The sequence below is a fragment of the Enterococcus avium ATCC 14025 genome, from assembly GCF_000406965.1.
Taxonomy (GTDB): domain Bacteria; phylum Bacillota; class Bacilli; order Lactobacillales; family Enterococcaceae; genus Enterococcus_A; species Enterococcus_A avium.
Window position 1 is genome coordinate 835,335 of the sequence record NZ_KE136357.1, and the last position, 180,723, is coordinate 1,016,057.

A 180,723-nucleotide genomic window follows, 5' to 3' on the forward strand; every position below is an offset into this window, starting at 1 on the left:
GACTTTTACGAACGCATTGATCACTTACCTCCGATGCTTGATCCAGCATTTAAAAAAGCGATTCTTTACTTAAACAAACACAAACAAGCGATTATCAATGCGTTAAAATACCCCTATTCGAACGGAAAACTTGAAGGGAAGAATAACTTGATTAAAGTGATTAAGAGAGTGGCATTCGGTTTTAGAACCTTTCGCCACCTTCGTATGCGAATTCTGATTCAACAGAATCTTTGCGACATTATTTGAGCAAAAAAACAAAAAGAAAAAAGGAAACGCCGAAGCATTTCCTTTCAGTGATTTAATGAGAACAACACGATTTGACTTAGAGCCCAATTTCTTCAATCAAATAGGTCAGTAACTCAGATGAACTGCTGAAAAAAGGTGCCCAAAAGATCCTTACAGATCCCTTGAACACCTATAAATTATTTTTTCTTTTTAGATCATCCGTCGATTTGTTCGATGATTTTTTCCGCAGTCAAGCCAAATTCTTCCTGTAGAAAGGCTGGCGTTCCCACCTGTCCAAAACGTTCGTCGACACCGATACGCTTTAACGGAATGGCGAAGCCGTTATCTGCTAAAACTTCTGCTACCGCACTGCCTAGACCGCCAGTGATCGAGTGATTTTCAATAGTAATGACCATTTTCTTACCAATTAATCGCTCCAATAATAATTCCTTGTCTAGCGGCTTAATCGTAAACATATCGATCACATCGACTATTTTGCCCTTTTCTTCAAGATGCTCCGCCACATCCAAAGCCTCAGAAACTAATTGTCCAGCCGCAACGATTAGATAATCTGAACCTTCTTTCAACAGGTTGCCCTTGCCTAATGCAAAGCTCGAGCCTTCTGCATAAACATCGCGAACGCCTTTACGATTGCCCCGAACATAATGCACCCCGGTCAATTGACTAAATTCTTTAATGATCCACTCCATCTGAACAGCGTCAGCTGCATCACAGATGACCACATCAGGTATCGCGCGTAATAATGCCACGTCCTCCCAAGTTGTATGGGTTCCGCCGTTATGCCCAGCCGCAAATCCAGGATCTGAACCAAAAATATTGATCGTATTTTTAGAATAGGCACCTGATAGAAAAACTTGATCCAATACACGTCTTGTTGCGAATGGCCCGAAGGTATGGACGAAAGGAATGTATCCTGTAAGATTTAATCCTGCGGCGACACCTACCATATTGGCTTCAGCGATTCCGACATTGATGAAACGATCAGGATTAGTCTTGATTAGATCCGTCCATTTGCTGGCAGCGCCTAAGTCGGCATCCAGAGCAATCACCTTCTCGTTATTTTCCATCGTTTCTTTCAGAGCATCGACCACTGCAACACGAAGTTCTTTTCCAACTTCTCTAGTATCTGCTAATGTAAACATCTAGCCACACTCCTTTATTCGTTCTCGCAATTCGGCCAGGATACTCTCTGTCTGTGCCAATGTTTTCTCATTGTCAAATTTTACTGAGTGATTAGCCGCCATTTCTTCAAAAAAAGGTACTCCTTGACCTTTGACAGAATCAAGAATGATACAAACCGCTTGATCTTTGATAGCTTTACACTCAGTGATCGCCTGATCAATGGCTGGTATGTCATCTCCTTTGGTCTTCACTGTTTTAAAACCAAATGCCCGCATCTTTTCCTCAATATTAAAAGGATTCAAAATTTCTTTTGTTGTTCCATCCAGCTGCTTTTTATTTTCATCAATGATTACGATGCAATTATTCAGCTTGAAATGAGCCAAATACTGAAAGGCCTCCCAGCATTGTCCTTCATTTAATTCGCCGTCTCCAACAATTAAATAGACGTAACTGTCTTTCTTCTGCAGCTTCAATCCTGTCGCGATTCCTGCCGCGACCGAGGTTCCTTGACCTAAAGAGCCTGTCGTTGCATCTACTCCGGGTGTTTTTGTCCGATCTGGATGAGAAGGCAGTCTTGTGCCGCCTTCATTCAAAGTCATCAGCCATTTTTTTTCAAAGAAACCAACTTCTGCTAACGCACTATACCAAGCAGTTCCTGCATGTCCCTTGGATAAAACAACTCGATCACGTTCCTCCCACTGAGGATTCTTTGGATCATAGTTCAATTGTTTTCCGTAGAGCACTGCTAATAATTCCACAATGGATAGCGAGCCGCCGATATGTCCGGCACCAACCTTCCTGATCGCCTCGATTGTATCAATCCGGATGTTCGTGGCTAAAATTTCTAATTTTTTAAGCGTTACTTCTTCCACACTATCTTCTCCCTTGAATTATTCAGAAACCGCACGTGATTTTTTCCCTTTGGTAACAGCTGTCAAAACGATCAAGATTCCTAATACTGCTAAAATTCCAATAATCGCAGCGATCTGTCCACCAAAATTGGCAAGATTTCCTAAGAAAATTCCGGTTACTCCATAATCTGTGTCAGAGAAGGTTGAACCCTGGAAGCCTAGTTCACCCATAACAGGCATTAAGAGAATCGGCATAAAGCTGATAATAACACCATGAACAAAAGATCCGACTACCGCTCCTCGAAGTCCGCCAGTCGCGTTTCCGTAAACACCGGCAGTTGCTCCACAGAAGAAATGCGGCACAACCCCTGGAATTATTACCGTCGTTCCGGTTAAGACCATGATCACTAAGCTCACAATTCCACCAACAAAGCTGGTTAAAAAGCCGATCAATACGGCATTGGGTGCATAAGGGAAAACGATTGGACAATCCAATGCTGGAATTGAATTTGGAACTAATTTCTCCGAGATTCCTTTAAATGCCGGAACAATTTCTGCTAAGATCAAACGAACACCTGCCAAGATAACGAATACCCCCGCCGCAAATGAGCCAGCCTGCTGCAGCGAATAAATAATATAGTTTGTGCCACCGCTTAAGTTTTCTGCTACAAAAGTATTTCCCGCAAATAAGGCAACAATCACATAAACAACTGCCATTGTAATCGTAATACTAACTGTGGAATCGCGTAGGAAGGACAAACCTTTCGGGAAGTTGATATCTTCAGTCGATTTTTCTTTATTTCCTACAAATTTACCGATCAGACCGCTCAGCGCATACCCAAAATTCCCTGTATGTCCTAAAGCAACCGTATCGTTCTTCGTAATTTGGCGAGTAAATGGCTGTGCGATAGCTGGGAAGATCGTGTTGGCCAAGCCCAAAGCCAAACCTCCAAATAATACCAATGGAACAGTTCCCATATCCGTCACACTCAAAATCACCGCGATCATACACGCCATGTAAAGTGTGGCATGTCCAGTTAAATAAATATATTTAAACCGAGTAATCCGCGCGATCAAAATATTAAAGGCCATTCCGACTAACATAATAAGTGCTGTGTACGTACCAAATTTATTAAGTGCCAAAGCAACAATCGCTTCATTATTCGGAACAACGCCCTGCATATTGAAGGCCGCTTGGAACATTTCTCCGAAAGGTGCCAATGAGCCTTCAATTACACCTGCTCCAGCTGTTACTACTAAGAAGCCCACAAATGTCTTGATTCCGCCTTTAACGATTGAAGCCGTATCTTTCTTTTGTAAGATATTTCCTAAAATAGCAATCAGAGCTACTAATAGCGCTGGCGTACTGGCAATATCAATTAATATACTTAAAATACCGTTCATTTTTTAATCCTCCTACTTTTTCTTTCCTTCCAGACATCGCATCCTATAGCAGTCCTTGTTTCACACATTCTGCTTGAACCTTTTCTTTTAGCTCGTCCATATCAATGATGCTATTTAATACAATTACATTGCCTAAATGCTGTGCGCTATCAGCTAAATCACCGCCGACAAAAAATGTGTCTGCTAATTCTGGTGCTGCACTGCCCATATCATAATGAGCAACCTCTACGCCTTCTACTCCTAAATCTTTAAGTACAGATTGAATATTCATTTCTACCATAAAGCTTGAACCCAAGCCTGATCCACATACCGCCGCAAATTTCATTATTCATCTTCTCCTTCAGTCATAATTTCTAAAATTTCTTCTTTTGTTGAAGCATTTAGTAAAGTATCTAATTTCTCTTTATTCGACAAAATTCTTGTTAAGCTCGCCAGCGCCTTTAAGTGCATTTCATTATCAATGGCTGCTAGACAAATAAAAATTTGAATCGGATGCTTTTCATCATCTGAAAGCAGCACAGGCGTATCCACCTTCAGCAGTGACATTCCTAACTCATTGACCCCATCTTCTGGACGTGCGTGAGGCAGCGCCACACCTTTACCAATATGGATAAATGGTCCGTAATCCTTCACTTTGTTAATCATTGCTTCTATATAGGATTGGTTGATTTTTTCCTTCTTCTTTAACGGGTCAGCAGCTGTATCAATCGCCTCTTCCCAGCCCATCTTACGGTCTGTCAATTGAATCATGTCAGCTGTTAATAATTCTGATAACATCGGTCGATCATCTTCCCTTCTTTTCATTTCCTTGTTCATTTTTTTCTGCACAATGTTGTAGAGCTTTTCTTTTGTAATACCATTCTTTAATTCAATATGAGGGATTAGAATATCTAGAATTTCATTCACCGATGGAATCAACACCTTCGGAAAGAGAAAATCTTCCTGAACTCTTCTCATTAATGCGTTCTTTTCTAGTTGTGTCATGATTGGATTGATCACATAGAGCTTCTTCTCTGTCTTCACTGGAACACTAGAGAAAATAAGATCAAATGCACTATCCAGCCCTTGATGATTGAATTGTTCGAAGGAACTTGTTTCGGAAAAATCAATCTGCGGAAACAATTCCTGCAGCTCAGACTTCATAATCAAAGATGAACTAATACCGCTAGGACAAAGAATCAGCGCCCTTAACTGGGCATTTCTCTTCTTTTGTCGTTGATTGCTGATTTCGCCGCCAAAGAGAATCGTGAAGTAGCCAATCTCTTCGTCAGGAATATCCTTTTGAACGAGCTTCCTTAACGGAAATAACGCTAATTTGGTCAATTCAAAAATCTCATGGTATTGCACTTTTTATTTCGTCAATTAATACATTGCTCAATTTAAAATCAAATTTGATTCGAAAATAAGCCGGTACCAAATGATAGAAAAGGTCCAGGAGCAGCTTGCGATAATTTTTGAATTCAATCGCAGAAAGGCGTTCTATTTCATGAATGATCTCACTGGAGCATTCCAACAAAAACTCTAGCGAAGTATCTTGAATTTCCCCTTGAAGAACCGTCATGAAAATAACTGTGAAGTAATAGGATTCCATGCTGCTGTTTTTAATTTTCGAAAAATGCGCTAAGAACTGATTGCTCGCCTTGTGTGCAATCAGTGGCGCTAAAAGCGCTTGATCCTCTTGCGAAAAGTCGATCTCATAGTTTTCCGTTCGGCAAATCAAATAGGAAATGAAATACACCATTTCTTCAAAACGACTAGGGACAAACACTAGATCAAATTCTTCAATCGTCATTGAAAAATTTAAGCGAACATCTGTATACAGGTTTGGGGATTTTAATGATAGACCTTCATACAACAAACGATTGCCATTGGGACTGGCGGCTAAAATACCTAGCAAATAAAAAGCGGCTCCGCGGATTGAAGCTTCAGCTCCATTAAGAAAAAAACCAATTTTTCTAGAATATTCTAGGGTTACTCCACGTTCAGCCAGTGCTGCTCGAAGCTTTTTCAAATCCTTTAAAATCGTATTTTTACTGACGAACAGGAAGTCTTGGAAGTAGTAGACAGATAGTTCCTCAAATTGTGCAAAAGTCAGCAAGAAAATCATTGCCTGCCTTTCTTCTTCAAGAAAAACAACTTCCTCCCGCTTTTGATTAAAAAAGAGATCAATCCAATTCCGCGTAATCATTTTAGGAATTTCAATCCCTGTCTCTGTTATTAAAATTTCTGTTTCAAATAAGTCAGACGCCACTTCATTGACCTTTTCAATTGCCAAAAGCAGGTCCATTTTCCTCATTTTTGTCATTTCAGCTGCTTGATCAAGCAAATATTTTTCTTTTGAATCTTCAATAAGATAACTTAACCGATAATCTATCATATCCCTACCCCCACTTATACTATATATCCAGACCAAAGAAAGCGCTATGATTCTTCGGCACAACCTGTTTTCACTTTTTCTCAAACAGTGTACCGATGTTTTTACCCTGCGATAAAGGAACATAAAACAACGATTTATTTTTCTAAGTCAAAAGCTTTCCAATACAGCCTCTATACTCAGTTACTAGACTTACACATTCTTAATAAAAAACTAAGCGAGCTTTTTATGTAATTGTTCCCTTCGTTATTTTTCCGCCTTTGAACGAAAAAATTATCTTGAAATAAGAGTTGATTCCGTTCGATCCTCTTACAAATCATTATAGCAACATTCCATTCTCCATTGCCGATTGTTCCTAGATACGACTAAATCGAGTCCGCAAAAAATACAAACTCCTTTTTACTAATGCTCTATCAGAAACAAAAAATCCTATAAACAATCGTTAATTATCGCTATTCGACGCAAAAAAAGAATCGAGCATCTAAAAATGCTCGATCCTTCCTTTTTAACTATTACATAATCGTTCCCATTGCTACGTTTTGATCTTCATCATTGATGACCGCAGCAGCAACAGCTGCTTCTAAACCTTTAGCGATTGTTTCAACAGATAAGCTCGGTGTTCCTACAGGTAAATCTATGACTTGCTCAGGCAAGTAAGGCACATGGATGAATCCGCCTTTGAGATTCTTTCCTTCTTTATCTGCTAAATACAGCAAACGATACATAATATCGTTACAAACAAATGTTCCAGCGGTGTAAGAAACGCTGGATGGAATTCCCGCTTCTTTTACTTTGCTGACCATCGCTTTGACTGGAAGTGTTGCAAAATAGGCTGTTTCACCATCTTCATAAATGACTTGGTTCAATGGCTGTTGTTCTTCATTATCTGGAATACGAGCCTCCATCAGATTGATAGCAACTTTTTCAACAGAAATATCTGAACGTCCGCCCGCTTGTCCGACGCAAATGACGATATCAGGATTTTGTTCCTCAATCGCCTTTGCCAGAACTTCGCCATCCTTTTTAAAGACTGTGGGGATTTCCAGTTTATGGATTTTTGCGCCTTCAATTGTATCAGGTAATAATTTTACTGCTTCAAACGCAGGATTAATTGCTGCGCCGCCAAAGGGATCAAAACCGGTAATTAAAACGTTCATTTCTTTCACCATTCCTTTTCTTTCTATTTAAATAAAATCATATAGCAGATTTGGAAAACTAAGAAGATTACTGCTAAGACCGCTTGATTTTTGATTACGCCAAAACGATCCTTCATTTCCAGCATCGCCACAGGAACGATGTTGAAGTTTGCGGCCATTGGTGTACACAAGGTTCCACAGTAGCCACAGGTTAATGCGACCATACCGATTAAGACAGGATCAGCTCCGTAAGCAAGAACAAACGGTGCTCCAATTCCGACAGTCATTACCGTAATAGCAGCAAAGGCATTTCCCATGATCATCGTAAACAACATCATGCCGATCGCAAAGACGATAATTCCCAAGTTGACATTTCCTTTTGGAATCACCTTCGCTACCAGATCAGAGATTACTTCTCCAACTCCAGCGGCCGTAAAAATCGCACCTAAACTAGCTAATAGCATCGGCAGCATACTTAATGGGCCCACCGTAGACAACATACGTTCCGCATCATCCAAGAATACTTTTGGCTTATTTGAATGAGAATAAACCATTAATACAATAATCGCAACCAATACGCCGACTCCGACACCAACTAATGCCCCTAATTGCGTAAATACGGCAAAAATAATTGCAAAAATCCCCATTGATAACGCTGGGATAAAAATTTTCATCCCAATCTTATCAGCCATTTTCTTCGTAACAGCCTCAGTCGGTGCACTTTCTTTGCCTTTGCTGACCTTTTTGAAAATTGGCGGCAATGTCATAATAATAACGATCACCCCATTAGCCATCGGTGGAATCCAGCGACCAAACATCATGACTACACCTAGTGCACACCAGAAAACCGCAGTACCGATCGGTGTTGGATTTGCTTTATCTCGGGCATTTTTAATCCCGGTATAAACAGCAACTGCACCCATAATAATATAAATAATTTCAAGTAGCTTTTCAGATAATAAAACATCTTGACTTAGAAAAAATGACATGTATGTTCCTCCCTATTTATCGTTGCCGTAGTATTTTTTGTATAATTTTCGGTCTTTTAAGAAGTAGTATACGATTGCTACGATGACCGCAAATAACGCCACTGGAATCTCAACCTTCGCTAAATCAAGCAAGTTTGTTTCGTAACCTAAATCCTTCAATGTCGCTTGAACTAGCAAGGCTCCAGGACCACCAACAAATAATACTTGGAAGAAAAACCACGCAATATTTTCCATCCCTGAGGACATTCCCTTAAGCTCTTCGACATAATCTTCTTCTGGTTCTTTTCCTTTTGCTTCAATTGAACCAATCACCATTGGCATAATGATCGGACGGACAAAACCGGCTACCCCGCCAAAGCTAATATTGAACGCCGCAAAGATTGAACGCATGATACCGTAGGCCCCAATAACTGCGCCAGCTGATGCATTCTTGATTTTCCCAATTAATTTTGCCGCAGACTCCTTCAGACCATTTCGTTCCAAAGTTCCTGTAACCAGCATGATCAGGATAAAAATAGCCATCGAACGATTTGAAACAAAGCTTGTTCCTAACGTCGTTAATAAGCCTTCAACACCTAGACCACCAGTGATCGCTGTGACGATTGCCGCCACTAAAATGATCAGAATTGAATCTAGCTTCAATGCAAAACCAATAATAACGATCAAAATTCCTATTAATTTAACTAATTCCATGTAAAACTTTTCCTCCCTTATTCATTTCAAAATGATGTAAAAGTTTGAAACAAATTTTCTTATTATCACCATTGGCCTACGATTCTACTAATATTAACGTATGAGTAGAACGCGCAATTGACATCCTTATGATGATGCAATAATCGGACGAAGCCGAGTATAGCTAATGTTTATTTCCTCTGATGTAAACACCGCAGAGGTTTGGTAAAGCGATGTTGACTCTAGCAATAAATCAATCGTTGCCAGATCATGCACAACGTGAGCTTGAGCGCACAATCTTAAATATTCTCCTTGAGCCGTTTCATCTGCCACTTCACTTGTGTAGGCGACTGAAGTCAACCACGGAAAACGAATTGACGGATAGCGATGCGTTGTATCTGCCGCAAAGCCAATCCAATAATTGATCATTTCCTTATAATACTCTGCTGGAAATAGCTTAGGCAGCCATTTATGTGCATAGGTTTCAAACTGCTGCGCCCACTCTTCATTCCACTTTTTCATTTCTGGAACAGAGCCAATCGCCTCTGCAATCACATCTTCGATTTTTTTATTTAAGACGATGTTCGAACGATATTCTTCATTTGTAGGGACCCAAAAATAGCCATACAATAATGAACGTGGAAGCCAAAAGCCTTTATACGAAGGCGATGTATAACCAGAAAACGGCTGCTCCCATTCATGAGTAGGCACACCATGATTATCCACCATGACATCTGGTACAAATCGTTCATAAAGTCGCGTCATTCCTAGCGCTTCGGTATGCTGTGTTTCCAAATTGAAGTATTCATAATAGAATTCTTTTCCTACTCCGTTAAAACGAGCGACATGGAGCTTCCACTCAGGTGTCTTTTTTTGCAGCTCATAGTGAATGGCTGCACCATCGACATTTTCCAAGGGAACGATGACCAAATTCAGATGCACTGCAACATCCTGATACTTCGGATCGGTTAGCAATTCCTTCAATAGTAGGAAAGCTCCGTTGGTACCTGACACTTCATTCGCGTGATGCCGCGCATTGATTATTTCTGATGGATAATTGGTCAAACGCTTGGTTCTAGACAAATAACCAGAATCGGCAGCTTTTGGTAATAATTCGATTGCATATATTTCTCGCCCTAAATAGGATGTCGCGATCTTGTAGACTGAAATCTGCGGCACGCGTTTTAACTGCTGAATAATCGACAGATATTCTTCGTAACCAATGACTTGCTCAGGATATAAATCAATCTGATCAATCGTTAAATCCTGAACTGCCTCTGGCGCCTTTTGAGGGACATCAACCATAAAACGCTGCCCCTCAGCTTGAAAGATTAATTGTTTGTACAAATGAAAATCATAATCTTGACCAACTAATCCTTTACCAAAGAGACTTGCGTATGCTTCTACTACCTCCGCCTGCACACCCTCGATCTGAATTGTTGCAGCTAAGCTCTGTGATCCATAATGAATGGACTGAAGGTAACAATTGATTTTCCTGCGTTCAGGTGGATAGACGGCCTGTTTGCCCTTCACCACGATTTGAGGTTCTTTCTTCATTTGTTCAAGAAGTGTGACTTTAAATTGAGGTTTTCCTGCTTTTTTCTGAACAATCGGTAAAATCAATCCCGGCTCTTCAAACATCTCACCATGAACGTCCAAGCCATAATTTTTGAAATAATCTGCTCCTGCAAAATAGAGGTCTTCATGCAACGCATCTAAACTGGACAAAAGATCATTACGGCTTGCCAAACGTTCATCTGGCTCACTTGCAGTAATCTCTAATTGCATCTGCGCGAAAAATGGCTGCTGTGCCTTAGTTGGCTTGCCATTTGTCCGTTCTTCAATCCATGAACGGCAACTTGGCAGCACCTCTTCCTGATAAAGTGTCCAAATTTTTTCAATGTCTGTTTCAACGCGCTCTTCTAAAACAGTCGCGGCATTAATTTTCACTCGCAGTCTTCCAGTTGGCGGATGAACCTTTCCCATACCTGGATAAGCAGTTAGATACGGTCTTTCAGAATAGCTGGCTTGATAAGTCCAGCGTTTCTCCTCCGTCTCTGTTTTCACTATCAATTCATAGGTCAGCTCTTCTGAGCCGGAATAAGTAGCAAACGCTATCTGATCCGCCGACAGATTGAAGGCCTTCATCAGATTATCTTGAATCGGATAAAGCTCTTGCAGATAACGAATCGGCAGATCATTCCATTTTTCCGGATCACGACCATCTACATTATTATAGGTCGGTGTCGCACCAGATTCCTCTGTCCATTCCGTTACACCTTCTGGTAAAAAGGGCTTAAAAGCTATTGTAACATTCTCAATTTTCTGACTTTTCAATTTAGGTATGATGATGTCATTGATCCAGGAATACCCTTGCTTATGGGCGCAAACCAGTTCAATCTTTCCATCTGCATGACGAGCTGTCAGTTCCTTGTGAATCCTTTGTTGAAGCGCCTCACGCACTTGCCGATCCTCACTAAGCACACCTGTAATTTCTACACGATCGCCTGACTGGATTTTAGGATAAACAGAAGCTAATTTTTCTAAAAACTCATCAACCTCCCAGGTTAAATCAAAGGTCTTCTCGTAGGCTTCGATCATAGAACGATGATTGACAAAGGTTAAATCAGGAAATGCCTGTTCAATTTCTTCCTGCCGTTGCGTAATTTCAGGTGAAGCATACACCAGCTTCTCCTCAGCTGGCAAGCTCGCGGCATAAGCCAATTGACCATCGAGGTTTTTCATTGAAAAGCTCTCTACCAACTTTTGAAGATAGCTGCTCCAAGTCTCAAAAGCGGAAAGCTTTGGAAACTGTTCGCACAAAATCGCCGAAAATCCCTCCAGCTCTGTACCAGTTCCTTCTATAATAATTTGTTCACCCTGTTTGAAAATTTGACAATTTTCTGCTTCTCGGAATAAAATTGCTGGACCACTCTCATAGCACTGGCTAAGCAGCCAATCCGTTATTGCTGTGGTCTCCATGCCAAAACGAAAAGCAATATTGCTTGCCGCAGCCATCATTGAAGCACTGCACTTTTCGGGTACAATCATCTTAACTGCTAGTTTATCAGGTAAAAAATCATGATTTCGATCTTGTAAAAGCGGGCCCGTACTGAATAATTTCTCTAAGCCGGTCACTTTCCGCCATTCAAAATCAATGACCTTCTCAGCATATTTGTTTGTTGCTTGATAATCCTCTGGCGGTCTTTCATGCTTCTGCTTTTGTACAAGCTGTTTCATTAACTCTTGTTCAGTTGGCGTAGCCTCACCCGTACTCGTACTAGCAATTGGAAAAGTTGAATGTTCGCACATAAATCCTGAAATCAAAGCTGCTTGAATGGTCTGCCGTTGTTCAGGAAAAGCCAACTGTCCTTCTACTTTTAGCACATCATTTCCTCCCTACTGCTGTTTTTTAAACAATGTCCCAATCTCACGTCCAGCTAAAATATCATATAAGACATGTGGATCTCTGCCATTTGCTAGAACCATCGAGATATTCGCCGTTAAAGCCCCAGTCGCTGTTTTCAGCTTACTACGAATCCCGCCGCGGCTTAATTTTCCTAAGCTGGGATCAGAGGCTTCAAATAAGCGTTGATCAATTTTACTTAAATGTCGAATCATTTGTGCTTCTTCGTTGATTGTTGGATTTTCCGAATACAGGCCATTCACATCGGTCAACATGATTAATAAATCAGCATCAACTGCCTCAGCGATCAATAGAGATAATTCATCATTGTCTTCAAATTTTGTTCTGTGTTCTCCTTCATCGACCGTCACCGCGTCATTTTCATTCACAATTGGTAAAATTCGGCGGGCCAAAAGCTCCTGAATCGTTTGATCAAAAGCCTGACGATTTTCAGGAACTGTTAAAATATCTCTACTTAATAATAGCTGTCCGATTTTCTGATCGTGCTTCTTAAATTCAGCTTCGTATAAGCCGGTTAGGATACCTTGACCAACCGCCGCAGCTGCATATTTTGATACTTCACCTAATTGGACTGTCCCAGCACCAACAGCTCCTGACGATACTAAAATAATTTTCTTCCCTGATCTCATTAATTGGGCCAAGACACTGGCTAATTTTGAGATAGCTGATTCAATTATTCCTGTTTCCGGTGACACTAATAAACTTGTTCCAACCTTTATAACTATGATATCTGCCTTTTTTATATCTTCTCTCATCAAATACACCTTAACTATAAAAAACAGACGATTAAACTATATAAAACATCAACCGACCATTACAATTCTTTTATTTTGTGCTAATCATATCACAAAGATATCTACATGAAAATATTTTATTTTTAATCGCCCACTTTTATCTCATTCATTCTGAGTTTATAAAAGCGGTTTTTCTTTGCTTTTAATTGATTGGTATATCCTATTACAAAACGAACGTTATATTATAAGCTTGATATAAAATATTTTTTCATAAAAATAGAGCAATTAAATATCATCTAAATTTATAATAAATAATTTAATAAGGTAAATTGTTCAAATTTTCTATTCGAAATAATCCAACGTCCAAGATTATTTTCATTCTTCCAAAAGGTAAACACATTAAATCATTTAAAAGAAAAGATGGAATCTTCTTTTAAGGCATCTAAGAAAACGATCAAATAATGGACCAACAAAAAAATTGCTAAGCAAAAATTTCGTTGATCCATTATTAAAATCGATTCATGTATCTTCCGTAAAGAAAGCTCTACTCTGAATCGTCTTACATTAAGCTTTGATACAACTCAATAATCTCAGAAATACTAGCATCACGAGGATTCCCAGGCGTGCAAACATCCTTGAAGGCATCTTCCGCGATTTTAGGAAGATCCTCTGATTTCACACCTAACTCAGCAATAGTCGCAGGAATCCCGACATCCTTACTCAACTGATCGATCGCCTCACAAGCCGCGGTTCTAGCTTCTTCAATACTCATTGTTTCAATCGCTTCTACCTGTAATACTTCGGCGATTTTCCGGTATTTTTCTCCAGTGAAGTCTTTATTGAATTTCATTACTGTCGGTAAAAGTGCGGCACAGGCTACGCCATGAGGAATATTGTACCAAGCACTCAACGGGTGAGCCATTCCATGAACCAGTCCTAAGCCAACATTTGAAAAGCCCATCCCAGCAATGTATTGTCCTAGCGCCATTTCTTCGCGAGCTGACTGTTTTTCATTCACTGAATCTCTCAATGAGCGTCCAATGATTTCGATTGCTTTAAGATGCAGCATATCAGTTAATTCCCACGCACCTTTGGTAATGAAGCCTTCAATGGCATGAGTCATGGCATCCATCCCCGTCGAAGCAGCCAAATTTTTCGGCATGCCCATCATCATGTCACTATCAACGAAAGCGACAATTGGAATATCATTCGGGTCCACACAGACAAACTTGCGATGATTCGTTTCATCCGTAATAACATAGTTGATCGTTACCTCTGCGGCTGTTCCCGAAGTTGTAGGTACGGCTAGAATTGGCAAGGAAGGATTTTTTGTCGCTGCGGTTCCTTCTAAGCTTACTACATCGGAAAATTCTGGATTTGTCATAATGATGCCGATCGCTTTGGCCGTATCGATCGGCGATCCTCCACCGATTGCGACAATCGCATCCGCCTTTGAAGCTTCAACGAAGGCGACGCCATCCTTCACGTTTTGAACTGTTGGATTAGGAACGATCCCATCATAAATGTCATAAGAAACATTCGCTTGATCCAGCATTTCAGTTACTTTGGTTGCCACTTTAAAATCAATTAATCCTTTATCTGTAACCACAACGACTTTTTTAAAGCCGCGCGTTTCAATTTCAGGAACGATGTTTTCAATCGCACCTTTGCCAAAATAAGATGTTTCATTCAAGATCATTCTGTTTACTGTCATTTGTTTTCCTCCATCTAATGTGTTTATTTTCACAATATCACTTAACAAATTGGAGGGTTGCCCCTCCGATTCATTTAGCTGTTTAGATAACCTTCTCTAGGTGTTACACCAAAGCTGTCGGCTAATAAACGTAAGTTTTCATCGCTGATGGTTTGATTGATTCCGCCTTGAGCGCACACATAAGTATAAACTTCTGCCGCCTTTTCAGCCGTTTCGATCAAACCAAATACCTCATCCATGTCTTTTCCTGCACCATAGATCCCATGCTGCGGCCATAAAACTAAGCGAGTTTCCTTCATTTTGGCAGCTGTCGCCTCGCCTATTTCGGTTGTTCCAGGAACAATCCACGGAAGAATGGAGACGCCCTCTGGAAAGACCACTAAGCATTCCGTACACATTTGCCACAAGGTACGAGTAAAGGCTTTTTCATCTAAATCGTGGGTAAAGCTCATGGCCAATAAATGTGTCGCATGGTTATGCATAATGATACGATTTTCAGGATCAACCTCTAGTCGTGCCATATGACTCATAAAGTGACTTGGCAGTTCGCTAGTAGGAACCGCGCCATTTTCCAATCCCCATAGCAACTGTAAGGTTTTTCCATCCTCTTTTACACGGATGATTCCTAAATTTTCCGCTGGGTTCGCTTGAACATTTTTAAAGTACTTGCCAGAGCCGGTCACGATAAAATATTTCCCTGCTAACGAAGCAGCATCAAAGATCATCGGAATTTCCCGAATGACTTCAGTCGGATTTAAAAACGGCAATACTTCATTTTCTTCCAACAAATAGCTGATATTTCCGCCATTGCGCTCATCCCAGCCTAGTCGGTATAAATTAGTGGTTACCTCGATCATTTCTTGTACATAGTTTGCATTTAATATATTGTTCTTTTTCAACACGTTTTCCCTACTTTCTTAAGCTTAAAACATCTTTTTCATAGTGCTTAACCTCTGTTAACCAATCCAGACCAACCGGTACATTGTTGATTTCGCAGAAGTAATTCCAAACATCCGCAAATGGAAAGTCCTTCAATTCCTCGATCATTGCTAGGCGAGTCGTGTAATCGCCAGACAATTCGATTTCCTTAAGCGTATCAATTGGTTCAAGCATCGCCTTCAACAGTGCCTTTTGTGTATTACGAGTACCAATCACCCACGCGGCTACACGATTGATCGTCGCGTCAAAGAAGTCTAAGCCAATATGTGTTTTCTTAAGCAGATCATTGCGAACCAATTCACGTCCAATTTCCTGTAATTCATCGTCCATGATTACCACATGATCACTATCCCAACGAACCGGACGGCTAACATGGAGTAAAATCCCATCACTGAACAAGCCTAATGAGGATAATTTGTTTGAAATGACTTCGGTTGGATGAAAATGACCAGCATCTAAACAAATCAATTTATCGCGAGTCAATCCATAACCCATATAGAACTCATGGGAACCAACAGTATATGCCTCGGCACCAAGTCCAAATAACTTACTTTCCACTGCATCTAAGGTGTAGTTGGGATCAAGCTTCTCGGAAAAAATCTCATCCAATGCTGTCATCAAGCGTTCTCTCGGTGTATAGCGATCGATTGGATTGTCTTTGTACCCATCTGGTACCCAGAAATTATTGACACATACCTGACCGGTTTCCTTCCCAAAATATTCTGCGATCTTTCGAGAACGCTTGCCATGTTCGATCCAAAATTCGCGAACCTCAGAATCCGGTGAGGCCAAAGTAAAACCGTCTTTAAACATAGGATGTGAGAAGAAGGTTGGATTAAAATCTAAGCCTAAGCCTTGATTTTTAGCCCAATCAACCCATTTTTCAAAATGCTTCGGCTCAAGTTCATTTAGATCGACTTTTTCATCTGTATCTAAGTAAATCGCATGCAGATTCAATTTATGCTTACCAGGAATTAAGGAATAAGCTTTTTCTAAGTCTGAGCGTAATTCTTCCGGTGTGCGAGCGCCCCCTGGATAATTTCCTGTAACTGAGATTCCGCCAGAAAGCTCATCATCACTCAAAAAGCCTTTCACATCGTCTCCCTGCCAAACGTGCATCGAGATCTTTACCTCGGCCAATTGCTTTAATACCGCATCTGTATCAACATTTACTTTTTCATAGGCCGCCTTAGCAGCTTGATATTTTTGAGTTACTTCACTCATTTTCCTTGCTCCTTTTTTCAATAAATTTTTTATACTTTTCTAATACCTCATGATCACAGGTTTGTGGTAAATGCTTGCTAAATGTGAAGGAATCCAAGATACATTGGCGTCCAGCTTCAATCGACTCAAATTCTTTTGTAGCAACCATCTGCATCAGAATATTTCCGATTGCTGTCGCCTCTCCCGGTCCTGCACTGATTTCAATTTGTGCGACATCGGCGGTAAGCTGATTAAGGAACTTATTGTTGGAGCCGCCACCAACGATGTGCAGCTTACTAAGCTTGTCATTGGTTCCGGTCATTTTTTCCAGCTTCTCTAATTCACTGGCATAGCAGAGGGCTAAATTGTCATAAATACAGCGGGCGATCGCGCCTGGTGTTTCAGGTATCGTCTGTCCGGTTTTTTGACAATAATCTTGAATAGCGACGATCATGTTTTCTGGATTTAAAAAGCTCTCATGATTCACATCAATAAATTGTTGAAAAGGTGCTTCCTTTGCGGCCATTTCAGCTAGCTCAGGAAAACTATATTGATAGTCTTGCTCTCGAGCGACTTCTTGGATCAGCCACATGCCCATAATATTTTTTAAAAAGCGAATCGTGTTATGAGCGCCCCATTCATTCGTGTAGTTTTCATTAAAGGCTTCTCGACTGACGTTCGCTACTTTCGTTTCGACTCCTAAAAGCGACCAAGTACCACTTGAAATATAGCCCCAATCACGCCCCTGTCCCGGTGTTCCGAGAATCGCCGAGGCGGTATCATGACTAGCCACGGAAACAAAGGTCGCCTCAGGTAAATCAAAATCAGGAAATTTCTCCTTCACAAGCGAGCCTAGAATGGTTCCAGCGTCCACTAACGGCGGCAGCTGCTCTTTACGAATTCCGACTAAATCTAACAGCTCTTCATCCCACGTATCATTGGCGGGATTTAGCAGTTGCATGGTCGAAGCATTCGTTTTCTCCGTTACGGCTTGATTGGTAAAGGCATAACCAAGGTAATCTGGAATCAATAGCAATTTATCGGTTTTCTCTAGCAGTTCTCTTTGTTCAACCAGCAGCTGGAAAATTGTATTAAAGGATTGGATTTGTATCCCGGTTTTCTCATACAACGTTTCTAAACTCATTAGTTTTTGAAACTTCTCGACTGCTTTTTTCGTTCGGCTATCTCGGTAAGCAATCGGATCGCCTAAAAGAGTGCCATCCTTGTCTATAAGACAATAATCAACCGCCCAAGTATCAATGCCAACGTAGCAATGTTCAATGCCGTTTTGCTTTATTTTTTCTAAGCCAACGACGATCTCCTGAATCAAATAGTTGATATCCCAACGTTGAAAACCATCCAGCATTCTAAACCCGTTTTTGAAACGATGAACTTCGGTCAAGGTCAGCTGCCCATCAATCAATTCACTTTTCATCAAGCGACCACTAGAAGCGCCAATATCAATAGCAATATATGTTTTCATCACCTGCTCCTTTCACTTTATTGATAGCATTTTAAAAACTGAGAATTGATGACTCAATCTCGTATTTTCAACTTATGATGTTATTCTACAATCACATGTAAGCTTTTACATTACACGATTTTGATGTATACTTGCATTATCTTGGTGAAAGGAAGCTCACAATGACTTATTGGGAAAAAGCCAACCATTCATGGACCGCTGATTCAACTAGATTTATTCTTACTCCAAAGCAAAAAAGCCGCGATTTATTTTATTACATTCAAGAAATCGGATATTTCAAGGCAAATAAGCCGTATTTTACCGAACGAGAGAATCTTCCTTCCTATTTGATGAAATTTACCTTGTCTGGTACTGGGGAGCTGCATTATCAAGACGAGGTCTACACTCTAAAAGCGGGGGATATTTTTTTCATTGATTGTAAGAACTATCAGTATTACAAAACCATCAGCAGCGAGCCCTGGGAGATGGATTGGGTTCACTTTTCTGGTGGAAATACTGAAAGCTTCTATCACGAATTCATCAAAAATGGCTCGAATATTCTACATACGAACTCAGAAAACGTGCGTAATAACCCGATTCACTTACTCATGGAGAAATTATTACAGCTGCAAAAGGACCCAAATGCCAAAACAGACTTTGAATCCTCTGTCCTAGTCCATGAATTATTAAATGAGCTGATTCTGCAAAAATACCAAATGGACTTTGCCGACAGCGAAATTCCTGAATACATTCTGGATGTGAAAAGCTATATCGACGAGAATTATCGCCAGGGCGTTACCCTGGAGGATTTAGAAAAACATTTCCATCTAAATAAATATCAAATCGTCAAAGACTTTTCGAAATTCATGGGACAGCCTCCAGTGGATTATCAAATAAGCTGCAAAATTTCCTATGCGAAGGATTTGCTTCGGTATTCCAATCTTTCAATTAAGGAGATCTCATTAGAAGCAGGTCTGGACAATTTTGCTTACTTTAGCCGCCTCTTCAAAAAAAAGACCGGGATTTCTCCTAGTGAATACCGCCGAACAGATCGAGTTATTAAGGAATAGGTTGGCAAGTTATTTGTAAATACATTTCAAAAATAGAAAAATCTCTCAGAAACCTCAAAAACCATCTCTGAGATTTCAGAGATGGTGAATTATCAAAGCGAAAGCCATTTTTACCGCCTACTTAAAAAAAGATTCCAGCTGTCACCTAAACAATATCGGCTTTTGATAAAATGGCTGTTCGCTTTTCTTATTCAAAAAGGGCCCAAGCTACCTGATTAAGCTTGAACCCTTTTTGGTTATTTCAATTTATTATTTGACTAGGATTTTGCCTTCACAAACTTCTTATTAAGCGTCAAATAGACTGCCCCCATCACTAAACCTAAGATATTCGAAACAATCGCAAGGATAAAGGCCTGTTGGTAATTTCCAGTCTTTTCTAAAACAAGACGCATAACTGTCGGACCGAAGAAGCCAGCTAAAGCAAAACCAATAAACATAATCCCATAGTTAACGCTATTATTTTTAGCTCCAAACTGATCGGCCGTAAAACCGGGGAAAATCCCCATGAAAGCGCCGAAGCAAATGCCAATAATCGCGATTCCGAAATAGAAAGCAATAACGGATTTTCCACCGAAAAAGAACAAAATAGCCAAGCCGAATACAGAGCAAATACAAGAAAACATCAATGTGTAAATCCGTCCGATTTTATCCGATAAGGACCCTGCCATAATTCTTCCTGACGAATTGAATAGAGCCAGAACTGATACAGCCGTACTAGCAGCTAATGCGTTCATACCTGCCATTCCTTGGGCAATTCCGGAAGCCTGAGAAATGATCATCATTCCTGGAAAAGCCCCGCATACTAATAAAAGAATCATCACGTAGAACGTTTTAGTCTGAAGCATTTCTCTCCAAGTCTTTTCAGAACCAGATGCTTCAACTACGACTTTTGTAGAAATCTTTCGCTCTTTTTCTGGTGTTGTCACAAAAAAAGTACAAAGAAGAATTAGAAAAATGAATGCGAGACCTAAAATTTTGAATGACGTCGTCGCACTGGTTTTTTCCACTATTAAAGTAGCTAATGGCGAAACAATCACTGCACTTAATCCGTATACGGCTGTAGCGATACCGCCGACTAACCCTCTTTTATCAGGAAACAGCTTAACAACTGTCGAAATTGTACAGCCATAAGCCATCCCTAGTCCTAATCCACTAACTAAACCATAACTAACGACTAGAAAACCGACACTCGTAGCAAAACCGGATAAAAACATTCCCAATCCAAACATCGTTCCCCCGACAATGATCACTTTTTTAGGTCCAAAATGATCGTTGAACCAGCCGCCAGTAATCATTGTGATCGGACCGACTGAATTCGCCACCGTGTATACAAGTGCTAGGTCTGCCGAAGTAATCTCTGTTTGCAGCAAATTAGTCAAATACACCGACATCGAGGAAGCAAAAACACTCCATGAATAGATTGATCCTAAACACAAATTAATGATGCAGCAGGCAATAAGCGTAAATAGTCTTTTATTTTTCATCTGCCTACCCCCTAAATATCCAACGCGGCATGATAGCCTTGGTAGACGGCGGTAGTGATAGTCGAGGCCCGAACAACATCCCCGATTTCTACAACATAAGGCGCTGTGTCATATAGCTCTTCTGCAACGAATCGATTTGCTCGTTGGCCGACAGCGACGATGACAGATTTCCCAGGAACATGGACAACGTTTCCGGTGGAATTCTCACAATAAACCCCATCTTCGGTTATCTCTAATCCTTTGTGATTAGTCAAAATAGAAACATTTTTTTCCAACTCCTGAAGCAGCAGCGGGCGATGCCGAACATTTGCGTCTGGCGCAACCGCATCCCGCATTTCGATCACTGATACTTTTTTCCCTTGACGTGCTAAATGAATCGCCATTTCACAGCCAGCTAAGCCGCCGCCTAGAATCGCTACCTCATCGCCAATTTTTTCTGGGGCTAAATGATACTGATTGATAATCGTTACATGTTCCTTCTCAATTCCCTTTAGCTTAGGAATAATCGGCTGTGATCCCGCCGCAATGATTACCGCGTCAGGTTGTTCAGCTTCAACGGTTTCTTTACAGGCCGTCGTATTTAAACGAAGCTCCACGCCAGCATTTTGGGCTTGATGAGTAAAGGTTTGGCCTAGCTGATACATTTCATATTTGAAAGGAATCGCTTGTTCACAGTTTAATATGCCGCCAGTTGTACTGGATTTTTCCAACAAAACAACGTGGTGTCCTCTTTCAGCCGCCGTTGTTGCTGCCTTTAATCCGCCAGGTCCACCGCCGACAACCACTACTTTTTTCGGTTTAGCTGCTGGTTGAACATCAAAGCCTTCGCTTTCTCTTCCTATTAATGGATTTACTGTACATCTTCTCGTTGTGGTCGCCGCTCGTTCTGCCATACAAACGAAACAACGCAAGCAATGAACGATTTCCTCTTCTTGATTGGCCATGACTTTTCTTGGTAGATAAGGATCTGCTAATAACGCGCGGGCCATTTCAACAACATCGGCTTTGCCAGAGCGTAAAATCTCTTCCATTTGCTCAGGGTCATTCAATCCGCCAATCGTTGCGACAGGCTTGTTGACATTTTTCTTGATTGCTTCAGCTAGGTGAACATTGGTGCCATGCTCTGTAAACATCGATGGATGCGTGATACCAAAGGTTCCTTGATAGGTTCCCGCAGAGACATGAATTAAGTCCACATACTCTTCAACGAGCTTAGCAATCTGAATTCCCTCTTCGATGCCATACCCATTTTCGACAAATTCTGCTCCACTCATTCGAAATTCAATTGGAAAACCTGCACCAACTGCTCGACGAACACTTTTCAATACTTCGATCGCAAAACGAGCGCGGTTAGCCAAGTTGCCGCCATATTTGTCGGTTCGTTTGTTAAATAATAGCGATAAGAATTGATTAATCAACCAGCCATGTCCGCCATGCACCATGACCATTTCAAAACCCGCTCGTTTAGCTAAGCCCGCCGCATCTCCATAAGCCTGAACGATCTCATCAATTACTTCTTGGGTCAGTTCCTTTACTTTTACTCCGTCAGCTCGTACTGTTGCGGATACTCCCCATTGAGACAATGATTGCTTTTTGCTTTTATCTGCCAAATAGGTTCCTGCAAACTGACCCGAATGAGAAAGCTCCACACTGGCAATCGCTCCATGACGGCGGATAGCATCCGCGGCATACGTCGCACTGGATAACGAATTTGGGACACTCAAGTCCAAGTGATAGGCATGGGAACCATCTGTTTCAGGATGAACCATGACCTCAGATACTGTAACTGCTCCTGCTCCGCCTTTTGCTCGCAACTCATAAAATGACTTTGATGCTGGACCAATACAGCAGTCTGCAGTAATATCAGTCCCACCCATTGGAGCTGAAAACATACGGTTACGAAACATGACATTACCGATTTGAATAGGTTTTGATAAATTTGGATACTTTCTTTTCATCCTCGCCACTCCTTTTGTTATATAAATCACAATTAGAGTGTAACAGACCCCCATATCCCATCGGTACCAATCAAAATCACTAACCTTATACCAATTTATTTCTACGGTTAATATAGCTCTTAAATCGCTGTACATTTGGCGAATCCGTTTGATCACGATGAAAGATCGCATAAATGTCCCAGTATAATGGTTCTTTTAGTGAGACTACCTTCAAATCCTTCATTTCAAACCCATCCAATGAAAAATCTAAAACAATCCCCAATCCTATCTTCATTCGACTCAAATTGACCAATAATGAAGTATCTTCAGTCTTTGCTGCCAGCTCGATTTTAATGTTATTTTCTTCACATGATCGGGTAAATTCATGGTAAACGTGGTAATTCTCATTTAAGATAATCAACTTTTCCCCTTGCAGCTCGGCTAAGTCAATCGTATCTCGTTGATAAAATGGATGCCCATGATACACTAGCAGTTTGACTTCCTTACGCTCAATAAAAAGTGAAGTAATTTCCTTGTCATCAACTTTCCCGATGACAATACCGACCTCTCCTTCTAGCTGTCGAATCTTGTGATTGACCCCCTGATTAGCCATCTCCTTCCAGCTAAACTCAACCTCTGGATAAGCACATTGAAAATCATGCAGAAAATCAAAAGATAGAGCCTTCAGAACACCTCTAGCCAGATAAATTTTTAAGTGATTTTGCTTTTCTTTTTCATTTTGAATCGCCGTGTGCAGCAAGGTGAAATAGTCAATTAATCGTTCACTGTAGCTGTACAGTATTTTAGCAGTCGCAGTTGGCTCAACTCCTTTACTGCTTCGAACAAATAATTGCGTATCAAGCTCATTTTCTAGACGGTTGATGATTCTTCCTACGCCTTGAGCCGTCATAAACTGCTGACTCGCCGTCTGGTTCATACTTTTTGTCTCGAATACTTTCATAAAGCATTGAAGTTCTTGAACGTTCATTTGTTAAGCTCCTTCTTTATTTTTGTACCTACTAAAACCCCTTTTCATGTCTTATTCTATCGTTTATGAAGGATGGTTTCTATAGCATTACATAGATGTGCAGTAATAAAGATTGTATCTGCTTCTAAAAATATCGTAACAAATAGTATCTATATCCTTACCTATAATGGGATTTCTGTCAGACTTAAGCACAAAAATCACCCCTGACGATCTGCCTTGCTAATTTTTCTCAATTCAAAAAAGCTTAACCATCACAAAAGATGATTAAGCTTGATTTTACTTGAACATTCTTAATTTCTATTAAATAACAACTTGCCTTTACGGTAAAACCTAATCAATCCTTATCCACCCATCTTGCCAAGCTTCAATCACAGGTTCAAGACGCGATCTGTTGCTTTTTAAAAAGCTTGCGTAAAATGTCATTTCGGCAATATCATCCTCGATTTTAATTGGCACGCGATCATTGACTAGCTCCTTATGCAGGCAGGGATCGAGTTTGGAAACATTCGTTGTAAAAAACGGAAAAACCGAATAATTCTTTATCTCCTCAAAATTCTCGTGATTGTCCTGGTAAAGAAATTTAGCATTGGGAATTTTTCCTTGAATAACATCAGTCCAAATACCGATGTCCCTTAATACTAAAAAAGTCAAATCACTCAGCTGCTCAAAGGTAACACTTCCTTGACTAGCTAGATCAGTAAATCCGCTTAAGTTTACCGTTAATCTTTCTTTTCCTAAATACACAGAGTCAATTCTCTTATCCTTAAGCGGATAATTGGTCACGACACAACTATACTGTTCCTTTAGCAACAGCTCAATCCAGTTCGGTCGTTCAGCCAGCTTTTCTTCCACACTTATTTTGGGAAGCTTTAATGAATCCAAAACGATTAATGGTCCCGGAGCAGCGGAACAAATCGTGAGCTCTCTTTGACTTTTGTCGAAACGCTGGATATCGGATACGTAGCTTCTATTTACTGAAAGAACATCCTCCGCTCTTTCTGCAGCGAATATCCCAGCTTTGGTCAACGTAATCCGATTAGCTCCACGATTAAAAAGCTGAACCTCTAGCTCAGTCTCCAATTTCTTCATCCCTCGAGTCAGGGCTGGTTGAGAAAGTCCCAGTTGATCAGCGGCCGCCGCGAGTGTTCCGTATTTTTTAAATGCCACAAGCTCCTCCAGCAAATAATTATCAATCATGATTCCCCTCCATACGTTTACCGTATACTAGCATAATTAATTATGAATTTCCAACGCTCACTTTATCTACTAAACTTTAGTTAATTAAGACAAAGGAGTGTATCTACAATGAATAATCCTTCATTTAAACTAAACGACAATAACTCAATTCCAGCCATCGGATTTGGTGTGTTTCAAATTCCAAACGATGGGTCAACCTATGCGGCCGTTTTGAAGGCCTTGGAAATTGGCTACCGCCACATTGATACCGCAGTCGCCTACTTTAATGAAACAGAAGTCGGCAAGGCCATTCAAGACAGCGGCATCTCTCGTGATGACATTTGGATCACTTCAAAAATGTGGCTGCAAGATTATGCTTACGAAGATGCAAAAAAGGCCATTGATCTTTCGCTAAAAAACTACAAACAGGCTATATTGATCTCTATCTGATCCATCAACCCTATGGAAAAGTCGATGAAGCCTGGAAAGCAATGGAAGAAGCAAAATCAGTAGGAAAAATACGTTCGATCGGCGTTTCCAATATGACGCCAAAAATTTGGCGAAAATGGGAAAATAGCTTCACAACTATGCCTGCTGTCAATCAAGTAGAGTTCAACCCCTATTTCCAGCAAAAGGAACTGCGAAAAATAATGGCTGAAAACAACGTGACGCTTGAAGCTTGGGCACCACTAGGACAAGGAAATCAGGAACTGCTGAATGAACCGATTTTGAAAAATCTAGCAAAGAAATACGCTAAAAATGTTGGTCAAATCATTCTGCGCTTTGAATATCAGGAAGGAATCATTGTTTTTCCAAAAACAGTCCACTCCGAACGGATGATTTCTAACTTAAACATTTTCGACTTTGCACTTACGAGTGATGAAATGGATAGTATTCGCCTGCTAGATAAGAACAAAGGCATGCACGATCCAGATGCATCTGGTACGAAAGAAATGTTGCTGAATGCTTTTGATGTTCATGCAGACGATAAATAAGAAAGAAGCTGAACTGATTATGACAACCATTCCTATGCTAAAAATGAACGATGGACATACAATTCCTCAATTAGGCTTTGGTGTTTTTCAAATAACTGATCATGCAGAAGCAGTCACAGCTATCGAAAGTGCTCTGTTTAATGGTTATCGATTAATTGACACTGCCGAGGCTTATAATAATCAAAAAGCCGTGGGTGAAGCCCTTAAAAATAGTAAAATTCCACGGGATGACGTCTTTCTCACCACAAAGCTTTGGGTTTCTAACTACAGGTACGAGGAAGCAAAAAAAGCGATTGATCATGATTTAAAAGAAATAGGAACCGATTATATTGATTTATTTCTTTTGCATCAAGCCTATGGCGATATTGCTGGTGCCTGGCGAGCTATGGAAGAAGCGCAAAAAGAAGGAAAAATTAAATCCTTAGGCGTATCCAACTTTTGGCCAGATCAACTTAAAAATCTTGAATTAATGAGCAATGTTAAACCAGCAATTAACCAGATTGAAATCAATCCTTGGTACCAACGAGATTCAGAAGTTAAATGGTACCAGCGAAACGATATTTTACTCGAAGCCTGGGCGCCCTTCGCAGAGGGAAAAGGTGAAATCTTCAGCAATCCCTTAATTGCCGAGATCGGACAAAAGCATCATAAATCTGTAGGCCAGATTGTTCTGCGGTGGCTGATCCAACGAGGCATTATCGTCATTCCAAAATCAGTGCATTCTGAGCGTCAAAAAGAAAACCTGGCGATATTCGATTTTGAATTAACTGCCGCGGATATGGAGCTAATCGGTTCTTTGGACAAGAATGCCAGCCAATTTTTTGACCATCACGATCCAGACACGATTGAACAGATTTTTGGAGCAAGTCTAAAAAAGTTGCGCAACTAATTGTCACTATGAGATAGAAGGCTGAGACTAGGTAGTCCACTACACAGCGACTGACTGATGCTTCCTCAAAATTCATATTTTAATAAAAGGACTGAGATTCCGTAGTTTTTCAGCATAACTACGTGGATTTCAGTCCTTTTGTTTAGTACTACTTGCTTATCGCTGATAGCTCTAACAATTATATTAGTGTCACCAAAGACACTGCAATAATTTTTAACTTTTAATCATTTGTGACACCCAGTGCTCGATTGCCTTTGGATTAGAATTTGTTAGTTCTCTTCCTTGAACCCAGTTTGCCTGTTCATTGGTAGCTTCTTTCAGAGCTTGATCACTAGATCCAAATCCGCTGCCGCCTGACGTACAAAAGGGAATGATTGTTTTCCCCTTCCAATCATACTGCCGGAAAAAAGCTTCTACGATTTTAGGAGCCTTACCCCACCAGATTGGATAACCAACAAAGATCACTTCATAATTGGCTAGATCAAGTGCATTTTCAGCAAGTTCTAGCTTATTCGAGGAACCCGTCATCTCCAGACTGCTGCGACTATTGGGGTTGTTCCAATCTAGATCAGCACTAGTGTACTGTTGCTTCGGTTCAATCTCAAGGATATCCGCACCAAGAATTCCAGCCAGCTGAGTGGCTGTCCGTCGCGTTGTTCCACTTGCCGAAAAGAAGGCAACTAACTGTTTTTGTGTCATTTTTTTCGCTCCTTTAGTTAAGTTTTTATTCCAATTACAATTTACCGCCAAATACTGGGAAAAAGCTATGTTCTCCGTAATCATCAATTTTTTCAATGGCCTTCAGCGTTTCCATGTCTGCATCGCTGATTTCAAAATCCAACTCTGCATTGTTTTTCATATGATCCGGATTGCTTGTTTTCGGAATCACGACAATTCCTAGTTGCAAAGCGTATTTCAGGCTAAGCTGTGCCACGCTGACATCGTACTTCGTCGCAATAGCTTTCACGTCCTTTCGGTTTAAAATCGCCCCATGACCGATTGGCGAATAGGCTTCAACTTTAATTTCCTTCGACTGACAAAACTCGATCAGTTCTAGCGGTGTATTTCCAATATGACACAACACTTGATTTACCATTGGCTTGATCTCTGTATTTTCCAATAGGTTCTCTAAATCTTCTCTTAAAAAGTTAGAAACACCAATTGCTCTTACTTTTCCCGCTTTATAAGCAGCTTCCAACGCTTTCCATGCTTGGATATTTCCTTCAAAGTAGCGATCATCTAACTGATTCACTTCCTTCCATGGTTGCGGGCTGTGAATAATCATTAGATCGAAATAATCCAAACCGGTTTTACGAAGAGATTCATCAATGGAGGCAGCTGCACCTTCGTAAGTCTTTTCCTCAGCCGCAACCTTGGTTGTAATAAAAAGCTCCTGACGGTCGACTCCACTTTTTCTAACCCCTTCACCAACTCCCTTTTCATTCCCATAGGCTTGCGCAGTATCTATGTGGCGATAACCTAATGAAATTGCATCAATCACTGCTTGCTCTGTCTGCTCATCATTCAGTAACCATGTTCCCAAACCCAAAGCTGGGATTTTTACCCCGTTGTTTAGTTCAAAATTATTTGTGTAAGTCATCTAAAATCCCTCCAAAATTGATTGTCATTTTCTTTGTTCAATCTCATCATAACCCTAAAGCCAACTTTAGGTTCAAGCCCTAAGGAGAAAAAAATGTTTCGAAGACAATAGAAAAATTCCATAAGTCGCAAGATAAAGCTGCCTCATACTCCTTCAAAAGCTTAACTAGACGCGCTTATAACTTTTAAAAGTTTTTTATTAGCACCTTCAAAAAAGCATTCTATTCTACATTAGATCAGACTTTAAAAAAACTATACAACAAAGGGAGCTATCACTTAAGAAAGCTCCCTTTGTTTTCTTCTATTCATAAAACCCTTATTGAAATCCCCTACTAAAAAGACTCCTCAGAAAAATTTTCTTGTCCTTTTCGTTTTACTATTTTTTTCTGCAGCTCTGCATCATAATTCCGTGCCTGAGGAATCAAAATATTTATCAAGCCGCAAACCAAGGTGCCAATCCCAGCAATCATAAACATTTTTTCAACTCCGATATTATCTGCGATAGGTCCGGCGAAAATCAATCCCACAGGACCTGTGATACTCATCAACGAGTTAATTACTCCCAACACTCTGCCTAAATATTTAGGTTCGTAGCTTTGTTGAATCATTGCCATCAATAAGGTATTAAAATAAGGTGTCGCAAAGCCTGCAATAGCATTTAGAACCACAAACACCATAAATCCTTTTTGTGTCCCTGGCAATAATCCACTTAAACCGATGGTTACCCCAATAACCAAATAAGAAAAAAGAATCGGCCGCATACGATTTTTCCATTTACCAAACAGGCCAATCACTGCGCCGCCAGCCAACATCCCAGTCGCGTAAATCACTTCAATCAATCCTGCTTGCCCCACCGTTCCCTTAAAATATTCCATCGTCATTAAAGGATATAAACTAGCTGCAGGCATAAAGATCAGCATGAACACCGAGCCGATAAGCGTAATATACCAAAGGCCCTTATTTTCAAGCAGCTTCTTCAACCCAAACTTTGAATCAGCTAAAATATGAATGCTTTCCCCTTCGGACACAACATGAGGAATCGTTACAAAAAGCAGTAGCCCAACGCCGAGAATAGCACCAAGTACGTCAAACAGAATCAGCCAATTCATCGGGATAATCGAGAAAAGGAAAGCACCCAATGCTGGGGCAATAATATAGTTCGCCGATTGGACCATTCCAAGCTGCCCGTTGACTTTAGTCAATTCCTCTTCTGGTACCATCGTAGGCAGTATCGATTGAATGATCGGCATTTGAAACGTTTGAGCGACAGCCCGAACAAATAACGATGCAAAAACCAGCCATAATGGAAACTCAGGTGAAATCGTCCCCGTAATCGAAAGAATCAGTGCAAAGAGCGCGACAACAATATCAGTAATAATTAATAGAAATTTTTTATTGCGTCGATCCACAGCCTACAAACGGACTCAACACAACCATTGGTATCATCCCTAACAATGTAGCAAAGCTTAAAACCGTTGCAGAACCCGTTATCTTAGTCAAATACCAAATGATGGAATACTGAACAATCATACTGGTTATTCCCGACAAAAACTGACCAGCTAGAAAAAAATACAAGTTCCTCCGCCACTTATCCGGCAGTGATGAATCTATTTTTTTATTCATCTATCAAACACTCCTATTAGATAAAAACAAGGAAACAATCAACAATTCTCTACTTCTAAAATCAAAGTAATGGAATATCGCTGTTCTATTGAAGAATGCCAAAACAGCTCTATCTTATGGATTATCCTTGATGATAGCTTAATATAGTAGGCGGCACAAGTAGCGAGACTGCTCTTTTTGTGACTGATTAAACGAATGTGTTTATTCAATTGTCTACCGTTAGTAAATCACGTTGAGTCAAAACTTCTCTTGCCATCAATGAGAAGCCGATTTTTCTCAACCATTATCATAAAAACACCTAGTCTGTCACTAAAGACAAACTAGGTGTTTTTTAGCATCACTAACTATTAGCTAATCTTTTCTCACTAACTGCAGCAGACCTAAGCTTACGATGAACACACCGCAAATGATCACCAGCCACTGAATTTTTACAGCATCCGCAAGCGGACCAAAGATTGCGGTGCCAAGCGGCATAAAACCACTATACATGGCACCTAAAAGCCCAAAAATTCGTCCCTGCTTATCTTCAGGCACATGCTCTTGAAGCATAGTCGTGGTTGAAGATTGAACGACTGGAATAAAAAAACTCATGAAAAACATACAAGCGGCAAAGAGCCAAAATTGATAGGTAAATCCAAGTATTAATGAGAGCAGGCCAAAGCCGAGTAGCCCATAGATAAACGTCCGCATCCTATCCTTAAAACCGCCCCAAGTCCCAAGCAAAATACCTCCCAATACCATTCCTGCAAAACCGGCCATCTCATTGACTGTCAGATATACATAGCTATCCCCAAAGGTTCGCTCGATCATCAGTACCGTTAAAAAACTAGATGGTACACTCAAAAAGATAAATGCGCCATAGGTCAGCAGCAGCCGTTTTACCTTTTGTTCTTTCACAGCGTAGGAAATACCTGCTTTCATATCGACAAGAAAAGAAGTAGCGTGCATCCGTGTCTCACGTTTTTGATTCGCGATGGTGATAAAGCAAAGAATGGTAATGCCAATAATTGCTGTTGCTACATCCAGCAAAAGAATCCAATGAAAGGACCCAATCGCTAGAATTGCTCCTGCTACCGCTGGAGAAGCAAATTGGACGATAGCCATCATACTTCCGTTGATACCGTTATAGCGTAGCAACTGCTCTTCTGGTACAATTTGCGGAATGACTGCACTCACGGCTGGCGACTGAATGCCAGAGCCAAATGATCTCAGAGCGGATATTATCAGCAGCAACGACAGGATATTTGCTATTTTGCCAACAATCAGAATAACAGCTAATAGCAAGGTCACTAAGGCAATGCCTAGATCCGCAAGTATAATTAGTCGTTTTCTCGGATAACGATCCGCCCACACCCCGCCAAAAAAGGAAATGATTGTTTGCGGAATCGTCGAGCTCAAGGTCAGTAACGTCACCCATAAGCCAGATGAGGTCTCCAATGCCACCTGCCAGATAATCGCCATCTGAACGATGGATGAGCCAAACAGCGTGATGGCTTGGCTGATAATAAATAATATCGTTTTTCGACGCCAAGTTTGTGGTTGCTCCTGTGCATTGTTTGTTTCCATATTATCCCCTCACTTTCTTGTCACCAGAAAAGTTTACTAAGAAAAAAGCAAGTGGTGACTTAGTGGAGGGTTAATTTTTCTTTTATTAAATATTGCTTTAGAAGCAGCCGTTTTCTTTAAGTCAGATCGTGTGAAGTGCTTAAGTCTTTAGTTCATTTTTTTGCAATCATTCAGCAGAGCCATGCCGATTTTCTTTAAATCAACTAATCCATAGTTCGTCATGATGGTGACGGCTAATGTATTTTTCCGATCAAGTATCAAAATACAGCTGAAACCTCCTGCGTTTCCATCATGCCAGTGAATATTCTGACTGTCCTTATCAATTCTCCAGCCCAGCCCCATATCCCATTGCTTATTCCCATTCGTGTATTTATTGTGGCACAGGTCTAGATAGCTTGGTGTATTCATTAAATGGGCCTGACTAAATTTTAAAAGATCGCTTGCCGTTGAGACTAATGATCCTGCCGATGAGACGATATCCGTTTTATCCCATTCCCAGCTTTTTGTCTTTTGCTGCTTACGGTCATGTCCAAACATTTCAGCAGAACTACTTGAATTTGTTTCCTTCAAACCAAGATCCTTTTTAATAAAGTCATCCATCGCTTCATACGCTGTTTTTTGCGTTTGCTGCCCAAGAATATATCCAAGAACACCAAATGCAAAATTATTATAAGCAAACTTATACGTTTTTGGTTCTATCGGTGTTGTCCGCAGCACCTCAAACATTTTTGTACTATCCAAAGTTCCGTGATAAGGATTTGTATGCAAAAAAACATCCTGCTGATTCATCGTCAGCATCATTTTCACCGTTTGGAACTTCGTATAGGGAATCTCTGTTGGATAGCCCGAAGAATGTGTTGCCAATTGCTGGATTGTAGGATAAAAACGCTCTGGCAATCCTAAAATATAATGATTCAACGGCGCATCCAAAACAATTTTATTTCCAAAAACATACTTAGCTAGTAAAGAAGTCGTGAAAAGCTTAGTAATTGAGCCAATATCATAGGACAAATTATGCGGAATAGACTCATTTTCAGCATTCCAAGCATCAAAAACCGCCTCACCTTGTTTTAGCATGCCAACAGTGATGTTGATTCCTTTATGTTTATTCGTGAGTTCCTGTAATAACTGTCGGGTTTCTGATGAATAATAGTTTTCCATGACGAATCAATCTTCTTTCTACTCTAATATAGTTTAAAATTCTAAGAAGTAACGATCGAGATTTTTCAAAATAATTAAAGAAAAATCTGAGTAACTTCCGCAAATAATTGTATTCGCTTTCAACTTTAGTATACCGTATCCAACTCATTCTTCGTAATCACTTGTAAAAATCTTCCCTTAGCTTTTGCTGAAAAACATCGGAATTCTATTATTCTTTCTATATAAAAAGCTCAGCCATCACTTTTGATGATTGAGCTCAAAAATATTAATCGTAGTATCACTCATTTTGAAATCTTCCCGCAGCTACTCCGATTCTGCCTTCCACTTTTTCAGTGTCTCAATATCTATGCCGCTTATCTCTGAGATTTCCTTCAATGAGAGAGAGGTTTGCATTAAGTTTAGAAGCAGCACTCGTTTTTCTTCCAGATTTCTTTTTTGTTCTTCTTGTCTCCCATTTTCCATGCCTATCTTCAGACCTTTTGCCATGCCTTCATCTCGAGCGTACTCCAACTCTGCCTCTGCTATTGCTCGGGCTTTATCGATTTTCATGATCATTTCCTTTTCCTCCTCTTCCAATGTTAAGAAGTCTGTCTTCTTTTTCGCTTCTTTGATATAGTCAGGGGCGTCAGTCTTCACTTCTCCTGTCTTGAAATAGTAATGCCAGTGATACGCTGCATGTTGCGTATTAAGTACGTCGTTCTTCAAACTAAGAAAACCAAGTACCAACAGCTCTTTTCCCTCTTTATTTAGAAAAAGGCGATTGGTTTCGGGATTCATTAAACGGAACAATTGCAGGCACTTTCTGTGTCATCAAACAAATGAAAGTCTACAATATTGATACCATACGCTGGGCGCAGACTCGAAAAATTGCTTTTCTTCACCTCATTTTTAGCGAGGTTGCCAAAAGGCGAGCGGTAAGCTTCCCCGAGATAAAAGAGGCTTCTTTCGCGAAAATATTTTTGCGCCTGAACTTGACACTCAATCGTGGTATAGCTCCCATCTTCAGCGATTGCCAGAATATCAACTTCGGTAAGCTTTACCTCCATCTTTTCCCGTTCCTCATAGGATTTCTTGTAGCTGTAAATGTGATAGTTCTGCTTTGGCATCAGTCTCTCGAATTCTAAGCCTAATAAATCTTTGACGAACGCTTTTAGAATATGCTGGGAATCCTCCGAAGTTAGTAATTTTTTGAATAATAGATCGTTGGTTGGTAAATACACTTGCATCTCTTTTCCTGCCTTTCAGACAGCAGGTTTTCTCGCCTACATTATAACATGGCAAAACAACCGCTATCAAAGTCCTTTACTCTAAAATACGCAGAAAAATGAAAAGTATTTGGATCGATTAATGATCGCCTTTTCAGCAAAACTCTTCTTTATAAGCCCAACAGAAAACGATTTCAAATCGCAATTTGACACTTCTAAATATTTCAAAATGCAAAAAAAGAAACACTCCCAAAGATTCGAAAGTGTTTCCATGGCAAGCTATCAAATATTACTCAGACACAACCACCATTGATTTAATTGTTTTACGCTCCTGCATATCTTGATAGGCTTGGTTAATATCATCTAGATTATAGGTTTCAGTAAAGACACGACCCGGATTAATGTCACCGTCTAGAACTGCCTTAAGAAGAAATTGTTTGTCATAGGTTGTGACCGAGGCAGAGCCGCCGGCAACAGAAATATTTTGAGCGAAGGTTGAACCTAATGGCCGATTATTATAATGAGGAACACCAACATAGCCAATGCGACCACCATTATGCAGAACACCTAGAGCTTGTTCAATCGCGGCTTCTGTTCCTACACACTCAAGGGCAGCATCTGCGCCACCGCCTAGAAGCTCGCGAACTTTGGCAATCCCTTCTTCTCCACGCTCAGCTACTACAGCAGTTGCGCCTGACTGAAGCGCCATCTTCTGACGATCTTCGTGTCGGCTCATAAGCACGATTTGAGAAGCCCCGCGCATTTTAGCGGCGATGACCGCACACTGACCGACAGCGCCATCACCGATTACCACCACTTTATCACCTTTTTCGACATGGGCGCAGCGTGCCGCATGGTAGCCTGTTGGCATCACGTCTGCTAGAGTCAAAAGCGACTTAATCATGCCTTCTGTATAATCTGATGGTTGTCCTGGAATCTTTACCAATGCCCAATTGCCGTAATGGAAGCGAATATATTCTGACTGGAAGCCATTAGACCAATTGGTGGCACCTTGATGACGATCACAAGTCCCGTCAAAGCCCGCACGACAAGCATCACATTCACCACAGCCGTGTGTAAACGGCACGATCACAAAATCCCCCGGCTTAACCGTTGTGATCGCAGAACCGATTTCTTCGACGATCCCTAGAGCTTCGTGCCCATCATTAACAGAATGGGCTTCTTTATTATCCCCATGAGCATAAGACCAAAGATCAGAACCACAGACACAAGCTCGAACAACTTTGATGATTACATCGTCATCGGCTTGCAGACTTGGTTTAGCCACTTCCTCTACTGTTACTAATCCCGCTTTTTCAAAAATTGCAGATTTCATAAATAAATACCAGGAACGACCGAAAAACTTTTCGGCGTTCTTTCCTTTCCTAATAGTCTTTTTTTGATTTCAATTTTATTCATTGACTTACCTTTAGCGACTTACAAAACTGGAAGAGCGATTATCTAGTTCAGCTGTTGTCTGCCGCTCAAAGTTGGAGGTGTTTTTAAAGCTTCCAAGGCGTCTTTCCTCTACCCCTTTCAATTATCCTGTCATCTTGCCATCAATTCTACCGTCAATGGAAGTCATCATGTGGCAAACAATAAATGGATTCTTCATCTGATTTTTCCCTTCATTTTTGATCTCTTTATTATTCATGAAAACAGTTGCGGACATTCCATTACGAAGGCCCTGAAATCATAATAAACCTAAAGTCAACTTTAGGAGCAAGAGAAAAGCAGAAAAATTTTTAAACTTTCTGTTCAATGACCTCACCTAGTAAAATAGAAAAGCTCTTTGAAAAATCATTTTTTTGGATCATGCAACTAATTAAAAAGAATGGGTCTTTTATTTCCTTAAATCCTTTGGTAATAAACCTACCTTACAAAATTGTTCGTTTAGGATCAGACCTTAGTCTGGTTCTTTATTGTCATCTTTTTTGTACTCTTTTGTAGAAAGGGCGGATTCGTTTGAAACGACTAAGTGGTTTTTTATTTATAATAGCATTGTTGCTGGGTGGTTATTATCTTTGGTATCACCAAAACTATTCAACGCAAGAGTATTACACAAAAATTACAACAAATGGCGAAAGAATTAACGTAGCTATTAAGAATGGCAAAGAGACTTATCCTCATTATCGCTATCACTTAAATGCCTATAACCAAAAGAACGAGAAGAAAGAAGTTGAGTTTAATTCAGTGGATAGCGTACCATTAAAAAAAAATGCGTATCTTGTTCTTCATATAAACAAAAAAAAAGGCGTTATCGGATGGGAAGAAGTAAAAGCTAGTAAGGTCCCTTCTATTATCATAAATACCTTAAATCATGAAGCTTCGCAGCAATGATTCTCTGTCTTTTTAGAAAACTTGACATTGCTTCGTATTACATGAAAAAGAACCCAATACGTTGAAATTGCACAGACAATTTCGAGTATTGGGTTCTTTTTTATTGAAGAAAAGTACAAACTTAGCTGTTAAATGAAGGTTTTCAAGCTCTTCTTCGATTTTAAAGTTATGGTAATTTTACGATATTAGTACGACAAAATAGAAATAAGAGTGAACATGACCCCGATCACACTGCAATATAGACCGATTTTCTTTTGATTTTCCACAATTTTTTCAGCCATCTCTCGCGGAGTTAGTACGACCTGCAGCTGATTATCAGGATTTTCCTCCAAATAATGATACCAAAAATCAAATTGCTGATCGATGGTTGGGCTGCAAATAACTACTAACGAAAGAGAATAATAACTGACTGCTAACAGTAGAATAGGAATAAACAAAGAGCCAGACGTTATCAATGCATAGATTGCCCCCGTGACTGCCCCAATGATACCAATGATGAATCCCAAAATAGCAAGCAGGATTACACCCTTTTTAGGATTATGCATATGGATACGCTGATAAGCCTCTAAACTGGATTGACGATATTTCAAATCCGCCTCTGATAAATCTGGATATTTCTCTTTCACAAGCTGCTTTTTGTCAATTTTAAACTGTTTGTTTTCCCTTTTTATTTTCAAGCCTTTTATGATAAAAAGAATTATAATAATAACACAAATGACGATAAGGAAAATGCGAATATTGCTCATACCTATACCTCAACAATTTGAATGGTTTCTATTATAATAACAAATTAAACACACAGTGAGAATAAAAAAATAATTTTAACTTGTTTATGGGATAATCAAGCGTGATGAAACACCATTGGATTGTGAGGCTTTCTTCAATCTATAACTAAATAGAACAACATTGTTTAGCTTTCTTTGGCTAAGTCTCCATTCCCAACTCTCTATAAACAGTCTGTCTAAACAAAAAGATCACTCGAAAATGAGTGATCTGCCCTTTTTATGATACACATCTGTTCAATACTGCTTCTCCTGCATCAGACAAGAAAAAGAATCTAAACGGATTTCTTAGTGAGCCGTTACCTTCGAAAATACTGCCTTGGATAAATCCGCTTTCCTTCAAGATTTCGATACTTTCTTCAAACTCTGCTTTAGATGCTTTAAAAAATTGATGTGTTAAATTGTTGAAATTCTTTTTAGCAATTTCGTTTAAAATATCATACTCTAGTTCATTTATTCTCATCGTACTCTTCCCCTCTTAAACCTATATTAATATTATAAACAAATTATTTGAATGTTTTTTCACAATTATTTTATTTTTAACCATATTTTAATTTTATAGTTATGCTAAATCATTTATTTTAATTAAATAAAGATAGTTTTTTCTGATAAAAACCATAGAAACAGCTTTCATAGAATATATTTATCAAAATTCCCAATAATAATTTTTATAACTATCGTTTTTTTAAATTATCAAAAAGAACTTATAGTTTATAATTTAAACGAATATGCGCTGTTATATTAAGCATATTCTTCAAATCCTAAAAAGAACGAAACACTGCCTGAGTCCCCTCTGCTTGGCTTATCGAGATTGAGAAACAAAATCGTGAATTTGAGTTGATGATGAAACACTGTTTGAAATGCTCAATGAAAGGATGCTGACGATAGATCCTGTATTTTGTCCCGATCTTCTGAAACATCGAGAAAAAAGAAGCTCGAAAATCACTCGAACTTCTTTTGGTCTTAATTAAATTTCTGCTAAAACAAAATCTACTGCACCTTTTGGATCGCGGGTTAATTTGATATACTCCGCACCTTTTGTGGCTACTACCTTCACGCCAAGCTTTTCGGCGTCCTTTTGAATATCCGCCAAATAGGAGTTTACTTGAGGAGCCAAAACAATCAGATCAAAGTTTTTCATAATATCGTAATGAGAGCCATAAGCGCCGGCCTGTGCTTGAATGTTGGCGCCTGTCTCTTTTGCCCCTTCTTCAAGCGCATTTGCTAACATCGCACTCGTACCAGCCCCAGCACATAGAACTAAGACCCGTTTTCCATCACTTAGCTTTTCTAACACATCCTCCGACAGTGCTTCGACGGCAACTGCTCCAGATGCATTTCCTGCCTCTACTACCTCTGCTTTTACTTCTTCTAACTGCGCATTTTTACTTTCTTCCTCTAGCAATACCGCATCATAAGCTTTGATAAATGGCAGGTAGATAGCTGAGTCAACAGCAATTAGGATCAACGCAAGAATAATCGCTAGTACACTGACACCAGTTCCCAAAACTAATCCGATCGGCGCCGGCGTTGCCCAAGGCAAGACATACATGAAGCTGTTCATACTAAGAACATCCACAAAAAATTTGAATATCCAGACATTGACGATTGGCGCGACTAAAAATGGAATAAAGAAATAGGGATTCAGAATCATTGGTGCCGCGAACAATAACGGTTCATTTACTGCGAAAATAACAGGAACAAAGGACGCTTTACCGACTGCCTTTAATTGCTTAGAACGAGCAAACAGCATGAATAAAAATGGCACCACTAGGGTTGCTCCAGTTCCCCCCATTGTTCCGACAAAGTTTCCCATACCGACAGTCAACACTTTCGAAGCCTGTTCGCCATTTTGGAAAAGCATTAGATTAGTCTCGACATTCGCATAAATAATTGCGGCGATTGCCGGCTCTACAATCGATGGTCCATGCACCCCAACAAACCAGAACAAAGCCATCGCACCCCAAATGATTGCAATTCCTAAATAGCCATCCGCGGCGGTGAACAGTGGTTGCAGGGCACTAATCGCAGTATGAGCAAAGGAACCATGAAAAACATTTCTAAACAACAAATCAATCAAGACAGCCCCAAACACAGCAAAGGAAAAAGGGATCACATCACGAAACATTTGGGAGATCGTTCCGGGAACTTCCTTTGGCATCCGGATCGTAATATCGCGCTGCACACAGAATTTATAGACATTGACAGTTAAAAATGCGGCGACAAACGAAGCCAATAAGCCTTTTGTTCCCATGAAATCACTAGCGAACCCGCCATCAATCTGTTCTACGCTTAGCATCATAAAGCCAGCGATTGATGCCAACATGACCGACACTTCATTGATTGATTTGCCGTTTTCGAGTCTACGATTCATCGAACCTGCCAGACATCGTGCAGTAGTTGCCGCTACTAGCAAACCAACAATCCCCATCGAATACCCATAGACCTTCCACAGCCAAGTAGACACAGCTTCAGGCAAAGTGATACCAAAAACTTCTGGAATCGCCGCGATCATAATAAAAATACTAGAAAACAAAATAGCTGGCATCGCAGTTAGGAAGCCATCACGTATCGCCCCTAAATAGATATTTCTCGATATTTTTTCGAAGAAGGGTTTTCCCTTTTCAATTTGCTTGATAATTGCATTCATAGCCGTTACTCTCCTTTACCCTTGAAATTTATCTTTATACAGCTCAATAAAATCCTGTACCAAATCTCGTAACAATAAGGTGGTCATCAAGTGATCCTGCCCATGGATAAAAATAAAACCAATATCCAAATTGCTGCCCGCCGCCTCATCTGCAAGGATTTTCGTTTGTGAATTATGGGCCAGCTTTAGATTTTCATCCGCATCCTTCAAAGCTTCTTCCACGTGTTCGAAATTTCCCTGGCGAACCTCGCTCAATAGTGTCATCAATGTGCTTCTAGCATCGCCAGAATAGGCAACGATCTCAAAACCCAGCATTTGTAATTCTTCTTTATTCATAATTATAAATCCGCCTTCCTACGAAAGGCACCAATGAGGTGATGAAAACCTTAGAGCGCCTTCTTTCTTTTTTTATTCCGTGTTACCCTTTCCTTGCAGGTCCCTGGTACACTACAGAACCCGAGGAGGTGAGTGGCGGGGCTGTATAGCGGCAACCCCGCATAATTATATGGTGTCGGTCATCCGTTAAGGCATCAATGAATGGCGCAAACCCGTAGCCCGTAAACTTATCTCTTCCGAAGTTGACTCGATTTCGCCGGATGACCAGTCCCTACCAAACCTGTACTATTTTTTTACAGGAGGTTGCTATGTTCAAAATCTTTCGTAAAAATTGTTGTGGCTTGGATGTCCACAAAACGTGGATCTATGCGTGTATCGGAATCACAGATGCGAATGGTCGTACAGTGTATAAGCAAGCTCGCTTCTCTTCCTTTACAAAAGGTCTCAATGAATTAGCTGAATGGCTTGCTAAATACAACTGTAAGGATGTGTGTTTGGAATCTTCCGGTAAATTTTGGATCCCTGTTTTTAATATTCTTGAAAAAACTTGTTTTGTCACACTGGCTCATCCGAAGTACACCAAACCCCAGAAAGGAAATAAAACAGATCGCAAAGATGCAAAATGGATTTGTGATCTCTTTATGTGCGACATGATCAAACCCAGTTTTATTCCTGGTCTTGAAATCCGCCAGCTTCGTGATCTAATGCGTTATCGGACGAAACTGACCAACATGAAAACAAGTGAAAAGAATCGTGCTTTAAACTGCTTAACCGTTTCTAATCTGAAACTAGATGATGTTTTTAGTGATGTGTTCGGAAAATCATCCACTTCTATCATCCAATACTTGTTAGAACATCCCGGTGAATCATTTGATGTTCGACCATTTATCCATGCCCGTTGTAAAACTCCCGTTGAAGAAATCCAAGCGGCAGTTGAGGGGGCGATTTCTGTACCTCAAGCGATTAAGCTTCGCCAATGCCTCAACCATATTAACGAGATTGAGAAGCATCGAGAAGAGATCAATCTAGAGATTCAAGCTCTTGCAGAACCCTTCTCCCCTGTTTTGGAACTACTTCGTACCATACCGGGCTTAGACACTCAGCCAATAACAGCGATTGCGATTCTTTCAGAAATAGGACCGGATATGTCCGTGTTTCCAACTTCGAAACACTTTATTTCTTGGGCTGGATGCTGTCCAAGAAACGATCGCAGTGCCCGACGAACAAAATCAACACGTATCTCTCGTGCAGGGCAGTCGTTGAAACCGCTACTTGTACAGATTGCCAATGCTCTTCTCAGATCCAAAGAACATCCAGAATTTAAAAATCGCTATCGTAGAATCAAAGCGAATCGTGGACACAAGAAAGCTATCATTGCTATTTGTAAGATGCTCCTGACCGCTATCTGGAATGTCTTATCAAAGGTGGAACCCTATTCTGCTAAAGGATATCTGGAGCCAAAACCTGCGAAAGAAGAGAAAGTTCTGACGCAATCCCAAGCTCTGGACCTTTTAAGAAAACGCGGATATACCATTATAGATAGTGCTTAAACCAAAGTTACGTTGATTCTTCCTAAATAGACTCGTTGTCTTCCATTTCAAAAATTTTGAAAACGGTAGGCTTATTTAGTGTACCGTTCTTCAGGTATCTTCAAATAGATTTATTTTCAAACTTTTTCCTCCTACAGCAATGTATCCCTTCTCATTCCATTAGCCTGGTTAGGTAGAAATCGTTCAGGATGTCTACCAAAAAAACTAAATGATAGTCTTCGTTTCACTAACAAATTTATACCAATAAGCTGATTCTTTCGGGTAACGCTCCTGCGTGTCAAAATCCACATAGAATAATCCGTAGCGTTTGTTATAACCATTCGTCCATGAGAACATATCCATCAAGGACCATAAAAAGTAGCCCTCAACATTTACTCCAGCCTCAATCGCATCACTCAATGCTCCTAAATATTGACGTAGATAATCGATTCGCGGCGTATCCATGATGAGGCCGTCTTCAAAATCATCCTTGTAGCCCATGCCGTTTTCCGTAATATAGATTTTTTTATAATGCGGATAATCCTGCTTGATCCGCAGCAATAAATCATACAGACCCTGAGGATAGATCAGCCAATCCCAATCCGTGCGGGGAATATCCTCGCGATAGACACGTTCCGCGATCCCGTTCACACGATAGACGGAGGTTCCCTTATCACCAGTACCGTTATGATAAATCTCATTCGGCCCTTGATACGCCTTGCAGAAATGACTGTGATAATGATTGATGCCCAAAAAGTCATTCCGCTGCGAAGCTTTTTCCATTTCCAGATAGTCTTCTTCTAAGAACTCATACGTTGCTCCCTGCGCTTCACAAATCTCATCCAAAGCAGCTAACAATTCATCTGTATAGCGGCCAAGATACGTTGCTTCTAATAAAAAGCGAATCGATAACGCATCTTCTAAAAAGGCGGCGTGCTTGTCCTCTTCGGAATCCGAATTTGGGTACTTCGTCTCCAGTGAATGAACCACACCAATCTCACCTGGATAGCCGTTTTCTTTAAAAATATTGACCGTTCTCGCATGGGCCACCATCATGTTGTGCAGGCACATAATGATTTTGGTAAAATCAAATTTAATCCCCGGCGGAAAAACACCCAATAAATACTGATTCGTCGCGACTGGATAGATTTCATTGAAGGTGCTCCAATACTCGACTTCGGTAAATTCTTCAAAACAGAATTGCGCGTATTTCACGAACGCATCGATGTTGTCACGATTCAGAAAATCGTTTTGATCAAATAGGGCCTTCGGTGTGTCAAAGTGATGCAAGGTTACGAACGGGATCACATGGTGCTCTTTGCATTGTTTAAATATGTCATGGTAATAAGCAATTCCCTCTGGATTCGGCTCTCCCACTCCTTCAGGAAAAATACGGCTCCACGCAATCGATAATCGCAATCCATTCACACCGAATTTTTCACATAGAGCAATATCTACTGGGTATTGATGATAAAAATCACTGGCAGGATCAGGACTGAAGCGGCCTTGCTCTTCCAAGAATTCATCCCACGCGACAGCACCCTTGCCGCCTTCTTTTGTAGCTCCCTCACACTGATACGCAGCGGTTGCCCCGCCAAAAATAAAATGTTCTGGTAATTTTTTCATGCTCTTATCCTCCATCTAAAGTAATCGTTGAATATGAATCGTAAAGTAAACCTGTTCACTGGCATTTAACTTTAAGCCGTTTGTTTCGTTTAAGATTTGATACATTCCTTCTGCCACACTGTAGGCTTCTGGATAATCCTTTTTTAAATCCGCTCCCAATTTTTCAGCAAATTCATCGACCTCTGCTTCTTCTGTCCGCTCCAGCATATAACGCAGATGAATCATTAGGCGGTCGTAAAAATTTTGAGTCTTTTCCGTTCGAACAATATTCTTTTTGCGTAAATACTCCTCAATTTCTTCCAATGCCCGCTTCTGCTCATCATAAAAATCTGGAGGAGAAGTCACCGGCTCCGGCGTTTTTCCCTGTGCATTGATGAAATGGATACTAATGTTTTTTAGCTCATCCTCTGGAAATGCAATATCTAACCGCTCCTTGATAATTGCTAACGCGTCTTTTGCAATTTGATATTCTGTCGGATATTGCCGGCTGATATCGGGTAACAGACTATTTTGATACTCGCCCTTTACCAATCGTTTATAATTCCAATAGATATGATCCGTCAAAGTGACATAAATATACTCTTGAACCGAATACTGATACTTCTTGATAGCGTTCTCAATTACTTCATAAGCAGTTGTGATAAAATCCAGAGGCACATCCTTTAATAGGAAAGAAAAATTTTGCTTTGACTCCTCGCTTTTCAATACAAACAAATTTTGAATCGTGTCCTCTGACAACAGATCGCCCTTTTTCTTTTGAAAAACAAGTCCTTTTCCCATCGCTATTGCCTGCTCATTGTTTTTCTTAACAATGGCGATATTGTTGTTTAACACTTGTACTACCCTGTACACTATTTCTCACCCCTTTCAATGAAAAAAAACCGCAAACAACCGACTGCTCAGCAATCAGTTACTTGCGGTTTTTGCCTAATCAAATAGTAACAATCCACTAATATCTATATTTCACTAATAGAATAGCATCTTCCCACCCATTTGTAAACACTTTCAAACAAAAAAATGTTTGATTTTTTTTATTCATTCGTTTGTACGCTGAAGAATCTCTACTGAAAACGTCAATAGAATATCAATTCTTCTTCCGTTCTTCCAGCTCCTTCATAATAGCAGCGTGCTTCTCTTCAGTCAGTTCATAGAAAAACATTGGAATCGTTCCGACAGCGATCATAATAGCCAGTAACATTGTCAGCGAAAAATGGAGAACTGACAATGTTTGGGCACTTTGGATCGCGTTAGGAACATAACGGGATAGTGATAGAATTACTCCGCAGAGTCCCGCACCTAAGGCAATCGCGATTTTCGACGTTAAGGTCTGTGTTGAAGAAATCAGTCCTTCACTTCGTTGACCAAATCTCCATTCAGCATACTCAATCGTGTTCGCAATCATTGATGAGGTCATGATCAAAATGATTCCTTGCGGTAGCGAGGTCAAAGCGAAAACAAACATAAATAGATTCAAATTACTCGTTGGATTAATGAAGAATAATCCGCCATTCACCAAGACCCCTGCCAATGACGCAAGATAATAAAAATTCTTCTGACCGATTTTTTTACTCATGATCGGTGTCAAGGCAATCCCTAAAAGCATTCCTGGAACAGTAATTGTGTTAAAAGCCGCAACTAAATTAATATTTCCAATATTATATTGTGCATAATAAACCAATAGGCTTTGACGAATCAGGTTTGACATAAAACTGATTAATAAAGAAATCAAGACGAGCAATAACGGTTTATTTTGAATGATTACTCGCAACGATTTAACAAAGCCGATTTTTTCTGCTTTCGGTTCTATAATCGGTTCCACATGTTCCTTCACCATCAGGCCACCAGCGGTTGTTAATAAACCACCCACCACACCAACGACAATAGCGGTCATTAAATAGCCCTTTTGCATATCTCCTTGACCAAAAAATTGAACCATTGGAATAGCTACGATCCCAATCACCAGTCCTGCCACTTGGCCCATACCGCGAGATAGACTCAAAATAGCTGTCCGTTTGTCGACTGCCTGAGACATTACCGATGGCAAGGACCAATAAGGAACGTCACAGCTGGTGAATGCCATGCTCATCAAAATATACGTAACTCCTGCATAAATGACCTTCATTTTCGCATCTAACCCAGGTGATGAAAAATTTAAAGTCATCGCAATCAACACGACAATTGGCATAAAGATGATGTAGAAACGATAGCGTCCCCAGCGAGTTCTTGTTCGATCAGCGATTGCCCCCATCATCGGATCATTGATACCGTCCCAGATTCGTGAAATCACCATGATAATACTAGCCGCTGCTGCCGTTATGCCAAAAACATCCGTGTAAAAGACCAACATATAAGTTGCCCAAAATCCATAAATCAAGTTCAATCCAATTCCAGCAGTCGCATGCCCCAACATCTCAACAAGAGTGACCCGATTATCTTTACTCACTTCCAATGTGACACGGCTTTCTTCACTATTTTCCACAAATTTTCCTCCTTGTTTAACAATACACGACAAATTACTTAATCAGTTGTAAATGCTGGATAGCGCCTTGATGTGCCGGATTCAGTTTCAAAACTTTTTCAAAGCATTCCTTGGCCGCTCGTTCTTCTTCCTTTCCTAGATGACCTAAGCCTTGAAGATAGATACAATAAATTTCATTATCTAACTGGATATCATTTTCGTAGACAGAATGGGCTGGTGCCGAGACTGCAAAGAAATCCCATTCAACCGTATCCTTCTGATGTGTTCGACCGTATTCTAGTAATAAATCGAATTTAGCCGCCGCCTGTTCCTGCTGTCCTAATTCCTGATAAGCCAAGCCTTGATAGAACAACACATCTGCTGGTTCATCGTTGTAATACAAGACACTTCCCGGTTCTTGAATACCTTTTGTGGCTTCAATGAAGTGTACGTTTGCTTTGTCTTTTTCGCCACGATTGTTATATAGACGTCCTAGATAAAGATTTGCCACATTATCATGATTGCTAGGTAATTTACCTTCTCCTAAATTATGCGGATAGTTAAATGTCGCCTTTAATGTTTTCTCAGCCTTTTTAGGATCTGTATCAATCAATTGACGACCTAGTTCAGTCAAAGCATAGGTATACTGCATAGATACTTTGCCTTCTCCACCTTCCCACGGATGGAAGATGCGTCCTTCGATTTCCTGTAAGACTTCATGATGACGACCCGTTACATTCAGCAAGGTCAAATACTCAATGAACAAATCATCGCGATCCTTAGTAGTCTTCAGGTATCGCTCTAATGTTTCTAAACGATCCGATACCGAAACACCTGTCATCGCTTCTAATTGTGTTTTTTCCAGTAAAACCCGCGCATCTGTCGTGTCCAACGAAAATGCTTGATCAATCATCTGTTGTGCTTGTTTAGGATCATTTCGTTTATTGTAGTAAGCAAAGGATAAATTCCGGAAAACAGTTGGAAACTCTGACCATGTCTGTGCGGCTTCCTCCCACAACTTAATGGCTTCGTCGTAGCGTTTCTTATCGTAAAGCAGGTTGCCAAGATAATATTTTGCATGACTGGCTTCTGGTACTAGCTCGATCGCTTTTTCTAAAAATACCTGCTCCTCTAGGCGACTTGGGAAACAGTAGATTGAATCCGCGGCTTCACCCTCGGCAATCGCTACTTTCGCTTCTTCATTCTCGCCTTGCTCTAGGTATAACCCAGCTGCATAATAGCCGAGTAGCGGCGAAGAAGCTGGACATTCTGATAGAACTGCTAATGCCTGTTCAGTGAAACCATATTGACGATAATCAAGAGCGACTGTCAAATAATTCTGAAGCTCGCCACGCATCACCTTAACATAATCTTCTGGTGTCCCGTTAAGCTCTACCGCTTTTCGATTAATCGCTAAATCTAACGGATCGATAGCCAACGCTTCGCTTACTTTTTCTGCTACCTCAAAACCTAGCTGTTCCAAAATTAAAATTTCCAGCATTCGCGCCTTCATATGATGGCTGTTTTTAATTAACGCTCGTTGAACAAACTCCGCAGCTCTTTCCCATTCTGCTTTTTGCGCACTTAAGCAAGCCAGTTTGAAAAATGCCGCTCCTTGCGTATCATCATTCCATGTGGCTTTGTAAAAAGTATCAAAGGCGTCTTCTTTTTCACCTAACATCTCCAAAACCAATCCTAATTGAAATAAAGGCTCACCATAATAAGGATTTGGTGTCTTCCAAGTTTGTTTAGCTATGGCCTTTTCTAAATAAGTTTTCGCTTCTGTGAATTGTCCGCGTCTAAATAATAATGTCCCGTATCCTGTGTTTAAACGAATATCAGTGGTATCTCTTTTCAAGCCTTCTAAATAATAATCCGCCGGCTCTCTTGTAGCATGACGATATTGTTCAAGATGGGTAGCCGCTAGGAACAATTCCTCGGTGGTTTTTAGCTCTTCTGGTACGGGAATTGCTTCAGCAGGTTCTGGAATCTCTGGTTCTGGCCAGCTCACTTCTTGAAAGCTGACAAGTTCTTTACCAGACTGGTCTTGGACAACGACTCTCAAGTTTGCCTCTGAAGAGATTGCTTCTGGCAAATCAAATGCCTTTCGATACGTATCAGCTGGTGATAAATCTTCTTTATCTTCAAAAATCAATTGATCGTCATTGTAAACTTTTACGCGACACTGTGGTTCTTCACCAGTAACATAGACACTCACGATACCTGTTTGTTCCTCTTTTTCAATATTTACTGCGCCATCGATCGTCGCGTTCTTAATATGGCCTACCCCTTTATACGGCATAAAATGCTGCGTAAAAGTTTTTTCCTCATAAGGTCTCAACCACGTGAAATCCGGTTGATTATCTGTGAAGACGCCAGTCATTAACTCGATGTAAGGTCCATCTTCATCTGTTAAATTACGATCCCATGCTTGACCAAAATCACCATTTCCCCAGGTCCATTGCTTTTTCCCAGGCGAAACATGATGATCGGCTACATGCAATAAGCCTGCATTTAACTGCTCATCAAAATTCCCAATAAAATCAAAATCTGATTTTTCTGCCATATAAGAGGTTGGAACAGGCACATTCTTATATTTTGAAATATCGACACCCGCCGAATAATCGACTTTATAATACTCACCAGTCGCAATTGGAAAAGTCGAAACAGCTCGTTTACCATGATCCATAACAGCGGTTACATCCGGTGGAAAAATTGATGACGTATAATCATTTACAGGTACTGCAGGATTAGCCCACCACAAAAATGTTTGGGGAAGATCTGTCCGATTGTACAGCTGACCTTTGATTTCAATGAACGCTTTATCCGGATATAAGGTAAAGGTGGCACTGCCTTTTGTGCCGTACATTTGATCAATTTCCGAGACCCATAAGGATTTTGAACCGTCTTCATTTTCCATCAGCTTGAATTCAGTTGGAGAATAGGTCGTTGGACGATGATGCTGCGGCCAATTGAACTCGATGCCCCCAGAAATCCAAGGTCCTGTCAGTCCTACCAAAGCCGGCTTGATCACATGATTATAATAGACAAAATCGTAATCGTTCGTTTTATCGATCGCTCGTTGAATACGACCACCTAGCTCAGGTAAAAGCATGACTTTAAGGTATTTGTTTTCAATAAATACCGCATGATACTCCTGATACTTCTTTTCATCATAAATTTTTTCAGTTACCGGCAAAGGATAAACCTTCCCTGTGCTCCCTTGATAAGCACGCTTTTCATAAAAACGGGGATTGTGATCTGGTCCAGCCACTCCATAGGTTGGAATAGTGACCGTTTCTTCCCAGATGCGAACGCTGTTTACTTGATTCATTCATTGCTGCCTCCTTTTAACTTATAATGAAAGTATAAATTGGAAGCGTTTTTAATAAAATAGAGCTTTTTACAAAAGATGGACAATATCGTATAATTTCTTCATAAGACAGAATTTAATAAACCGAGGAGAATTTTATGAAGCAGAGAAAAAGAGATGGATTTAAGAACGAACGTTATGTTAAATTTCCAACGATGAACTTCCCAAGCTATCTTGCGCATCCGCTAGTTGAGCATACTTATGCTACTGAGCTAGGCTATTATCCTAAAGCAAAACACCATTATCGAGAGCGATTGGACGGCGCTGATGAAGCTATTATGTTTTTTTGTCAAGAAGGTCAAGGAACGATTTGTATTTATACAGAGAACCATTGGGAAAAGATTTCGATACAGCCCTTCAGTATTTTTTGTATTCCACCCAAGATTCCTCATTACTATTATTCAAACGATGCTGATCCATGGTCGATTATTTGGGTCCATTTTTCCAGTCCCTTAATTGAACAGCTCCCAATTCAGAGCTTCACTCTGGCTTCTATGAGTGATGGACAAAAGCGTGAGATTCTAGAGTCTAGTCTAATTGAACTTTTTTCAATGGATCGAAAAAACTATACTTTAGAAAACGCCATTTTCATCGCCAATCTATTACGACACATTTTAGTAACTTCTTACTACTACCTTGATACCACACATTCAAATCAAAAAAAGGATTATCTATTAACCGCGTGTATTCAATATATGGCCCAGCATTTACAGGCGTTCATAACCCTTGAAGACTTATCACAGAAGTTTAACGTTTCTACAAGTTATCTGAATAAAATTTTCAAAAAGGAAACCGGAAAATCCCCGATTGGCTTTTTCACCAAATTAAAAATGGACGAAGCCTGTAAATTACTTAGAATCACTAAATTGAAAATTATTGAAATTGCAAAAGAGCTTGGCTATGATGACCCCTATTATTTCTCACGACTATTTAAAAAATACAATCATATGTCCCCAAAGGCTTATCGAGAGCGGTATGTGCCCACGTTTAAAAATTTTACTAAAGATTTTTAAACTATATATTGTCAAATAGTAAGGATCAATCAAAGCCTATTTTTTTCTAGAAAATCATTCACATAATCAAAATTTCTCATCACAAATTCCACATCCAAACTTTTTTTAAATAAACTTAGACGAATCTTGGCAACAAAAATATGAGACGCATTTCTTTTTGGTGAATAACTCCTTTAAAAAAGATGCTGATATCACTATATTCACCCCTTATAGATGATAGGTATTCTGCTCTAATCAAGTCAAAAGCCCATCATTTCGTGGGCTTTTTTCTTATTTTTAGATAAAAATTCGGGTATTTATTTCTTGATTAAGTTATTTTATGAAGGTATTTGACGCGTGGTTGTCGTATTCCTTAGATTAGAATTTTTATATTTTAGTTGCAATCAAATTTTTGGTGTGTAAATTCCGCGAAAATAGGCGTATGTTGTTAGTGTAGATATCTCAATAAAGAATGATTTCAAGAAAGGAGTGACCTATTTGCAAGAATACGGCATCACCAGACAAAAACTGTTTACGTTGTCACGGCAGACAATCGAAAAACGCATTCGCAAGTTTTACCATGAGACAAAAGATGGCACGGCCACCATCGAACTGTTGATTGCACTGCAAGTTAGAGCAGAACTCTGCGAATCAGAATTCAAGAGTGTGTTACGCGGATTAGCGAACTACATTTTCTTAAAAACCCGCTCGACTGCCGCGATGCGTCGCTATTATATTTATTTTACCGATTATTTTGGAAAGAAAGAATGGCAATTATTATCCGCGAAATTATTCCCAGCGCAAACCTATGTCGCTGAAGAAGCGGAGGAATTAGTGAGCCAGATCACCGAAAAACCATTAACAGGATTTGCGGAATCATGAAGGTGATTTCCAGTCCAAGTGAAGAAAAACGAAAAACGAAAGGAAGAAAACCAAAAAATGAAAACGATTACGTTAGATGCGGAATTTGCCGACGAACTTGGCAAGCCCCATCATTTGAAATTTAAACATTTTGATCCCACCAAAACCGCGGATCAAGTCAAAACAGCATTAACCAAATTAACCAAGATCGGCCTGTTTGAAAAAGACGGGATTGCGCTATTCAAAGAAGTTTTGCACGCCAAAGTAATCGTTCGAGAAGTCCGCACGATCTTTGATGACCGAGAAAAAATCGAGCAACCCGCCAACGATCCAATGAATGTCATGATGGAGGCAGCTGACGCACAGCCAGTTGTAGAAACGACTGTTGCAAAAGAAAAACCACAGATGCAGTCTGTAAAAAATAACAAAAGTACTGGACACATCCGCTTTCCAGAGGATTTCACAATCACCGAAGAGCAGCCAAAACCAGGCTGGTTGATCAAAACCATCCAGCTGCCAATGGGTGTGAACCCGCAGGATATCAGTGAAAGTCAGGCGCTGACGATGATTACATCCAGTTTGCCAGCCGGTGTCACCGTGGAGGATCTGTCGGTAGATGAGCAAGCAACGCCTGTGAAGCTGATCATTACGGCGAAATATGAGGAGGAAGCAGAAGAAGTAGTCATGTCCGCAAATAAAGAATCGCCGCCAGCAAAACCTAAGAAGAAACGTAAACGTCTGCTCAATCGTATGCGCAAACGAGAATAAGTAGCACACTTCCGTCTTATCAAAAAATCCAACGTTGGGATGAGGCGGAAGTGTGCAGGATTTGAAAAGGTGAGTGCAAATTTTAAGCCCGCAAAAGCTGCGGGCTATTTGACCTGCCCCCATTTGTTCCAACGGAGGGATAATTATTCTGCTATTTATCAATTTTTAAACGTATTGTCTTTCCGAATTAATAGTATACGGCAACGTTATCTGATGAGTCTATTTCCCTTGTCTGATCAATTGTAGCAACGGATTTAAGAAAGTTAAGGCATAAAACATTGCGAGAAAAATTCCGTAAAGAAGCGTAAATAAGAACCCATCTCGCCGATTTTTACTAATGCTAAAATGGTCCACCAACTTTTTCACAAACGTTCTTGGATGCAGTAAGTCCCATGTGTTGAAGCGAATGTAACGCCCTAAATAAATTCCAAAGCTCAATAATAGGAAGATCAGCCCTGTTAGTGTCCAAAATAATGGCGTATTAATCTGATTAATCGTTTGCGGATCAATATAGATGATTACTAAGAATTGAAGCAATAGAATATTCAGTGCTGTATTTAAGACACCCGAGATGGCTAAGCTTAGTACAGAAATAATGTCATACCAAATCGGCACTTCCACTTTATCCACTTCTCGGTGAGTCAAATTCAATTCTGTGATCAAATATCCGGAGTTCGGCAAAAATAAAAACCAAGCGATCAAACCGATAACTAGTACGGCTAAAGAAATACTGGTAACCAGATTACTTTGAAGAACGGCCCCTAGCCAAGAAATAAACAGCTGGGTGAGAATCGTACCCACCAAAATGACCACCGGAATAAGTGAAAGCTTGAAATTATGGACCATTGGTTTAAACAGTTTTGTGTGAAACAAGCGTGGGCGAATCACGATCGTCCCAATCGCAAATAAATTGAATAAAATGGTAACTATTAGTATTACGGACAAAATATCACTCCATATTTTTCTTTTTACTTCTATCGCAACCAAGACTAAAACTTTTGCTTACTAGTTCTAACATAAGTTGCCATTGAAATACAGACAACCTCGTAAATTCAAGTACAAATATCATAGAGTATCGTCGTGATACTAATTTTTCAATTCGTAAAGTTATCAGTGTTACAAAATATTTTTCATCTAGGAAATAATTCTGATTCTAGTTATGGTACAGAAAGTAGCGGTCTTTTACTAAAAATAATCGGTCCATTATTTGCTCGTCTATCAAAAAAAATCCACCGATTGGTGCTATGCTGGCAACAGATGTATCCTTAACTAATACAAGCGGTCAGTTCTTTAATGAATCTGGAAAGGTCGTGCCCCCTTCCTGCCCAATTTTCAGCACAAATGGCTGATCAATGGTGGACTATTAACAATCAATGTAGTTTGATCGTAAGAGTAACTCCGCATCTTGAAAAAAGAAAGGATAACACGAATGGCTCAATTTCAATTATTTGATATTCCCAAAAACCAAACAGAATTCTCTACAAAGGAAGTCATGGCGATTACAGGCTTTACTAAAGAAGCCTTACGTTATTATGAAAAACTGGATATTCTAGGTTCCATTAAACGCGATACCAATAATTACCGACGATACTCTGCAAATAATCTCCAACGGATGCAAATAATTAGGATCTTTCAGTACACCGGAATGGAGTTAACCCTGCTGAAGGAATTTTCGGACCATGATCCAATCGAGAAACATCTAAAAGTTTATCAAGACTATCAAGTTTCTCTACAAGAGCATATACAACAGCTAATAGAAATTTCTGAATTCATTGATAAAAAAATTGAGTATCTCAATGAACGAAAATCTTCGAATAAAAATTAAACAAACTTATTGCTATGTGGTTAAGCCCATAGTTTATGATGTGAGTAAATTTGAAAGAAGGTTTTTTAATGAAAACAATAGCAATTCATCAATTTGGTTCAGCCCAAGAATTACAAGAAACAGAACTAACTCAATTACCATTACAGAAAAACGAGATTTTGATCACCAACCATGCCTTTAGTATTAATCCTATGGATATCGCTGGTCGTTTAGGTATGCTGGATAAACCCTTTAACGAACTATGGTCTTTTCCGATCGTTCTCGGCTGGGATTTTGCCGGGTTGGTAGCACAAGTGGGCAGCGACGTGACTAGTTATCAAGTAGGCGATCCTGTTTTTGGTAATGCCCCCACTGTGCGACCAGGAAATAACGGGACCTACAGCGAATCAATTATTACCACACCAGAATTGATTGCTCCAATTCCTGCTGGATTATCCTTTGATAAAGCAGCCGCTTTACCAATTGCTGGTTTGACCGCTTATTGTGCCATCGTGAAGAATCTGAGCCTACAGGAAAACCAAAAAATATTGATCCAGGGAGGCGCTGGCGGCGTTGGTCTGATCGCTGTACAAATTGCTAAAGCTTTAGGAGCCTACGTAGCTGCCACTGCAAGTCCATCTAATCATGCTTTGCTGAAGGAAATGGGCGTCGATGAACTGATTGACTACAATCAAGTTTCTCCAGGAGATGTTTTGCAGGATTATGATGCCGTTTTTGATACGGCGGGAGATATTGACTCTGGTTTAAACGTTTTGAAAGCTGATGGAAAACTAGTAACAGTTGCCGCTCAGCCTACTCCTGAACAGCAGCAGGATCAACAAAAACAAGTCAGTTTTCAATTTACAAATGGGACATCAGAGGACTTAACAGCCCTTGCCAACCTCACACTTGAAGGAAAAATCAACTTGCAGCTAACAATCATGCCGCTCTCAGTTGAGAATGTTCAAAAGGCCCATGAAATGATCGAAGGACGCCATACTAGAGGTAAAATTGTCATTCATGTGAAGGATTAGGAAAACGTATTAGCTTGAAGAACATCTCTGTCCAGTATCCTATTTAGTCACACTTCGCTTTTAATAGATATTCCTTCAGAAAATAAAGACACACAAACGTGTACATAGCCCAAGAATGTACACGTTTTTTGTGCTATCTATGATGTATACAAAAGGACAATAAAGAAAAAAAGACCCTTCTTTTTATCAAGAAAGGGCCTCTATTTACTTCAATTTTTCATTACCACATTTTCTTTAGCAAATAACCCGCTGTTCCAAACAAACTAATGCCAAAAATTACCCACAAGAAACTACTTTTCGAATCATTGGTTTTTGGATATTGCTTCTGGGTGTTGCTACTTGGGATAGTCTTTGTTAAAACGTTACTAGTTGTGCTACTTGAATCACTTGATTGCGATTTTTTCGTCGTACTAGTCGTTCCTGACGTAGATTCTTCGGAACTTTTGACTGATGTACTTGGTTTTGTTGTACTTGACGTTGTCGTGCTTGGCGTCGTTGTACTTGGCTCTGTTGTACTTGGCGTTATATCTTTATACGTATTGGTCAGTGTAAACTGATTGTTTTCTTGATTTAGAGAGGTTTCAAACCCTTCTGGAATATTCACTTCCTGAATCGTATAAGCAATCGTCTCGCCTGCGTTATTGTACAAAGGAAGATCGCTCGTTTTTCCGTCAATTGAAATGTTGGAAATCTTAGTTTTAAACCCGTTCTCTTTTGTTAAAGAAAGCGTTGGTGACACGTTCCAGGCCTGTTGGTTTACCAACGGAGAGCGCTTGATTTGATAATCTATTTGGTTAGGAATCAAATCTTCAGTCGCATTTTCCCATTTTTTTTCAACACCTAATTGTACTTTTGGTGCTTTAATTGATGGAATCGGAAAATCTAGCAAGTTGCCGTCACCAGTCGGGTCCAACGTTGTCCGTTGGTTGCACAAGTACCAGTATTCCCCTCGAAAATCACTGGACTCCGTGTCGATTCTGATTGAATACGTAAGCGTGATCCGTTCATTCGATCCCAATGAGATATTCGACAAGGTAATGACTTGATTGTTTTCATTTACCGCAACATTTGTTATTAAATCATCAGCTGAAACCCACTCATTCTCTGCATTTTTGCGCCAGCCCTTAAGAGTATATGCATCTGAATTGAAATTGCCACTGCCCTGTAACAGAATTCCCTGCCCCAGCGGATCACTGACCGTCCCATTAGGAATTGTATTGTCCACAGCGTTCGCAATACCTTTTAATGCTTCTCCTAATTCAGTTAGGTTTTCATCGATTGAGTGATAGTTTTTTTCACTGCTTGCGAGATTTCTAGCGATATACTCTCCTCGACTAGTTGGTGCCGTTCCAATGGAATACAATTGAACGCCCGTTTCTTTGATTGCGACAGCTGTTCCTAGCGTTGCATCTGTAACAACACTCTTTTCTACGAGCGTGCCATTGGTGTCAGAGATATTGTCGCTCGTGTTGAATTTTTCTGAGTTTGTTTGAAAGTCCTTATAATAAATAGCGGTGTGAAACCCATTGTAATCAATAATTTCTCCAGTATTGTTATAAGTTTGAGCATTCTCAGAAGGCAGATAACTACGATTGGCACTGCTATCACCAATATGAACCATCATTTTCTCAGCTTCTGGTCGTCCTTGATTTTTAAGCAGAGTATCCCCTGCAATCAGACCTTTTTGCATAAACGTACCTGTATGACTTTCAGCGATATTTCTCAAAAAATTCTCCAAGTCATCTAAATTATTAGTAAACCCATTCGTTTCATACACATACCGATTGTAAGCAACGATTCCAATTTTCACGTTTCCATTGGATAAGGAGCTGCCTAATTCATTTCCGAATTCCTGTAACCCTTTCAGCACATTTGCCAACTTTTCTCCATTCATAGAAGAAGAATAGTCAATTACAAGTACGATATCTAGAGGATAAGTGATTTGATTTCCTTTGATGTCTAACGTCACATCGAATAGGCCTTGTTTGCTTGGATTTTCTGCAACTGTCTTTTTAAGATAAGCTTGATCTTGATAATTAATAAACCCTTCGCTATCGACAGGGATTTCGGCCGTATTTTGGTATCCATAGTTATACGTATCGCCGTCAGCAACACCATCCGCTATCTTATTTCCTGAACTATTGGTTTCATAACTAAAACGATTGGTGTCTACCGATACACTGTGCGTTCCAATTGTAAGAAAAAATATACTCACAATAAAACCAATACAAAAAAATAATTTATTTTTCATATTAAAACTCCTCATATTGATTTATTTCAATCAAATTATAGCATCGAGTCAGTTAAAATGATTGTATATCGCTCAGCTCGTTCTTTGATGATCTATTCATAATCCGATGGAATAATCTATTCAATGATCGTTTATTTACCTCAAACGATATGGTTGGCAAATAATTAAACGCCCAATGAAAAGACAGCGGATATAATTTCAACTTTAAATAAAATACGGTCATTATTAGAATCACAAAGGTCTCCTTTTCTTTACTACGAAAGAAACGGATGATTCTTTCCTTCATATATGACCTAATTTTTTTATATATACTTTCCGATGCTTTTTCCTATTTATCCAATCTGCTACATACAAATAAGCAAGCTGTTTGAAAGATTTCACCTCAAATAGCTTGTCTTATTAGCGATTAATTTAATTTTGTCGTTTTGAAATCTGTTGGATATTTAAATTCAACTGGTCCGTCTTTCGTTAACAGTTCTTCAGTCAATGTCAGTTCAAAAATCTCTTGTGTTTCGTACGGATTGAAGTAATAAGTGCCGTTCGATACATCAAACACAGCTCGGTATTGCGTATAGTCGATCGAGCCATCGTTTTTAATGTTCACACCCTTTGGAATCGTAACGTTGTCCAAAATTTTAAACATCGCATTCAAAGAATCATCGACGGTTTCTCCTGATTCAATTAATGCTCGCAAGTAGACGGTTCGAACAAATCGTTCTGGTGAAGTATACCCGCCAGGCAGCCCGTACGTGCCGGAACCTTGACCGAAAGGCTTGATTTCATACCCATTGATTTTTTTATTTGAAAAGTTGTTGGGTTGAATACTCAAATAATTATTCAAATTTTTCAAATGCCAGCCAAACTCTGGGCTATTTGTCATGACGCCAACTGGATTATCTTTTATTACCAATTCGCCGCTATCTGATTCAAGCACCACAGTTTCACCGGTTTTATCAGTTACGATGTAATGAAGCGGTGGTACAAAACCTAAAACCGGTACTTCCTTTTCAACAATCTGTACCTCGGCGATTCGCTTCCGCAATTCAGAAATGCTTTCGATCTCACCTAGTAGCCAGATAATAAATTCATGAGGAGCCAAATTGACAGACGCCTCTTTTTCTTCAGAGCTGTATTTGGCTTCATTTAAAAAGTAAAGCTCTGCAACTGCAAGCCCCTTTTCATTGATCCCATCTGCTAGAAAATACTCTCCTAGATTTCGCCCCGTCCCAAGAAAGCCGTATTTTGTTTGTTGCGAGCCATTAAATTGCTTTTTCCATACATAATTTCTGGGAATCACGACTGGTCTTCCTTCTAGCTGAAAGCCAAAATCCATGGTTCTTGCTAAAAAATGCTGCTGCGCTTGATTTGTCAACGTTAAACTAGTACACATAATCGATTACTCCCTCAAAAATAAGTGACCTATACTCTTTTATAACAGGTTATTTAAAACGCTCCTTGACTGAAGAGGACATATCCTTAAACTGTTTTCCAACAGCCTTGCCCTTTTCTGCGTACTCTTCTCCGATACTTTTTCCTTCTTCACTGTATTTTTCGCCTAATTTGGCTCCTTGTTCTTTCGTTTGCTCAAAGCTTTCTTTTAATTTGTTAATTTCATCTTTAAATGACATACTACTCTCTCCTATTCTTCGTTAATTATTTTTTTCCAATCAATGATCAAATACTGACCGTCCGCATCTTTTGGTAAAATCTCTGTTAATAAGCGAGCCTCTAATTGTTTCAGATATGCTTTCTGAGCATCTCTATGAATTTCCTTCACGACCTCTGCTTTTTCGGCGACTAAATCTTGGTCAATGAACATCGCATCGATGGGCTCCAGATTGATATGGGAAAGAAATGGCGTTTCCCCTTCAACAGCTAAGAAAATATCGAGAAAATTGATCTTTTCTTTAGGCTTTTTCAATTTGTATCCGCCCTGCTTAGACGCATAAGATTCAATTAAATCCGCGTGCTTCAATTTCGTCGCGATCTTCTGTAAGTACGTATGTGAGACATTCATTCGCTTACTGATTTCACTCGATTTTAGCGAGTCATTTTCCGGTAATTCTGCTAACATAACTAAAATTCCAATAGCTTGGACGTAGGACGATGATAATTTCAAGTACTCACCTCTTTCTACAGACATTATATATCCATGGATATTTTTTGTCTACAGTTAAGTTGGAGATTTTTCAATGTCTGAAAACAACGGTGACTTGGAAAACGAAGTGTTTAATAGGAGGGATTTCGTATTATGTTCCCGTAGTTAGCTCTGCTTTTAACAACTGCTGAACTCTGGCTAATTCTTCTGGAGATAGACGCTGATAAGAGATTTCATCTTGCATGAATCCTTCTCCTTTTGCCTGATCTGATTCAATCGTGCTAAAGGCGCTGCGGTATTTTCTCGCTACTATCTCTAGATCACTAAAAGAGATATCCGTTTTGATCGTACTGCCAAGACTCGTTAATATTTCTTGATAACGGCTGATCCCTTTGATACTGAGTGCTTGCTTCATAATTCCAGCGATGACTTGACGTTGTCTTGCCTGTCGACCATAGTCTCCTTCAGGATCATCATAGCGCATGCGAACATATTTTAACGCATTACTTCCGTCTAATCGCTGAGAGCCCTTTGGAAATTCTGTTTCTTCATAGGTAAAGGCAAAAGGATTGGAAACCTCAATATCTCCAACTGCATCAACAAGGGATTCAATCCCCTTCATATTGATCGACACGTAGTAATTAATTGGAATATCCAGTAATTTTTCTACCGTAGCGATCGTCATCGCTGTACCTCCGAACGCATACGCATGATTGATTTTATCCATTGTATTATGTCCAACGATTTCAGCGTAAGTATCACGGGGCAAACTGACCAATACAGTTTTTTCTTTTTCAGGGTTGACTGTAGCCACCATGATCGTATCAGAACGCCCTTGTTCTGAGCGCCCCAAGCTGCCGGTATCCACTCCGAGTAATAATACACTGAAAGGTTCCTGCTGTTTTAAGTCTACGGTCTTTAATTTTTGTGTTCTAGCCAGAGGCTCATAGGCTTCTTCAGTAGTTTCTTTTACATCGTAGAGAACTTTTGCCGCAATTGCAGTGAGCAACAGAATCAATACTAGTAACGTAGACACTAGAATCGTTAGGACTTTTTTCATTCGGAGTACTCTATGTGGCCCATTTCTTTTTCGCTTATTTCCCATTCTTGTGCTCCATTACTTTTTCAGATTCTTCAGCCTTCATCGCTTTATCACTAAAAGTCTGTGCGAGGATAGTCACAATACGTTTACTTGCCTGACCATCGCCGTAAGGATTCGCCGCTTGAGCCATCGCTTGATAAGCTCCTTGATCCTCCAGCAATCTTTTGACCTCTTGATAAACAGTCTCTTTCTTAGTCCCCACTAGTTTTAACGTTCCTGCTTTTATTCCTTCAGGTCGTTCTGTCGTATCACGCAGCACCAGCACAGGCACCCCAAGTGAAGGCGCCTCTTCTTGTACACCTCCAGAATCGGTTAAAATCAATGTACTGCGTTGCGCAAAATTATGGAAATCAAAAATATCTAATGGCTCGATCAGCTGAATATTTTTAATTTTACCCAACTCATGTTCAGCAAGCTGACGAACTGCCGGATTTTTGTGCATGGGAAAAATAATCTCGATATCTTTTTTCTCTTCTGCTAATTGAGCCAATGCTTGAAAAACTTCCGTCATCGGTCTGCCTAGGTTTTCTCTTCGATGCATCGTGACTAATAAACGGCGCCTGTCATTATCAATAAGACTGGGATGAGTATAGTCTTTACGAATGGTGTATCTCATTGCATCGATGGCGGTATTTCCCGTAATAAAAATCTGCTCCTTAGAACAATTTTCCTTCATTAAATTAGCAGCACTATCTGCAGTTGGCGCAAAACACAGGTCAGATAATGAATCGACCAGCTGACGATTGATTTCTTCTGGAAATGGGGAATACTTTTTCCAAGTTCGCAGTCCCGCCTCGACATGACCTATAGTAATCTGCTGGTAATAAGCGGATAACGCCGCTGCCAATGTGGTTGTAGTATCTCCGTGAACTAAGACCACGTCTGGAGCTTCCGCCTCCAAGATAGGGGTCAAACCTTCAATAATTCTCACCGTCACATCGCTCAAACTCTGTTTTTCCTTCATGATTTTCAAATCATAATCTGGCATAATTTGAAAGAAGTCCAAGACCTGATCCAACATATCTCTATGCTGTCCAGAGACAACAACACTAGATTGAAAGCGCGAATCCTTCTCCAAATGCTTAATCACAGGCGCCAGCTTTATAGCCTCCGGTCGAGTACCAAAGATCGACATTACTTTTATCGGCATATGTATCTCCCTTTATTTAATAATTTGTCTCATACAACAAAGAATCTTGAAGGAGAGTGTCATCAGCTCCTTCAAGATTCTCTAGATTTTAAACATAAAACAAGCGAATTGAAGATCTAAATAATAAAAAGATTGATTGTTCTCGCCAAATATTGATCAATGAAAAAATCTATTATTGTAGATTCCATGTTTTAAGGGCTTTGTCAGCTGGAGCATAGGCCAATTTTGTTGGTTTTTCTCCTGGTTCGATCAAATAAAACAATTTGCCCTTCGAAGTTTTTTCGGGCTCTAAGACACCGCCAAAAGCTTCCATTTCCTCAGTTACGTTGTATGTTTTATCTTTTTTATTCTTTTTATCTTTTTTATCTGTCACCAATTGAAAATCAATCGCCCCTACCCCTTTGTCTTGAGTACCGATATTTTTGCATTCAACTGTAAAGGTAACGAGCTGCTTTGGCTTATCTGCTTGATCGACAGACTCACTGGTGGATACGTCAGTGATTTTCATTTCGACCCCATCCGCTGTAAAAGGTGTGTCTAATCCGTCTTTCATGGTAACTTCGGATACTTTAGCAGAAGTATCCTTACTGCCGTCAGTTTCTTTATTACTCGACGTATCACATCCCGTTAAGAAAAAACAAACTGCAACAATACTTAATAATATTTTTTTCATTCAAAATCTCCGTTCGTTAGTTAACTTGAACTGTTTTTCTATCTAATTCCTTACCATCTGGACCATAAGCTACTAGGTACGCAGTGTCGCCCTTTTTAATTGCGTTGCCTACATAATAGTTGAAGGTTCCATTTTTGAAGGTTCCGCCAATTGAAATCAAACCACCATTTACATAAAGACGAGCTTGCTTCACATCGCCCACATAAATACCCGTAATTTCAACTGCACCAACTGTATATGCATTTGGAGAAATGCTGCCCTTGTATGAAGAGCTGGTAAAGTTGACCTTCACATTTTCCTGAAGCAATACATCGTTTGCGCCATAGGCATTCATTGTGACAACATCGCCTTCTTTAATGCTGCTGCCAACATAATAAGTGAATTGACCATTTTTGAAGGTTCCGCCCCATGAAATAACATTTCCGTTGACTGATAAACGAGCTTTCCGCACATCACCAGTATAGGTTCCGGTAATTTCTCCGTTGCCTACTGTGTATTGACTAGGTGTAATCGTTCCTGCTTGAGCGGGTGTTTGTTTCACAGTTACACGATTATTTTGAGTCAATACCGCATTGTTTTGGGCGTATCCGTTAATCAAGACATTGTCGCCAGCTTTAATTCTTGACGGTCCTACCCAATAAGTAAAGCGGCCATTACTGAAGGTTCCACCTAAAGAAAGAACCGTTCCATTGACAATTACTTTCGCTTTCTTCACATCGCCACTGTAACTACCAGTGATGTATTCATCGCCGACTGTATAGCTGTCCGCTACCATTGTGCCAGATGTGTTTGATTCTACTTGTACATTTTTAGTGTCCAGCTCTTTATCGTCTGAAGTAAGAGCAACTAAACGGACATTTGAACCTTTTGAAATAACATTTTGGCCCACATAATAAGTGAAGCTTCCGTTTTTAAAGGTTCCGCCTTGTGAAATTAATTTGTCATTCACATACAATTTCGCTTTTTTCACATCGCCAGTGTATGTTCCGGTAATTTCAACAGCGCCAACGGTAAATTTATTTGGTGTAATTGTTCCTTTAGCTTCTGGAGCAGCTAGGATGTTTACTTTGTTATTTTGAGTTAACACATCGCCGTCGACATCATACCCATTAACAAAAACACTATCGCCTTTTTGAATGGCATTTTTACCAACCCAATAGCTGAACTCCCCATCCTTGAAGGTTCCACCTAAAGAAAGAACTTTTCCGTTAACGATTACTTTGGCTTTCTTCACGTCACCACTATAGGTTCCGCGAATATATTCATCGCCAACTGTATAATCGTAAGCAGAAAGTGTGCCGCTGTAATTAGACAATACTTTTACTGCTTTTTCATCTAATTTCTTTTTATCTTTGTCATAAGCCATTAACACGACTTTAGAATTTTTCTTAATCAAGCCAGTGCTTACTTCATAAGCGAATTTTCCATCCTTAAATGTTCCGCCAGTAGATACTAAATGGCCGTCCACGTAAAACTCTAAATATGAAACGTTGCCTTCATATGTTCCTGTGATTAATCCATTTCCGACTGTATAGTCACTTGGAGTAATACTGTGCTTCGTTGCTTTCACTTCAACTTCAATATCTTTGGTAGTAATACCTTTATGACTATCTTCTACCGAATAAGTGATGAAGTATTTACCAGGGACATTTGTATTGACGGTGTTTGATTTAATATTGATTTTTGATGTCAAATCGCCATCTTCTTCATCGTGAGCAGTAATTCCTTCTAATGGATTAAAAGGCTCGCCCTGTTCGATTACTTTGTTTTCAGCATTAATTACTGGTAGTGTGTTTTGAGCAACTGTTACTTCGATTGTTTTCGTAGCTGACAAACCGTGGCTGTCAACAATTTTGTAGGTTACAGGATAGACGCCAGGAACATTCGATTTCACCTGATTATCTGTAATAACGATGTTTTTAGTGATATCGCCGTCTTCCTTGTCAATTGCGGAAACACCCTTCATGGCAAATGACCCTGTAAAGTCGTCACCTAAAACAATTTTGCGATTTTCAGCTGTTAATACAGGTTTTTCAGTTCCATAAGCTGGGTCAAGCTTCGCATACTCTAAGTAACCGCTTGACTCTTTACCACCACCGACTGTCCAGTCAATAACATTGTTATCTTGTGTTAAAGCGGTGTTGAAATGATATTTTCCGTCTAACGAACTTGGCACACGAATTTCTGTATCCGTTACAAATCCGCCTAAATCAATACTTACTGAAGTGTAAACATGTGGGAAAAGACCAATAACTGTTGTAATACTTGGATTTTGAATAATCAGTGAACAGTTATCTGGATCAACCTTGATGTCTGTTGATTTGTACGTATACGATTTGATTGGAATACCAAGATTGTAAGCCTTCATTTCACCAGATAAATAGTTAATAAAGCGCGGGTCTTCTAGCAATGGCTTAAATTCATTTGGTAATTTCACTTGATAATACGTTTTGTCTGCAATCCCTAAGTTTGCTACTTGTGTAATATTTAGGTCAACGGTTAAAATACCTTCTGTTTTTTGGTTGTTGATCACTAATTCTTTATCTGTTGATGTTTTTAAACCAATTTTCCCCCAAGCAATCAATCCCAAATCCATCGGTTTGATCGATGCCGTCTTTGATTCTTGTTCTTCGTTATCTTTAGAAGTATCCTCCTTTTCTGTAGTCGGAACTTCTGAGGTAGGTACTTCTTTTGATTCGGTTGTTTCCTGTACAGGTTCAGCGCTCGACTCAGGAAGAGCCTCCGACAAGCTGTCAGTTGTTAACCCCTTTGTCTCCGGTGCTACCTCCTCAGTTCCTGCAGCTTTTTCTTCTGCCAAAGCTGTGGCCGGTAGTAAGCCTGAGTTTAGCAACATTAAACTGCTAGCCCCAATTGTTAATAATTTCTTTTTCTTCACTAATTTTACCCCTTTCTTTTTTTTATCATTGATTTAAAACACCGCTTATCCATCGATCACCCCCTAATATTTATAATATTTATAGTTTCCAGCACTCACAGATTTAGCTCCGTTATAAACAAAGCCGATTAAACGGGCGTTTGACCGTTTAAGCAAGGTTTTGCACTTTACTAAATTATTTCGTTTCGTACGATTTTCCCGGACTACTAAAATGACGCCATCGACTTTTGAAGAGAAAATCTGAGCATCTGTAACTACTAATAATGGTGGTGAATCAACAATGATATAGTCATACTGTTCTTCCAGCTGCCGAAAAATTTCATTTAAGCGATTAGAATTTAACAGCTCTGATGGATTAGGCGGGATCGGACCCGCTGGTAAAAAATCCAAGCCCTTAACTTGCGTACTTTGAATGGCTTCACTTGGCTCACTACGTAGATTACTTAGCAAGGTGCTTAGACCTGCTGCTCGATTCGAATAGGTAGTGAAAAATTTACCTGCTGTTGCGCGACGTAAATCTCCGTCAATCAGTAATATTTTTTTATTTGCTTCCGCCATAACAACTGCCAAGTTCGCCGCAACGGTGGTTTTTCCTTCCTCTTGTTCTGTAGAGGTGACCAAAAGCAGCTTTAACGGCTGACCTGAGGAGGAAGCAAACTGAATACTCGTTCGAACATTGCGATACTGTTCGGTAATAGGTGAAAATCGATTCTCAATCGATATTAAGCGTGTTTCTCTTTCCTTCATGTAGTGACGCTCCTAAATTTAGACTCTTTTTCGTTGTCTTCTGGATATATGCACCGTATCCTCCGACAAATTTCTTTTCAAAAGGTCCTTATCCTTGGCAGACATTTTCATATCCACACTTGTGGTATAAGGAATGATTCCTAATGCATTGGTTTCAAAAATCTCATAAACGGCTTGCTCCGATTTGATCGTCTGATCCACACTTGCTCGCAGCAGAACGAATAGAAAGCCGACCAACCCCCCAATAAATAAGCTTAGAACTAAATTTAATTTATGATTAGGCGAGATCGGAGAACGGCTTGCTGTCGCCTCCGAAGTAATTGAGATCTCTCCAGGGATTTGGCTTTCTGCTAAAGCCTCTTGAAAGATTTGCGAAGTGATATTTGCCAAATGAGCCGATAATCTTGGACGATCACTTACAGCTCGGATCGAAAAAAAAAGCGATTCCTGCTGCTGTTCTAGTGTAATGGCCTCCCTTAATTCACTCATTGACATCTGCTGATTCTCTTCAGACTTCAGCTTCTCCTGTACCTGACCTAAGACTAAATCACTTAATACCAATTCCTTGTAGGTTTTTACCAATTGGAGATTGGCCGTGATTTCATTCGAAAGGTTTTCTTCATTTGTTTTCGCCGCAGCAATCATTTGCGTCTGCGAACTGTATTGCGGTGTGATCCAAAAAAAAGAAATATAGCCGCCCAGTAGTAATCCGACGAGACTAAAAAGCATAATAGTTGGTAGCTTTTCTTTTATTGTTCGTGCAAAAAAAGAAAAATTTAAATTCTCATCCATAGTGGTTTGTTGCCTCCGATAATTAATGTGTTAAGCTAATAAGCCCCGTCACGGGTAATGATTACCAGCAAAGTTTTTAACATAATTTGTACATCTAAAAGAAAACTGCCTTTTGTTAAATAGCTCAGATCTAACTGAATCATTTCTTCAAAATGGAGCCGGTTGCGCCCACTCACCTGCCAAAGACCTGTACATCCAGGCTTCACCTGTAATCTAAGACGATGATAATCTGAATATTGTTCCACTTCTCGCGGCAGCGCGGGCCTCGGTCCTACAATGGACATCTCCCCTTTTAAGACATTGACGAGCTGTGGGAATTCATCAATACTAAATTTCCGCAAAAATTGACCCACCTTCGTCACACGTGGATCACATTTCATTTTGAACATCGCACCTTTGATCTCATTTTTCTTTATTAAATCTGCTAGTTCATCCTCAGCTCCGACATGCATCGTTCGAAACTTGTACAAAAGAAAATAGTCTCCATTTAAACCGACGCGGGTCTGACTAAAAAAAACCGGACCTTTAGGATCTTCTAATTTTATAAGCAAGGCTACAAAAGCAAAGGGAATCGCAAGGACCAGCAATCCTGCTGCACTCACGATTAAATCAATCAATCGTTTGGTTCTTCCTGCAAGAAAACTAGCGGGTGCTAAATTGTTATGCTCTGCTATTTCGACAGTATTGATGGATGAGTTATTTCCATAGACATTATTCATCATTTCACTTCCAAAAATCGAAAAAATCCGATATATTTTTCTTCATTATTTCATCTGTTTTTTTTTAGAATAATTACAACTAACAAACTAATAATAGAACAGAAGAGACGCCTTGAACCATCAAACATGTGACGGTTTTTTTAGTTTTTTACCATAAATTCACATTATTTTTAATGAAAAAAGATTAAAAACGCTCAGTTTCCTTCTATTTTTGTCTGTTTTCTGAATTTTTTTGCTACTTTTAAAGAAAAATATTCTCAGGCACGTTAAGAATTTGGTGAGCATCACTCTTTTTGAGTTTTGCTTCTGTTTGTATCAGATGATAGAACTCATCTGACATCTGATACCCTCTTCCCCATGCGGTATCAATCGGATTGAAATCTATACCGCTTTTTTCGACTTTTTCTTTGATATTACGAACACAGCTAGACAATGCGGACATTTTCGAATCCGAAGCATGCTCTTCGTTCCAAATTTTTTGGCACATTTCTTGGCGTGAAAGATACTGCCCTCTATTTTCGTATAGACACATCAGCATCCGGCTCTCCCGTTTAGAAAAGCCGAAATTATAAAAATGATAATTAATTTCAGGTGTTTTCTTTTTGCTATAGATATAGCTGCTTTCCTTCCGTATTTCTGTACTTTTTGGGCTCATCGTCTGACAAAGCTCGCGAATTTCTTCTAACGATGCATCCCCTTTTATCCGCTGATCAATGACATAATCGGTCTGCTCTTCTTCAAAGCTTTTGCTAAATTCGCTTTCATATTTTCTAACGATAGCAGGAACATGCTCACGAATATTAGAGAGTAAATCAACAATCTCCTGATAAGAAATTGTTTCGCTTAATATGACCGCATCAAAGCAGGACAGCAGATAACTCATCTTTTGATCCATCGAATAGCAGGCATCTAATAAGCACGTACTGCAAAATACTTCGTTATTCATTTGCTGCAGCTTGCTTTGAAAACTGGTTTCAGCCAAAATATTTTTTGTTAAAATTAATAGTTTCATTTTCAGTCTCCTTTTCTCCGTTCATTCATCAACGAAATGGTTGATACAGTTTACAAATTCATCATAATAGCGTTCCTGTGAGTGCCTCATCCTCTCCTTTAGCGCTTCTTCCCTCATTTGCTGTCGAAGGGTCTGATCATGGTTCAAGTGATCTAGTCCAGTCGCAAAATTTTCTACAAATTGTGCGTCATAATCGATCAGAAACGCACTTTCTTCGCTGATATATTCAGGAATCCCGCCGATTCTAGTCGCAATCACAGGGATTCCCATTGCCTGAGCTTCAACTGCCGAAAGACAACAGGTCTCATGAAATATGGATGGGACGGCACAAATATCTGCCGCCTTCAAGTAATTAGGAATCTGCTGTTTTTCAATATATCCTGTGAATGTCACTTCAATCGGCAAGTGTTCCGCTTGTGCCAGCACTTTTTTGAAATAGCCGTCCTTTTCAGCGGAGCTGTATGTAGTGCCGCCTAATACCAAAACCTTTACATTCTCCAGTGAATCAAGCTGACTCAATGCTTCAAACAAAAGATGAATACCCTTGGTTTCCGTTATTCGGCCTGAAAAGACAATGACACAATCAGTTTGGCTGTAGTTCAGTTTTAAGCGAATGTTCTGTTTTTCTTCTTTTGTTGCTGGTTGATATTCTTTTAGCGCAATTCCATTGTTTATTCGATAAAGAAACGGCCAGTCCTTCGTATAGTTGATTTGACGCACCTGATCATTAAGAAAATCACAGACCGATAAGACACCATCTAATTTCTGAAGAATCTCTTTTCCTTTAAACGTTTGGGGATTTAAGTAATCATTGTGTAAATAAACGGCAAGCTTGCCTAAGTAAAAGGAACGGATAGCAGGAATGCGTTCAGGACAATTCAGATCAATCACGCAGTCCACTGTATTTTTTTGTAGATACTGCTTAGCTGCTTTGATTAATTCTGGATAGAGAATAAGATTTTTTCTTTTTCCCGTGAAAAGTTGCTGCCCCTTGTTCCAACATTTTTGAAGCAGCCACCATAAAGGTCGCTCTTTTGTTTTGACGGAAATTACTTGTGTATGTTTGTGGGTTTGATTGAAAGCGGAAATAGCGGGATCAGCCCCAGACAGCACAATCAGTTCTACTTGTTGCTGCTGTTCATTTTCTTCAATCAAAGAATCTAAGAGTGTTTCGATTGCCCCGCCCTTTACTGCAGGTATCGGCAATTTTCCATAAGTTAACACCAGGACACGCGGCTTCTTCATTTAAATTTCTCCTGTACTAATAAGTAAACAAAATAGATATTCTCAAAGATGTAACGCTTATAGAGCCGCTGCGGTTCCTTCATAAAACGATGCAGCCATTCCAGCCCATTGCGCTGCATCCAGACCGGTGCTCGGGAAATCTCACCAGCTAACACATCAAAGCTTCCGCCGACACCCATAATCAAATTGGCATTCAATTCATTCTTGTATTTACTGACGAACTCTTCCTTATAAGGGGAAGTCATACCGATGAACAACATTTGCGGTTGACAGGCAGCAATCTTGTTAACAACCGTCTGCTCATCCTTGAAATAGCCGTGTTGCGCGCCAACAATCTGTAATTTTGGATACTGCTGATTTAGTACTTCTAGTAGTCGGTTAAGGATTACTTCCTTCGTACCTAGGAAATAAACGGTCAGACCCCTTTCTTCAGCCTGTTTGAGAAGCTCCAGCATTGTATCAATCCCGGTAACACGCTCGATATTTTTCTTTTTTAGCCAACGACAGGCTCGAACAACCGAGTAGCCGTCCGCGCTTACCATATCAGCTTGTTGAATGATTTTCTTTATTTGAGCATTTCGATGACTCAAGACCACCTTGTTGGAATTGACGCCTACATGCTCGATTACTTCATCGCGCTGAATGCGTGCGAGCATTTCATCCACCGTTTCCTTCAAGTTTCCCTCATCAATCAACAGATCAAACAGTTCAATTTTATTCATTGCGCCCCCTCCTTCTTATTAGATTGTTTTGAAATAAATCAATGAAAATAATGCCTGCGATCATTAACATTTGACTGATAAAGCCGAGTGTTTTAGAAAAAAGCCACCCCTCATTAAGAAATATTTGTAAAACCAACAGCCCAAACTGAAGCAGCATTTGTCTTGTTGCTAACGTACTTGCCATCAACCGATTCGTTTCCTTTTTTCGTAAATAAAAGATGATGAAAAAACCCAGTCCGGAAGCGATCGAAGCCCCGTTGATTCCTATCAGCGGTATAAGCAGAATACTTCCAACAAAACTGACTGCTGCTCCTGCTAAAGAAGTCGTTAAGACACCTTTTGTTCTCTTCACCACGATATAGGTTGTGCCTAGAAAACCAGAAATACAGGAGAAAAAATTACTTACTAGCAATAATGGAATGTAGGCTTTAGCAAAATAGAATTCCTTTGATAACAGCAAAGAGGCTAATGGATCTAAAAATAATAAAATCAAACTGGAAAAAACCAGCAGCAGCGTACAATAATGATTGAAGACTTTTTGATAAAAGACCCCTGCATCCTTTTGGCGATAATTTTCAACAGCCGTCAACTGCCAAGCCTGCAGAAATATTGAACCAATCACCGATAACAGACTGGGAATCTTACTTGCAGCTGCATACATCCCATTACTTGCTACCCCTAAAAAGAAGGTCATAATAAAACGACTAGAGGTTGTCAGAATCCACCACATCGCGGAATTAGGAATCAACGGCAAGCTATAGGTAATTAGCTGCTTTCCTTGTTGCGGATTCCAGCTCTTCCTGCTTTTGAATAAGTCTTTCCAAGAAATATTGAGAAACAAAAACACTAATGAAATCCCATTAGCCAATACAAGTGACAAAAAATAGGCATCCAGCTTATTGGGTAAACGGCGAAAGAAAGCGGTGCCTAAAACCAACGTTAATAACGAAAGTAAAATACCGTTCGAGGCATAAATCTTTAGCTTTCCAATCGCTTTTATGTACTGCATAAAAATAAGTTGAATGGACTGAATCGTCAGTAAAAGGAAACTAAACACACCCATTGAGGAAGAAATTTCCAGCTGTGGGCCGAAAAGATAGAAAAGAAACGCACAAATACCTGTCACTATCAGTCCCAAAAAATTAATTCTGATAGCTGTACGCAACCAGCTGACCTTTTCCAAAGTATCTTTACTATCTAAAACAAAACGTAAAACGCCTTCGGAAACACTCAAGCTAACAACTGGGAGCAAAAGATTGACTGAGTTGATCAGTAAATCGGCTGTTCCGTACTCGCTTTTGCTCAAATAATAGGTGTAAAATCCCACCAAGAAAAAGGTAATGAGCTTGCTGCCAAAACTACCAATAGCGAAAACAATGGAATCGTTGAATAATTTTTTATATTGATTCATACATCTACCAAATGTTGCTGAAGAGTATCAATAATCTCGTAATTGATCGCAAACGCTCGCCGCATTTCTTCTTTGTGACGCCTCATCTCTATTAGCTCCTGATCGGTATTTTCCAGTTTTTCATCGATCTTTTTCGACAGTATTTCTCTTTTTTTGCTCAAGTCAGCAATCGCCAATACATCTTCTTCGATTCCTAGATTTTTGAACATTTCAACAACCTTTTGCTGCCAAGACAAACCGATGATCGGTACAAATTGAGAGACGGCCACGATCATCGAATGCATCCTAGTTCCAATGACCAAGTTCAACGACTGGTAAAGCGCTAATAAGTCCTCCTTCTCTTTTACAAAGACCACATTCACCTGAGGATCTTTAAGAAACTCGACATAGAGCGTTTCAATCGTTTCATAATCCTGCACCTCAGAAGAAAAGAGCATGATCTCTTTTTTAGCAGCAGCTAAGTCATGGATCAGATTCTTCATGTCTTTTAAATAGTTGAGATAGTCTTTTCGTGAACAGCCGGTAATTCGATAATCAATCACACAAATACCGATTCGTTGCTGAAGCTTTTTTTGTGCTTTTAATTGTTCGAAAGTCTCTACTTCCGGCAAAAGAAAGACCGGATCAACCGACGCATAGGCTGCCGGATGCCCTGCATTTTTTAAGTATTCCAAGGAACGTTTATCACGAAAGCTGACAAAATCACATTTTTTTAATGTAGCAATCGCCGCATTCTGCTGTTTCTTTGTAGAAAATGGACCGATCCCAATGGAACTGACAAAAATAGGCAACTGATGCTGCTTCGCCAAGGAAACTACTTGATCAAAGCGTTGCGCGGATAACGTTGCTGGAGACAGATCAAAAATCGCATTGCCTCCTCCAATCATTAAGAAATCTGATTGCTGCAACGCTGCTTCAAAGCGTTGAATATCTTCCGAGTCATACATTCTTCTTCGGGACCGTACCCACTTTCCTTTACTGACAACATTTTTTATTAATGGAAGCTGACGAAAATATTTGTAATAGATATCATGAGGTTTAGACCGTCGAACCAGATTTTTATTTATCTTCACTTGCGATTCTTCGATTAATTTGTAGCTGTATTTTTTTATCTCAATTCCTGTTAACAGCTGCTCCGATAAGGTTTCCGCAATCAGACGATCACCAATATTTGAGCTGTCAATAAAACTAACTAACGTTGCTTTCACTCATATTCCTCTACTTTCAAATTTTATAATTCATAGAAATCAACTATGCCAATATTCTCTGTCTCAATCAGAAGCTGAGCCGCTTCCGGAGATCTCAGGTATTTTCTTTCATATAAATAAGTCCAAGCAAAGCTGCACGAGGTGCTAAGCATGAAGCTCGCAAACCAGGCGCCTATCAGCAGCTTGGAAAAGCCAGGTGTTCTCACTGTTTCGGCCGTTTCTGCTGAAAGTAAAAACACGTCTCGAGGCAAACTGCTCTGTTTTACTATTTGTGGAAATTTTTCACTTAAGCTCATGGCAATTTCATTACTCTGTTCTGGGCTTTTTGTCGTGATAGAGACCGTAAAAATTTGTGAATTGATGCTGTTAGAGACCGTCAAACTATCTAACAATTGTTGTTTACTTTGCTGTGGATAGTCCTCCTGAATTGCTTGTAAAAGAGAATCACTTTTTATCATTTCTTTGTATGTCTCAATCAGCTTGATATTGCTGGAAATCACTTGATTTTCCACCTCCAGCTCATCCTCGCCTTCATCTTCTTTAGCGGTCTCTGTCGCGGGTAACAGAAAGGACACCTGATTCGTGTACTGAAATCCCTTCATAAATACGAAGCCTGCACAGCCTATTCCCATAAAACACAGTGTCAGAATCACGATCATTTTTTTTCGCGACCAGAGAACATGTATGAAATCGTTGAATGAATACATGAATAGCTCCTTCCCTTAATCAGCTAGTGAGTCATATACACATATCCAAGTCGAAAGATAGGCCTCCAAGGAATAGTGTTGATGAATCGTCTGTTTCGCATTGATAGAAAATCGTTTACGCTTTTCCAAATTAGAGAAAAAGCTGATAATTGCTTGCTCCATTTGATCGATGTCGCCAGGCGTCACAAGAAAACCATTCTCTTGATGGTTTATCACCTGGCCGATTCCTCCAACATTTGTGGCCATATTGGGAATACCGCATCCCATTGTTTCTAAAATCGCCATCGGAATGCCTTCATGATAAGACGGCAAAAGATGTAAGCCGCAATCCTTCAACAGTTCCTCCTGATTCGTTGTCCAACCGTGTAATTCGACATTTTCACAGTTCAGCCGCTTCATTCGATCAATAATCTTCGAAGTTGTGTCATCCGTGTCCCCGTACAGATGAAATCGGAGCTCTGGCATTTTCCTTTGAATTCGCTTAGCAAGTAACAAAATGTCCTGGCTCCCTTTTCGTTCACAGATCCGTCCAAAGGTAAGTACATTTGTGGAACTAGCTTGATAGCTATTTTCCTGAGGAACAAAAACAGCGTTATTTACGACGATTACTTTCGTTTTCGTCAGCGTCTGGTAGTATTCCTTCCAGTCATCACCTAAGGCGACTATAAGATTGACACGATCTAGTACCTTACAAATGTAACGTTGCTCAAATTTAGCCGCGTCGTTATAGAACGCTTCAAAATTTGGTGCATGCATATGAAAAATGATTTTTGTTCCTTTTTTTATTGCTTTTATTAATAAAGCTTTTCGATAAAAGCTTGCATCTTGAGACACATGGAAATGAACAATCGCTACTTCACGAGTATGAGTAGCCTTAAAGAGTTGGCAAAAGGCGCGAAAAGCATAGAAAAGCTTGCCCTTTTCATTCCATGAAAAAAAATAACGAATCTGATATTTCTGATTATTGGGAAAATAATCAATAAAGTTTTTGATTACTGTTGAAATTCCACCCTTTCCAGTACTCTTCGGTCCCACCATAATGATTCTTTTCATAGCTGCTCCTCTTTAATTACTTGGATGAACATGCAAGTAAATCCAAACACCGTCGCTGACAATGCTGAAAAAAGGACGTGTCCAACCAAGAAACTGTATACAATCGTAAATATAAGTAAGAAAATACAAAATTTATTAAATCCTTGATAAGCCGCTACCCTCAGAAAATAAGCCATCACAGCTATCAAGACGATCGTTCCGACAATCCCATAAGAAAAAAACATATCGAAAAAATCCATTTCAATTAATCCGCCCTTTCGGCCATACCAATTCCACCGATTCTCAAAACCATAACCAAACCAGAAAACATATTGATTCTTAGGTAATTTAGAAAAATTCGCGACGGCATCCTTCAAATAGACGTTTCTGGAGCTCAGCAGCAGCCTCGGCCAATCGTCTTGATAAAGCGTGCGGAAATAAGTAAAGCGTGCAATTACACTAGACAAGGAATTTAGTAGAAATTCCTTTCCCTTCATCACAAGAAAGAAGAGCAAAGCAAGTAAAAATTCAAAAATAATAAATTGCTCATACAACGACTGACTGCGATGACGAAATAAAAAATGCCCAATCAAAAAAAGCGAATAGAGCACGCCTGTCATCAATCCAGATTTTGTTCCTAAAATTAATAGACAGTACATATTAAGAAAATAAAGTCCTATTAAGAAGCCTGCCGGAATGATTCGCCGCTTCTGTTGAATAAGAAACCAGCCAACAAAAAAAAGCATGATTAAAAAAGCATAAGCAATGTCATTCGTAGCGAAGTAGAAGCCTTTAAAGCCTGCTGCATCATCGTAGGTACTATTTCCTAATCCAAGTACGTAAGGAATCAGTAATCCGCCAATCAAAAAAACATCCAAAAGAATTGTTAATCTAGCTAACTTGTTTACAGATAAATAATTTCTAAACTGCTTAGCAAAAAAAGGAATCAGCAAGCATAAATAAAACCGAATAACGTATGACAGTTCTTCTACCAACAAAGTGAAGCCTGTATTGAAAAAGAAGGCCTGAATGATACAGATGATCGTTAATGAAAAAAGAGTTATCAGAAGCAATACATAATCATCTGTTTGCTTTATTCCTTTTGTTAATACACCGTAGAAAATGTATGCGATGAAAAAGATTCGATAGGCGGTCCCTAAAGGCATCGGATTTCCATAAGATATGAAGACTCCATTGAAAATATCCACTAAAGGAAAAATCAAGATTAGTAACAAAAAAAAATGAATCTTCATGCGATCACTCAACAAATCACTCCTCTATTAAAATTTAAATAATGTTTTAGCATAAAAATTAAATATAACTAATATTAATCTAAGGCACATTTATCGAAACGTCTTTTTTTGTTAATTTTAATTCAAATTTTGGTTGGTAGATTTTTGAACGAGAGTATAAAATAATAATTATGAATTAATAAAACGAAATATTAACATTACAAAAGTCTATTTATTTGGCAATCACGATATTTCTTTCTGATTGATTAACTATTTTTTATAAATTATTAGAAGAAGGTGCCTACACAAAGATGTTTCTAAACCATCAATTCGCTGATCTATTTGACAAGGAAACGTTCATAAAGATAGAGATTATTTGCTTATTAAAGGAAAGCAAAACATGGCTATCCATCGATGAATTGTCCTCACAATTAGAAATCAATCAACGTACCATGTTGAAATACCTTACATTTATCGAAGAGGACATTGATTCCTTTGCTTCAAAAAAAGAAATCGCTTTAAAAAATCACAATAAAAAAGGCTATTTTTTATATTATGATTTTGAACCAGCCTTGGAGGATTTGATTTTTCGAATGATTGAACGAACGATCAACTATCAGCTGATTATGAAAATCTTTTTTTCAAAAATGCCTTCAATCATCCAGTTTTCGCATCAGTATTATGTAAGTGAGTCCTCCTTGTGGCGCATGATCAATAAATTCCGAAAAAAATTAGTCCCAAGAGGAATTTCTATTGAACGTCGTTCGTTGGAATTGATTGGAAATGAAATTCATATTCGTAATCTAAGTCTCTCCTTGTTATTGTCTTCATACAGCAGAGGCAGTTGGCACTACGGAAGTACAACCAAGCTAGTTACCGAAAAAATCATCGATTACGTAATTAACTTTTTTCATTTATGTCTATCGGATTTTGAGTATAAGAAGCTGTTTTGCATGATTGCGGTGTGTATTGAACGAGCTAAGAAGGAAAAGCATGTTCACTTAACGAGGGAGCTGTGGGAAAATATTGAGAAAAATGAATTATTTGATCGTTTTTTCGATGAGTTGAGAGATGTTTTGCCTAAGGAACTCCATCGGCAGGATGAAATAGGCTTTCTATTTTTATACGTTTTTACAATTGATGAGGTACTTAACAATACATACATTAGAAAAGAATTCATCGAATTCCACTATGAACGCAACACACAATTGTTTCAGTCTGTTGAAGCCTTCAAGAATCTTTGGTTTGATCAGCAAAAATTCTTTATTTCTAAAGACGATCTAAAAACGGTCGAAAAAAGCCTCTATAGCACACATTTGTATTGCCAATTATTTCAAAATAAGGAGTCCTCCGATTGCTATTCGCAGGATTCTTATTTGCACAACAACGAAACCATTTCTCCTCATTTAAAAGAACGGGCACGCGAATTGATTGCTTTATTACAAAAAAAGACAAATTTTCCGTTGTTTAGAGAAACAGATTATCTATTGTCCATTTATCCATTATTATTTGAAACGATTACTCCTATTCAAAAAGTAGAAGAGCCTTTACAAATTTTTTTAGCAACGGATTTAACAAATTTAGAAGAACAACATCTGATAAAGATGATCAAGAATGAATATCTCGGAAGATTTAAAATGGAAATTTACACCCATCATGACTGTCTTCGTAAAAGAAATTCCCTTGATCTGTTACTTTCAACAAGAAAAACAATTTTAGTAGATCAGCCTACCATTCCAAATATCGTCATTCCAAGAAAACCGACAAAACTTGATTTTTATACTCTGGATACAAAATTAAACGAGCTATTCACCGTCAAAAATCAGCAGAAAAGGCTTGTATCTTTTTGAAAGATACAAGCCTTTTAAGCTATTTAAAAAAAGAAAAATGCTTCACCTTTTGATAATCCGGACGCACGACAGGATCTCCATTTAGTAAATCCTTAGTCATTTGCTCCATCTCTTTTACCCGATCTATTCCAAAAGTTTTCTCAATTTCTTGATAGGCCTCCTTTAAATAAAACCCACGCTGCTGCATGCTATGAGCATCCGAGGCAACCATAAAGGCTAACCGTTTAGTCAGCATTGTCTTGGCTGCCTTTTGAACCTTTGGACCAAAGAAACCGACAATACTTGGCGCGGTCACTTGGGTCAAGGCCCCCATTTCCAGATAGGGCAATAACCGGTTCGGATCTTTGGAAAAAACAGCATTACGCTCAGGATGTACAATTACAGGAGTATAGCCTCGATCAATTAACTGAAAAAAAAGTGCATCTGTATATGCAGGAACCTCAATAGTAGGAAACTCGATTAATAGGTATTGGTCATCTAAATCGGTAAATAGTAGCTGCTGCTGTTGAATCTCTTTTAGTAAATTTCCAGTCAAGCGAATCTCTTGGCCTTCAAAAAGCGTCAATTCAATCCCTCTTTGATTCAATTCTCGCTGCAAACTCTTAACCGCTGAAATTACCTTAGGAGCCGGATTGGTGTAACGGCCATTGTTATGATGGGGCGTGCACAAAATGTGCGTGATTCCCTGTTTAACGGCAGCATGCGCCATAGCGATGCTCTCCTCAAGATTTTCAGGCCCATCATCTACTCCTGGAAGAATATGACAGTGTAAATCGATCATGCCAACCACTCCAAACTGCTTTTGTTCGATTTTACCAAAAGCCTTAAACAATGACCCATCAAAAATCGTTCATTTTTTGACAATCAGTGATTTCGATAGTCACAAAAGATTGCCAACCATCCCATCTGAATGAACTTATCTATTGTAAATGTAACCTTGAAAAACGAACCTCTCCTCGAATAATTTTTTTCCTTTTACTTTTTCAACCTTCAGCTAAATTCTGTCATAAATTGATACACCGCACCAATGAGATTAGCATCCGCTAAATATTTGCAGCTCATTATTTCTGCAGTCTGATCTTGCGCTCTTTTAGTTTCCAGCAATGCATCAATTTCATTTCGAAGACGTTCCACAACACCTGGTCTTCTTGAAATGCCACCACCGATCAATAACCGATCGACATCCAAACTGACCAGTACATTATAAGCTCCGATCGCTAGGTTCGCATAAAACTGATCGACATATTTTTTAGCTAATACCTCTTGAACTGCATCAAATACATGGACCGCATCGTAGCTCTTCCCATCTGCTTTTTCAATCGAATAATTTTTTGCCAAATTAACAGGGCTGACTAACTCGCTGAATGTTTGGTGTTTTTCATTTAAGATCATATAACCAAATTCACCGCCAAATAAATGCGGTCCTGCATATAGTTTTCTATCTAAAACAATAGCTCCACCTACGCCTGAACCAATGATAAGAAAAGCACTGTTGGCTACCTCGGCTGCATGGCCCTTCCAAACTTCGGCCAGTGCCGCACAATTAGCATCACTTTTAATCGAGACGGGCAAGCCGAAAAGCTGCTCCAGCTCTTTTTTGATTTCAAAACGATGAATATACTCAATCGCACTCAATCCATAAATGATTCCCGCTTGTGTATCAACTGAACCAGGAGAACTGATCGCGACTCCTGAAAATTCAAGTGTTGAGCTTTTTATCTCCGCAATGAACTGCTCCTTCATCGCTTTCCAAGAATTCGGTGTAGGCAAACTTTTTTTCGCGTCTAACTGCTCGCCATCCCAGGTGGCATACTTGATTGTCGAGCCTCCAATATCAATAACAAAAAGATTCATTCTTCATCTGCTCCTTCAGAAAAAAAGCATGAGCACTTGGCTCATACTTTTCAAAAATTGATTAAATCATATCCGGTTGTTTATCTAATGCTCGCAGGAACGGCAACCAGATCATTCCCACAATCAGGAAGTCGATCACCTGCAGCAAGCCGCCTAACCAAGAGTTCGTCGCTAAGACACCGCTGGCAATAATCGGAACAGTCCACGGAACAGAAACACCTGTTGGCGCAGGAACGATTCCAGCTGCCATCACTAAATAGTTCAAAGTAGTCACAACGATTGGAGCAAGGACCCATGGAATGAGGATCGTCGCATTCAAAACAATCGGTAAACCAAAGATAACCGGTTCATTTACATTAAAGATTCCCGGACCTAAAGCCAAGCGCCCAATATCTGTATATTGCTTTTTCTTCATTAGAAAAGCTAAGATAATCACCACTGCTAACGTCATTCCCGATCCACCCAGACCAACAGTGAACGTTTCCATAAATGGTTTCGTAACAATATGGGGTAACGACTCTCCTGCTTTATAAGCTTCTAGGTTGTCTAACATCAAGGTGTTCCAAATCGGGTCCATTACTGAATTGACAATAATCTGTCCATGCAGACCAAAGAACCATAGAAATTGAATGAAGAAAATGGATACAAGCGTTGCTGGCAGACTGCTGCCTAATCCAGTCAACGGCTTTTGAATCACATCATAAATGACATCATGCAGATTGGCATTAAATGCTCCGACCATGACAGCATTGATTACTAAAAAGACTGTTAATGTCAGAATTGCAGGAATCATAGCCGCAAAGGATTTTGTTACTGCAGGTGGAACGCCATCCGGCATTCTGATCTGCCAACCACGTTTTGTTACACGGCAATAAATTTCAGCCGCTACAAAAGCCGCGATCATTCCTAAAAACATCCCTTTTGCCCCAAGTCTGTCGAGACTCAACACACCACTAACAGTTTCACCAGATTCCGTACTCATAAAGAAAGGAGTCAGGATCAAGAAGCTTGAAAAGGCCACCGCTCCGCCAAAAATACCTTCCACATCATAGGATTGAGATAAATAATAGCCGATACCGAATGTAACAAAAACCGTCATGATACTCATTGTCGCATTCTGTCCATTTCCTAATAAATTAGACAGCATTCCTTTTGTATCATCATTGAAAAAGGGTAAATTGTTAATAACTACAATAATGGAACCAAACATCGTCAATGGAAACGCCAACATAAAAGAGTCGCGCAAAACCATTAAGTACCGATTGTCGCCTAACCAGTTTGCTAAAGGCATGATTTTTTCACTTAGTTTATCCATAAAACCATTCATTCTTCGTCACCTCTTATTTTTTAGTAATCGATTACATCCCTATAATATCACGCTTACCTATATAAGTCTACATATTTATATTCAAAAGTATATATTAATCAGAATGGTAGACAGTACTATTTGCACAATTTATGGAATCCATATTATTGAAAGATTTTTACCGCCGCAGTAGCTTCAAAAAAGCGAAATATCAGCAAAAAAAAACGCTACAAACACGCGAAATAACCGGTTTGTAACGCTTTATATTCTGTTTTCTACTTTGTTAAAACCATTTCTGCTTTAAAGTGATCATAATGATGAGTGGTGGTAGAATACTCAAAAGCAGCCCCGTTCGATAAATACCCAACTTGTTCTGCCACACCCACAGGCTCGTTGGCCTGCATGTGTAATTCCTCGGCCTCTTCTTTTGTTGCCCCTCTGACGGTGATGATTCGATGAGCGCTTTGAATAACCAACCCCAACCCATTTTCAATATAATCATAAATCGAGTGCTTAACATGTGTAGGCTTTAGATTCATGATCAGATTAATCGGCATGTAGGTGACTTCGATAGCATAGGGAACACCATCAACATAGCGCACTCGATGAATGAAATAAACGAAATCATCTTCTGAAATATTCAGCTTTTCTTGAATCTTTTCATCTGGTTGAACGACTGAAAAATTTAGGACCTTACTGGTTACTTCATTTTGCGGATACTCTGCCGTTTTTCCGCGGAACTGATTGGTGATTGAGATTCGTTTTAATTCTGTGTCTGATAAATCTTTAATGAAGGTTCCCGAACCTCGTCTTTTAATGATTAATCCTTCTGATACCAGAATATCCAGCGCCTGCTTAACGGTCATCTTACTTGCATCGTATTCAAGCCCCAGCTCTTTTTCTGAAGGCAGCTTCTCATTCGCTTTAAAGGTGCCATCGATGATTTTATTTTTTAGATCATTTGATATATGAATATATTTTTTCACTGAAATGACCTCCTTTTGTTGTCTCTATCATTATAGCCCAGCCCCTTCGACTTGGTCTATACTAATTATTAAGAATAGTATGAAACTTACTTTATATAGATTCATACTTTTACACGAAAAAAAAAGTTGTGACAGAAGTGATCAGTTTTAAGAAATTTCGGCTTATTTCCGAATGCTAGTTCTGCTTAGTGAAACTTAGCAGTAACTGTATGCGAAGCTTGCGTAGAAGAAGCTACTTCTGGAACACCGTTTATTCGGAAAAAGGAGCTATGACAAGTCTTTTGTCACAGCTCCTCTTCCTGTTTTAATCAATTCGTTTGTAGAGATCAACGATTTCCTTAGCCAAATCAGTAAATGCAATCGAGGTCATCAAATGATCTTGACTGTGAACCGCTAAGAGTGAAATTTCCATATTGTTTCCTTGTGCTTCCTGCGTAAGCAATCCTGTTTGTGCGTGATGAGCTTCTACCAAAGCATTTTCCGCCGCCGAAATTTTCGCTTCAGATTCAGCAAAATTCGAACGTTTAGCCGCTCGAATCGCTTCCATCGCATCGCTTTTCGCATTTCCGGAATGAATAATCAGTCCCATAATCGCTTCTAAATTTTGTTGATCCATCGTACAGCCTCCCTATTGATTCATCAATCTTTTGGCTTCCTGCAAGACCTTTTGACCATTCATCATCCCATAATCAGCCATATTAATGACTGCTACCGGAATACCTTTATCAGCAAGCTTATCCTCATATTGCTTTTGCATGAAACGAACTTGTGGTCCTAATAATAAAACGTCTACATTTTTCTCTGCCAAAGTATTATTGGCTTCTGTCGACGAAACCGCGAAGATCTCCGCATCAAAATTCTCCTCTTTCGCAGCGGCCTCCATCTTCGTCACTAACAAACTCGTACTCATTCCTGCTGAACAAACTAGCATAATTGTTTTCATCTGTCTTGATCCTCCTATTTATTTAATTTAGCAATTAATTGATCTGCTATTTCTACTTTATTTGCGGCAGCAACTTCTTTTATCCAATAGCCCGATTTTTTGATGGTTTTCTTTTGTGTGCGAATATCCGTGGAGATAAATCCATAGCGATTACGGTACGCATTTTTCCAAGACCAGCAATCGATCGGTGTCCATAAATGATATCCGAAGCAATTAGAGCCTTCTTCCATTCCCTTGTGCAGCCAATACAGGTGTTCTTGAATGAACTGAATACGATAATCATCCTCGATCATTCCTTGTTCATTCAGGTAACGTTCCTCCCGGGAAACGCCCATCCCATTTTCTGACACAAACCATTCGATATTATTGTAATTGTCACGAATATTAATGGCAATATCATAGACCGCTTTCGGATAAATTTCCCATCCCTTGTCCACGTTCATCCGTCTGCCTGGCATTTGATACTCTTCAAAATATTTTTCAGGAAGCCAATCTACCGCCAAGCTATCCGGTGAAACCTCTGGTGCTTTTACACGATGTGGATGGTAAAAATTCACACCTAAATAATCGATTGTGTTGTCCTTAATCAGTTGAAGCTCCTCACTGCTAGTCTCCCAAAGCACACCATCAGCTGCCAATCTTTCTGTCAAGGCTGCTGGAAATTCACCTAATGTTGAAGCGTTCATATACAATTGATTCAACCATAAATCAGCAAATTCGGCCGCTGCCAAATCTGATTCCTTCTGACTGGCAGGATAAGCAGGGGTTAAATTCAAAATAATCCCAATGCGCCCCGCTGGATTTGGATTGACTTTTTTAAAGCAAGCAATCGCCTTGGCTGAAGCCAATTGAATGTTATAAGCCACCTGCACCGCCTTCTTCCCATCCACAAGATTCGGATAATGGAATTGATGCAGGTATTCTCCTTCGGCCACCACCATTGGCTCGTTAAACGTAAACCAATCCGTGACACGATCCCCAAACAGCTTGAAGCACTGTTCGGCGAACTTAGCGAATAATTCAACAACATGCTTAGACTCCCACCCGCCATATTTGTGATAAAGCGCCACCGGCAAATCAAAGTGATGCAAATTGATAACTGGTTTAATGCCGTTTTTGATAAGTTCATCAATGACGTCATTATAGAATCGAACATTATCTTCATTCAACGTAGCGGTTTCAAAATCATCAATCAGTCGCGTCCACTGAATCGATGTACGTACCGAATTCAAACCGATCTCCTTCATTAAACGAATGTCTTTCTTGAAATCATTGTAAAAATTTGACGCCACATTTGGCCCTATTTGATCGTAAAAAGCTTCTGGCTCAATATCATACCAATAATCAAACATGTTGGCGTGCTCTTTATTGAACCGCCCCTCTGATTGGGGACCTGATGTTGCAGCACCCCACCAAAAATTACTTGGAAATTTAATCTGCATCGCTTATTCTCCTCCTGGTATTTTCCTTGCTAATGCCAATCCGCCAATAATACCTGCGCGATTATTCAGTTTACTAGAAACAATGAAATGCTCGATAATTTCAAATGATTTCGGTTACATTCCTTTTCTCAATGATCCCAAAAATCATTCATATCTTACCTGCATCAATACTTCTCAGCATCTTTCTTAATTATATTATATATACTATATATTTAAATGTCTATACTTTTAATTTTTAAAATTCAGATATTTACATAAAATTCCGCTTTATCAACGAAAAAACAATTAGAACTCAGGAAAGGCTTAGTTTTGCAGTGTTCGACACTAACGCTTTTAGCCATTTTCTTCCGATCAGACTCGTTTGGAAATTTAATGCATTGTTTATTTATCACACCTGTTGCTTTTCGCTCCAAACCTAGTACACTTAAATTAAGCATAAAAACACATGGCGGTTGGTAGTCCGCCGCATGAAAATGTCAGTAACCTGCCCTCCCGGGTTGTCCATTGCTTGAAATCATTTCAAGAGGGAGGTGTCATCATGAAGTTGACGATTTACTTCGATGGCAGTTTTTGGTGCGGCTTAGTAGAAGTTGAAGACAATGGCCATTACCAAGCAATCCGGCATGTTTTTGGTCCCGAACCAAAGGATGCGGATGTGTGGGAATTTGTGACCAAACGTTTGCCACATCTATTGAAGCAAACGGGCGTTGTTGCTACTCAGAAAAAAACAGCTGAAAAGAAACTCAGTCCCAAACGGATGCAACGTTTGATCAATCGCGAAAAGCGGCAGCCCGTTGTTTCAACCAAAGCCCAGATTGCGATGAATGAAATCCGTGAGCAGGCAAAAGCGGCGAATAAATCGCAAAAGCGCCGAAAAAAAGCTGAGTATGCTGACAAACGGTTTCAACAAAAGCAAGCCAAAAAACGCGAGAAGCACAAAGGACATTAACAAGAAGCAGCCCAAATCTAGTCAGATTTGGGCTGTTTCTTGTTAAGTGATTTATTGATTTGCTGGCAATGATTGCATCAAAGCAAAGAACTGTTCCGTCTCACCAGTATTGAAATAGTTATACCACGCATCCAGTGTAGTAGCTTCAAAGACTTCTAAATGCTCGATTATTTGTCTTGCCCACAGTAATCCGCCAGTTGAACTAGCAGTAATCAGATTGTCCCCTACCACAGAAGGCTCATCTAGATAGTGGCTTTGTCCTTTATAACTAGGAGCGACCATTTCCAGAAAGCCTGGTCCATTACTCGTATGAGGACGCTCATCCAATAACCCAAAATTTGCAAGTGCAGCTGTTGCTCCGCAGATGGCTCCCACCATAGCACCGATTGAAAGAAACTCGCTGGCTTTCTCGATAATTGCGAAATGTTTTTGATCGTTCCATGTATTTGAACCAGGTAATAATAAGACATTTGCTTCTGCTACCTCGATGTCAGCAATCACACAATCAGGTACGATCCTCATTCCGCCCATCGTCGTGACTGGTTCTTTAGAATGACTAACTGTTTTTAACGTTACCTTTGGTGCTCCTTCTTTGAAAAACCGACCCGAATTCAGCTCTGCTGTCACGTATCCTAATTCCCAGTCAGCTAACGTATCCATCACATAAACATAAATTGTACTCATAAATTTCCGCCTCCAATAACTTTCTATAGCTTTAGTATACAAGGCAATTGTTGACAACTATATGGCAACAATCTAAACTAACAATAAGAAAATTTTGAAAAGAGGTAAAATCTTTGAAGGTGGATAGATTACTAAGCATTACGATGCTCTTGCTAGATAAAAAGCGAATCAGCGCTAAAGAGCTGGCGGAAAAATTCGAAGTTTCTCCGCGAACGATCTACCGCGACATTGATACTCTCAACATGGCAGGAATTCCCATCCGTTCAACATCCGGAGTAGGCGGCGGCTTTGAGATTATGGAAAATTACAAAATGGATAAAAAAGTCTTCTCCTCTACCGATCTCTCCACTATTTTGACAAGCCTTTCGGGATTCTCCAACATGTTGCAGGGAAAAGAACTAGCAAGCGCTCTTGCAAAGGTCAAAAGTTTTATTCCTGCTGATCGAGCGAAGGATATTGAATCAAAGATCGATCAGTTCAACGTTGATTTAAGTCCATGGATAGGAAATCGGAGCATTCAGCACTACGTCGAAACAATCAAAGTCGCATTACAGGAAAACCGGCTGCTCGCTTTTAATTATTCAAATCAACATGGCAGAAGCTCTGAGAGAACGATTGAGCCTTATCAGCTTGTTCTAAAAAATAGTCAATGGTATGTGCAGGGATATTGTTTGGCTAGAAATGATTTTCGTCTATTCAAAGTTAATCGTATGACCAAGTTGCAAATGAAAGAAGAACACTTTGTCCCACGGGAGTATCAAAAACCGCAGCTAGATTTTGCAGATTATTTAGATACGGTACAAACCACGATCAAAATTCGCATTCACCGCTCGGTTATGGATATGGTGCTGGATTATTGCACGTTCGAAAATTTTAAACCTGATGGTGATAGCCACTACATCGTAGATTTCCCTTTTGTTGAAAATGATTACTACTATAATATCCTTTTTAGTTTTGGAAATAACTGCGAATGCCTCGAGCCGCCACAAATCCGCGCTGAAATGAAGCGCAGAATCAAAGAGATTGCTGCTTTATATAATTAAAAATAGGAGTGCTCTGATATTTGCGAAAAATATCGGAGCACTCCTATTTGTTTCCTCTTAATCTAATCAAGAGATTCTGCTTGGCAAAACCTTTGACGCCCTTTCTTTATAAATCTCTGATGCCTCAATCGAATACTGTACTTTAATGCGATCACTAACAAAATAGTTGTCTATACCTTGAGATAGCTGCCAGTTTACACTGACACAGCCTGGCCGGCGATACTTTTCATCGCTCTGATAGTTTTCGTATAGAACAAACCAAGGAACTAAGGAGGTTCCCTTGCCGTTTTCGTCCATATAGCGCTCATCCGTGTCAAAACGAACAATATCTCCCGAATCATCAAAGGTAAATCGCCCTTTAGCGCTAACGCCATTCCAGCTGATTGTTCCTTCAACCGTCTGATAATCAATCGTTCTCCAGCTTATGTACTCCTGTAAAAATAAACTCGGCATGAAGACCGCATCAGCCAGTGCCGTAATCAATTGGCTTTGATCCATTTCTGGACCAGTGGAATGAAACAATTGAAAATGTTTCGCCAGCACGCCGATCATTGATCCCTTGCCATCCTGAACACTGTCTCTCACATGAACCGGCAAGCCAAACATGTGTGCCGTTAAAAAAGCATAGCGGTCTGGTCGATCAACAAAGTTCACCTGACAAAAATCGATCGGAATCGTTTTTTTCCCTGCCTCCATTCGAAACTTCGTATTTTCAAATTGAATATACATATTGCGCATCATTGGTTGATTAATATAGCCATTCTTTTTTAAATATTTCCTTAGCAGCTGTGGCAACTCAGCGATAGCTTCTTCGGTAATGACCGATGGCTGCAAAGAAATATCGTTTTCCTGTTGAAAAGAAGACGCGATATCCGCAAGATACTTCTTCCAAGCAGGACCACCTGGGATAATCAGATAAATAATAACTATCGCTAAAACGATCATTAATCCCCATACAAGTATCATGGTCATTCTTCCTTTCATAAATAGTTCGTTCCTACTTCTCACTATACATGAAATCACAATGCCTGCCATCCGCCCAAAGGCTTATTTAACAACAATCTTTAATTTCATCAATCGGATATTGTTATTCATGAAAATCAAAAGTGTTTTCCTTTACTCATTTCCAGAGAGCTACCGTTCTCTTTAAATTTAAAACAAATTCTTTTTAATACAACGTTGACTTAAAAGATACTATGTTGTATTATTCTTTTTGGAAACGTTTCACTACATTAAGAAAGAGAGCATGATATGAATAAAAAACCAGTAATTATCAGTACAGATCCGGGAATTGATGACGCAGTAGCCATTGCTTTAGCGCTATTCAGTGAAGAATTGGATGTAAAGTTGATTTGTCCAATTTTTGGAAATGTTAGTTTGGAAAACACAAAAGCGAATACCGAAAAATTGCTTACGTTGTATAAAAAAGAACCTCAAGTTGTATTAGGTAGCCAACAACCTCTTTTGAGAAAATCCATTAATGCCAGTAATGTTCACGGAAAATCAGGTATGGATGGGTACTCTTTTCCCGAACCAACAGTTTTTGCGGATCATTCTCTAACTGCGGTTGCAGCTATGCATAAAATTATTAATCAAGAAGAAAACAAGACCACCTTAATTGGAATTGGTCCATTGACTGATATTGCCCTATTTATCCATCTATATCCGCAAGATCTTGAGAGAATAGAACAAATCGTAGTAATGGGCGGTAGTTTAGGAAGAGGAAATTACGGTGTATTATCGGAGTTCAATTTTGCTGCAGACCCAGAAGCAGCAAAAATTGTTTTTGACAGCGGTCTTCCTATCCAAGTAGCACCAATGGAAGTCGGAAGACAAGCAAAAGTAATGCCTGAAATCTCTGAAAAGATCAAACAGCTTGGGAAAATTGGCGATATGTTCTATCAATTATTCTCAAAATATCGTGGAGGAAGTTTTGCGACTGGATTAAGTATGTATGATGCTCTAGCAGTAGGTCTGATCCTAAATCCAAAAATGTTTGAAATCGTTTCAACTAGAATCGAAATAGAAACTACCAGTCCTTTGACTGCTGGTGCTTCCTTAATTGATTTAAAAGGTTACTTAAAATTACCTGCTAATGCTGAAGTAGCAATCAGCGTTGATCCAAAGCAATTTGAAGAGTGGTTTATTCATTCTATTGCTAAAACTATAAAATGAAAGTGTGGTTGATATAATATGGATGTTTTATTAACTTGTGTTGTCGGCATATTGGCAGTTGGTATTTTAGTGTATATGCTTCTAAAGAAAAATGATATAAAAATGACCTTACTGATCTTAGGTGTAATTTTGATGTACGTTGCTTTATTGATGGGAAGAAAACTAGAAGTTAGCGAGACTACTGGAGCTCTTTTACTTGATCCTTTTCAAGTAATTGTCGACCAGTTTACAAATACTTTAGTCGGTCCTGGTTTTGTCATTCTAATTTTAGGGGGCTACAGTGCCTACATGAATCACATCGGCGCAAACAAAGTAACCGTTCAAGCGCTGACGAAACCTATTTCGAAAATCAAATCAATTTATATTTTAATCCCAATTGTTTTTTTGATTGGAAATTTACTATCCTTGGTTATACCCAGTGCCTCAAATTTGGCAATAATTCTATTAGCGACGCTATACCCTGTTTTACGAACAGCGGGTATGTCACGTTTGAGTGCTGCAGCGATAATCGGTACCTCTGCAACGATCGTACCAACACCACTAGGTTCTGATAATGTTGCAATCGCTTCGTTATTAAATGTAAACGTTACAGACTATGTTTTTAGGAGTCATGCTATTGTTTCAATTCCTACCTTATTAGCAATTGCTGTTGTTCATTATTTTTGGCAAAAGCATGAAGACATCAAGGAAAAAGAAATATTGACTTATGAAGAAGAACTTACAGCAAATGGTTCTCCAGAAACAAACATGACGATTACATCAACCTATTCTGGTGCTAAAGCATTTATATACGGTACCTTACCGTTATTACCGATTATTTTGTTACTCTTCGTATTTGTAGCAAATATTCTTTTGGGGACCTCTTTAAACATCAGCGTACAGGTTGTCAGTTTAATCAGCTTTATGATTGCCGTGTTAGTTGAATTTACTACGCATCGTTCTGTAAATTCTGTCTTAAAAGAAACTAGCTTCTTCTTTGAAGGTATGGGTGGTGTTATGAGTATCGTTGCACTGTTAGTGGCAGCGCAAGTCTTTGTTCAAGGCCTCACCTCAATTGGTATCATCGAACTTGTTCAAAAGGCCATGGAGAATATCAGCGGTGCTGGAATCCTGTTACCAGTTATCATGGTTGCCTTTACAGCAGTGATTGTCTTATTAAGCGGTAGTGGAACAGCCCTCTTATTCGCAATGATCCCGTTAATGATTCCACTTTCTAAGGCTGCTGGAATCGATCCCGTTGCTTTATCTATTCCAATGCAACTTTCGGGTAACCTGCTACGAGCAGTTTCACCAGTTGCAGCTGTTATCCTGATTGCTGCAGGAACAACGAAACTTTCACCTATGCAAATCGTCCGAAGAACCTCAGTTCCGATGATTTTCGGGGTCGTTCTATCCTTAGTGTTATCGCTTATTTTATTTCAATAGATAAATGTTCTATAGTAAAAGAATCGCTCAATTTAGTGATTATCAGAATATCCTAGCACTCATTAATGATGGAAAAAGGCAAATGACTGCAGCTGGTATTACGCAATGGGATGACTCCTATCCTAATAGGAATGTAATCCTTCAGGATATTGAGCATCAGTAATTATGGATTTACGGAGAACATTTTGATGCTTGTGTTACCATTTCTAGAGTTGCCGGCACTACGTTTATTCAACGTTTAGTAGTAAGCTCCTCTCATCAAAGAAATGGATTGGCACGGTTTATTTTGAAAGATATTCTCCAAAAAGAAGAAAACGAGAGCGAAATAACACAAATAAAAATTAGTACGAATACTTCAAATATCCCTATCAAAAATTTAGTAACAAGTTTGAATTTTATTCCTTGTAGAAAATATGAAATGGCTGGACGTGAACAATTCGGTACTTTTATTGAATATGTCTATCCAATCAGTAACTGTAAATAAAGATTATGATACAATGCAATTATATTTATTTATGAGGAATGGTGATGGAGATGCATCGTACGCCAAAGTATGTTCAAGTTTATAACCAAATTTTGTCAATGATCAAGCGGTCACAGTTTGCACCTGGTTCAAAATTGCCTTCAGAGGAAAAGTTAACCAATGATTTCAATGTAAGTCGTGTGACCTTAAGAACCGCTTTATCCCTATTAAAAGAGGATGGTGTAATTAGTAGTATTCACGGACAAGGTCATTTTGTTAATTTTTCTGATAAACAAAAAAATGATCAAGGTATCCGTACGTTAGGTTGTCCAGTGTTAGATAGCTTGACGATACCAATTGAGCAAATTTCAGAGAAAGACGCGTATTATTTTAAAAATCCCAGTAGTGTTTTTACTGATAAATTGTTTGAAGTTAAAGATATCTCCTACTACACATTAAATGTCTGGTATAAAATTGATAACTCGAACATAGCAAATATTTTTTCAATTCTATTACCTGAAACAATCGAAAAATTTGGCTTTAATCTAGATGATAAAAATCAAATCATTCAATTTCTAGAAAAAGATATTTATCGTGAAGTGGCTAATTCAAAGCTAACCATTAGTATCTCTTCCAGAAAACCTGATAGTTTTAGACGAAATTTCGCAGAGAACGAAAAGCTAGTTTTAATGACTGAAGATTTATATGCAACGAATGGGAAAGTTTTAGCACAAAACAAATATTACATCGCAGAAAGCTTCTTTAGAACTTCATTGGTTAGGTATCAAACGAATCATTAATACAGAAATCACATTATAATTTTAAAAGACTGAAAATACTCCGTAAAAAGAGCTATTTTCAGTCTTTTTTCGACTTGTTGAATTGAACTATTTTTAGAATTGTTGCTTAATAAAACGATGATTTCCAAAAGGAACAGCTTCATCATATTATGGCGGAGCTAATCGAACCGCAAATCAAGCACAGACCCACAAAATCACGGGAATAAACAAAAAAGCCTTAAGAGAAATGAAAATCTCTTATGGCCTTCAGGTTATACTTATTGGTTATTTTTTTCGTTCCTTGATTTTCTTAGTAAGAAAACCAATGACGAACACGGATAGAATTTTAAAGAGCAAGGATCGAACCGCGCTGTCTTTTTTTGCTGCATTCTTTTTGTTTGATTTATGGTATCGAGAATGATTTTTGGGGCGATCCCAAGTATTTTTAAATACGTTTACCATCGTGATTTCCCCTCCTTTTGATTTCGTTTGTGCAGTTCACCGCATTAGCCAAGCTTCCTAGTTGAAGATGCTTTTGCTGCAGAAACTTCTTCTTCGTCAGTGAAGGCAGTCAACTCTTCGTATTCTTCGTAGTATTTCTTCAATGATGAGGTAAACTCTGGGCTCCAGGGTTTCACATGTCCTGAATAATGAATAATTTTAGGATCTCTGCGGGTCTCGAAATATTCCTTTTCACCTTCAGGATCTGGATGCTCCACCTCACGCTTCATGATATAGCTCTGGGCATTCCATTTTGGATGAAGCTGCAGCCATTGGTCATGTAAGATTGCATTCAAGGCGTCTTGGTCATGAAATTTTAGTTTTTCAGGATTATCATGGATAAACTGCATTACTCGCTTCGTCACATTGCCAGTAAGCCATTTTTCCATATTGATCAGCATAAAGCCTGAATTAAAATACTTCGTTGAACTGCAAGCAATGTCCATTTTTTCTAAGCGATGATGAAATCCTGCATCTTCCACCGCTGCCAATGTATAATCAGACAAATCAATCTCCCAAAGTTCTGAGATATCACCTAAAGCGATCATATCACAATCTAAGTAGAGAATTCGCTCAAGGTTTTGGTCGCTGAATAATTCTGGAATAGCAATTCGATAATAGGCAGTTTCCGGAATCCGTTCACTTTCCACCGCATCTGAAAAGTATTTTTTATCGATGGTCAAGAAGTGCAGCATTGCATCATATTCTTTGAGTGTTTCACGCATCAAGCGTTTATTAGCAATACTAATCTCATCGTCGATCACATAAAAATCAAAAAGCTTCGTTGAACGATCTGTATTTTCTAAAACTGAAACGAAAAGTGCCGATACATGCTCCGCAAAGGCATCATTGCAGCTTGATACGATTGTTATTTTGTTATTTTTCATTTTACATTCACCGTCTTCATAAAAATACTTTTGTTCAAGTAATCCATATACTCGTCTTGATAAGGATGACCCTCCAAGGTGTTCCAAGGTTTATCATGCCCAGTAAAATGAACGACCGCTGGATTTTTTCGTCCTGCTTCATAAGCTTGCTTATACTCCAGCGTTGGTGCTGGATGCTTATCAAAAATCAGCGAGCTTTGCATATTCCAGCGAGGATGGAATGGATGCCAATTTTCATATAAAACAGCATTCAAAGCATCTTGGTCATGGTAAATGATTTTATCTCCATGATTTTTTAAATAGTCAATGGTCTTTTCAGTGATCTGCTGTTGGTTCCATTGATCAACATCAATCACCATTACACCAGAATTGAAGTAATAATCGTCTGAGTCAATCCCTAAACGTTCTAATGCTTCCGTCTGACCAGGATCAATAATCGCGCCGATTGTTTTTCCTTCTAAACTTTGTTCATAAAGCTTTTGTACATCATCAAGGACGAAGGTATCTGAATCAATATATAGAATTTTTCGATAATTTTTTTTCGCCAAAAGCTTTGGCATGGAGATTCTAAAATAAGCGGTCGTCGTAATATGGTCGCTTACCAAGAAATCTTCGTAGACTTTTTCATCCACCTTCACAAATTGAATAACAGCTACATCAGAAAACTTGTGTACTGTTTGAATCAATTTTTCTTTACTAGAAACGGATAAGTCATCATCAATAACAAAGAAACGAATGGGTGTTTTTCTTGAAGTATTTTCGAGTAAGGTTGAAATCATTACACTCAGATAAGGAGCATAATTTTCATCAGCAGCTGTGACCACGGGAATTTCCTCGATTTTCGAGATCATAAAATCTTCACTCCTATCTAATATTTTGTTCTATTAATAACATTGTTTACAAAATTCAGATTAGACCTATTAGATGGATTAAGCAAAATTTATGCTTTGATACCCCTATCATTTATTCAAAAAGTCACTTAAAACCCTAGTATTTAGCCTAATTTTCTAATTATTAATTTTTCCTAAAGTTTTTATTATAATTATTGTTTTTATTAATCAATTGAGAACTCCTGAGCGTTTAATTGTTCATTTTCAGAAAATTAGTCTACTCTTAAGTTAAATGATTAAAAAAGGACGGATATAGATGAAATTGGTAGCAGTAGATCTTGATGGCACCTTACTAAACAAAGAAGGACATGTCCCTGAAGAAAATGCCTGGGCATTAAAAAAATTCGATCAGCAAGGGGGAACAGTCGCCTTGGCTACAGGCCGATCGATTCAGTCTGCCAAGGAAGTATTTGCACAATTAAATTTGAGCGGCTACACTTTAGCTTCTAATGGTGCGTATGTAGCACGAATTGAACAGGGAGAAATTAAAGAGGTATTGAAAAATTATACAATTATTCCCGAAACTGTAAAAACAGCCCTCTCTCTTGCCATGAAATCTGGTGTGACCGTCGTCGCTAGTCGTGCGACGCAAGATGATCGCATTTCATTTGCACAGGATAAAAATGAAGTCAACAGTCCCTATTACGCACAATTTAACTTAAAGGAATCAAAAGCAGAAGATTTGTGGGAACAAATCGATAAAGAGGCGATCAGCTATTTCAAATTGGCCTTTACAGATAGTGACACGAGTAAATTGGTCAAACTACGCTCGCAATTAGAAATGAAACAGATCAATAGTTCTTACTCTGATAAGTATTGGTTAGAAGTGATGGCTGATGGGGTTAATAAAGGTGCGGCTCTGAAATTTTTAACGAATTATTTATCCATGGAGCTCTCAGAGGTTATTGCCTTTGGTGATCAAGAAAATGATCTAGAAATGTTGGAAATCAGCGGAAATAGTATCGCGATGGAAAATGCGGCTCCTGCCGTAAAAAAAGTCGCAGATAAGCTGACCAAGTCAAATCAAGATTCCGGCGTTGCCTTTGTTTTAAAGGAATATCTAGCTTAAAAATATGCATACGAAAGAAGTCGTTACCAATTTGGTAGCGACTTTATTCGTTATAGCTGAATACTTTACGTTCATTGATCAGCTGACATTCTCGATTATTTCGTCCGTGAATATCGATGAAGCGCTGAAGCTGTTCAGCGGATACTTCTAATACATTCTTCATGACGTACCATTCTACGCCTTCAGTCAACGGCGGAGTCGTTAAAGAGCCAATGTAATGATAATAGCTTTTATTTTCGGGAATCAATTCGTCAACAGAAAAAGTTCCCTCTCCTTTTTGCTGGTCATACTGGTTCAAGATGCTTTCAAAATCAGAATTGTATTCTCCAGCCTGATAGAAGACTCCGATAACTGCCACCTCTCCACTAGGAGACTGGAAAAGAAAGTGGCCTTCCAACGGAAAACTTTTTCCATTTATACGGTGCTCGGAATCAGCATGAAAGTGCATTTGAACAAAATGAAATAAGCGCTTATTGAATGTCGCTTCACCCACTCCCAATAGTTGCAGATTTTGTCCATTATTAAAAAATGTTGCAGTCTTATCTGAAAAATTTACTTGTATAGTTGCAAGGGTCTCATCATTGTCTTGGACCAAAGATGTTTGGATGTCGATCGGTGATTGCCGCAAACCACCCTGCGGCTGCCAGTCACCTTGATGGCAATAATCAATCAAAAATTCTGCTTTCATAGAATCCCTCAATTACCTAAAATTTTTACAATAATATCATTTTCCAGAATTTTTTTCCATCCATTTGCAAATATCATGAAAAACTGTAAGTTTTTGAGCTTCATTTAGCAGTTCGTGGCGGGCATTTTCATAAAGCTTGACCGTCACCTGCTTCACACCAGCTGCTTGATAAGTCTTTGCTGCTTTCATCACGCCTTTACCGTATTCTCCGACAGGATCTTCTTTTCCAGATAAGAACAATAATGGAAGATTTTTCGGCACCCGTTGCAGCAACTCAGGCTCCTGCGAACGAATAATCAATGAAAATAATTCGTGATAAGCGCTCAAGGTAAATAAGAATCCGCACTTCGGATCAGCTAAGTAAGCATCTACCTCTTCCGAAAGGCTGGACAGCCAATCCTTATCCGTCCGCTTATTGACAATTTTTCGATTCATATTGCCGAAAGCTAATTGATCAATTAGTTTGCTTGGGTGCTTTTCTCCTTGAATTTTACTTAATAGTTTTGCTGAACGTTGGCCAAAACGGGCCAGCCAAGCTGGCTGCTGACCCGTTCCTACGAGAATTGCCCCATTGATCGCCTCACCGTATTCATATAGATAATTTCTTACAACGAATGAACCCATACTATGTCCTAGAAGAAAAAAAGGAATATCAGAATACTGCTTTTTCCCCCACTGAGTTACCTGATACAAGTCCTGAACCAATCCATGTTTGATCTTTTCATCATGAAAATAACCTTGAAGTCCTTTTGGAGCAGAGACAGATGCCCCGTGACCAAGATGATCATGTCCGATCACCGCGATGTTTCGTTCATTTAAGTATTTTGCTAAGATTTCATAACGCATTAAATGCTCTGCCATTCCGTGTGTCAGCTGAAGTACCGCCCACGGCTTCTCACAGGTCCAATGGTAGCCTTGCACTGCTGTTTTCTGATCAACAGAAAGTATTTCAAATTTTTCTAACATGTTCATTTCCTTTCTAAAAATCGACTAATGACTTTTCTAGTGCCATTTGATTTTATCTTCTATTTCTCTCGAATTTCCATCCTAAGTTGGAGGTAGATTTTTGAAATCATGATACACTATTGGTAAATGGAGGGAAAAAATATGTCTTGCTTAGGAAATATTATCTGGTTCATCTTTGGTGGACTGATCGGCGGTTTGACTTGGTGTCTCGCCGGCATCTTATGGTGCATCACGATCATCGGTATCCCAATTGGTTTACAATGCTTCAAATTTGCTAGTTTAAGCTTTGCTCCGTTTGGTAAAGACATCGTTTACCACACGACTGGAGTAAACTTTATCGTCAATATTATTTGGTTGATCGTTTCAGGAGTTCCTTTGGCTTTGGGACATTTAGTCAGCGCCCTATTTTTATGTATTACGATTGTCGGTATTCCTTTTGCCGCTCAATCATTGAAACTTGCTCAACTAGCTTTGATGCCATTTGGCGCACAAATCGTTTCTGCTCGTTAAATAATATGTCCCTGACAAACACCATAAAAAAGAGGAATGACAGCCGTCTTCCTCTTTTTCTTATCCAAAAATCAAGTAGATTAAGCCTGCAACTACTAATACGATATTTAACGTTACCTGGATATTCACCATTAATGGCGTTATCGTATTTTTTCTTCGTCGTGAAAGACTAAGAAAAACATTATATACGCCAACTAAAATGATGAAGACGACTAATGCAATCAGATACAAAAGGTCACTTCCTTTTTTGTCTGTAGTGTAACGTGAAAAAGAATATTCAGCAAGCCTGCTCAATCAAATCTAATTTAGCTGTTTAAAAAAATCACGTAACTCAGCTTTTCTTCGCTCACTTAACTCTCTTTTAGGAATATCTTGGATCGCTCCTTCCAATCCATACAAGAGATGCAGACAAGCGCCATCATCTACTAGATGTCGGATCTTTAAAAAAGCTGCCTCTGTACCCAATTTTCGCAGCTGGTCTGGTTCAACAATCCCTACCTGAGCTAACTTCTCTTCATTTATAACACCAATATTTTTCATTTCTGAGATTCTCATTGCCGACTCCTTTTAGATTTATTATACCTTAGAATGAAAGCGGAAACGACAGCTTTCATAAAAAATTACTAACAAAACTCATTTATTTACAAGAAATGATCGTCTTATGGCTGCTATTTTTGCATGTTTTCACAAGTTTCGGAGAGTACTTTGCTAAGGCCTGTTTCTCAGCTTTCTAAACATTTACATAAAAACTCCATTCATGATTTCTATCGTTAAAAAATAATCAAGGTTATTTTAAATGGTAGATTTTTAAAAAAAATTTAGAGAAAAAGCTTTATTTTTCACCGTTTATTAATTTATTATTTGTATTAAGTGATATTTTAATTTATCATATAAAACAACGAGGTTAATTTTTATCAAATAAGAATAGGAGGATAGTTCATGCTTGGAATGGATAGAAATACATTGTTGAAAATTCAGATCATTGAAACGTTGGATGCTTTGCAAACGCCGATCTCTATGAAAGAATTACAAGAAATAATCGGTCATGCTAGTCTCGGCACGATCCGAGTAAATTGCAAAGAATTGCAATCGATAATCGAAGATCTCTATATCGATAAAGACTATTCATTAAGACTTCGCATGGATAATGGTCGCGGTATCCAATTGGATCGGACCTCAACCAACCTCCAATCATTGATAAGCTATTTGTACCAGCATGATCTCGCCTGTGAAATTATCCGGGCAGTCCTAGCAAGACGGAAAATATCCGCTATTCAGTTCTGTATGGAGAAAAACATCAGCGAATCAAAATTGCGACGAAAAATTAAGGAGATCAATCAAGAGCTTACTGATTATGATCTCTATATCTCCTGCTCGACTAAAATCAGCTTAAAAGGACGTGAAGTTGATATCCGTCGCTTCTACTACATTTTTGTCAGAGGTCTTTATTATCAATTCACTCAAATTGAATGGCTCAATACTAAAAGCTATCTTCAATTAGCAAGACAAATTGAAGAATACTTAAAGCTCACAAATAATCCAGCCAATTCAGAAATGATCTGTTTTTGGTTGTTAATCACGAATCAATCCTTAAGTAAAAAAGGAACACTTTCGTTTAATGAAATCGAAAATGACTGGCTCAATCAATTCAAATATCCAAAAAAGCCGTCTTTCTTAAAGACTTGGAATACGCATGAATGGAAGTTTTTCCTTTATGCGATTTATAGCTCTCAATTGAATAATTTTGAACTACAGCCAAAAAACACTGTCGATGAATCCTTTTTCACTCAAGTGATTACTCATTGGACTACCAATTTTTCACGTCATTTTCGTCCATTAAGCACTCGCGAACAAAAAGTAATTGCGCGTAAGCTAAAACAGCATTACGCTTCGTTGATTTTTTTCCGCTTAAACGATCAAATGCTCGAACACTTAAAAAACAATTTTGCCTTAGACAATTTGCAAACACAGTGTCCTTATTATTATCGTCGATTTGATGCCTTCTGGGAGGATTTCACTGAAGCCGCCCCCGGATTTGCACATCGTCAATTACGGATATTTTCATTTTTAACTTGTGTGACGCTCTATTCATTTGAAAATTGTTTACCTGAAATTTCGGTTTATGCATTTTCTGAACATAATGAACTTTTCAGTGTTTTTATCCAAGAAAAAATCAATTTGCATTTCAAAAATCGTTACCATCTGAAATTCGTTGAAGATCCTAACAAGGCTCAGCTGATTATTGGTACATCTCCAGGTTGTAAGGACCTTCAATTAGAGGATAAGAAATATGTGATTATCCGGGCAAATCTCTGCGGAACTGATTTCAATGCTATTGAAAATGTCTTGGAAGTACTTGTAAAAAAAGAGTTAGAAAATACAGCAAAATAATCATTATAGCTTGAGTATTCACTAAAAAACGGGTATTGTAACATTTATCACAAGCAAAAAGGAGGCCGTTATGGTTTACGTTAGTGAAATGTCTACTACCCCGCCGAAAGAATTTGGTTCTGAATTAGAAGAAAAAACGTACGAAATACTGACAAAGTTAGAGATGCCTTTTTATCAAGTAGCTACTGGAGAGGCACTTACCATGGAAGATTGTATCGATATTGATAAACGTCTGGGGGTTGAAGTTGTCAAAACAATTTTCTTATGTAATCAAAAGAAGACGAAATTTTATTTGTACATCACACCAGCCAATTTCAAATTTGTCACCAAAGAGTTTGGTAAAAAATTGGAAATTCCCCGTGTTTCCTTTGCTTCAGCCGAACTGCTAAAAGAACGCTTAGGCGTTATTCCGGGTGCTGCGACAATTTTTGGCTTATTGAAGGACCCTGAACATGAAATCCAATTGGTCTTTGATAAATCTGTTTCTGAACGTGAATGGTATGCCTGCAGCTCTGGGTCGATCACAAATTATATGAAGCTGAAAACCGCGGATTTGTTTGAAAAATTCTTACCCTATACAGGACATGAAGCGATCCTTATCGATTAAAATACATTAAAAAGTGTTAGGAGAACCCTCTCCTAACACTTTTTTGGACGATCTTGCTATTTAGAAAACGAATCAAAAACGGGTTTCTTTCTTTTTTAAAACACTTTTTAACCCCCAACCCTAATTTGACCAACGTCTCGTTAGCTTACCATCTTACAGTCACACAACCGATTTCTTTCATTGGTCCGGTGATATCTTTCCCGCAATCAGAACCAACTGCTTGAATTGCGAAGTAGTAAGTGCCTCGTGATAGGCAAACTTGACTCAACGAGTAGTCGAGATAGTATCCTTTTCCAAAAGCGCCATTCATATATTTCGCATAGCGAACATCAATTATCTTGTACGCTGAGCTGTATCCGCAGCCGGCTGTTCTACGATAAACAAGAACTTTCGTATAGTCTAATGAATTTGGATTTTGAGTACCTAAGAAAATTTGCGCACCGTAGTAGCGAGTTGGAATACAGCCGCATTTCAAAACATTCTTGATACAGCCGTTTAATCCGGTGCCAATTTCTTTTTTCTTAAGTGTTGTCGCACAGCTTGGTCCCCATTGTGGGCTAACCCAGCTACTCCATTGACCGTAATTTGCTTTTACCCAGTAATAGTACGTCGTGCATTGGTTCAATCCATTGTCTGTATAAGTCATTTCAGAACCATATTGTTTACCAGCAACATTGATCGCGGTCGCATTGTTAATATTGTTCGTTGTGCTGCGATACAATGTATAGCCTGTTGCATAACGTGTTGAAGCATTATCACTCTTGGTATTTGTCCAGGTTACTTTGATCGCTTTGTCAGAAACAGCGGCTGCTTTAATGTTTGGATTCAATGTAGTCGCGCAAACAGTAAATTTGCCGATGTTTGAGCTGTTAACAGTTTCGATCGTGTATGGACAAGCTTTCGGACGTTTCACCATTACTTTGTAGCAATATGTTTGGTTATGGTTCAACTTGATATCGTTATACGTGGTTTTTCCTGTTACTGTAGCAATTTCTTTAAAATCACCGGATTGGTAATCGTTGCATTTCTTCGTTGCACGGAAGATTTTATATTCAGCATTGCTGCCTTTTGATTCCCAGCTAAGCTTTAACCAGTGATGTTGAGTTTCCGTCACACAAACATTCTTAACTGCATCCCATTTTTCTTTGTAGTTGTTTTGATTACAATCTTTTCCGCTATGTTTCTTATCGCAATCTTCATGGTGTTTCCAATTGTTATTGCAGTTATGCCCACTGTGCTTTTCATCGCAGGTTGGTTTATGGCACCATTTATTGTCATTACAACTTCCGCCATTGTGATTTTTATCGCAATATTCGTCATGCTTGCAATTATTTTTATTGCAGTTTTTGCCGCTGTGCTTTTTATCACAGTCCTCGTCATGCTTCCATTTGTTGGAATTACACTTACGATATTTACTATGGTTTTTGTCACAATACTCATCATGTTTCCCCGCATTGTTGTTGCACGTGCGCCCACTATGCTTACCGTCACAACCTGTGTTATGTTTTGCTGCTCCATAAGCTTGGACATCAGAAGATTCTTGTGCTGTCTCTTCAGTGGTAGCCGCTGTTGGTGCCTCTTCTTCCATTTTCGATTCACTTGATTGTGTTACAACCTCTTGATTGGCGATCGGAGCAATCGCAACTTGTTCCTTACCATCCACAACAGCTGAAACTTTATAGTAATAAAGATAATCAGCCTTAAGTGTACCGCTAGTCTTTAAATCCATATAATTATCAGCTGTAAATGTTTTGTCGCTCTTTAATGTTTGGACACGTTTAAATTCCCCATCTTGTGATTCTGAACGATAAATATTGTAACTTTCAGCATTATCTACTTTGTCAAATTGAATCACTGTCCATTTTTGCGTATCATCATGTTTAGCTGTTAAATTTGCAGGAACCTTACTATCTGCCGCAAACACTTGAGCCGGTACCCCTAACGAAGATACCGTCATGATCAAAAGCGTCACCAACGATATGATCCCTTTTAACTTTTTCATCAATCCTTTTCTTTTCATTTCCCTCTCCTTTTCTGCTCTTACCCAAGTGCAAAAAATGCACAACAAATAACCTTACCCTAACGATTTAGACTACTACCTTGAAAGATAGTAGTCTATTTATTTTTCGGAGATTGTTTTTGGCCAAAAACAGAAGTAAAATCCCATGTACCACCCCCCATCAAGTTCTCACACCAAAATGGTATGCTCGATAACAGGATTTGCTCTCTCAATTTTCTCCGCCTCTAAGATTGTGAATCTTTGGGTTATTCCTGTTGGTTAGAATATAACAATATTTGTGATAAATATCTATATTCCGTCAAAATTCAAAAATAATCTTTGAATTATGATAAAAAACTTTCGCTATATACCATATATTTTATAATATTTTCAATAATTCAATTGTAAAGCAGATCTCTTAAAACCTGAAATCTTGTTGATACTCAAGGCGTTTATCCACTAAAAAATGGTTCCTACTCGTTGTTTTTCAAATTTTTGTGAAATTTCGGCCTATTTTTTAAAAAGCTATTTTGAACAGTATTTATGCGGAAAAAAGGAAGCTGTGACAAGACGTTTGTCACAGCTCCCTTACGATTATTATTTTGTAAAAATGAATTTGTGATAACTTTTCTACTGACGGTTAATCGAGACAATTTTTTGCTGCAAACGATCATAAACCACGACAAATTCTGCAACCTCTTTTTCAGATGTCGGTACGTGGAAATAGTAATCAGATTGCCCATCCGTCGGTGTATTTGTATGATAGAAACCAGATAGGTACGCATGTGCAAGATCTCCTCTAGTGTCCTTGAATAGTTCGAAAAATCCACTTGGGTCCGTCAATTCGATACTTTTTTCTAGTGCTTTAAATTCTGTTTGGTTGCTGTCCATTCCAGCTTTCTTCATTTCTCGATACAATTGTGTATCCGTTCCACGACGAACAACTTCCGTCCAAGCTGTCTCGAAATCAGCAGATTTATCAAGATAGGTATCATCTTTAGTAATAACTGATTTCACCTCACCGCCGTCCTCGGCTGAAAGTTCTGCTAACTCGTTTCCATTAAAGCGCAGACTTACGGTATAATCATGGCGCGTTCCATTTGTATCGGTAAAGCTCCAAATTTGTCTCTGGGTCGACATTGGCTCATCGTCAACCAGACGCTGCCCAAAACCAATCAGACTGATACTTACAAAGCCGTTTTCTTGCGAACTCACCATCGGATAGATTTTTCGATAGAGATTAAAAATATTCTTCCCATCCTTCGCGGGTCCATAGATTTTTTCAATTGTGTCAGCCATCGTTTGAGAGCTGGAAAAGCTATTATTGTTCTGTGCAAATGCTTTATTTAGCGCATCAACTTTTTCAATTTGTTCATCTAATAATGTTTGATCATTGACATCCCTTAATGCCAATACCTTTAATTTCGGCAACTCCTCCTTCTTCTTGCCCTTATCGTCACTAGCAAAAACACTGAAAGGAATCGTAAATTGCGGAAAATTCCCGCTTAATATGACGCCGAAGGTACCGACAAACAGCGCAGCCAGTACGCCCCAAAAGATCAACCATTTTTTTGATGTATTCATAGGTCACCTCATCTCCTCCTTATTGTGGCGACAAATTAAGCAAGCGTCAAGTATTTCCAGTGAATATCAGCCTATTTTTATGAAATAATCTAAATTTTTCTTGGAAAAATATGATTATCATAGTTATTCTCGTCATTTTCTATTACACTAGAAGAAATGATTTTATCAGGATGCCAGCTCTGCTTTTACTGATTCGTAAATTCGATTATGAATTAACTAAATAACGCTAAGTATAACTAGCAGAATGGTATTTGGCATGAACATAAAACTTATTTTTTCCGAGAGAAGAAATAAATACAATAACTGAAATAAGGATAGGCAAATATGGCAAACAGACAAGAACGACATCAACGAAGAAAAGAAACGAAAGCACCACGTGTGCGAAAAAAGTCCCCTCGAGGAAAACTAGCGAAATCCACTAAGATTTCACTTAGTATTCTGGCCGTCATGCTGCTTATGGTGGTGGCAGGCACCATCTTCTTCTTTCAAAAATACGGCAAAGAAGTAACTGCCGCCATTGATGCGGGTGAAGAGCATGCAGCCTCTATTCAAGAGAGCGACTTTAAGCAGTACCATCCAACAACCGTCTTAGATAAGAATGGTCAAGTTATCAAGGAACTAAAAACGCAAGAACGGGATTACCTGACTTATGACAAGATGGACCCATTAGTCTCTCAGGCGTTGATCGCTATTGAAGATAAGCGATTCTATGAGCATCACGGAGTAGACACGCAAGGGCTATTGACCATTGCGATAAATGCTGCGACAGGGCGCGGAATCCGCGGAGCATCTACCATCACTCAGCAATTGGTGAAAAATATCTATCTAACGCCCGAAGTCTCAATCTCTCGTAAAATTGAAGAAATGGTGATGGCACAATCATTAGAAAAGAAATTTACCAAACATCAGATTTTAGAATATTATCTGAATAACGTTTATTTCGGACATGGCGCTTATGGAATCAATGCGGCAGCAAAGGTTTATTTTGGCAAATCAATCAATGACACCAGTCTGTTGGAAAAAGCTGTATTAGTAGGAATTACAAATAATCCGGGTATATTTGATCCTACTGACAATAAGAAAAATGCATTGAAAAGAGCCAAATTGATCTTAAAAGAAATGAATCAGCAGGGCTACATCACAAAGGACCAGTATGATAAAGCTGTTACAGATGATTTTGAAGCTAAAATTCACAGTAATGCACTTAACAATCAATTAGACAATAACGAAGTTGCCTTAGCAGTTGATTCTGCAACTAAAATTTTGATGGGACAGCAGGATTTCCGTTTCCAATACCAGTTTGACTCCAAAGAAGAAGAAGATCGTTATAACGAGGAATACAGCTCTGCTTATAATAAGGTATATCAACGGATTCTCTCAGGCGGCTATCAAATCAGTACCAATATCGATACTGGCTTACACGATCAGCTGCAAGGGATTGTCAGCAATGTGATGAATGCTTGGCAAGATCGTAGCGGCGACAATAATTTCTATACCAAGCAGGCTGCCATGACTGTTATTGACAATCAAACAGGCGATGTTGTTGCTAGTATCGGTGGCCGCGGTGAGGAAGGAAATCATTATAATCGTGCCTTTCTTTCCTATCGTCAGCCTGGCTCGGCGATCAAACCCCTAGTTTCCTACGCCCCTGCGTATGAGCGTGGCTTGCTAGAAACCAGTGTCGTTTCAGATGATCGGCCAAATAATACGTACCCAAATAATGTTTATAATAGTTCTAAAGGGAATCTGACACTGAGAAATGCCTTAGCGATTTCCTCAAACGTTGTCGCGTATAAACTAGCAGACGAAAATCGCAATGAGCTGAAGGAAGCCGTCTATCAGCCTTTGGCACAAATGCAATTTACCGGTCTTGATGTGGCAGATGACAATCCGATTATTGCGGTCGGCGGGATGACCTACGGAGCAACTACTCAAGAAATGGCTAGCGGGATCGCAACATTAGTAAATCAAGGAAATTATCGTGCCCCATTAAATATTCAAACCATTAAACGGAAAGACAATGGTCAGGAGATTTTCTCCCAAAATGATATTGCGCAGCAAAAGATTTACAGCGATGACGCAGCTTATTTAACGATTGATACGATGAAAGCCGTTCATGAGAATGCGGATGGAACAGCGGCAGGCTTGACCCTAGCACATAATCAATTTTGGGCAGTCAAAACCGGTACGACTGACGAAGCAAAAGATTTATGGACTGTCGGAGCGACTCCGCACTATACCGTTGCGGTCTGGGCCGGCGACGACACACCGCAACCGCAAGACAATGCCAGTGTCGGACAGGCGACCAAAGAAATCTTCAAGCAAACGATGGATCTCTTAAATAACGGCAAAGAAGATGTTGATTTTCAGATGCCCTCTTCCGTACAAAAAGTTGGCAACCAATTAGTTACACGCTCCAGTCAAACAAAACAAGTACTGGCAGCCCGTCAAAATGCCTTGCAGGCAGCGACAGCCAATATCGACACCTTGGCAAAACAAAAAGCCAATGAATTGACAACAGCAAAATTGAATACACCGATGGTAGAAGAAGCTTCCACCTTCAGTAATCAATTGATCTCTGAACGTATTAATACCTTAAGTCAGTTCGAGCTTATTGTGACAGATACACAAGACAACTGGCAAACCTTCGACCAATATGCACAGCAGGTATACGCTTTGGTTCAACAAGTCGAACCCTCTGGCGGAACGCTGTCTGATCAATATACAAATGTTTATCGCAATAAGGAAGTCGAGTACGCCCGTGAAAAAGAAGCCCGGAATTCAGCATTAAATTCGGTAAAAGATCAAATCAATGATACGAAAAATCAAAGCAAAGACCTCGATAAACAAATCAATGATCTGAAAAAACAGTTGCAGGAAAAAGAAAAAGATGAGGATTAAAAAACAGTCGTCGCATTGACGACTGTTTTACTCTAGAAAGGATTTTTTATGGAAACGATATTAGCGCTTTTGACTGCTAAAGACACCAAAAAAGCCATGAACAAATTTAAAGAATTGGAAGAACAGTGTCTATCTGAACCGCTTTACGCTGACCGTCTAGAAATGTTCCTTCCTGCTCTGACCGCTGAAAGAGCCTGTGGACGTGGACGAACCTTTAAGTTTTTTATGATTAATGCGCGTTGGGATTCACAAAAAGTCATTGAGACATATCTCGCAGAAATTTTAGCTGTTCTAGACGATCCCAAAGCACCGATTGTTCGTCAATGTATTCCTTATTTGATTTATTTAGCAGAGGCCAAGCCAGAATTAATCCCGGTGATTCAGGAAAAGCTGGCAGCTTTGGATTTAAGTCAGTATAAAGAAAGTATGCAAAGTTTGATAAAAAGAGATGTGGATAGTTTATTAGCTAAGATTACAGAATAACCATAGAATGAATACTTTTATTTAAGTTTGTAAGTCTTATGACAATTTCTCTTTTAACTACAATCTACTAAAAAACATCGTAAAACTGTATATCCAAAAAGCCCATCTCTCTTTATGAAAAAAGAGAGATGGGTTTTTATTTTACATCTGCACGGTTGTTCCGCTGTTTCCATCCAGTGTTTCTGAAGCTTTTTCTAATGAAGCGATGATCGCACGTCGACCGGCTTTTGATTCGGCGAAGTCAATCGCAGCTTCTACTTTTGGCAACATACTTCCTGGAGCGAATTGATCTTCGCTAATATATTGTTTCATATCAGCCACGGAAGTTGTTTCCAAAGCTTTTTGATCCGGTTTGCCGAAGTTGACAAAGACATGATCAACAGCTGTCAAAATAATGAAGACATCAGCATCGATCAATGCAGCCATTTTCGCTGCGGCAAAATCCTTATCGATTACGGCATCGACGCCTTTATAGCGCGTGCCTTCGTAAATGACTGGAATGCCTCCTCCACCACAAGCGATCACGACTTGCCCCGCGTCGACTAAGGTTTGTAGGCTGATTTTTTCGTAGATATCTACTGGTTTTGGTGATGGTACTACCCGACGCCAGCCGCGGCCAGCATCTTCAACATAAACATCGCCCGTTTCAGCCATCAGTTTTTTTGCTTCTTCTTCGCTGTAATAGCCACCAATCGGTTTGGTTGGATTCGAAAATGCCGGATCTTTCGGGTCAACCACCACCTGCGTCAGCATAGATACAACTGGAATATCTGTTAAGCCGCGAGAAACCAATTCTTCATCAATGGCCTGCTGCAGGTGATAGCCGATATAGCCTTGACTCATGGCCGTACATTCTGGAAACGGCATCGTATCCTCCGGCTTTTGACTGGTTTCTTCAAAGGCTAAACGGATTTTCCCAACCTGGGGACCATTGCCGTGAGCGATCACGACATGGTGCCCCGCAGTGATCAGATCAGCGATGGATTTCGCTGCTAATTCAGCTTTGGTTAATTGCTCATTCGCGGAATTGCCTAAGGCGTTTCCGCCTAATGCGATAACGATTTTTGACATGACAGGCTCCTATCTTTGTGGTTGTTGCTGCGTAATACAATGAATATTTCCGCCGCCGTAGACGATTTCTACTGTATTTACACCCACAACTTCTTTATCTGGGAAAATCATTTCTAATTGTTCTAAAGCTAATGCATCATTCTTGTCACCATATTGCGGCACGATTACGCCGTTATTGGTAATTAAGAAGTTCATGTAAGAAGCGATACAGATGTCGCCATCCTCACGCGGCATTGTTCCTTCAACATAATCAATCTTGAAGTTGCCGTCGATTGTGACGTTTTCGATTGGGCAGCAGATTTTATGGACCTTCAATTTGCGGCCTTTCGCATCCGTCATTTCTGTTAAGCGTTTGTATGCATCTTGAGCAGCTTCATAAAATGGACTATTTTTATCTTCAGTATAAATACATGCCACTTCACCAGGGCGAACAAAGCAGGCTACGTCATCCACGTGTCCATTCGTTTCTTCTGGATCAATACCATCCCCTAACCAAAGTACTTTTTCACAGTTCAAGTAATCGCACAATTTTTGTTCGATTTCTTCTTTGCTCATATGCGGATTGCGTCCTTCACTTAATAAGCACATTTCAGTTACTAGAACCGTTCCTTCACCGTCAACGTGGAAAGAACCACCTTCTAAAATGAAATCATCTGTCCGATAAGAATCGACATGCTCGATTTCACAGATTTTTTGAGCGACTAAATCATCTTGATCCCAAGGAAAATACAATCCGTCAACCAGTCCGCCCCAAGCATTGAAGCCCCAGTCATTTGCCCGCAATTCACCTTTATCGTTGATCACAAAGCTTGGGCCACAGTCGCGAATCCACGCGTCATTATTGGACATTTCATAAACCGTGATATCTTCTGGTAATTGACGACGACAGTTTTGGAACTGTTGCTGCGAAACCACCACATTCATCGGCGTAAATCTGCTGATGGCTTTGGCTACTTCAGTGAAAGCTTCTTGTGCTGGCTTCCCACCGTCACGCCAATTGTCTGGACGTTCAGGCCAAATCATCCAAACCTTTTCTTGTGGTTCATACTCACCGGGCATTCTAAACCCGTCTTGTTTCGGTGTTGTCTTTTTGATTCTCTTCGCCATGATAAATTACTCCCTCTTTTTTGATTTTTTTCACCCATATAATCGCTTCACCAAATAGTGTGAAGACGACAGCTCCGATCGTAATCGGTAGTTGTTGGCTCAATGTTTCCGCATCAAATTGCAACGGTAACGCTGTAAAGATTAATGAAATGACAATCATGATCATTGGTAACGCAACCAAAACTTTCAAGACTGCGTCGCTTCCGCCAACCTTGAATGGTCGCGGTGTATCTGGATCGATTTTACGTAATTTGTAAAATGCAGGAAATACAGGTACGTAAGACATCAAGAACATTACTAGGTTCAATGAGAAGAAGGCCCAGAATAGATCTTGATTTGGCAAAATTGGCGCAATCACTACGACTACTGAAGCCACGATCCCATTCATAATCGCTGCACCAATCGGCATTTCGTCTTTTCCGCCACGTTTAGCAAAAATTTTCGGCATATCGCCGTTTTCAGCTGCGTAACAAGCCGTATTGTTTACTCCTAATGACCAAGAAATCATGTTGCCGAACAGAGTCAGCAGGAACAGAAAGGCCATCGCGATGATGAACCACCCCCCTGTAGAACCCGTTAATAGCTTGAAGCTATCCATTAACCCGCTGCCAGTACTGATTTGATCCGTTGGAATTGCGACACCAATTCCGAATGCAGAGAAAATATAAATTGCAGCGATCACCAAACCACCAGCAATGATTGATTGTGGAATTTGTTTCTTCGGATCTTCCATGTCATCGGCAAAGGTACAAATAACTTCGAAACCTAGTAGGTTGAAAATGATAACCGAGATAAACGACAAACTATTCAGGTCAAAACTTGGCAGCATTGACGATAATGTAAACTCATTAGCTGCGCCTTTTGTCGCAAACGTATAAAGTCCTAATGCGCCAATCAAGATTGCCAACAGCATCTTAATTACAGCTGCGCCATTCAAAATCCATACACTGTCAGCGACTGGATAGAAGCTGATCCAAACAATAACCCAAATAAAGACCAATTCAATTAAAATTGCTGGAATTGTTGAAAATTCAATTCCTGTGATCGTCGTTAATAAATCTGGACATACAACTGCCAGCGAAGCCAGCCACAATGGATAATTGATCCAATAATACCAAGATACCCGCGAACCCCAGCGATGTCCGAAGGCTTGGGTCACCCAGTCATAAATCCCGCCATCACCAATATACGTCGTGCCTAACTCCGAAGAAATCAAACCGTACGGTAAAAGGAACGCGGCTAACAGGAATATCCACCAAAAAAATTGTGAATTTCCGATCGCCGCAACCGGCGCCGCTGCCTCTGCCACGAACACGACACAGATAACGGATAAGATTGCACTCATCAAACTAAATTTTTTCTTCTTTTCTCCCATTGTTTTCTTCCTTTCCGGTACAAGGGAAACAGGGATTGAGGATTGCCTCAATCCCCGAATGGAAATAATCTTGATGAATTTTACTTAAAGCTGCAGATCATTTCCGTCCTCACCTCTTGGGCCTATAGTGCTTTTCCTAAAAAGACTTCCAAATCTGCTTTTGCTGCTGCTTTTTTCTTTTCATCAATTGGATTCTTATCAGCATAATCGTGCATCAAGTACACCAACAAGCCGCGAATCGAAGTTAAACGATTTTCTGCTTCATCGAAACAGATCGAGTTTGGTCCGTCCATCACTTCATCAGTCACTTCTTCTCCGCGTGTTGCAGGCAAGCAGTGCATAAATTTCGCATTTTCACCCGCACGCTTCATTAACTCATCGTTTACTTGGTATTTAGGATAGAAAGTGCTCATGCGTTCTTCTTCTGACAATTCTGCTTCATACAAGCCATACCAAACATCTGTATAGACAAAATCAGAGCCTTCAATCACATCGATTTGATCAGAAACAGTATATGAACCGCCAGACTCTTTACAAATCTTATCCAATCTTGCGCGATGGTCGTCATTCAATTGGAATCCTTCTGGACCGAATTGGACAAAATCCATTCCCATTTTTGTTGCGACTAAACCTAATGAGAAACATACTTGTGTAGCATCGCCAATGAAGGAAATTTTGCAGTCTTCGATTTTCTTGCCTTCAGGTAAGTGTTCAATCATCGTACAAAGGTCGCCTAATTCTTGTGTTGGGTGGTTAAAATCAGACATACCATTGATAACTGGAATCGTTGCATTGTTGGCTAGGTCATACACACTGTGATGGCGTTCAACCCGTGCCATCAAGATATCGACTAAACGAGATAATACACGACTGGTATCTTCGATTGTTTCATGTCCGCCTAGTTGAATTTGTCCTGGCGCCAAATATTCTGCGTGTCCGCCTAGCTGTGTCATCGCTGTTTCAAATGAAACGCGAGTTCTAGTAGAAGATTGTTGGAAGATCATGCCTAACACTTTATCTTTCAATAATGGCGGATAAAAACCGTTTTTAATAGAAGCTTTGATTTTCAATGATAAATCAACGATGTATTGAATCTCCTCCTTTGTGTAATTTTCTGTTGTAATGAAATCTCTTTTTGCCATGTTGACGCCTCCTAAGTAATTTGTTTGCTTTTGCATCCTTACTGTAGGAGAAAAAGTACGAGTTTACGATAAGCTAAAGGATGTAAACGCTAACATTTCCCGTTATGAGCTTCAACCAGCGGTTTATTTTTAGATGTAAACCTTTTATTTTTCAAGGGTTTAGAAAAGTTTAGGGAAAAGTTTAGCGTATTTTGGAACGAAGGAGAAAAAAATAGTGTTATACTTAGGTTGAAAAACAGTTTTTTGATCCTGAAATGAAAGGGGATTCAATATGATAGCCATCTTTGTTTACAATATCCTTTTGATCATTCTTTATTCCATCACCATGGCTTTTGCGATAAATTCCTTTTTAAAGGAAAAGAACAAAGTGTTCCTGTTGATCAGTCTCTATCTAGCTTTTTTTATTTTCGATAATATCATTATTTATATGACAGAGTTCATCAATAGCTTTGCGCAAAGCTATGACCAAGCATTTATGAGCGCGCCGGCAGTCAAGACTATTATTTTTATGGGGAACGCCTTCTTCTCCGTTTCGATTATTGCCGAATTAAGGAAAGAAAAACTCACTCCGCTGCACTACACCCTATTGATCGCTTTGGCCGTCTGGATGATTTCGATCCCATTACTGCCAAATTCTGCCTTTAAGGTTTGGCTCTACTATTTAGGAAACCAAATTTTCCTCTTTTATTTAGGCTTTTATTGTTGGCGAGGCACGAAAAAAGAGCTGCCAGCGCTAAATAAAGGCTACCTAAAAAAATTATCAATCATCAGCATTCTATTCAGTATTCTGATCGTTATTGAAGACAGCTTCGTCATTTTTAATGTCGATCAATACAGCTCCTTAACGACTAAAATATACAATCGAAGCATTTCCGAAGACATTTTCTCCATTGTCGTCTGTCTGTTGATGATCCACTTCTTCTTAAAGGATCGGCATGTACAAGAGGAAGTGAACTCTGAAGAGCAAGAGGAAGCCATGTTGATCCAGAAGTTTTGTCATGCTCACCAATTCACGCAAAGAGAAACCGAAGTGTTTGAATTGCTTTTATTCCATCGAACCAATCAAGAAATTGCAGACCAGCTCTTTCTCTCATTAGGAACCGTTAAAACCCATGTTCACAACATTTTCATTAAGCTGGATATTAAGAAACGAACACAGATTTTCCCATTATTTGAAGAGTATCGCTCAGCTTCACACGAAAAAATGAACCTAAAAAAGAGCAACGATTTTTCCTAGAAAAATCGTTGCTCTTTTTTAATCCTCGTCTGGCTGTTCTGATGAACTAGAGCTTGAACTAGAGGAGCTTGATGAGCGGGAAGAATCAGATTCTCGTGATCGCGATTCCTCTTCGGATTTTTTTCGCGAGGATTCATCGTTCTTACTGTCATCAATGGAATCAAGGATGTCTTTATAAGAATCATAGGTCGCTTGCTTTTCTGCTAACTCTTTTTTCAGTTCTGTCAGTTCCTTGTTGCGAGCAGCCAACTCTTTCGCCTGCCGCTCTTGATAGCTCTTTTCTGCTGCTGCCATCGAGGTATCACTTTGCTGAATTTTAGCCGCAAAACCAGCGTTCTCATTGGTAAGCTGATCCTTGACCGGTGATAGCTTCTCTAGTAGTTTCTCCTTGAACTTGCCATCTGGCAGAATCGCCAAGGTTTTTACGCCTTCTAAATAATCAGTCAGTGTTAAACTAGTGCCTTTATTGACTAGATTCGTCACTTCCGCATCTGCATTGGTAAAATCCTTTGATTGTGTTTCCGCGATGCCTAGGATCATGCTGATGTCTTGACCCCACTCCTTGTCTTTCGCGCTACTTTCCTCTAGCTCAGCTTTTAAAGCTTTAATATCTTCTTCGCTAGGCGCCTTTAGAACGGGGTGGGCAGATAGATCCAGCCCATTTAGAACATCCTTTTCAAAAAGCTTATTCATTTCAGCCTGGAGTTTAAAATTTTTCTTCGCTTGGTCAATATCTTCTAAGGTTTGACTTTCCCCGCTTTGACTTTTCACTTCATCTGCTAACTCATTAAAAGCTTCAGCTGAGATATCCGATTTGAAATAGCCCGATGTTTGATCCTCATAAAGATCAGTCAAGCGTGCATTTAGTTCCTTCTTATTTTCTTTTTCTGACTGGATAACATTCTCTTGAAAAATATGATAGCCGGCAAACCCAACAGCACCTAGCACAACCAGTCCTAAAATCAGCCAACCGATTGTCTTTTTGTTCAAACCGGTTCTCCCCCTCATTCGTTTCTATATGTTCAATTTTTCTTACCCAGCTATCGTGTTGAAGTACTAAGCTGGTATTGATACACAATTTTCTTAATATTATAGCATTTTAGCTATTCCAAACACAGCTTAACGCAAAATCTTTAACAAGTCTTTTTCTTTTTTGTTATTTTTGAATTATTAGAGTCTTCTCGCCGCTTTGTTACTTCAAAGGATATTCTTTAACCTATTTCACAATTTTTGATAAACTCAGACTATTCTTAAAAAAAGGACTGATTTTATTGGAAACACATGAGGAATTGAACAGAGGACTTAAAAATCGGCATGTTCAATTGATTTCAATTGGAGGAGCAATCGGCACTGGGCTCTTTCTTGGCTCGGGGAAAACCATTCAATTAACTGGTCCTTCGATTCTTCTTTCCTACACAATCACCGGCTGCATTATTTTCTTAATCATGCGCGCTTTAGGTGAATTGATGCTATCAAACGTAAATTATCATTCATTTTTAGATTTTATCGCTAGCTACTTAGGGAAAAAGGCTGCCTTTGTCACAGGATGGACTTACTGGTTTTGTTGGATCGCAATCGCGATGGCTGATCTAACAGCAACGGGGCTATACGTGAGCTATTGGCTGCCCCATATCCCTCAATGGCTGCCGGAAATCATTGCTTTAATCTTGCTATTAGGATTGAACTTAGTTGCTGTTGGTCTTTTTGGTGAACTGGAATTTTGGTTTGCTCTGATCAAAGTCGTCGCCATCATTGCATTGATTATCGCCGGTGCTTTTATGATCTTTACTGGCTTCAAAACAAGTGCTGGTCCCGTTGATATTGGAAATTTATGGCATCACGGCGGCTTCTTTCCAAAAGGTGCAAGCGGCTTTATTCTCTCCTTTCAAATGGCAACCTTTGCCTTTTGCGGGGTTGAACTGGTCGGTTTGATCGGTGGCGAAACCGCTGATCCCAAATCGGTGCTGCCAAAAGCGATTAATACCATTCCGCTGCGAATCATTTTGTTCTATCTAGGCTCATTATTTATGATTATGTCGATTTACCCTTGGTCAAGCTTATCAGCAGACCAAAGTCCCTTCGTTCAGGTCTTTTCTGAGATTGGAATCGCTGCGGCAGCATCTATTGTTAATTTAGTTGTATTAAGTTCCGCCATGTCTGCTTGTAATAGCGCCATTTACAGTACCAGTCGGATGGTCCGTTCATTAGCTCAAGAAGGTAGCGCGCCTAGTCGCTTTACCAAGCTGACACGTAATCGTGTTCCAGGTAGTGCATTAGTATTCTCAACGCTCGTCATTTTTATCGCGGTTCTCTTAAATTTTTTCGTACCTAGTCATATTTTCACCATAATCAGTTCGATTGCTACGATTTGCTTTATTTTTATTTGGGGAATGATCGTCTTTACTCACATGCGCTATCGTAAAACAAAGACCGAATTGGCAGCCAAAAGTACCTTTAAATTACCGTTCTTTCCTTATTCAAGCTATTTGATTTTTGCTTTCTTAGCCTTTGTCCTGTTCGTTTTGGCACTTGCCTCGGATACACGGGAAGCGTTGCTTTTCTCTCCATTTTGGTTTATCGGTCTTCTAGTGATTTACCATTTCAAATTCGAACGAAATAAACCGATATTTGGTAAAATTTTGCATCATTCTGACGATCTAGATCAGAATTAGTTATTTTTTCTATTGCTATCTTATAAAAATTAAGAAAGGCTTCGCGAACTCGCTCAGCTTTTGAGCAATAAGACCAAAATATTTCTAAATTGCTTCTCAAATTTCGAAATATTTTTGCTTATTGCCGAGAAAGCTAGTTCGCGAAGCCGGACATGGATATACCTGCTGTAAATCGATTTATTCATGTAAAAAGTTTATACTTTCTTTATAGTCAAAAAAAGAACCGTCATCCAGCATTTTGGATGATGGTTCTCTTTGCTACTAACCCTCTCCACCGTCTTTAAACAAGTTACTTTCGCGGCGTAGCTGGTAAATTTTGTGAAGATTGATGATCAAGGTTTTGATCACCGCATACACTGGGATACAAATCAGCATGCCCACGATTCCTGCAACACTGCCGGCACCGATCAAAACTAATATAATCGTTAATGGGTGAATATTCAACGACTTACCGAACAATAGCGGTTTGATCAAATTCCCATCTAACTGCTGAATAACCAGAACGGATATGCCCATGTACAGTGCTTGAAGCGGTGAAATGAATAGCCCAACGATCACTGCCGGAACTGCCCCGATGAATGGACCAACATAAGGAATGATATTGGTGATCCCACAAAAAAGCGCCAACAGTAAACTATATGGCTGTTTAAAAATAGTCATCGCGATAAAGCTTAAGATTCCGATAATAAAGGCATCTAAAACCGTGCTGCTGATATAAGCAGAAAGTGTTTCATTCAGTTCGCGCACTGTTTGACGTAATTCTTTACGAATGGTGATAGGAAAAAATTGTGACACAGCATCCAAAAATTTATGCCCGTCTTTAAACATGAAAATCAAAATAAATGGAACGGTGAACAAGAGAACAAAGAATTTCATCGCCAAACCAACGATTCGTGACAAACTTGAGGTCACACTGACAATCGCAAGGTTGATCAGTTTAGTAATCGTCAGGTTTGCTGAAGCCAATTGTTCTTCCAAATTGAAATTTTTAAATTCATCTCGACTAGCTAAATCATTAATCCAACGACCTGATTCCTCTGCATAAACAGGTAGATTTTGCGTAAGTTGAACGGTTTGTTCGATCATTTTCGGAACAGCGTTCATCATAATCAGCGCGATAATCGCCGCAATCACAATAAAGGATACAAGAAAACCAACCACACGTGGCAGCCCCCCTCTTTCCTCCAGAAAAACCACGATCGGATCAAACATATAGTAAAGAAAACCCGCGATCAAAAGCGGCATCAAAATCGCAGAAGCCATTCCCACGACTGGTTTAAAAATATTCGGCATTTGTAATAAAAAATAAATCCCGATAATCGTTAAGACAATCTCGGCAGTCCAAAAGAACAGCTTTGATTGTTTGAAACGTGACAGCATAAAAACCTCCTTAAAACATTCTTATCCCCCAGGATATGGCTTCATCTTATCATTTATGAGGAATCCCAAGAACGCTTTTGTTAAAAATAAATAGAAATTTTAGATAAACCGACGTTTTAATCGCTTTTAGCTAACATTCGCATTAGAAAAGGAGCGAATTTCTTCGCTCCTAACCTTACTCTTATTTTAATCGCATCACAAAACGCTCTAGACGCTGAATTGCTTCTTTTAATTCGTAAATCGAATAAGCATACGATAGCCGCAGGAATCCTTCACCGCTTTTTCCAAAGGCCGATCCGGGAACCACTGCCAGCTTTTCTTCATCTAATAGGCGCAGAGCGAATTCTTCACTGCTCAAGCCAAATTGACTAACCTGCGGAAAGAGATAAAACGCCCCCTTGGCCTTATAACAAGGCAGCCCCATCTTTTCCAACGCATGATGCAGATAATTTCGACGTTCCTCATAAGACAAGCGCATTGGTTCAACGGTTTCCTGCCAATTGTTTTTCAAACCGGCCAATGCCGCATATTGGCTCGCTGTCGGCGCTGCCATGATTGTATACTGATGCAGCTTCAGCAGCTGGTCCATAAATACTTCTGGACCAGCCATAAAGCCCAGACGCCAGCCAGTCATCGCAAAGCCTTTTGAAAAACCGTTAATAATAATCGTCCGTTCGCGCATTCCCGGAAGCTCCGCAATACTAGTGAAAGGCTCGTCGTAAACCAATTCCGCATAAATTTCATCCGTAATGACTAATAAATCATGCTTCTTCACAACATCGGCGATCTTGATCAACGCTTCGCGATCCATCGTTGCTCCCGTTGGATTATTAGGATAAGACAAAATCAAAATCTTGCTTTTCTCAGTAATAACGTTCTCTAACTCTTCTGGCGTCAGCATAAACTGATTCACAGCTTGTAAGTCAATCGTCACTGGTTTTCCGCCTGCAATCTGGGTAATCGGTTCGTAGCAAACAAAGCTTGGCTGAGGAATGATGACCTCATCTCCTGGATCAACAAAAATCCGCAATGCCATATCAATCGCCTCACTGCCGCCGACTGTGACCACAATCTCCGTTTTCGGATCATATTGAACCTTGTTGCGATAAAGCAAATACTCGCTGATTTTTTTCCGCAACTCGATCAGTCCCGCGTTAGCCGTGTAGAAAGTCCGCCCTTCTTGGATCGAACGGACCCCTTCTTGAGCCATATGAGAAGGCGTATCAAAATCCGGCTCGCCGACACCAAGGGAAATCGCATCCGGCTGATCAGAAACAATGTCAAAGAATTTTCGAATACCAGAAGGTTGAATATCCGTGATTTTTTTCGTTAAAAAATTTCTCATGGGCTCACCTGAATTCTAGGATCGGAGTCATCCTGATACATGTCGACGCCCCACTCCTTGTATTTGTCTAGCAAGAAATGCGTCTGTGTTCCTGAAACATCAGGAATCGATGCTAAATTAGTAGAAATGAATTTTGAGATTTCTTTGATGTTGCGTCCTTGCAGTAGTAAGATAAAGTCAAAGCCGCCGCTGACGAAAAAGAACGATTTGACTTCAGGAAACTTCCGAACACGCTCCGCAATCTCGCGATAGCCTTCTTCACCTTTAGGAATTGTTTGGACCTCAACCAAAGCTTCGATCCAATCATCCTCCACCTTATCCCAGTCAATCAGAGCCCGATAGCCGCAAATAATTTTTTCTTGTTCCATTCGTTTGATTTCAGCAGAAACGATCACTTCATCTTCGCCTAGCATCACCGCATATTCTTCAATACTTAATCGACAATCGGATTCGATCAGCTTCAATAGTTGCTTGCGTTTATTTTGTTCCATATGAACGTCTCCTTCAATTTAACAATTTATTAGCTATTTTTAATCTTTTGTTTATTATTCCCAAAAAAAGAAAAACTGTCAAACTATTTCGAAAATTCCCTTTGATAATTTAAAATCTATTATCTTTTCAATTCACTCAAAAAAATTCTATTTTTTTATAACACAAGTGAGCCTTTTCATAGTACAATAAACTGGATGAGCAACAAGTAAAATGCGTTAAGACAGGAGGATTGGGAATGGAACAAGTAGTTGAGATGTTTATTGAAAAACAGAGGCAGCGTTTGGCTGACGGCAAGATTCGCCAAGAGGAGTACGAGGCATTTTTAGATGGAATCAATGATGCCCTCTCATTTTTAGGGATGCATTATGTAAATAGCTCGGAAACGGTCGAGCATGACGCCCGTAAAGCCGCGACCTTTAATGAAATCGAAGAAAAATATAAGAAATTCCGGGAAGTGGCAATGTATAAAAACAGCTTCCTGCGCGTATCAGATATCATCAAACATTCTGGTCAAATGACCGATGAACTGCAAAAAATCACCAGAACAGTCAAGGAAGAATTATAATTAACTCTCTAAAGAAGCGAATCATCGCTTCTTTTTTTACACCTTTGATGCTTTTTTCACCAAACTAGATGTCTTTTATACAATGCTTTTAATTAGTTCGCTTTTCTTAACTACCTTATATGTTCAGTTCGTTTTCCGTACTATGACTCCCGCTTCACCAAAAAAGGACTTCCCATCGTTCATAAGTTAACGACAGGAAGTCCTTTTATCATTCAAATCATTCGATTCGCTTTCAACAGCACTCTCTGTGGAATTAAAAAATCCATACTCCTTAGCTTGCTGCTGATACTGAATCTGTGTTGATATAAGAAAACTTCTTCGGAGGAAACACTCTTTTGATATTCATCCTTATTTCTTTTGTTCTATCACGTCTCTTTTTGATGCCTGCGTTAGTTGTTCGTAACGTTGTCTGAGACTTTGTGGACCATCACTGATCTATTTTGATCTTCCTAAGAAAAATGACACAATCAAGACCAGAATGACTGCTCCAATAATCGACGGTACCAGTGCCATGCCAGCCAATGAAGGCCCCCATGATCCTAGTAACGCTTGACCTAATGCTGATCCGACTAAGCCGGCTACGATGTTAGCGATCCAGCCCATGCTGTTTCCTCTACCTGTGATCGCTCCAGCGATTGCTCCGATTACTGCTCCAATAATTAATGACCATAATAAACCCATGTTAATTCACTCCTTTGATTATTTTACTCGTGGTTCACGATTTTCTTCAATTTTTTGTTGTGCTTTGTTTGTTCCGCGATTGACGGCACTTTTAGCTTTGTCTGTTTGTTTTGAAGCAAATTGTCCAGTTGTTTTTGCGGCGCTTGTTACTTTGTCCTGCACCGTTTCGCTGTCTTCTTGATATTCAGATTCTGATTTAATATCGACAACGTTAATATTTACTTCAATCACGTCAAGATGCGTCATTTTCTCCACTTCATCATGGATAACTTCCTTGATTCGATCTGCGATTTTAGGAATATCCCGACCATATTCAATGACGACATCCATATCAACAGCGACTTGTTTTTTGCCGACTTCTGTTTCGATTCCGGCAGTCACATTGTCTGTATTGACTAATTTCTCAGCAATATTAGAGAAAAATCCACCGTCGACTGTTAATAGACCATCGATTTGTTCTACTGCTGTACCGACGATTTTTTGAATCACTTTGTCGTCATAGGTTAATTCGCCTTTAACGTTTACGGTGTTATTTGTTTTTGCTGCATCTGTATGAACGCCTGCGGCCATTCCGTTTTTGTTGTAATTTTCCATTATAAATTCCTCCTATAGAGTTTGTTTGTATGATGATTGAATCATTAATTGTTCTTTCGTTGACTGAAAAAGCTGTCCATCATGCCGGTTTGCTCTAAATAGCTTCCCAGCCAAATGCCAAGCGCTGTTAATAAAACGATCAAGAGTGTCTTGAAAAATCCCAGCGTGACAAATAATATGGCCAGAATCAAGCCTAATCCGCCGAAGATCATTGGGAGCTTGTATTGAGTGATAAGTTTTTCCATCTGTCTCCCTCCTAACTGTCGTCCTGTATTCCTAAAAATTAAATGAATCGTTCTTTGTTATTGTACGCGTGATTGATTTGCGGTGTTTTTTTCTTCTTCATCAAATGTCTTGTAGGCAACATTCACTTTGATTTTTTCCTGACTGCCAAGAATTTCTTGTAAGTCATTCTGAATTTCTGTCATTAGCGCATTGGTTTTCCCAATTAACGATGATGTTCGAGTCAGCTGACCCTTCACTTTCACTTTAATCTTGTTCTTGGTTGCTCGAACCTTAACGTCAGGAGATGAAACAAAGCCTACACCTCGTAGTTTCGAACGAACAAAACCTTCAATTGCCTTTTTGTCTAAAGATAAACGTCCTTTGTCTTCTTTTAATACAAATGTTTGTTTAACTCTTGGATAAAAGATCAGAACTAAAATCACAATAAGCAAGATAACTGTAACAGCTAGAGCGATCCAAAATAGGTATTGGCGGAAGTAATAATTTGCCAATGAATTTCTTAAAAACTCTCCACGTCCAATGCCAAATGGAAGATTCAAATAGGGTGAACTGATGGCAATAACCATCAGCATCACGGACATCAAAATCAATGAAAGAATGATCCCAATTGCTTTTATTCCACGATTCATAGTGCACCTCCTTAAAAACTTTTAACGACTTGTTTAATTACTTAACGGTAACGATCCGTTCCTGTCTGTTTTTTCACACGTGCCAATGCAAAAGCCGGTTGTCTGCGTTTAAACAATAAAGAAATCAAATTTAGAATTAACGAAATCCCGATTGCCTCGATTAAATGTAGCATCGCGTATCCCTCCTTACAGATTGATCGCTTCTCCTCCAGTGACACCATAAATCTGAGCAGTAACATAGCTTGCATCATTTGAAGCTAGGAAAACATACACTGGCGCCAATTCTGCTGGCTGCCCTGCCCGTCCTAGCAATGAATCTTGACCAAATTCCGGTAGTGCATCTTTAGGTTGGCCTTGATCTAATTGAAGTGGAGTCCAGATTGGACCTGGCGCAACACCATTTACTCGAATTCCTTTTTTAGCTAATTGTTGTGCTAAGCCAACTGTGAAGTTTGCAATAGCAGCTTTCGTTGCTGCGTAATCCATCAAGTGATCACTAGGATTGAAAGCTTGGACAGAAGTTGTTGTAATAATACTGCTGCCTGCAGGTAAATGCGGTAAAGCTTCCTGAACGAGTGCAAACATCGAAATAATATTTACCTTGAACGTATCTTCTACTTGCTGAATTGGTAATTCTTCAATCGATTCTTGAGAAATTTGTTGAGCAGAATTTAGCACAAGTGTGTCTAATCCATCTAATTCTGCGACTGTTTTTCTGATGATCTCACTAGGCGCTTCGTCATCTCGTAAATCATAAGGAAGCAATACTGCTTTTCTTCCAGCTTCTTCAATGTACTTAGCGACCTCTTGGGCGTCCTCTTCTTCACCAGGAAAGAATTGAATGGCTACATCTGCACCTTCTCGAGCATAAGCAATCGCTGCCGCCCGACCAATTCCTGAGTCGCCTCCGGTAATCAATACTCTGCGATTTTCTAATTTTCCATTACCAACATAGCTTTCTTCTCCGCAATCTGGTTGTGGCTTCATGTTGGTTTGTAGTGCGGGAGTGTTCTGATCCTGTTTCTCAAACGAGCCCCCATAAAATAATTCTCTAGGGTCTTTCAAAATTGGTTTCATAATTTTTCTTCCTCACTTTCTAATAATATCGTAACGTGTTTTATTCTATTTTTGAAATATTTCGCTCAAAATATTCAAATTCACATTATTTAAGCTTATTAATTGACAATATATTAAGGATAAGTTATAGAAAATTAACAGGGGTAATTATTAGAAATAACCTCTGCTTTATTCCAACTATTTATTAGTAAAAAATAAATGTATATCATTTTTTTGAAAGGATGAATGACGTGATTCAACATTTTGAGATCAGTAACCAACATATCCAGGAAGTCTCTCCAGGTAAAGGTAACTGGCTTGTTTTAAAGGATACGACGAAGGAAGAACAAGAAGAAATTATTAAAAATTATCGGTTGCCACAAAATATTTTTGTCGGAGGCAACCATGCAGAAGAGGTTTCTCGATTGGAGCCATTAGAAAATACTGCGCTGAATAACAGCTATGCTTTGGGAGTGACTAATTTATCCGCTGAAAAGAAAGAGCAAATAGAAGAACGACTTGAGCCGCTTATTTTTATCATTTCTGATTCGCTGCTCATCACCCACGTAGGGAAAGAATCGACCTTTATTGATCGTCTACTTGAAAAATATCATGAGAAAATTCATACATTTGCCGAACTCATTTCGTATGGCATTTATATGCTTTATACTCACTATATTGAAGAATTGTTAGAGATAAAGAAGGATATTGATGAATTGGACGTTGCAGCAAGAAAAACGACCGAAAATGACGCTTTGTTTAAATTAGCAGATACCGAGCGAAAAATCGTGTACCTCGATCACACTCTTGCTGATCAAAAAAGTACGTTAAACGGACTGTGGGAAAATGAATCCTTCATTCAGGACTTGAATGATTCAAAATTGGTTTATGATATTCAGCTTCATCAAAAGCATGCTGAAAAACTGATCCATATTTATCGTGATTTGTTAGAGACAGTCGGCGGATTATTCACTGACATGATGGACAATAATCTAAACCACTTGATGAAATATTTAGACTCTGCCGCTTTGATTATCTCCATCCCCGCACTAATTTCTGGAATTTGGGGAATGAATACAGGCGGCTTGCCGGGAAAAGGCTCCAGCATTGGTTTCTTTATGGTGGTAGGTGTCGCGGTGCTTTTAGCAATCATCGTTGCGGTTCATCTAAATAGAAAGGATTTTTCAAAATAACACTTGCTTCATCAAAAGGAGCAATTTCGGAGGAATAGCTGATATTTTTCGTGTTGTTTTTATTTTCAAAATCCTATATTCGTCTTTTAAACTGGAGAGAAGCACTTGCTTTGGGGCATCGTTCGAGTAACTAAAAAGAAACAATCAGTATAGCCGTAATGAAATGCATAAAAAGAGTGCGACAAAAGTAATTGTCACACTCTTTTTTTCGAGTATTCGTCATTCCAAAAGAAGCATCTTTGGAAATAAACCGAAGTCTAACCCTTTATTAATAATTCATTATAAAACGCCTGACCGATTTCCTTCAGTTCACTTTTATTAAAGGATTTTACGATCCAGGTCGGCATCGGTACCTCGACCGTTCCGTAAATCTCGATCATGACTTGAATAAATGCTTGCGCATTCAGCTGATCGATGGCTTTTCTTAGACGTCTAGCCGGTTCTAGCAATTGGCTCTCCATTTGATTGGTGCGATAGATTCGATAAATCGTCCGCCCCTCTTCTGCGGCTAAGGAGAATAAGGGCTGTTCCTCTGCGATTGCCTGCAGACTCTCTTGTTTGTAACGATCGTAGCGTTGTTGCCATTCTAATAATTCGCCGTATACGGTTTCAATTTTCTGTTTGCGAACGGTAGCTAAAGCGCTGTAGAAGTCAATGGGCAATTTTTCGACTCGCCGTTCGCGCTTGATCCATGTTGCTAAGGTTGATTGCGGAATACCTGCGAGCTTGCCGAATTGTTCGACAGTGATTCCCAGATCCCGACGAATATACATTTTGATTGGGTGTTCGATCATGGTTAAGGACATCCTTCTCACCTAGCTCTCCTGCGATATTTATACCTCATTATAGCTCGGAGTGAAAAAAATACCAAGACGAAAAGCTCATCTGCTCTTCGCCTTGACAATTAATTTCTTTTTTTGGGAAGATTTAATTCCTGTTCTTTCTGCTGACTGAAACGCCGTTCGGTCATAGCTTTCTGCGTGGCTATCCGTTGTTTTTGTTTTTCTAAACGATTGATTTCTGCTTCGGCGCGGCGTTTATCATGTTCATTCATTGACGAAAGATTCTGCTTGCGTCGATTGATTTCTTTTGTCACATGCTCTTCCCAGTTTGACATGACCTGCCGCCAGCGATCAGGATTTTGAGCATCATCGCCCTTCATAGAATCCCGCAGTAAACTTGAATAACGACGCATCGAGTTGCCCCAGACCTGATTCCGATCCTGAAAATAATCCACCTGCTGTTCCTCGTCCAATGTCGCAATTAAGCTATCCTCTTCGCGATCGATGATATTTTGCAAAAATGCCAAGATTGGTAGAACTAAATAGACGATCAACGTTGGTCTAACGTAAATCATCCCAAAAATCAAAACGATGATCCGAAATCCGATCGAAAGCATATCTTGTTTGTTCAACTCGCTGATACGTCGTTTGCGTTGCTCCTGATCTTTTATCGCTTGTCCTGTTAGGGCTACGATTAAACGCCGCATTACTAGCGTGACGATCAGCGTCAATACGCCATAAATCAAAAGAGTCTGCTTCGTCGTATCTTCGATCAGCAAACGCGTCGCAGATGGTACCAATGATAAGAAAAATAGCAACAGTAAATAAATAACTAAATCCTTATTCTTTACCTGATTGATTTTATTAAAAGCATAACCCGTTTGAAACCACAGATTTGCCACAAAGCAGAAGCTGATAAAATAGATTCCCACTGCTCTAAATAATGAATATAGATCCACAGCACCATTCGCCGCTGTTTGAATCGGTAATTCTAAAACGATGATCGTCAGAATAATCGCGATAATCGCATCGCCAAAGACGACAACACGCTCCTTCATTATTCCACCCCTTTTTGTATCTGTGACCTATCATATACCAAATGACTTTAAAAGAATAATAATAAGGAGAGCTAAGATTTTGCTCTAGTGATACTTAGTAAAAGAAAAAACCAACCACAAAAGCTGTGATTGGTTTAAAGGATTTATTCACCCATCGGCAGAATCAATTGTGATTCGGCTAAATCAATGGTGTAATCAATGTCTTGATTGCCGCGAACGGTCATTCCAAAGTCGGTTCCATAAATAGCTAGGCCAATTTGACGACCTGATGGTAGATGATACATCGTCGGATGCAAGACCACTTCGATCTCTACGAATTCATTGGCCTTCAGATCGTCGTTCTTCCAAGCATTCTCACGGTTTTGCAGATTGATATGTCCACGGGAGATCAGCTTGTAATCGTCTTCCGCACCTAGTTTGAACTCTACCAGATTATCTTCCCGCCAATTTCTACCTAATGGCAATCCGTGTAAAGCGACCACGTCTGGTGTTGGTTTCAAGCGTTTTGCGGTGCCAAAGTCGATCAACTCAAAGCTCAGCATTCCTAAATCAACACTTGAAGCTACTTTGACCCTTACCTTAGGACGACCATTTAAGAAGACCGCTTCCTCCAGCGCTTCCGTTTTTGCTAAATAACGGTGCCCGTCCATCGGACCTTCTTCTTTAAGCTCTTTTTCCCAAAGCTCAATATTTTTCGTATAGCTGTCATATTGTTCTTTTGGTAATTGATCACTGAAGGTGTAATGTCCTGTTTCAACGTTATTTGTCAGACTCTTTTCGCCTAAATGATAGACTTTTTCGCTGGCAGGCGCCCAGTCCTGCAACGTAGCCCACGTTTCTGGAGCTGTATTTTTCTGATAAACGATGTCCGGTAAAATATCTTTAGCATTGTTTTCAATACCGTAAAGCTTATGACTCAACCACAGATTCATCATATCTTGGAAATCAAACGACGGCATATTGTTGATGTAGATGTGTTGTCCTTGATGCAGGATCAATTTCTTGGCAACAGGAACCTCCTTCAACGCATCCCATAAATCAGCGACTTGACGTGGTTTCACATTCCAGTCGTTTAGCCCATGGACCATTACCACATCACACTTGATATTTTTAATGAATGGCAAGTAATTCCGTTCATCCCAAAAAGTATTGTAATTGCCGAATTTCCGGTCCTGCCATTCTGCCATATCTTTTAAATAGTCCAAGAAGAATTTCTTGCTGTGAAGGTAATCACCAGCGTTGCGCATTTTACTAAAGGTCTCGATGGCTAAAACATCCGCGTCCTCCCCTGGGAATCCGCCAGGCGCAATAACTAAGCCATTATCCCGATAATATTGATACCAGTCAGAGATCGCTGCTTCGGAAATGATTGTTTCCAACCCTTCCACCTGCCGTGTCGCACAAGCTGTTGCCAGCGTTCCCAGATAAGATTTTCCAGTCATCGCGACTTTTTTATTGCTCCACCAAGCCTTGATGCGAATATTATCGGTCCGATTTGTGAAAGCGCGACGGTTGCCAGCCAACCATTCAATGTAAGCCACCATTGCGGTTGTCTGCTCGACCGATCCGCAGGTTTGAATGCCATCAGAATCTCGTGTTCCGATTCCTGAACCATAAACTACCGCGAAGCCGCGTGCTAGGAAAAAGTCGTTCAGGCTATGATTATTTTCACGAGTGAAGGTTTCGGTCGCATGTGTCGCCTTGCCCTTCACTTCCCGTTCTGCTGGGAGCTCAACTGGCTCCGGTTTGTACCGAATATCCTCATAAGTCGTTTCGGTTGGTTCCTTCCGCTCTAATGGAACATTCACATCATAAGTCAGCTCTTCTCCCGCCGGTCCATTGACGCCTTGACTATAAGGGCTCGCCGTAAATAGAGTCGGTACCTGTAGTCCATCTTCCGTTTCAGCAGGACGTAAAATCTCTAGTTTTAGTAAATCTCGTTTCCCGTCTTTATCCGTATCTAGCGGAGCTTCCACGTAAACTACTTCCCGAATCAAACGCGCAGTATCAAAAACTGCCTGCGCTTTCCCATTGAAGAAGAAAGGCTTGCTGACCTCCTTATCTTCGTAGTAGCCTTCAGAAGCTAATTTATCTAAATAATTCAAGCCATTCTTAGTATGACTCGTTAACAATAAATACCAAGCTTCGATAAGTGTCTCTCTGGTAGAAAAATCACCGTCAATCATTGGAACACCAATCTTTTCAGCTTCTGCTAAAACATTATTTGGCTCAAAATCGATCGTTGGTTCAAAATCCAACTGCTGCAGAGCCATCGTATAAAAAACTTCCTTCGTTACCGAAGAATTCGCCTGATAAAACGTGCCAAGATCGGTCTGTTCATCCGCCAAGAAATTGCCCATCTTATTGATAAAGCCGCTATCATCGCGGACAGTTAAGAAGCTTTTCCGTAAAAATTCAAACCATAACTTCGTCGCATCCTTTGCAGAATGAATAGTCAAAAAACCGGCCTGCTCCAGTTCTTTCTTTGCTTCTTCAAGTGAGACACGTTTTAAACCAAATTGATTGATCTTCATTGACTTCTCTCCTTAATGTTCATAGTATCTTTTGTTTACCATTCGAAAAATAGGACTACTTTTTATTCGATGAACCAAACTTTCCTTCAACAATCAAGAGCTCGTTATTCTACCTATCAACGATTCTTAATAAATTTAGAAAAGTTGGACGAGCATCCTTTTTTTCTGATAGAATAATTATAACAAATACTACCGATGAGTTCGGTTAAAGTTCAATGAAAACGATTACCGGATTTTATTAAGAGGAGGATTTTAATGAGTGAAATGACCTATTGCCAAAGTTGCGGAATGCCATTGACTAAAGGAGTTTATGGAACCGAACACGATGGCTCAGAAAGCAGTGAGTACTGCTTATATTGCTACAAGCACGGAGCTTTTGTTGATGACTGCACGATGGAAGAAATGATCGCCGTCAGCCTGCAGCATATGAAGGAAGCTAATATATTGAAAGAACAAGGGAAAACAGAAGAAGAAGCATTGGATTTCATGAACAGCTTCTTTCCTGAGCTGAAGCGTTGGAAAAAGTCGTCGTAATTACGACGACTTTTTAGATTGAGGTTAATTCTTCAGATCGTCATTCCACTTATCGCTTATTACTATTTTTAAAGCCCAAAAAGTCCTTCAAGCGAATAACTTGAAGGACTCGAATTTAAATCAATCTATTATTGAACGATAAAAGAACTCTTTTCACTTCTTCATATTTTGGTGCGTTGGTTGCCAAATACATTGTACTCAATTCATAGTCCGCTTTGTAAAAATCTTCCTTCATTATCTGAGATATTATATTATTGATATTTATCGTTTGATTACTTGATGGATTTCGTTTCAAATCTTTTTGAAGAATCAATCGCACTTCCTCAAATGTCTCTGAAAAACTGTCCCAATCTATACTCTCTTTTTGAAAAAGATAATATAGATCATACAGATGTCTTGAATAATGTTTCGGTTCACGGATCATATAGTGATCACAGAGTGCAAAAATTTTGTCCGCAAATGTTCTTTCCAATGTTTGCACATTCATTTTAAATGGAAAAAGCTCAGGAAAATCCTTCGCCAACTCCGATATTCCCACTGAAGAACTCATCTGAAAAATGTAGTTCGAAACGTCCTTTTTATTGACAGGAAAAGAACTGTTTTGGGCATACGTTTCGATAATAAGAGCCGATTTTAACTGGTCTCCTCGATTGAATAATGAGGAATAATCGACATTGTAGCGATTATAAACATTTCTACTTCTGATTTCATCCTCATTCAGAATCTTCAAAGACATCTCACTGGCAACATTTCTAATGGTATTCGTTAATTCTTTACGTTTGCTTTGAGAAGGGGCACCATGATCCTTAATAAAATAAGACAAATCAATATCCTCAGAAAAACGCTCGATGAGTTGATAAGCCTTTGAGAGTGAAGTCCCGCCTTTAAAGACAATATTGGGATTAGCTTCAGCAATTCTCTTAAGAAATAAAGAAACGAAATAGTCTTTCTCAATAATTTCTTCAGAAAGACTAAAATATTCAGCTGTTCTAATGATCAAATCTTCAAAAAGTTTTCTACTCTGATATAGATACATTATCATTTTCCTTCTTTAAGCTGTATACAATTTCATCAAAACCAGCTGTAAAAATACTTTTTGATGTTTTAGCAGGATAAGCGATCAATATTTTTTTTATTTCAGTATCGGTAAGTTTTATCCCCTTTAGATAATTGAAAACTTTGTCTTTAACGACTCTAATGTCCACCTCAATCAAAGGCATGTAATCAGTCAAAAGATCCAGTACTTGTAGAAATTTATAATTATCCTTTGTGATATTAACTCTGGTTTTCTTTAGTTTATAACTGGTACTAAAATTTTCCGTCATCGACTTTGAAATTTTCCCTGTAACAATTTCAATCACTTGTGGTACTTGGGTTGTGAGACCTAAATAATTCACAAAACTGTATCCCGTTATATAACCATAGACAACATTGTCGTCGCGAATGTACTTCTTTTCAATGACTTTGTTCTCACTCAATTTTGATTTTTCATTAAAGTATTGATTCAAGGTGGCAAAATAGTAAATTCCATTATCAAAGCGTTCAATTTTGTCCTCTTCATGAAGTCTAGATAAGTATTTTCTAAATGAATCTTTATCAATATCATACCTATTCTCTGAATCAATCTCTTTGATAATGATCGGCTCATTGTTTCCAAAATCGTCATATAGATTCTTTTCTAAGTTCGCCATTTTAGACATACCTATCACCTCAGATTCATTATAAACGGGATTAGAAATAATTTCAAATTAATTTAGTAATTTCGAGACAAAATGAGATTATTCTGTTTAAAAGCAACAGCTAGGTCATTTTGGAGAAATTATTTTTAAGCATAAACAATACGCTGGTTTTCTTGTCTATATCAATCAGTTAGACTATTTCAGAAAAATACTTCTGTTTGCTTCTCAAAAGAACTTTTTTGATTCCTCAAACTGCAGAAAGTATAACTCGCAAAAAAATTCCTTCAAGCAATCGCCTGAAGGAATTCTTTTTTAAACTAAATCAATATATTTTTCATTCTTCTCTAAATGATGCAAATAAATCAATAAACGATCGTACAGTTGATTATTGGCTTCTTCTATGGCTGAACCAAGGTTTTCGCCAATCTCCTTAACCGTCCGTTTCCCATCAATTTGTTGAAGAATAAAGCTGCCGTATTTATCCAATTCCATCTCTGAGGTTTCTGGAATCTTATAATGAATTTTGCGTAAGACTCGTTGAATCCAAGCATTTTGTTCCGTGATGACAAATACGATACCATCACGAACTTCGTAATGCAGATCCTCTTTGAGGCGATAAACGCGTTTTAGCAGCTCCTGTGTTTCAGGGTTCACAGCTTGTGGCTGTTCTTTAGTCATTGTGTTTCACTTTCTTCACACTTAATAAAGGAACGATGATCGCAACAACTAAGATTACTAATAGCAAGATTGCTGAACCGTTAGAGCCTAGGAAGCCTGAAGGAGTTCCTGGAGTGATGATGCCAGTTACTTGTAAGATGATTCCGATCAAGCCGATGATTGAACCACCAGCGATCAGACCTGAAGACAAGCTGACACCTAAAGTGATACGTTCTTCAGCAACTTCTTCTGTTTCTTTTTTGTTTAATTCATCGATTAAGCGACGGATCAACGCACCAACTAAGATGATTGACGTTGTTGAGATTGGCAGATAGAACCCAATCGCAAATGTCATAATTGGAACCTTCATGAAGTGTAATACAACACCCATTGCGATACCAGCGATGATCATATGCCATGGAAGTGAACCCGACGTAATCCCTGAAGTCAATGTCGCCATCAAGTTCGCTTGCGGCAAACCAAATGGAGGATTTGATCCAGTAATTGCTAATTGTGGAGATAAGATTACCATCATACCAGTAACAATAACTACACCGACAATGTTAGAAATCAAGAAGTAACGACGACCTTCGTTGAAGTTTCCGCCCATTACAAACGTAACCTTTTGTGATTGAGAATAACCACCAGCTACTGAGATCGCTAATACGATAAATGTACCAAACATCAATAATTGTTGTGTATTTTCAGCTGAAGTCCAGCCCATCATTACAAAGACTAATGTTAAGATAACCATTGACGCAATCGTCATACCAGATACTGGTAAGTTTGAGGTACCGATCGTACCAGTCAAACGACCTGCAACGATAACGAATAGGAAGCTTAAGATAATTGACAACAAACCACCAACAAGTGCCATTGCAACACTTCCAGTGATAATGAAGCCCATTACGATACCTACAACAGCACCAACGATCAACGGCAACATACCGCCGCCTTCTTGTTCGACACCGTCTTTACGACCTTTCATCGTTGCAGAAATTGATGAAATGATGGTTGGGATCAATTTGATCGCGCCGATCAATCCACCAGAGATCATCATACCAGCACCGATGTATTTAACATAAGAACCGGAAATCACTGCAAAGTTTGAAGCACTCAATAATTGAGAAGCGTTATCCCAAACATGGGCATTGCTGTTAGCCATTTCCATGAAATAGCCTAATAATGGCGCGATCGCGAAGTTTGCTAAGATCGAACCAGCAAACATCAAGACTGATACGTCCATTCCGACGATAAATCCGATACCTGCTAATAATGGGTTTACTTCTGTTTCAAATTTCCATTTGTAGAAGCTTTCATTTACATAACTGATAACATTATTCATAATGCCAAATACAGAGCCAGTTAATGCAGTTAAGATACCGCCGATTCCAAAACCGATTCCCATGTATTTTAATGAATCGCCACCAGTATCTGAAGCGACTAATGTTTCAGAGATCGCCATTGCTTCTGGATACACTAATTTACCGTGTTCACTAACTAGCATGTAATCTTGAACGATTGAGAATACACCGACACCTAATAAAACAGCACCGATTCCTAAGCCGACACCTTCGATGAAGTTCACTTTACCACCGACTAAAATAACGGCTGGCAATACGAAAATCATCCCTGATGCTACAGATTCCCCACCACTCGACATCAATTGCAATAAGTTCTTACCTAAAATTGTTTTAGGTTTTACAAATAGAGCGACTAGCCCTGATCCAATAATTGCGCCTGGAATACCTGCGGCTACAGTTAAACCAGCCTTCATACCTGAATAAGCAGTTGACGCAGCGAACAACGCAGCAAGCAAAATACCTAAAATCATGATGATTGGTGAACCTGCTTTTTTAGGCTTATCAGCTACATACGGGACATAATCTTTCCCCGCTACTCCACCAAAAGCGTCTTTTGAGAGTTTTTTCATTATCTTTGAAATTCCTTCCTTACTATCATTTCCCCATCGAGATGAGGAATCCTGTAAAGACAGGATTCCTGTCTCTCAATACCGACTATTTAACTAAGCGATAAATAGCATCAGCATAAATAGCTGTTGCTTTGAACAAGCTATCAATAGGCATAAATTCATTTGGTTGGTGCATTACGTTTTCTTCACCTGGGAACATTGCGCCATATGCGACACCACGTTCTAGGATCCGACCGTAAGTACCCCCGCCGATTGATTCTTCGTGGCCTTCAAGACCAGTATGTTCTTCGTAAACGTCCAATAATGTTTTCACTAATGGATCAGTCGCTGGAACATAATGAGGAGTTTTCACATCACCGATGATTGCGATTGAAACATCTGCAGCTTTAAGAACTTCTTCCATGTTGGCTAAGATTGTATCTTTGTCGATGCCTTCTGGATGACGAACATTTAAGGTAACTTTTTTGTCGCCATCTGCACTGTAATCGAACAAGTTCGCTGATGAAGTTGTTTCACCCATTACATCGTGTTTTGTGTAAGCATTTAATTTCTTACCGTTGTAATCTAAATGCATATATTCAGCGATTGTTTGAATATAGTTAGCGCCATTGCCGTCTAAGTTGTAGTCAGCTAAGAATGCTGCTAAGAATGTTGCAGAGTTGACGCCGAATTTTGGTTCCTGTGCGTGAGCACCTTTACCAATTACAGTAATCGTGATTTCGCCGTTGTTTTCAGCAAATTCACCCTTCACTTCTGATTTTTCGATAAATGCGTCGAATGCAGCCTTCATATCAGCAACTTTTGCTTCATCATTTACTTTAAGAACAGCTGTTGCATCCCCTGGTACCATGTTCGTACGTAAGCCTGATTTGAAGCTTACTAGATCAAAGTCGCCAGCTTCAGCATTCGTTTTAGGCGCGAAAGTTACTTCATAAGACAAGATTCCTTTTTCACCATTAATAATCGGGAATTGTGCATCTGGAGAAAAACCTACTTTAGGCATTTCTTCTACTTCCATATAACGGTGAATCCCTACCCATTCACTTTCTTCGTCGGTACCGAAGATGAAGCGGATTTTTTTAGAGATTGGTAATTCTAAATCTTTGATAATACGCATTGCATAATAAGCAGCGATTGAAGGTCCCTTATCATCAGCTGAACCACGCGCATACAATTTTCCATCTTTGATCACTGGTTCAAATGGATCTGTATCCCAGTTGTCATCGACAGGAACTACGTCAACATGTCCTAATAGTCCGAACATTTCTTCTCCATCACCGTATTCGATATGGCCGGCTACGTTTTCGATATTTTTCGTCACGAAACCATCGCGATCGCCAAATTCTAATACTTTACGTAAAGCGGCTGCTGGTCCAGGTCCAAGAGGTTCTTCTTTTGTTCCATGTTCCACGTCGCGAATACTGTTGATCCGGATAAGATCGCCTAAGTCTTTCAGTAAGTCGTCTTTGCGTGCTTCTACTTCTTTTTGCCAATCAATTGTCATTGTTTAATCCCTGCTTTCTTTTTTTTATAACAAGTTAAAACCTGTTAGATTCATTAGAAAGATCATGTCTAAATATCGTTCTCAAATTTTGACAGCTTAGAATAACTTTTTTTCAAAAAGACGAATTAACGGTCCCTTTTAGAGGATGCAATACGTCAAAACAATCAACGGAAAAGATCGCTCATGAATGTCAAAATGTTATTCTATGATTCCTAATTCCGCAGTTTGTTTCACCTCCCAAATCAGCATTATACCGTATTTTTATTCATAAGTCATTGTGAAAAAACTATCATTTAATTTAAATAAGATAAATTTCATCAAAAATAAAGTTTTTTCTAAAAAAAATATGTTATCTAAGCAATTCAAAAAGAAAGAACTTTTTCTATGACATGACACATTTAAATCCTACAAGAAGTATAACGAAGGTTGTATCCGTTTACAAATTATATTTCATTCATTTAACTCTTGCGTTTCTCATTTGTTTGTTATCTTTCATTAATATTAAGTTTTCGAATAATTCAGTCAATAACAAAAAAGAGATAGCCTCATAAAAGACTATCTCTTTTTGAAATCATATTACATTTTAATCCAAAACTCATATAAATGTTTTTTTATTCTTGTTTTATCTACTTTTACAACGCCGCTTGAGCCAAGGTCATTTTTGCCTGCGGTATTCTAAATGGCGAACAAGAAATATAATCGATAGACAAGTTATTTAAGAAGGCGATTGACTTTGGATGCGCCGCAGCTTCACCGCAAATTCCAATTTTCAGCTTCGGATTCACCTGTCTTCCTCGCTCAATAGCTAATTTCATCAAGGCACCGACTCCCGCTTCATCTAAGACTTGGAATGGGTCGTCCGCAAAAATTCCTGTCTCCATGTATTGATTGATAATTCGTGGTGAATCATCTCTAGACAAGCCCAGCGCCATCTGCGTCAGGTCATTCGTCCCAAAGCTAAAGAAATCAGCATGTTTGGCAATTTCATCGGCCACAAAGCAGGCCCTTGGAATTTCGATCATTGTTCCAATTTGATAATCCACAGCGAGCTTTTGCTCTTCTAAACCTTTTTGGATTGCCTCTTCGATCGATGCCCGCACACGAGCGAACTCTTGCGCATCAATCGTAAATGGAATCATGATCTCTGGTTGGATGGCAAAATCATTTTCTTTTGTCACTTCGCAAGCAGCTTCAATGATCGCTTCGGCTTGCATCTGATAGATTTCTGGATACGCTACACCTAAACGCAGACCACGGAAGCCCAGCATTGGATTGACTTCAGCCAAATTATCGGTTTTTCGTTTCACCTCATTATAGGTCTTGCCAAGCTCCTTCGCCACTTCCCGGCACTCATCCGCACCTTTTGGCAAGAACTCGTGCAACGGCGGGTCAAGCAAACGAATCGTCGTTGCTTTGCCTTTAGCTGCTTCGTACATATATTTGAAATCTTGTTTTTGGACCTTTTTCAAATCCTTTAATACTTCCAAACGTTCGTCTAAGCTATCCGCCAAAATCAATTGTCGGAACTGCAACAATCGACTCTTTTCAAAAAACATATGCTCTGTCCGTGCCAAGCCGATTCCAACTGCCCCTAAAGCCATGCCAGTTTCGATATCATTTGGCGTTTCGGCATTGGCACGAACCTTAATTTTCGCATGACGTTCCCAAATCTCATGAAGATCGTCTAAAGCGACGGTATTGGTCACTTCTTCCATTGGAATCTCGCCAAAGTAGATATTTCCGCTGCTTCCGTCTACAGAAAGGATCGTGCCCTCCTCGATAACCTTGTCACCGACAGTCGCTTTATTTTCTTCTAAAACCGTCAGTCGTTCACAACCCACTACAGAACAGATTCCCATTCCGCGAGCAACCACTGCCGCATGAGATGTCATTCCGCCGCGGCTGGTAATAACCGCTTCGCTGACGGCGATTCCCTCAATATCCTCTGGCGAAGTTTCTTCCCTTACTAAGACGACTCTTTCTCCTCGTGCTTTAGCCTCGGTCGCCGCTTCGGCAGTAAAGTATGCCGCTCCTGTTGCAGCGCCCGGGCTAGCAGCTAATCCAGATAAGAAGGATTCATGACTCTTCAATTCTTTTTCATCAAAGTTTGGATGCAAGGCTGCTTCCAAATCCTTCGCTTCGATCCGACTGATTAATTCCTTTTCATCGATAATTCCTTCTTTGTAGAAATCCAACAAGATTGTTAACGCCGCCTTCGATGTTCGCTTACCGCTGCGGGTTTGCAGAATAAATAATTTCTCCCGTTCAATCGTAAATTCAACATCCTGCATATCATGGTAGTGTTTTTCCAAATCTTCGCAGATGCCTTTTAACTGCTGGTATTGCTCAGGCATGTCATCCGCTAAGACTTGAATCGGTTTTGGCGTCCGCACACCGGCTACCACATCTTCGCCTTGCGCATTGATTAAATATTCACCGAATAATCCTGGATCGCCTAACGATGGATTGCGTGAGAAGACGACCCCAGTTCCTGAAGTATCACCGAAATTACCAAAAACCATTTCTTGAATATTTACGGCCGTACCTAAATCATCACTGATGTCATGAAGGCGACGATAGGTCTTGGCTCTTTGGTTATTCCAACTGCCAAATACTGCTTCGATCGCCAGATATAATTGTTCGATCGGGTCCTGTGGAAATTCTCGTTGCAGTTTTTTTCGATAAATTTCTTTGTACTCGCTTACAATTTGTTTCCAGTGATCCGCAGTCAACTCATTATCAAAGGTTAAACCATTTACCTTTTTTAGTGCTGTGATGCGATGTTCAAAATCATTATTGTCCAAGCCCATCACGACATTTCCGAACATCTGTAATAGACGACGGTAACAATCATAGGCAAAGCGTTCATTCTGGCTGTTTTCAGCTAAAGCCGCGACTGTTTTGTCATTCAAACCTAGATTTAGAACCGTGTCCATCATTCCCGGCATCGAAAATTTTGAACCGCTTCGCACGGAAACCAGCAATGGATTTTCCAAATCACTGAATTTTTTCCCCGTTTTAGTCGATAATTTTTCAACAGCTTCCATCACTTGATTCTTCATTTCATCAATCAGCTGGTTGCCGTGGTTTAAATAATGTAAGCAGGCTTCTGTTGTAACCGTGAAACCTGTTGGAACTGGCAGTCCTAATTTGGTCATCTCAGCGAGATTAGCACCTTTCCCACCTAATAAATCCTTTTGTTCTTTAGATCCTTCTGAAAATAAATAAACCCAACGATTCATGCGCTTCTCCTCTTAAAAAAGTTTTATTTAATCTACTAACAGTTTAATACGCGACTTATATAAAGTCAATAAGATGATTATATAATTTCATTCTGCACATATATACGCAGAAAAAGACCTGTCTTATTATGAAAGACAGGTCTTAATTATTTTATTCAATTACTCGCGGTAGCATAGTGCTAATCCCTTCAGAAAATTTCGCGCATATTTATCACCGCAGGGCTTGAAATTACGATGTCCTTCTTTTCTTAGAATAGCACCAAGCTCTCCTTTTGAAGGATAAACGCCTGCCTCAGCCAAAATATCCAGTATATCATCACTGGTCAGTGCTAACGCAATCTTTACTTTTTTCAATAAAACATTATTCATATGCCTAATTTCCGTGCTTTTAGGCTGGGGTGCCTGCGCCATTTTATTTTTCGGTTCACCACGTTTTAAGGTAATAAAGCCATTCAAAAAGCTATCCAAGGTTTTATTATTGATCATTTTTACATAAACGTTCTTTTCAAAGCCTTCATTTTCTTCAAACTCATGATCACGTACTTTCGTCAGCATAGCTTTTTCCTCTTCTCTGGAAATATCCAAGCCACCTAATTCAAAAGCTTTTACAATATCCGCATCCTTGATATCCAACGCATATCTTAAGCGCAACAATAAATCGTTATTATTCATGTTCTTCCTCCATTGCTCTCGACTGATCCTCCTACTATAACACAATGCTGTCTGCTTCTTCTAAAGTGGCTGAAGACAGTCAAAAAAAGTTCGGCTAGGACTTGCTCCTTAGCCGAACTTTTTAAATTAATTGAAACAGGATGAATAAAACTGTAATGATCGCAGGCAGCGCTTGGATCAGATAGATCGATTTTGTCACGGTCTTACCACCATAGAGTCCCACAATCACGACAAACAGATTGAGTAATAGCAAAACCTTCAATCTTATATCTCCCTGAAACAGCAGCAAACTTGTCAACAGTGCCAATCCTAAGCTGCCATTGTAAATGCCCATATTTTTCAAGGCAATTTGCGCATTTTTTTGAATGACAAATTTCATTGGCATTGCAAATGTTTTTGCCTGTTTTTCCGCTGGCGCAAACATTTCCAGCCCCATAATTACCAAATGCAGCAAACCGATGATCCCGGATAATAAAAGAATGATGAATTCCATAGATACTTCTCCTTACTCCTATTAAAGTAATTATTTTTTCTTCCAAAAAAATAAATCTGATCAGATATCTACTATATTCATCTTTTTCCTTTTTTCCAATCAAAACGGCTTACAGTTTCTCAATCACAAATCCATGACGCGTTAACTGATAAGCATCATCTTCATGGTAATTCTGCGCAAACAATCGCGTTCCTGCTTTTTCAACCCCAAAGGCTTCTCCTTCATTAAAGATAGCTCTTAAAGTCTTTTCCTTATACTGTCGAGTCAGCGAAAACGCCTTTTTGTCATCATCATAGTGCCAAGTCATAGTTCCATAGCTGAACACTTCCGAAAACTGCTTCCGCAAAGCAATCAATTGCTTCACAAATGCTAAAAGCGCTTCGTCCTGCTCCTCCCAAATCATACATCGGCGACAATCCGGGTCCATTTCGCCCTCCATGCCAATTTCAGTGCCATAATAAATACACGGAGTTCCTTTTTGGATAAACATAAAGGTTAAGACTGCTTTCATCAACTCCTTATTGCCTTGACACAAAGTCAGAATACGAGGTGTATCATGAGAGTCTAGTAAATTAAAGGCTACTTCATTGGTTTGATCGCGATAAAGCAGCTGTTGGCGATTCATCCCAAAAATCATTTGCGAAATTGAGATCGACTGCTCGACAAAGAAAGCTTTGATATTATCTGTAAAGGCATAATTCATCACTGCATGAAATTCATCGCCCTGTAACCAGCTTTGAGAAGAATGCCAAATTTCACCTAAAATATATAAATCTTCCTTTTGCTTCAAAACAGCTTGGTGAAACTCTTTCCAAAAATGATGATCCACTTCATTTGCCACGTCCAGCCGCCAACCATCGATATCAAATTCACGAATCCAATAGGTCGCAATTTCCAGCAAATACTTCTGAACTTCCGGGTTCGCTGTATTCAGCTTCGGCATATGCGGATTAAAATTGAAAGTATCATAGTTCAAATTTTTCGCGTTTTCGGAATTAGGAATTGCGGTATAGCTTGGTGGAAAAGATGCAATGTGGAACCAATCGGCATAGGCTGACTCTTGCCCATGTAAAATCACATCCTGCCACTGGTGAGAGCTTGCCCCAAGATGATTGAATACTGCATCCAGCATGACACGCATTCCACGTTCATGCGCCTTTTCGACTAACTCACGGAAAAGCTGCTTGTCCCCAAAGTGCGGGTCAATCTCATAATAATCGATAGTATCATACTTGTGATTCGACGGTGAGGTAAAAATCGGACAAAGATATAAACCATTCACACCCAGCTCTTCCAAATAGTCCAGCTTATCAATAATTCCTTGTAAATCACCGCCGAAAAAATTCTCTCGGGACGGTTTTTCACTGCCCCACGCAAGCGTACCTTCCGGATCATTCGTGGGATCGCCATTATAAAAGCGCTCGGGAAAAATTTGATACCAAACCGTTTTAGCTACCCAATCTGGTACCTTAAAGCGATCGATTTCCTGAAAATATGGCATTCGGAAATAGAGATTATCATGCGTTAAACGTTGTTCTTCATAGTCAAAAATCCCTTGATCCGTATAAAAAAACTGCTTACCTGAAAAATCTGTAATACAAAAAGCATAGGCTAAACGGTGATGGGAGGCGGTAACTTCAATCTCCCAATAATCGTGATTATCAGTCGTGTAGGCTTTGTTCATAGGTTGCTGTTTCTGATACCATTTTTCTTCAGCAAAGGTATAAAAATCTCCGCTGATCAGCCCCACGGTTTTTATGTCATCACGAGCTGTCTGCAAACGTATCCGCATCAGATCTTTAGTATAAAGAAACGCAAACTCACTCTCGGGACGATGATAAATTCCTGCATTGTTCATCCCGCCACCTCCTTCTTTGCCTTCATTGTAACAAAAATATTAACAACGTCTCCACTTCAAACTATTTCAAGTGTTCAAACACATTTTTTTCACAAAATTATGCTACTATAATTATAGAAGAATAATTTTCTTCGCCTCGTTTTACGAGGATCACTCCAGGGCGTAGCATGTTTGGGGAAGCGGCTGCGTCCGTATTTTTTTTGACAAAGCCAATGAATTTTGTTTTAATAAATTCATCAAAGACAGAAACGAGGGATCATGCCGTTGAAAAACTAAGCGAATGTTGGAAGTTGCAAACCGATCATAAATTGACAGTTGTTGATAGGATCAGTGGGCAGATTTTCAGGATTGGCTTAGGATTTCAAGGGATGGTCTTTTTTTGTTGCCAGTTGTGCTTGTTGCAGTTTGCTAAGCATGAATAGGTAATATAAAAATTTCGCGAATATAGTGAACAAGCAGTTTAGCAGAATGGTAGGCGTACGAGAATAAAATTATTTTTCACGAACTTTGAAAAATAATTTCCTCTCTAATGAGCTAGCCGTTCTACCTGCTTGTTACTATTGAGCCAAGAATCGCCCTAATCCTTTCCTGAAAATTGGTCAGGATTTTTTTGTTTCTCTAATGAAACAAAAGGGGGAATTTTTTATGTCTACAATTAAAATTACACATTTAACCTTTGGTTTTGATAAACAGGTCGATTTATTGTTTAATGACGCCAATTTAACAATTGATAGCAGTTGGAAATTAGGTTTAGTTGGTCGTAATGGTCGCGGAAAGACCACCCTTCTGCAATTACTTTTAGGAAAACACACCTATCAGGGAGATATTCAGTTTCCATTACGTCCGGTTTATTTTCCAGCGAGCGTTGGCGAAGCTGAACAATTAACCTATTACGCATTGCTGGAGGTCGCTGATTTTGAGCTATGGGAATTAGAACGAGAGATGAATCTGATTCAGTTAGACCCGCAAATTTTGTGGCAACCTTATCAAACTCTTTCTGGAGGCGAGCAAACAAAGGTTCTATTGGCGCTGCTCTTTACACAGGAAGACTTTTTTCCACTAATTGATGAACCGACCAATCATTTAGACCTACAAGGTCGTCAACATGTTGCGAATTATTTGCAACACAAAGATGGCTTTATCGTTGTCAGTCATGATCGACAATTTTTGAATCAGGTCACCGATCATACCTTAGCCATCGAAAAAAGCCAATTAGTGCTTTATCAAGGAAACTTTTCTACCTATGAGGAGCAAAAAAAGCTGCGAGATGAATTCGAGCTCGCTCAAAACCGCAAAATAAAAAAAGAAGTCGGTCGTTTGAAAAAAACAGCTGCCGAAAAAGCCGAATGGTCGCGCTCTCGAGAAACAGATAAATACGGCAAACCCTCGGAAAAAGGCAGTGGCGGAATCTTCGATACAGGTTTTATCGGTGCGCGAGCTGCTCGGACAATGAAACGCTCAAAAACTATCGAGCAGCGAATGTATGATCAAATCGAAGCAAAAGAAGGTCTCTTAAAGGATTTAGAAGACGTCGATCGTCTAACGATGAACTATCAACCGAGCCGACATGCTCAGCTTTTGAAAGTCGAGGAGCTATCACTACGTTATCCCGACCAAGAACCTCTTTTTGCATCCTTGTCCTTTGAACTGAAACGAGGAGAAATCACAGCATTGACCGGCCCTAACGGAATCGGAAAATCCAGCGTATTACATTATTTATTAGGAAACTTTGCAGGCGAAGGCAGCGGAGAACTCCTGCGGCCAAACGTTAAAATTAGTTATGTTCGCCAAAACTACGAAAGTAATCGCGGCGATCTGCAGAATTTCGCTGAAGCTAACCAGCTAGATTATTCTATGTTTCTCAACAATTTGCGAAAGCTGGGAATGGAACGAAATGTCTTTCAAAATAAAATTGAAGAAATGAGTATGGGACAACGGAAAAAAGTTGAATTAGCAAAATCCCTTGCCCAAAAAGCCGAACTCTATATTTGGGACGAACCTCTAAATTATCTAGATGTATTTAATCAAAAACAATTAGAAGACCTTTTACTTCAGCTCAAACCAACAATGCTGATTGTAGAGCACGATCAAACCTTTTTAAAAAATATCAATGCTAAACAAATTGCGTTGCATAAGTAAAATGAACCGTCCAAAAAAATTGGACGGTTCATTTACATTTTCCATTCTAAAAAAGATTCTACCCAAGCCTGCTTAACTTCCCATATTCCCCCTTGAATATCTTCAAAGGGGAGCCGTTTAGTTTTCTTTATCTCTGCATCATAGTGAAAAAGCTTTTGCCAGCTGCGGATCAGCTCAGTTTTCAAATGCGGATAGAACGCTGTCGTATAGACATCACCTTCATAGGTTATATTATATTTTTTCAGCTTGTTATCATACGTTGCTTGTTCCTCTTCCGTACCTAGAAAACGCAGATTCAAAATCCTATTCCAATCAGACATACGGAAAAAGACAACCTGCTCGATCGGCACACGCAGCTTGATTAGTTGAGAATCCATTGAATAATCGAGGTATTTTACATCTAAAAAAGTCCAGATCGCAGAATCAGCATCTGCAGGACGCTCAACGATTTTTTCGGCATTTTGACAATACCAGCTGTACGCCTGCAAAAATACTTGAGCCGTTTCTCCGTACTTTTCCTTTATAAAGGTGTTGTCGACAACATGCCTTCCCGATTTAATCAGCTTATCAACTACCAGTCGACTTTGAGAAGTATACAATGTTACCTGGTTATTTGAGTAATCCATTCCTTGCGAATTTCCCATATCGTTCCCACTTTCATCTCTCCCAATACACTCGAATCATCGAAAAGCCGCTCATGACTTTGCTCGATTTTTCGTTTGATATTGGGATAAAAAAGCGTCATAAAAGCAGTAATATCATCAATTCCATATTTCTCCAACAGCCTTGTATGTTCCCTTTGGTCTTCTAGATCTTTAGGAATGTACAAATGATTGACAATATTTCCCCATTTCAATAAATCAACCACAATCAGCTGATCCTCGTCAAGTTCAATTTCTAAAATCGTATTGCCTTCACTATTTTGAATACTGTCTTCTTCTGAAAGCGATACCCAAATTGGATATTTCACGTCAGCAGGCGGCTGAACAAAACGCGCAGCCGCCTGCATATACCATTCATATACACCTAAATACAGACTGCTGTGGTCCTCCATCTTTTGCTGGATGTATTCCTTTTTCGCAATATACCGTCCCGTTTGTTCTAACACCTGTAAAATATTTTCATGCTGCTTCGTCCAAACCTTTACTTTGTTTGTCATATTTCCTCCAAAAGTTAGAAACAAGCAAAAACATGTTTCCTAGCAATCCAAACAAAAATTCTGTTCTTCCTCCGGCAAAGTAGCTTTAACATAATTTTGGATGTGATTATGAAACGAACGAACTACTAATGGAAGTTCATTCTTACGTAAAACCTCAACAAAAGCCAGATGCTCTTCTGATTTCTTCTCAAGAATCCCCAAAGAAGAAAGATCTTCGTTCATGGCGATAAGTAACTGATAGAACAAGCTCTCTAAAATCTGCGCTCTGCGCACACTGCCTGACAGCTGCCAAAGATACTTATGGAATGAAATATCTAATGTATTCAGCAAAAAGACCTTATCCTCTTCATTACGACAACGATTCTCGCCATCCTTCATCTCCAAAGCAATCTCTGTCAGCTGTTGAAAATCTTCTTCCTTAATCATTTGATTTCGCAAAATTTTTCGTAAAATTTGCGTTTCTAGTGAGGTTCGAATTTCAAACACTTCCATTATTTCTGCTGGGTCCATTTCAATCACATGATTGCCTTTGCGAGGTGAAAACGTGATTAACCCTTGTTCGTTCAAAATCCGCATGGCTTCTCTTACTGGAGCCCGGCTAATATTAAAATGATTCGAGATGTCTGTCTCGATTAAGCGATCGCCGCCTTTTAACGTGCCAGATAAGATTCTATTTTTAACATACGATACGACCATGTCACTTAAGCTTTGTTTTTCGTATCTAGGCATAATATCCATAAATAATTCAGCATCCTTTCAGATATACGTCACTAATTATATCAGAAAGCCTTTGCTAAGTCTCTTGTCGTTCGGTATTTGACCGCTTCAATCGTTTCAATATCTCTGATTTTTCAGAAAAACCCGATTGTACTTTTATTCACATGAATAGTCAACCTAGTCGTGTTATTCTAGCTTAGAAGACTCGGATAATTTGTCTGGTGTTTTCTTTTCCTGCATCAAAGCCTTAAATAAACAAACGGCACATAATAGCATGATCACTGTTAATGGTAATGCCGCTACGATTGAGCACGTCTGCAAAGCATCCAAACCGCCGGTCATCAATAAAACCAAAGCTAATAAAGCTTGAATGACTCCCCATAAGATTTTTTTATCATTGCCGGGATTCAAGTCACCTTCTGATGAAAACATCGATAAAACAAAAATCCCCGAATTGGCAGATGTGATGAAAAAAGTACACAAAAGACAGATAGCAATAATTGAAAAAATCATCCCTAATGAATATTCAGCAAGAACCACAAACAGTGCCGTTTCCGTCACTTCCTTTGCCTTATTGATAATTCCGATATCAAGATTCAATCCTAAACTGCCAAAGATCGAGAACCAAATAAAGGAAACCATCGATGGGGCAATGATTACTCCTAAGACAAACTCCTTAATCGTTCTTCCTTTAGAAATTCTAGCGATAAAGGTTCCTACAAATGGCCCCCAAGCAATCCACCATGACCAATAAAAAATTGTCCATGAACCCAGCCACGAGTTGTCTCCAAATGGATTGATTGAAAAGCTTTCTGATACGATATTATTGATATATCCCCCAAAAGAATTAGTAAAAATGTTCAATGACATGATCTTCGGACCAACCAGAAAAACCCCTAGAAGCAGCGCGATTGCCAAATAAAGATTGATATCTGATAATAGTTTAATTCCTTTATCAATTCCGCTGACTGCAGTCCATGTATAAATAATGGTTAGGCCCACAATAATAATAATCTGAACCAGACGTGTTGTTGGAATATCAAACAAATAATTCAGACCTGAATTAATCTGTAAGGTTCCTTGACCAAGTGAGGTGGCGATTCCGGCAACTGTTGCGAAAACCGCACAAATATCAATTAGTTTTCCAATCGGTCCTCGTACACCTTCCTCACCTAAAATCGGTAAGAAAATACTGCTGATCAATCCAGGTGTTTTTTTCCTGAATTGGAAGTAAGCCAGCGCCATTCCAATAATCGAATAAGCCGCCCATGGATGAAAGCCCCAATGTAAAAAAGATTTCTGCATAGCTATATCCGCTGCTTTTTCTGTTCCGCCAAACGTAGCAAAATGATTCAGCGGCTCTGCCACTCCCCAAAAAACCAACCCAATCCCCATTCCAGCTCCAAACAACATTGCAAACCAAGATTTATTACTATATTCAGGAACAGAATCGTCTGGGCCCAATTTTATTTTACCAAAACGACTGAAAGCAATAAGTAACGAGAAAACGACAAATACAAACATAGCAATTAAATAAAACCAACCAAATGTATCTACTAAAAAAGCTTTCGTGCTATTCATCGCCTGTGCGAATGGATCTGGCGCAATTAACCCAATCACTACGATAATAGCCGTAATTAAAAGAGAAACATAAAATACTATATTTTTTTTCATCTGAACGTCTCCTCTTCAAAGTTTTTTATTGGACGAGCCGTCGTTAAACAGCCCGTCAATTCTGCAATTAAACTTTTACTTCAAAGAGTCGAGGTTCTTCAATATCAGTGGTTAACGCATCTAGCGCAACTCCCACACGATGGTAACGGAGTTTGTGTTGAACTTCCTTCGGTGTGGCAGGATCGCCTAATGGATATGGAATCGAAATCGTTGGTACAATTCGATTTACACCTACTGTACGAGCCACTGGAATCAGGTTCGCCATTTGAACAATCGTAATTCCTGCTTTTTCAATTTCTCTGGTCATCGTTGCCCCGCAACGAGTACAGGTGCCTCAGGTGGATGTCAGTATAACAGCCTTAACTCCATCATCGACCAATTCCTGCGCAATTTCTTGTCCCATCCTAGTCGCTTCTGCTTGCGTCGTTCCGGTACCTACAGTCGCATAGAAGTGCGGATACACTCCGCCGATTTTTCCTTCCTTCGCATATTCTTTCATTACATCTAACGGCAGAACAACGTTCGGGTCATCGTTGGCGGCAGCTGGGTCAAACCCCGCGTGAATTGTCATAAACTCACCTTTTTTCAGTTCATCCATTTCTTCAACATTATATTTGCCCCATTTGGTTGCTGAAGCAGATTGAATTCTATCTGGATTGCCAACTGGAACGATTCCGCCAGATGTCACTAAGGCAACTTTTATTTTAGCCAACTCTTCTGGTGGAATAGCTGGCGCGATCGGTGCTCGTTCTGATTTAGGAATGATCAATTCAGATTGATACTCTTCTCCATTGACTTTTTTCAATAGCATATCAATAACACGGTCGGTTGCTGGTACTGGTGGGTCCAACCAAATTTGATCACGTATTCCCCGACCGAAATAGCCCTCTTCAGCTGCTGAGTTCAATTTTTCTCCATATAATAAACGCAAAGCAAAAGCGGACATTTTCGCAACATCTTTACGCATCGCTGCTGCACTTGCTCCACCTTTAAAAATGTACATTTCCTTACGGTACATCTCCACACCTGGATTTTCTTCATTCATCGAGGTGATTGCTGGAACACCAAATTTCTTCTGAACAGCCGAACAGATATGGCCACAAGCTGCACCGTATCGCCCTGCTCGAAATGCTGGTCCGGCAAAGAAAATATCAAATTCTTTATCATCTAAAAAGCCAAGAATTCTTTTAATTGCTTCGTCGGTTTTTGACCCCATAAAATTGTCGCCACAGATGATCGTATGCGTGATTTCAACTTCATCTTTTAAAGCTTTGGCATAAGCCATGCCTGGGCCAACAATTCCCTCTCTAATTTCCGGCTCATGACCAGCGAATTCTTCGCCGCCAATCTGTCCGAAAAACTGATTGATATATAAAATCGCTTTCATAATTATAAATCCGCCTTCCTACGAAAGGCACCAATGAGGTGATGAAAACCTTAGAGCGCCTTCTTTCTTTTTTTATTCCGTGTTACCCTTTCCTTGCAGGTCCCTGGTACACTACAGAACCCGAGGAGGTGAGTGGCGGGGCTGTATAGCGGCAACCCCGCATAATTATATGGTGTCGGTCATCCGTTAAGGCATCAATGAATGGCGCAAACCCGTAGCCCGTAAACTTATCTCTTCCGAAGTTGACTCGATTTCGCCGGATGACCAGTCCCTACCAAACCTGTACTATTTTTTTACAGGAGGTTGCTATGTTCAAAATCTTTCGTAAAAATTGTTGTGGCTTGGATGTCCACAAAACGTGGATCTATGCGTGTATCGGAATCACAGATGCGAATGGTCGTACAGTGTATAAGCAAGCTCGCTTCTCTTCCTTTACAAAAGGTCTCAATGAATTAGCTGAATGGCTTGCTAAATACAACTGTAAGGATGTGTGTTTGGAATCTTCCGGTAAATTTTGGATCCCTGTTTTTAATATTCTTGAAAAAACTTGTTTTGTCACACTGGCTCATCCGAAGTACACCAAACCCCAGAAAGGAAATAAAACAGATCGCAAAGATGCAAAATGGATTTGTGATCTCTTTATGTGCGACATGATCAAACCCAGTTTTATTCCTGGTCTTGAAATCCGCCAGCTTCGTGATCTAATGCGTTATCGGACGAAACTGACCAACATGAAAACAAGTGAAAAGAATCGTGCTTTAAACTGCTTAACCGTTTCTAATCTGAAACTAGATGATGTTTTTAGTGATGTGTTCGGAAAATCATCCACTTCTATCATCCAATACTTGTTAGAACATCCCGGTGAATCATTTGATGTTCGACCATTTATCCATGCCCGTTGTAAAACTCCCGTTGAAGAAATCCAAGCGGCAGTTGAGGGGGCGATTTCTGTACCTCAAGCGATTAAGCTTCGCCAATGCCTCAACCATATTAACGAGATTGAGAAGCATCGAGAAGAGATCAATCTAGAGATTCAAGCTCTTGCAGAACCCTTCTCCCCTGTTTTGGAACTACTTCGTACCATACCGGGCTTAGACACTCAGCCAATAACAGCGATTGCGATTCTTTCAGAAATAGGACCGGATATGTCCGTGTTTCCAACTTCGAAACACTTTATTTCTTGGGCTGGATGCTGTCCAAGAAACGATCGCAGTGCCCGACGAACAAAATCAACACGTATCTCTCGTGCAGGGCAGTCGTTGAAACCGCTACTTGTACAGATTGCCAATGCTCTTCTCAGATCCAAAGAACATCCAGAATTTAAAAATCGCTATCGTAGAATCAAAGCGAATCGTGGACACAAGAAAGCTATCATTGCTATTTGTAAGATGCTCCTGACCGCTATCTGGAATGTCTTATCAAAGGTGGAACCCTATTCTGCTAAAGGATATCTGGAGCCAAAACCTGCGAAAGAAGAGAAAGTTCTGACGCAATCCCAAGCTCTGGACCTTTTAAGAAAACGCGGATATACCATTATAGATAGTGCTTAAACCAAAGTTACGTTGATTCTTCCTAAATAGACTCGTTGTCTTCCATTTCAAAAATTTTGAAAACGGTAGGCTTATTTAGTGTACCGTTCTTCAGGTATCTTCAAATAGATTTATTTTCAAACTTTCCCTCCTAATTCTGTCTATCTTGAATTCTTTTGGAAAAACACTTTAATTTAATTCTTCAGTTCATTTCAAAGTACCAAATGACAAATTTAGAATTCAACCATAGTCTTCGTTGACCAGCCAACCACCTGATCTCCGCAGAACATTGCGTTGTTCTCCATAATAATCGACCCATCTGGTTTTACCGAAGCACCCAAAATTTCATCATTTGACCAGCCGCCAGAAAGGCCATCTCTAGCTAACGCTTCTAATTCTCCTAATACAGTCTTCATTGGTGGAAGTTCAATCAACGTTGACACGTTTCCTGCTGAAACGATCGCATCACATTTTTCGTCCATTGATACAAGTGGCTGGCTGGCGCCATCGCGCCCTGTGCATTCATTAGTCAAACCAACCGTTTTAATCCCTACATCCTCTAAAGCTACATAACAAGCGGTAAAGTCAGCATCCGGATTACCATACCCTTCTTCTGCTACCACAGCACTATCAGCACCTAAGCTTTTTGCCATTTGCGCAACAAATAGGGCCGCACGTTCTTTTTGCTCCAAGGCGACGTTTAGATTTGACATAATGATTCCTAGGAAATTAATTGTTTTTCCATGTTCTTCATATAACCGTTTTATCATTGGGAAGTTTTGGAAATCATAGGTCGACCATTTTGATGAACACGGCATAAAGGAGCCCGAAATCATCGCACCATCCAGCACTTCATTCGGATGCATAAAAGTCGGAAGCATCAAATTGCAGTCCCAACCGTAATTTAAGTCATTATAGCCTGAGTCTTCCATTTGTGATTGCGGTTGTAAGACAAAGACCACACTTGGTAATTTGTTGACCGCTTCACTGCGTTTGGTAATCGGTTCTAGTTCATAGGTTTCCACCTCATCTGATTTTAAGCCTTTGGTGACTGCTCCGATATACTCAGCTAAACGCATGCCTGCCCAGCGTAGTGCATGATTTTTCTTTTGCTGTTCATGCCATTCGAATTCTTCATCCGTGTCAGCCACTAATACAACATTTTTAAGTTGAGAATAATAGGTATATTTCGCCCCTTCTCCACTCATGTCAATCAGTCCATCTTGGAACCCTCCCCAGTGTTGTCCGACAACTAAGACACTCATGTCCTTTAACGCATGAGTCACCCCGTCACCAGTTTGCATCAATTTCCCAGTAACGCCAGGAAAAACGGGTCCGCCTCCAACACGATAACGAGGCTCAATCGCTTCTTTTACCGGGACCAATCGAACTTCATCCCCTGGTTTAACGATGTGTAGTTCTGCTTTTGTGATGTGTTCGTCTTCAAAAACGACATCTAACGCTTCTTTTTTATTGATCGTCAAGATTCCATCGGCATATGCTGTCTTTTCACCGAATTGAATATCCACGACATGAAAATTTGCGATATCTAATTTCATTTACTTGCTCCTTTCTCAAATCAATGCATCTCATCTAAATGCTCTTTATAGAGTAAAACTTGATATTTTTACGTTAAACATATCCAAGCGGCAACTTAGTTTCCTATATAGCCGCCATCAGCCAAACAAGCCTTCGCTTCAGACAAGCGTTTGTCCGCAATCATTACAACTGGACCGGTACACCCCATACCGCTCTCAGCGTATATTCCTTGCTTCCATAAATGATGAACAGCATCCTCTAAATCTAAGATTTCTACTCCATGAATCTCTTCAGTTACAATTTCTTTATCTGGTTGAGTAACTTCTTCTTGTACTACTTCTTTTTGCGGTTGAATTTCTTTTAGCAAAGTATCTAAAGATGCCTGCCTCAATTTGGTAAATTCCGCTTCTTGAACTTGCTGGAAGTTTCCTCGTACCAACTCGTCAGCAAATTCTAGCGCCCCCCTCACAACTGGTGAACCCGAAGCACGGGAAACGATCATAATTAGCTTATTCATTTCTTCTCCCACACCGGGGCCATAACCGAACCCTAACGACTCATAATTTCCACCCGTACTATAGGAAGAAAAGATTTTCTGCAAAATATTCCCCGTTAAAGAATCCATTACCATGACATCACAAGTCCCTGCAAGGACATCATTTCCCCGCATAACTGCTCCTCCATCACTGCGATTCGAAGTTGCAAAATGAATCGGATAGCCATTTTCCGCCAATCTTTTTAATGTAATCTCTGCTTGACGCGCGCCATCAATGTTCAATAACCCAATGGTCGGTTCTGCGATTCCACATGCTTTTGCTGTGATGATGCCATATAACGCATTCCGTACCAATGCCTCTACTCGTGTCAGTGCAGAGGTACCCGTTGTTGTTGCTAGATACATGTGCTTTCCTTTGGCGGGAGTGAGCACTCGACCGACAGTAGAAACACCGATCGGAAACGGATAGTGCATCGTCACACCAGCATCCGCAACTCCTTCGTTCAATAGCTCCTCTAATTTCTTATGGCCTTCCTCCGCATCTGAAACTAAGAAACTTTCAATCCCAGAATAGTCGATTTTCTGTGTGCCAATAACTTTTACCGAAATTCCTTTGTCAGCAGCCATTTTTGCCGCTTCGATCAGCTCTGCTTCGTCATGCTCGCTTCCTAAGGCAGTTAAGGCCACTGTTGAGGAAACACCTCGGCTAGTTTCCAACGTGTTCGCAAGTCCTTGAAACACATCCGCGATTATTTGTTTGGTCTCTTTTTCAGCCATAGGATCACTCCTCTAGCTTTCCAGCAAGATGACTTGCGAAGTCACGAAGAGCTTCCGCAATTAATTGCTTGATTTGATCTTCAGAAACAGTTTCCTCCTGTTTGCCGCTATTTTTTTGCATTACAAAGGAAATCCCATCAAATAAGTTCGTCATTCGTCCTAAGAATAGACTGCCTTTTCCGACAAACATTGCTCGATTGACCTTACCAGCCATAATATCGTTTCGTCCGAAGCCAAGATATGGGATACCAGATGGAATATGACCTTGAGTCGGCGCCCATCCCACCATTCCGTGCTGCTTCACGAAATCAGCTAATTCGGATTTTTCGATCTGCTTTTTCATTACTGCTAGAGCACCAATCATTTTATAATTTGCTTCAGGCACATTTCCTGCTCCCGCTGGTTTAGTGATATCAGGATTTTGCATCTCAACAGAATATTTATCGATATCTGTCAGCTTCAATCCAGCTTTTTCCAACGGGATGCTAGTTAATGACGAAATTACCTTTTGTGGCGAAGCGCCTGTGCCAACCGTATGCCGCCCGACAATATCAATATTCAATTCTGGACTGACACCATCATTTTCAGAGATTAAGACTGCAAAGCTTGCAACACAATCCTCTAAAATTGGTAGCTCTTTATTTAAATGATCTTTTCCGTTCATGCCTAGCTTCGCCGTTGAACCGCCTGCGGTAACGATTACATTTTTGAAGACGCCCGATTTCACTAATGAAGCGGCTTGAATCAATGCGTGGGTCGGGCCAGCACAAAAACCGCGAACATCGCTGCCAGTTGCATTCTCCAACCCAGCCATTTCCGCTGCTGCCTTCGCAAAGTTCCCACCGCCGCGTTGATTCATATCTCCGCAGGCTTCTTCTGAACATTCGAGCACATATTCAATTTCATTTTTGGCGATGCCTGTTTGCTGAAGCAAATGTAAGATCGCAATCGTACAGGATGCTTTCGAAACCAGGTTTTCAAAAATGACATGAGCAAACAAGGTATCATCTAAATTATGAGCGGCTTTTACACAGCCTACGACATCGCCTTTAAAATAAATCGGTTCTGCCTGTTCATTTTCGATGAAACCTGAAATCTCTTCCGAGGATACTTCCTCTGTAAGCTTTGCTAAAATTTTCTCATCTAATAATGGATGTTGATCTAATTTATCTTTTACTGTTTTACTAAAATCATCATTCAATTTGACCAAGTCAAACACATCGACATATTTCATCATACCGATGAACTCATCTTCAGGCATGATCTCACCAAAAGTACCCTGGCGTTTGTTCTCAGCTTTTTTATCGTACCAAGGGGTCTCGATAGCTTCGAGTTCTTCTGGTGTCATGTTTCCAATATAGACTTGGTTCGGTGGATAAGCGACACAAGTTTCGTAATCGCGTAGATGGTTACTTATTTCTTTCAAGTATTCTGAATCAGGATCAATTTTTCTTTGAAGTGTTTGAGTAGTGCCGTTGTAGACTACCATATCTGGGGTATGTGCAAGAAAATAGCTCGACCCTTTCAATACGCTATACATAGAAACATCCTTTCTTTTCAAAATTGTGGGATGATGCTGAACAAGTTCAAGCCCAGCACCATCAAAAAAGCTGCACTTTGAACTTATTCACTTACTTGACTTCGAATTGAAGTCATTTCATCGACGATATCGTCAACGTCTAGTACCATTTCCATCATGCCAACTTGTTCCTCATACAGCTCAGAGTCGATCGCTTCTTTCATTTCTGGTTCCACGATATGATATACGTCAAGTCCTAACTGGACTCCCGCTAATGGACCGGCATACGTAGGGTCGCCTAAAGTTACAGTTTCGGCAGCTAAACCAGCAGCTTCACCTTCTGCCGCGCCAAGAACAACAACAATATTCTCAGCACCGAATTCCTCTGTAAATTCTTTTACCCTCTTTTGATTTTCCAGATCCATTGCGCCCGCGGCCGTTCAGACAAAGCATTCTGTGGATGAGAATACTACATCTGCGCCTAGTGGTTTCACACATTCTTCAATGGCTTGACCAGGGACGCCGTCTCTGTCGCCGAGGATGATAACTTTTTTGTCTTTCAGCAACATAATGATTCCTCCTTATTTTTTTATTTAAACGGCTTTACCCGTTAAATATATTTTTTGATCATTGCTTCAACATTTTCTGGCGTTGCGTCATCTTTCACTAATTCCTCGACTTTTTCACCATCTTGATAAATTGCAATGACTGGTATCCCAAGAATTTTTTGTCCGATCGCTACTCTTCTAGCTTTTGCAGTATCTAGCTTTGCGAAAGGAATTTTCCCGCTGTATTTATCAGCGAATTCTTCAATGCTGGGCATCAATGCCTGACATGGTTCACAGGTTTCTGAGAAAAAATCTACTAGCATCGTTCCCTTGCTTTGTATAACTTCCTCTTCAAAGTTTTTCTTATTTAAAACTTTCATCGTTTCACTACTCCTTATTCAGATTAATCTACTCATTTTTCTCAAAGAAAAATGAATTTGTTTTTCATACCGTATGTCATTCTGTTAATCTTGCTAAAGCAAGAAACAGAACTGAAATCCTTATTCAGTTTAATGTACTTATTTTTTCTACCTTGAATTTACACTTCAAGTAAAATGCTAATGATGCAGATACTTTTCGACTGCGACAGCTGCTGTACAGCCATCACCGCTGGCGGTAACAACTTGACGCACGTTTTTCACTCGAACATCTCCTGCTGCGTAAACACCAGGAACACTCGTCGCCATTTTCTCATCGGTTTTAATGTATCCGCTTTCTATTTCTAAGACATTTTCAAAAATTTTCGACTGCGGTAAGTAGCCGATAAAACTGAAAACACCAATCAATCCGTCTTCTTCGTCAGCTTCGAAACGTGTTGCTTCATTTGTTTCGGTATTACGGATCGTTATCGCTTCAACAATGCCATCACCCTCAAGTCTTTCTACTACAGAATTGTAGATAAAATGGACCTTTTCATTTGCCATTATTTGCTCGATTGCGATAGCATCTGCCGTCAACTCTGGTAAATTCTGGATGATTGTCACTTTTCGAGCAAAGGTCGATAAGAACATTGCTTCCTCAACAGCTGAATTTCCGCCGCCAATCACAAAAACCTCCATGTCTTCAAAAAAGGCCGCATCGCACGTCGCGCAATAGGATAGTCCCTTCCCCATGAATTCTTTTTCGTTCTCGCAACCGATTGGGCGCGGAAAGGCTCCAGAAGCAATAATAACCGAACGACTTTGATACTCTTCTTTTTTCCCTTTAATGACCTTTACATCGTTGGATAAATCAACTTCTGTGATCGTATCTGCGGCCCGTTCGACACCGAATGAGGCTACTTGTTCAGTCATTCGCTGAATCAACGAACGTCCCGATTCCTTCTCGAGACTTCCTGGATAATTTTCAATCTCGGAAGTCAGTATAATTTGCCCCCCATCCTTCCCTTTTTCAATTAGTAATGTTTTTAGTCTCGCACGTCCGGCATAAATGGCTGCTGACAAGCCAGCTGGTCCTGCACCGATGATGATTACGTCATACACTTGCATATCTATCCTTCATCCCTTTCTTTATAAAATACGATGATTAACCACCGTGATTTTCTTAAATAAAATTTTTATGCTTTCTTTTTACTTTTTGTGAATAAGATGCTAAAAGTAGATGAACCAACCAAATTGTGATTCATTGAACATTTATATCTTAGATGCTCTTTAATAGTTAAAAGGATATAGATAAATTCACTTTTAGTCGATTGTCGACAAACGACTAACTTTCTCAACCACATTCTACCAACATTTACAAGATGATGCAATCCATTTTCAACTCATTTTTTCGTTATTTATTTTATAAAATAATATTACAGTTGTTCTTTTATGAATCTTAAGATTTCTGTTTTTATCATTTTGTTATCCTTTATAAAACCATTTAGTTATCTATTTCACTTTATAAATATTCCATTCCAAAGTTTTTCAATTTGTTATTACAGGTTTAAAACTATGAAATAGTTCATCTGCTTTTTACTATTTAATATTTTCCTGTTCTCTTATATGCAATCAAACGTTTTTTATTAATTGCCTGCAATTTTAAGCTTTAGAAAATTATAGGCAACAAAAAACCAGAGAAATATTTTCTCTGGCATAAAAGTAGTCTTTATTAAGCTTGCCTATCCGAAGGCTTGCTCCGTCCGTGAGATGATCTCATCCTGCAGGGCTTTTTCTAAATTATTGAAGTAATCACTATACCCCGCTACTCGAACAATTAGATTTTCATAATCTTTCGGATGTTTTTGCGCTTTTATCAATGTTTCACGATCAATAACGTTGAACTGAATATGATGGCCGTCTAATGCAAAATAACTGCGAACTAACGAAGCCATATTAGTGATCCCCGCTTCTCCTGCTACCACACTAGGTGTAAATTTCTGATTAAGCAGAGCACCACCAGTTTTCGTTTGATCAATTTTCGATGCGGACTTAATAACCGCAGTTGGACCGTTGCGATCAGCGCCTTTTTCTGGAGAAATTCCATCTGGTAATGGAATTCCTTTATGCCGTCCATTTGGCGATGCCTCCATGACTTGACCAAAGTAAACGTGGCACGTTGTCGGTAAAAATTCCACGACCGTTTTTGAGCCTTTCGGAGTTGGACGACCTGCAATTACCTCTTGTAGAGAATCAGCAACATCACGTAATAAAGTATCCGCGTATTCGTCATCATTTCCATATTTAGGCGTTTCATTATAGACACGATCAAAGATTTCGTCATAGTTTTCAAAGTCTGCTTCACAGGCATCTAATAAATCCTGCATCGACATCGTTTTTTCTTCAAAGACGTTATGCTTAATTGCGGCTAATGAATCAGTAATCGTTGCGATACCAACACATTGGATATAGCTAGTATTATAACGAGCGCCACCCGCATTGTAATCTTTACCAACTTTGATACAATCATCAGACATCACAGAAAGCAACGGTACCGGCATAAATTCCATATACATCCGTTCAATCATGTTATTACCCGCAACTTTCACATCAACTACGTATTGCAGCTCTTTATGGAAAGCGTCAAAAACTTCTTCATAGGTTTTCATTTTAGTGAAGTCGCCTACATCGATTCCCACCTGTTTATCGGTGTAATGATCATAGCCCCGGTTCATAGCAAGTTCAAATACTTTCGGGATATTCAGATAACCAGTTAGCACATAGGCTTCTTTTCCGGCTACACCAACTTCAACACAGCCAGAACAAATGCCGCTTTCTCTAGCATCGTCGACAGATTTTCCTAGATAGCTTAATTCGGCTAAAATCGCTTCAGAATTATACATTGCTGGTTGTCCCCAGCCTTTACGTGAAACTTTCAAAGCTTCACGCAGGAATTTTTCAGGGGATTTACGAGAAATTTGAACATTTGAGCTTGGCTGCAGCAGCTTCATTTCATCCATAACTTCCAGAATCAAATAGCTAACATCACTGACCCCGCTTGTTCCATCTGGACGTAATGCTCCCGTATTTAAATTACAGAAATCCGTATAGGTTGCACTTTCTTTTAAAGTAATCCCAACCTTTGGCGGTGCAGGCTGGTTATTGAATTGAATCCAAAGATTTTCCAAAAGCTCCCGCGCTTTTTCACGTGTTAAGCGGCCTTCCTCGATATCCTTTTCATAGAAAGGCTCTAAATGCTGATCTAATTTACCTGGAGAATAGGCATCCCAGTTATTCATTTCTACCGTTACACCAATATGAGTGAACCAATACATTTGAATCGCTTGGCGGAAGGTTTGCGGCGCATGCTCTGGAACCACATCACAGACTTCAGCTAGATCCAATAGTTCTTGTTTCCACTGAGGATCTGTTTCTGTTTCAGCCAAATCACGACATTGCTGTGCATAGCGTTTCCCGAAAATAATCATGCCTTCGCAAACTAGCTTCATGCCTTCTAGTTCTTCCCGTTTATTTAAAGCCTCCATGTCATTGTTGTAATCCAAGTTATCGATTTCTTGTTGGATATCCGCTTTGAAATCAGCAAAACCTTTTTGGTACATTTTTCCATCAGCTACCGTATGACCAGGACCGCGTTGCATTAAAAATTCAGTATACAACCCTGCGTCAAATAATAAATGCCATTCCTCTGGCAGCAATCGATTCATTCGTGTCATCATGGCACGATCATGCCAGTAGGGAATGATAACCTCTTCCTGGATACGACGATCTTCCTCACTCACACGGAAGAAAACTTTCTCACGATTGTTCATATTGTCAAAATCTTCTAAAGTATGACAGCACAATTCAGGAAATGTCGGTGCAGCCCATGGTTTATCCCCTTTTTCGCCTAAAACTAGAGAGCCTTTTTCAATATAATTGGTGCGATTTTCCATAATGTACTTGAACGCCTTTCCTCGTAAAACAGGCGCAGAAACCTTGCCCTCCCATTTTTTGTAGGCTTCCGTCAAAAGGACTGCTCGTTCCATTGAAATACTTGGTGTACATTCCTTATCACTGATTTCCCTTAATCGTTTGATTCGTTCTGTGCTACCTCTTCTTGTTGGTTCTAGTGTTAATTCCGCCATTGATCTTCCTCCTATTTTGTATATTCATCTTTCTTGATTACTTACCCGCCAATCGTTACTTGATAACCTGCGTCTTGGTAAATTTTTTGCAAGCGCGCTACTTTTTCATCTGCTGGTTTAATGAAGTTCTGCGTACACACTCTTTTCAACCGTTCATATTTATCTCGTCCGAAATCATGATACGGCAGCAACGATATTTCACTCACATGAATCTTCTCTTTAGCTAGCCAGGCAATAACTTCCTCTGCATCCAGTTCTTCTGCATTAATTTCATCTAATAAAATTAGACGAAGATTGATTTCTGCTTGCTGTTCAGATAGAAATCGCAAATTCTCCAGCACTAATTGATTGCCAGCACCTGTATAAAGCTGATGATTATGTGAATCAATGAACTTTAAATCGTACAAAAATAAATCTGCATATGGAAGAATTCGTCGATAATTTTCAGTTGGGGCGACTCCACAGGTATCAATAGCGACAGTTATGCCTAATCTCTGGCATTCCTTCGCTAGTTCAACCACATAATCCATATTTTGAGCCATCACTTCACCGCCAGAAAATGTGACACCGCCACCTGATTGATCGTAAAAGATTTGATCTGCTTGGATTTTCTTAACTAACTCATGAACAGAATAATCTTTACCAATCAGTTCTTCCTTGCCATATTTGTTTAACATGATCTCTGGTGAAAATACTTGACTTTCAGGATTGTGACACCATTCACATCTGATGGGACACCCTTTGAAAAAAATCGTCGTACGAATTCCCGGCCCATCATGGGTCGAAAACTTTTGAATATTAAAAATCGTCGGCTTTTTCACGTACTTCCCTCCCGCCTTTAATTATAAAACTCAAACGAGAAAGTTGCAAGCGCTTAATTCATTTTGATGAATTTTTCATTTTATTTTTCGCTTTTTTTTCATTTTAATGATGGTTAGGAATTTATCTGTTTTTCAGGTATACTAAAAATAATTAATCATGTGAGGGGCTAACAGATGAATATTGGAGAAAAAGTGAAAAATTTGCGTAATGAACAAGGGATGACTCTCAAACAGCTATCTGAAGCCACCGGTTTGTCAACCGGCTTCTTATCGCAGTTCGAGCGGGGGATTACAACGATTGCGGTTGAACATTTATCAAGTATCGCAGATTTATTTAAAGTAAGAATTAATTATTTTTTTGAAGAAGAACCTGAAATTGAACCGATTGTTCGCGGGTACGACCAACCGGTGATCCACAAATTAAACAACATGATCTATAAACAATTAAGCCGCACACCACAGGATAAGAAGATTGCGCCAAAAATGATCGAAATCATGCCACATGAAAAGCGTGAATTGCCGACTACCTATCCACATCAAGGAGAAGAGTTCGTGTATGTTTTAGAGGGAATCTTGACATTGGTGATCGAAGAAAAGACGTACCAACTTTATCCAGGTGACTCCGCTCATTATTTTTCGACGATTGATCACAATTGGGACAACCAAACTAGCAATGTCGTAAAATTTATCGTGGTCCACTATCCAAATGATTATTAAAAGCGCTCGATCAAAAATGATCGAACGCTTTTTTACTTAGTAGTACAGACTTCTAAAATCATTTCTCTATGGATAGTTCCGTGAATAATTTCCTAAAAACCATTGCTAAATGCTCTTGTGCTTTTGAAAATAATTCTGAATCATATTTGGTTAGTACCTCTTCACCGAAAGAACGTTTCTCAATGTACTGATTATAGCGAATCTCTAGCTGTAATGCTTCAATTCCGGATAGTTCACTAAAGTGACGGGTAATAAATCCACCACGAAATGGGTGATTGTTGGAAACGCTGTAGCCAGCTTCCTTTAAAAAAACTGTTAACAGCTTTCGCAATTTCGCACTAGAAGTTTGATCCATTTGATTTCCAATCACAAAATCAGCTGGGGTAGTTCTGGCATCATTTGGATATTCCGCAAAGCTATGCAGATCAATTAAATAGACTTTTCCAAATCGGCTCTTTTTGGCATCGATTAATCTCTGCAATGCTTGGTGATAGGGCCAATAATAGTTTTCTAAGCGTTCAGTAATAATATCTGATGTTAGCTTTTTTGTATACAAGGCTTTTCCAAAGGTATTTTGCTGATAAATCACCGCCTCTTGATAATTCATTCCTTTTATTTGACTTTCTCGGTTCGGATCAGCCACATAACGATTCACTCGATTTTCGATCATCGTACAGCCCATTGCTACTAAAAAATTGTATAGCTCGGGTAAAAACCAATCTGTGTTCGCCAAAACCACATCTTTCCGTAAGCTTGAGCGCATTTCCTCTGGTATCCATGTTCCACTATGGGGCAAACTGATAACTACTGGATAGATGTGTTTTTCTTTATTATATGTGATAAATGTTTTCATTGAGTCCCTGCCCTCCGATAATTTTTCTCTTTGATTATACCTCTCCAATCTCTTGTCTAGATACAAAAAAACTGACAAAGAGCATTCTCCTTGTCAGACTTGGATTTTAATTTGCTTCTAATACCTTCAGTCGTTTATAAACATCAATCAATTCTTGAGTTAAGCCTAAATAGGAAATAGCGTTCATTAAATGATCCTGACTATGCACCATCAATAATGTCACTTCTGAATTATTTCCACTAGCCTCCGCGGTCAGCAGACTCGTTTGCGTATTGTGGGCCTCAACTAATGCATCATTAGCTGCTTTCATTCGTGACTCAGCCTCCGAAAAATGATTTTCCTTTGCCGCCGCCAACGCTGCAATTGCTTCACCCTTTGCATTACCGGCATTCATAATTAGTCCCATAACTACCTGTAACTGTTCATCATTCATTTCCCCAAAATCCCTTCTGCCTAAATTTCATCAAAATCAAAGGTATCAAAGTCGATCTCTTCTGCTTCAAGCTCTTCCGCTTCTTTTTCTTCTCGTAAATACTGATCATCTAGCACTTTGATGAATGGATAATAGATCGCCATTCCTAATACAATCAGCAACGCCTGTAAAACTGAGGCCTGCCAGCCGCTTACTAAAAAGCCGGAGATAATCGGCGGTGTCGTCCAAGGCAGTTGAATACCATTTGTATAAGGAACAAGTCCCCAATCCATCGCAAAGTAAGAAATAATAATATTAATAGTAGGAACTAGCGCAAAAGGAATCAAAATAATCGGGTTCAGAACAATTGGTAAGCCAAAAATGATTGGCTCATTAATACCGAAAATACTTGGAACGAGTGATAGCTGTGATAACTTTTTGACTCGCTGGCTCTTACAAAAGAGTACCATCACGATAATTAATGACAGTGTTGAGCCACCACCGCCAAATGTCGCAAACATGTCTTGAAATTGACCTGTGATGATATTGGGAATTTCATGCCCGTCTTTAAATGCTTGCATATTTTCGACTGACAATGCGCGTAAAACCGGATTGAACACCGCACCAACAACACTGCTTCCATTAATACCGAAGAACCAAAAGAAATGTAGGAATAAGTAAGCAATAATCATCGCGCCTAACGTGTTGCCTAAACTCAATAGTGGCGTTTGTAAGAATGTAAAGATCACATCTTGCAAGTTCCCCATTGATGTCAAAGAAACTAACCAATTGAGAACAAACATAATTGTTACTACCACAAAACTTGGAATCAATGCTTCAAAAGACTTCACTACGGTAGGTGGAACACCATCTGGCATCTTGATTGTCCAGCCGCGGTGAATCACGGCCGCAAAAATCCGGGTAGAAACTAACGCAATGATCATTCCTAAAAATAGTCCGCTTGAACCCATCCATTTTAAAGGTAAACTCGTTACTTCATACACCTTCGTACTATTTTCTGGTGTGAAGAGTGTAGTGTAAGGCGTCAGGATAAAGAACGAAACCAATGCCAGAGCAGCCGACTGAATCGCATCAATTTCCAATTGCCGTCCTAAGCTATAAGCAATTCCCACAACCGCTAAAATTGTCATCACATCGAAGCTGGCTGAAGCAGGTACCGACATCAAGGATTCCCAATTATTGCCTAAAATTGGAGAAATCATGTTGCTCCAATTCGGAATCGGAAAATTCGCCAAAAGTAGGAAGAACGATCCAACAATCAATAAGGGCGTAGAAATCAAAAAACCGTCACGGATCGCGATCAAATACTTATTTTCCCCGATGACTTTGGCTAATGGTGTCAAAACTTTTTCCAACCAGTTTAAAAACTTCTGCATCTTTTTATCCTCCAATCAGTTCAATATTATTTTTTATTTTTTTTAAGCAATTTTAGAACTTCCTTCATCGCTTTTTCCCCGTCCATCATGCCGTAAATCTCGGGTGCGATCACTGCTACTGGAATCCCCTGCGGAGCAAATTGTTCCTGTGTTTTTTCCAATAAGAATTTTACTTGTGGGCCTAAAAGAATCGCTACTGGTTTTTCCTTTTCAACTACTTCCTGTGCACGTGCTACTGGAAAAGCTGTAATTTGCAGCGGCATATTATGTTTTTCAACGATCTCCATCATTTTGTTAACCATAATACTTGTGGACATCCCTGCATCGCAAAATAGATAAATTTGTTTTTTACTCATTTTCTTCACTCTCCTATTTTTTATTCAATCGGTGCTTTAATCCGTTTTTCATAGGCATCTAGCCAATCCTGTGTGATCGGTTGGATATCTGTAGTGTGACCGCTTCCCATATTGGCAATGAAAATCTGCGGGTTTTCCTTATCGTTACCTACACTGAACGTAAACTCAACGTTTGTCGCTACGCCCCACTCGCCTTTAGGGTTCATCGCGATCAATGAGAAAGCACCTGCTTTGCCATAGCGTGCAGTCAATTTATCATGAAATTCATAGACAGCTTTATCGCAGGCGTCTTGCGGCTTCAACCCTTCTCCCATCAAACGAACGATTTCATAGGATAAGCAGCCCTTCATCAAGTCTTCGCCTAAGCCTGTCGCTGCTGCTCCTCCGATCTCACTATCCACGTAAAATCCCGAGCCAGATAATGGGGAATCACCGACCCGTCCCGGCTTTTTCATGAACAGCCCAGAGCTAGATGTGCCTGCCGTCATCGTTCCCATCTGATCCAAAGTAATCGCGCCAACGGTATCATGACCATCGTAGGGATTCAGATTATTTTCCTGAATTTCCTTCAAACGCTTCTCCCAAATTTTATGGGCACGTTCTGTCAGCATACTCTTTCGTTCGAAGCCTTCCAGCATTGAATATTTGGTTGCCCCTTCACCGACCCGAAAACTATTGAATTTATCTTTACTAAGTTTTCGTGCAACAGAGATTGGATTTTTTACATCGGTGATTCCTGCCACTGCACCAATTTCAAAGGTATCCCCGTGCATGAAGGCAGCGTCCATCTCTAAGATTCCCTCGACATTCGGCAATCCGCCAAAACCAACAGATTTATAATAAGGATAATCCTCTACTGTCTTTATTAAGGTTTCTACTGCGTCACCAGCCTTCCCTTTCTTCTCTAGCAAATACATTGCTTCTATTACACCATCATGCGCCATGCGCCATGTCGCAATTGCTCCCCACGCCATCGTCGTGCTCCTCCCGTTACCGTTTACATTTTCAAAATCTGAATTCATTATAGATAGTATATACTGTTTTGTATATACTAAATTTGAAATTTTTTTATCTTTTTTTACCGTTTTCTAAGCTAAAGATATGAAGCAACAAAAAAAAGACCCGCAATCCCTTGCTAGGTCTCAAAAAATCAATTATTCAATTAGTTTTAACATGCCCCGCATATAGATTTCCATGTTTTTCAACAGATCCTCTTCATCCATATATTCGTCCTGATTATGGGCAATCCCCTTTTGACCAGGAAACGAAGGACCAAAGGCAACGATATTCGGAACAAAGCGGGCATAAGTTGCTCCGGTCGTCGTTACCGGAGTCCCATCCAATCCTGTAACCTCTTCATAAACAGCTGATAAGAGTTGAATATTGGGATTATCCTTAGGAAAATGGCTGCTTTTGATACGACGGACTACTGTTAGCTGACTCTCCGGCGGCAAATGTTTTTTCAAGCTATCGGTAACTTCTGCTTCTGTGACTGAAACAGGATAGCGAATCGCTACCGAAAGCGCTAACTGCTGGTCTTTTTTGATCAATTCATAGGGCGTGATCATTAATTTACCACTATCCGCGTCTGAAAAAGCAAGGCCTAAGCCTTCCCCATGATGTTGATTTGCTAAACTCTTTACCAGCCAAGAAAAATACTCCGCCAGTGTTCCAGTAACGGCTTGTTCCTGTAAAATTTTTTCCGCCAATAGTGTAATTGCGTTTTCTCCTAGTTCAGGTGCATTCGAAGGGGCTCTTTTCCCCTGCACACTGATATTCTTGCCGTGTATAGTTACTGATAACGCATCTGGAACATGATCGCGGGCTTGATCACCGATGAAATCACCTAAATCTTTTAGTTCTTCTTTAGGAAGCGTTGTCAAAATTTCATAGTTAACAATCCCACGTTCGCCATAAACCACCGGATACTTGCAATCAGGCGTAAAACCAAACTGTGGTGGCTGTTCTTCGCTCAAATAAAGCGGAATATCTGAGCTGCCGTTTTCCTCATCGGTACCAAAAATGATTCGGATCGTTTTCTTTACGGGCAAATCCATCTCCTTCAACAGCTTCAAGCCAAATAAGCAGGCTAAAATCGGTCCTTTGTTGTCTAAAATGCCGCGACCATAAAAGCGTTGATTCTTTTTGCTTAATTTAAACGGCGGAAATGACCAGCCATCCCCCGCTGGGACAACGTCCAGATGACCCACGACACCAATATAGTCTTCTGCGTCACCCCATTGCGCATACCCTACTACATCATTGATGATCGCCGTTTTGAATCCGTATTTTTCCGCTAAAGACATCACTGTGAGTAAGGCTTCTTTGGGGCCTTTCCCAAAAGGTGCTTGTTTTGCTGGTGTACCTTTAACACTTTCTATTTGCATTACCTGATCCAGATCCTGATAGAATTGTTCCTTGTTTTCTTCAATTACTTTTCGAAAATCAATCGTCATAAGAGCCTCCCTAGTTGTACTTGCTTTATTTGCCATAGCGAGTAAGTGTGGTTTTAAAGACATAACGATCCGAGCGATAGTAAGAGATATCGTAAAAAATCGGTGTCGCGTCTAATGCATAGGTCACAGAATAGACTTGCAGCAAGGGGTCTCCCATCGGTACATCCAGTAATTTTGAAAGATCCGGTTTGACCAAAATTGCCTCCACTTCCTGATGAGAATAGGCAATCTCGGTTTTTTCCTCTAGCAATTTAAATAGCGAGCCGCTGAAATCCTCTGCTTTTAACCCTTTTACATAAAACTCGGACAAATAAATTTTTTCCACTGTCATTGGTTCATCATCTAATATCCGCCGCCGAACCAACTCATAGATTGGTTGATCTTCTTCTAGTTGCAGTGCGTTCAGAATTTCCTCTGACGGCTCACTAACCTTTTTAAACGAAATAACTTCTGTACTACTGGTTTTTCCATAGGCCTTCGCGGCTTCAGTAAAGCCTTGCAGCCCAGAGCGCCCACTTTGAATTTTTGGCTGTGACATTACATAGCTTCCCTTACCGCGCCGTTTCACCAAAATATTCTTGCCGATTAAATCATCGATGGCTTTACGAATCGTTAAGCGGCTACAATCAAACTCCTTCGCCAAGTCATATTCAGAAGGTAATTTTTGTGAGCTTACATAGATTCCTTCATGGATACGTTTTTCGATCTCAGCGGATACCTGATTAAATTTCGCCTTTGTCGTTTTCTTATCCTCCATAATTTCTCCCTTTTTCGATTATTTCTTTCTATCTACTATCCAATCTTCATTTTCACTATACTGATTCTTCCACAGCTTGGCTAGATTAACTTTTTCCGTCTCATTCGGTATATACCTTACAGTATATACTATATTCAGTTTTAAATATATTTCAATCATTCTCAGCTTTTTTTTACTTTTAAGCCATTTTTTTAATCTTAAAGTGCTTCTCAATCGTCTTTTTTTCTAACTTCATTTCCCTTATAATACCTTCAGGTGATTTGATGAATATAATAGATGCAACGGAAATCGTTGAGAAAATGAATAACCAAAAAATAAATTATGACCGTGTGTTGCATAAGATGATTCAATCGTGGGAAAAAGAAAAAGTCCGCCCACGAATTTTGATTCATTCCTGTTGCGCACCCTGCAGTACCTATACCTTGGAATTTTTGACCCAGCACGCAGATGTGACGATCTTCTTCTCAAATTCAAACATCCATCCTGAAAGTGAATATCAACGTCGAGTTTTAGTTCAAGAAAAATTTATCCATGACTTTAATACAGCGACTGGCAATCAAGTTGATTTGATTATTGACGACTATAAACCGAATGAATTCATTCAGTTAATGCAGCAAAAGGAATTGATCGCAGAACCTGAAGGCGGGAAACGTTGTACCGCTTGCTTTAATATGCGCTTAGACTTAGCAGCAAAAGAAGCGTTGGAACGCGGTTTCGACTATTTTGGTAGTGCCTTAACGATTTCCCCGAAAAAAAATAGCCAATTGATCAATCAAATCGGTATGGATATCCAAAAAATCTACAATACGCATTACTTGACAAGTGATTTTAAAAAAAATTCCGGCTACCAACGTTCGATTGAGATGTGTAAAGAGTACGATGTGTATCGCCAATGCTACTGCGGCTGTGTATTTGCAGCAAAGCAACAGGGATGCGATTTGAAAATAATTAACAAAGAGGCAAAAGCCTTCGTGAAGGAATACCAGAAACAACCAACCGAAGCATAGAAAATGGACCGATAGAAAAAACTATCGGTTCGTTTTTTGAAAAAAATCAAATCTCATATAAAATTTATACTATATTCGCGGATCATTGCTTTTTCTCTAAATTTTGTTATATCTCGTATTGATAGCCTTTACATACCAACCGTTTTTTCGATACAATTAACTAATTAGAACAAAGACTAAGAGAGGTTATGACATGATCAAAGAAAAACTGAACTCGAGATTCGGCTTCTTTCTCATATTAACGCTATTATTATGGGCCAAAAATCTATTTGCCTATCTGGTCGATTTCGACTTGCGTTTAGATAATGCGCTTCAGGTTTTTATTCTGCTAATCAATCCGATAGCGTCCACAATGCTCTTTTTGTCGATCTTTTTGTTTATCCGGAGAACGAAAGCTGCCTATATTACAGGATATCTCATTTACTTGTTACTTAGCATCTTACTTTTTGCTAACGTGGTTTATTATCAAGAATTCACCGATTTTCTTACCATTGATACAATATTAGGTGCGGGAAAAGTCGCCAGCGGACTTGGAGAAAGTGCTATACGACTATTTAAGCCTCATGATGTTCTGTATTTTCTGGACTGTATTGCTGTACTAGCCGCTTTACTACTAAAGAAACTCCCAGTAGATACTCGTCCCGTTCGAGCAAAGCTGGCTTTTACAGTCACGATGGCTTCGTTATTGTTTCTTGCTGGAAATATTGCACTGGCGGAAACAAGTCGTCCAGGCTTATTGACTAGAACGTTTTCTAGAGATTATCTAGTGAAATATTTAGGAATCAACGCCTATACCGTTTACGACGGCGTCAAAACCTACCAAGTCTCACAAATTCGTGCACAGGCCAGCCCTAATGATATGGAAGTTTTAGCGGAAAAACTCAAGCAGCAGCCAAAGGAAATGAATAAGGAAACATTTGGTATAGCTAAAGATAAGAATATTATCTATGTCCATCTAGAAAGTGCCCATCAATTTTTGATTGATTACAAGCTGAAAGACGAAAACGGTGTCGAGCATGAAGTCATGCCTTTTGTAAATAGTCTGTATCACAGTCAAAGCTCTTTCAGCTTTGACAATGTTTACCATCAGGTCAGTGCTGGAAAAACCAGTGACGCAGAAACATTATTGGAAAATTCCTTGTTTGGGCTGAATCAAGGCTCTCTATTTTCACAGTTAGGTGGCAAGAATACCTTTAATGCCGCACCTGCGGTTTTTGATCAAAAATTAGGTTATACAACTGCAGCCTTTCATGGTAATGCTGGAAATTTTTGGAATCGCAACGAAACATATAAACGATTTGGTTACCAGCATTTCTTTGACTCTAGTTATTATAGTTTAAATGATAAGAATTCTTTCCAATACGGGTTGCATGACAAGCCTTTTTTCCAGCAATCAGTGAAATATTTGGAGCACCTGCAGCAGCCTTTTTACGCGAAATTTTTAGCTGTCTCTAACCACTACCCGTTTTCTGAATTACCTGAAGCGGAGAATGGTTTCCCAAAAGTAGATACCGGCGACTCAACGATCGACGGCTATTTTGCAACAGCGAATTACACTGATACAGCCATCAGAGAATTTTTTGATTATCTAAAAGCCAGCGGACTTTACGAAAATTCTATGATCGTTTTATATGGCGATCACTACGGTATTTCTGACTCACGAATTGAGGCAACTAAAGAATTATTTGGCAAAGATGATTGGACGACCTTTGATACCATCGAAGCACAAAAGGTGCCTTTGATCATTCATCTTCCGGGCCAAGAAAAGGGAACGATCAATCATACTTATGGTGGACAAATCGATGTATTGCCTACGTTGTTGCATTTAGTTGGTTATGATTCTAATGATTTAATGCTGCTGGGACACGACCTGCTTTCTCCTAATAGAGAACAGTTAGTCGCCTTTCGCAATGGAGATTTTGTTACGGAGGACTATTCTTACCATAAGGGCGATGTTTACGATAATCAAACAGGGGCTCTATTGAACTTTAGTCAGCCTGAAATACTGGAAGAAGCCAAAGAAGTTAAAAAGAAAGTCGAGGAACAGCTAAATATCTCCGATCAGATCAATAATGGGGATCTGTTGCGGTTTTATTACGACAGTGGATTGAGCCCGGTTAAAGTAGAGGAAATCAATTATAAAAATTCCATCAAAAACTTAAACGGGATTGAGAAAAAGCTAGGTGATCAATCAACCAGCGTCTTTTCGAAGAATAATCAGCAATCAACAGAAGATTTGTACAAAACAAAATCCTTTAAAGAATACACCACTGAAAAAAATGACTAACAAAAACGCGAAAACAGTTTAAACACACTGTTTTCGCGTTTTGTTACTTTAAATTCCAATATGTGTAGAATAACGGATTTATCCTAGGAAAAAATCTGATAATTCGTTTTAGTAAAAATGGCTATCTGCTTTTTTTCGGCGCGCAGCTCGGCTCAGTCAAAGTTAATATTTCTAAAACAATACTGGCTTCAAGTGAAAAATAACCATCTATTATTGTATTCTATATCATTTCTCGCCCTTTAATACACCTGATATTCTTGCCCTGTTTGTTTTCCTTCGACACTTTTTACAAATGCCATTGCCACGCGCTCTGCTGGTACAGGTACAAACCCTCTAAAGGAATCTTGGAATTTATCATAGGACTCTACTAAAACATTGGGACTGACACAGTTGATGCGAATACCCTGAGTAAAATCAATGGCTGCTGATTTTACAAAAGCTGCCACACCACCGTTGGCCATTGCTGCTGAAGCCCCGCCTGGAATCGGATCGTCCTTCATGATGCCTGTCGTTAATGTAATACTGCCATCACGTCGTAAATATTTTTGTCCAATTAATGCCAGATTGATCTGCCCTAACAGCTTGCTTTGTACCGCCACTAGATTATCTTCAGGGGTCATTTCTTCTATTGGTTGAAATTTGGCTGTTCCTGAAGCATTTACGATCGCGTCTACATGTCCAACCTTCTTGAACATTGTTTCGATACTCTCTACAGATGTTAGGTCCACCTGTACATCGCCACTTGTTCTTCCAGCTATAATCAGTTCGTGATGTTCCTTCAATTTTTCAACAATTGCTTGACCGATCGTTCCTTTACCACCAACTACTAAAATACGCACAACTAGTCACTCCTTTTACTTTTCTATATACTCTTTAGTGGTCATAATCGTTACACCTAGATCATGTAACCTCCTATTCCAAATATTTCGCATTGGTTTAATAACAGAATCATGAGCATCTTCAATTAATGTCACAGGATAATTTTCTGCCAAAGCCCCTTTACACGTACTTTGGACGCACGCGTTACTCATTAAGCCAACTACCACAAACTTCCGAAAATCATGTTTAGAAATGATCGATCGGAATTCTGGTGCTTTAAATGTATTCATTTGAATCTTTGAAATCACTAGATCCTCCGGTTCACGGTGTAATTTCTGCGAAAGTTCACCATACCCAGCCTTTTTTATAAAAACGATAGGAAGATCCTCTTTATGAAAATAATCGATCAATCCATTCACATTTTTCAAAAAATTTTCTTTGCCAATCAATGGTGCTAATGTTCCTTTTTGTATATCCACGACCAATAATGCAGTTTGCGACACGACAACCTCAACCTTTCATTTTTCTTCTTAATAGTATTATATAGCAAACAAAGAAGGCTTTCATCCAATAGTCCCAGCTGATTGATCGCTTTAAACTGCTGACTTCATGAATTGCTTTGTTGATCATAAGAAATATTTGACCCCAAAAAAAAGACCCGCCGCAGCAGGTCTTAATGTATTAATCTTCTTTTTCTTTATCGAGCTTTTTGTTGATTTTACCAGCAACATCATCTGCTGTTTCTTTTGCCTTGTCTTTTGCTTTACCGAATCCTTGTTGAAATTTGCCTTTTAATTCGGTCGTTTCATCATCTGTTACTTTCCCTTTTGCCTCGTTCACTTTACCTTTTAGTTCGTCGTTATTTGCCATAACAAATCCTCCTCTATTGATAAAATAGGCACCAAATATCTCTAAAATTATTCTACCATCGAAGAAATGAGAAGGCTAAATATCTGCTTGCGTATTCAACAAACGCTCTGCCTGTTGAATTTCCTGTTTTAGTGATTTAATCCGCTCTTCTTTCAACTCACTGGAAAAAGTTAAATGCTCTAATCGTTCCAATTCGATTTTTGCTGCAGCTAATTCTGCCTTTGCTTCAATAAGAACGCTTTCATTTATCTTCATTGTAAAATTCCTCCCAAGCATCCCACACGAGATATCGACTAATTCTATGCTACACTGCTTTTGAGGTGAAGTAAATGCGAAATACATGGTTACAGGAACAATTGACTGCAATTTCTGATGAGAAGTACCAATTTATCATCGATGAGGCAGTTAAATATATCGAACAATTAGAAGATGACAATGAAAGTTTACAAGTCGCATTAGAGGGAAATATTTGGAGTCCAAAAAAATGGAACGAAAAAGCAGAGAAGTAAGCCAAGGAGTATTGGCCGCTTCTCTGCTTTTACTTTACCTACTCAAATGTTTCATTCAAAAAGCAAATAATTTCCTGCTGTGCCGCTTTTGCAGTCTCAGGATGATAATTTGCAGAATAGGAATCTAGAAAACCGTGCTTAGCCGTAAAAAGACGAACAGTTGTGTTCTGTTTTCCTTCTAAACTTTTCACTGTTTTCTCTATTGAAAAAGCAGGTTCTTGAGAAAAAAGCAGCAATGTCCGGCACTTTGGCATAATTTGTAGATGGTCTCTGATTCGCGAACCATAGCAGGCAATCACCCCAGCACACTCCAGCTCATCACTACAAAGCCAAGCAAGTGTGCCACCAACACTAAAGCCCAAAAGATAGACCGTTTCATGGAGCTGAGATATTTTCTCAATATAATAATTGAAAGTGAAATTTTTGATCTCCGAATAATGAGCATAATAATGCTCGTATGCCTGTTCCGCCTCCTGATAAGAAAAAGAGGCCCGCTTCAAAAGATTAGGGCAATAAACAGTGAAGCCCCTCTGTTCATAATACTTGATTTGATCCAGCATGAAATCATTAATGCCATAGATTTCATGGAGAATTACAATGGCTGTGCTAATTAGAATCATCCTCACTTTTACTCCATTTTAACAAATGAAGGGAAGAAATTAAGAGAATTTTTGATCTAAACTTTGAATTGCTCGCATCAAACGTACAGCGCCATCAATAATTTTTTCTTTTGGAGCACCTAAATTAAACCGAAGATACCTCTCACCCTCTGGTCCGTAAGTCTCTCCTTTCATAATCGCTACCTTTTCCTGTTTGACTAAAACTGTTTGTAGTTCTTCCATTGTATAAGGTAATTGCTCAATATTGATCCAACCTAGATAGGTAGCTTCGGGAATCTCAAACTGAATTCGTGAATCGCTAGCAAGAATTCTTTTCAACTCTAAGAAATTGGCATCAATGGTCTGATTCAACTCTTCCACCCATTTATTCTGATTGTTATAGCAATCCATCGTCGCAAGCAATGCAGGATAAGGGATCGAAGACAAGCCATCACGCCCCTTCAAAACACTCAAGAATTTTTCTCGTAATCCAGCTTCAAAAAAGATTCCATAAGACCCACCTAATCCAGGAGAATTGAAGGTTTTAGACGCCGAAGACAGTAAAACCACTGGAATCTCGAGTTGATCTATAAATGCTAAGATCGGCAAATGTTTTTTTTCTGGACGACGCACATCCATATGAATCTCATCGCTGATGATGGCAATTTGATACTGATTACACAAGGAAATCAAGCGGGTAAGCTCACCTTGAGTAAATACTCGACCAGTTGGATTATGGGGATTGCACAATAAAAAAATCGTTGGTTTTTCAGTTGCAAAAGCTTTTTCCAGTGCGGCGAAATCAATCGTAAACTGTTCATTGACGTTTGTTAGTGAAAAAGTGATTAATTCACGATCATTACCGCCGATACAGTTAAAAAAAGCATCGTAGCAGGGAGTTAAAGTGATAATTTTATCTTTTTTTTTACTCAATAATTGGATGCATACCGACAGACTATAGATCACACTGGGAGAATAGACACACCATTCGGGATCAATCCAACAATCAAACTCCTGTTGGAACCAATGACTGATGCTTTGTTTATAATCCAAATGATTCCAACGAGTATAGCCGAAGAAACCACGATTAACCGCTTGATTTAAAACCGCGATCGTCCCATCAGGAAGCATAAAATCGGTGTCCGAAATAGAAAATGGCAACAGATCTTTTTCACCAAAGCGATCTTGAACATAATCCCATTGGGTAGAATACGTACCGTAACGCGAACGCTGCTGATTAAAATTGCTCAAGCTCAATTCCTCCTTCGTCTAATGAACGGATAACTGCTGAAAGTAAATCAATCGTTGCTTCCACATCAGAAATTTCAACTATCGAGTTCCATGAATGACAATAACGAACAGGTACGCAGAAGACCAATGTTGGCTTGCCAGCAAATAATTGTACGGAACCAGCGTCCGTGCCACCACCGCCAAGTAGGTCATATTGCCATGGAAGTTGATTTTTTTCAGCAATTTCTTTACAGTAGTCCAATAATTTGATGTTTCCTAGCGCTGTTTTATCTGCTAAAACCAAGCCTGGACCATTTCCTTGGATACGATTTGGAAAATCTGCAGCATGTGGTGTATCCTTCCCATTGGCAACATCAATGACGATATTAATGTCTGCATCCACTTGAGCAGCAGCGACTTTAGACCCTCTAGTCCCGGCTTCTTCTTGAACCGTCCCAACACCAATCACTTCGATCTTCTTTGTTTCTGCCTGATTTTTGACTTGCACCATGATCGTACATGCCACTCGATCATCCAACGCTTTACCCATAATCTTCTTCTGATTAAAGCTTTTTCTTGCTTTTGTATTCGGTAAAATCATGTCACCGATCTGCATACCTGCTTCTTCTAATTCTGATTTTGAATGAACACCAAAATCAATATACATTTGATTGATCGGTACAACCTCTGTCAGTTTGTGGCTAGTTTTGGATAACGTCCCCACGATCCCTTCCAAAATTGCACCATTTTTACGACATGTTGCCCTGACCTGCTGTCCTAAAACCACATGCCCCCACCAACCGCCAATTGGGTAAAAATAGACGAACCCATCTTCCGTGATATGGTGAACGAAAAATCCTACCTCATCCATATGTGCATAGAGCGCGATTTTTTTCTTTTTGGTCTCTAAATCGCCAAAATACAGATTGCCAAATGAGTCCTTTGTTATCGGACCTTGAATCGTTTCCTGCAATGCTTGCTGGACTTGCGCTTCTTGTCCTGGCAATGCATCTAAGTCAGATAATTGCATCAATAATTTATCGGTTGCAATCAATTGTCATCCACTCCTTGTTAAAATGCGTTAGGATTTCAGCGTGTCCCGATTCGTTTACCGCGACGTCATCTTCAATCCGAATACCAAAAGCCTTCTCTGGTAAATACACTCCTGGTTCAATGGTAAAGCTCATATTTTTTTCGATTAATAGCGTTTCATTTGGAGCTAAGGCTGGATACTCATGACAAGATAGTCCGATTCCGTGACCAAGATTATGGCTGAAATACTGAACCAAATTTTCTTGTTCTAAGACAAGCCGTGCAACTTGATCAATCTCTCCTAATGGCTTTCCTAAAGCGACTGTCTCAATCGCTTGTTTTTGAGCGCTTAGAACTTTTTGATACGTTTCTATGATTTCGTTGTCCACTTCGCCAAACGCAAAAGTTCGTGTAATATCTGAATAATAACCTTGATGGATCGATCCAAAATCGATCATAATTAACTCATTGGCTTCAATTTTTTTGTTGCCTGCATGGGCATGAGGCAAAGCTGTTCGTGGGCCAGAGGCGACGATTGTCTCAAAGGCAGGACCTTCACTCCCTAGTTTTTTGCTGCGATAGTCAATCTCGTTGGCTAATTCTAACTCTGTCATACCTGTGCGAATCAACGGTAAAATCATTTCTAGTGTTTGATCAGCAATTTTGGCCGCTTGTCTAATTGCAGATAGCTCCTCTGGTGTTTTGAGCATGCGTAATTCTTCGATCATATTCTTTGTTGCAACTAATCGTCCGCCGACTGCTCCCATTAAAGCTTGAAAATTAATAAAGCTTTGATAAGTAATCGTCCCTGCTTCAAAACCGAATACAGCCCCCTTAACAAAAGGTCGTAGTACTTCAATTAGGCTGGTGCCAACAGGAATTTCACAAATTTCGACCCCTTGCGTTTGCTGCTGAGCCTGTCGCGTATACCGTCCATCAATAAATAATTGCAGTGCATTTTCAGTAACTAACAAAAGACCGTTCGATCCAGTAAAGCCACATAAATATCGGCGATTAATTTTATCAGTTACCAGTAATCCATCTAGTTTTTCTTCGGCTAATTTTTTTCGTAATTTTTCTACTTTCATTCGTTGTGCTCCTTAAAGCAAAAAGGACAGTCCAAGCTGTCCTTTTTGGCTAGAAATCAATATCGGTTAAATATTGTTCATCGTCATCTGAAATGACAGAATTGGCTTTTTCAGCTTCTAATAATGCTTCACGTTCTAATTCTTGCTTCTCTAAAACTTTAAAGAATGGCAGATATAGACCAAAAGACATCGCAACTTGGATTACCTGAATAATGATCGCACGCCAGTCAAAACCAGTCAGAAATCCCTCCATAAATACTGGAACATATGGCGGATCAAAGATCGGGAAATTCAATAGTCCGAGCTTCATACAGATCATCGGAAACATTCCCACTAAGGCACCGCCGAAAATAAATGGAATCATCAACACAGGATTCAGGATAATCGGCACACCAAAGAGCACCGGCTCATTGATCCCAAACAGTGAAGGCAGCAAAGCAACTGCTCCGACTTTTTTATAGCGTAAAGATTTACTGATCAGCATTGCTAAAACTAACCCGATCGTAACGCCTGATCCTGAGAAGTTTGCAAAAGCTGACAATGTTCCATTTGTAATTACGTGCTGTAGTGGTTCCCCCGCTTCATGAGCCGCAATGTTTTCTGACAAATACTGTACCGCAATTGGTGATAAGATCGGCGATAATACGGCTGAGTGAATCCCAAAGAACCAGAAAACCAAACGCAAAACTAATACAAAGTAAATAATCCATAATGAATCCAAGCTGCCAATAGCAGGTGCTAAAACATCCATGATTACTTGTGGGAGTAAAACCCCACCAGATAGACTATCTGTCACCGCACGAATCACAATAAATAAAACTCCGATCGCTGCGGTTGGTGTGATCAATTCGAATGAACTAGAGACAAAATCCGGTACCCCTTCCGGCATCTTAATCACCAATTTATGCTTCGTAAAGAACTGATAGAGTTTAACGGAAATAATGGCTACGAATATGGCAGTAAAGAGCCCTTTTGAATCTAGATAACTAGCAACGATATTGCCGTTGTCGTCAACATCCATTGCAACAATTAGAAAAGCTATGGCTGATAGCATCATAGAACCAACTGTATACAGCTTGTAATGTTCACTTAAAAAATAAGAGATCGCCAATACCGCATACAACCCAACAAGACCTAATGAAACTTTTGAAATAATGCCAAAGATATACCCATAATTTTCAAACCAACTCGCAACGCCTGGTGTTTTGATAAACTCTGGAATCGACGGAAAAATCGCCGCGATCGAACCCAATAGCAGCACTGGCGTCATAACGACCATTCCTTTTTTAATCGCCGTTAAGTAAGGATTGCTGTCAACCTTGTTCGCAATTGGAACCAGTGTCTTACGAATGAATGCTTCAACTTTTTCGAAGGCACCCTGTTTCTTTGGATTTTCCATTTTTTACACTCCTAACTATTTTGTTTTTAATGCTTGATTTTTTCTGTATGCGACTAATGCCTGCTTCATAACCGTGGCACCATCCATTGACCCATAGATATCTGACGTTAACAACACTGTTGGTTTATTACTTTTGTCAGCTTCTCCTTTAATGAAATCATATTTATGGCTCAACTGTGGACCGACTAAAATCACGTCGTAATCATCGATGTAACGTTCTAACTTATCGACACCGATCGCTTCCATCGGATAATCCTTTTCATCTAAACTTTTTGATTCCTTGACTACTTTTTTCATTGACTCCATCATCATGGTCGTTGAAAAGCCCCCTGCACAAACGAGTAATGTTTTCATGTGTTAAATCCTCCTAATAAATTTTTATCTTATTGCAAAGTCTTGGCTTCGCTTTGTTCCTTTAGCATACCGATCATTTCCTCAATCAAATCTCGAGCCAGAATGCTGGTCATTAAGTGATCCTGCGCATGTACCATCAGTAAGCTCGTCTCCGTTTTATCTCCATTGATCTCACCGGTGATCAACTTGGTCTGCACATCATGTGCATCGATGCTTTTTTCCTTGGCTTCCTGCATTTTCGCTTCGGCTTCCTCGAATTTTCCTTTGCGGGCGAGACGTAGCGCTTCAAAAGCAGAACCTCGTGAATCTCCTGCTGCGGAAATAATTTTAAAAATATCCATTTCTTGATCGGTCATTGTTTTATCCTTCTTTCATTAAACTTTTCATATAAGACTTGAAGTCTTGAAAATTCGTCATTTTTGTTAGTTGCGTATCTAAAAGTGGATCATCCATCATCTTGATCATTAAACGACTGATTTCTTTATGCAGGCTCAAGTGATCCTTTTTGATATTGATTAGAAAAATGATCCTTACTTGTTTCTCCCGATAAATCAGCGGTTTTTTCAGTAAAATCACATCAATGACTTCCTTGATGGCTGCCTGCTCCATCGGATGGGGCCCTGCAACACCTTGCTGATAAATCGTATCAATCATCTTTTCTCTACTTAAAACACTTTCTTTAAAGCCACGTTCAACCCAGCCGCGCTTTTCAAGATGAGCACCTTCATTTTCCAAAAGCTCCAGATAGTCATTAGATTCTTCATTAATCTGAAACCATTCCTCATCAAATAAACTGAGAATGAACTGGTGTACATCAAAGACTTTATTTTTCGATTCTCTTAACAGGTACAAATCTTTTTCGATCTTTGTGATCTCTGTCTGACTTAAAATCGTTTTGGTGTAAATGATCGGTATCTCAAAATCGGTTTGCTCCAGCGGTACAGTCGAGATTAAAAGATCAAAGCTAGCATCAATTTGCTCAATTTCATTGAGGGCAAATGTTTCAACCTTCGCATTACTGAACAATCGCTCCAAATTGACTTTTAGTAAATAAGCCGCCCCGCCACCTGTCGAACAGATCACTGCTATTTTCTGATAGTCATCAATCACTTGATTAGATTGTTTTTCCAAGCTCGCCGCGAAATAAATCGCTACATAACCAATCTCATCTTTGCTGATATCCGCATCTAAGTCTTTATTCAGTTCATTGATAAAGACCATTGCTACATTAAATACATTGGCATATTGCGTGTAAATATCCTCAATAATCGGATTTTCCAGCTGATGACCGGTGTAAAGACGTTGCAATAATGGGGCTACATGCATCATTAACGCATTGGCTAAATCTTGATCCTGCCGAAAACTCGTGTGATAACGGCGGTCTACCAATTCCAAGGATTTATCGATCGCCTGTCTCAATTGCTGATTACTAGCAGGATCATCTAAAACAGCAAATTTCCCACGCAGTTGTTCTTCTAAATAATTTTTTTCCGCACACGAGAAATTCAACTGATAGGTCTCTTCTAAATAACCGACTAATTTTTCCGTCAAACGATCATAGTCATCGCTAATTGCATGCTCCTCCAACTCTTCGCTGTTCAAGGTATTGTTTTGCAGGATGCGAAAGCTTAACAAGCGAATATGTTGAACGATGTTTTCAAAAACGATATCACTAATCTTCAATTGATTTTCTAACAATTGCTCCTTTAAAAGCTGCCGAAGCTCTTCTTCATTGAAGACAAAATTGAACTCTTTGTACTTTTCCGTCAAAACCGGCGTATGAATCGTATTACGAATTAAGTATAAGATCGCTCGTCTTTTTTTACTTTCTGTCCCCATGATCTTCAAGCCGTAATGGGCTTTACTAAAGAGTGTCAGATCATAATTGTCACAAAACTGTTCGACCTGTTTGATATCCGCTTTGATCGTCGACAAACTGACATCTAACCATTCTGCAATCTGCTGCATTGTAATGTACTCTTCATGGAACAGTAGCAATAGCTCGATATTTTTAATTCGCTCCTGCGGACTTGAATTATCTACCTGCTCTTGCTTTTTCGATTTCGACAGATAACTACTAAATCGAACGTTGTCGAAAACCTTCAACTGATAACCCGCTGAACGAACCCGTTCGACCGTAAATCCTTCGTTTGAACCGATTTCCTTCAGCCATTTAATATCATTCGCCAAAGTTCGTTCTGATATTTGAAATTTAGCGGCTAATGCCCTGGGAGCAATCGCTTGCTTCTTTGCATATAAGTATTCAACAATTTTTTCTTGTCTCATAACTACCTCCCGCTTACAAATAAACTATACAATGTAAGCCCTTTACTTAAAATGGCAACTTTTACAAATTAAACATGCAAAATTAGACTGAATGAATAATTCTCTTACCATTAATCTGTATTAGATATTAAAGTTACAGTTTGCATACTACTTAATAAAATAACTTATAATTTGTATTTTAGAATAACAAACACGGGATCTTTAACTTTGAAGCAATTCTTTACTAATGAAAGTAAAAAAATAAGCCCCTCTTTTGGAAGGACTTACGTTTTGAGGTTCTATAATATTTTGTGTTGGTGGAAAATCGAAGGCGATTTTCTACTAACACTTTTTTCTTCGTTTCAACTCAAAAAGAGACTCACTTTTGGTAAAATTTAGTCGACCAAAACGTCACCCTACCAAAGGAGTCTCTCAATGGATAATCATACTAGAAAATTACTCGGATTAACAGATAAACATTTATTTTTTGATGAAGAATGGCTGATTGAAAAAGAATATAAAGGCGTTCAAGCGCAGTTTATTAAAGGAAAATTGGATGACTCTCCTTCCTATTGTGAACACTGTCGATCGGTTCGTATTATCCGCAACGGTTCCTATACGACACGCACTCAGATGTTGAAAGTCAAAGAAAAGTTAACTATTTTAGAATTAAAACGTACCCGTTTTCTCTGCCATGATTGTGGACGGACCTTTTCTGCGAAAACGGACTTAGTTGATGAACATCATCAACTAACAAAGGAACTGAAGCAGGCGATTCTCATGGAACTGTACGAAAATCAATCACGTAAACTAATCGCTAAGAAGTACTTCGTCTCGGATGGGACGGTGACACGGATCTTGCGTGAAGCAACGAAGCATTACCAG

164 protein-coding genes and 4 pseudogenes are annotated in these 180,723 nt (G+C 39.5%); 37 read left to right on the forward strand and 131 right to left on the reverse strand.

Going from position 1 to position 180,723, the window contains the following annotated elements:
• Window positions 1–246 (forward strand): ISL3 family transposase (locus OMU_RS03945; protein WP_016178671.1); only part of this gene is annotated, 246 nt, incomplete at its 5' end.
• Window positions 247–440: 194 nt separating this feature from the next.
• Here OMU_RS03945 and OMU_RS03950 read toward each other — a convergent pair.
• From OMU_RS03950 to rhaB, 14 genes and pseudogenes are all read right to left on the reverse strand, one after another.
• Entirely contained in the window at window positions 441–1,388 is a 948-nt protein-coding gene (locus OMU_RS03950; RefSeq protein ID WP_016178672.1) for a transketolase family protein, read from the reverse strand.
• Window positions 1,389–2,240, reverse strand: a complete 852-nt coding sequence (locus tag OMU_RS03955; RefSeq protein WP_016178673.1) for a transketolase — start codon at window positions 2,238–2,240, stop codon at window positions 1,389–1,391.
• 18 nt (window positions 2,241–2,258) lie between these two features.
• The gene (ulaA, locus tag OMU_RS03960; RefSeq protein WP_016178674.1) at window positions 2,259–3,623 is read right to left on the reverse strand and encodes a PTS ascorbate transporter subunit IIC; all 1,365 of its coding nucleotides are present in this window, start codon (window positions 3,621–3,623) and stop codon (window positions 2,259–2,261) included.
• A 43-nt stretch (window positions 3,624–3,666) separates the two neighbouring features.
• Entirely contained in the window at window positions 3,667–3,948 is a 282-nt protein-coding gene (locus OMU_RS03965) for a PTS sugar transporter subunit IIB (RefSeq protein WP_016178675.1), read from the reverse strand.
• Window positions 3,948–6,000: pseudogene (locus tag OMU_RS24055) on the reverse strand (BglG family transcription antiterminator). The gene OMU_RS03965 and the pseudogene OMU_RS24055 overlap by 1 nt, the downstream one beginning before the upstream one ends.
• 509 nt (window positions 6,001–6,509) lie before the next feature.
• The gene (pcp, locus tag OMU_RS03980) at window positions 6,510–7,154 is read right to left on the reverse strand and encodes a pyroglutamyl-peptidase I (RefSeq protein ID WP_016178678.1); all 645 of its coding nucleotides are present in this window, start codon (window positions 7,152–7,154) and stop codon (window positions 6,510–6,512) included.
• Between the two features lie 23 nt (window positions 7,155–7,177).
• Window positions 7,178–8,122, reverse strand: a complete 945-nt coding sequence (locus OMU_RS03985) for a DUF979 domain-containing protein (protein WP_016178679.1) — start codon at window positions 8,120–8,122, stop codon at window positions 7,178–7,180.
• A gap of 12 nt (window positions 8,123–8,134) precedes the next feature.
• Window positions 8,135–8,815, reverse strand: a complete 681-nt coding sequence (locus OMU_RS03990; RefSeq protein WP_016178680.1) for a 5-oxoproline transporter, DUF969 family subunit — start codon at window positions 8,813–8,815, stop codon at window positions 8,135–8,137.
• A 126-nt stretch (window positions 8,816–8,941) separates the two neighbouring features.
• The gene (locus OMU_RS03995; RefSeq protein WP_016178681.1) at window positions 8,942–12,181 is read right to left on the reverse strand and encodes a M14 family metallopeptidase; all 3,240 of its coding nucleotides are present in this window, start codon (window positions 12,179–12,181) and stop codon (window positions 8,942–8,944) included.
• 12 nt (window positions 12,182–12,193) lie between these two features.
• Complete coding sequence (gene proB / locus OMU_RS04000; RefSeq protein WP_016178682.1) at window positions 12,194–12,976, reverse strand: glutamate 5-kinase; 783 nt, start codon at window positions 12,974–12,976, stop codon at window positions 12,194–12,196.
• A gap of 538 nt (window positions 12,977–13,514) precedes the next feature.
• On the reverse strand, window positions 13,515–14,669 hold the full coding sequence (gene fucO / locus OMU_RS04005; protein ID WP_016178683.1) for a lactaldehyde reductase: 1,155 nt from the start codon (window positions 14,667–14,669) through the stop codon (window positions 13,515–13,517).
• Between the two features lie 74 nt (window positions 14,670–14,743).
• Window positions 14,744–15,568 carry a rhamnulose-1-phosphate aldolase gene (rhaD, locus tag OMU_RS04010; protein ID WP_034875990.1) on the reverse strand — a complete coding sequence of 275 codons (825 nt, stop codon included), beginning with the start codon at window positions 15,566–15,568 and terminating at the stop codon, window positions 14,744–14,746.
• 10 nt (window positions 15,569–15,578) lie between these two features.
• Window positions 15,579–16,832 carry an L-rhamnose isomerase gene (rhaA, locus tag OMU_RS04015; protein WP_016178685.1) on the reverse strand — a complete coding sequence of 418 codons (1,254 nt, stop codon included), beginning with the start codon at window positions 16,830–16,832 and terminating at the stop codon, window positions 15,579–15,581.
• Window positions 16,825–18,294 (reverse strand): rhamnulokinase, encoded by a 1,470-nt coding sequence (rhaB, locus tag OMU_RS04020; RefSeq protein ID WP_016178686.1) that lies wholly within the window; start codon window positions 18,292–18,294, stop codon window positions 16,825–16,827. The genes rhaA and rhaB overlap by 8 nt, the downstream gene beginning before the upstream one ends.
• A 161-nt stretch (window positions 18,295–18,455) precedes the next feature.
• Here rhaB and OMU_RS04025 point away from each other — a divergent pair, with 161 nt between their 5' ends.
• Entirely contained in the window at window positions 18,456–19,343 is an 888-nt protein-coding gene (locus tag OMU_RS04025; protein WP_016178687.1) for a helix-turn-helix domain-containing protein, read from the forward strand.
• A gap of 51 nt (window positions 19,344–19,394) precedes the next feature.
• Window positions 19,395–19,562: pseudogene (locus OMU_RS24060) on the forward strand (AraC family transcriptional regulator); the annotation flags it as partial.
• Window positions 19,563–19,600: 38 nt separating this feature from the next.
• On the opposite strand, the gene OMU_RS04030 reads toward OMU_RS24060, so the two are convergent.
• The 4 genes from OMU_RS04030 to OMU_RS04045 form a co-directional block, all read right to left on the reverse strand.
• Window positions 19,601–20,827 carry an L-lactate MFS transporter gene (locus OMU_RS04030; RefSeq protein WP_016178688.1) on the reverse strand — a complete coding sequence of 409 codons (1,227 nt, stop codon included), beginning with the start codon at window positions 20,825–20,827 and terminating at the stop codon, window positions 19,601–19,603.
• Between the two features lie 11 nt (window positions 20,828–20,838).
• Window positions 20,839–22,785, reverse strand: a complete 1,947-nt coding sequence (locus tag OMU_RS04035; RefSeq protein ID WP_016178689.1) for an oxidoreductase — start codon at window positions 22,783–22,785, stop codon at window positions 20,839–20,841.
• Between the two features lie 85 nt (window positions 22,786–22,870).
• Window positions 22,871–23,752: a LysR family transcriptional regulator gene (locus OMU_RS04040; protein ID WP_016178690.1), complete on the reverse strand. Its 882-nt coding sequence runs from the start codon at window positions 23,750–23,752 to the stop codon at window positions 22,871–22,873.
• A gap of 330 nt (window positions 23,753–24,082) precedes the next feature.
• Window positions 24,083–24,949: a LysR family transcriptional regulator gene (locus tag OMU_RS04045; protein ID WP_016178691.1), complete on the reverse strand. Its 867-nt coding sequence runs from the start codon at window positions 24,947–24,949 to the stop codon at window positions 24,083–24,085.
• Between the two features lie 108 nt (window positions 24,950–25,057).
• On the opposite strand from OMU_RS04045, the pseudogene OMU_RS04050 reads away from it, so the two are divergent.
• Both OMU_RS04050 and OMU_RS04055 read left to right on the forward strand, forming a co-directional pair.
• Window positions 25,058–25,923 (forward strand): annotated as a pseudogene (locus OMU_RS04050) (aldo/keto reductase).
• A gap of 19 nt (window positions 25,924–25,942) precedes the next feature.
• A complete protein-coding gene (locus OMU_RS04055; protein WP_034875987.1) occupies window positions 25,943–26,812 on the forward strand; it encodes an aldo/keto reductase in 870 nt (289 codons plus the stop codon).
• Between the two features lie 213 nt (window positions 26,813–27,025).
• Here the strand turns inward: OMU_RS04055 and OMU_RS04060 are convergent, their stop codons facing one another.
• The 9 genes and pseudogenes from OMU_RS04060 to OMU_RS23855 all read right to left on the reverse strand — a co-directional run bounded on the left by OMU_RS04060 (window position 27,026) and on the right by OMU_RS23855 (window position 35,638).
• A complete protein-coding gene (locus OMU_RS04060) occupies window positions 27,026–27,511 on the reverse strand; it encodes a flavodoxin (protein ID WP_016178695.1) in 486 nt (161 codons plus the stop codon).
• Between the two features lie 34 nt (window positions 27,512–27,545).
• A complete protein-coding gene (locus OMU_RS04065) occupies window positions 27,546–28,412 on the reverse strand; it encodes an aldo/keto reductase (protein WP_016178696.1) in 867 nt (288 codons plus the stop codon).
• A gap of 331 nt (window positions 28,413–28,743) precedes the next feature.
• A pseudogene (locus tag OMU_RS04070) lies at window positions 28,744–30,034 on the reverse strand (MFS transporter).
• A 351-nt stretch (window positions 30,035–30,385) separates the two neighbouring features.
• Window positions 30,386–31,600, reverse strand: a complete 1,215-nt coding sequence (locus OMU_RS04080; protein ID WP_016178699.1) for an MFS transporter — start codon at window positions 31,598–31,600, stop codon at window positions 30,386–30,388.
• Between the two features lie 147 nt (window positions 31,601–31,747).
• Window positions 31,748–32,761: a serine hydrolase domain-containing protein gene (locus OMU_RS04085; protein WP_016178700.1), complete on the reverse strand. Its 1,014-nt coding sequence runs from the start codon at window positions 32,759–32,761 to the stop codon at window positions 31,748–31,750.
• Between the two features lie 303 nt (window positions 32,762–33,064).
• Window positions 33,065–33,550, reverse strand: coding sequence for an RpnC/YadD family protein (locus tag OMU_RS23660; protein ID WP_227656388.1), 486 nt, complete (start codon window positions 33,548–33,550; stop codon window positions 33,065–33,067).
• The gene (locus OMU_RS23665; RefSeq protein ID WP_016178702.1) at window positions 33,538–33,987 is read right to left on the reverse strand and encodes an Rpn family recombination-promoting nuclease/putative transposase; all 450 of its coding nucleotides are present in this window, start codon (window positions 33,985–33,987) and stop codon (window positions 33,538–33,540) included. Before OMU_RS23665 ends, OMU_RS23660 begins: the two co-directional genes overlap by 13 nt.
• Window positions 33,988–34,255: 268 nt before the next feature.
• Window positions 34,256–35,302 carry a zinc-binding dehydrogenase gene (locus OMU_RS04100; RefSeq protein WP_016178703.1) on the reverse strand — a complete coding sequence of 349 codons (1,047 nt, stop codon included), beginning with the start codon at window positions 35,300–35,302 and terminating at the stop codon, window positions 34,256–34,258.
• A 204-nt stretch (window positions 35,303–35,506) separates the two neighbouring features.
• Window positions 35,507–35,638 (reverse strand): hypothetical protein, encoded by a 132-nt coding sequence (locus OMU_RS23855; RefSeq protein ID WP_256184931.1) that lies wholly within the window; start codon window positions 35,636–35,638, stop codon window positions 35,507–35,509.
• 293 nt (window positions 35,639–35,931) lie between these two features.
• On the opposite strand from OMU_RS23855, the gene OMU_RS04105 reads away from it, so the two are divergent.
• Complete coding sequence (locus OMU_RS04105; RefSeq protein ID WP_016178704.1) at window positions 35,932–36,306, forward strand: YxeA family protein; 375 nt, start codon at window positions 35,932–35,934, stop codon at window positions 36,304–36,306.
• Between the two features lie 185 nt (window positions 36,307–36,491).
• Here OMU_RS04105 and OMU_RS04110 read toward each other — a convergent pair whose 3' ends face one another.
• From OMU_RS04110 to OMU_RS04125, 4 genes are all read right to left on the reverse strand, one after another.
• A complete protein-coding gene (locus OMU_RS04110; protein WP_016178705.1) occupies window positions 36,492–37,052 on the reverse strand; it encodes a hypothetical protein in 561 nt (186 codons plus the stop codon).
• 256 nt (window positions 37,053–37,308) lie between these two features.
• Window positions 37,309–37,551, reverse strand: a complete 243-nt coding sequence (locus OMU_RS04115; RefSeq protein WP_016178706.1) for a hypothetical protein — start codon at window positions 37,549–37,551, stop codon at window positions 37,309–37,311.
• Window positions 37,552–38,055: 504 nt separating this feature from the next.
• Complete coding sequence (locus tag OMU_RS04120; protein ID WP_016178707.1) at window positions 38,056–39,738, reverse strand: PTS lactose transporter subunit IIBC; 1,683 nt, start codon at window positions 39,736–39,738, stop codon at window positions 38,056–38,058.
• 15 nt (window positions 39,739–39,753) lie between these two features.
• The gene (locus tag OMU_RS04125) at window positions 39,754–40,074 is read right to left on the reverse strand and encodes a PTS sugar transporter subunit IIA (RefSeq protein ID WP_016178708.1); all 321 of its coding nucleotides are present in this window, start codon (window positions 40,072–40,074) and stop codon (window positions 39,754–39,756) included.
• Window positions 40,075–40,382: 308 nt separating this feature from the next.
• Between OMU_RS04125 and OMU_RS04130 the strand changes: the two genes are divergently transcribed.
• Window positions 40,383–41,624, forward strand: a complete 1,242-nt coding sequence (locus OMU_RS04130) for an IS110 family RNA-guided transposase (RefSeq protein WP_016178709.1) — start codon at window positions 40,383–40,385, stop codon at window positions 41,622–41,624.
• 204 nt (window positions 41,625–41,828) lie between these two features.
• Here the strand turns inward: OMU_RS04130 and lacG are convergent, their stop codons facing one another.
• The 4 genes from lacG to OMU_RS04150 form a co-directional block, all read right to left on the reverse strand.
• Window positions 41,829–43,229: a 6-phospho-beta-galactosidase gene (lacG, locus tag OMU_RS04135; RefSeq protein WP_016178710.1), complete on the reverse strand. Its 1,401-nt coding sequence runs from the start codon at window positions 43,227–43,229 to the stop codon at window positions 41,829–41,831.
• A 15-nt stretch (window positions 43,230–43,244) separates the two neighbouring features.
• Entirely contained in the window at window positions 43,245–44,081 is an 837-nt protein-coding gene (locus tag OMU_RS04140; protein WP_034875795.1) for a PRD domain-containing protein, read from the reverse strand.
• Window positions 44,082–44,313: 232 nt separating this feature from the next.
• Window positions 44,314–45,708, reverse strand: a complete 1,395-nt coding sequence (locus tag OMU_RS04145) for an MFS transporter (RefSeq protein WP_016178712.1) — start codon at window positions 45,706–45,708, stop codon at window positions 44,314–44,316.
• 34 nt (window positions 45,709–45,742) lie between these two features.
• Window positions 45,743–49,021, reverse strand: a complete 3,279-nt coding sequence (locus tag OMU_RS04150) for a DUF5107 domain-containing protein (protein WP_016178713.1) — start codon at window positions 49,019–49,021, stop codon at window positions 45,743–45,745.
• A 137-nt stretch (window positions 49,022–49,158) separates the two neighbouring features.
• Here OMU_RS04150 and OMU_RS04155 point away from each other — a divergent pair, with 137 nt between their 5' ends.
• The 3 genes from OMU_RS04155 to OMU_RS04165 all read left to right on the forward strand — a co-directional run bounded on the left by OMU_RS04155 (window position 49,159) and on the right by OMU_RS04165 (window position 51,681).
• Window positions 49,159–50,073, forward strand: coding sequence for an AraC family transcriptional regulator (locus tag OMU_RS04155; RefSeq protein WP_016178714.1), 915 nt, complete (start codon window positions 49,159–49,161; stop codon window positions 50,071–50,073).
• Window positions 50,074–50,550: 477 nt separating this feature from the next.
• On the forward strand, window positions 50,551–50,934 hold the full coding sequence (locus OMU_RS04160) for a hypothetical protein (protein ID WP_016178715.1): 384 nt from the start codon (window positions 50,551–50,553) through the stop codon (window positions 50,932–50,934).
• A 57-nt stretch (window positions 50,935–50,991) separates the two neighbouring features.
• Window positions 50,992–51,681 (forward strand): DUF2922 family protein, encoded by a 690-nt coding sequence (locus OMU_RS04165; protein WP_016178716.1) that lies wholly within the window; start codon window positions 50,992–50,994, stop codon window positions 51,679–51,681.
• A gap of 219 nt (window positions 51,682–51,900) precedes the next feature.
• Here OMU_RS04165 and OMU_RS04170 read toward each other — a convergent pair whose 3' ends face one another.
• On the reverse strand, window positions 51,901–52,626 hold the full coding sequence (locus tag OMU_RS04170) for a DUF1361 domain-containing protein (RefSeq protein WP_016178717.1): 726 nt from the start codon (window positions 52,624–52,626) through the stop codon (window positions 51,901–51,903).
• A 484-nt stretch (window positions 52,627–53,110) separates the two neighbouring features.
• Here OMU_RS04170 and OMU_RS04175 point away from each other — a divergent pair, with 484 nt between their 5' ends.
• Together OMU_RS04175 and OMU_RS04180 are read left to right on the forward strand one after the other, a co-directional pair.
• Window positions 53,111–53,506 carry a MerR family transcriptional regulator gene (locus OMU_RS04175; RefSeq protein ID WP_016178718.1) on the forward strand — a complete coding sequence of 132 codons (396 nt, stop codon included), beginning with the start codon at window positions 53,111–53,113 and terminating at the stop codon, window positions 53,504–53,506.
• A 68-nt stretch (window positions 53,507–53,574) separates the two neighbouring features.
• The gene (locus OMU_RS04180; RefSeq protein ID WP_016178719.1) at window positions 53,575–54,519 is read left to right on the forward strand and encodes an NADP-dependent oxidoreductase; all 945 of its coding nucleotides are present in this window, start codon (window positions 53,575–53,577) and stop codon (window positions 54,517–54,519) included.
• A 220-nt stretch (window positions 54,520–54,739) separates the two neighbouring features.
• On the opposite strand, the gene OMU_RS04185 is transcribed toward OMU_RS04180, so the two are convergent.
• The 19 genes from OMU_RS04185 to OMU_RS04275 form a co-directional block, all read right to left on the reverse strand.
• On the reverse strand, window positions 54,740–56,770 hold the full coding sequence (locus tag OMU_RS04185) for a VWA domain-containing protein (RefSeq protein ID WP_016178720.1): 2,031 nt from the start codon (window positions 56,768–56,770) through the stop codon (window positions 54,740–54,742).
• A gap of 406 nt (window positions 56,771–57,176) precedes the next feature.
• Window positions 57,177–58,160 (reverse strand): choloylglycine hydrolase family protein, encoded by a 984-nt coding sequence (locus OMU_RS04190; RefSeq protein ID WP_016178721.1) that lies wholly within the window; start codon window positions 58,158–58,160, stop codon window positions 57,177–57,179.
• A gap of 49 nt (window positions 58,161–58,209) precedes the next feature.
• Complete coding sequence (locus OMU_RS04195; RefSeq protein WP_016178722.1) at window positions 58,210–58,398, reverse strand: hypothetical protein; 189 nt, start codon at window positions 58,396–58,398, stop codon at window positions 58,210–58,212.
• A gap of 11 nt (window positions 58,399–58,409) precedes the next feature.
• The gene (locus OMU_RS04200) at window positions 58,410–58,889 is read right to left on the reverse strand and encodes an Rrf2 family transcriptional regulator (RefSeq protein WP_270500905.1); all 480 of its coding nucleotides are present in this window, start codon (window positions 58,887–58,889) and stop codon (window positions 58,410–58,412) included.
• 130 nt (window positions 58,890–59,019) lie between these two features.
• Window positions 59,020–59,973 carry an LCP family glycopolymer transferase gene (locus OMU_RS04205; protein WP_016178724.1) on the reverse strand — a complete coding sequence of 318 codons (954 nt, stop codon included), beginning with the start codon at window positions 59,971–59,973 and terminating at the stop codon, window positions 59,020–59,022.
• Complete coding sequence (gene wecB, locus OMU_RS04210; RefSeq protein ID WP_016178725.1) at window positions 59,963–61,120, reverse strand: non-hydrolyzing UDP-N-acetylglucosamine 2-epimerase; 1,158 nt, start codon at window positions 61,118–61,120, stop codon at window positions 59,963–59,965. The genes OMU_RS04205 and wecB overlap by 11 nt, the downstream gene beginning before the upstream one ends.
• Before the next feature lie 172 nt (window positions 61,121–61,292).
• Entirely contained in the window at window positions 61,293–61,793 is a 501-nt protein-coding gene (locus OMU_RS04215) for a DUF4352 domain-containing protein (RefSeq protein ID WP_016178726.1), read from the reverse strand.
• 16 nt (window positions 61,794–61,809) lie between these two features.
• On the reverse strand, window positions 61,810–64,689 hold the full coding sequence (locus tag OMU_RS04220) for an immunoglobulin-like domain-containing protein (protein ID WP_016178727.1): 2,880 nt from the start codon (window positions 64,687–64,689) through the stop codon (window positions 61,810–61,812).
• A 63-nt stretch (window positions 64,690–64,752) separates the two neighbouring features.
• A complete protein-coding gene (locus OMU_RS04225) occupies window positions 64,753–65,436 on the reverse strand; it encodes a CpsD/CapB family tyrosine-protein kinase (protein ID WP_016178728.1) in 684 nt (227 codons plus the stop codon).
• Between the two features lie 18 nt (window positions 65,437–65,454).
• Complete coding sequence (locus OMU_RS04230; protein WP_016178729.1) at window positions 65,455–66,228, reverse strand: YveK family protein; 774 nt, start codon at window positions 66,226–66,228, stop codon at window positions 65,455–65,457.
• A gap of 35 nt (window positions 66,229–66,263) precedes the next feature.
• On the reverse strand, window positions 66,264–66,950 hold the full coding sequence (locus tag OMU_RS04235; protein WP_016178730.1) for a sugar transferase: 687 nt from the start codon (window positions 66,948–66,950) through the stop codon (window positions 66,264–66,266).
• 238 nt (window positions 66,951–67,188) lie between these two features.
• The gene (locus tag OMU_RS04240; RefSeq protein ID WP_016178731.1) at window positions 67,189–67,959 is read right to left on the reverse strand and encodes a helix-turn-helix domain-containing protein; all 771 of its coding nucleotides are present in this window, start codon (window positions 67,957–67,959) and stop codon (window positions 67,189–67,191) included.
• A gap of 21 nt (window positions 67,960–67,980) precedes the next feature.
• Window positions 67,981–69,204 (reverse strand): glycosyltransferase family 4 protein, encoded by a 1,224-nt coding sequence (locus OMU_RS04245; protein ID WP_016178732.1) that lies wholly within the window; start codon window positions 69,202–69,204, stop codon window positions 67,981–67,983.
• Window positions 69,201–69,926: a WecB/TagA/CpsF family glycosyltransferase gene (locus OMU_RS04250; protein ID WP_016178733.1), complete on the reverse strand. Its 726-nt coding sequence runs from the start codon at window positions 69,924–69,926 to the stop codon at window positions 69,201–69,203. Before OMU_RS04250 ends, OMU_RS04245 begins: the two co-directional genes overlap by 4 nt.
• Window positions 69,919–71,337, reverse strand: a complete 1,419-nt coding sequence (locus OMU_RS04255) for an oligosaccharide flippase family protein (protein ID WP_016178734.1) — start codon at window positions 71,335–71,337, stop codon at window positions 69,919–69,921. Before OMU_RS04255 ends, OMU_RS04250 begins: the two co-directional genes overlap by 8 nt.
• Window positions 71,334–72,545 carry a polysaccharide pyruvyl transferase family protein gene (locus tag OMU_RS04260; RefSeq protein ID WP_016178735.1) on the reverse strand — a complete coding sequence of 404 codons (1,212 nt, stop codon included), beginning with the start codon at window positions 72,543–72,545 and terminating at the stop codon, window positions 71,334–71,336. Before OMU_RS04260 ends, OMU_RS04255 begins: the two co-directional genes overlap by 4 nt.
• A 23-nt stretch (window positions 72,546–72,568) precedes the next feature.
• The gene (locus tag OMU_RS04265) at window positions 72,569–73,252 is read right to left on the reverse strand and encodes a YveK family protein (protein WP_016178736.1); all 684 of its coding nucleotides are present in this window, start codon (window positions 73,250–73,252) and stop codon (window positions 72,569–72,571) included.
• A 15-nt stretch (window positions 73,253–73,267) separates the two neighbouring features.
• Entirely contained in the window at window positions 73,268–74,305 is a 1,038-nt protein-coding gene (locus OMU_RS04270; RefSeq protein WP_016178737.1) for a glycosyltransferase family 4 protein, read from the reverse strand.
• Window positions 74,302–75,549: an O-antigen ligase family protein gene (locus tag OMU_RS04275; protein WP_016178738.1), complete on the reverse strand. Its 1,248-nt coding sequence runs from the start codon at window positions 75,547–75,549 to the stop codon at window positions 74,302–74,304. The genes OMU_RS04270 and OMU_RS04275 overlap by 4 nt, the downstream gene beginning before the upstream one ends.
• Before the next feature lie 278 nt (window positions 75,550–75,827).
• On the opposite strand from OMU_RS04275, the gene OMU_RS04280 reads away from it, so the two are divergent.
• Window positions 75,828–77,366 (forward strand): AcpB/EbpR/MafR family transcriptional regulator, encoded by a 1,539-nt coding sequence (locus OMU_RS04280; RefSeq protein WP_016178739.1) that lies wholly within the window; start codon window positions 75,828–75,830, stop codon window positions 77,364–77,366.
• A 19-nt stretch (window positions 77,367–77,385) separates the two neighbouring features.
• On the opposite strand, the gene OMU_RS04285 is transcribed toward OMU_RS04280, so the two are convergent.
• The 7 genes from OMU_RS04285 to OMU_RS04315 all read right to left on the reverse strand — a co-directional run bounded on the left by OMU_RS04285 (window position 77,386) and on the right by OMU_RS04315 (window position 83,897).
• Window positions 77,386–78,147, reverse strand: coding sequence for a tyrosine-protein phosphatase (locus OMU_RS04285; protein WP_016178740.1), 762 nt, complete (start codon window positions 78,145–78,147; stop codon window positions 77,386–77,388).
• A 209-nt stretch (window positions 78,148–78,356) separates the two neighbouring features.
• Window positions 78,357–79,220, reverse strand: a complete 864-nt coding sequence (locus OMU_RS04290) for an ROK family protein (protein ID WP_016178741.1) — start codon at window positions 79,218–79,220, stop codon at window positions 78,357–78,359.
• Window positions 79,221–79,281: 61 nt separating this feature from the next.
• Window positions 79,282–80,547: a PTS cellobiose transporter subunit IIC gene (gene celB / locus OMU_RS04295; RefSeq protein WP_016178742.1), complete on the reverse strand. Its 1,266-nt coding sequence runs from the start codon at window positions 80,545–80,547 to the stop codon at window positions 79,282–79,284.
• A 254-nt stretch (window positions 80,548–80,801) separates the two neighbouring features.
• Complete coding sequence (locus tag OMU_RS04300) at window positions 80,802–81,512, reverse strand: GntR family transcriptional regulator (protein ID WP_016178743.1); 711 nt, start codon at window positions 81,510–81,512, stop codon at window positions 80,802–80,804.
• Between the two features lie 304 nt (window positions 81,513–81,816).
• Window positions 81,817–82,128, reverse strand: a complete 312-nt coding sequence (locus tag OMU_RS04305) for a PTS lactose/cellobiose transporter subunit IIA (protein ID WP_016178744.1) — start codon at window positions 82,126–82,128, stop codon at window positions 81,817–81,819.
• Between the two features lie 12 nt (window positions 82,129–82,140).
• A complete protein-coding gene (locus OMU_RS04310) occupies window positions 82,141–82,455 on the reverse strand; it encodes a PTS sugar transporter subunit IIB (RefSeq protein ID WP_016178745.1) in 315 nt (104 codons plus the stop codon).
• A gap of 14 nt (window positions 82,456–82,469) precedes the next feature.
• Complete coding sequence (locus OMU_RS04315) at window positions 82,470–83,897, reverse strand: glycoside hydrolase family 1 protein (RefSeq protein ID WP_016178746.1); 1,428 nt, start codon at window positions 83,895–83,897, stop codon at window positions 82,470–82,472.
• A gap of 538 nt (window positions 83,898–84,435) precedes the next feature.
• On the opposite strand from OMU_RS04315, the gene OMU_RS04320 reads away from it, so the two are divergent.
• Window positions 84,436–84,846, forward strand: coding sequence for a YjdF family protein (locus tag OMU_RS04320; RefSeq protein ID WP_016178747.1), 411 nt, complete (start codon window positions 84,436–84,438; stop codon window positions 84,844–84,846).
• 51 nt (window positions 84,847–84,897) lie between these two features.
• Here the strand turns inward: OMU_RS04320 and OMU_RS04325 are convergent, their stop codons facing one another.
• Window positions 84,898–85,530 carry a type 1 glutamine amidotransferase family protein gene (locus OMU_RS04325; protein ID WP_016178748.1) on the reverse strand — a complete coding sequence of 211 codons (633 nt, stop codon included), beginning with the start codon at window positions 85,528–85,530 and terminating at the stop codon, window positions 84,898–84,900.
• Window positions 85,531–85,643: 113 nt separating this feature from the next.
• Here OMU_RS04325 and OMU_RS04330 point away from each other — a divergent pair, with 113 nt between their 5' ends.
• Complete coding sequence (locus OMU_RS04330; RefSeq protein WP_016178749.1) at window positions 85,644–86,573, forward strand: helix-turn-helix transcriptional regulator; 930 nt, start codon at window positions 85,644–85,646, stop codon at window positions 86,571–86,573.
• A 66-nt stretch (window positions 86,574–86,639) separates the two neighbouring features.
• On the opposite strand, the gene OMU_RS04335 is transcribed toward OMU_RS04330, so the two are convergent.
• Window positions 86,640–87,539, reverse strand: coding sequence for a DUF6544 family protein (locus tag OMU_RS04335; RefSeq protein ID WP_227132071.1), 900 nt, complete (start codon window positions 87,537–87,539; stop codon window positions 86,640–86,642).
• A gap of 285 nt (window positions 87,540–87,824) precedes the next feature.
• Here OMU_RS04335 and OMU_RS04340 point away from each other — a divergent pair, with 285 nt between their 5' ends.
• The 4 genes from OMU_RS04340 (at window position 87,825) to OMU_RS04350 (ending at window position 91,436) form a co-directional block, all read left to right on the forward strand.
• On the forward strand, window positions 87,825–88,748 hold the full coding sequence (locus tag OMU_RS04340; RefSeq protein ID WP_016178751.1) for a nucleoside hydrolase: 924 nt from the start codon (window positions 87,825–87,827) through the stop codon (window positions 88,746–88,748).
• An 18-nt stretch (window positions 88,749–88,766) separates the two neighbouring features.
• Complete coding sequence (gene dcuC, locus OMU_RS04345) at window positions 88,767–90,173, forward strand: C4-dicarboxylate transporter DcuC (RefSeq protein ID WP_016178752.1); 1,407 nt, start codon at window positions 88,767–88,769, stop codon at window positions 90,171–90,173.
• 202 nt (window positions 90,174–90,375) lie between these two features.
• Window positions 90,376–90,657, forward strand: a complete 282-nt coding sequence (locus tag OMU_RS23670; protein ID WP_256596814.1) for an N-acetyltransferase — start codon at window positions 90,376–90,378, stop codon at window positions 90,655–90,657.
• Between the two features lie 50 nt (window positions 90,658–90,707).
• A complete protein-coding gene (locus OMU_RS04350; protein ID WP_034875983.1) occupies window positions 90,708–91,436 on the forward strand; it encodes a winged helix-turn-helix domain-containing protein in 729 nt (242 codons plus the stop codon).
• A gap of 264 nt (window positions 91,437–91,700) precedes the next feature.
• Here the strand turns inward: OMU_RS04350 and OMU_RS23325 are convergent, their stop codons facing one another.
• The 3 genes from OMU_RS23325 to OMU_RS04360 are packed head-to-tail and all read right to left on the reverse strand — an operon-like array spanning window position 91,701 to window position 93,654.
• Window positions 91,701–91,877, reverse strand: coding sequence for a hypothetical protein (locus tag OMU_RS23325; RefSeq protein WP_016178754.1), 177 nt, complete (start codon window positions 91,875–91,877; stop codon window positions 91,701–91,703).
• A gap of 44 nt (window positions 91,878–91,921) precedes the next feature.
• Window positions 91,922–92,803 carry a glycosyltransferase family 8 protein gene (locus OMU_RS04355; protein ID WP_016178755.1) on the reverse strand — a complete coding sequence of 294 codons (882 nt, stop codon included), beginning with the start codon at window positions 92,801–92,803 and terminating at the stop codon, window positions 91,922–91,924.
• Window positions 92,800–93,654: a glycosyltransferase family 8 protein gene (locus tag OMU_RS04360; protein WP_016178756.1), complete on the reverse strand. Its 855-nt coding sequence runs from the start codon at window positions 93,652–93,654 to the stop codon at window positions 92,800–92,802. The genes OMU_RS04355 and OMU_RS04360 overlap by 4 nt, the downstream gene beginning before the upstream one ends.
• Window positions 93,655–93,949: 295 nt before the next feature.
• Here OMU_RS04360 and OMU_RS04365 point away from each other — a divergent pair, with 295 nt between their 5' ends.
• Window positions 93,950–94,762 carry a Cof-type HAD-IIB family hydrolase gene (locus OMU_RS04365; RefSeq protein WP_016178757.1) on the forward strand — a complete coding sequence of 271 codons (813 nt, stop codon included), beginning with the start codon at window positions 93,950–93,952 and terminating at the stop codon, window positions 94,760–94,762.
• Window positions 94,763–94,805: 43 nt separating this feature from the next.
• On the opposite strand, the gene OMU_RS04370 is transcribed toward OMU_RS04365, so the two are convergent.
• Both OMU_RS04370 and OMU_RS04375 read right to left on the reverse strand, forming a co-directional pair.
• Window positions 94,806–95,450: a carbonic anhydrase family protein gene (locus tag OMU_RS04370; RefSeq protein ID WP_016178758.1), complete on the reverse strand. Its 645-nt coding sequence runs from the start codon at window positions 95,448–95,450 to the stop codon at window positions 94,806–94,808.
• Between the two features lie 36 nt (window positions 95,451–95,486).
• A complete protein-coding gene (locus OMU_RS04375) occupies window positions 95,487–96,416 on the reverse strand; it encodes an alpha/beta fold hydrolase (protein ID WP_016178759.1) in 930 nt (309 codons plus the stop codon).
• A gap of 141 nt (window positions 96,417–96,557) precedes the next feature.
• Here OMU_RS04375 and OMU_RS04380 point away from each other — a divergent pair, with 141 nt between their 5' ends.
• Entirely contained in the window at window positions 96,558–96,926 is a 369-nt protein-coding gene (locus OMU_RS04380) for a YccF domain-containing protein (RefSeq protein ID WP_016178760.1), read from the forward strand.
• 60 nt (window positions 96,927–96,986) lie between these two features.
• On the opposite strand, the gene OMU_RS23330 is transcribed toward OMU_RS04380, so the two are convergent.
• Both OMU_RS23330 and OMU_RS04385 read right to left on the reverse strand, forming a co-directional pair.
• Window positions 96,987–97,157: a hypothetical protein gene (locus tag OMU_RS23330; RefSeq protein ID WP_167584846.1), complete on the reverse strand. Its 171-nt coding sequence runs from the start codon at window positions 97,155–97,157 to the stop codon at window positions 96,987–96,989.
• A 69-nt stretch (window positions 97,158–97,226) separates the two neighbouring features.
• Window positions 97,227–97,481 carry a TfoX/Sxy family DNA transformation protein gene (locus OMU_RS04385; protein WP_016178761.1) on the reverse strand — a complete coding sequence of 85 codons (255 nt, stop codon included), beginning with the start codon at window positions 97,479–97,481 and terminating at the stop codon, window positions 97,227–97,229.
• 384 nt (window positions 97,482–97,865) lie between these two features.
• Between OMU_RS04385 and OMU_RS04390 the strand changes: the two genes are divergently transcribed.
• Together OMU_RS04390 and OMU_RS04395 are read left to right on the forward strand one after the other, a co-directional pair.
• Window positions 97,866–99,317: a helix-turn-helix domain-containing protein gene (locus OMU_RS04390; RefSeq protein ID WP_016178762.1), complete on the forward strand. Its 1,452-nt coding sequence runs from the start codon at window positions 97,866–97,868 to the stop codon at window positions 99,315–99,317.
• Window positions 99,318–99,387: 70 nt separating this feature from the next.
• Window positions 99,388–99,924 carry a prolyl-tRNA synthetase associated domain-containing protein gene (locus OMU_RS04395; protein ID WP_016178763.1) on the forward strand — a complete coding sequence of 179 codons (537 nt, stop codon included), beginning with the start codon at window positions 99,388–99,390 and terminating at the stop codon, window positions 99,922–99,924.
• 145 nt (window positions 99,925–100,069) lie between these two features.
• Here the strand turns inward: OMU_RS04395 and OMU_RS04400 are convergent, their stop codons facing one another.
• Both OMU_RS04400 and OMU_RS04405 read right to left on the reverse strand, forming a co-directional pair.
• Entirely contained in the window at window positions 100,070–101,944 is a 1,875-nt protein-coding gene (locus OMU_RS04400; RefSeq protein WP_016178764.1) for a fibronectin type III domain-containing protein, read from the reverse strand.
• Window positions 101,945–102,553: 609 nt separating this feature from the next.
• Window positions 102,554–103,507 carry a hypothetical protein gene (locus tag OMU_RS04405; RefSeq protein ID WP_016178765.1) on the reverse strand — a complete coding sequence of 318 codons (954 nt, stop codon included), beginning with the start codon at window positions 103,505–103,507 and terminating at the stop codon, window positions 102,554–102,556.
• Window positions 103,508–103,831: 324 nt separating this feature from the next.
• Between OMU_RS04405 and OMU_RS04410 the strand changes: the two genes are divergently transcribed.
• Both OMU_RS04410 and OMU_RS04415 read left to right on the forward strand, forming a co-directional pair.
• The gene (locus tag OMU_RS04410; RefSeq protein WP_016178766.1) at window positions 103,832–106,408 is read left to right on the forward strand and encodes a transglycosylase domain-containing protein; all 2,577 of its coding nucleotides are present in this window, start codon (window positions 103,832–103,834) and stop codon (window positions 106,406–106,408) included.
• 48 nt (window positions 106,409–106,456) lie between these two features.
• A complete protein-coding gene (locus OMU_RS04415; RefSeq protein WP_016178767.1) occupies window positions 106,457–106,891 on the forward strand; it encodes a hypothetical protein in 435 nt (144 codons plus the stop codon).
• Between the two features lie 141 nt (window positions 106,892–107,032).
• On the opposite strand, the gene arcC is transcribed toward OMU_RS04415, so the two are convergent.
• The 4 genes from arcC to ptcA form a co-directional block, all read right to left on the reverse strand.
• Window positions 107,033–107,962 (reverse strand): carbamate kinase, encoded by a 930-nt coding sequence (gene arcC / locus OMU_RS04420; protein WP_016178768.1) that lies wholly within the window; start codon window positions 107,960–107,962, stop codon window positions 107,033–107,035.
• A gap of 9 nt (window positions 107,963–107,971) precedes the next feature.
• Entirely contained in the window at window positions 107,972–109,069 is a 1,098-nt protein-coding gene (aguA, locus tag OMU_RS04425) for an agmatine deiminase (protein ID WP_016178769.1), read from the reverse strand.
• Window positions 109,023–110,444 (reverse strand): APC family permease, encoded by a 1,422-nt coding sequence (locus OMU_RS04430; RefSeq protein ID WP_016178770.1) that lies wholly within the window; start codon window positions 110,442–110,444, stop codon window positions 109,023–109,025. The genes aguA and OMU_RS04430 overlap by 47 nt, the downstream gene beginning before the upstream one ends.
• Before the next feature lie 122 nt (window positions 110,445–110,566).
• Window positions 110,567–111,586 carry a putrescine carbamoyltransferase gene (gene ptcA / locus OMU_RS04435; RefSeq protein ID WP_016178771.1) on the reverse strand — a complete coding sequence of 340 codons (1,020 nt, stop codon included), beginning with the start codon at window positions 111,584–111,586 and terminating at the stop codon, window positions 110,567–110,569.
• A gap of 271 nt (window positions 111,587–111,857) precedes the next feature.
• Here ptcA and OMU_RS23860 point away from each other — a divergent pair, with 271 nt between their 5' ends.
• Window positions 111,858–112,823, forward strand: a complete 966-nt coding sequence (locus OMU_RS23860) for a response regulator transcription factor (protein ID WP_016178772.1) — start codon at window positions 111,858–111,860, stop codon at window positions 112,821–112,823.
• A gap of 18 nt (window positions 112,824–112,841) precedes the next feature.
• Here the strand turns inward: OMU_RS23860 and OMU_RS04445 are convergent, their stop codons facing one another.
• On the reverse strand, window positions 112,842–113,813 hold the full coding sequence (locus tag OMU_RS04445; protein ID WP_016178773.1) for a hypothetical protein: 972 nt from the start codon (window positions 113,811–113,813) through the stop codon (window positions 112,842–112,844).
• Between the two features lie 281 nt (window positions 113,814–114,094).
• On the opposite strand from OMU_RS04445, the gene OMU_RS04450 reads away from it, so the two are divergent.
• Window positions 114,095–115,495 carry an amino acid permease gene (locus OMU_RS04450; RefSeq protein WP_016178774.1) on the forward strand — a complete coding sequence of 467 codons (1,401 nt, stop codon included), beginning with the start codon at window positions 114,095–114,097 and terminating at the stop codon, window positions 115,493–115,495.
• A gap of 261 nt (window positions 115,496–115,756) precedes the next feature.
• Here OMU_RS04450 and OMU_RS04455 read toward each other — a convergent pair whose 3' ends face one another.
• The 3 genes from OMU_RS04455 to OMU_RS04465 form a co-directional block, all read right to left on the reverse strand.
• Window positions 115,757–116,875: an AI-2E family transporter gene (locus OMU_RS04455; RefSeq protein WP_016178775.1), complete on the reverse strand. Its 1,119-nt coding sequence runs from the start codon at window positions 116,873–116,875 to the stop codon at window positions 115,757–115,759.
• Window positions 116,876–117,056: 181 nt separating this feature from the next.
• Entirely contained in the window at window positions 117,057–118,220 is a 1,164-nt protein-coding gene (locus tag OMU_RS04460) for an aminotransferase class I/II-fold pyridoxal phosphate-dependent enzyme (RefSeq protein ID WP_016178776.1), read from the reverse strand.
• A complete protein-coding gene (locus tag OMU_RS04465; protein ID WP_016178777.1) occupies window positions 118,217–118,711 on the reverse strand; it encodes an Lrp/AsnC family transcriptional regulator in 495 nt (164 codons plus the stop codon). The genes OMU_RS04460 and OMU_RS04465 overlap by 4 nt, the downstream gene beginning before the upstream one ends.
• A gap of 236 nt (window positions 118,712–118,947) precedes the next feature.
• Between OMU_RS04465 and OMU_RS04470 the strand changes: the two genes are divergently transcribed.
• Entirely contained in the window at window positions 118,948–119,277 is a 330-nt protein-coding gene (locus OMU_RS04470) for a hypothetical protein (RefSeq protein WP_016178778.1), read from the forward strand.
• A gap of 435 nt (window positions 119,278–119,712) precedes the next feature.
• On the opposite strand, the gene OMU_RS04475 is transcribed toward OMU_RS04470, so the two are convergent.
• Genes OMU_RS04475 through OMU_RS04495 form a run of 6 tightly spaced genes read right to left on the reverse strand, consistent with a single transcriptional unit; the run spans window position 119,713 to window position 122,504 of the window.
• Window positions 119,713–119,958 carry a GlsB/YeaQ/YmgE family stress response membrane protein gene (locus tag OMU_RS04475; RefSeq protein ID WP_016178779.1) on the reverse strand — a complete coding sequence of 82 codons (246 nt, stop codon included), beginning with the start codon at window positions 119,956–119,958 and terminating at the stop codon, window positions 119,713–119,715.
• 18 nt (window positions 119,959–119,976) lie between these two features.
• Window positions 119,977–120,552 carry an Asp23/Gls24 family envelope stress response protein gene (locus OMU_RS04480; RefSeq protein ID WP_016178780.1) on the reverse strand — a complete coding sequence of 192 codons (576 nt, stop codon included), beginning with the start codon at window positions 120,550–120,552 and terminating at the stop codon, window positions 119,977–119,979.
• Between the two features lie 44 nt (window positions 120,553–120,596).
• Window positions 120,597–120,797, reverse strand: a complete 201-nt coding sequence (locus OMU_RS04485) for a DUF2273 domain-containing protein (protein WP_016178781.1) — start codon at window positions 120,795–120,797, stop codon at window positions 120,597–120,599.
• A 57-nt stretch (window positions 120,798–120,854) separates the two neighbouring features.
• Window positions 120,855–121,427 carry an alkaline shock response membrane anchor protein AmaP gene (gene amaP, locus OMU_RS04490; RefSeq protein ID WP_016178782.1) on the reverse strand — a complete coding sequence of 191 codons (573 nt, stop codon included), beginning with the start codon at window positions 121,425–121,427 and terminating at the stop codon, window positions 120,855–120,857.
• A gap of 41 nt (window positions 121,428–121,468) precedes the next feature.
• Window positions 121,469–121,600 (reverse strand): hypothetical protein, encoded by a 132-nt coding sequence (locus tag OMU_RS23865; RefSeq protein ID WP_016178783.1) that lies wholly within the window; start codon window positions 121,598–121,600, stop codon window positions 121,469–121,471.
• A 13-nt stretch (window positions 121,601–121,613) separates the two neighbouring features.
• Window positions 121,614–122,504, reverse strand: a complete 891-nt coding sequence (locus OMU_RS04495; protein WP_016178784.1) for an SDR family oxidoreductase — start codon at window positions 122,502–122,504, stop codon at window positions 121,614–121,616.
• Window positions 122,505–122,734: 230 nt separating this feature from the next.
• On the opposite strand from OMU_RS04495, the gene OMU_RS04500 reads away from it, so the two are divergent.
• Complete coding sequence (locus OMU_RS04500; protein ID WP_016178785.1) at window positions 122,735–123,676, forward strand: magnesium transporter CorA family protein; 942 nt, start codon at window positions 122,735–122,737, stop codon at window positions 123,674–123,676.
• Window positions 123,677–123,933: 257 nt separating this feature from the next.
• Here the strand turns inward: OMU_RS04500 and OMU_RS04505 are convergent, their stop codons facing one another.
• From OMU_RS04505 to OMU_RS04515, 3 genes are all read right to left on the reverse strand, one after another.
• On the reverse strand, window positions 123,934–124,470 hold the full coding sequence (locus OMU_RS04505; protein ID WP_016178786.1) for a hypothetical protein: 537 nt from the start codon (window positions 124,468–124,470) through the stop codon (window positions 123,934–123,936).
• A 110-nt stretch (window positions 124,471–124,580) separates the two neighbouring features.
• A complete protein-coding gene (locus tag OMU_RS04510; RefSeq protein WP_016178787.1) occupies window positions 124,581–125,516 on the reverse strand; it encodes a TMEM175 family protein in 936 nt (311 codons plus the stop codon).
• Between the two features lie 143 nt (window positions 125,517–125,659).
• Window positions 125,660–128,050 (reverse strand): Xaa-Pro dipeptidyl-peptidase, encoded by a 2,391-nt coding sequence (locus tag OMU_RS04515; protein WP_016178788.1) that lies wholly within the window; start codon window positions 128,048–128,050, stop codon window positions 125,660–125,662.
• 255 nt (window positions 128,051–128,305) lie between these two features.
• Here OMU_RS04515 and OMU_RS04520 point away from each other — a divergent pair, with 255 nt between their 5' ends.
• Window positions 128,306–128,584: a zinc ribbon domain-containing protein gene (locus OMU_RS04520; RefSeq protein WP_016178789.1), complete on the forward strand. Its 279-nt coding sequence runs from the start codon at window positions 128,306–128,308 to the stop codon at window positions 128,582–128,584.
• Window positions 128,585–128,699: 115 nt separating this feature from the next.
• On the opposite strand, the gene OMU_RS04525 is transcribed toward OMU_RS04520, so the two are convergent.
• The 9 genes from OMU_RS04525 to OMU_RS04565 all read right to left on the reverse strand — a co-directional run bounded on the left by OMU_RS04525 (window position 128,700) and on the right by OMU_RS04565 (window position 140,622).
• Entirely contained in the window at window positions 128,700–129,620 is a 921-nt protein-coding gene (locus OMU_RS04525) for a nucleotidyl transferase AbiEii/AbiGii toxin family protein (RefSeq protein ID WP_016178790.1), read from the reverse strand.
• Window positions 129,601–130,275, reverse strand: coding sequence for a DUF6088 family protein (locus OMU_RS04530; protein ID WP_227132159.1), 675 nt, complete (start codon window positions 130,273–130,275; stop codon window positions 129,601–129,603). The genes OMU_RS04525 and OMU_RS04530 overlap by 20 nt, the downstream gene beginning before the upstream one ends.
• A gap of 300 nt (window positions 130,276–130,575) precedes the next feature.
• Complete coding sequence (locus OMU_RS04535; protein WP_016178792.1) at window positions 130,576–130,941, reverse strand: PqqD family protein; 366 nt, start codon at window positions 130,939–130,941, stop codon at window positions 130,576–130,578.
• A complete protein-coding gene (locus tag OMU_RS04540) occupies window positions 130,934–132,853 on the reverse strand; it encodes an OPT/YSL family transporter (RefSeq protein ID WP_016178793.1) in 1,920 nt (639 codons plus the stop codon). The genes OMU_RS04535 and OMU_RS04540 overlap by 8 nt, the downstream gene beginning before the upstream one ends.
• A gap of 85 nt (window positions 132,854–132,938) precedes the next feature.
• Entirely contained in the window at window positions 132,939–134,357 is a 1,419-nt protein-coding gene (gene pepV / locus OMU_RS04545; protein ID WP_016178794.1) for a dipeptidase PepV, read from the reverse strand.
• Between the two features lie 632 nt (window positions 134,358–134,989).
• Window positions 134,990–137,599, reverse strand: a complete 2,610-nt coding sequence (ppdK, locus tag OMU_RS04550; RefSeq protein WP_016178795.1) for a pyruvate, phosphate dikinase — start codon at window positions 137,597–137,599, stop codon at window positions 134,990–134,992.
• A gap of 159 nt (window positions 137,600–137,758) precedes the next feature.
• On the reverse strand, window positions 137,759–138,271 hold the full coding sequence (locus tag OMU_RS04555) for a YehS family protein (RefSeq protein ID WP_016178796.1): 513 nt from the start codon (window positions 138,269–138,271) through the stop codon (window positions 137,759–137,761).
• 121 nt (window positions 138,272–138,392) lie between these two features.
• Complete coding sequence (locus OMU_RS04560) at window positions 138,393–138,764, reverse strand: DUF1304 family protein (protein ID WP_016178797.1); 372 nt, start codon at window positions 138,762–138,764, stop codon at window positions 138,393–138,395.
• 109 nt (window positions 138,765–138,873) lie between these two features.
• Window positions 138,874–140,622: a glycoside hydrolase family 13 protein gene (locus tag OMU_RS04565; RefSeq protein ID WP_016178798.1), complete on the reverse strand. Its 1,749-nt coding sequence runs from the start codon at window positions 140,620–140,622 to the stop codon at window positions 138,874–138,876.
• A gap of 645 nt (window positions 140,623–141,267) precedes the next feature.
• On the opposite strand from OMU_RS04565, the gene abc-f reads away from it, so the two are divergent.
• Window positions 141,268–142,761 (forward strand): ribosomal protection-like ABC-F family protein, encoded by a 1,494-nt coding sequence (abc-f, locus tag OMU_RS04575; RefSeq protein ID WP_016178799.1) that lies wholly within the window; start codon window positions 141,268–141,270, stop codon window positions 142,759–142,761.
• A gap of 32 nt (window positions 142,762–142,793) precedes the next feature.
• Here abc-f and OMU_RS04580 read toward each other — a convergent pair whose 3' ends face one another.
• The 5 genes from OMU_RS04580 to grdH form a co-directional block, all read right to left on the reverse strand.
• A complete protein-coding gene (locus OMU_RS04580) occupies window positions 142,794–143,405 on the reverse strand; it encodes a DUF3841 domain-containing protein (RefSeq protein ID WP_016178800.1) in 612 nt (203 codons plus the stop codon).
• Window positions 143,363–143,920 carry a DUF3841 domain-containing protein gene (locus OMU_RS04585; protein ID WP_016178801.1) on the reverse strand — a complete coding sequence of 186 codons (558 nt, stop codon included), beginning with the start codon at window positions 143,918–143,920 and terminating at the stop codon, window positions 143,363–143,365. The genes OMU_RS04580 and OMU_RS04585 overlap by 43 nt, the downstream gene beginning before the upstream one ends.
• Window positions 143,921–143,959: 39 nt before the next feature.
• Entirely contained in the window at window positions 143,960–144,658 is a 699-nt protein-coding gene (locus OMU_RS04590; RefSeq protein ID WP_016178802.1) for a GntR family transcriptional regulator, read from the reverse strand.
• 165 nt (window positions 144,659–144,823) lie between these two features.
• Window positions 144,824–146,311, reverse strand: coding sequence for a BCCT family transporter (locus tag OMU_RS04595; protein WP_016178803.1), 1,488 nt, complete (start codon window positions 146,309–146,311; stop codon window positions 144,824–144,826).
• Window positions 146,312–146,378: 67 nt separating this feature from the next.
• Entirely contained in the window at window positions 146,379–147,698 is a 1,320-nt protein-coding gene (gene grdH, locus OMU_RS04605; protein ID WP_081638469.1) for a betaine reductase selenoprotein B, read from the reverse strand.
• Window positions 147,699–148,006: 308 nt separating this feature from the next.
• Between grdH and OMU_RS04610 the strand changes: the two genes are divergently transcribed.
• The gene (locus OMU_RS04610; protein WP_016178709.1) at window positions 148,007–149,248 is read left to right on the forward strand and encodes an IS110 family RNA-guided transposase; all 1,242 of its coding nucleotides are present in this window, start codon (window positions 148,007–148,009) and stop codon (window positions 149,246–149,248) included.
• Window positions 149,249–149,460: 212 nt separating this feature from the next.
• Here OMU_RS04610 and OMU_RS04615 read toward each other — a convergent pair whose 3' ends face one another.
• From OMU_RS04615 to OMU_RS04655, 8 genes are all read right to left on the reverse strand, one after another.
• Window positions 149,461–150,786, reverse strand: coding sequence for a glycine/sarcosine/betaine reductase component B subunit (locus OMU_RS04615; protein ID WP_016178806.1), 1,326 nt, complete (start codon window positions 150,784–150,786; stop codon window positions 149,461–149,463).
• Between the two features lie 95 nt (window positions 150,787–150,881).
• Window positions 150,882–152,039: a glycine/sarcosine/betaine reductase complex component C subunit alpha gene (grdD, locus tag OMU_RS04620; RefSeq protein ID WP_016178807.1), complete on the reverse strand. Its 1,158-nt coding sequence runs from the start codon at window positions 152,037–152,039 to the stop codon at window positions 150,882–150,884.
• 4 nt (window positions 152,040–152,043) lie between these two features.
• Window positions 152,044–153,579 carry a glycine/sarcosine/betaine reductase complex component C subunit beta gene (gene grdC / locus OMU_RS04625; RefSeq protein ID WP_016178808.1) on the reverse strand — a complete coding sequence of 512 codons (1,536 nt, stop codon included), beginning with the start codon at window positions 153,577–153,579 and terminating at the stop codon, window positions 152,044–152,046.
• Between the two features lie 83 nt (window positions 153,580–153,662).
• Entirely contained in the window at window positions 153,663–154,127 is a 465-nt protein-coding gene (gene grdA, locus OMU_RS04630; protein WP_115341642.1) for a glycine/sarcosine/betaine reductase complex selenoprotein A, read from the reverse strand.
• 41 nt (window positions 154,128–154,168) lie between these two features.
• On the reverse strand, window positions 154,169–154,486 hold the full coding sequence (gene trxA, locus OMU_RS04640; protein WP_016178810.1) for a thioredoxin TrxA: 318 nt from the start codon (window positions 154,484–154,486) through the stop codon (window positions 154,169–154,171).
• A gap of 177 nt (window positions 154,487–154,663) precedes the next feature.
• Window positions 154,664–155,593, reverse strand: coding sequence for a thioredoxin-disulfide reductase (gene trxB / locus OMU_RS04645; RefSeq protein ID WP_016178811.1), 930 nt, complete (start codon window positions 155,591–155,593; stop codon window positions 154,664–154,666).
• Between the two features lie 614 nt (window positions 155,594–156,207).
• Window positions 156,208–158,610, reverse strand: coding sequence for a trans-4-hydroxy-L-proline dehydratase (hypD, locus tag OMU_RS04650; RefSeq protein ID WP_016178812.1), 2,403 nt, complete (start codon window positions 158,608–158,610; stop codon window positions 156,208–156,210).
• A 41-nt stretch (window positions 158,611–158,651) separates the two neighbouring features.
• Window positions 158,652–159,431, reverse strand: a complete 780-nt coding sequence (locus OMU_RS04655; RefSeq protein WP_016178813.1) for a glycyl-radical enzyme activating protein — start codon at window positions 159,429–159,431, stop codon at window positions 158,652–158,654.
• 174 nt (window positions 159,432–159,605) lie between these two features.
• On the opposite strand from OMU_RS04655, the gene OMU_RS04660 reads away from it, so the two are divergent.
• Window positions 159,606–160,148: a helix-turn-helix domain-containing protein gene (locus OMU_RS04660; protein ID WP_016178814.1), complete on the forward strand. Its 543-nt coding sequence runs from the start codon at window positions 159,606–159,608 to the stop codon at window positions 160,146–160,148.
• A gap of 58 nt (window positions 160,149–160,206) precedes the next feature.
• Here OMU_RS04660 and OMU_RS04665 read toward each other — a convergent pair whose 3' ends face one another.
• The 7 genes from OMU_RS04665 to OMU_RS04695 form a co-directional block, all read right to left on the reverse strand.
• The gene (locus OMU_RS04665; RefSeq protein WP_016178815.1) at window positions 160,207–161,001 is read right to left on the reverse strand and encodes an N-formylglutamate amidohydrolase; all 795 of its coding nucleotides are present in this window, start codon (window positions 160,999–161,001) and stop codon (window positions 160,207–160,209) included.
• Window positions 161,002–161,107: 106 nt separating this feature from the next.
• On the reverse strand, window positions 161,108–161,434 hold the full coding sequence (locus OMU_RS04670) for a PTS lactose/cellobiose transporter subunit IIA (protein ID WP_016178816.1): 327 nt from the start codon (window positions 161,432–161,434) through the stop codon (window positions 161,108–161,110).
• Window positions 161,435–161,454: 20 nt separating this feature from the next.
• Window positions 161,455–162,810 carry a PTS cellobiose transporter subunit IIC gene (gene celB, locus OMU_RS04675; protein ID WP_016178817.1) on the reverse strand — a complete coding sequence of 452 codons (1,356 nt, stop codon included), beginning with the start codon at window positions 162,808–162,810 and terminating at the stop codon, window positions 161,455–161,457.
• 26 nt (window positions 162,811–162,836) lie between these two features.
• Window positions 162,837–163,166 (reverse strand): PTS sugar transporter subunit IIB, encoded by a 330-nt coding sequence (locus OMU_RS04680; protein ID WP_016178818.1) that lies wholly within the window; start codon window positions 163,164–163,166, stop codon window positions 162,837–162,839.
• A gap of 20 nt (window positions 163,167–163,186) precedes the next feature.
• Window positions 163,187–164,140 (reverse strand): glycosylasparaginase, encoded by a 954-nt coding sequence (locus tag OMU_RS04685; RefSeq protein WP_016178819.1) that lies wholly within the window; start codon window positions 164,138–164,140, stop codon window positions 163,187–163,189.
• A 180-nt stretch (window positions 164,141–164,320) separates the two neighbouring features.
• Window positions 164,321–165,622, reverse strand: a complete 1,302-nt coding sequence (locus OMU_RS04690; RefSeq protein WP_016178820.1) for a Sapep family Mn(2+)-dependent dipeptidase — start codon at window positions 165,620–165,622, stop codon at window positions 164,321–164,323.
• A gap of 25 nt (window positions 165,623–165,647) precedes the next feature.
• The gene (locus OMU_RS04695) at window positions 165,648–166,379 is read right to left on the reverse strand and encodes a GntR family transcriptional regulator, LSA1692 subfamily (RefSeq protein ID WP_016178821.1); all 732 of its coding nucleotides are present in this window, start codon (window positions 166,377–166,379) and stop codon (window positions 165,648–165,650) included.
• Between the two features lie 263 nt (window positions 166,380–166,642).
• Here OMU_RS04695 and OMU_RS04705 point away from each other — a divergent pair, with 263 nt between their 5' ends.
• Together OMU_RS04705 and OMU_RS04710 are read left to right on the forward strand one after the other, a co-directional pair.
• On the forward strand, window positions 166,643–167,386 hold the full coding sequence (locus OMU_RS04705; RefSeq protein ID WP_016178822.1) for an epoxyqueuosine reductase QueH: 744 nt from the start codon (window positions 166,643–166,645) through the stop codon (window positions 167,384–167,386).
• A 193-nt stretch (window positions 167,387–167,579) separates the two neighbouring features.
• Window positions 167,580–169,673 carry an LTA synthase family protein gene (locus OMU_RS04710; RefSeq protein WP_016178823.1) on the forward strand — a complete coding sequence of 698 codons (2,094 nt, stop codon included), beginning with the start codon at window positions 167,580–167,582 and terminating at the stop codon, window positions 169,671–169,673.
• Between the two features lie 239 nt (window positions 169,674–169,912).
• Here OMU_RS04710 and OMU_RS04715 read toward each other — a convergent pair whose 3' ends face one another.
• From OMU_RS04715 to OMU_RS04730, 4 genes are all read right to left on the reverse strand, one after another.
• Window positions 169,913–170,512 carry a short chain dehydrogenase gene (locus OMU_RS04715; protein ID WP_016178824.1) on the reverse strand — a complete coding sequence of 200 codons (600 nt, stop codon included), beginning with the start codon at window positions 170,510–170,512 and terminating at the stop codon, window positions 169,913–169,915.
• A gap of 15 nt (window positions 170,513–170,527) precedes the next feature.
• On the reverse strand, window positions 170,528–170,995 hold the full coding sequence (locus tag OMU_RS04720; protein ID WP_016178825.1) for a cysteine hydrolase family protein: 468 nt from the start codon (window positions 170,993–170,995) through the stop codon (window positions 170,528–170,530).
• Between the two features lie 178 nt (window positions 170,996–171,173).
• Complete coding sequence (locus OMU_RS04725) at window positions 171,174–171,362, reverse strand: CsbD family protein (RefSeq protein ID WP_016178826.1); 189 nt, start codon at window positions 171,360–171,362, stop codon at window positions 171,174–171,176.
• Between the two features lie 75 nt (window positions 171,363–171,437).
• Window positions 171,438–171,617 carry a hypothetical protein gene (locus tag OMU_RS04730; RefSeq protein WP_016178827.1) on the reverse strand — a complete coding sequence of 60 codons (180 nt, stop codon included), beginning with the start codon at window positions 171,615–171,617 and terminating at the stop codon, window positions 171,438–171,440.
• Between the two features lie 74 nt (window positions 171,618–171,691).
• Between OMU_RS04730 and OMU_RS04735 the strand changes: the two genes are divergently transcribed.
• On the forward strand, window positions 171,692–171,871 hold the full coding sequence (locus tag OMU_RS04735) for a basic helix-loop-helix domain-containing protein (RefSeq protein WP_016178828.1): 180 nt from the start codon (window positions 171,692–171,694) through the stop codon (window positions 171,869–171,871).
• 38 nt (window positions 171,872–171,909) lie between these two features.
• On the opposite strand, the gene OMU_RS04740 is transcribed toward OMU_RS04735, so the two are convergent.
• Genes OMU_RS04740 through OMU_RS04775 form a run of 8 tightly spaced genes read right to left on the reverse strand, consistent with a single transcriptional unit; the run spans window position 171,910 to window position 179,859 of the window.
• Window positions 171,910–172,491 (reverse strand): dienelactone hydrolase family protein, encoded by a 582-nt coding sequence (locus tag OMU_RS04740; protein WP_016178829.1) that lies wholly within the window; start codon window positions 172,489–172,491, stop codon window positions 171,910–171,912.
• Between the two features lie 39 nt (window positions 172,492–172,530).
• Complete coding sequence (locus OMU_RS04745) at window positions 172,531–173,721, reverse strand: MalY/PatB family protein (RefSeq protein ID WP_016178830.1); 1,191 nt, start codon at window positions 173,719–173,721, stop codon at window positions 172,531–172,533.
• Window positions 173,708–174,754, reverse strand: a complete 1,047-nt coding sequence (locus tag OMU_RS04750) for a M42 family metallopeptidase (protein WP_016178831.1) — start codon at window positions 174,752–174,754, stop codon at window positions 173,708–173,710. Before OMU_RS04750 ends, OMU_RS04745 begins: the two co-directional genes overlap by 14 nt.
• Window positions 174,738–175,820 carry a M24 family metallopeptidase gene (locus OMU_RS04755; protein ID WP_016178832.1) on the reverse strand — a complete coding sequence of 361 codons (1,083 nt, stop codon included), beginning with the start codon at window positions 175,818–175,820 and terminating at the stop codon, window positions 174,738–174,740. Before OMU_RS04755 ends, OMU_RS04750 begins: the two co-directional genes overlap by 17 nt.
• 49 nt (window positions 175,821–175,869) lie before the next feature.
• Window positions 175,870–177,219, reverse strand: coding sequence for a PTS sugar transporter subunit IIC (locus OMU_RS04760; RefSeq protein ID WP_016178833.1), 1,350 nt, complete (start codon window positions 177,217–177,219; stop codon window positions 175,870–175,872).
• A gap of 15 nt (window positions 177,220–177,234) precedes the next feature.
• A complete protein-coding gene (locus OMU_RS04765; protein WP_016178834.1) occupies window positions 177,235–177,573 on the reverse strand; it encodes a PTS sugar transporter subunit IIB in 339 nt (112 codons plus the stop codon).
• Window positions 177,574–177,602: 29 nt separating this feature from the next.
• Entirely contained in the window at window positions 177,603–177,929 is a 327-nt protein-coding gene (locus OMU_RS04770; protein ID WP_016178835.1) for a PTS lactose/cellobiose transporter subunit IIA, read from the reverse strand.
• Window positions 177,930–177,933: 4 nt separating this feature from the next.
• A complete protein-coding gene (locus OMU_RS04775) occupies window positions 177,934–179,859 on the reverse strand; it encodes a BglG family transcription antiterminator (protein WP_016178836.1) in 1,926 nt (641 codons plus the stop codon).
• Window positions 179,860–180,273: 414 nt separating this feature from the next.
• Here OMU_RS04775 and OMU_RS04780 point away from each other — a divergent pair.
• On the forward strand, window positions 180,274–180,723 hold a 450-nt coding region (locus OMU_RS04780), incomplete at its 3' end, for an ISL3 family transposase (protein WP_010730286.1).

Coding starts and splice junctions, on each gene's coding strand:
- OMU_RS04615 (WP_016178806.1), bottom strand. CDS start 150,786: ATGAAATTAGATATCGCAAATTTTCATGTCGTGGATATTCAATTCGGT.
- trxA (WP_016178810.1), bottom strand. CDS start 154,486: ATGAAAGTTTTAAATAAGAAAAACTTTGAAGAGGAAGTTATACAAAGC.
- OMU_RS04165 (WP_016178716.1), top strand. CDS start 50,992: ATGAAAACGATTACGTTAGATGCGGAATTTGCCGACGAACTTGGCAAG.
- OMU_RS04350 (WP_034875983.1), top strand. CDS start 90,708: ATGCATCGTACGCCAAAGTATGTTCAAGTTTATAACCAAATTTTGTCA.
- OMU_RS04705 (WP_016178822.1), top strand. CDS start 166,643: ATGAATATAATAGATGCAACGGAAATCGTTGAGAAAATGAATAACCAA.
- OMU_RS04400 (WP_016178764.1), bottom strand. CDS start 101,944: ATGAAAAGAAAAGGATTGATGAAAAAGTTAAAAGGGATCATATCGTTG.
- pepV (WP_016178794.1), bottom strand. CDS start 134,357: ATGACAATTGATTGGCAAAAAGAAGTAGAAGCACGCAAAGACGACTTA.
- OMU_RS04035 (WP_016178689.1), bottom strand. CDS start 22,785: ATGAAAAGAAAGTATCCAAATTTATCAAAACCTATTCAAATCGGTAAT.
- OMU_RS04595 (WP_016178803.1), bottom strand. CDS start 146,311: ATGAAAAAAAATATAGTATTTTATGTTTCTCTTTTAATTACGGCTATT.
- OMU_RS04540 (WP_016178793.1), bottom strand. CDS start 132,853: ATGAAAAAACTCTCAAAAGACGCTTTTGGTGGAGTAGCGGGGAAAGAT.
- OMU_RS04325 (WP_016178748.1), bottom strand. CDS start 85,530: ATGAGTACAATTTATGTTTATGTGATGGATACGTTAGCTGACTGGGAA.
- OMU_RS04270 (WP_016178737.1), bottom strand. CDS start 74,305: ATGAAAAGAATCATTATGGTGGGACCGAAGAGTACTGGAAAGGGTGGA.
- OMU_RS04410 (WP_016178766.1), top strand. CDS start 103,832: ATGGCAAACAGACAAGAACGACATCAACGAAGAAAAGAAACGAAAGCA.
- OMU_RS04235 (WP_016178730.1), bottom strand. CDS start 66,950: ATGATGAATAATGTCTATGGAAATAACTCATCCATCAATACTGTCGAA.
- OMU_RS23865 (WP_016178783.1), bottom strand. CDS start 121,600: ATGCTACATTTAATCGAGGCAATCGGGATTTCGTTAATTCTAAATTTG.
- trxB (WP_016178811.1), bottom strand. CDS start 155,593: ATGCAAGTGTATGACGTAATCATCATCGGTGCAGGACCAGCTGGCTTG.
- lacG (WP_016178710.1), bottom strand. CDS start 43,229: ATGAAAAAATTACCAGAACATTTTATTTTTGGCGGGGCAACCGCTGCG.
- fucO (WP_016178683.1), bottom strand. CDS start 14,669: ATGACAGTAAACAGAATGATCTTGAATGAAACATCTTATTTTGGCAAA.
- arcC (WP_016178768.1), bottom strand. CDS start 107,962: ATGTCAAAAATCGTTATCGCATTAGGCGGAAACGCCTTAGGCAATTCC.
- ppdK (WP_016178795.1), bottom strand. CDS start 137,599: ATGAATCGTTGGGTTTATTTATTTTCAGAAGGATCTAAAGAACAAAAG.
- OMU_RS04335 (WP_227132071.1), bottom strand. CDS start 87,539: ATGATACTTGTATGGGGATTAATGATCGTTTTAGCGATAGTTATTATT.
- OMU_RS04195 (WP_016178722.1), bottom strand. CDS start 58,398: ATGTCATTTAAAGATGAAATTAACAAATTAAAAGAAAGCTTTGAGCAA.
- OMU_RS04280 (WP_016178739.1), top strand. CDS start 75,828: ATGTTTCTAAACCATCAATTCGCTGATCTATTTGACAAGGAAACGTTC.
- OMU_RS04380 (WP_016178760.1), top strand. CDS start 96,558: ATGTCTTGCTTAGGAAATATTATCTGGTTCATCTTTGGTGGACTGATC.
- OMU_RS04305 (WP_016178744.1), bottom strand. CDS start 82,128: ATGGATCAACAAAATTTAGAAGCGATTATGGGACTGATTATTCATTCC.
- OMU_RS04040 (WP_016178690.1), bottom strand. CDS start 23,752: ATGAACGTTCAAGAACTTCAATGCTTTATGAAAGTATTCGAGACAAAA.
- OMU_RS04215 (WP_016178726.1), bottom strand. CDS start 61,793: ATGAAAAAAATATTATTAAGTATTGTTGCAGTTTGTTTTTTCTTAACG.
- OMU_RS04580 (WP_016178800.1), bottom strand. CDS start 143,405: ATGGGAAATTCGCAAGGAATGGATTACTCAAATAACCAGGTAACATTG.
- abc-f (WP_016178799.1), top strand. CDS start 141,268: ATGTCTACAATTAAAATTACACATTTAACCTTTGGTTTTGATAAACAG.
- grdD (WP_016178807.1), bottom strand. CDS start 152,039: ATGGCTGAAAAAGAGACCAAACAAATAATCGCGGATGTGTTTCAAGGA.
- ulaA (WP_016178674.1), bottom strand. CDS start 3,623: ATGAACGGTATTTTAAGTATATTAATTGATATTGCCAGTACGCCAGCG.
- OMU_RS04740 (WP_016178829.1), bottom strand. CDS start 172,491: ATGATTCTAATTAGCACAGCCATTGTAATTCTCCATGAAATCTATGGC.
- ptcA (WP_016178771.1), bottom strand. CDS start 111,586: ATGGCAAAAAGAGATTTCATTACAACAGAAAATTACACAAAGGAGGAG.
- OMU_RS04320 (WP_016178747.1), top strand. CDS start 84,436: ATGAAGTTGACGATTTACTTCGATGGCAGTTTTTGGTGCGGCTTAGTA.
- OMU_RS04470 (WP_016178778.1), top strand. CDS start 118,948: ATGGAACAAGTAGTTGAGATGTTTATTGAAAAACAGAGGCAGCGTTTG.
- OMU_RS04730 (WP_016178827.1), bottom strand. CDS start 171,617: ATGAAGATAAATGAAAGCGTTCTTATTGAAGCAAAGGCAGAATTAGCT.
- OMU_RS04245 (WP_016178732.1), bottom strand. CDS start 69,204: ATGAAGAAGCCGCGTGTCCTGGTGTTAACTTATGGAAAATTGCCGATA.
- OMU_RS04525 (WP_016178790.1), bottom strand. CDS start 129,620: ATGTATCTATATCAGAGTAGAAAACTTTTTGAAGATTTGATCATTAGA.
- OMU_RS04265 (WP_016178736.1), bottom strand. CDS start 73,252: ATGTATTCATTCAACGATTTCATACATGTTCTCTGGTCGCGAAAAAAA.
- OMU_RS04515 (WP_016178788.1), bottom strand. CDS start 128,050: ATGAAGATCAATCAATTTGGTTTAAAACGTGTCTCACTTGAAGAAGCA.
- OMU_RS04460 (WP_016178776.1), bottom strand. CDS start 118,220: ATGAGAAATTTTTTAACGAAAAAAATCACGGATATTCAACCTTCTGGT.
- pcp (WP_016178678.1), bottom strand. CDS start 7,154: ATGAACGTTTTAATTACCGGTTTTGATCCCTTTGGCGGCGCAGCAATT.
- OMU_RS04710 (WP_016178823.1), top strand. CDS start 167,580: ATGATCAAAGAAAAACTGAACTCGAGATTCGGCTTCTTTCTCATATTA.
- OMU_RS04680 (WP_016178818.1), bottom strand. CDS start 163,166: ATGAGTAAAAAACAAATTTATCTATTTTGCGATGCAGGGATGTCCACA.
- OMU_RS04340 (WP_016178751.1), top strand. CDS start 87,825: ATGAATAAAAAACCAGTAATTATCAGTACAGATCCGGGAATTGATGAC.
- OMU_RS04175 (WP_016178718.1), top strand. CDS start 53,111: ATGGCTCAATTTCAATTATTTGATATTCCCAAAAACCAAACAGAATTC.
- OMU_RS04725 (WP_016178826.1), bottom strand. CDS start 171,362: ATGGCAAATAACGACGAACTAAAAGGTAAAGTGAACGAGGCAAAAGGG.
- rhaA (WP_016178685.1), bottom strand. CDS start 16,832: ATGAGTGAAGTAACTCAAAAATATCAAGCTGCTAAGGCGGCCTATGAA.
- OMU_RS04430 (WP_016178770.1), bottom strand. CDS start 110,444: ATGGGAGAAAAGAAGAAAAAATTTAGTTTGATGAGTGCAATCTTATCC.
- OMU_RS04565 (WP_016178798.1), bottom strand. CDS start 140,622: ATGAACAATGCAGGAATTTATCATCGTCCCGAGAGTGAGTTTGCGTTT.
- OMU_RS04110 (WP_016178705.1), bottom strand. CDS start 37,052: ATGAGCAATATTCGCATTTTCCTTATCGTCATTTGTGTTATTATTATA.
- OMU_RS04130 (WP_016178709.1), top strand. CDS start 40,383: ATGTTCAAAATCTTTCGTAAAAATTGTTGTGGCTTGGATGTCCACAAA.
- OMU_RS04315 (WP_016178746.1), bottom strand. CDS start 83,897: ATGCAGATTAAATTTCCAAGTAATTTTTGGTGGGGTGCTGCAACATCA.
- OMU_RS04555 (WP_016178796.1), bottom strand. CDS start 138,271: ATGAATAATAACGATTTATTGTTGCGCTTAAGATATGCGTTGGATATC.
- OMU_RS04310 (WP_016178745.1), bottom strand. CDS start 82,455: ATGAAAACAATTATGCTAGTTTGTTCAGCAGGAATGAGTACGAGTTTG.
- OMU_RS04100 (WP_016178703.1), bottom strand. CDS start 35,302: ATGAAATCTGCAATTTTTGAAAAAGCGGGATTAGTAACAGTAGAGGAA.
- proB (WP_016178682.1), bottom strand. CDS start 12,976: ATGAGAGAAGATATAAAAAAGGCAGATATCATAGTTATAAAGGTTGGA.
- OMU_RS04495 (WP_016178784.1), bottom strand. CDS start 122,504: ATGAAACCAATTTTGAAAGACCCTAGAGAATTATTTTATGGGGGCTCG.
- OMU_RS04255 (WP_016178734.1), bottom strand. CDS start 71,337: ATGAATCAATATAAAAAATTATTCAACGATTCCATTGTTTTCGCTATT.
- OMU_RS04520 (WP_016178789.1), top strand. CDS start 128,306: ATGAGTGAAATGACCTATTGCCAAAGTTGCGGAATGCCATTGACTAAA.
- OMU_RS23665 (WP_016178702.1), bottom strand. CDS start 33,987: ATGCAAGTGTATTTACCAACCAACGATCTATTATTCAAAAAATTACTA.
- OMU_RS04775 (WP_016178836.1), bottom strand. CDS start 179,859: ATGAGACAAGAAAAAATTGTTGAATACTTATATGCAAAGAAGCAAGCG.
- OMU_RS04155 (WP_016178714.1), top strand. CDS start 49,159: ATGAAGCAGAGAAAAAGAGATGGATTTAAGAACGAACGTTATGTTAAA.
- OMU_RS04185 (WP_016178720.1), bottom strand. CDS start 56,770: ATGAAAAATAAATTATTTTTTTGTATTGGTTTTATTGTGAGTATATTT.
- OMU_RS04610 (WP_016178709.1), top strand. CDS start 148,007: ATGTTCAAAATCTTTCGTAAAAATTGTTGTGGCTTGGATGTCCACAAA.
- amaP (WP_016178782.1), bottom strand. CDS start 121,427: ATGAATCGTGGAATAAAAGCAATTGGGATCATTCTTTCATTGATTTTG.
- OMU_RS23860 (WP_016178772.1), top strand. CDS start 111,858: ATGATAGCCATCTTTGTTTACAATATCCTTTTGATCATTCTTTATTCC.
- OMU_RS03985 (WP_016178679.1), bottom strand. CDS start 8,122: ATGTCATTTTTTCTAAGTCAAGATGTTTTATTATCTGAAAAGCTACTT.
- OMU_RS04030 (WP_016178688.1), bottom strand. CDS start 20,827: ATGAAAAATAAAAGACTATTTACGCTTATTGCCTGCTGCATCATTAAT.
- OMU_RS04465 (WP_016178777.1), bottom strand. CDS start 118,711: ATGGAACAAAATAAACGCAAGCAACTATTGAAGCTGATCGAATCCGAT.
- OMU_RS04405 (WP_016178765.1), bottom strand. CDS start 103,507: ATGAATACATCAAAAAAATGGTTGATCTTTTGGGGCGTACTGGCTGCG.
- OMU_RS04560 (WP_016178797.1), bottom strand. CDS start 138,764: ATGGAATTCATCATTCTTTTATTATCCGGGATCATCGGTTTGCTGCAT.
- hypD (WP_016178812.1), bottom strand. CDS start 158,610: ATGGCGGAATTAACACTAGAACCAACAAGAAGAGGTAGCACAGAACGA.
- OMU_RS04665 (WP_016178815.1), bottom strand. CDS start 161,001: ATGAAAACATTTATCACATATAATAAAGAAAAACACATCTATCCAGTA.
- OMU_RS04660 (WP_016178814.1), top strand. CDS start 159,606: ATGAATATTGGAGAAAAAGTGAAAAATTTGCGTAATGAACAAGGGATG.
- OMU_RS04530 (WP_227132159.1), bottom strand. CDS start 130,275: ATGGCGAACTTAGAAAAGAATCTATATGACGATTTTGGAAACAATGAG.
- OMU_RS04590 (WP_016178802.1), bottom strand. CDS start 144,658: ATGGATATTATGCCTAGATACGAAAAACAAAGCTTAAGTGACATGGTC.
- OMU_RS03990 (WP_016178680.1), bottom strand. CDS start 8,815: ATGGAATTAGTTAAATTAATAGGAATTTTGATCGTTATTATTGGTTTT.
- OMU_RS04080 (WP_016178699.1), bottom strand. CDS start 31,600: ATGGAAACAAACAATGCACAGGAGCAACCACAAACTTGGCGTCGAAAA.
- OMU_RS04585 (WP_016178801.1), bottom strand. CDS start 143,920: ATGACAAACAAAGTAAAGGTTTGGACGAAGCAGCATGAAAATATTTTA.
- OMU_RS04760 (WP_016178833.1), bottom strand. CDS start 177,219: ATGGAAAATCCAAAGAAACAGGGTGCCTTCGAAAAAGTTGAAGCATTC.
- OMU_RS04415 (WP_016178767.1), top strand. CDS start 106,457: ATGGAAACGATATTAGCGCTTTTGACTGCTAAAGACACCAAAAAAGCC.
- OMU_RS04535 (WP_016178792.1), bottom strand. CDS start 130,941: ATGACTAAAGAACAGCCACAAGCTGTGAACCCTGAAACACAGGAGCTG.
- OMU_RS04765 (WP_016178834.1), bottom strand. CDS start 177,573: ATGAAAACATTACTCGTTTGTGCAGGGGGCTTTTCAACGACCATGATG.
- OMU_RS04150 (WP_016178713.1), bottom strand. CDS start 49,021: ATGAATCAAGTAAACAGCGTTCGCATCTGGGAAGAAACGGTCACTATT.
- OMU_RS04395 (WP_016178763.1), top strand. CDS start 99,388: ATGGTTTACGTTAGTGAAATGTCTACTACCCCGCCGAAAGAATTTGGT.
- OMU_RS04480 (WP_016178780.1), bottom strand. CDS start 120,552: ATGGAAAATTACAACAAAAACGGAATGGCCGCAGGCGTTCATACAGAT.
- OMU_RS04285 (WP_016178740.1), bottom strand. CDS start 78,147: ATGATCGATTTACACTGTCATATTCTTCCAGGAGTAGATGATGGGCCT.
- OMU_RS04375 (WP_016178759.1), bottom strand. CDS start 96,416: ATGTTAGAAAAATTTGAAATACTTTCTGTTGATCAGAAAACAGCAGTG.
- OMU_RS04670 (WP_016178816.1), bottom strand. CDS start 161,434: ATGAATGATGAACAGTTACAGGTAGTTATGGGACTAATTATGAATGCC.
- celB (WP_016178742.1), bottom strand. CDS start 80,547: ATGAATGGTTTTATGGATAAACTAAGTGAAAAAATCATGCCTTTAGCA.
- OMU_RS04240 (WP_016178731.1), bottom strand. CDS start 67,959: ATGAAACTATTAATTTTAACAAAAAATATTTTGGCTGAAACCAGTTTT.
- OMU_RS04360 (WP_016178756.1), bottom strand. CDS start 93,654: ATGATCTCGAAAATCGAGGAAATTCCCGTGGTCACAGCTGCTGATGAA.
- OMU_RS04225 (WP_016178728.1), bottom strand. CDS start 65,436: ATGAAGGAAAGAGAAACACGCTTAATATCGATTGAGAATCGATTTTCA.
- OMU_RS04695 (WP_016178821.1), bottom strand. CDS start 166,379: ATGGAGGATAAGAAAACGACAAAGGCGAAATTTAATCAGGTATCCGCT.
- OMU_RS04060 (WP_016178695.1), bottom strand. CDS start 27,511: ATGACACAAAAACAGTTAGTTGCCTTCTTTTCGGCAAGTGGAACAACG.
- OMU_RS04685 (WP_016178819.1), bottom strand. CDS start 164,140: ATGGCGTGGGGAGCAATTGCGACATGGCGCATGGCGCATGATGGTGTA.
- OMU_RS04455 (WP_016178775.1), bottom strand. CDS start 116,875: ATGCTGTCACGTTTCAAACAATCAAAGCTGTTCTTTTGGACTGCCGAG.
- OMU_RS04475 (WP_016178779.1), bottom strand. CDS start 119,958: ATGGGTTTATTATGGTCATTAATTATTGGAGCAGTAATCGGAGCAATC.
- OMU_RS04205 (WP_016178724.1), bottom strand. CDS start 59,973: ATGGGAAATAAGCGAAAAAGAAATGGGCCACATAGAGTACTCCGAATG.
- aguA (WP_016178769.1), bottom strand. CDS start 109,069: ATGGCGAAGAGAATCAAAAAGACAACACCGAAACAAGACGGGTTTAGA.
- OMU_RS04055 (WP_034875987.1), top strand. CDS start 25,943: ATGACAACCATTCCTATGCTAAAAATGAACGATGGACATACAATTCCT.
- OMU_RS04180 (WP_016178719.1), top strand. CDS start 53,575: ATGAAAACAATAGCAATTCATCAATTTGGTTCAGCCCAAGAATTACAA.
- OMU_RS04355 (WP_016178755.1), bottom strand. CDS start 92,803: ATGAAAAATAACAAAATAACAATCGTATCAAGCTGCAATGATGCCTTT.
- OMU_RS04115 (WP_016178706.1), bottom strand. CDS start 37,551: ATGAGAATAAATGAACTAGAGTATGATATTTTAAACGAAATTGCTAAA.
- OMU_RS04505 (WP_016178786.1), bottom strand. CDS start 124,470: ATGATCGAACACCCAATCAAAATGTATATTCGTCGGGATCTGGGAATC.
- OMU_RS03965 (WP_016178675.1), bottom strand. CDS start 3,948: ATGAAATTTGCGGCGGTATGTGGATCAGGCTTGGGTTCAAGCTTTATG.
- OMU_RS04085 (WP_016178700.1), bottom strand. CDS start 32,761: ATGGAAAACTATTATTCATCAGAAACCCGACAGTTATTACAGGAACTC.
- OMU_RS04385 (WP_016178761.1), bottom strand. CDS start 97,481: ATGAGAATCTCAGAAATGAAAAATATTGGTGTTATAAATGAAGAGAAG.
- OMU_RS04510 (WP_016178787.1), bottom strand. CDS start 125,516: ATGAAGGAGCGTGTTGTCGTCTTTGGCGATGCGATTATCGCGATTATT.
- celB (WP_016178817.1), bottom strand. CDS start 162,810: ATGCAGAAGTTTTTAAACTGGTTGGAAAAAGTTTTGACACCATTAGCC.
- OMU_RS04290 (WP_016178741.1), bottom strand. CDS start 79,220: ATGAATCTTTTTGTTATTGATATTGGAGGCTCGACAATCAAGTATGCC.
- OMU_RS04770 (WP_016178835.1), bottom strand. CDS start 177,929: ATGACCGATCAAGAAATGGATATTTTTAAAATTATTTCCGCAGCAGGA.
- OMU_RS04755 (WP_016178832.1), bottom strand. CDS start 175,820: ATGAAAGTAGAAAAATTACGAAAAAAATTAGCCGAAGAAAAACTAGAT.
- OMU_RS04370 (WP_016178758.1), bottom strand. CDS start 95,450: ATGAAAGCAGAATTTTTGATTGATTATTGCCATCAAGGTGACTGGCAG.
- OMU_RS04485 (WP_016178781.1), bottom strand. CDS start 120,797: ATGGAAAAACTTATCACTCAATACAAGCTCCCAATGATCTTCGGCGGA.
- OMU_RS04065 (WP_016178696.1), bottom strand. CDS start 28,412: ATGACTTACACAAATAATTTTGAACTAAACAACGGGGTAAAAATCCCA.
- OMU_RS04390 (WP_016178762.1), top strand. CDS start 97,866: ATGCTTGGAATGGATAGAAATACATTGTTGAAAATTCAGATCATTGAA.
- OMU_RS23855 (WP_256184931.1), bottom strand. CDS start 35,638: ATGTCCGCAACTGTTTTCATGAATAATAAAGAGATCAAAAATGAAGGG.
- OMU_RS04045 (WP_016178691.1), bottom strand. CDS start 24,949: ATGATTGATAATTATTTGCTGGAGGAGCTTGTGGCATTTAAAAAATAC.
- OMU_RS04690 (WP_016178820.1), bottom strand. CDS start 165,622: ATGACGATTGATTTTCGAAAAGTAATTGAAGAAAACAAGGAACAATTC.
- wecB (WP_016178725.1), bottom strand. CDS start 61,120: ATGCCGATAAAAGTAATGTCGATCTTTGGTACTCGACCGGAGGCTATA.
- rhaB (WP_016178686.1), bottom strand. CDS start 18,294: ATGAAAACATATATTGCTATTGATATTGGCGCTTCTAGTGGTCGCTTG.
- dcuC (WP_016178752.1), top strand. CDS start 88,767: ATGGATGTTTTATTAACTTGTGTTGTCGGCATATTGGCAGTTGGTATT.
- OMU_RS04025 (WP_016178687.1), top strand. CDS start 18,456: ATGACTTATTGGGAAAAAGCCAACCATTCATGGACCGCTGATTCAACT.
- OMU_RS04735 (WP_016178828.1), top strand. CDS start 171,692: ATGCGAAATACATGGTTACAGGAACAATTGACTGCAATTTCTGATGAG.
- OMU_RS03950 (WP_016178672.1), bottom strand. CDS start 1,388: ATGTTTACATTAGCAGATACTAGAGAAGTTGGAAAAGAACTTCGTGTT.
- OMU_RS04190 (WP_016178721.1), bottom strand. CDS start 58,160: ATGTGTACTAGTTTAACGTTGACAAATCAAGCGCAGCAGCATTTTTTA.
- OMU_RS04365 (WP_016178757.1), top strand. CDS start 93,950: ATGAAATTGGTAGCAGTAGATCTTGATGGCACCTTACTAAACAAAGAA.
- OMU_RS04250 (WP_016178733.1), bottom strand. CDS start 69,926: ATGAATAAAATTGAACTGTTTGATCTGTTGATTGATGAGGGAAACTTG.
- grdC (WP_016178808.1), bottom strand. CDS start 153,579: ATGTATAGCGTATTGAAAGGGTCGAGCTATTTTCTTGCACATACCCCA.
- OMU_RS23325 (WP_016178754.1), bottom strand. CDS start 91,877: ATGGTAAACGTATTTAAAAATACTTGGGATCGCCCCAAAAATCATTCT.
- OMU_RS04230 (WP_016178729.1), bottom strand. CDS start 66,228: ATGGATGAGAATTTAAATTTTTCTTTTTTTGCACGAACAATAAAAGAA.
- OMU_RS04120 (WP_016178707.1), bottom strand. CDS start 39,738: ATGAATGCAATTATCAAGCAAATTGAAAAGGGAAAACCCTTCTTCGAA.
- OMU_RS04125 (WP_016178708.1), bottom strand. CDS start 40,074: ATGAATAAAGAAGAATTACAAATGCTGGGTTTTGAGATCGTTGCCTAT.